The sequence below is a fragment of the Hansschlegelia sp. KR7-227 genome (assembly GCF_049446035.1).
Taxonomy (GTDB): Bacteria; Pseudomonadota; Alphaproteobacteria; order Rhizobiales; family Methylopilaceae; genus Methylopila.
Map to the genome: position 1 here is coordinate 279073 of NZ_JBMSEA010000002.1, position 168658 is coordinate 447730.

The 168658-nt window shown below is 67.9% G+C and carries 151 protein-coding genes, 1 tRNA gene and 3 pseudogenes (1 of these 155 cut by a window edge); 88 read left to right on the top strand and 67 right to left on the bottom strand.

Annotated features, from left to right (window positions below; genetic code table 11):
- From ACO2RJ_RS16735 to ACO2RJ_RS16760, 6 genes are all read right to left on the bottom strand, one after another.
- A protein-coding gene (locus ACO2RJ_RS16735; RefSeq protein WP_423269262.1) for a hypothetical protein crosses the window boundary here: on the bottom strand, positions 1-621 show its 5' portion. Its footprint begins 1812 nt before the window's first position; only the first 621 of its 2433 coding nucleotides appear in the window; it begins with the start codon at positions 619-621; the stop codon falls past the left edge of the window.
- Between the two features lie 361 nt (positions 622-982).
- Complete coding sequence (locus tag ACO2RJ_RS16740; protein ID WP_423269263.1) at positions 983-1504, bottom strand: hypothetical protein; 522 nt, start codon at positions 1502-1504, stop codon at positions 983-985.
- A gap of 101 nt (positions 1505-1605) precedes the next feature.
- A complete protein-coding gene (locus ACO2RJ_RS16745) occupies positions 1606-2118 on the bottom strand; it encodes a hypothetical protein (protein ID WP_423269264.1) in 513 nt (170 codons plus the stop codon).
- Positions 2115-2321, bottom strand: coding sequence for a hypothetical protein (locus ACO2RJ_RS16750; protein WP_423269265.1), 207 nt, complete (start codon positions 2319-2321; stop codon positions 2115-2117). The genes ACO2RJ_RS16745 and ACO2RJ_RS16750 overlap by 4 nt, the downstream gene beginning before the upstream one ends.
- Before the next feature lie 312 nt (positions 2322-2633).
- Positions 2634-2996, bottom strand: coding sequence for a hypothetical protein (locus tag ACO2RJ_RS16755; protein ID WP_423269266.1), 363 nt, complete (start codon positions 2994-2996; stop codon positions 2634-2636).
- Between the two features lie 136 nt (positions 2997-3132).
- The gene (locus ACO2RJ_RS16760; RefSeq protein ID WP_423269267.1) at positions 3133-3849 is read right to left on the bottom strand and encodes a peptidoglycan recognition protein family protein; all 717 of its coding nucleotides are present in this window, start codon (positions 3847-3849) and stop codon (positions 3133-3135) included.
- 280 nt (positions 3850-4129) lie between these two features.
- On the opposite strand from ACO2RJ_RS16760, the gene ACO2RJ_RS16765 reads away from it, so the two are divergent.
- Entirely contained in the window at positions 4130-5440 is a 1311-nt protein-coding gene (locus ACO2RJ_RS16765; protein WP_423269268.1) for a hypothetical protein, read from the top strand.
- A gap of 103 nt (positions 5441-5543) precedes the next feature.
- Here ACO2RJ_RS16765 and ACO2RJ_RS16770 read toward each other — a convergent pair whose 3' ends face one another.
- The 6 genes and pseudogenes from ACO2RJ_RS16770 to ACO2RJ_RS16795 all read right to left on the bottom strand — a co-directional run bounded on the left by ACO2RJ_RS16770 (position 5544) and on the right by ACO2RJ_RS16795 (position 7596).
- On the bottom strand, positions 5544-5750 hold the full coding sequence (locus ACO2RJ_RS16770) for a hypothetical protein (protein WP_423269416.1): 207 nt from the start codon (positions 5748-5750) through the stop codon (positions 5544-5546).
- A gap of 50 nt (positions 5751-5800) precedes the next feature.
- Entirely contained in the window at positions 5801-5986 is a 186-nt protein-coding gene (locus ACO2RJ_RS16775) for a hypothetical protein (RefSeq protein ID WP_423269417.1), read from the bottom strand.
- Positions 5987-6014: 28 nt separating this feature from the next.
- Positions 6015-6284, bottom strand: a pseudogene (locus tag ACO2RJ_RS16780) (phage tail assembly chaperone); the annotation flags it as partial.
- Positions 6209-6553, bottom strand: coding sequence for a hypothetical protein (locus ACO2RJ_RS16785; RefSeq protein WP_423269418.1), 345 nt, complete (start codon positions 6551-6553; stop codon positions 6209-6211). The gene ACO2RJ_RS16785 and the pseudogene ACO2RJ_RS16780, both read right to left, overlap by 76 nt.
- 133 nt (positions 6554-6686) lie before the next feature.
- Complete coding sequence (locus ACO2RJ_RS16790; protein ID WP_423269269.1) at positions 6687-7205, bottom strand: iron ABC transporter substrate-binding protein; 519 nt, start codon at positions 7203-7205, stop codon at positions 6687-6689.
- A gap of 91 nt (positions 7206-7296) precedes the next feature.
- Positions 7297-7596 (bottom strand): hypothetical protein, encoded by a 300-nt coding sequence (locus ACO2RJ_RS16795; protein WP_423269270.1) that lies wholly within the window; start codon positions 7594-7596, stop codon positions 7297-7299.
- A gap of 46 nt (positions 7597-7642) precedes the next feature.
- Between ACO2RJ_RS16795 and ACO2RJ_RS16800 the strand changes: the two genes are divergently transcribed.
- Positions 7643-8032: a tyrosine-type recombinase/integrase gene (locus ACO2RJ_RS16800; protein WP_423269271.1), complete on the top strand. Its 390-nt coding sequence runs from the start codon at positions 7643-7645 to the stop codon at positions 8030-8032.
- A gap of 86 nt (positions 8033-8118) precedes the next feature.
- Here ACO2RJ_RS16800 and ACO2RJ_RS16805 read toward each other — a convergent pair.
- Together ACO2RJ_RS16805 and ACO2RJ_RS16810 are read right to left on the bottom strand one after the other, a co-directional pair.
- Positions 8119-8194: transfer RNA gene (locus ACO2RJ_RS16805), tRNA-Glu, on the bottom strand.
- 88 nt (positions 8195-8282) lie between these two features.
- Complete coding sequence (locus ACO2RJ_RS16810) at positions 8283-8669, bottom strand: DUF6476 family protein (RefSeq protein ID WP_423269272.1); 387 nt, start codon at positions 8667-8669, stop codon at positions 8283-8285.
- Between ACO2RJ_RS16810 and ACO2RJ_RS16815 the strand changes: the two genes are divergently transcribed.
- The 3 genes from ACO2RJ_RS16815 (at position 8668) to ACO2RJ_RS16825 (ending at position 12234) form a co-directional block, all read left to right on the top strand.
- Positions 8668-9687, top strand: coding sequence for an RluA family pseudouridine synthase (locus tag ACO2RJ_RS16815; protein ID WP_423269273.1), 1020 nt, complete (start codon positions 8668-8670; stop codon positions 9685-9687). The two genes, ACO2RJ_RS16810 and ACO2RJ_RS16815, sit on opposite strands and share 2 nt — an antisense overlap.
- 184 nt (positions 9688-9871) lie before the next feature.
- On the top strand, positions 9872-10753 hold the full coding sequence (gene rpoH / locus ACO2RJ_RS16820) for an RNA polymerase sigma factor RpoH (RefSeq protein ID WP_423269274.1): 882 nt from the start codon (positions 9872-9874) through the stop codon (positions 10751-10753).
- Positions 10754-11175: 422 nt separating this feature from the next.
- A complete protein-coding gene (locus ACO2RJ_RS16825; RefSeq protein ID WP_423269413.1) occupies positions 11176-12234 on the top strand; it encodes a sensor histidine kinase in 1059 nt (352 codons plus the stop codon).
- 60 nt (positions 12235-12294) lie between these two features.
- Here the strand turns inward: ACO2RJ_RS16825 and ACO2RJ_RS16830 are convergent, their stop codons facing one another.
- Complete coding sequence (locus ACO2RJ_RS16830) at positions 12295-12687, bottom strand: glyoxalase superfamily protein (protein ID WP_423269275.1); 393 nt, start codon at positions 12685-12687, stop codon at positions 12295-12297.
- Positions 12688-12929: 242 nt separating this feature from the next.
- Here ACO2RJ_RS16830 and ACO2RJ_RS16835 point away from each other — a divergent pair, with 242 nt between their 5' ends.
- Together ACO2RJ_RS16835 and ACO2RJ_RS16840 are read left to right on the top strand one after the other, a co-directional pair.
- Positions 12930-14222, top strand: a complete 1293-nt coding sequence (locus ACO2RJ_RS16835; protein WP_423269276.1) for an adenylosuccinate synthase — start codon at positions 12930-12932, stop codon at positions 14220-14222.
- A gap of 66 nt (positions 14223-14288) precedes the next feature.
- Positions 14289-15680: a hypothetical protein gene (locus ACO2RJ_RS16840; RefSeq protein ID WP_423269277.1), complete on the top strand. Its 1392-nt coding sequence runs from the start codon at positions 14289-14291 to the stop codon at positions 15678-15680.
- A 117-nt stretch (positions 15681-15797) separates the two neighbouring features.
- Here the strand turns inward: ACO2RJ_RS16840 and ACO2RJ_RS16845 are convergent, their stop codons facing one another.
- From ACO2RJ_RS16845 to ACO2RJ_RS16870, 6 genes are all read right to left on the bottom strand, one after another.
- Entirely contained in the window at positions 15798-16676 is an 879-nt protein-coding gene (locus ACO2RJ_RS16845; protein ID WP_423269278.1) for an RNA polymerase factor sigma-32, read from the bottom strand.
- Between the two features lie 244 nt (positions 16677-16920).
- A complete protein-coding gene (locus ACO2RJ_RS16850; RefSeq protein WP_423269279.1) occupies positions 16921-17508 on the bottom strand; it encodes a CarD family transcriptional regulator in 588 nt (195 codons plus the stop codon).
- 346 nt (positions 17509-17854) lie between these two features.
- The gene (gene fdxA / locus ACO2RJ_RS16855) at positions 17855-18193 is read right to left on the bottom strand and encodes a ferredoxin FdxA (RefSeq protein WP_423269280.1); all 339 of its coding nucleotides are present in this window, start codon (positions 18191-18193) and stop codon (positions 17855-17857) included.
- Positions 18194-18294: 101 nt separating this feature from the next.
- The gene (locus ACO2RJ_RS16860; RefSeq protein WP_423269281.1) at positions 18295-18615 is read right to left on the bottom strand and encodes an RNA-binding S4 domain-containing protein; all 321 of its coding nucleotides are present in this window, start codon (positions 18613-18615) and stop codon (positions 18295-18297) included.
- A 10-nt stretch (positions 18616-18625) separates the two neighbouring features.
- Positions 18626-22090: a helicase-related protein gene (locus ACO2RJ_RS16865; RefSeq protein WP_423269282.1), complete on the bottom strand. Its 3465-nt coding sequence runs from the start codon at positions 22088-22090 to the stop codon at positions 18626-18628.
- A gap of 217 nt (positions 22091-22307) precedes the next feature.
- The gene (locus tag ACO2RJ_RS16870; RefSeq protein WP_423269283.1) at positions 22308-23180 is read right to left on the bottom strand and encodes a DUF3108 domain-containing protein; all 873 of its coding nucleotides are present in this window, start codon (positions 23178-23180) and stop codon (positions 22308-22310) included.
- Positions 23181-23523: 343 nt separating this feature from the next.
- Between ACO2RJ_RS16870 and rpmB the strand changes: the two genes are divergently transcribed.
- The 10 genes from rpmB (at position 23524) to ACO2RJ_RS16920 (ending at position 34891) form a co-directional block, all read left to right on the top strand.
- On the top strand, positions 23524-23826 hold the full coding sequence (rpmB, locus tag ACO2RJ_RS16875; RefSeq protein WP_423269284.1) for a 50S ribosomal protein L28: 303 nt from the start codon (positions 23524-23526) through the stop codon (positions 23824-23826).
- A 68-nt stretch (positions 23827-23894) separates the two neighbouring features.
- A complete protein-coding gene (locus ACO2RJ_RS16880; RefSeq protein ID WP_423269285.1) occupies positions 23895-24455 on the top strand; it encodes a queuosine precursor transporter in 561 nt (186 codons plus the stop codon).
- 349 nt (positions 24456-24804) lie between these two features.
- On the top strand, positions 24805-26013 hold the full coding sequence (locus tag ACO2RJ_RS16885; RefSeq protein ID WP_423269286.1) for an aminotransferase class V-fold PLP-dependent enzyme: 1209 nt from the start codon (positions 24805-24807) through the stop codon (positions 26011-26013).
- A gap of 124 nt (positions 26014-26137) precedes the next feature.
- A complete protein-coding gene (locus ACO2RJ_RS16890) occupies positions 26138-27079 on the top strand; it encodes a D-2-hydroxyacid dehydrogenase (protein WP_423269287.1) in 942 nt (313 codons plus the stop codon).
- Positions 27080-27288: 209 nt separating this feature from the next.
- Entirely contained in the window at positions 27289-28155 is an 867-nt protein-coding gene (locus ACO2RJ_RS16895) for an NADP-dependent methylenetetrahydromethanopterin/methylenetetrahydrofolate dehydrogenase (protein ID WP_423269288.1), read from the top strand.
- Positions 28155-28784, top strand: a complete 630-nt coding sequence (gene fchA / locus ACO2RJ_RS16900; protein ID WP_423269289.1) for a methenyltetrahydrofolate cyclohydrolase — start codon at positions 28155-28157, stop codon at positions 28782-28784. Before ACO2RJ_RS16895 ends, fchA begins: the two co-directional genes overlap by 1 nt.
- A gap of 140 nt (positions 28785-28924) precedes the next feature.
- Positions 28925-30106 carry a malate--CoA ligase subunit beta gene (locus ACO2RJ_RS16905; RefSeq protein ID WP_423269290.1) on the top strand — a complete coding sequence of 394 codons (1182 nt, stop codon included), beginning with the start codon at positions 28925-28927 and terminating at the stop codon, positions 30104-30106.
- 15 nt (positions 30107-30121) lie between these two features.
- Positions 30122-31021 (top strand): succinate--CoA ligase subunit alpha, encoded by a 900-nt coding sequence (gene sucD, locus ACO2RJ_RS16910; RefSeq protein WP_423269291.1) that lies wholly within the window; start codon positions 30122-30124, stop codon positions 31019-31021.
- A gap of 100 nt (positions 31022-31121) precedes the next feature.
- Positions 31122-33887 (top strand): phosphoenolpyruvate carboxylase, encoded by a 2766-nt coding sequence (locus ACO2RJ_RS16915; protein WP_423269292.1) that lies wholly within the window; start codon positions 31122-31124, stop codon positions 33885-33887.
- Positions 33888-33913: 26 nt separating this feature from the next.
- Positions 33914-34891, top strand: coding sequence for an HpcH/HpaI aldolase/citrate lyase family protein (locus tag ACO2RJ_RS16920; protein ID WP_423269293.1), 978 nt, complete (start codon positions 33914-33916; stop codon positions 34889-34891).
- 66 nt (positions 34892-34957) lie between these two features.
- On the opposite strand, the gene ACO2RJ_RS16925 is transcribed toward ACO2RJ_RS16920, so the two are convergent.
- A complete protein-coding gene (locus ACO2RJ_RS16925; RefSeq protein WP_423269294.1) occupies positions 34958-36418 on the bottom strand; it encodes an amino acid permease in 1461 nt (486 codons plus the stop codon).
- A 243-nt stretch (positions 36419-36661) separates the two neighbouring features.
- Here ACO2RJ_RS16925 and ACO2RJ_RS16930 point away from each other — a divergent pair, with 243 nt between their 5' ends.
- Complete coding sequence (locus tag ACO2RJ_RS16930; protein WP_423269295.1) at positions 36662-38248, top strand: class I SAM-dependent methyltransferase; 1587 nt, start codon at positions 36662-36664, stop codon at positions 38246-38248.
- On the opposite strand, the gene ACO2RJ_RS16935 is transcribed toward ACO2RJ_RS16930, so the two are convergent.
- Positions 38229-38732, bottom strand: a complete 504-nt coding sequence (locus tag ACO2RJ_RS16935) for a low molecular weight protein-tyrosine-phosphatase (protein ID WP_423269296.1) — start codon at positions 38730-38732, stop codon at positions 38229-38231. The two genes, ACO2RJ_RS16930 and ACO2RJ_RS16935, sit on opposite strands and share 20 nt — an antisense overlap.
- Positions 38733-38840: 108 nt before the next feature.
- Here ACO2RJ_RS16935 and ACO2RJ_RS16940 point away from each other — a divergent pair, with 108 nt between their 5' ends.
- From ACO2RJ_RS16940 to ACO2RJ_RS16970, 7 genes are all read left to right on the top strand, one after another.
- Positions 38841-40070 (top strand): putative DNA modification/repair radical SAM protein, encoded by a 1230-nt coding sequence (locus tag ACO2RJ_RS16940; RefSeq protein WP_423269297.1) that lies wholly within the window; start codon positions 38841-38843, stop codon positions 40068-40070.
- The gene (locus ACO2RJ_RS16945) at positions 40067-41500 is read left to right on the top strand and encodes a UdgX family uracil-DNA binding protein (protein WP_423269298.1); all 1434 of its coding nucleotides are present in this window, start codon (positions 40067-40069) and stop codon (positions 41498-41500) included. Before ACO2RJ_RS16940 ends, ACO2RJ_RS16945 begins: the two co-directional genes overlap by 4 nt.
- Before the next feature lie 337 nt (positions 41501-41837).
- Complete coding sequence (locus ACO2RJ_RS16950) at positions 41838-42704, top strand: hypothetical protein (protein ID WP_423269299.1); 867 nt, start codon at positions 41838-41840, stop codon at positions 42702-42704.
- 359 nt (positions 42705-43063) lie between these two features.
- The gene (locus ACO2RJ_RS16955; RefSeq protein ID WP_423269300.1) at positions 43064-44032 is read left to right on the top strand and encodes a UDP-glucuronic acid decarboxylase family protein; all 969 of its coding nucleotides are present in this window, start codon (positions 43064-43066) and stop codon (positions 44030-44032) included.
- A 23-nt stretch (positions 44033-44055) separates the two neighbouring features.
- Positions 44056-45033 (top strand): UDP-glucose 4-epimerase GalE, encoded by a 978-nt coding sequence (gene galE, locus ACO2RJ_RS16960; protein ID WP_423269301.1) that lies wholly within the window; start codon positions 44056-44058, stop codon positions 45031-45033.
- Between the two features lie 34 nt (positions 45034-45067).
- Positions 45068-46435, top strand: a complete 1368-nt coding sequence (locus ACO2RJ_RS16965) for a UDP-glucose dehydrogenase family protein (RefSeq protein ID WP_423269302.1) — start codon at positions 45068-45070, stop codon at positions 46433-46435.
- A 151-nt stretch (positions 46436-46586) separates the two neighbouring features.
- The gene (locus tag ACO2RJ_RS16970) at positions 46587-51080 is read left to right on the top strand and encodes a glycosyltransferase family 4 protein (RefSeq protein WP_423269303.1); all 4494 of its coding nucleotides are present in this window, start codon (positions 46587-46589) and stop codon (positions 51078-51080) included.
- Between the two features lie 393 nt (positions 51081-51473).
- On the opposite strand, the gene ACO2RJ_RS16975 is transcribed toward ACO2RJ_RS16970, so the two are convergent.
- Positions 51474-52694: a class I SAM-dependent methyltransferase gene (locus tag ACO2RJ_RS16975; protein ID WP_423269304.1), complete on the bottom strand. Its 1221-nt coding sequence runs from the start codon at positions 52692-52694 to the stop codon at positions 51474-51476.
- 274 nt (positions 52695-52968) lie between these two features.
- Between ACO2RJ_RS16975 and ACO2RJ_RS16980 the strand changes: the two genes are divergently transcribed.
- Positions 52969-53766 carry a hypothetical protein gene (locus tag ACO2RJ_RS16980; protein WP_423269305.1) on the top strand — a complete coding sequence of 266 codons (798 nt, stop codon included), beginning with the start codon at positions 52969-52971 and terminating at the stop codon, positions 53764-53766.
- 267 nt (positions 53767-54033) lie between these two features.
- Complete coding sequence (locus ACO2RJ_RS16985; protein ID WP_423269306.1) at positions 54034-55848, top strand: methyltransferase domain-containing protein; 1815 nt, start codon at positions 54034-54036, stop codon at positions 55846-55848.
- A 27-nt stretch (positions 55849-55875) separates the two neighbouring features.
- Here ACO2RJ_RS16985 and ACO2RJ_RS16990 read toward each other — a convergent pair whose 3' ends face one another.
- The 4 genes from ACO2RJ_RS16990 to ACO2RJ_RS17005 form a co-directional block, all read right to left on the bottom strand.
- On the bottom strand, positions 55876-57849 hold the full coding sequence (locus ACO2RJ_RS16990; RefSeq protein ID WP_423269307.1) for a right-handed parallel beta-helix repeat-containing protein: 1974 nt from the start codon (positions 57847-57849) through the stop codon (positions 55876-55878).
- Between the two features lie 285 nt (positions 57850-58134).
- Positions 58135-58965, bottom strand: a complete 831-nt coding sequence (locus ACO2RJ_RS16995; RefSeq protein ID WP_423269308.1) for a class I SAM-dependent methyltransferase — start codon at positions 58963-58965, stop codon at positions 58135-58137.
- Positions 58966-59067: 102 nt separating this feature from the next.
- On the bottom strand, positions 59068-61050 hold the full coding sequence (locus tag ACO2RJ_RS17000) for an acyl CoA:acetate/3-ketoacid CoA transferase (protein ID WP_423269309.1): 1983 nt from the start codon (positions 61048-61050) through the stop codon (positions 59068-59070).
- Positions 61051-61299: 249 nt separating this feature from the next.
- Entirely contained in the window at positions 61300-61602 is a 303-nt protein-coding gene (locus ACO2RJ_RS17005) for a hypothetical protein (protein ID WP_423269310.1), read from the bottom strand.
- Between the two features lie 247 nt (positions 61603-61849).
- Here ACO2RJ_RS17005 and ACO2RJ_RS17010 point away from each other — a divergent pair, with 247 nt between their 5' ends.
- The 3 genes from ACO2RJ_RS17010 to ACO2RJ_RS17020 all read left to right on the top strand — a co-directional run bounded on the left by ACO2RJ_RS17010 (position 61850) and on the right by ACO2RJ_RS17020 (position 64904).
- Positions 61850-62293, top strand: a complete 444-nt coding sequence (locus ACO2RJ_RS17010) for a metallopeptidase family protein (RefSeq protein ID WP_423269311.1) — start codon at positions 61850-61852, stop codon at positions 62291-62293.
- Positions 62294-62359: 66 nt separating this feature from the next.
- Positions 62360-62713 (top strand): YkvA family protein, encoded by a 354-nt coding sequence (locus tag ACO2RJ_RS17015; RefSeq protein ID WP_423269312.1) that lies wholly within the window; start codon positions 62360-62362, stop codon positions 62711-62713.
- Between the two features lie 139 nt (positions 62714-62852).
- Positions 62853-64904, top strand: a complete 2052-nt coding sequence (locus ACO2RJ_RS17020) for a methylmalonyl-CoA mutase family protein (protein WP_423269313.1) — start codon at positions 62853-62855, stop codon at positions 64902-64904.
- 10 nt (positions 64905-64914) lie between these two features.
- Here ACO2RJ_RS17020 and ACO2RJ_RS17025 read toward each other — a convergent pair whose 3' ends face one another.
- The gene (locus tag ACO2RJ_RS17025) at positions 64915-66012 is read right to left on the bottom strand and encodes a response regulator (RefSeq protein WP_423269314.1); all 1098 of its coding nucleotides are present in this window, start codon (positions 66010-66012) and stop codon (positions 64915-64917) included.
- Positions 66013-66235: 223 nt separating this feature from the next.
- Here ACO2RJ_RS17025 and ACO2RJ_RS17030 point away from each other — a divergent pair, with 223 nt between their 5' ends.
- Positions 66236-67168: an AEC family transporter gene (locus ACO2RJ_RS17030; RefSeq protein ID WP_423269315.1), complete on the top strand. Its 933-nt coding sequence runs from the start codon at positions 66236-66238 to the stop codon at positions 67166-67168.
- 25 nt (positions 67169-67193) lie between these two features.
- Here ACO2RJ_RS17030 and hrpB read toward each other — a convergent pair whose 3' ends face one another.
- Positions 67194-69686 carry an ATP-dependent helicase HrpB gene (gene hrpB / locus ACO2RJ_RS17035; RefSeq protein ID WP_423269316.1) on the bottom strand — a complete coding sequence of 831 codons (2493 nt, stop codon included), beginning with the start codon at positions 69684-69686 and terminating at the stop codon, positions 67194-67196.
- Between the two features lie 73 nt (positions 69687-69759).
- Here hrpB and ppa point away from each other — a divergent pair, with 73 nt between their 5' ends.
- Complete coding sequence (gene ppa, locus ACO2RJ_RS17040; protein ID WP_423269317.1) at positions 69760-70299, top strand: inorganic diphosphatase; 540 nt, start codon at positions 69760-69762, stop codon at positions 70297-70299.
- A gap of 25 nt (positions 70300-70324) precedes the next feature.
- Here the strand turns inward: ppa and trmB are convergent, their stop codons facing one another.
- From trmB to miaB, 8 genes are all read right to left on the bottom strand, one after another.
- Entirely contained in the window at positions 70325-71023 is a 699-nt protein-coding gene (trmB, locus tag ACO2RJ_RS17045; RefSeq protein WP_423269318.1) for a tRNA (guanine(46)-N(7))-methyltransferase TrmB, read from the bottom strand.
- Positions 71024-71150: 127 nt separating this feature from the next.
- Positions 71151-72320 (bottom strand): methionine adenosyltransferase, encoded by a 1170-nt coding sequence (gene metK, locus ACO2RJ_RS17050; protein WP_423269319.1) that lies wholly within the window; start codon positions 72318-72320, stop codon positions 71151-71153.
- Positions 72321-72472: 152 nt separating this feature from the next.
- Positions 72473-72883: a helix-turn-helix domain-containing protein gene (locus tag ACO2RJ_RS17055; RefSeq protein ID WP_423269320.1), complete on the bottom strand. Its 411-nt coding sequence runs from the start codon at positions 72881-72883 to the stop codon at positions 72473-72475.
- A gap of 137 nt (positions 72884-73020) precedes the next feature.
- On the bottom strand, positions 73021-74616 hold the full coding sequence (gene lnt / locus ACO2RJ_RS17060) for an apolipoprotein N-acyltransferase (protein ID WP_423269321.1): 1596 nt from the start codon (positions 74614-74616) through the stop codon (positions 73021-73023).
- A gap of 37 nt (positions 74617-74653) precedes the next feature.
- Positions 74654-75637: a hemolysin family protein gene (locus tag ACO2RJ_RS17065; protein ID WP_423269322.1), complete on the bottom strand. Its 984-nt coding sequence runs from the start codon at positions 75635-75637 to the stop codon at positions 74654-74656.
- Between the two features lie 3 nt (positions 75638-75640).
- Positions 75641-76156, bottom strand: a complete 516-nt coding sequence (gene ybeY / locus ACO2RJ_RS17070) for an rRNA maturation RNase YbeY (RefSeq protein WP_423269323.1) — start codon at positions 76154-76156, stop codon at positions 75641-75643.
- A complete protein-coding gene (locus ACO2RJ_RS17075; protein ID WP_423269324.1) occupies positions 76153-77220 on the bottom strand; it encodes a PhoH family protein in 1068 nt (355 codons plus the stop codon). Before ACO2RJ_RS17075 ends, ybeY begins: the two co-directional genes overlap by 4 nt.
- Positions 77217-78602 carry a tRNA (N6-isopentenyl adenosine(37)-C2)-methylthiotransferase MiaB gene (gene miaB / locus ACO2RJ_RS17080; protein ID WP_423269325.1) on the bottom strand — a complete coding sequence of 462 codons (1386 nt, stop codon included), beginning with the start codon at positions 78600-78602 and terminating at the stop codon, positions 77217-77219. The genes ACO2RJ_RS17075 and miaB overlap by 4 nt, the downstream gene beginning before the upstream one ends.
- 110 nt (positions 78603-78712) lie before the next feature.
- Between miaB and ACO2RJ_RS17085 the strand changes: the two genes are divergently transcribed.
- Positions 78713-79774 (top strand): FUSC family protein, encoded by a 1062-nt coding sequence (locus tag ACO2RJ_RS17085; protein ID WP_423269326.1) that lies wholly within the window; start codon positions 78713-78715, stop codon positions 79772-79774.
- A 6-nt stretch (positions 79775-79780) separates the two neighbouring features.
- Here ACO2RJ_RS17085 and ACO2RJ_RS17090 read toward each other — a convergent pair whose 3' ends face one another.
- A complete protein-coding gene (locus tag ACO2RJ_RS17090; protein ID WP_423269327.1) occupies positions 79781-80191 on the bottom strand; it encodes a diacylglycerol kinase in 411 nt (136 codons plus the stop codon).
- A 230-nt stretch (positions 80192-80421) separates the two neighbouring features.
- Here ACO2RJ_RS17090 and rimP point away from each other — a divergent pair, with 230 nt between their 5' ends.
- The 23 genes from rimP (at position 80422) to ACO2RJ_RS17205 (ending at position 110175) form a co-directional block, all read left to right on the top strand.
- Positions 80422-81090, top strand: coding sequence for a ribosome maturation factor RimP (gene rimP / locus ACO2RJ_RS17095; RefSeq protein WP_423269328.1), 669 nt, complete (start codon positions 80422-80424; stop codon positions 81088-81090).
- Between the two features lie 5 nt (positions 81091-81095).
- A complete protein-coding gene (nusA, locus tag ACO2RJ_RS17100; RefSeq protein WP_423269329.1) occupies positions 81096-82712 on the top strand; it encodes a transcription termination factor NusA in 1617 nt (538 codons plus the stop codon).
- Between the two features lie 13 nt (positions 82713-82725).
- Complete coding sequence (locus ACO2RJ_RS17105) at positions 82726-83367, top strand: RNA-binding protein (RefSeq protein ID WP_423269330.1); 642 nt, start codon at positions 82726-82728, stop codon at positions 83365-83367.
- Between the two features lie 52 nt (positions 83368-83419).
- Entirely contained in the window at positions 83420-86074 is a 2655-nt protein-coding gene (gene infB, locus ACO2RJ_RS17110; RefSeq protein ID WP_423269331.1) for a translation initiation factor IF-2, read from the top strand.
- Positions 86075-86350: 276 nt separating this feature from the next.
- Complete coding sequence (rbfA, locus tag ACO2RJ_RS17115) at positions 86351-86764, top strand: 30S ribosome-binding factor RbfA (RefSeq protein WP_423269332.1); 414 nt, start codon at positions 86351-86353, stop codon at positions 86762-86764.
- Positions 86761-87690, top strand: coding sequence for a tRNA pseudouridine(55) synthase TruB (gene truB, locus ACO2RJ_RS17120; protein WP_423269333.1), 930 nt, complete (start codon positions 86761-86763; stop codon positions 87688-87690). The genes rbfA and truB overlap by 4 nt, the downstream gene beginning before the upstream one ends.
- 42 nt (positions 87691-87732) lie before the next feature.
- Positions 87733-88002: a 30S ribosomal protein S15 gene (gene rpsO, locus ACO2RJ_RS17125; protein ID WP_423269334.1), complete on the top strand. Its 270-nt coding sequence runs from the start codon at positions 87733-87735 to the stop codon at positions 88000-88002.
- A gap of 286 nt (positions 88003-88288) precedes the next feature.
- Entirely contained in the window at positions 88289-90517 is a 2229-nt protein-coding gene (gene pnp / locus ACO2RJ_RS17130; RefSeq protein ID WP_423269335.1) for a polyribonucleotide nucleotidyltransferase, read from the top strand.
- 230 nt (positions 90518-90747) lie between these two features.
- The gene (locus ACO2RJ_RS17135) at positions 90748-91188 is read left to right on the top strand and encodes a YciI family protein (RefSeq protein ID WP_423269336.1); all 441 of its coding nucleotides are present in this window, start codon (positions 90748-90750) and stop codon (positions 91186-91188) included.
- Positions 91189-91274: 86 nt separating this feature from the next.
- Entirely contained in the window at positions 91275-91844 is a 570-nt protein-coding gene (locus ACO2RJ_RS17140) for a peroxiredoxin (RefSeq protein WP_423269337.1), read from the top strand.
- 24 nt (positions 91845-91868) lie between these two features.
- On the top strand, positions 91869-92777 hold the full coding sequence (locus ACO2RJ_RS17145; RefSeq protein ID WP_423269338.1) for a LysR substrate-binding domain-containing protein: 909 nt from the start codon (positions 91869-91871) through the stop codon (positions 92775-92777).
- A 171-nt stretch (positions 92778-92948) separates the two neighbouring features.
- Positions 92949-94049: an ABC transporter substrate-binding protein gene (locus ACO2RJ_RS17150; protein WP_423269414.1), complete on the top strand. Its 1101-nt coding sequence runs from the start codon at positions 92949-92951 to the stop codon at positions 94047-94049.
- 171 nt (positions 94050-94220) lie between these two features.
- On the top strand, positions 94221-95231 hold the full coding sequence (locus ACO2RJ_RS17155) for an ABC transporter ATP-binding protein (protein WP_423269339.1): 1011 nt from the start codon (positions 94221-94223) through the stop codon (positions 95229-95231).
- Positions 95228-96175, top strand: coding sequence for an ABC transporter permease (locus ACO2RJ_RS17160; RefSeq protein WP_423269340.1), 948 nt, complete (start codon positions 95228-95230; stop codon positions 96173-96175). Before ACO2RJ_RS17155 ends, ACO2RJ_RS17160 begins: the two co-directional genes overlap by 4 nt.
- Positions 96165-96968: an ABC transporter permease gene (locus tag ACO2RJ_RS17165; RefSeq protein ID WP_423269341.1), complete on the top strand. Its 804-nt coding sequence runs from the start codon at positions 96165-96167 to the stop codon at positions 96966-96968. The genes ACO2RJ_RS17160 and ACO2RJ_RS17165 overlap by 11 nt, the downstream gene beginning before the upstream one ends.
- A 14-nt stretch (positions 96969-96982) precedes the next feature.
- Entirely contained in the window at positions 96983-98407 is a 1425-nt protein-coding gene (locus ACO2RJ_RS17170; protein WP_423269342.1) for a gamma-aminobutyraldehyde dehydrogenase, read from the top strand.
- A gap of 126 nt (positions 98408-98533) precedes the next feature.
- Positions 98534-101197 carry a beta strand repeat-containing protein gene (locus tag ACO2RJ_RS17175; RefSeq protein WP_423269343.1) on the top strand — a complete coding sequence of 888 codons (2664 nt, stop codon included), beginning with the start codon at positions 98534-98536 and terminating at the stop codon, positions 101195-101197.
- A 217-nt stretch (positions 101198-101414) separates the two neighbouring features.
- Positions 101415-102914, top strand: a complete 1500-nt coding sequence (locus ACO2RJ_RS17180) for a CoA-acylating methylmalonate-semialdehyde dehydrogenase (RefSeq protein ID WP_423269344.1) — start codon at positions 101415-101417, stop codon at positions 102912-102914.
- A gap of 129 nt (positions 102915-103043) precedes the next feature.
- Positions 103044-104219 carry a transporter substrate-binding domain-containing protein gene (locus ACO2RJ_RS17185; RefSeq protein WP_423269345.1) on the top strand — a complete coding sequence of 392 codons (1176 nt, stop codon included), beginning with the start codon at positions 103044-103046 and terminating at the stop codon, positions 104217-104219.
- A gap of 44 nt (positions 104220-104263) precedes the next feature.
- A complete protein-coding gene (locus ACO2RJ_RS17190; RefSeq protein ID WP_423269346.1) occupies positions 104264-104815 on the top strand; it encodes an ANTAR domain-containing response regulator in 552 nt (183 codons plus the stop codon).
- A 174-nt stretch (positions 104816-104989) separates the two neighbouring features.
- Positions 104990-107050: a hydantoinase/oxoprolinase family protein gene (locus ACO2RJ_RS17195; RefSeq protein WP_423269347.1), complete on the top strand. Its 2061-nt coding sequence runs from the start codon at positions 104990-104992 to the stop codon at positions 107048-107050.
- A gap of 38 nt (positions 107051-107088) precedes the next feature.
- On the top strand, positions 107089-109110 hold the full coding sequence (locus ACO2RJ_RS17200) for a hydantoinase B/oxoprolinase family protein (RefSeq protein WP_423269348.1): 2022 nt from the start codon (positions 107089-107091) through the stop codon (positions 109108-109110).
- A gap of 225 nt (positions 109111-109335) precedes the next feature.
- Complete coding sequence (locus ACO2RJ_RS17205; protein WP_423269349.1) at positions 109336-110175, top strand: MOSC domain-containing protein; 840 nt, start codon at positions 109336-109338, stop codon at positions 110173-110175.
- Here the strand turns inward: ACO2RJ_RS17205 and ACO2RJ_RS17210 are convergent.
- The 7 genes from ACO2RJ_RS17210 to ACO2RJ_RS17240 all read right to left on the bottom strand — a co-directional run bounded on the left by ACO2RJ_RS17210 (position 110168) and on the right by ACO2RJ_RS17240 (position 119561).
- Positions 110168-111772 carry a copper resistance CopC/CopD family protein gene (locus ACO2RJ_RS17210; protein WP_423269350.1) on the bottom strand — a complete coding sequence of 535 codons (1605 nt, stop codon included), beginning with the start codon at positions 111770-111772 and terminating at the stop codon, positions 110168-110170. The genes ACO2RJ_RS17205 and ACO2RJ_RS17210 overlap by 8 nt on opposite strands.
- Entirely contained in the window at positions 111769-112269 is a 501-nt protein-coding gene (locus tag ACO2RJ_RS17215) for a YcnI family protein (RefSeq protein WP_423269351.1), read from the bottom strand. The genes ACO2RJ_RS17210 and ACO2RJ_RS17215 overlap by 4 nt, the downstream gene beginning before the upstream one ends.
- 32 nt (positions 112270-112301) lie before the next feature.
- Entirely contained in the window at positions 112302-114197 is a 1896-nt protein-coding gene (locus ACO2RJ_RS17220) for a cobaltochelatase CobT-related protein (RefSeq protein ID WP_423269352.1), read from the bottom strand.
- The gene (locus tag ACO2RJ_RS17225; protein ID WP_423269353.1) at positions 114194-115183 is read right to left on the bottom strand and encodes an AAA family ATPase; all 990 of its coding nucleotides are present in this window, start codon (positions 115181-115183) and stop codon (positions 114194-114196) included. Before ACO2RJ_RS17225 ends, ACO2RJ_RS17220 begins: the two co-directional genes overlap by 4 nt.
- 6 nt (positions 115184-115189) lie before the next feature.
- Complete coding sequence (locus ACO2RJ_RS17230) at positions 115190-115981, bottom strand: hypothetical protein (protein WP_423269354.1); 792 nt, start codon at positions 115979-115981, stop codon at positions 115190-115192.
- Complete coding sequence (locus tag ACO2RJ_RS17235) at positions 115978-116949, bottom strand: nuclear transport factor 2 family protein (protein ID WP_423269355.1); 972 nt, start codon at positions 116947-116949, stop codon at positions 115978-115980. Before ACO2RJ_RS17235 ends, ACO2RJ_RS17230 begins: the two co-directional genes overlap by 4 nt.
- A gap of 77 nt (positions 116950-117026) precedes the next feature.
- Positions 117027-119561: a CehA/McbA family metallohydrolase gene (locus ACO2RJ_RS17240; protein ID WP_423269356.1), complete on the bottom strand. Its 2535-nt coding sequence runs from the start codon at positions 119559-119561 to the stop codon at positions 117027-117029.
- 490 nt (positions 119562-120051) lie between these two features.
- Between ACO2RJ_RS17240 and ACO2RJ_RS17245 the strand changes: the two genes are divergently transcribed.
- Genes ACO2RJ_RS17245 through ACO2RJ_RS17255 form a run of 3 tightly spaced genes read left to right on the top strand, consistent with a single transcriptional unit; the run spans position 120052 to position 121338 of the window.
- Positions 120052-120738, top strand: a complete 687-nt coding sequence (locus ACO2RJ_RS17245; protein WP_423269357.1) for a PspA/IM30 family protein — start codon at positions 120052-120054, stop codon at positions 120736-120738.
- Positions 120739-120742: 4 nt separating this feature from the next.
- Positions 120743-120964 carry a hypothetical protein gene (locus ACO2RJ_RS17250; protein WP_423269358.1) on the top strand — a complete coding sequence of 74 codons (222 nt, stop codon included), beginning with the start codon at positions 120743-120745 and terminating at the stop codon, positions 120962-120964.
- Entirely contained in the window at positions 120961-121338 is a 378-nt protein-coding gene (locus ACO2RJ_RS17255) for a PspC domain-containing protein (RefSeq protein WP_423269359.1), read from the top strand. Before ACO2RJ_RS17250 ends, ACO2RJ_RS17255 begins: the two co-directional genes overlap by 4 nt.
- A gap of 3 nt (positions 121339-121341) precedes the next feature.
- Here the strand turns inward: ACO2RJ_RS17255 and ACO2RJ_RS17260 are convergent, their stop codons facing one another.
- Positions 121342-121746: a c-type cytochrome gene (locus ACO2RJ_RS17260; RefSeq protein ID WP_423269360.1), complete on the bottom strand. Its 405-nt coding sequence runs from the start codon at positions 121744-121746 to the stop codon at positions 121342-121344.
- A 27-nt stretch (positions 121747-121773) separates the two neighbouring features.
- On the opposite strand from ACO2RJ_RS17260, the gene ACO2RJ_RS17265 reads away from it, so the two are divergent.
- Genes ACO2RJ_RS17265 through ACO2RJ_RS17275 form a run of 3 tightly spaced genes read left to right on the top strand, consistent with a single transcriptional unit; the run spans position 121774 to position 124166 of the window.
- Complete coding sequence (locus tag ACO2RJ_RS17265) at positions 121774-122085, top strand: polyhydroxyalkanoic acid system family protein (RefSeq protein WP_423269361.1); 312 nt, start codon at positions 121774-121776, stop codon at positions 122083-122085.
- 6 nt (positions 122086-122091) lie between these two features.
- Positions 122092-123540, top strand: coding sequence for a CehA/McbA family metallohydrolase (locus tag ACO2RJ_RS17270; RefSeq protein WP_423269362.1), 1449 nt, complete (start codon positions 122092-122094; stop codon positions 123538-123540).
- On the top strand, positions 123537-124166 hold the full coding sequence (locus tag ACO2RJ_RS17275; protein ID WP_423269363.1) for a DsbA family protein: 630 nt from the start codon (positions 123537-123539) through the stop codon (positions 124164-124166). Before ACO2RJ_RS17270 ends, ACO2RJ_RS17275 begins: the two co-directional genes overlap by 4 nt.
- A gap of 49 nt (positions 124167-124215) precedes the next feature.
- On the opposite strand, the gene ACO2RJ_RS17280 is transcribed toward ACO2RJ_RS17275, so the two are convergent.
- A complete protein-coding gene (locus tag ACO2RJ_RS17280) occupies positions 124216-124590 on the bottom strand; it encodes a YybH family protein (protein ID WP_423269364.1) in 375 nt (124 codons plus the stop codon).
- Between the two features lie 68 nt (positions 124591-124658).
- Entirely contained in the window at positions 124659-125102 is a 444-nt protein-coding gene (locus ACO2RJ_RS17285; RefSeq protein WP_423269365.1) for an OsmC family protein, read from the bottom strand.
- A gap of 330 nt (positions 125103-125432) precedes the next feature.
- Between ACO2RJ_RS17285 and ACO2RJ_RS17290 the strand changes: the two genes are divergently transcribed.
- From ACO2RJ_RS17290 to ACO2RJ_RS17305, 4 genes are all read left to right on the top strand, one after another.
- Positions 125433-125873, top strand: coding sequence for a PAS domain-containing protein (locus ACO2RJ_RS17290; protein WP_423269366.1), 441 nt, complete (start codon positions 125433-125435; stop codon positions 125871-125873).
- Between the two features lie 111 nt (positions 125874-125984).
- Positions 125985-127235, top strand: coding sequence for a formyl-CoA transferase (gene frc, locus ACO2RJ_RS17295; protein ID WP_423269367.1), 1251 nt, complete (start codon positions 125985-125987; stop codon positions 127233-127235).
- Between the two features lie 160 nt (positions 127236-127395).
- Positions 127396-128562 carry an HPP family protein gene (locus tag ACO2RJ_RS17300; protein ID WP_423269368.1) on the top strand — a complete coding sequence of 389 codons (1167 nt, stop codon included), beginning with the start codon at positions 127396-127398 and terminating at the stop codon, positions 128560-128562.
- Positions 128559-129236, top strand: a complete 678-nt coding sequence (locus ACO2RJ_RS17305; protein ID WP_423269369.1) for an alpha/beta hydrolase — start codon at positions 128559-128561, stop codon at positions 129234-129236. The genes ACO2RJ_RS17300 and ACO2RJ_RS17305 overlap by 4 nt, the downstream gene beginning before the upstream one ends.
- A 137-nt stretch (positions 129237-129373) precedes the next feature.
- On the opposite strand, the gene oxc is transcribed toward ACO2RJ_RS17305, so the two are convergent.
- A complete protein-coding gene (oxc, locus tag ACO2RJ_RS17310; protein ID WP_423269370.1) occupies positions 129374-131140 on the bottom strand; it encodes an oxalyl-CoA decarboxylase in 1767 nt (588 codons plus the stop codon).
- 450 nt (positions 131141-131590) lie between these two features.
- On the opposite strand from oxc, the gene oxlT reads away from it, so the two are divergent.
- The gene (oxlT, locus tag ACO2RJ_RS17315) at positions 131591-132913 is read left to right on the top strand and encodes an oxalate/formate MFS antiporter (protein ID WP_423269371.1); all 1323 of its coding nucleotides are present in this window, start codon (positions 131591-131593) and stop codon (positions 132911-132913) included.
- Positions 132914-133016: 103 nt separating this feature from the next.
- Here oxlT and ACO2RJ_RS17320 read toward each other — a convergent pair whose 3' ends face one another.
- Positions 133017-134147 (bottom strand): mitochondrial fission ELM1 family protein, encoded by a 1131-nt coding sequence (locus tag ACO2RJ_RS17320; protein WP_423269372.1) that lies wholly within the window; start codon positions 134145-134147, stop codon positions 133017-133019.
- A gap of 131 nt (positions 134148-134278) precedes the next feature.
- Here ACO2RJ_RS17320 and ACO2RJ_RS17325 point away from each other — a divergent pair, with 131 nt between their 5' ends.
- Complete coding sequence (locus ACO2RJ_RS17325) at positions 134279-135301, top strand: glycosyltransferase family 2 protein (protein ID WP_423269373.1); 1023 nt, start codon at positions 134279-134281, stop codon at positions 135299-135301.
- Between the two features lie 4 nt (positions 135302-135305).
- Here the strand turns inward: ACO2RJ_RS17325 and ACO2RJ_RS17330 are convergent, their stop codons facing one another.
- On the bottom strand, positions 135306-136208 hold the full coding sequence (locus ACO2RJ_RS17330) for a glycosyltransferase family 2 protein (RefSeq protein WP_423269374.1): 903 nt from the start codon (positions 136206-136208) through the stop codon (positions 135306-135308).
- A 100-nt stretch (positions 136209-136308) separates the two neighbouring features.
- On the opposite strand from ACO2RJ_RS17330, the gene ACO2RJ_RS17335 reads away from it, so the two are divergent.
- From ACO2RJ_RS17335 to ACO2RJ_RS17350, 4 genes are all read left to right on the top strand, one after another.
- The gene (locus ACO2RJ_RS17335) at positions 136309-137604 is read left to right on the top strand and encodes a hypothetical protein (protein WP_423269375.1); all 1296 of its coding nucleotides are present in this window, start codon (positions 136309-136311) and stop codon (positions 137602-137604) included.
- A gap of 119 nt (positions 137605-137723) precedes the next feature.
- Complete coding sequence (locus ACO2RJ_RS17340; protein ID WP_423269376.1) at positions 137724-138761, top strand: phosphoribosylglycinamide synthetase; 1038 nt, start codon at positions 137724-137726, stop codon at positions 138759-138761.
- Positions 138758-139606: an NTP transferase domain-containing protein gene (locus ACO2RJ_RS17345; protein WP_423269377.1), complete on the top strand. Its 849-nt coding sequence runs from the start codon at positions 138758-138760 to the stop codon at positions 139604-139606. The genes ACO2RJ_RS17340 and ACO2RJ_RS17345 overlap by 4 nt, the downstream gene beginning before the upstream one ends.
- On the top strand, positions 139600-140793 hold the full coding sequence (locus ACO2RJ_RS17350) for a sugar-transfer associated ATP-grasp domain-containing protein (RefSeq protein WP_423269378.1): 1194 nt from the start codon (positions 139600-139602) through the stop codon (positions 140791-140793). Before ACO2RJ_RS17345 ends, ACO2RJ_RS17350 begins: the two co-directional genes overlap by 7 nt.
- 103 nt (positions 140794-140896) lie before the next feature.
- Here the strand turns inward: ACO2RJ_RS17350 and ACO2RJ_RS17355 are convergent, their stop codons facing one another.
- Positions 140897-141520: an NAD(P)H-dependent oxidoreductase gene (locus ACO2RJ_RS17355; RefSeq protein WP_423269379.1), complete on the bottom strand. Its 624-nt coding sequence runs from the start codon at positions 141518-141520 to the stop codon at positions 140897-140899.
- A gap of 78 nt (positions 141521-141598) precedes the next feature.
- On the opposite strand from ACO2RJ_RS17355, the gene ACO2RJ_RS17360 reads away from it, so the two are divergent.
- Both ACO2RJ_RS17360 and ACO2RJ_RS17365 read left to right on the top strand, forming a co-directional pair.
- Positions 141599-142219, top strand: a complete 621-nt coding sequence (locus ACO2RJ_RS17360) for a TetR/AcrR family transcriptional regulator (protein WP_423269380.1) — start codon at positions 141599-141601, stop codon at positions 142217-142219.
- A 467-nt stretch (positions 142220-142686) separates the two neighbouring features.
- Positions 142687-142935 carry a hypothetical protein gene (locus ACO2RJ_RS17365; RefSeq protein WP_423269381.1) on the top strand — a complete coding sequence of 83 codons (249 nt, stop codon included), beginning with the start codon at positions 142687-142689 and terminating at the stop codon, positions 142933-142935.
- 240 nt (positions 142936-143175) lie between these two features.
- Here the strand turns inward: ACO2RJ_RS17365 and ACO2RJ_RS17370 are convergent.
- Positions 143176-143312 (bottom strand): annotated as a pseudogene (locus ACO2RJ_RS17370) (acetyl-CoA C-acyltransferase); the annotation flags it as partial.
- 179 nt (positions 143313-143491) lie between these two features.
- On the opposite strand from ACO2RJ_RS17370, the gene ACO2RJ_RS17375 reads away from it, so the two are divergent.
- From ACO2RJ_RS17375 to ACO2RJ_RS17385, 3 genes are all read left to right on the top strand, one after another.
- A complete protein-coding gene (locus ACO2RJ_RS17375; protein WP_423269382.1) occupies positions 143492-144070 on the top strand; it encodes a TetR/AcrR family transcriptional regulator in 579 nt (192 codons plus the stop codon).
- Positions 144071-144283: 213 nt separating this feature from the next.
- The gene (locus tag ACO2RJ_RS17380; RefSeq protein ID WP_423269383.1) at positions 144284-145075 is read left to right on the top strand and encodes an SDR family NAD(P)-dependent oxidoreductase; all 792 of its coding nucleotides are present in this window, start codon (positions 144284-144286) and stop codon (positions 145073-145075) included.
- Between the two features lie 314 nt (positions 145076-145389).
- Positions 145390-146166 carry a spermidine synthase gene (locus ACO2RJ_RS17385; protein WP_423269384.1) on the top strand — a complete coding sequence of 259 codons (777 nt, stop codon included), beginning with the start codon at positions 145390-145392 and terminating at the stop codon, positions 146164-146166.
- A 97-nt stretch (positions 146167-146263) separates the two neighbouring features.
- On the opposite strand, the gene ACO2RJ_RS17390 is transcribed toward ACO2RJ_RS17385, so the two are convergent.
- From ACO2RJ_RS17390 to ACO2RJ_RS17400, 3 genes and pseudogenes are all read right to left on the bottom strand, one after another.
- Positions 146264-146764 carry a DoxX family protein gene (locus ACO2RJ_RS17390; protein ID WP_423269385.1) on the bottom strand — a complete coding sequence of 167 codons (501 nt, stop codon included), beginning with the start codon at positions 146762-146764 and terminating at the stop codon, positions 146264-146266.
- 69 nt (positions 146765-146833) lie between these two features.
- Positions 146834-146920: pseudogene (locus ACO2RJ_RS17395) on the bottom strand (4-oxalocrotonate tautomerase); the annotation flags it as partial.
- A 38-nt stretch (positions 146921-146958) separates the two neighbouring features.
- The gene (locus tag ACO2RJ_RS17400; protein WP_423269386.1) at positions 146959-147699 is read right to left on the bottom strand and encodes an SDR family oxidoreductase; all 741 of its coding nucleotides are present in this window, start codon (positions 147697-147699) and stop codon (positions 146959-146961) included.
- Between the two features lie 95 nt (positions 147700-147794).
- Here ACO2RJ_RS17400 and ACO2RJ_RS17405 point away from each other — a divergent pair, with 95 nt between their 5' ends.
- Entirely contained in the window at positions 147795-148682 is an 888-nt protein-coding gene (locus ACO2RJ_RS17405) for a LysR substrate-binding domain-containing protein (RefSeq protein ID WP_423269415.1), read from the top strand.
- A 91-nt stretch (positions 148683-148773) separates the two neighbouring features.
- Here ACO2RJ_RS17405 and pqqC read toward each other — a convergent pair whose 3' ends face one another.
- A complete protein-coding gene (gene pqqC, locus ACO2RJ_RS17410) occupies positions 148774-149532 on the bottom strand; it encodes a pyrroloquinoline-quinone synthase PqqC (RefSeq protein ID WP_423269387.1) in 759 nt (252 codons plus the stop codon).
- A gap of 392 nt (positions 149533-149924) precedes the next feature.
- Between pqqC and ccoG the strand changes: the two genes are divergently transcribed.
- The 9 genes from ccoG (at position 149925) to ACO2RJ_RS17455 (ending at position 158696) form a co-directional block, all read left to right on the top strand.
- Positions 149925-151409, top strand: a complete 1485-nt coding sequence (gene ccoG, locus ACO2RJ_RS17415) for a cytochrome c oxidase accessory protein CcoG (RefSeq protein ID WP_423269388.1) — start codon at positions 149925-149927, stop codon at positions 151407-151409.
- Complete coding sequence (locus ACO2RJ_RS17420) at positions 151396-151914, top strand: FixH family protein (protein ID WP_423269389.1); 519 nt, start codon at positions 151396-151398, stop codon at positions 151912-151914. Before ccoG ends, ACO2RJ_RS17420 begins: the two co-directional genes overlap by 14 nt.
- Positions 151911-154226, top strand: a complete 2316-nt coding sequence (locus ACO2RJ_RS17425; RefSeq protein WP_423269390.1) for a heavy metal translocating P-type ATPase — start codon at positions 151911-151913, stop codon at positions 154224-154226. The genes ACO2RJ_RS17420 and ACO2RJ_RS17425 overlap by 4 nt, the downstream gene beginning before the upstream one ends.
- Complete coding sequence (ccoS, locus tag ACO2RJ_RS17430; protein ID WP_423269391.1) at positions 154223-154360, top strand: cbb3-type cytochrome oxidase assembly protein CcoS; 138 nt, start codon at positions 154223-154225, stop codon at positions 154358-154360. Before ACO2RJ_RS17425 ends, ccoS begins: the two co-directional genes overlap by 4 nt.
- 177 nt (positions 154361-154537) lie before the next feature.
- Positions 154538-156184 carry a cytochrome-c oxidase, cbb3-type subunit I gene (gene ccoN / locus ACO2RJ_RS17435; protein WP_423269392.1) on the top strand — a complete coding sequence of 549 codons (1647 nt, stop codon included), beginning with the start codon at positions 154538-154540 and terminating at the stop codon, positions 156182-156184.
- 11 nt (positions 156185-156195) lie between these two features.
- Entirely contained in the window at positions 156196-156936 is a 741-nt protein-coding gene (ccoO, locus tag ACO2RJ_RS17440) for a cytochrome-c oxidase, cbb3-type subunit II (RefSeq protein WP_423269393.1), read from the top strand.
- Positions 156937-156946: 10 nt separating this feature from the next.
- On the top strand, positions 156947-157096 hold the full coding sequence (locus tag ACO2RJ_RS17445; RefSeq protein ID WP_423269394.1) for a cbb3-type cytochrome c oxidase subunit 3: 150 nt from the start codon (positions 156947-156949) through the stop codon (positions 157094-157096).
- 3 nt (positions 157097-157099) lie between these two features.
- The gene (gene ccoP, locus ACO2RJ_RS17450; protein WP_423269395.1) at positions 157100-157975 is read left to right on the top strand and encodes a cytochrome-c oxidase, cbb3-type subunit III; all 876 of its coding nucleotides are present in this window, start codon (positions 157100-157102) and stop codon (positions 157973-157975) included.
- Between the two features lie 7 nt (positions 157976-157982).
- Positions 157983-158696 carry a sulfite exporter TauE/SafE family protein gene (locus ACO2RJ_RS17455; RefSeq protein ID WP_423269396.1) on the top strand — a complete coding sequence of 238 codons (714 nt, stop codon included), beginning with the start codon at positions 157983-157985 and terminating at the stop codon, positions 158694-158696.
- A 134-nt stretch (positions 158697-158830) separates the two neighbouring features.
- Here ACO2RJ_RS17455 and ACO2RJ_RS17460 read toward each other — a convergent pair whose 3' ends face one another.
- The 5 genes from ACO2RJ_RS17460 to ACO2RJ_RS17480 form a co-directional block, all read right to left on the bottom strand.
- Positions 158831-159214 carry a nuclear transport factor 2 family protein gene (locus tag ACO2RJ_RS17460; protein ID WP_423269397.1) on the bottom strand — a complete coding sequence of 128 codons (384 nt, stop codon included), beginning with the start codon at positions 159212-159214 and terminating at the stop codon, positions 158831-158833.
- Between the two features lie 99 nt (positions 159215-159313).
- Complete coding sequence (locus ACO2RJ_RS17465; RefSeq protein ID WP_423269398.1) at positions 159314-160654, bottom strand: LLM class flavin-dependent oxidoreductase; 1341 nt, start codon at positions 160652-160654, stop codon at positions 159314-159316.
- Positions 160655-160719: 65 nt separating this feature from the next.
- Positions 160720-161799 carry an LLM class flavin-dependent oxidoreductase gene (locus ACO2RJ_RS17470; protein WP_423269399.1) on the bottom strand — a complete coding sequence of 360 codons (1080 nt, stop codon included), beginning with the start codon at positions 161797-161799 and terminating at the stop codon, positions 160720-160722.
- 37 nt (positions 161800-161836) lie between these two features.
- Entirely contained in the window at positions 161837-162148 is a 312-nt protein-coding gene (locus ACO2RJ_RS17475) for a hypothetical protein (protein ID WP_423269400.1), read from the bottom strand.
- Positions 162149-162211: 63 nt separating this feature from the next.
- Entirely contained in the window at positions 162212-163696 is a 1485-nt protein-coding gene (locus ACO2RJ_RS17480; RefSeq protein WP_423269401.1) for a sodium:solute symporter family transporter, read from the bottom strand.
- Between the two features lie 438 nt (positions 163697-164134).
- Between ACO2RJ_RS17480 and ACO2RJ_RS17485 the strand changes: the two genes are divergently transcribed.
- Entirely contained in the window at positions 164135-165028 is an 894-nt protein-coding gene (locus ACO2RJ_RS17485; protein ID WP_423269402.1) for a LysR family transcriptional regulator, read from the top strand.
- Positions 165029-165197: 169 nt separating this feature from the next.
- On the opposite strand, the gene ACO2RJ_RS17490 is transcribed toward ACO2RJ_RS17485, so the two are convergent.
- From ACO2RJ_RS17490 to ACO2RJ_RS17505, 4 genes are all read right to left on the bottom strand, one after another.
- On the bottom strand, positions 165198-166646 hold the full coding sequence (locus ACO2RJ_RS17490; RefSeq protein ID WP_423269403.1) for an LLM class flavin-dependent oxidoreductase: 1449 nt from the start codon (positions 166644-166646) through the stop codon (positions 165198-165200).
- Between the two features lie 232 nt (positions 166647-166878).
- The gene (locus ACO2RJ_RS17495; RefSeq protein WP_423269404.1) at positions 166879-167184 is read right to left on the bottom strand and encodes a putative quinol monooxygenase; all 306 of its coding nucleotides are present in this window, start codon (positions 167182-167184) and stop codon (positions 166879-166881) included.
- Positions 167185-167249: 65 nt separating this feature from the next.
- On the bottom strand, positions 167250-168062 hold the full coding sequence (locus tag ACO2RJ_RS17500; protein ID WP_423269405.1) for a TorF family putative porin: 813 nt from the start codon (positions 168060-168062) through the stop codon (positions 167250-167252).
- 229 nt (positions 168063-168291) lie between these two features.
- Positions 168292-168658 (bottom strand): c-type cytochrome (locus ACO2RJ_RS17505; protein WP_423269406.1); only part of this gene is annotated, 367 nt, incomplete at its 5' end.

Genomic DNA, 168658 nt, shown 5'->3' on the forward strand with positions numbered 1-168658 from the left:
ATCGTCGAAGTCGGACATCAGATCGCTGTACTGGGTGATCTCGAAGATCTGCGCGAAGGTCGGAGCCGCCGGCCCGTCAGGATCACGTCGAACATCGATGTAGTTCGAGCCTAGCGCCTCAACCGTTCCCTGGAAATATGGATAATTGACGTAGTCGAATGTGCCGTTGCGAAACTCTGCATGCGCGTTGCGCACGAGAAAGACTGATGACCAGTCGGTCCAATCCTCGCCATCCTGCAAAAGAGTCACGCCGGTGAAATCAAACACGACCCACTTCACGGCGGGGTCATTTACAATAAAGCAGACGCGCTGGTTAAGGCCCGTCAGACCGGAGCCCGAAACGCTGTAGCCCGCGGCGTGGTCCCACGAAAACCGATACGTCCCGGGCGCGGGCTTGAAGACGAACATGCCTCCATTTGCGCTGGCGCGTTGAATGCCGGCCGTGACGGCCGCCTTGAAGGCCTCGAAGCAGTCCTCCCCGCCTGTTCGATCAGCGTTGAAGGGCGGGGCGGCCGGATCAATTGGACTGTCCGCCAGAGAGACGGCTTCCAGCGCGGTCCGAAAGGAAGCGGTGATGATGTTCGAGCCATCGCGCAAAGCATAATCGGATGGATCGGGCATTTCGCTCCTCCAGGTTGGTTCTTATGAAATGCGCAAACCATCTCTTGGCGCGCCTTTGTCCTACCGGGGGCGCCTAGCGCATCTTCTCATGTAGTCATGCAACGGCTGTCAGTGCTGCCGCCGGCCCAGGCCACGGCGGGTCGTCACGCCAAAGGGGCCGGAGCGGCGCAGAGCGTGTCGACCACGGCCGAAAGGAGTGTCCCGGATGCGCTTACAAGCCGCAAGCGGCGATTACGGCGCTGTCGCTCACGGCCAGCGCTGCGGCCGTAACGAGCAATAATGCGACTGATCGGTCCAAGCGCGCTCGCCTCAAACGCAAAAAGCGCCCGCCCCGGCCGGAGCCGAGACGGGCGCGGCTTGATCATTCCGGAAGCTTGAAGCCCTTTAGCGAGTATGGCGCAAAGTCCACGCCGTCGGTCGCGGCCTTGACGACGGTGGAGACCTTATCTGGGGCGCTGCCCGCGAGCGTATCCGTGGGCAGACAAGGGATGCTGTACATCTCGATGTTGACGGTGTTCCCGCGCACCGCCGTGGACGAGTTTTTCTGCTCGACATGCAGTTTGGCGTCTGCCGTCGCAGTCGACGCCGTTTCGGTCTTGACCGCCGGTGCCGCGGCGTTCGCGTCGAGCAGTAGGCCGCCGCCCCTTTCAGCGTTGGCCGTCACGTTCAGGGTGACCACCACTTTGCAGGGATAAAGGCCGGTCTTAACCCGGTGGCCGTCCCGCCGGAGCGCGGCGTTCATGCCGGCGAAGCCCGCCCCCACATCTGTCATCGCCCGTTCAATCGTGAGACCAGTCGGGTCGGCCACTTGGGCGGGCGTGAACGAGGCGCAGCCGGCAAGAGAGCCGCATGCGAGCAACAGAAATCCGAACTTCTTTGACATGCGATATCCCCGATTCTGACGGGGTAAATCTATCCTTACCAGTTTTTGCACAACCAGAGATATTAACGCTTGTCATTCGATAATCTTTTACGGGTGCAGCGTTACCCGAACGGCGCGCCCCCGATCGCCGAGCGCCTGGCGCACTGATCAGGTCGCTCGCCGCAGTAGCCGTGAATCGAGTCCCGGTGGCCCATCGTCAGCGCGGCCGACAGGAGCCCGATCCACGCCACCAGGATGATCAGGAGCGCGGGGCTCCACTGCCGCACGCGCCAGAGGATCGTGATCTTCCCCCACACCACGACGAGCAGCAGCAGCGTCCTGACGAGATAGGACGCGAAGGACTGCCCCTCGGTCACGGCCTGGATCAGCCCGACGGAAAAGGCGGGGTCGGCGACGCGGGGCCAGATCCAGCTGAGCGGGATCATCGCGATGGCGGCGTGGGTCGCGACCGTCCACGGCAGGATGTACCAGAGCGGCAGGTCCGGCTCGCCGGCGGGCTTCTTGGCCTCCACGCTCCAGTAGAGGAACAGCGGCGCGGACAGGATGCAGGACAGCAGAAGCGCGTAGGTCGTCGCGGCGTAGGACCAGTAAAGCCAGGTGATCTGCATCGTCATCGCCCCCCCTGTCGAAGTGCGTTCTGGAGCCGGCGCAGCTCGACCCTGATCCACTCCGATCCCGCCCGTTCTTCCGCTTCGATGCTTTCGATGCGCCGCGTCGTCGCCTCCGCCGCCATGATCGCCTCGTCGGCGCGCCGCACGGTCTTCGTCCGGAAGATGTCTCGCAACATGTGCTTCAAGGCTCCGATGAGGGTCTTCATCGTGCGCGCCCCCGCGGCGCAGGAGATATCCGTCGATTGAGCTCTTCCAGTTGCCGCACGAGGTCGAGCTTCTCGCTCGCCATGGTCGTCAGCTTTTCGGTCGACCGGTCGCCGACCTCGATAAGCTTGTCGGAGAGCTCGTTGACGCGCTTTTTGAGCGCTCTGTTCTCGATCCCAAACCAGATCGTTATGCATGCGAGCAGCCCCCCCCCCCCGGCAGGCCGAAGGTGTCGAACAGGAAGCCGAGCGCGTCCTGACGGCGGGCCAGAGACCCGCGAAAGCTTTCCCGATCTCAGCCACATGCGTCCTGCCTCACTGCGCCGCGCTCTGCACCTTGGCGGCGGCCTCGGCGACCGACGCCTGCACCTCCGGCAGCTTGGCGATGACCTTCGTCTTCAGCATCGCGTCGGTCTGGCCGAGCGCCTTGACGGACTCCGGGTTCTGCCGCTTCACGAGGTCGACCACGTCGTTGACGATCCCGGCCGGCACGCCGGTCAGCACGGCCGAGTCGCCGCCCTGGGCGAGGCGCGTCGTCACCAGCATCGTCGCGACGTTGATGATCGTCCGATACAGGCTCGAGGCGCGCTTTTCGTCCTTGATCGCCTTCAGCGCCGAGGCGGCGCGCTGCGCGACCACGGCCGCGAGGATGGTGAAGGCGCCGCCGAGGACGGTCACCGTCGCCTCGACCGCGTAAGGGCCGCAGCCCGCTCCAGACGTCGTTCAGGAAGTCCATGGCGATTCTCCAGAGGAAATCAGTGTTTCAGCCAAGAGCCTCTTGGGCTCAGTCCCCCTATTCAGGGGTCAGAGGAAATCAACCCGCCTCAAGCAGCGCCGCCGTCCGCTTGCGGAACAGGTCGCCGACCGCCGTCGCGCCGACGACCGACGGATCGAACGCCAGCCGCGCGATGTCCCACTTGCCGCGTTGCGTGATGCCGAGCGTGCCCTGCACCTCGGCATGGCTGAGCACGGTCTTCGCCGTCACCGGCACGCGGTAGGTCCGGCAGAGGTCGGCGAGCACGGCCGGCAGTTCGTCCCACTGCTCGCGCGTCATCGGGTAGGAGCCCGCCTGGAACGGGCTCTCTTTCGCCCCCGCCATGCAGCAGAGCGAGACGCCGATGCGCCCGGTGTTGGCGTGGAGCGTGTGCGGGGCGTAGCCGGTCTTAAGCCCGCGGGCGTCGTTGAGGTCGACGCTCGGCGCGCCGCGCACCAGCCTGCCGTCGCCTTCGATCAGGAAGTGATAGTGCCGCCGATCCTCGGCCGAGGCCTTGTGCGCGCCAGCCGTCCAGTGGACGACGATCCCCCGGATCTCGGCGTCGATCAGCCAGGTCGCCGGGATCGTCGTGACCCGTCCGGGCTTCGGCGCGGGGGCCGGGCTCGGCGCGATCGCCGCCGGCTTGCCCGTGGTCAAAGCCGCGAGCGCGGCGTCGCGGGTGAAGTTGCCGAAATCGCCGTCGGCGGCGGTCGGACCGAGGTCGTAGCCGAGCGCGAGCAGACGCGTCTGCACCGCCGCGATCTGCAGCTTACCCATGGCGGTTCTCCGGGCATGAAAAAAGCCCGGCGCGAGGGCCGGGCTAGAAGGGATTCAACGCGGCGCTGCGCGCGGGAGAGACTTGCCCCATCGCGGGCCGCAAGGCTTAATCGCGCGCAATCTGCATCTGAGGGTGAGCATGACCATTTCCGACGACGTTCAAACGCAGACGCGTCCGGCGCCTCCTCCTGCTCCTGCTCCTCGGCATGCTCCGACGTTCATCCGGAACCGCCGGCTTCGGGCGCTCGGACATGAGAACGTCTGTTGGGTGATTATCGCGATGGGTCAGTCGAACAACGCCGGGATTACTTCTCCGCAGGAGCCCTACGCAATAACGAAGGTTCCGCCGCTACCCGGGGTAGTCCTCTGCCCGAACGGCGGAACGGTCCCACACCAGTATTTTCCAATTGTTCGCAGCGTCGATGTCCCTATTGATCCCACTCGGTATGAGACATTCGTTGATGCTGCTGAGGCCTTACCTAGCTCAGTCATCCGCGGGGAATCGGTGTGCACACCGGCAGCAGTTGCATTTGCTGGCCCTCATGGGCTGAAAGGTCGCGGACAGGTGATTGTTTTTTCAGTCGCGATCGGTTCTAGCACTTTTGAGCAGTTGGTCGGATCGGATGAGGACAAGCAGCCATTCGTGAATGCAGTCAATATCCTCATGAAGGCCAGAAACTTCGCGTCTAAAGAGGGAAAGACACTCAAAATTGCCGGCGTCTTGTGGTCCGAGGGCGAAACCTCTCAAAATCTCAGAATTTCCCGGGCCGAAGTGCGATCTCAGTTGCAGACGCTACGTAAGAAGGTCGACTCCCTGGGTATGGAGGTCGGCCAGATGCCATCTCAAGAACGAGTTCCCATCGTAATCGCCCAGTTGAGCAAGGCTGCACATCACAGCGGGATTGGCGCGGTCGCCTTTGAGCAGGAACGAGCGTGTCGCGAAGTGCCTGGTATGTTCCTAGTGCCGACCTATTGGGCAGATGCTCCCGACGGCGCTGGCTATCACTATTCTTCAAAAGGGCAGATGCAACTGGGTGCTGCACTTGGACTTAAGCTGGCAGACTATTGGAACGGCGCTAACTGCACTCACCTTTATCCTTACTATGTTCGGAGAGAGGGCGAGACAGTGACTTCTTATTGGACCGCGAACGTAACATCTGACGTGAGTAAGGTTTTCGATCCCGGAAGCTTTGGCATCAGTTATGAGGATAGCACTGGTCGTATTGAAATCGAACGCGTCACCATTGAGGGCTCAACTGTGACCATCTCTTTGTCTAGAATTCCGACAGGCCGCCGTGAACAGCTTCAGATCGGGCACTTCGGCTCCGTAAAATTCGAAGGTGAAGAGGGATTTGGCATCGGGCCGGTATCGGGTCTTCGCTCGAACATCAGGACCGTGAAGGGGCGTCGCTCCGTGCCAGGTGGCCCGCTTGTCTATGATTGGGCCGCCCAAAAGCACAGCATCGAGGTCGATGTCATCGGTGCTCCGGCTGAGCAGCCGACCGCTTCCGAAGCTGCTGCAGCACCCGCTGCAGACAGCAGGACCAGACGTTGGCTCTCTTCAATCCGCCAAAAGCTCGGTCGAAACTGACCAAATCTTATTGTCGCACAATGCGTCGCATAAACGATCTGCAACAGTAGAAGCATGATCTCGCGCAGCCTTTGAAGGGCATGAAAGCGGATTTGTGGCGGCGTCAGCCGCGGGGAGGCTCGCCGAACTCGGCGCGCTGTTCGTCGGTCTCTTCGTCGAGCCAGCGCGCCGAGCCGATCGGGACGATCTTCTCGGCGAGATCGCCGGTGATGATCGCGCCGCGGTTGAACGCCTGCATCTCGGCGGGCTTGTCGTCGGAGAAGCCCTCGAAGCGGGCGAGCACGCGGGCCTGGCGCGTCGGAGACAGCATGATCCTTAAGTCCTTCTGCTTGGTGGTTGAGGGTTGTGGGGAATAAGGGCTCAGGCGAGCCCGTAGCGCGGGCGGACGAGCGCCAGCACCTTTGCGCGGTAGGCCTCGAAATCGCCGCCCAGGAACTTGCCGGCGCCGATCAGCAGTCCGCCGAGATGGCCTTTCAGATTGTTCGCGCCGGCGCCGTTGCCGCCGATCGACAGCACGGCCTCGCCGGTGTGGTCCGCCGTCACCACGCCGGACCTCGTCGACCGCGAAGGCCATTATCCGCGACCGCGGGATCGGCCCCTCCGCCATGCCGATCGCGCGCTCCGTCGACAGCGCGAAGAATGCGTCATAGACGAAGGCGCAGTCCGGCCAGAGCTCGGGGACGTTGAGGTAGGCCTCGGGCAACGGCTTGCCGCTGTTCCGAAGCTTGTCGAGATACTTTCCCTGAGGCGACCAAAGCAGATGATGCCTCAGGCGCCCGAGGAGTTTCCCTCCAGCCCCTTCAGTTCGCCGTCCTTCGTCTCGCCCACCAGCGAGGCCGCATATTCGACGCCCTCGCGGAAGATCGGGTTGGCGAGCAGCCGCTCCGCCATCTCCTTCGAATAGGGGATGGGCGTCGTCTCGTCGTCCTCCGTAAGCCCCTTCCAGTCGAGCAGCACGGCGTCCCTGTAGACTCGGATGTTGATCCGGTCCGGCTGGTCGACCGAGAGGCCCGCGCGCCGCATCTGGAACGGGATCTGGTTCATCAGCTTGTTGCGGAGCCGCCGCGCGTCGACGTTCTCGAGGCCGCGGACGTGGAGGCTGACATCCTCCATGCCGGCGACCGGGATGTCGTCGATCCATGTCCCGTGTTCGCGGGGCGGCGGTGGCGGTGGCGAGGTCGGAGAGCTTCACGGGATGAGCGCCTTTCGGGGTTGGGTCGCCCGACGCCGTTCAACGGCGCCGGCGTCAGGGGAGCAGGGCCGCCAGAACCTCGGCGAGGTTGCTGTCGATCTCGATGTTGAACGTGATCCGCAGGACGTTGTCCGCCCCGCCGACGTTCCGCCGGCGGGACATGACCAGCCCGCGGAAGTAGATCGCCGTGTTCGTGTAGTTCGCCTCGTCCGGAGCGTCCCGCAGGATGACCTTGAAGGCGCGCTTCTTGCGGTAGAGCGGTTCGGCGCAGGCGATCATCGCCGCCTGACCGGCGTCGAGCGGGTCGTGATAGACGGACGGCAAGCGCGAGCTGCCGGCGTCGGCGACGCCCTTGGCCTTGCGGACCCGGGCCTGGCCCAGCGGCGAAGGCGTGACCTTGTTCGCCTCGTCGCCGAACTCGCCGACGCTCTCGACCATCCCGATCTCGAGGTAAGGCGTGAGCGCGGCGAACTCCGCCTGCGTATCGACGAGGGGCAGCGCGACCGGCCCGATGAAGATCCGGGCGCCGGTCGCGGTGGAGATGTCGCCGAGCCCGGCGGGGGTGTCGACCATAGGAAGGCTCCTTCGAAGGGACGGGCGCGTCTCGCGACGGGCCGAGCGGCTTGCCTAAGGCCGTTTCAGGCGCCTGAGCGGCTACGGCCGCTCAGGAAACGCGCGCGAGACGGATCGCCTCGATCGCGCCGCCCCTCGTGGTCGGCGTCGGGCAGTCGTCGCAGATGCGCTGAAACACGGCGTGTTCCGCCACAGTGACGGGGTGGTCGTCCTCGATGTCTCCTGGCACGTCCTTCAAGAGGGTGCCGAGGCGGCGGTACTCTTCGATAAGACCGATGATCGGATCGGCCGCCCCTCGTGAGATCGTCGCCGCGGGCGGGGCGAAGTCGGCCCTGGCCGCTGTACGGGCGCCAAGCCCACCCACGGTCGCCGGGGAGCGCGGATCGGGCACATCGGACGCCCTCGACGCCGGATGCAAGCGCCGCCAGGACAACGGCGTGAGGATCGAAACGCCGCTGAAGATAGCCATCTCCCCCGACGTCCTCGCGCCTGGACATCCCGCTGCGCCCCGAGCTCGCGGCGGCGATCGCGGCCGCCCCCACGAGCGGGCACCTCACCTTCATGACGACGGAGTACGCCGGCCGTTCTCCGTCGCCGGCTTCGAGAACTGGTTTCGCGCGCGCCGCGACGAGGCCGGCCTGACGCATTGCAGCGCGCACGGCCTCCGCAAGGCCATGGCGACGCGGCTTGCCGACGAGGGCGCGGCCGCCCACGAGATCATGGCCGTGACCGGCCACCAGAGCCTCGAGGAGGCGGAGCGCTACTCCCGCGCCGCGAGCCGCAGCAACCTGGCGACAAGCGCCATGGCGAAGCTCGGAAAGGGATGAAAACGGAACGCCCGGTGTCCCACTTTGGCGTTCCGGGTGTCCCACCGCTAGCTAAACCGCTGAAACAAAACAGCAAATTTTATAGGTGGCGCTCCCAAGGGGACTCGAACCCCTGTTTTCGCCGTGAGAGGGCGACGTCCTAGACCGCTAGACGATGGGAGCTTCGCGGAAGGCGCATCCTATAGACGCGTCGCGGCGCGGCATCAAGCGCCGGCGCGGGCGAAAACGCCGGTCCGGCCGGATGCCCGCGTCACCGGATCGGCGGGGCGGCGGGACCTCCGGGGGCGAGTTCGAGGCGGCCCGTCTCGAGCAGCGTCCCGGCGTCCAGAACATGAAGGGTGGTCCGGCCCTCGGCTTCGACGGTGACGATGATGCGGCCGGCGTCTGCCGCCGTCGCCACGACGCGCGCGCCCGCGGGCAGCGCCAGCGTGCGGGCCGCGATCGCCTTTCCGGGCGAAGGCGCCTTGACGAGGCGGTAGGCGATCACCGACATGACCGACAGAAAGCCGACGCCCATGGTGAGCGCGCCGACCAGGGTCAGCAGCCTCAGGCGCCGGTAGACGCGCTGGATGCGCGGATCGTCGTCATCCGCGATCTCGTCGAGCGACGGCGTTGAAGATCGGGTCTGCGCCGTCATGTCATCCCAGTCCACTGATCCGGAAGCGTCCGCGGAGCGCCGCGTCGTCACGGCCGGTCCGGAAGACGCAGGCGAGCGGATCGACCGGTTCCTCGCGGCGCGGCTGCCGGAATTGTCCCGCGCCCGCATCCAGGCGCTCATGCGCCAGGGCGCGGTGCGCTCTGGCGGCCGGACGCTAGAGGACCCCTCGGCGCGGGTCAACGCGGGCGAGATCGTGCTCGAAGCGCCCCCTCCGGCGCCCGCGACGCCGCTCGGGCAGGACATCCCGCTGGCGGTCGTGCACGAGGACCGCGACCTCATCGTGATCGACAAGCCCGCGGGCATCGTCGTCCATCCGGCCGCCGGCCATGCGGACGGCACGCTGGTCAACGCCCTGATCGCGCATTGCGGTAAGAGCCTGTCCGGCGTCGGCGGGGTGGCGAGGCCCGGCATCGTCCACCGGCTCGACAAGGACACCAGCGGGTTGCTGGTGGTCGCGAAGAACGACGTCGCGCATCGCGCGCTGAGCGCGCAGTTCGCCGATCACGGCCGCACCGGCCCGCTCGAGCGGGCCTATCAGGCCTTCGTGTGGGGCGTTCCCGACCGCCCGCGCGGCGTGGTCGACGCTCCGCTCGGACGGAGCGCCCGCAACCGCGAGAAGATCGCGATCCGCGCCGACGGCCGCGAGGCCATCACCCATTGGGAGACGAAGGCGCGCTATGCGGCGGCGGACGCGGCTCTGGTCGAATGTAGGCTCGAGACGGGACGCACCCATCAAATCCGCGTGCATCTCGCTTCGATCGCGCATCCTTTGATCGGGGACGACGTTTATGGCTCGGGACACCGCACGAAAGCTGCGCGGCTCGGCGGGACGGCTCGAGCGGCGGTGGCGGCTCTGGGCCGGCAGGCGCTGCACGCGGCGCGGCTTGGCTTCGTGCATCCCCGAAGCGGGAAAACCTTGAGCTTCGTCAGCGCTTTGCCGGACGATCTGATCCGGCTGGCGGACGCGTTGGCCGCCGACGCAGGCCGGGACGCGTAGCGGATCGCGCAATCCGGCGGACGCCCCGGCGCCGCGTTCCATGCAGAATCGCAAGCCAGACCCGTCGGCAGCGAAGGACATGAACCCGCCGAATTCGCGTATAGTCTGTTGAAGCGATCGGCGTGTCCGCGGTCGCGATCGGGTTCGCCGCGAAGGCGGGGGCCCTGGCCTGAAGGAGAAGCACATGGCTTCGGCCGCACTCCCTATCCTCGTCAGCGACGGCGGCCTCAGCCGCTACCTCGACGAGATCCGCAAGTTTCCGATGCTCGAGCCGCAGGAAGAGTACATGCTCGCCAAGCGCTGGCGGGAGCATGGCGATCCTGACGCGGCGCATCGGCTCGTCACCAGCCATCTTCGGCTCGTCGCCAAGATCGCGATGGGCTATCGCGGTTACGGCCTGCCGATCGGCGAGGTCGTCTCCGAGGGCAATGTCGGCCTCATGCAGGCCGTGAAGCGGTTCGAGCCGGAAAAGGGCTTCCGCCTGGCGACCTACGCCATGTGGTGGATCCGCGCGGCGATCCAAGAGTACATCCTGCGCTCGTGGTCGCTCGTGAAGATGGGCACCACGGCGAACCAGAAGAAGCTGTTCTTCAACCTGCGCAAGGCGAAGAGCTCGATCTCCGCCCTCGAGGACGGCGATCTGCGGCCGGATCAGGTCAAGCAGATCGCGACCAAGCTCGGCGTCACCGAGACCGACGTGGTCGACATGAACCGCAGGCTGGGCGGCGACGCCTCGCTCAACGCGCCGCTGCGCGAAGACGAGGGCTCGTCGGAGTGGCAGGACTGGCTGGTCGACGACAGCGAGAGCCAGGAGAGCCGTCTCGCCGAATCCCAGGAGCTCGACAATCGACGGACGGCGCTCTCCGGCGCGCTCAAGGTGCTGAACGACCGCGAACGCCGCATTTTCGAGGCGCGCCGCCTCGCCGACGATCCCCTCACCCTCGAGGAGCTGTCCGGCGAATTCGGCGTCAGCCGCGAGCGCGTCCGCCAGATCGAGGTCCGCGCCTTCGAGAAGGTGCAGAGCGCGGTGCGCAAGAACGTGGCGGCGCTCGAAGCGCGCGCCTGAGTTTCAGCGCGCGCGAATCACACGCATCACGGAGGGGGAGAGGGCTGTCGAGCCACCTCCCCCCTTCGGCCAAGTTACCTCGTCGCGGAGTAAAAGCGATCGCGGGCGCCTAGTAGGCGAATGGCGATACTGACCTTCGAGATCTTCGGGACATTTAAAAAGCAAGTCTTTTCATAAACTTGCCTTATTGTCGTATGTTTACATTCCTCCTCTCTGCGGCGTCGCGCATAGTCGCTTACGCAAGCCCAGACATTCGAAAAATAAGCTTCACATCGTCACGATTGACAGCCCTGCCGGCAGCGCAGCGTGATAAGCATGGTAAATGCGTAGGCTAACTCTGGTGGGTGGCGTCGCGCTGCACAGGTCACTGCCCGGCAAGGTCTCGCTCCGCGAACCACGGGTTTGCCAAAGGAGGGACAGCTATGGCTGCCCTTGGGCCGGCGGGACCCGAGGCGGGGCTCAGCCTCGCTCTCGCGGTGATCGTGTCATCCGACGCGCCGCTTTTGCTCTTGGACGGCGATCTTGTCGTCCAAGCCGCCAGCGCTTCGTTCTGCCGGACCTTCGAGATCGAGCCGTCCCGCGTTCCCGGCCGCTCGCTGTTCGAATTGGGCGAGGGCGAATGGGACATCCCACAGCTCCGGGCGTCGTTGGGCGCCGCGGCGGCAGGCTTCGCCGACGTTCAGGCCTATGAGATGGCGCTTGTTCGCCCCGGGCGCAGCGCTCGCCGTTTGGTTCTCAGCGCCCGGAAACTGGACTATGTCGACGCGACCGGCGTCCGGCTGCTGCTGTCGGCCTCGGACATCACCGAGGCGCTGTTGGACGCGAAGCGCAGGGACGATCTGGTCCGAGAGAAGGATATCCTTCTGCGCGAGGTCCAGCACCGCGTCGCCAACAGCCTGCAGATCATCTCGAGCGTGCTCCTGCAAAGCGCCCGCAAGGTGCGGTCGGCCGAAACGCGAGGCTATCTTGAGGACGCCCATAACCGCGTGATGTCGATCGCTGCGGTGCAGCATCACCTAGCCGCGTCCAGTTTGGCCGAGGTGGCGCTGCGGCCCTATTTCATGCAGCTGTGCGACAGTCTTGGCGCGTCGATGATTGGCGACCACGATCAGATCAAGCTCAAAGTGGATGTGGACGACAGCTCCGTTGACGCCGACGTCTCGATAAGCCTCGGCTTGATCGTCACCGAATTGGTGATCAACGCGCTGAAGCACGCTTTTCCCGGCGACCGCAAAGGCCGGATCGAGATCAGATACCGCAGCGGCGTAGAAGAGTGGACACTTTCGGTCAGCGATGACGGCGTCGGGATGCCGGGCGACGGCGCGACCGCGAAGGCCGGACTTGGGACAAGCATCGTGGAGGCTCTCGCCCGACAGCTGAGAGCGCATATCCACGTGGCGAATGCGACGCCGGGAACGGCTGTGTCCGTGGTCTACGCGACGCACGGCGTGACCGCGCTATCTGCGGCGCGCGCGGTCTAAGACCGCCGTAGCGCCGCTCCAGCCAGATTTCCTGCACGGGCGCAACGATCCGCGTCCCCCTCAGCCCGCGCCCCCGCGCTCGCAGAACCGGATGCGATTGCCGGACGGGTCCCAGACCTGCATTTCGACGCCCCAAGGCTGCGCGTGAAGGCCCGGTCGCATGGAGGCGTAGCCCTTCGCCAGAAGTTCGCGCTGGTAGGTCTCAATCCCCGCCATCGGCGCGAACACCACGACGCCAGGGCTCCCGTCGCCGTGATGCTCGCTCAGATGCAGCGTCAAGCCCGAGCGCGACACCTGACAGTAAAGCGGCATCCCTGGCTCGAAGACGTGCTCCCAGTCGAGCGTGAAGCCGAGGAAGTCGAGATAAAACGCTTTGGCGCGCGCGACGTCGAACATGCGCAACACCGGGATCGGCGCCGCGAAGGCGACGGGTGACGTCTCTCCAGCGTGCATGGGGTCGCCCTTCCTACGTGTCTGGATCAAAACCGCCGTCGCGCCCTCTTATCGACTCGCCTGGCTCCACGGCGCCGCCACTTTACAGGACGCCGGCTCGCAATAGCCGGGCGGAGGCGATTGCGCGCCTCCCAGCCTTGCCTCGCGGCGGCCGATCCGATAGCAAGCCGCGGGAGAACCCCGGCTCCCGAGCCGGGGTCTTTTTTTGGCCCGGACGCCGGGACGCGAAGGGACTGAACGCCATGGCCAACGTCGTCGTCGTAGGCGCCCAGTGGGGCGACGAAGGCAAGGGCAAGATCGTCGACTGGCTGTCCGAGAAGGCCGACGTCGTCGTGCGCTTCCAGGGCGGGCACAACGCCGGCCACACGCTCGTCATCGACGGGGTCGTCTACAAGCTCAGCCTGCTGCCGTCGGGCGTCGTGCGGAGGGGCAAGCTTTCCGTGATCGGCAACGGCGTGGTCGTCGATCCGCACGCGCTGGTCGACGAGATCGAACGGCTGCGCGGCCAGGGGGTCGAGCTCACGCCCGACACGCTGAAGGTCGCCGACAACGCCACGCTGATCCTGTCGCTGCACAGGGAGCTCGACGCGCTGCGCGAGGGCTCGAACGACGGCACCCGGATCGGCACCACCAAGCGCGGCATTGGCCCGGCCTATGAGGACAAGGTCGGCCGCCGCGCGATCCGGCTGCGCGATCTCGCGAACCTGTCCACTCTCGAACCCAAGATCGCCCGCCTGCTCTCGCACCACAACGCGCTGCGCCGCGGCTTCGGCCTGCCGGAGTTTTCGCCGGAAGCGATCTATGACGAGCTCGCCTCCGTGGCGCCGAAGGTTCTGCCCTATGTCGACGCGACCTGGGAAATCCTCGACGAGCGTCGTCGCGCCGGCCACCGCATCCTGTTCGAGGGGGCGCAGGGCGCGCTGCTCGACGTGGACCACGGCACCTACCCCTTCGTGACCTCGTCGAACACCGTCTCGGGACAGGCCGCGACCGGCTCGGGCATGGGGCCGAGCGCGGTCGGCTACGTTCTGGGCATCGCCAAGGCCTACACGACCCGGGTCGGGGAGGGCCCGTTCCCGACCGAACTCACCGACGACGTCGGACGGCGGCTCGGCGAACGAGGCCGCGAGTTCGGCACCGTCACCGGACGGCCGCGACGGTGCGGCTGGTTCGACGCCGTCGCGCTCCGGCAGGCCGCGCGCATCTCCGGCATCGACGGCATCGCGCTCACGAAGCTCGACGTTCTCGACGGACTCGACGAGATCAAGGTCTGCGTCGGCTACGAGCTCGACGGCGGGATGATCCACCGTCTGCCGGCGAGCCAGGGCGCTCAAGCGCGCGTCACGCCGGTCTATGAAACGATTGGGGGCTGGGACGGCACGACCGCCGGAGCGCGGTCCTGGGCGGACCTTCCGGCTCAGGCGATCAAGTATGTGCGCCGGGTGGAGGAGTTGATCGGCTGCCCGATCGCCCTGGTCTCGACCTCTCCGGAGCGGGCCGACACGATTCTCGTCCAAGACCCCTTCGAGGACTGAAAAGCCTATAGAAGCGTGACATTCCCGCCCTCGACGGAGAGCGGCGGCTGCCGTATGTCGTGACTCATGGCCGATTATTTCCCTGTCCTTTCGCGCGCCGTCGCGGGACTCGAGAACAACACGGGCGAAGCCCGTCGCGCCGTCTACGAGCGCGCGCGCGCGGCCATTGTGCGCCAGCTGCGCGCCATCGAGCCGCCGCTGGCCGAGGAGGACATCGCGCGCGAGCGCATGAACCTCGAGGAGGCGATCCGCAAGGTCGAGGCGGGAGCCGGCGGACCGCCGGCCGCCTCCCCCGCCCCCAGCACGCCCGCCAAGCCGGAGCCTCCGAAGCTCGCGAGCCCCGCTCGGCCTAACCCCACGGCGAGGCCGGCGCCGCCTTCCGGCGCCGGCGCCGAACGAGGCGCTCCGATCGTGGAGCCGGAGCAGGCGGCGCGTCGGCCGGCGACCCGCCCCGACGGGCGGCCCATCATCCGCACAGCCGGCGAGCGCGCGGACACGAGGCCGCGCCAGCGCTCGGGTCCGCTGATCGCCCTGGCCGCGCTCGCGCTCATCGCCGTGGCGGCCGGGCTGTTCGTCGCGCGCGGCCAGATCGCCACGCTGTTCGGCGGCGACGCCCAGGTGGCGAAAACCGAGCCGTCCGCTCCGGCGACGTCGCCTGCGGCTGAACCCGCCGCCCAGCCGGGCGAAGCCAAGCCCCCGGAGGACGCCAAGAGCGACGAAAGGCTGCCGCAGGACGGCGGCGGCCCGTCTTCCCCGCCGCCCGCGCAGGAGCCGCCGGCGCAGGACGCCCAGACGCAGCAGCCTGCGGAACAGGTCGCGCGCGCGCCGGACACGCAAACGCCGGAGCCCGCACAGCCTGCGCCCGCCGCCCAAGCGCCGCTCGTCGCCCAACGTGCGACCTTGTATGAGGAAGGCGCCAACCAGCAGTCCGGCGACGCCATGACCGGCACGGTGACCTGGCGCACCGAATCGGTCAGCGGCGGGCAGAACCAGCCGCTTGAGACGGCCCTGCGGGGCGAGATCGAGATCCCCGGACGCAACGTCAAAGCCACTCTGGTGATCCGCCGCAACGCCGACGCCACGCTGCCGGCGAGCCACACGATCGAACTTCAGTTCACGCTGCCCGAGGACTTCCCCAACGCCGGGATCGCCAACGTGCCCGGCATTCTGATGAAGGCCGACGAATCCGCCCGCGGCGCCGCCATGGCGGGCCTGTCGGTCAGGGTGACCAACGGATTCTTCCTGATCGGCCTGTCGAACCTTGAAACCGAGCGGACCGTGAACGAGCAACTGCTCCGCGATCGCGGCTGGCTCGACATCCCGATCCTGTACGACAACGGCCGCCGCGCGGTGCTGACGCTGGAGAAGGGAACGCCGGGCGCCCAGGCGTTCAATGACGCGTTCGCCGCCTGGCAAACCGCCTCGTCCGCCGCGCCCGCGGCGGCGCCTCAGCCCTGAAGACGTCGTTGTCGCCGGGGCCCGGGCGACAGGCTGCTTCCAGCCGCGCCGCGCTCCAGCAATCGCGGGCGAAGTCCTGCGGCGCGCCTATCGGAGCGGCGTCAAAGCCAGGCGCCCTCAGGCCACCATCTCTTGCCCCGCGCCCATCGGCTGCTGCTCGACCAAAGCGCGGCGGAGCTTCTCCAGGGCGCGGTTCTCGATCTGGCGCACGCGCTCTTTGGAAATGCCGAGCCGTTCGCCGAGCGATTCGAGCGTCACGGCGTTCTCAGCCAGACGGCGCGCCCGCACGATCTTGAGCTCGCGCTCGTTCAAGACGTTCAGGGCCGTGCGCAGCCACCGCACTCGGCGCTCCATGTCGATGGACTCGCCCACGGTCTCATCAGGCAGAGGCGCGGTGTCGACGAGGAAGTCCATTCGCTCCGAGGAGGAGTTGGGATCGCTGTCGATCATCGGCGCGTTCAGCGACATGTCGGGACCGGACAGGCGCGAATCCATCAGCGCCACGTCTTTGGACGAAACCCCCACCGCTTCCGCGATCTTGGCGTGCAGAGCGCCTGGCATCATCGGCTCGCCGTTCTTGCTCAACCGGGCGCGCAGGCGGCGTAAATTGAAGAAGAGCGCCTTCTGAGCCGAGCTGGTGCCGCCGCGCACGATCGACCAGTTCCGCAGGATATGGTCCTGGATCGCCGCGCGGATCCACCAGGTCGCATAGGTGGAGAAGCGCACCTCCCGTTCCGGCTCGAACCGGGCGGCGGCCTCCAGCAGACCCACATGGCCCTCCTGGATCAGGTCGGGCATGGGGAGGCCGTAGTGCCGGAAGCGGGCGGCGATGGCGATGACCAGTCGCATATGGGCGGCGGCAAGCCGGTGCAGCGCCCGTTCGTCCCCGTCATCCTTCCATTGCACGGCGAGCTGGTGTTCTTCCGCTCGCTCGAGGAACGGCGCCTCCATGGCTGCGCGGACGAAGCGCCGACGAACACCGGCCATCTGGGACATGCGTGGTCTCCCCGTGCAGGCCGTCTGGCGAGACGGCGATCACAGCTTGGCAACGCGCGGAACGCTGAAAAGGACGTCCTGAAACTGGAGATATCCGTTCACGGTTTCGTGAGCAGGCAATCCTACGCCTTGTCGATCATGGATGCGGCCCAATTGGGCGCTCGCTGCGTTCGACAAGGGACGGGCGCAAAAAAGCCCGGCGTTGCGCCGGGCTTTTCGCAGACTGAGGTATGAGGTCCGCCTCTCAGGCGGCCTCCTCCTGGGCCGGAGCCTCGGCCTCGACTTCGGCCTCGACTTCCTCGGCCCGGCCGCGGCGGGGACCCTTGGCGAGCTGCGCCTCGATGACCTTCTGCGCCTCGCTGTCGATAAGCTTCTGCACCGCAGCCACCTCACGCGTCATGCGATCAAGGGCGGATTCGTAGAGCTGCCGCTCGCTGTAGGACTGTTCGGGCTGCGTGTCGGCGCGGAACAGGTCGCGGACCACTTCGGCGATGGCGATGAGGTCGCCCGAGTTGATCTTCGCCTCATACTCCTGAGCGCGACGGCTCCACATCGTCTTCTTGACGCGCGCCCGTCCGGTCAGGGTGTCGAGCGCCTTGCCGACGACGTCGCCCTCGGAGAGCTTGCGCATGCCGGCTGAGGTCACCTTCGCCACGGGAACGCGAAGCGTCATCTTGTCCTTTTCGAACGAGATGACGAACAGCTCGAGCGTATGCCCGGCGATGTTCTGCTCCTCGATCGCAACGATCTGACCCACGCCATGGGACGGGTAGACGACGCTCTCCATCGTCTTGAACCCGTGCCGGGCCTGTGACGTCTTCTTCGTGGTCATGATGCTCCGCACTCCGCAACGGGCCGTCGCGTCGCGCCGGACCCAAAGTCATCCCGACACCGTCGGGACGATCAATCGAAGGCGCACGTACGAAGCCGGCGCAAACGCCGGCCACCGTGGCCCCCAGGGATCAGAAAAAGACGGCGCTCGCTCCAACACGTCGCAGGACGGCGGGAGAGCCTTTTCATGTCGCGTTGTCGAAAAGTCGCCGCTTTGACAGTGCCGCGGCGCGTCGTCCTTGACCGTGTGTGATTGGTACCACGATCGGACGGAAAAATCAATGATATAAGCGCCGCGCTTCATGCAGCGCGCGTCGCCGATGCTGTCGGATGCCCCTGCAGACGGGTCAGTCGCCCTCGCCCGGCTCCGCCGAAAAGTACTTCTCGAGCTTGTCGGGAACCCCGTCGAACTCCTTGGCGTCGGCGGGCGGATCGCGCTTGATGGTGATGTTCGGCCAGCTCTTGGCGTAATCGCCGTTCAGCTTAACCCAGGATTCGAGGCCCGGCTCCGTGTCGGGCTTGATCGCCTCCGCCGGGCATTCGGGTTCGCACACCCCGCAATCGATGCATTCGTCGGGGTGAATGACGAGCATGTTCTCACCTTCGTAGAAGCAGTCGACCGGACACACCTCGACGCAGTCCATGTACTTGCACTTGATGCAGTTGTCCGTGACCACGTAGGTCATCTGGGTCTCCTCGGTCGGCAGCGCCCACGTAGCGAAGCCGGATCAGCCGCGCAAGGGCCGGCGCCGGCTGGAAAGGCCCCCTGGACGTCGCAGGGGACGCGTCAGACGGCGCCCTCGTCCTCAGGCTCGCCGTCGTCCGAGGCGCCCACCGGCTCATAGAGGGTGCGAGCTTCGGTCGCAGGGCCCCGGCGTTCGCCGAGCGCGGCGACCCGCAGGACGACCACACTCCGTTCGAGCGCGACGGTGAGGATGTCGCCCTCGCGCACCCCACGGGCGACGACGCGGGTTTTTTGGCCGTTCACGCGGACATGGCCCGCGCGGATCAGTTCGGTCGCGACCCCGCGGGTCTTCGCGAGGCGCGCGCGCCAGAGCCACACGTCGAGACGGGCGCGCGGCTGGAGCTCGTCCTGCGACCGCCGCATCGGCGAGGCGTCACGCGTCCTTGTCGCCGTCGGCGCCCGGCTTCGCCTTGGACCCCGACGCGCCTTGCTCGAGCTGCGCCTTCAGCGCCGCCAGCTTGGCGAAAGGCGAATCCGGATCCGGCCCCCGCTCCGCCCGACGCGGCGGAGACGCGCTCATCGGCGCGCCCGCAGGGCCTCCGAACCGTCCCCCGCGCTCGCCATCCTTCGGGCGCGGGCCACGCTCTCCCCGGCCGCCGGCGCCGCCGCGGCCGAACTCCCGCGGCCGGTTCGAGCCGGGGTTGCGTTCGCCGCCACCGCCGCCACCGCCAGGACGCAGCCCCCGACGGTCGGGTCGGCCGTCGCCGCCGCGCCGCTGATCCGGGCGTTCGCCCCCCGATACGGGGGCCGGCGCGTCGGCCCGTGGCGCCGCCGGGGCGGCGTGAGAGCGTCGGTCGTCGCGACGCGGAGGGCGATTGCGCTGCTCGGGCCGCTCGCGACGGCCAAATCCGCCCGGCCGCCAGACTTCGATCAGTTCCGGTTCAGCCGGCGGCGACGGCTCAGCCGCGTTCTCGGTAAGCGTCGCCTCCGGCGCGTCCGCGGACGCGCCGAGGATCGCGTCGTCGTCGACTCCGTCCGCCGTCGCCGGCTCCGAAACCGCGTCTTCGGCCGACTCTTCGGCGGCCTCGGCGGCGGCCTCCGCGACCTCCTCGGCTTCGGCGCCCGTGACCTCTTCGCCGAAACCCGCGTCGTCAGGGTCGATGGACGATTCAGGCTCCGGCTCGTCGAGCGAGACGGCGTCGATCAAGGGCTCGGCGTCCGCGCCGACGTCGAACACCGGCTCGTCGCGCACGTCCGCTCCATCCGTGGAGGCGTCCTCCGCCAAATCCGGGGCGGCGACCGAGGGCGCGGCGGCGTCTTCCGTTTCCGCGACCGCGTCGCGCACGGGGGATGCATCCTCCGCGAGGGCTTCCTCCGGCGCAGATTCGGCGGCGACGACGACGGGCGCCGGAGCCGGCGGCTTCGGCCGGCGCTCCATGCGATAGCCGAGCGCGCGCAGCACGTTCGCGAAGTCCTCGCCCGCGCAACCGGCGAGCGACGTCATGGCGACGGTGACGGTGAAGCCGCCTCCCCCGAACGCTCCGGGCGGCGGCGAGCCCGGCTGGGTCGCCTTCCATGCAATCGCGGGGCGGATCAGGTCGGCGAGACGCTCGAGGATGTCGACGCGGATCGCGCGGTCGCCGCACACCCGATAGCCCAGCGCACGGTAGAGCCCCTTGTCGATCGCAGGGTCCACGGGGATCGAGGTTCGGCCGGCGGCGGCGAGATGGGCGACGTCGTCGACCCTCATGTCCGTTCCGTCATGGCCGAGCGCCCAAAGTTGCGCGGCGAAGGCGCGCGGCGCCGGCTTCAGCAGCCCGGGCAGATAGATGTGGTGGGCGCCGAAGCGCACCCCGTGCTTCCTGAGCGCGGCGCGGGACGTCTGATCAAGACCTTTCACTTCCTCTGCGACGCGCGCTCGGTCGAGCACGCCGAGTTCCTCGACGACCTGATAGGCGACGCCGCGGGCGACGCCCGTCACGTCCTCGGCCGTCTCCAGCGCCTGCAACGGCCCGAGCAGCTTCTGAACCTGTCCGCGGATCCACAAATCGAGCCGCCTGTCGACCTGGTCGCGCGCCGGTCCGGTCAACTGCTCGTCCGCGAGCACCCGGATGCGGGGGCTCAGCGTCTTGTCGCCCTTGACCAGCCGGCCGACCAGTTCCCCCTGCCAGCGCACGGCGCCGTCGGAGGCGAGCACGATCTCGCCGTCGCCGGCGTTGGCGAAGCGGTTGGCGCGCGCCTCGATCTCGCCCGCCAGCGCTTTGGAGGCCGCCGCCCTGAGCGCCTTGCCCTCGACGCTGTCGGCGGAAGAGTCCGGCGCGAATTGGAAGCCTGCGAGACGGCCGACGTGGTGGCCTTCCACCCGAACGTCGCCGTCCTTGTCGATTTCGGCTTCGAGCATGTCCTGTTCCCTGAGGCGGCGCATGAGCACGCTGGTGCGCCGGTCTACAAATCGATGAGCGAGACGTTCGTGGAGCGCGTCGGAGAGCCGATCCTCGACCGCCCGCGTGACCCCCTGCCAATGTTCGGGGTCGTCGAGCCAGTCGGCGCGGTTCGCGACGAAAGTCCAGGTCCGGATATGCGCGATGCGCGCCGATAGCGTGTCGATGTCTCCGTCGGCCCGGTCGGTCGTCGCGACGTGGCGCGCGAACCAATCGGTCGGGACCTTACCCGGCCGCACGAGAAAACCATAGAGGTCGGCGAGAAGTTCTGCGTGCTGCGCCGGCGCGATCTTGCGATAGTCCGGCACCTGGCAGACCTCCCACAGAAGCCGCACCGCCGCCTCGCCGCGCGCCGCCGCCCGGACGTCCGGATCACGGGACAGGCTCATCAGCACCCGCACGTCGTCGGCGTCGGGCGCGCGGGTGACCCCGGTTTCCGCAGGCGGTCGCGACAGGCTGTCGATCAGCCCGCCGACGTCGCGGAAATCGAGACGGGCGTTCCGCCACTGCAGAACCTTAACGCTGTCGAAGCTGTGAGACTCCAGCCGCTCCACCAGTTCCGGCTCGAAGGGCGGGCAGCGCCCTGTCGTCCCGAACGTGCCGTCGCGCAGATGACGGCCGGCGCGGCCTGCGATCTGGGCGAATTCGGAAGGGTTCAGACGCCGGTACTGATGGCCGTCGAACTTGCGGTCCCCGGCGAAGGCGACATGGTCAACGTCCAGATTCAGCCCCATGCCGATCGCGTCGGTCGCGACGAGGTAGTCGACGTCGCCGGACTGGTACATCGCGACCTGTGCGTTGCGCGTCCGTGGGCTGAGCGCGCCGAGCACGACCGCCGCGCCGCCCCGCTGCCGTCGGATCAGCTCGGCGATCGCGTAGACCTCCTCGGCGGAGAAGGCGACGATCGCCGAACGCGGCGGAAGCCGCGTGAGCTTGCGTTCGCCGGAAAAGGACAACTGGCTGAGGCGGGGCCGGCCGATCACGTTCGCGCCCGGAAGCAGCCTGTCGACCAGCGGCCGCATCGTCGCCGCGCCCAGCGCCAGCGTCTCGTAGCGGCCGCGCATGTTGAGCAGCCGATCCGTGAAGACATGGCCCCGCACGAGATCCGCGCAGAGTTGGATCTCGTCGATCGCGACGAAATCGACGTCGAGATCGCGCGGCATGGCTTCGACGGTCGAGACCCAGAACCGCGCTCCGAACGGCTTGATCTTCTCCTCGCCCGTGACGAGCGCCACCTTGTCCGCGCCGACCTTTTCGACGAGGCGGCCATAGACCTCGCGCGCCAGCAGCCGCAGCGGCAGGCCGATCAGGCCCGAGCCGTGCGCCGCCATCCGCTCGATCGCGAGATGGGTCTTTCCCGTGTTGGTGGGACCGAGCACCGCCGTGACGCCGCGGCCGCGGGCCGGAGCGAGAATATCGGAAGCGGGGGCCGGCGCGAGGGCGGCGACGTCATGCATTCAGCGAACCTTAACCCGCGGCGCCGGTCGACGCACGCCATGCGAGTCGCGGGCTGACGTGAACGCGACAAGAACGAAACAGGGGCGAATCGGCGCCCGTCCGCTGATTCGTGATTCGTTCCAATAGCTTGATTCGACTCTCGGTTCCGGCGGCGCCGCCGAGGCGGCGCCGCGCCGCACAACCAGAGCGGGAAACACGTTCCGCGACAGCCGAACCTCAGAGATTGGATTTCTCGCCCGGCGCTTTGGCGTCCCCATCGACGACGAAAGACGTCGCCGCGATGACGGCCGTTCCCATCTCGGTCCGAACCGAAATCTTCCACGGCAGCAGAGCGCGCGTGCCGGCGATCGGGGCGAGCCAGACCTCCATGTCCTTGTTGTTCTCCATGAAGGTCACCTGCCGGCGGCCGGGCTTGTGGCCGGCGATCGCCTTGTAGCTCGCCTTGCACACGATCACCTTGCCGTCATAGGAGCCCTTCACCGCGGGATCGCCTTTCGCGGTCTCGAAGCGGTCGTAGCGCAGCGTGACGTCGAAGCGCTGGCGGCCGTCGAAGATCGGCAGCGTCCGGTCGCAGGAGGACGGCGCCAGCGGATCCCCCGAGCCCGCCACCGGCATCACGAGCGCGCTCAAGGGATCGATCACGCCGCGCTTGTCGGCGTCGGTGATTGGAACGGTGTCGCGCGTCTTGGGCGGCGGCTCGACCGAAATCTGGGTGATCGCGCCTGCGGCGAGCGCGAAGCGGATGACCTGGCCCTTGTCGCTGGAGCGCGTGTTCAGCGCATAGGCCGCCGGCGTCACCGCCGCGTCATGAAGCGCGCCGCGGGAGGTCGCCGCTCCTCGTCCGCCTGTGATGAACCTCGCCAGCCCCGTCATGCGCAGGCTCAGATTGATGTCGTAGCCGGAGCCGTCGACGCCCGACTGCATCGACGCGGCGCCGATCTCGAAGCCTGCGAGGGTCAGCTGATAGCGCGCCCGAACCCGCGTTTCCGCGGCGGCTGGCGCTGCCGAGAAAACCGCGAGCGCCCCGGCGAGGGCGACCGCTGATGCGGCGCGGAGCGAAAGGCGCCGGTCGAACGATGAAAACGACATGGACGACTACTGGATCTCGATCGGGCCAAGCTCCGTCGGACGAAGCGACAACCCTGTTCACGACGACAGCCCACGACGCGCGCAGAGAGCCGCGGCAGGCGACCATCCATCCACGTTAAGCCAGATTCGGTCTATTGTGAGGCTTCGAATGCCGCGAGGCCGCGGTTTTCGCCGCGCCGCCGGACCGACGGTCCCCGCCGCGTTCTTGACGGTCGAGCGCCGCTCGTCTATAGCGCCGCCTTCTCATTTCAGGGCTCGCGGCGCGTGCGCCCCACCGGGCCGGAAGGTCCGACGGGATGTTCGTCGCGCTGGACCTGAGCAGAACGATCCAGGAGTTTCGCCCATGTCGCGGCGCTGCGAATTGACCGGCAAGGCCGTGCTCACCGGGCACAAGGTCAGCCATTCGAACCACAAGACGAAGCGGACCTTCCGTCCGAACCTCGTCAACGTCTCGCTGATCTCCGAAGCGCTCGGCCAGTCGGTGCGGCTGCGCGTGTCGGCGCACGCGCTGCGCTCGGTCGAGCATCGCGGCGGCCTGGACGCATTCCTCGCGAAGGCCTCGACGCTGGAGCTCAGCCAGAACGCGCGGGACCTCAAGCGCAAGATCGCTAAGGCCTCCGCCGAGCCTGCGCAGGTCGCCTCCTGACGGCTCGCGACCGCGGCGCCGGAACGCGCGCCGCAACGCTTCCTGACCTGATCCTGCCCGTCGCCGCGATGACGCTCGTCGTCGCGGCGTCGAACGTGCTTGTCCAGCATCCGGTCGAGGCGTTCGGGCTGGCGGACAAGCTCACCTGGGGCGCGTTCAGCTATCCTCTCGCCTTCCTCGTCACCGATCTGACCAACCGCCGCTTCGGGCCGAAGATCGCCCGCCGCGTGGTGCTCGTCGGCTTCGCGCTCGCCGTGCTCCTGTCGCTTGCGCTTGCGACGCCACGCATCGCGCTCGCGTCGGGAACGGCGTTCCTGGTCGGACAGCTGCTCGACGTGTCGGTGTTCGCCCGGCTGCGGCGCCTCGCGTGGTGGCGCGCTCCGCTGGTGGCGAGCCTTGCGGGATCCGCGATCGACACGGCGCTGTTCTTCAGCCTCGCCTTCGCGGGCGACGCGGAGATGTCGACGACGGTCGGCCTGCTCGGCGGCGTGGCCGACGCGCCGTTGTGGGTCAATCTCGCGGCGTTCGACTTCATCGTGAAGGTGTTCGGGGCGTTCGTCCTGCTCGCGCCCTACGCCGCGCTGATGCGCGTCGTGCGCCCCTTCGAGACGCCGCGCCCCTCTCGCTGAGCGTTCGCCGGCGGCTCAGATGGCCGGGCGTTTTTCGGTCTTCCAAATCGCGCGTCGGATTCTAAGCTCCGGGGGCGGGTCCGATCCTGGGACGGGCGCGAGCGTGGTTGACCTTCGCCCGCCGTTCACGCAAATCCACGGGCCGTGACGGAAGTCTAGATTGATAGCGTTTGTCTATCATGCGATGCGCATATGGACGATACTATCGGCTTACGCAGTAGTTTGGCTGAAGCGAAACACAAGAAACGCTTAAGCTAGCAGATGTAAGAAAAATGTGGCCAGCTGTCGCATAGTCAAATGGCCTCTCTCGTCTATAATGACGTTCAAAGAAGGTTCCTTGGAGGAAAAAATGGCGAGACGCCCCGGTCGCAATTTTCTGTTCGTTCCTGGTCCCACCAATGTGCCGGAGCGCGTGCTCCGCGCGATGGTCGTGTCGCAGGAGGACCACCGCTCGCCGGTTTTCCCCGACCTCACCAAGCCGCTGTTCGAGGGCCTGAAGAAGGTCTTCAAGACGAAGGACGGTCAGGTCTTCATCTTCCCGTCGTCGGGCACCGGCGGATGGGAAGCCGCTCTGTCCAACACCCTCGCCCCCGGCGACAAGGTGCTGACCGCCCGCTACGGCCAGTTCAGCCATCTCTGGACCGACATGGCGCAGCGCCTCGGCCTCGACGTGCAGGTGCAGGAAGAGGAGTGGGGCACGGGCGCCCACGAGGAGAAGATCGAGGAGGCCCTCGTCGCCGACAAGGCGCATGAGATCAAGGCCGTCATGGTCGTCCACAATGAGACGGCGACGGGCGTGACGTCGAACATCGGCGCCATTCGCAAGGCGATGGACGCCGCCAAGCATCCGGCGCTGCTGTTCGTCGACTCGGTCTCGGGCCTCGGCTCGATCGACTTCCGCTTCGACGAGTGGAAGGTCGACTGCGCGGTCTCCGGCTCCCAGAAGGGCCTGATGCTGCCGGCGGGCCTCGGTTTCGTCTGCGTCAGCCAGCAGGCGCTGAACCTGCGCAAGAACGCCAAGCTCAACAAGGTCTATTTCGACTTCCAGGACCACATCAACACCAACCCCGGCGGCTACTTCCCCTACACGCCCGCGACCCCTCTGCTGCACGGCCTGCGCGAGTCGCTGCAGTGCATTGAGGACGAAGGCTTGGAGAACATCTTCCACCGCCATCACGTTCTGGGCGCCGCCACCCGCGCGGCGGTCGACGCCTGGGGCCTCAAGCTCTGCGCGAAGTCGCCCCGCTGGCACTCCGACACGGTGTCGGCGATCCTGGCGCCGGACGGAATCGACGCGGCGAAGATCATTCGCCACGCCTATGACCGGTACAATCTCGCGCTCGGCGCCGGCCTCTCGAAGGTCGCCGGCAAGGTGTTCCGCATCGGCCATATCGGCGACCTGAACGAACTCATGCTGCTCGGCGCGATCGCGGGCGCCGAGATGTCGATGCTCGACAACGGCGTGAAGATCACGGCGGGCTCGGGCGTCGGCGCCGCGCAGACCTATCTGCGCGACAACCCGCTCGCGAAGCAGGAGGCTGCCCCCAAGGCGGCGTGATATCGGCTAACGTTCGGTCTCGGCGCGCGCCGTTTGGCGGGCGCCGAGATCGGCGATTTGCGCCCTATCATGCAAGTTCGCCACGGCTGGCCGACGCTGTCGGCCCAACAACAGGGGGTCGCCCATGACGCATAAGATCGTCTTTCTCGACCGCGAAAGCGTCGACGCCAACGTTCGCCGACCGAACTTCGAGCACGACTACGTCGAATACGACTCGACCTGGACGCCGGAGGACATCGTCGAGCGCCTCAAGGACGCCGACATCGCCCTCATCAACAAGGTGCCGATGCGCGCCGAGACGCTGAAGCAGCTGCCGAAGCTCAAGCTGATCGCCGTCGCCGCGACCGGCACCGACATCATCGACAAGGCGCAGGCCAAAACGCAGGGGATCACCATCTCCAACATCCGCGGCTATGCGTTCAACACGGTGCCGGAACACGTCATCGGCCTGCTGTTCGCGCTGCGGCGCGCCATCGTGCCCTACGCCAATTCGGTGAGGCGCGGCGACTGGAACAAGTCCTCGCAGTTCTGCTACTTCGACTATCCGATCTACGACATCGCGGGCTCGACGCTCGGGATCGTCGGCTATGGCGCGCTCGGCAAATCGATCGGCAAGCGCGCCGAAGCGCTCGGCATGAAGATCCTGCCTTACGACGTGTTTCCGCAGGACGGGCTTGTGGATTTCGAGACGGTGCTGACCCAGTCGGACGCCATCACGATCCACGTGCCGCTGACGCCGGACACCAAGAACATGTTCGGCGCGGAGCAGTTCAAGAAGATGAAGAAGCACGCGCTTCTCATCAACACGGCGCGCGGCGGCCTGGTCGACGAAGCCGCGCTGCTCGAGGCGCTCAAGTCCGGCGAGATCGGCGGAGCCGGCTTTGACGTCGTGGCCCAGGAGCCTCCGAAGAACGGCAACATCCTGTGCGACGCCGATCTTCCGAACCTCATCGTCACGCCGCATGTGGCCTGGGCCAGCAAGGAGGCGATGCAGATCCTCGCCGACCAGCTGATCGACAACGTCGAGAACTTCGTGGCCGGCAAGCCGTCGAACGTCGTGGAGTGAGCGGTGGCTCGCGCATCTGACGGCGCCGGCATCGACGCCTTGCGGGAAGCGTTCCTGAGGAACCTTCCCGCGCGGCGCTCCGCAGTCGGCGCAGGCCGCCAGCCTGGCCTGGCGAGCGGCGCCCAAGCCGCAGGATTTCGCTTTCCGCCCGCGACGTCGCGGGCGGCCGAAACAACAAAGCCCGCGACCGGGCGGGCGCAGGGAAGACCATGACCAAGAAGCTCCTGTTCCAATTCGACACCGATCCGGCCCCGAGCGTGTTCGACACGGTCGTCGGCTACGACGGCGGCGCCGACCACATCACGGGCTACGGCCACGTGACGCCTGAAAACGTCGGCGCCTATGTCGACGGCACGATCTACACCCGCGGCGGCTCGGAGAAGAAGTCGACCGCGATCTTCGTGGGCGGCGGCGACATGGCCGCCGGCGAAGCCGTGTTCGACGCCGTGCAGAAGCGCTTCTTCGGCCCGTTCCGCGTCTCGACCATGCTCGACTCGAACGGCTCGAACACGACGGCCGCCGCGGGCGTCGCGCTTGCGGTCAAGGCGCTCGGCGGGGACGTGAAAGGCAAGAAGGCCGTGATCCTGGCGGGCACCGGCCCGGTCGGCATGCGCTCCGCCGCCATGCTGGGCAAAGAAGGCGCGACCGTCGCCATCACCGGCCGCGACCTTGGGAAGACCCAGAAGGCCGCCGACGCGATCGAGAAGCGCTTCGGCGTGAAAGTCGAAGCGATCGAGGCCAAAAACGAGGCCGCGCGCAAGGCGGCGGTGGCGGGCGCCAACCTCGTCTTCTCGGCGGGCGCGATCGGCTTCGAGCTGCTCTCGGAAGAGAACTGGTCGTCGGAAGCCTCGATCGAGATCGTCGTCGACTACAACGCGCAGCCGCCGCTCGGCATCGGCGGCATCGACGCGATGGACAAGGCGAAGGAGCGTCACGGCAAGCTTGCGCTGGGCGCGCTCGGTCTGGGCGGCCTGAAGCTCAAGCTTCACCGCACGCTGATCGGCAAGCTGTTCGAGGCGGCCGACCAGTCCTTCGACGCCGACGAGATCTATGCGCTTGCGAAGGACATGGCGTGATGGCCGAGGACCAGGCGCTCGGCGCCTTTCTCGACGATCTCGCGAGCGAGCGCTCCACGCCGGGCGGCGGGGGCGCGGCCGCGATCTCCGGCGCCATGGGCGCGGCGCTGGTGTCGATGGTCTGCAACCTCACCATCGGAAAGCCGAAATACGCGGAGTCCGAGGCCGAGCTGAAGGAGGTCCTCGCGAAATCTGAGGGGCTCCGCGCGGAGCTGACCAAGGCGATCGGAGACGACGTGCAGGCCTTCGACGCCGTGATGGGGGCCTACGGGCTGCCGAAGGGCGAGACCGAAGAGGCCAAGGCGGAGCGCACGGCCAAGATCCAGGCCGCGCTGAAAGTCGCGACGGACGTGCCCCTGGAATGCGCCAGGCTCTGCGCCGAGGTGGTCAAGCTTTCGGCCGTCACGGCCGAGAAGGGCAACGTCAACGTCGTCTCGGACGCCGGCGTCGCCGTGCAGTCGGCCTATGCCGGCCTGCTGAGCGCCGCGCTCAACGTGCGGGTGAACGCGAAGTCCATCAAGGATCGCGACTTCGCCGAGGGCCGCCTGCAGGAGCTCGAATCCCTGCTCTCGGACGCCGGCGCGACGACCACGGCGACTTACGCGGCGGTCAGGGCCAAGCTGGACTGATCTTCCGCCTTCGGGCGGCCGAAGTCTGTCATCTCCGACTGTTACGAAAGTCGGGCGTGACGCGCACGCCAGTATATGTAAGAATATCTTAGGTTGTCTGAATGTTTCACTAAGAAAATCTGAATGACGAGGAGGCCGCGATGGACATTCACGAGTATCAGGCGAAGGAGTTGCTGTCGGGATTCGGCGTCGCCGTCGCCAAGGGCGCGGTGGCGTTCAGCCCCGACCAGGCCGTCTACGCCGCGACCGAACTCGGCGGCTCCTACTGGGCGGTGAAGGCGCAGATCCACGCCGGCGCCCGCGGCAAGGCGGGCGGCATCAAGCTCTGCCGCACCTATAACGAGGTGCGCGACGCCGCGAAGGGCATGCTCGGCAAGCGCCTCGTCACGCATCAGACTGGTCCCGAGGGCAAGCCGGTGCAGCGGATCTATGTCGAGGTGGCCGATCCCTTCGAGCGCGAGCTCTATCTCGGCTACGTGCTCGATCGGAAGGCCGAGCGCGTGCGGGTGATCGCGAGCCAGCAGGGCGGCATGGAGATCGAGGAGATCGCCCGGACCAATCCGGACGCACTGCTTCAGGTCGTGGTCGAGCCCGCCGTCGGACTGCAGCAGTTCGAAGCCCGCGAACTCGCCTTCAAACTCGGCCTGAACATCAAGCAGGTCTCGGCCGCGGTGAAGACGATCATGAACGCCTACCGCGCGTTCCGCGACACCGACTGCCAGATGCTCGAGATCAACCCGCTGGTCGTCACCAAGGACGACCGGGTGCTCGCGCTCGACGCCAAGATGTCGTTCGACGACAATGCGCTGTTCCGGCGGCCGAACGTCGCCGACATGCACGATCCGTCGCAGTCCGATCCGCGCGAGGCGCAGGCCGCCGAGCACAATCTCAATTACATCGGGCTCGAGGGCGAGATCGGCTGCATCGTCAACGGCGCCGGCCTCGCCATGGCGACCATGGACATGATCAAGCACGCCGGCGGCAGCCCCGCGAACTTCCTCGACGTCGGCGGCGGCGCGAGCCCGGAACGGGTGGCGACCGCCTTCAACCTCGTTCTGTCGGACAAGAACGTGAAGGCGATCCTGGTCAACATTTTCGCCGGCATCAACCGCTGCGACTGGGTCGCCCAGGGCGTCGTTCAGGCGGCGAAGGAAGTGAAAATCGAGGTGCCCCTGATCGTGCGGCTGGCCGGCACCAATGTCGAGGCGGGCAAGAAGATCCTCGAAGAGAGCGGCCTCGACCTGATCACAGCCGACTCGCTGTCGGACGCCGCGAAAAAGGCCGTCGACGCCTGCGACAGCTACAAGCAGCGCGCGGCCTGACCGGAGGAGACCATCATGAGCATTCTCATCGACGAAAAGACTCCGATCATCGTCCAGGGCATCACGGGCGACAAAGGCACCTTCCACGCCAAGGAGATGATCGAATACGGCACCAACGTCGTCGGCGGCGTCACGCCCGGAAAGGGCGGCAAGACGCATCTCGGCCTGCCGGTGTTCAACACGGTCAAGGACGCCGTGCGCGAGACCGGCGCGACGACCTCGATCACCTTCGTGGCGCCGCCCTTCGCGGCCGACGCGCTGATGGAGGCCGCGGACGCAGGGCTCGCCTTGGTCTGCTCGATCACGGACGGCATCCCGGCGCAGGACATGATGCGCGTGAAGCGCTACCTCTACCGCTACCCCAAGGACAAGCGGACCATCGTGGTCGGCCCGAACTGCGCAGGCATCATCTCGCCCGGCAAGGCCATGCTCGGCATCATGCCGGGCCACATCTACCTCCAGGGCAAGGTCGGCGTGATCTCGCGCTCCGGAACGCTCGGCTACGAGGCCGCCTCCCAGATGAAGGCGCTGAACATCGGCATCTCGACCTCCGTCGGCATCGGCGGCGATCCGATCAACGGCTCCTCCTTCCTCGACCACCTCGCCTTGTTCGAGGAGGACCCGGAGACCGAGGCCGTGCTGATCATCGGCGAGATCGGCGGCCCCCAGGAGGCGGAGGCCTCCGCCTGGATCAAGGACAACATGTCGAAGCCTGTGATCGGCTTCGTCGCCGGCCTGACGGCGCCGAAGGGTCGCCGGATGGGCCACGCCGGGGCTATCATTTCAGCGACGGGCGACAGCGCCGCCGAGAAGGCTGAGATCATGAAATCCTACGGCCTGACCGTGGCGCCCGATCCCGGCTCGTTCGGAACGACGGTCGCCAGCGTGCTGAGCCGGGCCCAGAAGGCGGCCTGACAGCCGCCGCCATCCCGCGGCGCGGCGGCGCGGGCCGCCGCGTCCGTCATCCAAGTCCCGCAGGGCGTCGATACAAAGCCCGCAGCAGTGGAGTTGAGCGATGACGCCGACCGCACAGACCCTGGCGCCCACGCCCGAGGCGCCGTTCGCCCCGCCCATCATCACCGGCGCCGACCCGCACGCCGCGACCGAGATCCTGTTCCACGCCCTGCTCGAAATCTGCAGACGCCACGAGCCCGAGCTCGAGGGCATCCTCAAGGGCGAGGCGGACATCAGCCATCTGACGCCCGCGCTGATCGGGCGCGCGCTTCAGCTCCAGAGCATCTGGTTCCGGCTGCTCTCGATCGTCGAAGAGAACACCGCGATGCGCCGACGCCGCCACGTCGAGCGCACCCGGGGCCGCGCCGAGGTCAACGGGACCTTCTCCAAGGTTCTCGCCGAGGCCTCCGCCGCGGGCGTCACGGCGTCCGACATCCACGACATGCTGAGCAGCCTCCGCATCCGGCCGACCCTCACGGCGCATCCGACGGAGAGCAAGCGCGTCACGGTGCTGGAGAAGCTGCGCAAGGTCTATCTTCTCCTGCGCGAGCTCGAGCTGCCGCGCTACACCGAGCGCGAACGCAACGCGTTGATGACCGACCTGAGCGACCAGATCGAGCTGATCTTCCTGACGGGCGAACTGCAGCTTGAGAAGGCGACGGTCGTTCGCGAAGTCTCGTGGGCGCTGCACTTTTTCGACGAATCTCTGTTCGAGACGCTGCCCGAGCTCCTCTATTCGCTGGAGGCGTCGCTCGCCGAATACTACCCTGACGCCGATTTCGAGATGCCGCCCTTCTTCCAGTTCGGCTCATGGGTGGGCGGCGACCGCGACGGCAATCCCTTCGTCACCTCCGACGTTACGCGGACGACGCTGAAGCGCAACGCCCGCGCCAGCATGCGCCGCTTCCGCACTTGGCTGAACGAGCTCGGCAAGTGGCTGTCGATCACCGAGCGCGTCCTGCCGACGCCGGTCTCCTTCCGCAAGGAGCTCAAGGCGCAGCTGGACGCCAGCGGCGACGGCGAGGCGATCGCCGCGCGCAATCCCGGCGAGCATTTCCGCCAGTATCTGACTTGCGCCCTGCGCAAGCTCGACGCCACGATCGAACGCAACAAGGAAGAGCCCGTCATCCTGCCGGGCCCCCATTACGGCGACGCCGACCAGCTGATCAATGATTTGCGGGGGCTCGAGAAGGGTCTGATCGAGGCGGGATGCCGGTCTCTCGCCGTCAATCAGGTTCGGCCGGTCCGCCGGATGGTCGAGCTGTTCCGCTTCTCCACCGTGCATCTCGACCTGCGCGAGAACTCCACCCGGACGACGAAGGCGCTGCAGGAGATCTGGGCGTCCGCGGAGAACGCCGAGCCGGAAGACGCGCCCGACGTCGACTCCGACGCCTGGCGCGCGTGGCTGACGAGCGAACTCTCCAAGCCGCGCGTCCGGCCGCGGGACCTTCCGAAGCTCTCGGCCGACTCGCGCGAGACTCTCGCGACCTTCGGCCTGGTCGGCGAGATGCGGGCGGAGCTGGATCGCGAGGCCGTCGGCGCCTTCATCCTGTCCATGACGCGCTCGGTCAACGACATCCTCGGCGTCTATCTTCTCGCCAAGGAGGCGCGCATCTATCTCGACGGAGCAGGCGTCGAGATCTGTCAGCTGCCGATCGTGCCGCTGTTCGAGACCATCGACGATCTGCGGGCGGCGCCAGCGATCATGAAGGACCTGCTGTCGATTCCGCTCGTGCGGCGCTCGGTGCGCTGGCAGGGCGGCTTCCAGGAGGTCATGGTCGGATACTCGGACTCCAACAAGGACGGCGGCTACTTCGCCTCCAACTGGGAGCTCTACAAGGCGCAGGCCAAACTCGCCGAGGTCGGCGTCCAGGCCGGCGTCCCGATCGCGTTCTTCCACGGCCGCGGCGGCTCGGTGTCGCGCGGCGGCGCGCCGACCGCGCGCGCGATCGAGGCCCTGCCGCCGGGTTCGATCCGGAGACAGTATCGGGTGACGGACCAGGGCGAGGTCGTCTCGTTCAAATACTCGAACCGCGGCACCGCGGCCTATCAGATGGAGCTTACGGCGGCCTCGGTGATGGAGCATCTCCTGACGTCGACCAAGGAGCAGTCGCCGGCGCGTCACGAATTCGACGACGCCATGGAGGCGCTGTCCGGCGCCTCCCGAGCGGTCTACACGCAGCTCATCCATCACCCCGGGCTCGTCGACTACTTCCAGAACGCGAGCCCGCTCGACGAGCTCGCTTTGCTGAACATCGGCTCGCGCCCCGCCCGGCGCTTCGGCGCGCGCACGCTGTCCGACCTCAGGGCGATTCCCTGGGTGTTCGCCTGGGCGCAGAACCGGCACGTCATCACCGGCTGGTATGGCATCGGCTCGGGTCTCAAGAATTTCATCGAGGTGCGCGGCGACACCGGCGAGGCGCTGCTGAAACGGATGTTCGAGAAGTCGAAGCCGTTCCGGCTCATCCTCGACGAGGTCGAGAAGACGCTGCGCATGGTGGATCTGTCGATCGCGCGCGAATACGCCAAGCTTGCGCCGGACGCGGCGAGCCGCGATGAAATCTTCGCCATGATCGAGGCCGAATATGCGCTGACCTGCGAGATGTGCCTGCGCGTGTCGGGCGGCGGCGAGATCGCCTTCCGCTACCCCGCCTTCCGGGAGCGGCTGGCGGAGCGGCTTCCGGTCATCAACCAGGTCAGCCGCGAGCAGGTCGAGCTGCTGCGGCGCTACCGGGCGGAGACCGACGAGTTCAAGCGCGACGAAGCGAAATCCGCGCTTCTGTTGTCCATCAACTGCATTTCCGTCGGCTTCGGCGCGACGGGCTGAGAAGCCGACCAAGGAGGAAACGTCCCATGAGCTTCACTCTGATCCAGCAGGCCACGCCGCGCCTGCACCGCTCCGAATTGGCCGTGCCCGGCTCCAATCGCGAGTTCATGCAGAAGTCCGCGGCGTCGAAGGCCGACGTCATCTTCCTCGACCTCGAGGACGCCGTCGCGCCCGACGACAAGGAGCAGGCGCGCAAGAACATCGTCGAGGCCCTGAACGACATCGACTGGGGTTCGAAGACGATGATGATCCGCATCAACGGCCTCGACACCCACTTCATGTACCGCGACGTGGTCGACATCGTGGAGCAGTGCCCGCGCCTCGACATGATCCTGATCCCGAAGGTCGGCGTGCCGGCCGACGTCTACGCGATCGACGTGCTCGTCACCCAGATCGAGCAGGCCAAGAAGCGCGAAAAGAAGATCGGCTTCGAAGTGCTGATCGAAACCGCGCTCGGCATGGCGAACGTCGAGGCTATCGCGCAGTCCTCGAAGCGGCTCGAGGCGATGTCCTTCGGCGTCGCCGACTACGCCGCTTCGATGCGCGCGCGCTCCACCGTCATCGGCGGCGTCAATCCCGACTACTCCGTGCTGACCGACAAGGACGAAGCCGGCAATCGCGAGTCGCACTGGCAGGACCCGTGGCTTTACGCTCAGGCCCGCATGGCGGTGGCGTGCCGCGCCTACGGCCTGCGCCCGGTCGACGGTCCGTTCGGCGACTTCGGCGACAAGGACGGCTATCTCTCCGCCGCCCGTCGCTGCGCGGTGCTGGGTTATGAGGGCAAGTGGGCGATCCACCCGAGCCAGATCGAGCTCGCGAACGACGTCTTCACCCCCTCTGACGCCGAAGTGGACAAGGCCCGTCGCATCCTGGTCGCCATGGAAGAGGCCGCCAAGGCCGGCAAGGGCGCCGTCTCGCTCGACGGCCGCCTGATCGACATCGCCTCGATCCGCATGGCGGAGGCCCTGATCAACAAGGCCGACGCGATGAAGGAAGCCGCCTGAGTCGGTTCGTCGGCCTTCGGGCCTGGAGACGTTGGAGCGGCCGGGCAGAAGCCCGGCCGCTTTCGTTCACGCGGCCGCCCTCGCCTGCTTCTGCACCACCGAGTGCTTGCGGCTGTAGGCGAAGTAGATGGCGAGGCCCACCGCCATCCAGGCGATCAGGCGGATCCAGGTGTCGAGCGGCAGCCCCGCCATCAAGGCGAGACAGCTCAGGATCCCGAGTATCGGGACCAGAGGCACGCCAGGCGCGCGGAACGGGCGGTGGGCGTCGGCATCGCTTCGGCGGAGATAGATTACCGCCCCGCAGACCAGCACGAACGCGAACAGCGTGCCGATGCTGACCATCTCTCCGAGCAGAGAGATCGGCAGGACGCCGCCGATCACCGCGACGCAGGATCCGATCAGGAACTGGCTGACATAGGGCGTGCCGAATTTCGGATGGATCGTCGAGAACACCTTCGGCAACAGCCCGTCCTGAGCCATCGTGTAGAAGATCCGGCTCTGCCCGTAGAGCAGCACCAGCATGACCGTCGTCAGGCCGGCGATCGCGCCGATCTTGATGGGCGCGGAGAACCAGCCAAGCCCGACGGCGTCGACGCCTTTCGCGATCGGCGCGTCGACGTTCAGCTCGCTGTAGGGAACCAATCCGGTCAGCACCGCCGACACGAGAATGTACAGGATCGTGCACAGGACGAGTGACCCGAGGATGCCGATCGGCATGTCCCTTTGGGGCTTTTTCGCCTCCTGCGCCGCGGTCGATACGGCGTCGAAGCCGATATAGGCGAAGAACACGACGCCGGCGCCGCGCAGGACGCCGCTCCAGCCATATTCGCCGAACGTTCCGGTGTTCTCCGGGATGAAGGGACGCCAGTGGGCCGTGTCGACATAGGCTGCGCCGAGCACGATGAAGCCCACCACCACCGCGAGCTTCACCGCCACCATGACGTTGTTGATGGTGGCGGATTCCTTGGTGCCGCGCGCCAGCATGAAGGTGAGGACCAGGACGATCAGCGCCGCCGGAAGGTTGAACAGCGCCGTAACCTCAGTGCCGTCCGCGAGCTTCACCGCCGTGCCCGTCGCCTTCGTCAGCTGGACGGGGATGTGGAGACCGAGATCGTTGAGGATGTTCACCGCATAGCCCGACCACCCCACGGAGACGGTGGCCGCGCCCATGGCGTATTCGAGGACGAGGTCCCAGCCGATGATCCAGGCGAAGAATTCGCCGAGCGTGGCGTAGGTGTAGGTGTAGCTTGAGCCGCTCACCGGAATCAGCGCCGCGAGCTCGGAATAGCACAGCCCTACGAACGCGCAGGCGACGCCGCCGAGCACGAAGGACAGCATGATCGCGGGTCCGGCGTATTTCGCTGCGGCCTCGCCGGTGAGCACGAAGATCCCGGCGCCGATGATGCCGCCGACGCCGATGGACGTGATCGAGACCCAGCCCAGCGACTTTGTCAGACTGTGCCCGCCGTCGTCTGCCGCGGCGATGCTTGCGAGCGATTTGCGAAGCGTCAGTTCCGAAGCCGTCATGACCCGCTCCTGCTGTCCTCCGCTCCGCCTGTGCGGTGCGGCAAGACCTAGACGATAGGGCGCGGGCGGCGGGCGCCGACTCAGGATGGCGCGGCATTCTCTTGGGCGTCGGGCGAGCGTCGCGTTTTCGTCGCGCTGCGGGACAAACCGCTCTATGACAACAACATGACATTCGACGCCGCTTTCGCGACGCGAGGTCGGCGCGGCGTCGGCGGAAAACAGCGGCGTTTCAGGAGGTGCGGGTTGAGCGACCGTGGGATTGGACTGGTTGAGAACTTCGATGCGACGAAAGCGGCGGGCTGGGTCCGTGCGGCGGAGCCGGCCAAGGTCTCGCTCTGCGTCAATGAGACGCCGCTCTGCACGACATGGGCCGCCCGTCCGCTGGAGCGGGACGGCTACGCTGACGCGCGGTTCTTCCGCTTCAACCTCAGCGACATCTGGACCTATGTGACGCCCGCCGACCATCTCTCGATCCGCGTCGACCGTACGCCGATCCCGATCGAGGGACACGGCGCCTATTTCGCGCCCGGACAGGCTGGTTCGAAGTCGTCGGGCGAGCTGATCCGACTGCTCAAGGGCGACCACGTCTTCAACAAGCTCGGCAAACTGCAGATCTCCAAGCTGCGCGACCGCCGCTGGCAGGACCGCGTCGGCGAGCTCTATGGTGAGCTTTACGCCGCGATGAAGGAGATCGCGGGCTACGACGTCTTCGCCTTCTACGGCACGATGCTCGGCGCGGTGCGCGCCGGCGACTTCATCGGCCACGACAACGACTTCGACACCGCCTACATCTCGGCGTTCCAGACGCCGGGAGAGGTTCGTCAGGAGCTGGTCGCGCTCTGCGCCGCCCTGGTCGAGCGCGGTTTCCACATCAAGCCGAAGCTCAGCTGCGTGCTCGTCAGCCACCCCGCGGCGAAGGGCGCGAAGATCGACCTGTTCCACCTCTATTTCGACGAGACCGGCAAGCTTGCCCTGCCCTTCGGAATCGCAAGCGACCTCACGATGCGCCGCGAGGACTATCTCGGCGTGAAGGAGGGATCGCTCGGCCGTCTCAGGGTGGTGCTGCCGCAGCCTGCGGAGCAATTCGCGGCCCTGATCTACGGCGAGGACTGGAAGCTGCCGAACCCAGGCTTCTCATGGAAGGAAGACAAGAAGTCGAACGACCCCGGCGCGCTGCTGCGGCAGGTTGACCGCAGCACGATCCACTGGAACAGCTTCTATGCCGACCGCGAACCCAGCGCGCCCTCGACGTTCTGCGACTACATCCGGACCTCGCCGCACACCTTCAAGCGCGTGCTCGACTTCGGCTGCGGCGACGGCCGCGACACGATAGGCTTCGGCGCAGCGGGCTTCACCTCCCTCGGACTCGACCAGGCCGAGCAGGGCGTCCGGCACGCCAGGGACTACGTCTCGCGCAAAGGTCTCGGCGACCGTGTGACCTTCGCTCAGGCCGACGTCGGCGACCACGATCAGCTCGCCGCGATCATCCAGCAATTTCTCGACGCCGACGCTTCGGGAGCGCCGACGCTGTTCTACAGCCGGTTTTTCCTCCATTCGCTGAATCGGGCGACGCGAGCGTCCTTTCTGCGGACGGTCGCGGGCGCGATGCGGCCGAACGACGTGCTGGCGCTCGAGTTCCGGACCGAGAAGGACAAGAACGTCGAGAAGGTCCACAAGGACCACTTCCGCGAATTCGTCAGCCCAGGCAAGCTGCTTCCCTTCCTCCGCCGGCTCAAGCTGAAGGCGGTGGTCGTCCAGACCGGCAATGGGTTCTCGCCCTACAAGGGCGAAGACCCGCAACTCTGCCGGATCATCGCGCGCCGGCGCTGAGCGTCCCGTTCTCAGCCAGCAGCCGCCGCGCGAGGCCTTCGGCGCCTTGGGTGACGTCCTCCCAGGTCGTGTCGAAGCCCCGGTCGTCGCCGAAATAGGGATCGGCGACCGCCTGGCCCGAGCGGCCCGGCGCATGATCTAGCAACAGGCTGAGCGCAGCCGTCGCGTCATGGGGCCTCAGCGCCCGCAAGGCGGCGAGGTTGGCGCGGTCGAGCGCGACGATATGGTCGAAGCGCAGAAAATCGGCGCGGCTCGCCTGCCGGGCGCGGTAGCCGGAAATGTCGATCCCGCGGCGGAGCGCGGTCGCGACCGCTCGCGGATCCGGCGGCTCGCCAACGTGCCAGCTTCCCGTGCCCGCCGAATCGACCTTGACGTCCAGCCCTTGGCGCGCCGCCTCCGCCCGGAACGCGGCTTCGGCAAGCGGCGATCGGCAGATGTTTCCGAGGCAGACGAACAGCACGGACCTGCGCGCGCGGGAACTCATCGCGCGGCCGCTTCCGGCGAACGCGAAGAAGCGGCCCTCGGCATCGACCCTTGATCGGAACAAACAACGAACATAGGTATTATCTTCCGCCTGTGGAGCGCTCTTCCTGTGGACCTTACCCGCAAGCTCGCCATTCTCGCCGACGCCGCGAAATACGACGCCTCCTGCGCATCGAGCGGCACGGACAAGCGCCATTCGCTCGGCGCAAAGGACGGCGCAGGACGCGGGATCGGATCGACCGAAGGCGCCGGCATCTGCCACTCCTACGCGCCGGACGGCCGCTGCATCTCGCTGCTCAAGATCCTTCTGACCAACGCCTGCGCGTTCGACTGCCTCTATTGCGTCAACCGCGCCACCAGCAACACGCCGCGCGCCCGCTTCACGGTCGACGAGATCGTCCGCCTCACGCTGGACTTCTACCGCCGCAATTACATCGAAGGGCTGTTCCTGTCGTCCGGCGTCGTGCGCAGCGCCGACTACACGATGGAGCAGGTCGTGAGGGTCGCCAAATCGCTCCGGCTGGACCACGGGTTCAAAGGCTACATTCATCTCAAGACGATCCCCGACGCCTCGCCGGAGCTGATCGCCGAGGCGGGCCTCTACGCCGACCGTCTGTCGATCAACATCGAGCTGCCGAGCGAGGCCAGTCTCAAGCGGCTCGCGCCGGAGAAGGACGTCCGCGCGGTCCGCCGCACGATGGGCGCTCTGCGCGTCCGGATCGACGAGGCCAGGGCGGAAACGCGCGCGCCGCGCTTCGCCCCCGCCGGCCAGAGCACGCAGATGATCGTCGGCGCGGACGCCTCGGACGACCGCGCGATTCTCACCACCTCGGCGAACCTTTACGGCTCCTATCGGCTCAAACGCGTTTACTACTCCGCCTTTAGCCCGATCCCCCACGCGAGCGCCCGGCTGCCGCTGCAGGCGCCGCCGCTGGCGCGCGAGCACCGGCTCTATCAAGCCGACTGGCTGATGCGCTTCTATGGCTTTTCGGTCGGCGAGATCACCGAGGACGGCGGCATGCTCGATCTCGCCATCGACCCCAAGCTCGCCTGGGCCCTGCGCCACCGCGACGCGTTCCCGCTCGACGTCGACCGGGCCTCCCGCGACGAACTGATGCGCGTGCCCGGCCTCGGCAAGACGACGGTCGAGCGCATCCTGTCGTCGCGGCGCTTCCGGGCGATCCGCGTCGAGGATCTCGCGCGGCTGCGCGTGCCGCTCGGCAAGGCGCTGCCGTTTCTCAAGCTCGCGGACCATCGGCCGTCGCTCTCGGCGCTCGATTCCGAACGGCTCAGGGAACGGTTGACGCCGGCTCCGCGGCAGCTGGCGCTCGCGCTGTGAACGCCCGTCGCGTCGCCTTGGACGGGCCCGCGGACGTCGCGGGCTGGCGGGCGTCCGCCCGAGCGCTGCTCGCGGAAGGCGTCCCGCCTTCCGCCGTGATCTGGACGACCGGGGCGGAGAGCCACGATCTGTTCGCCGCCTCCGAGGCGCTGCCTCCCGTCGCAGGCCCGCCGCCCTCCGTGCCGCGGGCCTTTCTCGGGCTTGCGGAGACTGCTCTGCTGCACTCCGATCCCGAACGCTTCGGTCTGCTCTACCGGCTGCTGACCCGCGTCGCCGCCGACCGTTGGGTCCTGCAGGACATGGCCGACCCTGACGTCGCGCGCTCCAACGCGCTCGCCAAGGCCGTGCGGCGCGACAAGCACAAGATGACGGCCTTCGTGCGCTTTCGGGAGATGACGACCGAGGACGGCGCCTGCTTCGTCGCCTGGTTCGAGCCGGAGCACCACATCGTCGAGGCGACCGCGCCGTTCTTCGTGCGGCGCTTCGCGGCGATGCGCTGGTCGATCCTCACGCCCGAGCGCTCTGCGCACTGGAACGGCGGCGACCTCGTCTTCGGCGACGGCGCCTCACGGGCGGACGCCCCGGACGGCGACGCGCTCGAGACGGTCTGGCGCGCCTATTACGCCAGCATCTTCAATCCGGCCCGGCTGAAGGTCGCCGCCATGCGGGCCGAGATGCCGAAGAAGTATTGGCGCAACCTTCCGGAGGCCTCGCTCATTCGTCCCCTGATCGCGCAGGCGGCGCGCGCGACGGCGGACATGGTGGCCGCCGCGCCGCTGCCCGAGAAGAGAGCGAGCCGCCAGATGCCAAGGACCGACGCCGGCCTGCTTCCTCCCGAGGGCGTCCTCGAAGCGCTGCGCGCCGAGGCCGCCGGCTGCCGCGCCTGTCCTCTGTGGGGGCCGGCGACCCAGACTGTGTTTGGCGAAGGTCCAGCGGACGCGCGGGTGATGGTGGTCGGCGAGCAGCCCGGCGACAAGGAGGACGTCGCAGGCCGGCCTTTCGTGGGCCCGGCCGGCGCGCTGTTCGATCGCGCGGCGAAGGAGGCCGGGCTTGAGCGGCGGAAGGTCTATGTCACCAACGCCGTGAAGCATTTCAAATTCGAGCCGCGCGGAAAGTTCCGGCTGCACAAAACGCCCGGACCGACCGAGATCGCGGCGTGCCGCTCCTGGCTGGAGCGCGAGACCATGGCGCTGAAACCGCGCCTCATCGTTGCGATGGGCGCCACGGCGGCGCGCGCGGTGATGGGACGCGTCGTCAAGATCGGCGAGTCGCGCGGCGCGGTCCTGAAGCGCGATGACGGTCCGGACGTGCTCGTCACCGTCCACCCGTCCTATCTCCTCCGCATGCCCGACGAGGATCGGCAGCGGACGGAATACGCCCGCTTCGTCGACGATCTCCGTCTCGCCGCTCTGTCCCTCCGGGACCCATGAGGCTGCGCGGTCCGACGTCGCCTCCTTCGAGGCGAACCGCTTTTTAACGAACGCGGGAACGCTGGAGCGAACTCGTCGTTAGCTGTCCGAGGGCGAGGAGCTTCGGAGACCACTCATGACCGAGGAGAAGCGCGATATTCCGGCGACGTCTCGCCCCGCCGGCGGCGAAGACGCTGCGAACCACGGCGAGCGGCCGACGGCGGACGACAGACGTGCGGGCGGCGCGGCGCGGGTCCTGGTTCACTCGCGATCTCCGCTTGGGCCGTCCCTGCTTCCCACAGCGCGCCGCCGCGGCCAGCGGGCCGGACCGATCCTGGCCGTCACGACCGCCTGTGCGTTGACCGTCGCCTTCGCGGCATGGGGCCTCGGGGGCTCAAGCGACGGACGGCCGAACGACGGCGCGTCGCGCGAGATCGGGCAGGCGAAGGCGCAGGTCGCCGAGCTGGACAAAGAACGCAGACGCCGCGAGGACGCGCTCGCCGACCTCGAGAGGCGCAAGAACGCCAAGGAGAGCGAACTTGCGCAGACGTCCGACCGCGTGGAAGGCCTCGAAAAACGCCGTGCCCAACTGCAGACCGAGATCGCCGAACTGGTCGCGCCGGTCTCGCCCTCCGGCGCGGAGCGCGTTCTTGACCAGGGAGGCGCGCCCCAGACCCTCCGAGAGCTCGACGACGAGACCCTGGCCAGCGCCGCTCCTTTGAACCCCATTCCATTGCCGCCTTCCGCCCCCGCGGCGTCGAAGATCTCGGTCGACGCCGACGCGGAGTCGCCGATGGACGCGCCGCCGGAGGCCCAGCGGGACCGTCCCTCGCCGGACGGCGTGGCGCGGATCGCCCGCGCCGAGCCTGAGACGGAGACGGACGACGCGGCCGGCGCGCGCACTGAGCAGGCCATCCCGGTGGGCGGGATGCGGGTGTTCATTCATGTCCGCGCCTCCGATCCGGCCGCGCGGGACCGAGCCCGCGCCATCGCGGCCGAACTTCGCCGTCACGGCGTCGAGGTCGCGGACATTCGCGGCGTGCCTCACGCCGTTCGACGTGACGCGGTGCGATACTTCTACGACGCCGACAGGGCGTCGGCGTCGCTTCTGCAGAAGGCGGTGCGCGCCGCCTCTCCGCTCACCGACCAGACCCCGATGGCGCAGGATTTCCGACGCTACTCCGCCCCGCCGCGACAAGGCACCGTCGAACTCTGGTTGTCCTGACGCTCGGCCGTAGAGCCTCGGGATTCGCGCTCGAAACGAACCTTCGCCGGCCCGGCGTGCCAGGCGCGGCTTCGGGTCGCACCGCGTCGCACGCCCGGTATCGGCGTCCAGCTTCAGAAGAAATTGGGCGAAACCCTGCCCCTCAACTCCTTCGCAGGTGCGGAAAGAACGGGCGCGATCGGATCAACTTCGCGCTTGCGTGAGTAAGACCGCAGCACGAAAGCCATACCAATCCACCCCGTAGCGCCCGCTACTGATAACGGTTGCCCGGTGTTTTCGCGGATGTTAGAGACACCGGACGCCGTGAACTAAGTTGCTGCGAAGCAGTAGTCGTCTTCGTTCGGCTCGGGGGTCCATGAATGCCGGCCAAGAGCCGTACGACGTCTCGCCGCGCGCTCGTCACCGGGGGCGCCGGCTTTTTAGGAAGTCATATTTGTGATCGCTTGATCGCAGAGAATGCGACCGTCACTTGCATCGACAATTTGCTGACCGGAAGCGTCGACAATATTGCCGGTCTTATTCACCTTCCAAATTTCACCTTCGTTCACGGTGATGTCCGGACCGACCTTCCCGACGCCGATTTCGATGAGATTTGGAACCTGGCGAGCCCTGCTTCGCCTCCGCAATATCAGGCGGACCCGGTAGGCACCCTGCTGATCAACGTTCTCGGGATGCAGCGCGTGCTCGAGCTCGCGCGTCGCTGCAACGCACGCGTTTTTCAGGCCTCGACCAGCGAGGTCTATGGCGATCCCGAGGTGCATCCGCAGGTCGAGAGCTATCGGGGCGCCGTCAACCCGATCGGCCCCCGGGCCTGCTACGACGAGGGCAAGCGCGCCGCAGAGACGCTCTGCTTCGACTACCACCGCACCTATGGCGTCGAGATCCGCGTCGCGCGAATCTTCAACACCTATGGGCCCCGCATGGACCCGAAGGACGGACGGGTGGTGTCGAATTTCGTCGTGAACGCGCTCGCGGGCGAACCGCTGGAGCTTTATGGCGGCGGCGCGCAGACGCGGTCCTTCTGCTACCGCGACGACCTCGTCGAAGGCTTCTTCCGCTTGATGAGGCATCCGGACGCCACCGGCCCGATCAACATCGGCAACCCCTGCGAGTTCACCATCCGCGAACTCGCCGAGATCGTCATCGAAATGACCGGGACGAGCTCCAAGGTGGTGGATCGCCCGCTGCCGATCGACGATCCGCTGCAGCGCTGCCCTGACATAACCAAGGCGCGGAACTTGCTTTCCTGGGAACCTGAGGTCGCGCTCCGCGAGGGGCTGGAGCGCACGATTTCCTACTTCGCCGGTCTTCGGATCGGCGCCAACTGACGTCGGGGGACGACGGTGTGAGCATGCGAGTCCTTGTCGCTGGCGGCGCCGGCTATGTCGGCAGTCACGCCTGTAAGGCGCTGGCTGAGGCGGGCTATGAGCCGGTGACCTACGACAACCTCGTCTTCGGCCATGCGGACGCGGTGAAATGGGGTCCGCTCGAAATCGGCGACGTCCTCGACGCCGAGCGGCTTGACGAGGTCTTCACGCGGCATCGCCCCGACGTCGTCATGCACTTCGCAGCCTTCGCCTATGTCGGCGAGTCCGTGACCGATCCGTCGAAGTACTACCGCAACAACATCACCGGCTCGATCGCGCTGCTCGACGCCATGCGCCGCAACGGCGTTGACAAGATCGTGTTCTCCTCGACCTGCGCGACCTACGGGGTGCCGGAGACGCTGCCGATCTCCGAAGATACGCCTCAGGCCCCGATCAACCCTTACGGCTACACCAAGCTCGTGGTGGAACGAGCGCTCGCCGACTACGAGCGCGCCTACGGCGTCAAATGGGCGGCGATGCGCTACTTCAACGCCGCGGGATGCGACCCGGACGGCGAGCTCGGCGAGCGCCACGACCCCGAGACTCACGCCATTCCGCTCGCGATCCACGCCGCGCTCGGCTCCGGCCCGCGCTTCAGCGTCTTCGGAACCGATTACGCCACGCCCGACGGCAGCGCGATCCGAGACTATGTCCATGTCTGCGACCTCGCGACCGCCCATGTGAAGGCGATCCCGCATCTCGCGAATGGCGGCGAGAGCCGCGCCTACAATCTTGCGACCGGTCGCGGAACGAGCGTGATCGAGCTTCTGAAATCCGTCGAGAAGGCGGTCGGACGACCCGTGCCGGCCGACTACGCGCCGCGCCGCGCCGGCGATCCGCCCGCCCTATTCGCCGTCGCCGAGGCGGCGAACAGGATTCTCGACTGGTCTCCGCGCTACACCGACATCGACGAGACGGTAGCGACCGCGGCGAACTGGTTCATGCGCCGCCATAACGCCTGACGACGCCCGACAGACTGCGAAGGACGAACATCCCATGAGCGTCAAGATCACCATCATCGGCACAGGCTATGTCGGCCTCGTCAGCGGCGCATGCTTCGCAGAGCTCGGACACGACGTGATCTGCGTCGATGCGGACCAGCGGAAGATCGACATGATCGCCGAGGGCAGGATGCCGATCTACGAGCCGGCGCTCGACCAGCTGGTCGCGCGTAACGTCGAACTCGGCCGGTTGCGGTTCTCGAACTCCACCAAGGACAGCGTAAAGGGCCGCGACGCGGTGTTCATCGCGGTCGGCACGCCGTCCGACGGCGCCGGCCGCGCCGACCTGCGATTCGTGTTCGCCGCGGCGATGGAAGTCGCCAACGCGATCGACCAGTTCACCGTGATCGTGACGAAATCGACCGTCCCGGTCGGCACCAACCACCAAGTCTACTCCCGCGTCCTCGAACGGCTTGGCCACCCGGACGCCTTCGCTGTGGCCTCCAACCCGGAATTCCTGCGTGAAGGCGCGGCGATCCAGGACTTCATGGAGCCGGATCGGGTGGTGATCGGCTGCGAGAACGATCGGGCCAAGGCCGTCATGGAGCGGATCTACGCACCGCTGACGGTGAAGGGCTCCCGGCTGGTCGCCACGAACATCGAAACCGCCGAGATGATCAAATATGCGGCGAACGCCTTCCTCGCGATCAAGGTCAGCTTCATCAACGAGGTCGCCGACCTCTGCGAGGTCATCAACGCCAACGTCAACGACGTCGCGCTCGGCATCGGGCTCGACCACCGCATCGGGGCTGCCTTCCTGAAGACCGGTCCGGGTTGGGGCGGCTCCTGCTTCCCGAAGGACACCCGCGCCCTGCTGATGACGGCCCGCGACGCCGGCATGCCCGCGACCATCGTTCAGTCGGCGATCGAGGCGAATGTCAGCCGTAAGAAGTCGATGGTCGAGCGCGTCCGACGGATGTGCGGCGGCTCGGTCGCCGGCAAGAAGATCGCCGTCCTCGGCGTGACGTTCAAGGGCCAGACCGACGATATGCGGGAAAGCCCGAGCCTCGACATCCTGCCGCCGCTGGTGCTGGAGGGCGCGGTGGTCGAAGCCTACGACCCCTCGAACCCGCACGACGCCGCGGCGCTGCTGCCGGAGGTGACGATGGCGGAGTCCGCGATCGCCGCCGCGACCGACGCAGATCTCATCGTCGTGCTCACGGAATGGATGATCTTTACCACCATCGACCTAGCCGAGCTCGCCTCTGTGATGCGCACGCCGGCGCTGCTCGATCTTCGCAACCTGTTCGACCGCGGCAAGGCCGAGGCAGCGGGCTTCACCCGCTATGTGAGCCTCGGGCAGACCGGAGAGAGCATTGGAGACCTGGCGATCGCTGAACCTTCAGCCGCCATAAATCAATGAGCTGCGCAGCGATTGATCACAAGGACCGGCGCTTCGTCCGAGCCATGTGTGAATCACCTCAAGGCGTCGACCGAAACTTGTGGCGCGGGATCGTTACAATCATAGGTTCGAACGTGGGAGTTGTAAGTCGATGGCAAGGACCAGCACGTTCATGACCTCTGGTTCCGCGGAGATCGATAGCGTCACATCCGACTCAGCAGCGCCCGCCGCCGGTTCCGAAGCGGATACGGGGACTGACGCTCGCTTGCCAGTTGAGGTCGCGACCGAGAATGAAGAACATTCTCGAACTTTCGCCTTAACTGACAGCGAACTGCTTCTCAATGCGATTGATCTGGACTGGTATATTGTACAGGTCAGCCCGTCTACTCAGCGGACCATCCGCGGGGCGGATTCCCCCCTCGAGCATGCGCGCGACCATTATCTGCATACCGGCTCGCCCGCCGGACTATCGCCAATTCGGAGCTTTTCGCCCACCTATTACCGAGGGCGCTATCAGGCTGAGCTCGGGGAGCAGGAACCGCTCGTCCACTATCTGAGGAGCGCCGCTGGCGGCGCGTTTGTCCCGCACCCTCTGCTTGCGGCGGGCGCTCCGCTGGGGCTCGGCGGCGCAATGACTGAGCACGCTTCCCCGTTGTTCGACGCTAGACACTATTATAAGCGGTACCCTGATGTGCTGGCGGCCGGCGCGGACGGGCTCCTTCATTACTTCCTGCATGGCTCTGGCGAAGGGCGCCAAGCGCATCCGTTGTTCGATGCTTCGTATTATCTCGCGCAACAGCCGGATGAGGCTGCGTTCGAAGATCCCTATCTGCACTATCTCACCGTGGGATGGAGGGATGGACGCTCGCCGCATTGGCTGTTCGACGTCGCCTTCTACGCCAGTCAGTTCCCCGAATACGCGGAGCTCGGCGTAAGCCCGCTCGAACACTACGTGACGGTCGGCGCCGCCCAGCGCGCGAGGATCCACCCGTTGTTCGACGTCGACTATTACGCCGACCGCGCGGGCCTTGACGAGGACCAAGACCCGTTCGTGCATTTCGTCACAATCGGCACGGCGATGCGCATCGATCCGCATCCAATGTTCGATACCGCTTACGCCGAAAGTAAGGGCTATTCGAGCTCCGAGGGGGCGTTCCGCGCCTTTCTGCTCTCGCCCTTCTCGGGGAGCGCCATCCATCCCCTCTTCGACGTCACGCATTACGTCGAAGTGGTGACGCGGGACAACCGAACGCTGACGAATCCGCTGACCGACTATCTCACCGTCGGGATGCGCAAAGGCCTCTCGCCGCACGTTCTCTTCGACCACGAGCACTACGCGGAGCAGCTGCCCGAAGACGAGCGGCCGCGGGCGGGCCTGCTGCACTATCTGACGGAGGGCTGGCGAAGCGGGCTCTCGCCGCATCCCCTGTTCGATCCGCAGTGTTACTGTCGCTTCGCCCCCCGCCCGAAACGGTCCGTAAGCCCGCTGGTCGAATACGTCACGGAACCGTTCGGCAAGCGTCCCCACGCTTTGTTCGACGAAAACCACTACCGCTACGCGTCTGGCCTCTCCGGCGCGACGCCGGGTCTGCAGGCCTATCTGAACGCCCCAAACGTCGCCGACCTGTCGACGCACCCCCTGTTCGATCCGGGCTTCTACGTTTGGAACGTCGGGGACAAGCTCGGGAAACTGCGCTTCTGGCGCCGCGAGTCGGACCTGAAACGCCTGCTGAGGGATCTCGACTCGCAGGCGGCCGCAAAATGCCCCCTCCTGCACTACGCCACGATCGGCTGGAAGTTCGGCATATCGACGTCGCGCTCATTCGATGCGGAGTTTTACGCGCGCGGGGCCGGGCTGGGCAAAAACGTCGATCTCCTGCGGCATTACCTCGTCGACGGCGGAATGACGAAACACTCGCCGCATCCCGCGATCGATCTCGAATACTACAAGACGCAGGCCATCGGCTTCGATCCGTCGCGCGTGCCGGTTTACGCGCACCTGATCAGCCAGCCGAAGGGCCGGCGCCCGCAGTCGTTTCGGATGCTGGACGTCAATTTCTACCAAAGCAACAACCGCGACATCGCTCAGTATAACCTCTGCGGCATCGATCATTTCATAACGTTCGGCATGCGTGAGGGACGGCCGCCAAACGCCTTCTTCTCTTCGGCGCATATCAATCAACGTTACGCCGACAATCTGATGTACGATCAGACCGCGATGTGGGAGTATTGCGCGCGCAACAACGGCGATCGTCGCCCAAAAGTGCTGTTCGTCGGGCATGACGCGACGCGTACCGGCGCGCCGCTGATTCTTCTCAGAATCATAGAAGGCCTGACCGACGCCTATGATCTGGACGCGTATTGCATCCTCGGGTCGGGCGGCGAGTTGTTCAACGAGTTCAGGGCCTCGAGCCACTGCTACGTCATGAAGCACGGCCTGGACCGGCCGTTCCTGGACGGAGGGGCCCGAACGCCGGAATGGCAGGCCGAGCTGCAGTCCGCCCTGGCCTGCTTCGGTCCTGGCGGACCGGATCTCGTCGTCTGCAACACCGCGGAAACCCGCGCCTTCATGGACTGTTTTGCAAAGCTCGGCCTGCCGGTCGTGAGCTTGGTTCACGAACAGGCGGACTTCTTTGATTCCGCGCAGTTCGGGCTGATCTACGAGAGCAGCGCCGTCACGATTTTTCCCTCGGAATACACGCGTAGCCGCGCGGCGCAGAAGACGCCGTTCGGCGATCGCCCGGTGGCGGTCCGCGGCCAGGGGTTGCTTGATCCCGGTTTCGGCTCGTTGAGCCGCGGCGTCGCGCGTGCGACCGCGCTTGAAGAGTTGCGACTTCCTCCGGACGCCCGCCTCGTTGTCGGCTGCGGCGTCCCGGACACCCGCAAGGGCATCGACCTGTTCGTCGAGACTGCGAGCCGCGTGTTCAGCGATCCGCGCAGCGGCGACATGCCGTTCTATTTTATCTGGATCGGCGGTCATCCCGGCCACTCGGAAACCAACAGCTGGGCGCGTCGCCGGATCGAGCAACTTGGGCTTGCGGCGAAAGTCCGCTTCGTCGGACCAAAGGCCGATCCCGAGCCGTATTATCGAGCGTCCGATCTGTTCCTCATGACGTCTCGCATGGACCCGTTCCCCTGCGTGATCCATGAGGCGATGGCCTGCGGCCTGCCGGTCATCGCGTTCGAGGGGTGCAGCGGGGCTCCCGAAGCTTTCGGAGCATCCGGCGTCGTCGTTCCGGCCGAAGACACGCAAGCCATGGCGGAGACGGCGATCGCTCTGCTGTCGGACGCCGGCCGCCTCAAAAGCTTGGGCGATCAAGCCAAGGCCATCGTCGCCGAGAAATGGCGCTACGTGGACTATGTCAGGGATCTGGCCGACCTGATCGCCGTCCATGTCGGCCTGCGCTTCGAGCCCCGCGTCGACCCGGCCGCCGCGGTCGTCCCGACCGCGCCGGCGATCGCGGGATCGGCGGCGAGGAAGACGGTGTATTTCTCGTCTCCGGACTGGGGCATCAGCGGCGTCAACACGTTCACGGCCAACCTGATCGAGGGCCTCAACGAACGAGGCTTCGACGCGCGCCTGCTGTTCACCAATGGCCGGTTCTCGTTCCTGCCGCCGACCGAGATGATGCCGAACCTTCCCGTGACTTTCCTGCCGGTCGAACGGCATCATTTCACGGACATCTGGTCGTCTTTGACAAAGCTCCTGCGCGCGCAGCGGCCGTGCATCTACGTCCCGAACTATGATTATATTGGATCCGCGGTGTCGCCGATCGTGCACCCGAACGTCGGCATCGTCGGCATCGCGCATAGCGACGACGTCGAGCATTACGAGCACGTCGACCGGCTCGGACGGTACTGGGACCGGATCATCTCCGTCTCGCATTTCATCGAGCGCGAGATCGGCGAGCTCAATCCTGCGTTCTCGGCGAAGACGGTGAACATTTATTACGGCGTGCCGTTCGACGAGGCGGCGGCGCGGCGGCGCGTGGACGCGCGCTCCTACGATCCCGGGCTGCCTCTGGTGATGACCTATTCCGGCCGGATGGTCACTCAGCAGAAGAACGTTCACGCCTTTATCGAACTCGCGGAACGGCTGCAGAACGAACGTGTGCCGTTCGTGCTGAACCTGCTTGGCGACGGCGATCAGTACGATCATCTGCGTTGGAAGCTCGGAGGCTTCGTCGACGCCGGCGTGGTCCGCATGCCCGGCCGCGTCACCCCGGAGGACGTCGACCGCGCGCTCGACGAGTCCGACGCCTTTGTCCTGCTGTCGGATTTCGAGGGCCTTCCCCTGTCCATGTTGGAAGCTATGGCGAAGGGCGTCATACCGGTCATCCGCGACATGAAGAGCGGCATCCCCGAGGTCATCACATCGGGGACAAACGGCTTCATCACCGCGCGGCACGATATCGGCGCTATGGTCGAGGTCCTTCGCGACCTCCAGGCGAACCCGGAGCAACGGCGCGCCCTCGGCCATGCGGTCATCGACAGCTTCATCGCTCACAGATTGAGCCAGTCGGCGATGTCCGACGCGTATGCCGAGGTGTTCGAGGGTGTGTTCGAGGAGCTGAAAGACCGGCCGAAGCCGAGGGCCAAGCCGCTGGCCCACAACGCGCCTATCTACGGCGTTGCGGCGCCGCCGTTCCTCTATCGGAAGGACTGAACGGCGTCTGTTGACGTGGCGCCGCGCCGGAGCGCGTCGCCCGAGGTTCGGACGGCAGGGCGCCTGCTTCAGCGACGATTTGTTGGCGCAGGCGACGCCCTCCGGCGCCCGCTTATGAAGACGGCGCTCCGCCCGGCAAGCGCCGATCTCCGCTCTCATCATGCCCCGATCGTTTGGCGCAGCTTGGCACGGCGCCGGCCGCAACCAGGCATGTCCTTACTGTCGGCAGGTGGAGCGGGTTTTCAGCCGACCGCCGTCCTCAGCGCGCGCTGCGGTCGGTAGATTGCCAGAGCGGGCCCGCTTGGGTCAGGCGCATCGGTCCAACAGGACTGCTCAGAATATGAGCGGCCCCCACAATTCTGCAGGCTTAGCGCCGGCGCCCGCCGCCGCGGGTCACGAGCAATAGACGGGATCGAAGTGCAGCCATGCCCCACGGATCTTCGTCGCGGAGTCTGGAACAGACACGGTCACGTCGACGCAAATCGGCTCTGCGCTGCCCGTGGGCAAAGCTGCGGCGAGCATCTTCGGCTGGTCGTCCTGAAAGACGACGCTCTTCGATTCCAGCACATCGCCATTCGCGCCGCGGACGACGATTTTCAGAAGGATGTCGTCCGAGGCTTCGGAGCACCGCTTGACGGCCGGAAACACGACGCGACGGTGGCCGTCCGGCTGCAGCCCTTCGAAGGACAACGTCGTGGCGACGTTGCCGACCGGATTCGCGTGCAGCACGAACGGCTTGAGCCAGGGCGAGCCTTCCAGCCGCGACCAGGCGTTGAATCCCGTGAGGCGGATATCCCCGCCCTGCATCGCCAGATTGTTGGCGCCGCCCACGTTCCTGCGGGCGGCGACCGCCAGGAAATCGTCCGCGAGCGCTTCGCTGGTCCGCCGGATGATGCTTTCTGCAGCCGTCACGACCTCGGCCTTGAGCATTTTCTGCCAGCGGATCGCCAAGCAGTCGAGAGCAGCCCGGATGCTTTCTTCCTTGGTCGAAAACAGCCGGATGGCGCCGATGTTGGGGCGTATCCCGCCGTCGATTATCTGGGTGACCTTGTCGCCCGGCCATCCCTCATACAGGTAGTGCGGGCCGTAGCACGGAAACTGCTTTGATAGGAACGGCAAGTTGATGTCGTGCAACGCGACCCATGAGCCGGGCGCGGTCGTCTCGATCACCGAAAGCAGGTCGATGGTGGGCCAGGGATGGTCGTGGTTGGCGTCGACGAATGCGAAGTCGAACTTCTGGCCACGCACGACCGACGGGATATCCTGCGAGGAGACGCCAAGGTTGAGCGTAAGATTGCTCGGCAGCTTGCCGAAGCGTTCCTTAACGAACGCGCCGCACTCGATGTCATGCTTGGCGTAGAAGTAAGGCAGGGCGTCATAAGAGTGCAGGTGGCTCTTGCCCCGGCCGTAGCTCTCGATCAGCGACGAGAGGAAGGCCGTCGAGGTGCCGGACGCAACGCCGATCTCAAGCAAGGATTTGGGGCGCTCGCGCGTAATCAAGTCATACAAGAAGCTCGCATCGAAAGGCGATATCGCACCCGTCGCCCAATCAGGTTTCTTGTAATTTTGAGCTATGAACTCTTTGGCTGCGGCGCTGATCGGCAGTGCGTCCATTGAGTAGGCCTTCCAGAAGACTCCGTCGCCACGCCGACGGCTACTCGACGGATCACCAGCCTCGCAGCGCGCTGTCCGCGAGGCCAAACTGATACGATCCGCAGACGGCCGTCAACCGAAGTCCCTGCGGGAAATAGGCGCGCCGCGGCGTCGTCGGCCAACACCGCGCGGTCTGGATTGGCCATGTTGACAACGTCTGGCGCCGTTCTGCACAAGGACCGGCCAATTTCGGCCTCCCGGCCGGCACGACCGTTCGACAAGGGTGACGCTTTGCATGCCCGACAGTAAAAAACTGGTCCTGATCGCTTCGCAACGGAGTGGCACCCACGCATTCGGCTCTGTTCTCGCCCGCAATGGATACCTCAACTTCGATGAGGTGTTTCATCCGAACGACGCCATACAGGAGCCTCAGAAGAGTGCTCAGTTCAAGACGTTCTTGAATAGCGACGGCACAAAAGCTATCGAGATGCTGTACGAGCCCGAGACCCTGACGCGTCGGTATTTTACTCATTTAGATCAATTCGCTGACGGGGCACCCTTCTACATAGACGTAAAATATAACAGCCTATATTATCTTAATCATGTTTTCTATGACGGCTTCAGCGCGCCGCGCCTCATCGCCGATTTTCGCGCAGCGGGCTTCAGTTTTATCCATGTCGTCCGCCGCAACGCTTTCGAGCGGCACCTGTCAGCGGTCATCGCGAGCGCCACGAAACAATGGCACTTTGACGCCAACAAAATCGACAAGTCGGACGTCAAATCGGTTCGGCTCGAGATCGATCCCGGTCAATGCGTGTTCGCGGTTCGTCAGCACATGGCCGCGGTGCAGCGCGTCGAGGGCTGGCTTTCGCAAGTGCCCGCGAAGACCACGGTGTATTATGAGGACATGTTTGCGGACGACCATCTTGTGCAGGCTGTGGTCCGGCAGCTGAGATCGACGCTCGGCGTCACTCTCGAGGCCACCGAAACCGAGTATTTCAAGCCTGACAGGTCGATCTCGGACGTCGTGACCAATTACGGCGCGGTGCGAAAGGCGATGGCTGACGCGGGGTTCGCCTGGATGACGCCCTGAGGCGAGCCGACGCTTTCGCGTCCGCTCCCGCGAGATCCACCGGCTGATCGGCGGCGCCCCGCCATGGGCGGGCCCGCGGCCCGGACCGCACTGGGACAAAAGCAATCCCCGTAAAATCGGCCGGCGTGCGTCTTCGGTCTCGCCGCGACGGCGGAGCCTCACGCTTGGGCTCGGGAGCGCGATGTGGCGACGCGGGCGGCTTGACGGACGCGGCTTATGCAGCAAACTTGCTTGGTCAATCTGATGAGTACGTTAGGCGGTATATCAATGCTCGCAGAGGTGCTGCATAGCTTCGCCCCGGAGATCCAACTATTTGAAGGTCAGATTATAGTCGGCCTCGAGGGGCATCTTTTCTTGGCCGGCGGCGCCCATGCCCCCTTTCTATACAAGCTGAGACAACTGGACGTCGAACAATCGTCGATCGATGATTTCGGCAGGAACATAGTTTCCCGGAACGACTACCTGAAAGAGCGGTCAATTCCCTATGTTCATGCGATCGCGCCGGATAAGGAGTCGGTTCTGGCGCATCTCTTGCCAGCGCCGCTGCCCCTGCAGTCGCTGATTGACGTCTATAAGCAGAGGACAACGGTCGAGTTCCTCGACTTGCGGCCGGACAAAGCGCTCGGAGATCATTTTCTCGCAACCGATACTCACTGGTCCGTGAAGGGTCAGCTCGACGCCGTCATTCGTACCTGCCGGGCGCTCGGCGTTCCGGAAGACGATCTGACCAAGGCGCGGACCGACGCCGCCGCCGCGACCTCGGCGTCTTCCGCGAAATATGCCGGCGATCTCGGCTCACGGTTCACCCCCAAACTCACGGAGACACGCGATCAGATCAATCTGACGTGGCTGACATCCGCGTCAGACAACAATGTCCGGTTGGGCTGGAACAATGGGGCAGTCTATCTCTATCGAAGCAATCGCGGCCGAGGCCGTCGGCTTTTAATCTTTGGCGACTCGTTTTTTAGATTAGCGGCGCCTTTATTTAATTTAGTGTTCGACACAGTTATGTTTTGTCGTACCGAATTCTTTCACAAAGAAATGGTCGACATGTTCAAGCCGACTCATGTCGTGACTCAGCAGGTCGAGCGCTATCTCTCCAGCGTCAAGCCGGATTCAAGCGCGCCGATATTCTTGCTTATTCCGTTCTTGAGCGACGTCGAATTCGATCCTACGCCGTTCTTCTGGAGGGATATGAATTCCGCGCTTTCCTACAACGGCATCTCCGAACCGCCGCTTTTCGAGCAGGCCTCAAAAGCGAACACCGCAGCCCCTCTTCCGGCGAAAGCAGCAAACATGACACGTCCTGTTTTTTCTTATAGCAACGTGCCTAATAAAAGCGGCTCCGCCTTTACTGTCCGAGCACGCAAGGTACAGTCCGTCATGGTGGAGGGCGAACTCTTTCCCGTGCCGCCGCCCGATATCATGCAGTATGGAGAGAGCCCGGAATCTCATTTGCAGTCTGGGAAACGGGACTACGATATTATTCGAGGCTTTATTGAACGACACGACGTGACGCGCACGCGTTTGCTTGATTTTTCATGCTCGAACAGTCGGGTGCTCCGCTGGTTCGAGCGGGACGCCAGCGTGAAAGAGGCCTGGGGCGTCGACATCGACGCGCGTCGCATCGGCTGGTGCCTGGGGAACATCACAGGCCCGAAGTTCCATTTCGCCACCTTGACCACCGCGCCGCATTTGCCGTTCAGCGACGCCAGTCTTGATTTCCTTACCGCGCTGTCCGTCTTCACGCATCTGGACGACACGTGGACGGGCTGGCTGGCGGAGATCAGGCGCGTGTTGCGGATCGGCGGACACGCCCTCCTTACCCTGAATGACGAGGAGTGCTCCAAAGGGTGCCTCAAGCGCAATGATATGGTCGGCAAGATCTTGACGAAGACGCCCGAGTTCGGTGAGTTCATGTCGCCGAATGGACTGTATTCTTTTTATGTCGTAAACGACGTTCTGTTTACGGCGATCAGTAGAAAGGTGTTCGAGCGCGTAATCACGCCGTTCTTCGAGATCAAGGAAGTGTCCGAGATCATGGGCGGGCAATCGGGCTACCTGATCAAGCGGGTTGAGTGATCATAAGAGCAGACGGCGCACGGGCCGTCATTCCGCCGCACCGGAGTTTTCGCTCGCAAGCACCCTGGCGATAGCGCCGCCGGCATGGGCCGACGTCGCGTAGAGCGTCGCCCCTTCGGCGCCGGCGACCGTCTGGCCGGAAATCGTGACGGTCCCACAGTTGATCAGGCCGATGGTCGCGCGTTCGGCGAAGCCGAGCGCCGAAAGCTCGCCGCCTGGGGCGAGCTTCGCGACGTTGTCGACCCGGTTGCCGCGTATCGCCACCTCCCGCGCGCCGGCGACGAGGATCGCCTGATTGAGACTGTCGCGAATCGTGTTGTTCTCGATCCGGACATGTCCGAGCGGCGTGTTGAGCGCGGCCTTCTGACTGTCCAACGTCGACGAGGCGAACACCCTGATCGCGGCGGGATAGAAGCCCTGCCGACACGCTCCGCGGATGTCGTTGTCGGAAATCTCGATCTCGTCCGTGACGAAGGCCGAGGCCAACTGCTGGCCCTTGGTCGGCTGCAGCAGGATGCCTTCGTCCGAGGTGTTCTCGATCGTCAGTCGACGATAGCGCCCCCCGGCGCCGGTGTAGACGGCGCGTCCGCGTATGTTGCGGATGCGAAGGTCCGAAACGTCGGCGACGGGCTGGAAGTCAGGCATGGTCGCGACGCACCCCGTCATGTCCGACGGCAATTCCCCCGACGACAGGGTGACGTCGATGTCGCGGAGAAAGCCTGGCTGGTGCGGGCCGATGCGGTCGAGCCGGCCTCTCGCCTTCTCGACGTAGGCGGCGTCGTAGAGCACGAAGCGCGAGCCCGCGGGAGGGACGCCGTAGAAGAAGCCGGTGCTGTAGGCGCGAAACGAGGCCGGACCCAGACGCGTCATGCGGGCGAGCGCGCTGCCGGTGACGGCGACGGCGTCATCCCCCGTTCCGACCATTTCGCACCCGCGCACGGTGATCTCGCCTCCGCAGTCGAACGCCTCCGCGCCCCCGCGCATGCATGACACGACGGCCCCCGAGCCCGGGCGCGGCGCGATGCGGTTGTCGATGAAGGCGATGTTCCGCGAGAGCGTGTTGAGCGCGAAGCTCTCGCCGGAGGCATAGCAGTCGAAACCCGCGATGCGCACGGGGTCGCAGCCGATCGTGTTGAACCAGGCGGGCCCGTCCTTGGAGCCTTTCGCGGCGACGAAGGTCCCGACCGCGGCCCGAATCTTCAGCTGCGACATCTCCCAGGGCGTGAAGCCCGAGATGCGATAGAGTCCGGGCTCGATCTCGGCCATCGGCGCTGGCCCCGGCGTCGCCGCGTAACTGCTGCGCAGGAAGGCGATCGAGAGCGGATAGCGCTCGTCGCGCTGCGCATCGTGGTCCGAAAACTGCGTGATTTCGAAGATTTCGTCGAAGCTCGGCAGCGTTGCGTGGCCGGGGTCGAGGCGGATGTCGATCGTCGAGTCGCCGATCGCCTCGACGGCGCCCTGGAGGAAGGGCGGGTTCACATAGTCGAGCTTGGCGCCGCTCCCCAGGAATGTCGCTTTTCCGCCCACGACCAGAAACATCGACGCCCACTGCGTCCAGTCGGCGCCGCCCTGAAGCAACTCCACGCCGGAGAGGTCGACGATCACCTCCTTCACCGCCGGATCGTTGAACACGAAGCAGAAGCGCTGGTTGATCCAGGTCGACCCGCTAGTGTGTGGATTGTAGCCCGTCACGCCGTCCCAATGGATCAGATAACGGCCGGGACTGGGCTTGAGATGCGCCGTCCCGCCATTGACCCGGGCCCGGCGAATGGCCTCGCGGACGGCCGCGGCGAAGGCGGCGAAGCTGTCGATCTGCCCCGAGGGGTCGGCGTCGAAGGGCGACGCCGCAGGGTCGACCGGTCCAAAAAGCGGCGTGTCGGCCGGCGCGCCGGGTCGCGACCTCGGCGGGAGCGGATCGGCGAACGCCCTGCCCCCGGCGACGATCGCCGCGCCGACGCATCCCAGCAGAACTTGCCGCCGATCGATGCGCAAAATACTCACGTCCCGTCCCGAACAAACCGCAGAGGCCGTCGCGACGGCCGCCCGAGCCCAGTCCTTCGGTTTCCGCACGCCCCCTGGTCTCGATCGACGCTACCGCACCTCAATCGCAGGCGGAAGCCCGCCGTCGATCAACGTTCTGGCGCCATTGGACGAGCCCGGCGGGAGATCGAAACGCCGACCATGAGCCGGCTGTTTGCCGCCTACTGACTTGCTTTCGCCGCGCTCGCCGGCCGAACAGGGACGTAGGACGGTCGGGCCGACGCGATCGGCCTGACCGTCTGGCCGTCAGCGGAACTTGTTGGTGACGAAATCGCTGATCAGGTGGGCGACGCATTCGCGCTGGGCGAACGTTCGCTGCTTCGTCAGCGCCTGCATCAGATAATGGAGCCGCAGCGCCTCCGGCAGGCGATGATATTTGAAGGACGCCATCATCGCCGGTGGAATGGGCTTGGTGTTGACGTAGAGCACGCTGTTTCGCCACGTGTCGCCCGCACGCTCGAAATACTCGGCGAAGTGCTCCATGACGATGACCGTATAGGGCAACTCTTGGAAGATGTAGTCCTGCATGACGAGAACGGTCTTACCCGGCATCATGCTGGGAAAGAAATCGTTGATCACCTTGTCGGCGAGCTCAGGGCTCTTCAGGACGTCGACGAACAATATCTCGATGTCGCCACCCCGCCAGGTCTTCTCGCATAAATCCCCGACGTTGATTTCGACATATTTTTCGTAGTTCTTGATGTTCTCGCGGTAGACCGAAAGAAAATTGTTGTCTTTTCCGATTTCAAAGGTGGTGTTCTTCCGTACCCAGTTAGCCTCGTAGTGTCCAATAAAACGATCGTAGGCGTGAATACGTTTCAATAAATTGTCGGCCGGAACCTTCTTGTTGAGTTCCAACCCCGACGCTAGCGAAATCGTAGAAGATCCCAGGAACACGCCGAGTTCAACGATCTCCCCCTTGCCGTCGTACAGTTCGCTGGTCAGCCACGCCAGCATGATGCGCTCGAACCAGGTGAGCATGCCCTTTGCGTCGTGCGCGGGCTTGGGCGCGTTGAAGGTTAGATTGCTCCATGGCGCCGAATTCAGAAAACGAGCAAGATCGCTGCCGTCGGTCATCTGTCCCCCGCAAATCTGATGCGCAAGTCTGTCTATCACGCGCGCCGTTCACGGCAAATCGCGCGCGGAAGACCCGCGGGGCGCGCGCGACGCCGCCCAACCTCAGGCGGCCGACGCGACCTCGTCGCATTCGCCGAACGCCGCCTGCACCGTCGCGGCCCGCTCCAGGAAGGCGTGGGCGTCCTCGCGGCGCTCGAACACGTGCGGGGCGAGGCCGCGCTTCTTCAGCGCCTCCTGCATCTTGACGCGCAGGAAGGCGTTGGTGGCGTAGCGCGTCGTGGTCTCGTAGTGATGCTCCACCAGATATTCGATCATCTCGGCATAGTCGTCGTATAGCGCCTCGGAGATCTTGAACCCGTCGTGATTGACCACGGAGTTCACTCTGCGGCCGGCCTTTCGGCAGGCTGCGACCAGGGCTTCGCGCAGGTTTTCGATGTCGGCCTTGCAGCGCGCCTGCCAGCCCTCGAGGTTCAGGAACAGGATGTTCCGCGCCGCGTCGTAGCTGATGCGCTCCGCCAGACCGAGGTTCAGCAGGTCGGCGATCAGGTTCATCGGCTCTTCGCCAAAGATGCGCGGATCCATCAGCGCCGGCGCGTTGATGATTGGCCGGAACTCCATATGCGCGACGATGTCGCGCTCGACGTCGACGCCCGGCGCGACCTCGATCAGCTCCAGCCCCTCTGCGGTGAGTTGGAAGACGCATCGTTCGGTGACGTAGATCACCGGCTGCCTGCGTCGTTGCGCGTAGGGGCCGCTGAAGGTGTTCTGCTCGACGCGCTTGATGAATTTCCGCGAGCGGCCTTCCGTCACGATCTTCAGCTTGCCGCCCTCGACCGCGACCTCGAGGCCGCCGACGGTGAAGGTGCCGGCGAACACCACGCTGCGGGCGTTCTGGCTGATGTTGATGAAGCCGCCGCAGCCGTTGAGCTTGCCGCCGAAGCTCGAGGTGTTGACGTTGCCCTCCTCGTCGCACTCGGCCATGCCGAGGCAGGTCATGTCGAGGCCGCCGCCGTCGTAGAAGTCGAACATCTGGTTCTGGTCGATGACGCAGTCGGCGTTGGTCGCCGCGCCGAAGCTCGACCCGCTCGCGAGCACCCCGCCGACCGCCCCGGCCTCGGTGGTCAGCGTGATGTAAGGCGTGATCTTCTCCTCGTTCGCGACCGAGGAGATGCCCTCCGGCGCGCCGACGCCAAGATTGACCACGCCGTTCGGCGGAAGCTCGAAGGCGGCCCGGCGCGCGATGATCTTGCGGGCGTCGAGCTTCATGCGCGCGATGCCGGTGACGGGCACGCGGATCTGGCCGGCGAGCGCTGCGGAATGCTGCACGCCATAGTTCATCCGGTGATGCTCGGCGTCGGCCACCACCACGCAGTCGACCAGGATGCCCGGCACCCGCACGTCCTTCGGCAACAGGAAGCCGTCGTCGACGATCCTCTCCACCTGGGCGATCACCACGCCGCCATTGTTGCGCGCCGCCATCGCCTGCGCGAGGCAGTCGAGGGTCAGCGCCTCCTTCTCCATGGTGATGTTGCCGGAAGGGTCGGCCGAGGTGCCGCGGATGAAGGCGACGTCGATCTTGGTCGCGGTGTAGAACAGCCACTCCTCGCCATCGACCTCGACGACCTTGACGATCTCCTCCTGGGTAAGCTCGTTCACCCTGGCGCCGCCGTGGCGCGGGTCGACATAGGTGTGCAGCCCCACCTTGGAGAACAGGCCGGGCTGGCCGGCGGCGCAAGCCCGATAGAGTTGGGAGATGACGCCCTGCGGCAGGTTGTAGCCGCGGATCCTGTTGTCCTTCGCGGCCTGCGCGACCTTCGGCATCCGGCCGAAATTGGCGGCGATCACGCGGCTCAGCAGGCCTTCATGGTGCAGGCGCCCGGTGCCGAGGCCCTTCGAATCGCCGGCGCCCGCCGTCATGATCAGCGTGAGCCCCTTGGGCGCGGCGGTCTCGACAAAGCGCTTCTCGAGCGCGGCGTGCAGGGCTTCGGGAATGCAGCTTTGGACGAAGCCGGTGGTCGTGACGACGTCGCCGTCATTGATCAGCGCGATGGCCTCGTCAGCCGTGATGACCTTGTTCTTCTTCACGCCGTACGCTCCCTGCCGCCGCCCGCCGTCTCCTCCGCGCGTCGGCATGCCACGCTGGCATGAGGGATCGGCGGCCAAGGTTTGGCTCGGGAACCGTAGAAAGCACCCGGAAGGCGCGCAATGCAGCGATTGTCGTAATCCGGTCGGCGCAAGACGCGACCCCGCGGCGACGCAAAAAAAGCCCGGCCGTCGGGGGACGGCCGGGCCTGAGAGCGTTTCTGAATCGGGACCGAGACGGTCCCTCGCCGATCAGCGGACGCCGATGCCGATCGAGACGCCCGGCCGGACGTAGGGGCGCGAGTAGCCGTAGCGGCGATCGCGGTGGTAGACGCGACGCTCGACGTAACGCGGACGATCGCAGGTGCGGCTGGTCGTGACGCGCTTCACGCCGCGGTTCCACACGGTCTTCTTCACGGTGCGGCACGCCACGTCGGTGGCGACGACCGGGGCGAGGATCGTTCCGTGGGTCGCGATCGGAGCGGCGCTCGCAGGCGCGAACGCGAAGGCGCCGAGAGCGGCGGCGAGGCTGGTCGAAAGAATCAGGCCCTTCATGTCATTCTCCTCGTGTGTTCCTTCGGGCGGACCTTGTCTGTCCTGCTCCGTCTGTGTCCCGATCATTCCTAACGTCCTGTGAACTCAGGGTGAGCCCGGCGTTCACGCGACGTTCATGGCGCTGGCCCGGTTCGAGCCTTTGTTCTGATCATTGGCACGGGGTAATTAGCGCGCCCCTGCGCGGCGTCGACCGGCCATCGGAGCTGTCTATGCGCCGAAATTCGACAGGGTGCGGAAGGAGCGCGACATGAGCGAGACCGGGCCGGCGTCCGCCGTGAACTGGGGCGCGCTTTCAGCGCCCGATCTTGCAGAGATCGAGCGTCTCGCCGACGACGCCTTCGCCCGTCTGCCGGCGTCCTTCCGGGCGCTCGCCGCCGGCGTGGTGCTGCGGGTCGACGACTTCCCGACCGACGACGTGCTGACCGCGCTCGAAGCTCAGAGCGAGTTCGACCTCCTCGGTCTCTTCACCGGCCTAGGGCTGGCGCAGGGCGAGGCGGAAGCGCGGACGGGACAGGCCCCCAACATGGTGCATCTCTATCGCCGCCCGATCCTCGACTACTGGGCCGAGCACGACGAGACTCTGGGCGCGATCGTCACCCATGTGCTGGTCCATGAGATCGGCCACCATCTCGGCCTGTCGGACGACGACATGGAGGCGATCGAGGCGGCGGCGGACGCCGCCGAGGCTTGATCGGGGGCGCCGACGAGGCCACTTTATCGTGAGACGTGCCGTTTCCCGCGAAGGACGATCCGATCGATGGCGACCGACAGCGACTACGCCGCAGACGAGGCCCGGGTGAAGCGGGACTTCTGGCCGAAGATCAAACGTGTCGCTCGCAGCATTCCCTTCGCCGAGGACGCGGTCGCGGCCTATTACTGCGCGCTCGACCGCGAGACCCCGATGCATGTCCGCGCGGCGCTGATCGGCGCGCTCGCCTATTTCGTGCTGCCGTTTGACGCGATGCCGGACTTCATGCCGCTGATGGGCTTCGCCGACGACGCCAGCATTCTGGCCGCCGCGCTCGCTGCGGTGCGCGTTCACATGAAGGACCGTCACCGGGACGCCGCGCGCCGCACGCTCGCGGACGAGGAGTTCGACGCCGCAGGGTGAGCGAGCGGCGCTGTCGGTCTCTGGGTCCATGCGACTCTGCTGAACGCCCGCGCCGGCGAAGGCCCCCGGTCGGACGGGCTCAACCCTCGCCCGCGCGGCCTTTCGCTCCGGCGGAGCAGCGCTTCCGACGATCGGCCCATTGCGGCGCCGCACACGTGAGCTAAAGACTGTCGGCGGGCGCCCTTGCGCCGCCAGTCTACCCCGCGAGGCGTCAGCGAACATGGCCGATAAACCCTGGTTGTTCCGGACCTATGCGGGCCACTCGACCCCCGCGGACTCCAACAGGCTGTACAAGGCGAACCTCGCCAACGGCCAGACCGGCCTGTCGGTCGCCTTCGACCTGCCCACGCAGACGGGCTACGATCCCGATCACATCCTGTCGCGCGGCGAGGTCGGCAAGGTCGGCGTGCCGGTCTCCCACCTTGGCGACATGCGGGCGCTCTTCGACGAGATCCCGCTCGCGAAGATGAACACCTCGATGACGATCAACGCGACGGCCGCCTGGCTGCTCGCGCTGTACGCCGCGCTCGCCGAAGAGCAGGGCGCCGATCGCGCGGCGCTGACCGGCACGACGCAGAACGACATCATCAAGGAATATCTGTCGCGCGGGACCTATGTGTTCCCGCCCGCGCCGTCGCTTCGGCTGATCCGCGACGTCATCACCTTCACGACGAAGGAGATGCCCAAGTGGAACCCGATGAACGTCTGCTCCTACCATCTGCAGGAGGCCGGGGCGACGCCGGTGCAGGAGCTCGCTTACGCGCTGGCCACCGCGATCGCCGTGCTCGACGAGGTCCAGGCCGCCGGCCTCGACGATGAGACCTTCGCGACGACGGTCGGACGCATCTCCTTCTTCGTGAACGCCGGCATGAAGCTGGTCACGGAGATCGCCAAGATGCGCGCCTTCGTTGATCTCTGGGACGAAATCACGCGCGACCGCTACGGCGTGCAAGACCCGAAGAACCGCCGCTTCCGCTACGGCGTCCAGGTCAACTCGCTCGGATTGACCGAGCCGCAGCCCGAGAACAACGTCTACCGCATCCTGATCCAGACCCTCGCCGTCACGCTCTCGAGGGACGCCCGCGCGCGCGCCGTGCAGTTACCGGCATGGAACGAGGCGCTCGGGCTGCCGCGGCCGTGGGACCAGCAGTGGTCGCTGCGCGCCCAGCAGATCCTCGCCTATGAGACCGACATCCTCGAATACGCCGACATCTTCAACGGCTCGGTCGTGATGGCGGAGAAGGTCGAGGAGTTGAAGCAGGAGGCGCGCGCGGAGCTCGCCCGCATCGACGACATGGGCGGAGCGATCCCGGCGGTGCAAGCCGGCTACATGAAGGGGCGGCTGGTCGAATCCAACGCCCGGCGGCTCGCCGCGATCGAATCCGGGGAACTGATCGTCGTCGGCGTCAACAGGTATCAAAAGGGCGAGCCCTCGCCGCTGTCGACCGGCGCCGGCTCCATTCAGGTCGTGCCCGAGCATGTCGGCGAGGACGCGATCGAGCGTCTCAAGGCGTGGCGCGAGCAGCGCGACCAGAAGGCCGTCGACAAGGCGCTCGCCGAACTGGCCTCCGCCGCGAAGGAGGACCGCAACGTCATGGAGCCGTCGATCGCGGCCGCCAAGGCGGGTGTCACGACCGGCGAATGGGGCGCGACGTTGCGCGAGATCTTCGGCGAATACCGCGCGCCCACCGGCGTCGGCCGCGCCGCGCGCGAGGCGACCGACGGCGGCGAGATCGCCAAGGTGCGCAAGGCGGTGGAGGCCGCCTCGAACGCGCTCGGCCGACGCCTCAAGCTGCTGGTCGGCAAGCCCGGCCTCGACGGCCACTCGAACGGCGCCGAGCAGATCGCCGTCCGGGCCCGCGACTGCGGGTTCGAGGTGGTCTATGAGGGCATCCGCCTGACGCCCGCCGAAATCGTCAACACCGCGCTCGAAGAGGGCGTCCACGTCGTTGGGCTGTCCATCCTGTCGGGCTCGCATATCCCGCTGGTGCGCGACGTGCTGGAGCGGATGCGCAAGGAAGGGCTCGACGACGTGCCCGTCATCGTCGGCGGCATCATACCGCCGGAAGACGAGCGCGAACTGAAGGCGATGGGTGCGACCGCGGTCTACACGCCGAAGAACTTCGACCTGACCGCAATCATGGCCGACATCGTGAAGATCGCCGAGGGCGCGGGCGAAAAGGCCGCCTGAGCGGGGCGCATCACGCCCAGCGGCGCTCGTGCTCGCCGATCGCGCTCCACAGCGCCGCGACCGAGATCGGCTTCGTCACGACGGCGTCGGCGCCCGCCTCGCGAAAGGCGCGGATCTCGTCGTTGAAGGCGCGGGCGGTGACGCCGACGACGCGGACCGCCCGCTTCGGGCCGTCAAGCGCCCGGATCTGCCGCGTCGCCGACAACCCGTCGAGAACCGGCATCACCGCGTCCATCAGGACGACGTCGTACTCCCCCGCCGCGACCGCCGCGACCGCCGCCTCGCCGTTCTCGACCATGTCGTACGCCATTCCGAAATGCTCGAGCAGCGTGACCATGACGCGCCGGTTGATCTCGTTGTCCTCGGCGACGAGCACGCGCGCCCCGCTGGTCGCCGGGCCCGGCCGGTCGACGGCCGGGAAGGACGCGACCACCGCGAACTCGGCGCCGCCGGACGGACGATTCGACGCCTCGAGGCGCCCGCCCATCGCCTTGGCGGCTTCGGCGACGACGGTCAGCCCCAGCCCCGCCGCGCCCGACGGGCCCATCCCCTGGACATAGGGTTCGAACAGCCGCTCGGGAGCGTCTCCGACGCCCGGCCCCGTATCGCGCAGGGCGATGCGGAGCGTGACGGCGTCGGCCGCGCCGCCGACCCGCTCGATGGCGAGCTCCACCGATCCGCGCGCGGTAGCCCGCAGCGCGTTGTCGGCGAGGTTGTCGACGATCTGGCGCAGCGCGCCTTCGTCGGCGACGACTCGGTCGGGCACGCCCGGTCCCCGGGTCGCGCGAAAGATCAGGCCCTTCGCCATGGCCCGGGCCGCGATCGGCGGCCCGACCCGGGTCAGCAGATCATCGATCGCGAGCGCGTCCGGACGGCGGACAGGCTCGCCGCCGAGCAGCGTGGTCGCGATCTCGAGCAGATGCTCCGCCGCGCTCTTCAGTGCGCTCGCATGGCCGCGAGCCGCCTCGGTCAGGTCTTCCGCCAGCAGGAGGTCGGCGAGCGCGAGCACGCCGCCGAGCGGCGTACGGATTTCATGGGCCGCGACCGCGATCCGGTGCGTCGGGTCTGACGCGGACGCGTCGTCGACAAGGCTCGCGCTCGCGCTCATGTCGGCATGGCTCCAGGGCTTTTGGCATGGGGATCGTTAAGGCGACACTGGACTCCGGGGTTTTAAGGATGGGCTAAACCAATCGCGCAATACATCCCGATCTCCCGCCCATCCCCAGCCTGCGGCCGCCCTGGGCGGGGGCGTTGACCCCCATCGATCAAGAGCTTAACGGCAGCCCGAGGCCTCCTCCGCGCCCCTTGTCCCCCGCCGGCTGATCTCCGCCATGGACCTCGTCGCCGTCATCCTGCCGACCTTCGGGCTGATCGGCCTCGGCTATCTCGCCGGGCGGCTGAAGCTGCTGGGCGACCGCGCGGGCGACGGGCTGTCGGACTATGTGTTCCTGATCGCCGTGCCCAGCCTGATCTTCCGGACGCTCTCGACTGGATCGAGCCCAGCGGAGAACCCGTGGGGCTACTGGACCGCCTATTTCGGAGGGGCGGCCGTGGTCTGGGGCGTCGCGATGCTTCTTGCGGTCAAGTCGTTCGGGCGCAGCCGGCAGGAGGCCGCGATCCATGGCTTCTCCTCGGCCCAGTCGAACACCGTGCTGGTGGGCGTGCCGCTGATCCTGAAGGTCTATGGCGACGCCGGCGCGGTTCCCCTGTTCCTGCTGCTCGCGATCCACCTGCCGATCATGATGTCGGCCGCCGCGCTTCTCATCGAAAGCGCCGACGCCGAAGGCGCGCCGCTCGCCATCGCGCGCCGGCTTGCGACGACGCTGGTCACGCATCCGATCATCCTGTCGCTCGCAGCCGGCGTGCTGGCGAAAAGCTTCGACTATGCGCCGTCCGGAGGGGTCAAATCGGTGGTCGACCAGCTCGCGGCCACCGCCGGCCCTTGCGCGCTGATCGCGATGGGCCTGGCGCTGAAGAAGTTCGGCTTCGGCAACGACCTGAAGGCCGTGGCGGGAATCGTGACGCTGAAGCTCATCGTGCATCCCTTTCTGGTCTGGGTTCTCGCCTTCCACCTTCTCGACGTGCCGCCGGTGTGGGCTGGGGTCGCGCTGCTGTTCGCGGCGATGCCCTGCGGCGTCAACGGCTACCTCATCGCCTCCCGCTACAAGGTGGGCGAGGCGACCTCCTCGACCGCCGTCGCGGTGTCGACCGCGCTGTCGGTCGTCACGGTCTCGATCTGGCTCGTGGTGCTCGGCGTGGCCTGACCACGTTCCTCGCGGGGCTTGTCGATTAGGTCCCGCGGGGCTTGGCGCGGCTCGTCGGCTGCGCGGCGGCGGGGTCCTCCGGCCAGACATGCCGCGGGTACCGCCCGCGCATCTCGGCGCGGACCTCTTTCCACGAGCCGCGCCAGAAGCCTGGAAGGTCGCGCGTCACCTGGATCGGACGGTGGGCAGGCGACAGCAGCCGCAGCGTCAGCGGCGCGCGGCCGCCGGCGATCGTCGGGTGGCGGTCGAGCCCGAACAGCTCCTGCACCCGCACGTCGAGCGCCGGCCCCTCCTCGCCCTCATAGTCGATCGGCAGATGCGAGCCGGACGGAGCAGCGAAATGGCTGGGCGCCTCCGCGTCGAGCCGCCGGCGGAGCGTGTAGGGAAGCAGAGCGTCGAGCGCCGCCGACAAGACGCCCTCGTCGATCTCGCGCAGCGACGTCGCCGAGCCGAGGAAGGGCGCGAGCCACTCCGCCGCGCTCGTCCGCAGCGCCTCGTCCGACAGGTCGGGAAAGCCCGCCTCGGGCTCCGCGCGGCGCAAAAACGCGGCGCGCGCCATCAGGCTTTTCGCCGCCCGGCTCCAGGGCAGCCGATCGAGGCCGAGCGCCGCCACGCCCTCCGCCAGCGCCCGCGCCGTCTCTACGCCGGGCGCGACCGCGAGCGGGCGCTCGGCGAGCGTGATCGCGCCAAGCCTTCGCCGCGCGCGACGCCTCACTGCGGCCGCGCCGGCGTCGAAGGCGACGTCGTCTCTCTCGTCAACCCGGTCGCCCGCGGCCTCGATCGCCTCCGCCTCGTCGAGGGCCGCCGCGAGCAGGATGCGGCCCTCCTGCGCGACGCCGGTGACGTCGAGCACCGCGAGATAGGACGCGCGCGACAGCGGCTCCGCGGGATCGAGCGCCGCCCCGCGGCCGTTCGCGAGCAGGAAGGCGCCGGGCTTTCCCCCGCGCGCCTTCGCGATGCGGTCCGGAAAGGCGCGCGCGACCACCAGGCCGGCGCGGGACGCGTCGATCGGTCCGCCTGCCGGCGCGCCCGCCGCGACGCGCCAGCTCTCCGCCAACCGGCGCGCGTCCTCGGCCCGGGGCCCGCGCTCCCGGCCGAAGCGCTCGAGCCGTGCGCCGAGGTCGACGCTATCGCCGCCGAGCCCGCGCTCGACCGCAAGCAGCGCGACCTGCGCGGCGAGCGCCCCCTCCCCTTCCGCGGCGTCGAGCAGCATCCCGGCGAGCCGGGGCGGCAGGGCGATGGAGCGCAGCGTCCGGCCCCGCGCTGTGATGCGTCCGTCCGCGTCGAGCCCGCCGATCGCTACGAGCGTCGCGCGCGCCTCCGCGAGCGCCGCCGCCGGCGGCGGATCGAGAAAGGCGAGCGTCGCGGGATCGGTCACCCCCCAGGCCGCAAGATCGAGCAGGAAGCCGCCGAGGTCGCTGGCGAGGATCTCCGGCCGCGCGAAGGGTTCGAGGCTCGCTGTCGCGGCTTCCTCCCACAGCCGGTAGCAGACGCCGGGGGCGGTGCGCCCGGCCCGACCGCGGCGCTGGTCCACCGCGGCGCGCGAGGCTCTGACCGTCTCGAGCCTCGTCAGGCCGAGCGCGGGCTCGTGGCGCGGCTCGCGGGCGAGGCCGCAATCGATGACCACCCGCACCCCTTCCAGCGTGAGCGAGGTCTCGGCGATCGAGGTCGCCAGAACGACCTTGCGGCGTCCCGGCCCGGCGGGCGCGACCGCGCGGTCCTGCGCCCGCGGGTCGAGACCGCCGTGGAGCTCCACGAGGTCGACATCCGGGCCGAGGCCGGCGAGCCGCTCGGAGGTGCGGCGGATTTCGGCGCGGCCGGGCAGGAACACGAGCACGCCGCCCTCCTCTTCGGCCAGCGCACGACGCACGACGGACGCCACGGCGTCCTCAACCCGGGTTCGGGCGTCCCGCGGCGCATGGCGCGTCTCCACGGGGAAGGAGCGGCCAGCGCTTTCGACGACCTCGCAGCCGCCGAGCAGCCCCGCCACACGCGCGCCGTCGAGCGTCGCGGACATGACGAGGAGCCGCAGGTCCTCGCGCAGACCCGTCTGGGCGTCGCGGGCGAGGGCCAGTCCGAGGTCGGCGTCGAGCGAGCGCTCGTGAAACTCGTCGAACAGCACGGCGGCGACGTCGGCGAGCTCGGGATCGTCGACGATCATCCGGGCGAAGACGCCCTCGGTCACGACCTCGATCCGGGTCCTCGGACCCACCTTTGAGCCGAGCCGGACGCGCAGGCCGACCGTTTCGCCGACGCGTTCGCCCAGCGTCTCGGCCATGCGCGCCGCGGCCGCGCGCGCCGCGAGCCGCCGGGGCTCCAGAACGAGGATCTTCCGATCCCCGCGCCACGGCGCGTCGAGCAGCGCGAGCGGCGCGCGCGTGGTCTTACCGGCGCCCGGCGGCGCGACGAGAACCGCGGCGTTCCGCGCGTCGAGCGCGGACAGGAGACGTGGGAGAGCCTCGTCGATCGGCAGGCGCGGGCCGGCGCTCAGCCGCTCAGCGAAGGGTTTCGGCGTCATGACCCCCCATCACGGTTGCCGGAGGTGGGGCCGCTCCGCTAGACAGGCTGAAATTCGAGACAAGAGAGCGTCCATGCGCATCGAAGCTATCGCGATCGGCAACAACCCTCCGAGCGACGTCAACGTGATCATCGAGGTGCCCATCGGGGGCGAACCGATCAAGTACGAGATGGACAAGGAGGCGGGCACGCTGGTCGTCGACCGCTTCCTCTACACCTCGATGCGCTATCCCGGGAATTACGGCTTCGTGCCGCACACGCTGTCCGACGACGGCGATCCGATCGACGTTCTGGTGGCGAACACCCGCGCGATCGTCCCAGGCGGCGTCATCAACTGCCGCCCCGTCGGCGTCTTCAAGATGGAGGACGAGAAGGGGCTGGACGAGAAGATCATCGCGGTCCCCTCGCCCAAGCTGACGCGGCGCTATGAGAACGTGACGAACTACACGGATCTGCCCGAGATCACGCTCAGCCAGATCGCGCATTTCTTCGAGCACTACAAGGACCTTGAAGGCGAGAAGTGGGTGAAGCCGCTCGGCTGGGGCGACGCCGAAGAGGCGCAGCGCATGATCGTCGAAGCGATCGAGCGCGCCAAGGCGGGCAAGAAGCTCTGAGCTGGCGCGCCGCTCGCGCCTGCCGTCAGCGTCGCTCAAACGTCAGATAGGTCCCGACCCGGCCTTCGCGGATCGCCTTGGCCTCGTAGCGCGTGCCGGGCCAGCCTTCCCAAGGCGCGCGCCAGGCGACCGGGCGCTCCGCGGTCCATTCGAAATCCGGCGACCGGGCGACATGGGCCAGCGTCCAGGCGACGTAGCTGTCGATATCGGAAGCGAAGCGAAACAGCGCCCCCGGCCGCAGCACGCGGGCGAGGCGCGCGAGGTTCTCTTCCGAGACGAAGCGCCGCTTCCAGTGACGCGTCTTCGGCCATGGATCCGGGTACAGCAGGTCGACGCCGGCGAGCGATCCGCTCGGCAGCCTGTCCAGCAGGCGCGTGGCGTCGTCGTCGTAGAGCCGAACGTTCTCAATCCCCAGCCGCACGACCCCGGCGACGCCCTTCGCCATGCCGTCGATGAACGGTTCGACGCCGATGAAGCCCACATTGGGCGCCTCCTGCGCCCGATGCAGCAGATGCTCGGCGCCGCCGAAGCCGATCTCCAGCCTGACCTCGCGGACCTCCGCTCCGAACAGCGTCGCGAGCTCGTCCGGCAACGCGTCAGGGTCGAGGTTCAACCCCGGCAATGCATCCGCGACCGTGGCGGCCCGGCCGGCGCGCAGCGTCTTGCCGCGCCGGCGTCCGAAAAAGGAGCCTCCGCGGCGCGGATCGTCGGGACGCTCGGTCATTGCGGTTCGTGTCGGGAAGGGAGTGGGCGAGGCGCGCCGACGCCGTCATGCGTCATGGAGTGAAGCCTCAAACGACGATGCCCGGCGACAGGCCGGGCATCGGGCAGTCCAGACTGATCTGGACCGATCAGAACGCGGACTTCAGCGCGTCGACGAGATCGGTCGCTTCCCAGGAGAAGCCGCCGTCGGCGTCGACGTCGCGGCCGAAATGGCCGTAAGCCGCGGTGCGCGCGTAAATCGGGCGGTTGAGGTTCAGCTTGGTGCGGATGCCGCGGGGCGACAAGCTCATGACCTGGCCCAGAACGCTCTCGAGCTTCGCCTCGTCGACGCGGCCCGTGCCGTGCAGGTCGACGTAGATCGACAGCGGCTCGGAGACGCCGATCGCATAGGACAGCTGGATGGTGGCGCGGTCGGCGAGATCGGCTGCGATCACGTTCTTCGCAAGGTAGCGCGCCGCATAGGCCGCGGAGCGATCCACCTTGGTCGGGTCCTTGCCGGAGAACGCGCCGCCGCCATGCGGAGCCGCGCCGCCATAGGTGTCGACGATGATCTTGCGGCCAGTCAGGCCGCAGTCGCCGTCGGGTCCGCCGATCACGAAGGAGCCGGTCGGGTTCACGTGCCAGACGGTCTCGTCCGAGATCCAGCCCTCGGGCAGCGTCTCGCGGATGTAGGGCTCGACGATCTCGCGGATGTCCTTCGAGGTCTGCGTCTCGTCGGTGTGCTGGGTGGACAGCACGATCGAGGTGACGCCGACCGGCTTGCCGCCGGCGTAGCGCACCGTCACCTGGCTCTTGGCGTCGGGGGCGAGCGTCGGTGCTTCGCCGGAATGGCGCACTTCGGCGAGCCGCTGAAGGATCTTGTGGGCGTAATAGATCGGCGCCGGCATCAGCGACGGGGTCTCGCGGCAGGCGTAGCCGAACATGATGCCCTGGTCGCCTGCGCCTTCGTCCTTGTTGCCGGACGCGTCCACGCCCTGCGCGATGTGGGCGGACTGGGCGTGCAAGTAAACGGCGACATCGGCCTTCTGCCAATGGAAGCCGTCCTGCTCGTAGCCGATGTCCTTGATCGCGGCGCGCGCCGCTTCCACGATCTGATCGGTCGTGATGCTGTCAGGGCCGCGGACCTCGCCGGCGATGACCACGCGGTTCGTGGTGCACAGCGTCTCGCAGGCCACGCGCGCCTCAGGCAGCGCGCCGAGATAGATGTCGACGACCTCGTCGGAGATCCGGTCGCTGACTTTGTCGGGGTGCCCCTCCGACACGGACTCGCTCGTGAACAGGTAATCAGCGCGGGCCAATGGCGTCTCCCCGACCGTTTGAACGGTAAAACGTTCGATCTTCCGAACGGAACGTTTGCTTCGCAGATGCCGCGCCGGCGGTCAAGACCGACCCGGCGCCCTGCTGGGGACCGTGCGGGCGAGCCGCCAGCGCCGAGCCGGAGGTCGCTGGCTCACGCCTTGGGGGCGGCGTCCGCGAGAGCCGAGACGAGCTCGACGATCTTTCGACGCACCTTGCCGTCGGCGATCCGTACGAAAGACTTGTTGAGCTGAAGGCCTTCCGCGGTGGTCAGAAAGTCGACCACGAAATCCGAACCATGAGACTCGGCGAAACCGGACAATTTGGCCTCGGTTCCCGGGGCGTCGTCAAAGAAGTACGAAACCGGGACGCCCATGACAGTGGCGATCTGCTGCATCCGGCTGGCCCCGATGCGATTGGTGCCCTTTTCGTATTTCTGGATCTGCTGAAAGGTGATGCCGAGGGCCTCTCCCAGCTTTTCCTGACTCATGCCGATCAAGACGCGCCGCATTCTCACCCGGCTGCCGACGTGCTTGTCGACCGGGTTGGGCGTCTTCTTAATCATCGAAGTTCTCCTAGCAACCAATCGTGCGGCGTCGCCCCCGCCGTACAACTCCTGTTTCAACCTGCACGAACGACTGCGAGCCCTATCGTCGATAGCGGCTCCCAGCGGCGGTAAATGGTCATCGGAGCCAACGCTTGTCAAACAGCCTCACGCCGTCGCCGCCACGCGAAAACCCCGAAGGCGAGCGGAAAAAGCGGGTAAAGCAGACCATGGGTCGCAACGTATAAGGTCGGCTCAATCGCAAGCGGCAGCTTGGCGTCCACCACGCCGCGAACGCCCAGGTCCAGCGACGCGACATTTCGTCCGTAGGCGTCGATCACGAAGGAGACGCCGCCATTCGCCGAGCGCACCATCGGGAGGCCCTGCTCGATCGATCGCACGCGCGCCTGCGCGGCGTGCTGATACGGTCCGGGCGTGCGACCGAACCATGCGTCGTTCGTCACGTTCAGAATGAAATCGGGCCGCTCATCGGCCGCGACCTCCTCGGGGAAGATCGCCTCGTAGCAGATCAACGGCCGAAAGCGGCGTCCGCCGGGCAGCGTGATCAGCGCGCGCCGGCTCCCCGCGGCGAAGCCGCCGCGCTGACGCGTCACGGCCTCAAATCCGAGCGCGTCCATCGTCGCCTGGAAGGGCAGGTACTCGCCGAAAGGGACGAGGTGGATCTTGTCGTAAGTGGCAAGAATCGAGCCGTCGTCGCCGATCATGTGGACGGCGTTCCAGAACGTCGCCGCGTCCTCCTCGCGCTTGCGCTCCGCGCGCACGGCGCCGGTCACCAGCACGGACCCGGCCGGCAGATTGTCGCCGATCCGGGAGAGCGCCTCCGGCGAGCGCGACAGCAGGAAGGGGAAGGCCGATTCCGGCCAGACGACCAGCTTGGCGTCCGCGAAGCCGCGCCGGTCGGGGCCGCGCGCCTCGTCGGTCAGGGCGATATAGGCGTCCAGGATCGCGCCGCCCTGCGCGTCCTGCGACTTCATATCCTGCGGAATTTCCGGCTGAATCGCCCGCACGGCGAGCGTCTCGTCGAAGCGCGGCTCGGCGAGCGACAGCCGGATCGCGCCGAAGACGGCGAGCCCCGCGAGCGCGGCGCCGGCGAGCGCCAGGAAGCGCCCCGCGGGACGCGGGTCGGCGAGGACGGCCGGAGCGGAAAAGATCGCCAGGGCCACGAAGGTCAGCCCTTCGACTCCGACGACCGATGCGAACTGCCCGAGCCAGGCCTGGTCGGCCAGCGCGTAGCCGAAGGAGTTCCAGGGGAAGCCGGTGAAGACATGGCCGCGCGCAAGTTCGCCGAGGCCGAGCGCCGCCGCGAACACCAGCACGCGGCGCCAGCCGGGCCTCCACAACGCGCATGCGAGCGCGAAGGCGGCCGCGGTGGTGGTCGCAAGCAGCGCCGGCAGACCCGTCACCGCGAACGGCAGCAGCCAGCCGAACACGTCCGCGTCGACCAGAAAGGCGGATCCGATCCACCACAGCCCCGCCAGGAAGTAGCCGAAGCCGAAGCACCAGCCGACGCCCGCCGCGATCAGCGCGGTACGCGTCCGCGTCGCGCCGGCGGCGCCGTCGATGAGCCACACCGCGACGGGAAGAGTGAGGGCCAGGATCGGCCACAGGGAAAACGGCGGCATGGCGAGCGCGGAGAGCGCGCCGGCGACGAAGGCGAGCGCCGCGCGCCGCCAGCCATGGGTCAGCGTCGCCCAGGAGGCGACGGCGGAGACGATCTCAAGACGTCGAGTCATGGGGCTCCGGAGCGCCGGCCTTCGGAAGGCGAGGACGTCAGGCCGCGTCGGCGGCGTTTCCGGGCCTATCCGATTCGGGGACGTCGCGCTTGGACGCGCCACCGATCCGCACCTCGATGACGCGGCGCGGGTCGGCTTCGCGCACCTCGAGCCGGTGACCGCCAGGCCCGTCGATCACGTCGCCCTGCGAGGGCACGCGTCCGGCGAGCGTGACAAGAAGGCCGCCGATCGTGTCGACCTCGTCGAGAAAAGCGTCGACGTCGAAGCTCGGCCCGACGGCCTCGGCGACCTCGTCGAGCGGCGCTCGGGCGTCCGCGATGAAACCGCCCTCTCCGTCCGGCCGGATGCTCGCGGACGCCTCCTCGTCGTGCTCGTCCTCGATGTCGCCGACGATGATCTCGACCAGATCCTCGATCGTCACGAGACCGTCGACCCCGCCATATTCGTCGACGACGAGCGCGAGATGGACATGCATCGACTGCATCCGGGCGAGCAGGTTCGCGGCGGGCATGGAGGGCGGCGCGTAGATCACCGGGCGCACGAGGTCGACGTCGGCGATGCGGGCGCCGAGGTCGACCGACGACGGCTCGAAGGCGCCGCTCTCGCCCTCGGCGCGCCGCGCGAACAGGGCCAGCGCGTCCTTGACGTGGATCATGCCCGTCGGCTCGTCGAGCGAGCCGTGATGCACGGGCAGCCGCGAATGCCCGCCGTCGGCGAAGGTGTAGAGCAACTGGCCGAGCGTCACGTCCTCCGAGACCGCGACGATGTCGGCGCGGTGGACCATGACGTCGTCGACGCGGGTTTCCCGAAGAGCCAGCACGTTGCGGAGAAGGGCGCGCTCCTGGGCGTCGACGGAGAGGTCGTCCGTGCTGCCGTCAAGCGCCTCGGCGATGTCCTCGCGCGCAGTCGGATGGGCTCCGAGGCCGACGAAGGTCCGCAGCCGTTCGATCCAGTTGTCGCGCGATCCGTCCGCGTCGCTCGAACTGGCCTGCGGGAGATGACGGTGGTCGGTCGAGGACATGGTTCAGGAGGCCAATTCTGTCGCGTCGAGGTCGGCGTAAGGGTCGGCGATCCCAAGCCGGGCGAGCGCCCTGATCTCGATCGTCTCCATGGCCTCGGCGCTTTCGTCGTCGAGGTGATCGTAGCCGAAGAGGTGCAGCACGCCATGCACCACGAGATGGGACAGGTGGTCGGAGAGGGACTTTTCCTCCGCCGCGGCCTCCCGCTCGACGGTCTCAAAGGCGAGGATGACGTCGCCGAGCATCTCGGCGTTCGCCGTCTCATCCGGCTCGACCGCGGGGAAGGTGAGCACGTTGGTGGGCTTGTCCTTCGCCCGCCATTCCGCGTTGAGCGCGGTCACCCGCGCGTCGTCGGCGAGGGTGACCGCAAGCTCGGCTCCGTCGCGGCAGACGAGCCGGGCTTCCGCGAAGGCGGCGTCGACGGCCGAGGCGACGATCGCCTCGGCGTCGGGAACGGCGTTCCACAGGTCGCTGTCGCGCACGGTCTCGAGCGCGACGGGACTAGATCGATCCGGGCTCACACTTTCGGACTTTCATGCGCGTCTTCGTAAGCGCGGACGATCCGGGCGACGAGTTCGTGCCGCACCACGTCGGCCGACGTGAAGCGCGTTACGCCGATACCTTCTACGCCTTCCAGCAGGCCGACCGCCTCGGCGAGGCCTGAAACCTGGCCCGGCGGAAGATCGATCTGCGTGGGATCGCCGGTGATGATCATCCGGCTGTTCTCGCCGAGACGGGTCAGGAACATCTTCATCTGCATCGACGACGTGTTCTGGGCCTCGTCGAGCAGCACGACGGCGTTCGCCAGAGTGCGGCCGCGCATGAAGGCGAGCGGCGCGATCTCGATCATGCCGGAGGTCATGCCGCGTTCGACCTGCTGCGGCGGCATCACGTCGTAGAGCGCGTCGTAGAGCGGGCGGAGATAGGGATCGACCTTTTCCTTCAGATCGCCCGGCAGGAAGCCGAGACGCTCGCCGGCCTCGACGGCCGGACGCGACAGGATAATGCGGTCCGCCTCGCCCCGCTCGATCAGGGCCGCGGCCCAGGCGACGGCGATGTAGGTCTTGCCGGTGCCGGCCGGGCCGGTCGCGAACACCAGTTCGTGCTTCGCAAGCGCCCGCATATAGGCGTCCTGGGCCGCGGTGCGGGCCACGATCGTCTTCTTGCGGGTCGAGATCTGCGCGAAGCCGGTCTGAGGTCCGGCGCCCTCGGCGGGAAACAGTTCGCGCTGCGAGAGCGTCATGCGGATAGCGCCGTCGACGTCGCCGAGCGCGACTGGCTCGCCGCGCTTCACGCGTTCGTAGAGGCTCTCGAGCACCTTGCGAGCCTGCTGGCAGGCCTCCGCCGGTCCGCGGATCGCGACGTGATTGCCGCGGACCGTCGCCTCGACGCCCAGCCGGCGCTCGAGAAAGGCCAGGTTCTGGTCGTGGCCCCCGAACAGGCTGGAGGCGTGGCGGTTGTCGTCGAAGGCGATCGTCACCTCCGCCGGCGCCGACGCCTCGACCGGTCGGGCGGCCCCGACCCGGCGCGGCGCCGCCGCGCCGCGCAGCGGGTCGAACCCGCGCACGTTGGATTCCGCGCTCAAGCGGTCGCCTCCACGAGCACTCTGGGACGCTCGCGCGCGTCGCCCGCAGGCGCGGCGAACAGGCTGTTCGGTCCGACGTCGGTGACCACCGCCTCGACGACGTCTCCGACCGAGCCGGAGGACGCCGGAAGCTGCACCGGCTGAAGATAGGGGGAGCGCCCGGCGACTTGTCCGGGATGGCGGCCCGGCCGGTCGAGCAGCACGTCGATGCGCCGGCCGACCAATGAGCGGGCGAATTCGGTCTGCTGCTCGGCGATGAGCGCCTGGAGGCGATGAAGCCGTTCCGATTTCACGCCATCGTCGACCTGGTCGTCGCGCTCCGCGGCCGGCGTGCCGGGCCGGGGGCTGTATTTGAAGGTGAAGGCGCTGGCGTAGGCGGCCGCGCGCGCGATCGCGAGCGTCGCCTCGAAATCCGATTCGGTCTCGCCGGGGAAGCCGACGATGAAGTCTCCGGACAGCGCGAGGTCGGGCCGCGCCTCCCGGACGCGGTCGACGAGGCGGAGATAGTCGTCGGCCGTGTGCTTGCGGTTCATCGCCTTCAGGATCCGGTCCGAGCCGGACTGAACGGGCAGGTGCAGATAGGGCATGAGCGCGGCGAGATCGCGATGGGCTGCGATCAGGTCGTCGTCCATGTCGCGCGGGTGGCTCGTGGTGTAGCGCAGCCGCGCCACGCCCTCGATCTCCGCGAGCCGATACAGCAGACGCGCGAGCGACCAAGGCCGTCCGTCGGGACCCTCGCCGTGATAGGCGTCGACGTTCTGGCCGAGCAGCGTGATCTCGCGCACGCCGGCCGCGGCGAGCCGTTCGGCCTCCGCCACCACCTGGGCGACCGGCCGGGAGGCCTCCGCGCCGCGCGTGTAGGGCACGACGCAGAAGGTGCAGAACTTGTCGCAGCCTTCCTGAACCGTCAGGAACGCGGTGACGCCGCGCCCCCGGATCGCCTTCGGCGCAGGCGCGGCGAGACGTTCGAACTTCTCCTCGACCGCGAAATCGGTGTCCACGGGTCGCGCGCCGGCCTTCGCCTGGCGCAGAAGCTCCGGCAGGCGCTGGATGCTCTGGGGGCCGACCACGAGATCGACGACCGAGGCGCGCTTGAGGATTTCCGCGCCCTCGGCCTGCGCCACGCAGCCCGCGACCGCGACCAGCGGGGCGCGGCCCGTCTCGGCCTTCATCTTCCGGATGCGGCCAAGCTCGGAATAGACCTTTTCCGCCGCCTTCTCCCTGATGTGGCAGGTGTTCAGCACGATGACGTCGGCGTCTTCGGCGCTCTCCGCCGCGACGTAACCTTCGGGGGCCAAGGCGTCAGCCATGCGCTCCGCGTCGTAGACGTTCATCTGACAGCCGTAGGACTTGACGAACAGTTTGGGATTTCGGGCTGTCATTCGAAACTGTCTAAGGACTCCGCAGGGGCGACGGCGCGCGAGCCCGTCAGATAAAGCCTTAACGCGAATCCGCCCGTGAGAGAATAGCGCCGCAGCATCATGAAACCTGAATGACCCTCCGTCTCACCGACCGTCACGCCGCCGATCTGCGCCTCGCCGCCAAGGTCGCGGTCGCGGCCGGGTCCGCCTTCGTGCTGGCGACGCTGCTCAACCTGCCGCAGGGCTACTGGAGCGTGATCTCCGCGCTGATCGTGGTCCAGGGCAGCGTCGGCGGAACGCTCGCCGCCGCCCAGGAGCGCGCGGTCGGGACGCTGGTCGGCGCGGCCGTCGGAGGGGTGGCGGCCTTTCTGCACCCGCATTCGCTGGTCACGACGTCGGTCACCCTGACGGTCGTCGTCGCGGCCCTCGCCTTCGCCGCCGCCGGGCGGCCGATGCTGAAGCTCGCGCCTGTCACGGCCGCGATCCTGCTGGTCGCGACCGCGAACCAGCCGGACCAGCTGGCGGTCGCGGTCGAGCGGGTGCTGGAGGTGACGCTCGGCTGCGTGGTCGGCGTGGTCGTCACGCTCGCCGTCTTCCCCAACCGGCTCGACCGGGACATCGCGCGTGAGGCGCGCCTCATCGTCGCCGATCTTGCGAGGCTGCTGCGCGGCGCGCCCGACCGCCGGCGCGATCCGGACTCCGCGCATCTCCTTCTGGGACAGCAGGACGCAATCCGGCGCAAGCTCGCCGTTTTTGAGAAATCGGTCGCCGACGCCCGTCGCGCGCCCGGCGGCCGAGCGACCGCGGAGGCGCGTTCGGCGCTCGCCCGCACGCTGTGGCGGGTGCGCAACGACTCGGTCGCCGTGGAGCGGGCGCTCGCGGCCGCTCCCGACGCCGCGCGCAGGATCGTCGGACCGTCCGCCGCCGATCTCCTTCTGACCGCCGCCGACCTTCTCGACGCGCTCGCAGCGGGCGACGATCCGGGGCCGGCGCGGGAGCAGCTCGCGCTGAAGCGGGCGGCGCTGGACGACGCCGTCGCCCACATCCGCGACGGCGAGAGCGCCGTCGGCATCGATGTTGGGGACGCGGTGCCGACGCTCGGCCTCGTCTTCGCGCTCAGGAACCTTTCGGGCAATCTCAGCGACCTCGCGGATCGCCTCGGCGAGGCGCGGGACGTCGCCTCGGGCGATTGACCGGCCTCAACTGAGCGCGGCGCCGCCGGCGAGCAGCCATTGCGGGTCGAACCAGCGATCCGCCTCGCCGTCATAGGGCAGCCGGTTGATGTCCCAGTGCCGGATGAAGGGCGCATAGACGCCCCAGGCGACCGGCCCCCCGCCGACATAGACGACGCGGTCCGGAAACTGCGCCAGCACCTTCTCCGGCTGCATGTCGCGACGGATCACGAACAGCGTCCGGTCGCCGCGGGCGAAATCCGGGATCGCCCCGATCGTCTTCTCGCCGGCGATCAGCACGTGGCCGCGCGTGACGTCGAAGAAGCGCGCGACGTCGGCCGTGAACTCCGGCCTCTGGTCGCCCTCCCAGGGCAGCACGCCGTTGAGCCCCATCTGGCCTCTGAGGCCGATGGCGCAGATCGAGCGAACGTCGGGCATCGCGTCTTCCTTGGGTCGATGGGCGCTCGCGAGGGCTAGCGCGTTCCGCCTGCAGGCGTCAAAGCTCGGCGGGCGAAGCGCCGGACGGGGGTGGAGGCGCGGCGGAGCCTTGCGAAGGCGCGCCGACCGGCGTATATGCGCCCCATCACTTACATCGTCGATTGGTCCATAGGGACCGTTCGAGGGTGGGTCCTGCGGGGCCCGCTCCAAACCTCTTTAGGCCTTACGGATTGACGGACCACGGTATAGCGCTCGACATCGACAGCCCTCTTGACGAGCCGCGCCTCGTGACGGAGGCCGGCGTCGACGCGCGCGTGGCCGCGATCGTCGGCCCGACGCTGATCGATCTCGGCTTCCGCGTGGTGCGCGTGAAGTCGTCCGGCCGGAACGGCTACACGCTGCAGGTCATGGCGGAGCGCGCCGACGGCACCTTCACCGTCGAGGATTGCGAAGCGGCGTCCAAGGCGATCTCGCCGGTGCTCGACGTCGAGGACCCGATCGACCGGGCGTATCATCTCGAAATGTCGTCGCCTGGCATCGATCGCCCGCTCGTCCGGGTCTCGGACTTCGCCCGCTGGGCCGGCCATCTCGCCAAGGTCGAAATGGAGATCCCGGTCGACGGCCGGAAGCGCTTCAAGGGCGTTCTCGAAGGCGTCGAAGGATCGAACGCGATCCTGCGCCGCGACGACGCCTCCAAGGACGAGGTGGCGCGCGTCAGCCTGCCGATCGCCGACATCGGCGAGGCGCGGCTCATCCTGACGGACGACCTGATCCGCGAGGCGCTCAGGCGCGCCAAGGCTGCCGGCCGCGCGCCGGACGACTCGCCCGACGTGGCGTCCGCCGACGACGGGAACGACACGACGAACGGCGCCAAGGCCGCGTCGAAGGGACGGAGGTAACGAACATGGCGGTCAGCGCCAATCGGCTCGAACTTCTGCAGATCGCGGAAGCCGTCGCCCGCGAGAAGGTGATCGACAAGTCGATCGTCCTCGAGGCGATGGAGGACGCGATCCAGAAAGCCGCGAAATCGCGCTACGGCCAGGAGACCGAGATTCGCGCCGAGATCAACCCGAAGAGCGGCGACATCCGCCTGTCGCGGCTGATGCTCGTGGTCGACCTCGTCGACAATGACAATGTCGAGATCTCGGTCGAGGACGCGCGCAAGAAGAACCCTGCGGCCCAAGCCGGCGACTATATCGCCGAAACGCTGCCGCCCTTCGACTTCGGCCGCATCGCCGCGCAGTCGGCCAAGCAGGTCATCGTCCAGAAGGTGCGCGACGCCGAACGCGACCGGCAGTATCAGGAATACAAGGACCGCATCGGCGACATCGTGAACGGTCTCGTCAAGCGCGTCGAATACGGCAACGTGGTCGCTGATCTCGGCCGCGGCGAGGCGATCGTGCGCCGCGACGAACTGCTCCCTCGGGAGCTCTTCCGCGTGGGCGACCGCGTTCGGGCCTTCGTCTACGACGTGCGGCGCGAGCCGCGCGGGCCCCAGATCTTCCTGTCGCGCACGCACCCGCAGTTCATGGCGAAGCTGTTCGCGCAGGAGGTGCCGGAGATCTATGACGGCGTCATCGAGATCAAGGCGGTCGCGCGCGACCCTGGCTCGCGCGCCAAGATCGCGGTGATCTCCCGCGACTCGTCGATCGACCCCGTCGGCGCCTGCGTCGGCATGCGCGGCTCGCGCGTGCAGGCGGTGGTGCAGGAGCTTCAGGGCGAGAAAATCGACATCATTCCCTGGTCGCCGGACGCGGCCACCTTCATCGTGAACGCGCTCCAGCCCGCCCAGGTCGTCAAGGTCGTGCTCGACGAGGACAGCGCGAAGATCGAGGTCGTCGTGCCGGACGACCAGCTTTCGCTCGCGATCGGCCGGCGCGGCCAGAACGTGCGCCTGGCCTCGCAGCTCACCGGCTGGGACATCGACATCCTGACGGAGGCCGAAGAGAGCGAGCGTCGCCACAAGGAGTTCGTGTCCCGCACGGAGACGTTCATGAACGCCCTCGACGTCGACGAGACGCTCGGCCAGCTGCTCGCGGCGGAAGGCTTCACCTCCGTCGAAGAGGTCGCCTTCGTCGAGATCGCCGAACTCGCGACCATCGAAGGCTTCGACGAAGACATGGCGACCGAGATCCAGAACCGCGCGCTCGATCACCTTGCGCGCATCGAGGCGGAGCACGACATGCGCCGTAAGGAGCTCGGCGTCGCGGACGAACTGCGCGAGGTGCCGGGCGTCACCACGGCGATGATGGTCGCCTTCGGCGAGCACGACATCAAGACGGTCGCGGATCTCGCCGACTGCGCGACCGACGACCTCGCCGGCTGGATCGACCGGTCCGGGCCGGAGCCGCGCCGCGAGGCGGGCGCGCTCGACGGGTTCGAGATCACCCGGGACGAGGCCGAGGCCATGATCATGCAGGCCCGCGTCAAGGCCGGCTATATTTCGGAAGCCGACCTCCTGCCGCCCGAACCGGCGGCGGCCGAGGGCGACGAGGCCGACGTCGAGCCGGCGCGGGCCTGAGGGAGCCGTAATCGTGGACGCGCCGCGCGAGGACGACCGCAAGGCGCCTGAGCGCACCTGCGTCGCGACGCGGACCGTGCGGCCGGCGGGCGAGCTGATCCGCTTCGTCCGCGCGCCGGACGGCGCGGTCGTCCCCGACCTGAAGCGCGAGCTTCCCGGCCGGGGCGTATGGGTGACGGCGTCGGGCGACGCCGTCCGTCTCGCCATGAAGAAGAGGGCTTTCGCCCGCGGCTTCAAGGACGAGGTGACGGTCGATCCGGCGCTCGACGCGGTGACGGACGGGCTGATCGAGCGCCAGACGCTCGCGATGCTCGGTTTCGCCAACAAGGCCGGCCTTGTGCTGGCCGGCTTCGCCAAGGTCGAAGCGGCGCTCGCCAAGGAGGCGGTCGTCGCTCTGATCGAGGCGCAGGACGCCGGCGAAGACGGCGTGCGCAAGCTTGGCCAGGCCGCCCGGCGGTCTGGCCGGTCGACCGAAATGCGAGCGGTCAGGCTGTTCCGCGGAAGTCAATTGGACTTGGCGTTGGGGCGGTCGAATGTGGTACATGCTGCGCTGCTCGCAGGTCCGGTCAGCGCGGCCTTTCTCGCGCGATGCGACGCTCTCGCGCGCTATCGGGGCGTAGACGCCGACGGAGCCGGCCAAGACTCGGCTTCTTGAGGCCGACGAGAGCAGTGGGTCGGGCGATTGGGCCCGCAGGAACGGACAAGGCATGACGGATACGAAGACGACCGGCGACAAGACGCTTACGGCCTCCCCGAAGACGCTCAGCTTGAAGCGTCCGGCCGAGGCCGGCCTGGTGAAGCAGAGCTTCAGCCACGGCCGGACGAACGCGGTCGTCGTGGAGAAGGTGAAGCGGCGGACGCTGGCGCCGGGCGAGGTCAAGCCGACCCCGGCCGCGCCGCCGCCGCCCCCGCAGGCGCAGGCTCCGGCCGCCCAGCCCGCCCGTCCGGCCGCGTCCCCCGCCCCGCGGCCGGCGCAGAGGCCGAACGCCAGCAGCATGGTTCTGAGGACCCTCACCTCCGACGAGATGGGCGCGCGCGCTCAAGCGCTCGCCGGCGCCCGGGTTCGTGAGGCCGAAGACCGCAAAAAGGCCCAGGACGACGCCCGCGCCCGCATCATCCGCGAGGCGGAGGAGGAGCGCGAGCGCCTCGCCGCCGAGAGCCGTAAGCGCGAAGAAGACGCCCGTCGCGCGCTGGAGGACGAGACCAAGCGCCGCGCCGAGGCCGAGGCCGTCAAGCGGCTCGGCGAGACTCCGGCCCCGGCCACCTCGGCGCCCGTCTCCCCGCCGCGCGAGTCCGCGCCCGCCGCGCCTCGTCGCGACGCCGGCGCCCGCCCGCCGGTGATCGGCCGCCGTCCGCAGCCCGAGATGGAGGAGCCCGCCCGCGCCGCGCCGCGCCGCACGGGTCCAGGACCCGTGCGCCCCGTCACGCCGGCGAAGCCCGAGCGCACGCCGCGGGTCGGCCAGGCCAAGGAGCGCGGCCGCCTCACGATCACGACGGCGACCGGCGCGACCGGCGAGGACCGCACCCGGTCCGTCGCCTCCTATCGCCGCCGCGTCCAGCGCATGTCCGGCAAGGGCTCCCAGGAGCCCAAGGAGAAGTTGATCCGCGAAGTGATCATTCCCGAGACGATCACGGTTCAGGAACTCGCAAACCGCATGTCGGAGCGCGCGGTCGACGTCGTGCGCCTGCTGATGAAGCAGGGCGTCATGAAGAAGATCAATGAGCTGGTCGACGCCGACACCGCGCAGCTGATCGCCGAAGAGCTCGGCCACACGGTCCGCCGCGTCGCGGAATCGGACGTCGAGGAAGGCCTGTTCGACGCAGCCGACGCCGAGGGCGAGGCGCTGCCGCGTCCGCCGGTCGTGACCATCATGGGCCATGTCGACCACGGCAAGACCTCGCTGCTCGACGCGATCCGCCACACCAGCGTGGTCAAGGGCGAAGCCGGCGGCATCACCCAGCACATCGGCGCCTATCAGGTGACGTCGCCGCTGGGCGGGCTGATCACCTTCATCGACACGCCGGGCCATGCGGCCTTCACCGCGATGCGCCAGCGCGGCGCGCGGTCGACCGACATTGTGGTGCTGGTGGTCGCGGCCGACGACGGCGTGATGCCGCAGACGGCGGAAGCGGTGAACCACGCCCGAGCGGCGGGGGTGCCGATCATCGTGGCGATCAACAAGATCGACAAAGAGGACGCCAACCCGCAGCGCGTGCGCACCGACCTGCTGCAGTACGAGATCCAGGTTGAGTCGCTCGGCGGCGAGACGCTGGAGGTCGAGGTGTCGGCCAAGACCGGCGAGAACCTCGACAAGTTGCTCGAGATCATCCAGTTGCAGGCTGAACTGCTCGACCTGAAGGCCAATCCCAACCGGTCGGCCGAGGGCGTCGTGATCGAGGCGAAGCTCGACCGCGGCCGCGGCCCGGTCGCGACGGTTCTCGTGCAGCGCGGCACCCTGCATCAGGGCGACGTCGTGGTCGCGGGCTCCGAATGGGGCCGCGTGCGCGCGCTCGCCGACGACAAGGGAACCGCAGTCTCCGAAGCCGGTCCGTCGACCCCGGTCGAGATTCTCGGCTTCAACGGCGCGCCCGAGGCGGGCGACCGCCTCGCGGTCGTCGAGAACGAGGCCCGCGCCCGCGAAGTCGCCGAATACCGCCAGCGCCAGAAGCGCGAGCAGGCGGCGGCCCGCGCGACGGTCCGCGTCAGCGGCCTCGAAGAGATGATGTCGCAGATCAAGACGGCGGGCAAAAAGGAGTTCCCGCTCGTCATCAAGGGCGACGTTCAGGGCTCGGTCGAGGCGATCGTGCAGGCGCTTGAGAAGGTCGGCAACGACGAGGTCGGGGTGCGCGTCCTGCTCTCCGGCGCCGGCGGCGTCACCGAGAGCGACGTGATCCTGGCGGCGGCCTCGAACGCGGTCGTGCTCGGCTTCAACGTGCGGGCCCTGAAGGACGCGCGCGAGGCGGCCGAGCGGTCCGGCACCGAGATCCGCTACTACAACATCATCTACGATCTCGTGGACGACATTAAGCAGGCGATGTCCGGCATGCTGTCGCCGGAGCGGCGAGAGGACTTCCTCGGCAACGCCGAGATCCGCGAGATCTTCGCGGTGTCCAAGGTCGGCAAGATCGCCGGCTGCCTCGTCACCGAGGGCGTGGTCCAGAAGGGCGCGAGCGTCCGCCTGATCCGCGAGAACGTGGTGATCCACGAAGGCAAGCTCTCGACGCTGAAGCGCTTCAAGGACGACGTGGCGGAAGTCCGCGCCGGCATGGAGTGCGGCATGTCCTTCGAGAACTACCAGGACATGCGCGCCGGCGACGTCATCGAGTGCTACCGCGTGACGGAAGTGAAGCGCACGCTCTGAGGCCCGGCGGCCGTCGCCTCCACATCGGTGGCGACGGCCGTGCGTCCTTCGAGACAACCCTTCGGGCCTCCTCAGGATGAGGAGCGCGGAGGGCGCCGGAAACCACTACGATCCTCATGCTGAGGAGCCTCGGCGACAGCCGAGGCGTCTCGAAGCACGCAGTGCGCCTCAGCCGCGTCGTGCTCTCGAGCTTTAAACGTCATCCGCTCGGGCCCGGTCCGACCCCGGTCCCGACGGCGCAGCTACGGCGCGCCGCACGGCGAAGAGGAAATGAGAATGTCCCGTAATTCAGGGCCGAAAGCCCCGTCCCAGCGCATGCTTCGCGTGGGCGAACTCGTTCGCCACGCGCTCGCCGACGTGCTCCAGCGCGGCGAGGTGATGGATCCCGTGCTCGAGACGCACGTCGTCACCGTGCCCGAGGTCCGCATGACCCCGGATCTGAAGCTCGCCACCGCCTACGTCATGCCGCTCGGCGGCAAGGACGTCGACAAGGTGCTCAAGGCGCTCGACGCCAACCGCAAGCAGCTGCGGATGCTGGTCGTGAAGCGCATGGACCTGAAATCCGCGCCGGACCTCCGGTTCCGCGTCGACGACAGCTTCGAGAAGGGCTCGCAGATCGACGCCCTGCTCCGCTCGCCAGAGGTCCGGCGCGACCTCGTCGCCGACGACGGCGCCGAGGACGAACGGTGAGCCGCCGCAAGAAGGGGCTCGACATCTCGGGCTGGCTGATCCTCGACAAACCGGTGGGGGTCACGTCGACCCATGCCGTGTCGAAGGCGCGCTGGATGTATCAGGCGAAGAAGGCGGGCCACGCCGGCACGCTCGATCCGCTCGCGTCGGGCGTCCTGCCGATCGCCTTCGGCGAGGCGACCAAGACGGTGCCCTTCGTGATGGACGGCCGGAAGGTCTACCGCTTCGAGGTGCTGTGGGGGGTCGAGACCGACACGGACGACGCGGAGGGGACGCCCGTCGCGACCTCTGACATCCGGCCGACGCGCGAGGCGATCATGGCCGCCCTGCCCGCCTTCCTGGGCGAGATTGAGCAGGTTCCCCCGAAATTCTCGGCGCTCAAGATCGACGGCGAGCGCGCCTACGATCTCGCGCGCGAAGGCGCGGAGGTGACGCTCGAGCCGCGCGTCATCACGGTCCACCGGCTGGAGCTCGTTGAGACGCCGGCGCCTGACCGCGCCGTGTTCGAGGCCGAATGCGGCAAGGGCACCTATGTCCGCGCCCTCGCCCGCGATCTCGGCCGCGCGCTCGGAACGCGCGGTCACGTCTCCGCTCTGAGGCGCACGGCGGTCGGCGGTTTCAGCGAGAAGGACGCGATTTCGCTGGACGAACTGGAACGTTTGCGACAGGGTGCCGCCGGCGAGCAAGGTCTCGCTGACGCTCTCCTTCCGGTAGAGACGGCGCTGGACGACATCCCGGCGCTCGCCGTCAACCGGGCGGAGGCGGCCCGATTGCTCAATGGGCAACCGGTGCTGCTGCGCGGACGGGATGCTCCGACCTTTCGAGGACCGGTCTCCGTGACGACCGAGGGCGCGTTGATCGCGCTCGGCGAGATTGATCGCGGCGAACTTCATCCCAGACGCGTGTTTCACCTCGACCGGCCGTGAGGCCGGGCGGGATCAAACCACGATCGACCGAGAAAGAGACCGATGTCGATTACAGCTGAACGTAAGAAGGAACTGGTCGGCCAATACGCGACCAAGGAAGGCGACACGGGCTCGCCGGAAGTGCAGGTCGCGATCCTCACCGAGCGGATCACGAACCTGACCGAGCATTTCAAGACCCACGCCAAGGACAACCATTCGCGGCGCGGCCTGCTGAAGCTCGTGAGCCAGCGCAGGTCGCTGCTCGACTATGTCAAGAGTCACGACCAGCCGCGCTACCAGACGCTGATCGAGCGTCTCGGCATCCGCCGCTGACGTAAGGAACACGCGGGCGACGGCCTCCGATCGGCCGTCCTTCGTTCAATGAGATGAGGACGTCGGCGCATGGGGCGCCGGCGCCGTACAGGACAAGGGACCCGGGACGCCATCGGGCCCGAACGTCATGGGGCAGGATCGCAGGACGCTTCAGCGAGGTCCGTCGTATCGGACTTCGTCAGGCCAAGAGGTCTGAAGAAGGAAGCGTCGCGCCGTCTTGCCCGTGGCGATCACGAAAGTGCCCGACGGCATCCTTCGGTCCGACGACCGCAAGGACACAAGACGCATGTTTGAAATTCATCGCGAATCCATCGAGTGGGCCGGCCGCACGCTGACCCTCGAATCCGGCCGTATGGCCCGTCAGGCCGACGGCGCCGTGCTCGCCACCTATGGCGACACCACCGTGCTCGCGACCGCCGTGTCGGCGAAGTCGGCGAAGGCCGGCATCGACTTCTTCCCGCTCACGGTCAACTACACCGAGAAGTACTACGCGGCCGGCCGCATCCCGGGCGGCTACTTCAAGCGCGAGCGCGGGCCGACCGAGAAGGACACGCTGACCTCGCGCCTGATCGACCGGCCGATCCGCCCGCTGTTCGCCGCGGGCTACAAGAACGAGACGCAGGTCGTCATCACGGTCCTGTCCTACGACCTCGAGAACGATCCCGACATTCTGGGCATGGTGGCCGCATCCGCTGCGCTGACCTTGTCCGGCGCGCCCTTCATGGGCCCGATCGGCGGCGCGCGCGTCGGCTACATCGACGGCGAGTACGTGCTCAACCCGGTCTCCGACCGGATGGACGGCTCGGATCTCGACCTCGTCGTCGCCGGCACGCAGGACGCGGTGCTGATGGTCGAATCGGAAGCCAAGGAGCTCTCCGAAGACGTCATGCTCGGCGCCGTGATGTTCGGTCACGCCGGCTTCCAGCCGGTGATCGACGCCATCATCCGCCTCGCGGAGAAGGCCGCCAAGGAGCCGCGCGAGCACAAGGTCGACGACATGTCGGAGCTTGAGGCCAAGCTCAAGGACCTGGTTGAGGCCGACCTCCGCGCCGCCTACAAGATCAAGGCCAAGACCGAGCGTCAGGACGCCGTCGCCGCCGCCAAGAAGAAGGCGATCGAGGCGTTCTGCGCCGAAGGCGACGAGAACGCCGTGACCCCGATCAAGCTCGGCGGCGTGTTCAAGGAGCTCGAAGCGAAGATCGTTCGCTGGGGCATTCTCGACGACAAGATCCGCATCGACGGCCGCGATCTCACGACGGTCCGTCCGATCGTCTCCGAGGTCGGCGTGCTGCCGCGCACCCATGGCTCGGCGCTGTTCACCCGCGGCGAGACCCAGGCGATGGTCGTCGCCACCCTCGGCACCGGCGAGGACGAGCAGTTCATCGACGCGCTCGGCGGCACCTACAAGGAGCGCTTCCTGCTCCATTACAACTTCCCGCCCTACTCCGTCGGCGAGACCGGCCGCATGGGCGCTCCCGGCCGCCGCGAAGTCGGCCACGGCAAGCTCGCATGGCGCGCGATCCATCCGATGCTGCCGAAGGCGGACGAGTTCCCCTACACGCTGCGCATCGTCTCCGAGATCACCGAGTCGAACGGCTCCTCCTCGATGGCGTCCGTCTGCGGCGCCTCGCTCTCGGCCATGGACGCGGGCGTGCCGCTGAAGCGGCCGGTCGCGGGCATCGCGATGGGCCTGATCCTCGAGGGCGAAAAGTTCGCGGTGCTGTCCGACATCCTCGGCGACGAGGACCACCTCGGCGACATGGACTTCAAGGTCGCCGGCACCGAGGAGGGCGTCACGGCTCTCCAGATGGACATCAAGATCGCCGGCATCACCGAGGAGATCATGAAGGTCGCCCTCGGCCAGGCGAAGGACGGCCGTCTGCACATTCTGGGCGAGATGGCGAACGCGCTCACGTCCGGCCGCGCCGAGCTCGGCGAATACGCGCCGCGCATCGAGGTCATCAAGATCCCGACCGACAAGATCCGCGAAGTGATCGGCACCGGCGGCAAGGTGATCCGCGAGATCGTCGAGAAGACCGGCGCCAAGGTGAACGTCGAGGACGACGGCACCATCAAGGTCGCGTCGTCGGACGGCAAGGCGATCAAGGCCGCGATCAACTGGATCAAGTCGATCGCGTCCGATCCGGAAGTCGGCCTGGTCTATGACGGCACGGTCGTGAAGGTCGTCGAGTTCGGCGCTTTCGTGAACTTCTTTGGCGCCAAGGACGGCCTCGTCCATGTCAGCCAGATCTCGAGGGATCGGGTGGCCAAGGTCTCCGACGTCCTCAAGGAAGGCGACAAGGTCAAGGTGAAGCTCATGGGCTTCGACGACCGCGGCAAGACCAGGCTTTCGATGAAGGTCGTCGACCAGGAGACCGGCGAGGACCTCGAGGGCAAGGGCGGCGAAGGCGGCGAAGCCGCTCCGGCCCCGGAAGCGTCCGAGGGCGACGCTGGCGGCGAAGGCCGCTCGCGCCGCGGCGGCCCGCGCCGTCGTCGCGAAGAGGCGGCCGAGTGATCGGCTGAACCCTCATCTTACGACAAGGATCAAGCGCCCTCCGGGGCGCTTTTTCTTTGCGCCCGTTTCCCTTCGACCAAGGGCGACAGGCTGGTTTCGGGAACGGCGGCGGCGGGCGGGCGCGCCTTGCGCCAAACGCGGAAAAAGCGCGACAAAAATGTCGGACGCCCCGTCCGGCGATCGTCCTATCGCCGGGGCCGACCTTCGCCGGCCCGAAAGGAGACCGAGCCATGCGCTTCATGATCATCCGCAAAGCCGACGCCAACACCGAGGGCGAGGACAAGGTCACGCCGGAACTGATGGAGGCGATGGCCGCCTACAACATGGAGATGATCAAGGCCGGCGTGTTCCTGGCCGGCGACGGCCTGCAGCCGTCGCGGAAGGGCGCGCGCGTGCGGATCTCGCGCGACGGCGCGACGCCGCTCGTCACCGACGGGCCGTTCGCCGAGACCAAGGAGTTGATCGCCGGCTTCACCATGATCCAGGCCTCCTCGCTCGAGGAGGCGCTCGACTGGGTGAAGCGCTGGCCGAAGGAGGACGGGCCGGTCGAGCTGGAGGTTCGGCAGATCTACGAAATGTCCGACTTCGAGCTGCCGGAGGGCGACAAGCCGCAGGCCTGGCTCGACATGGAGAAAGCGTTCGAAGATCGCCCCGGCGTCGCAAAGGCCTGAACGGGCCGCGCGACGTTCTGGCGAGGCGGCGGGCCATTCCCGCCTGCGCGCGTCGCTCGTATGGTCGGCGTCCGCAGGAGATCGCCATGTCCGCAAACACCGTCGCGACGCCCGACTGGTCCGCCATCCCCGCCCCGCAGGACGACGGGGCGGCGGCGCATCTCGCGGGAGCGCGCCTGCCGCATGTCGCGCTCGCGGCGACCGACGGCTCCTCGGTCGACCTCGCGGCCCTCCCCGGGCGCACGGTCGTCTACGCCTATCCCCGGACCGGCCGCCCCGGCGTGGAGAACCCTCACGGCTGGGACATGATCCCGGGCGCGCGCGGCTGCACCCCGCAGAGCTGCGCCTTCCGCGATCACTTCGCCGAGATCACGGCGCTCGGCGTCGACCGTCTGTTCGGCCTTTCGACACAGGACTCCGCCTACCAGCGCGAGGCGGCCGAGCGCCTCCATTTGCCGTTCGCGCTGCTGTCGGACGCCGAGCTCGCGCTGTGCCGCGCCGCGAACCTGCCGACGATGGAGGTCGAAGGCATGACGCTGACCAGACGCTTCACGCTCGTCGTCGACGACGGCGTCGTCACGAAGCTGTTCTATCCCGTATTCCCGCCGGACCGCAGCGCCGCGGACGTCGTCGACTGGCTGAAAGGGGCGGCCTGACGCGGACGACGCGGAGCCGGGCCGTTGAGCTTCACCCTGCGCCAGTTGCGCTACTTCCTCGCCGTCGCCGAGGGCGGCACGGTGTCGGGCGCGGCGCAGAGCCTCGCCGTATCGCAGTCGGCCGTGACGGAATCGATCAAGGCGCTCGAGCTCGATCTCGGCGTGCAGCTGTTCGAACGCCGCCGCCGCGGCCTCGCCGTCACGCAGCAGGGTCAGCAGTTCTACCGGCACGCGACCCGCATCCTCAGCGCCGTCTCCGACGCGCGCCAGAGCTTCGCCGACGACGCGGTGGCGACCACCGGGCGGCTCAATCTCGGCGTCACCGCGCTCGTCGCCGGCTACGTCCTGCCGGACGTGCTCGCGCGCTACCGGCGGGCGCACCCGGCGATCGAGCTCAGAGCGATCGAGGACAGCGCGGAATATCTCGAACATCTGCTCGTGGGCGGCGAGCTCGACGTCGCCATTCTGGAGGTCTCCAGCCTGCGCGACCACGCCGCCCTCCAGGTCGAGGTGTTCGAGCGCTCGCCCTACAAGCTCTGGCTGCCGCTCGGCCACCGGCTGACGGAGAGCGAGGTCGTCGACGTCGCCGAGATCGGGCGGGAAAAGCTGATCGTGCTGACGACCGACGACGCCGAGGCGGGCGCCGAGCGTGTCCTCGCGGAACTCGGCGCGCGGCCGGAGGTCGGGTTCCGGACCCGCTCGGTCGAGGCCGTGCGCAGCCTCGTCGCCACCGGAGCGGGCGTGGCGCTGCTGCCCGACCTCGTCTACCGGCCGTGGTCGCTCGAGGGCGACCGGATCGAGAACCGGCGCGTGACGGGCGCGGTTCCGGAGGCGCGGGTCGGCATCGCCTGGCGGCGCGGCTCCGTGGTGCAGCCGGCCGCGCGGGATCTGATCGCGATGGCCCGGCTCCGGACGTCAATGAGGCCGCGCTGAGATATCGGATAATCCGATATCACTCCCGGGGCGAATGAATTTGTGATTGCCGCTTTCTTGGCTAGGCTGAGTTTTTAGGCATTTCCGCACCCCAATTCGTCGAGAGGAGAGGTCATGAGGATGTCCGCCGCGTTCCGCATCGCCGCCGCCGGAGCCGCCGTAGCGCTCCTCATGAGCCAGACCGCCGCCGTCGCCGAGATGACCAAGGTCGGCGAGGGCGAAGGCGAAGTGTCGATCGTCGCATGGCCCGGCTACATCGAGCGCGGCGAGACCGACAAGGCCTATGACTGGGTCACCTCCTTCGAGAAGGACACCGGCTGCAAGGTCAGCGTGAAGACGGCCGCGACCTCCGACGAGATGGTCACGCTGATGAACGCCGGCGGCTTCGACCTCGTGACCGCCTCGGGCGACGCCTCGCTCCGGCTCGTCGCCGGCAAGAAGGTGCAGCCGATCAATCCCGAGCTGATCCCGAGCTGGGGCACGGTCGACAAGCGGCTCCAGAGCGCCCCCTGGCACACGGTGGACGGCAAGCACTACGGCGTGCCGTTTCAGTGGGGGCCGAACGTGCTGATGTACAACACCGAGGTCTTCAAGGAGGCGCCCAAGAGCTGGAGCGTGGTGTTCGAGCCCATGGACCTTCCGGACGGCAAGCCGAACAAGGGCCGCGTGCAGGCCTATGACGGGCCGATCTACATCGCCGACGCCGCCAACTACCTTATGGCGAAGAAGCCCGAGCTCGGGATCAAGGACCCCTACGCCCTCACCGAGGAGCAGTACGCCGCGGCGCTGGAGCTGCTGAAGGGCCAGCGGGCGCTCGTCGCGCGCTACTGGCACGACGCCGCCGTGCAGGTCGACGACTTCAAGACCGAGGGCGTCGTCGCCTCGGGCTCCTGGCCGTTCCAGGTGAACACGCTCGTCGCCGACAAGCGCAAGATCGCCTCGACCATCCCTGAGGAAGGGGCCACGGGCTGGGCCGACAGCACGATGATGGCGACCGACGCCAAGCACCCGAACTGCGCCTACAAATGGCTGGAGCACTCGCTGTCGCCGAAACTTCAGGGCGATCTCGCGGCCTGGTTCGGCTCGGTGCCCGCGGCGCCCGCGGCCTGCAAGGGCAACGCGCTGCTGACCGACGAGGGCTGCGCCACCAACGGCTTCGACAATTTCGAGAAGATCAAGTTCTGGCGCACGCCGACGGCGAAGTGCGAGGCCGGAACCTGCGTGCCCTATTCGCGCTGGGTGTCGGATTACATCGCGGTGATGGGGAAGTAGGGGCAGCGGCTCCCTGACCGCCGCCGTCATCCCGGGCTTGTCCCGGGATCCATCGCCGCATGTCTCGATCAGCGCGGCTCGGTCGGCGGCTATAGATCCCGGGACAAGCCCGGGATGACGGGTGCGGAGGGCGCCCCGTCCGTCGCGCGGCTCTCCTCCTGAGGACACCCCATGAGCGATCGTCCCGCAGTCTCGCTCAAGCGCGTGTCGCGCCATTTCGGGCGGACGCGCGCGATGGACGAGGTCGACCTCGACATCGCCGAGGGCGAATTCTTCGCGATGCTCGGGCCGTCCGGATCGGGCAAGACGACGTGCCTGCGGGTGATTGCGGGATTCGAGCAGCCGTCGAGCGGCGAGGTCGTCATCTTCGGCCAAAACGCCACGGGCGTGCCCCCCTACCGGCGCGACGTCAACACCGTGTTCCAGGACTACGCGCTGTTCCCGCACATGACCGTGCTGGAGAACGTCGCCTATTCGCTGATGCTGAAGAAGGTGGGCCGAGCCGAACGCGCGAAGCAGGCCGAGACGGCGCTGGAGCTCGTGCGCCTTCCGGGCTTCGGCCATCGCAAGCCGGCAGAGCTCTCCGGCGGCCAGCGCCAGCGCGTCGCGCTCGCCCGCGCCATCGTCAACAGGCCGAAGGTGCTGCTGCTCGACGAGCCGCTGGGCGCGCTCGACCTGAAGCTGCGCGAGAACATGCAGGAGGAGCTGAAGCAGCTCCAGCGAACGCTCGGCGTGACCTTCATCTTCGTGACGCACGACCAGAGCGAGGCGCTGTCGATGGCCGACCGCGTGGCGGTGTTCAACGCCGGCAAGGTCGTGCAGGTGGGCGCGCCGGAGGAGGTCTATCGCCGCCCCTCGACGCCGTTCGTCGCCGATTTCGTGGGGTCGTCGAACGTTCTGCCGCCCGCCTTCGTCGAGCGGATCTCAGGCGAGGCGCGCTGGGCGAGCCTCAGGCCCGAGCAGGTGCGCGTCGGTCCCGCCGAAGGCGCGGCCCCCGGGGCGCTGATCGGCGACCTCAAGGCCCGGCTCTATCTCGGCGCGACGGTGCGCTACGCCGTCGCCCTCCCCGACGTCACGCTGCACGCCGTCATGCCGGCCGGCGGACCGGCCCTGCCCGAAGACGGGCGCGTCGCAATCGCCTTCGACCGGAGCGCGCTGCACTTCATGGAGGGCGAGGCGTGAGCGCCGCCGCGCCGGCGGTCACGCCGCCGCCGTCCACGGCGCTCGGCCGCGCCGCCGACGCGCTGTGGCGCCGGCCGAAGCTCGTCGTCCTGCTGCTGCTCGGCCCGGCGCTCGTCTGGCTCGTTGTCGTCTATCTCGGCTCGCTCCTCACGCTGTTGCGCCAGAGCTTCTTCTCGCTGGAGGAGTTTTCGGGCCTCATCGACGAGACCTACACGCTCGCGACCTATGCGCAGCTACTGCAGCCGGCGAATTTCGACATCATCCTGCGCACGACTCTGATGGCCGCCTGCGTGACGGTCGCGAGCGCGATCATCGGCTTTCCCGTCGCTTATGTCGCCGCGCGCTACGTGAGGGGAGCGTGGAAGGCCGCGTTCTACCTCGCGGTGATGCTGCCGCTCTGGTCCAGCTACCTGGTCAAGGTCTACGCCTGGAAGCTGCTGCTGGCGCGCGAGGGCATCCTCACCTGGGGCTTCGGCAAGCTGCATCTGAGCTGGCTGCTCGACGCGATGCTGAGCCTTCCGACGATCGGCGGCCCGTCGCTCTCGACGAGCTACATCGGAACCTTCCTCGTCTTCCTCTACATCTGGCTCCCCTTCATGATCCTGCCGACCCAGGCGGCGCTCGAGCGGGTGCCGGGCGGGCTGATTGACGCGTCGTCCGATCTCGGCGCTACGCCGGGTGAGACCTTCCGCCACGTCATCCTGCCGCTGGCGCTGCCCGGGATCGTGGCCGGCTCGATCTTCACCTTCTCCCTGACGCTTGGCGACTACATCATCCCGCAGATCGTGGGCTCGTCGCGGCTGTTCATCGGCCAGGCCGTCTACGTCCAGCAGGGGACGGCCGGCAACATCCCGCTCGCCGCCGCCTTCACCGTCGTGCCGATTGTCATCATGGGGCTCTATCTCGCGATCGCGCGCCGCATGGGGGCGTTCAATGCGCTCTGACGGCTCGCTCAGCGTGAAGATCGCGGCGGCCTTCGGGCTCGCCTTCCTGCTCGGGCCGCTGCTGATCGTCTTGGTCTACGCCTTCACGACCGAAGAGCGCAGCTTCGTGTGGCCGCCGCCGGGGCTCACGTTGAAATGGTTCGGAGTCGCCTGGGCGCGGCCGGACGTGTGGGCGGCGATCTCGCTGTCCGCCAGGGTCGCGGCGGTCGCGACCCTGCTCGCCCTCGTCCTCGGCACGCTGACGGCGATGGCGGTGGCGCGCAGCCGGTTCTTCGGACGCGACGCGATCTCGCTGCTTGTGATCCTGCCGATCGCGCTGCCGGGCATCATCACCGGCATCGCGCTGCGCTCGGCCTTCGCGACCTTCGAAATCCCCTTCTCGTTCTGGACGATCGTGGTCGGCCACGCCACCTTCTGCATCGTCGTGGTCTACAACAACGCGGTCGCGCGCCTGCGCCGGCTGTCGGGCTCGCTGGTCGAGGCTTCGATGGACCTCGGCGCGAACAGCTTCCAGACCTTTCGCCACATCGTTCTCCCGAACGTCGGAACCGCCCTCCTCGCGGGCGGCATGCTCGCCTTCGCGCTGTCCTTCGACGAGGTCATCGTCACGACCTTCACCGCAGGCCAGCAGCAGACGCTGCCGCTCTGGATGCTCGAGGAGCTGATCCGCCCGCGTCAGCGGCCGGTCACCAACGTCGTCGCGATCGCGGTGATCGCGGTGACCTTCATTCCCATCCTGCTCGCCTTCTATCTGACCGGCGGCGACGAGCAGACCGCCGCAGCCGGCAAATAAACAGGAGACGCTCCATGGACACCGCGATGCTGATCGGCTCGGCCTTCGAGGTCGGAAGCGAGGCTGAGGAAAAGATCCTGAACCCGAAGACCGGGGCCGAGATCCTCGACCTTCCCGAAGCCTCCCTCGGACAGATCGACAAGGCGGTCGACGCCGCCGAGACGGCGTTCGAGGGCTGGTCGCAGACCACGCCGGCCGAACGGTCGAGCTATCTCCTCAAGATCGCCGACGCGATCGAGAAGGATGCGGAAGGCTTCGCGGCGCTCGAGGCGCTAAACTGCGGGAAGCCGATCAACGCCGTGCTGAACGACGAGATGCCGGCGATCGTGGATTGCTGGCGCTTCTTCGCCGCCTCGGTCCGGACGCTCACCTCGCCTGTCGCCGGCGAATACATGGCCGGCCACACCTCGATGATCCGCCGCGACCCGATCGGAGTCGTCGGCTCCATCGCTCCCTGGAACTACCCGCTGATGATGATGGCGTGGAAGCTCGCGCCCGCGCTCGCCGGCGGCAACACTGTGGTGTTCAAGCCCTCGGAGCAGACCCCGCTGACCGCCCTGAAGATGGCGAAGCTGCTGTCCGAGATCCTTCCAGAGGGCGTGATCAACGTCATTCTCGGCCGAGGCGAGACCGTCGGAAACGCGCTGATCAACCACCCGAAGATCGCGATGGTCTCGATCACCGGCGACGTCGCGACCGGAAAGAAGGTCCTCCAGGCCGCCGCAAAGACCGTCAAGCGGACCCATCTGGAGCTCGGCGGCAAGGCGCCGGTCATCGTGTTCGACGACGCCGACCTCGAGGAGGTCGTCTCCGGGCTCAGGGCCTTCAGCTTCTACAACGCCGGGCAGGATTGCACAGCCGCGTGCCGGATCTACGCCGGCCCGAAGATCCACGACCGGCTGGTCGCCGATCTCGCCGCGGCCGCGAGCAGCATCACCTTCAACGATCCCGACGACACGAAGAACGAGATCGGCCCTCTCATTTCGGGCCGGCAGCGCGACCGGGTCGCGAGCTTCGTCGAGCGCGCCGCCGAACTCGACCACATCGAGATCGCGACCGGCGGCAAGGCGTCGGGCGCGGCGGGGTTCTTCTACGAGCCGACCGTGGTCGCCGGCGCCCTCCAGCAGGACGAGATCGTCCGTCGCGAGGTGTTCGGCCCCGTCGTCTCCGTCACGCGCTTCACCGAGACGGAGGACGCGATCGCCTGGGCCAACGACAGCGATTACGGCCTCGCCTCGTCGGTCTGGACCAAGGACGTCGGCAAGGCGATGAAGACCGCGGCGCGGCTGCGCTATGGCTGCACCTGGATCAACACGCATTTCATGCTGGTCAGCGAGATGCCGCATGGCGGCCTGAAGCAGTCCGGCTACGGCAAGGACCTCTCCACTTACGCGCTGGAGGACTACACCGCGGTCCGTCACGTGATGATCAAGCACTGACGGGAGACGCGGAGCGAGCCGCAGCGGAGGCGGCGCCCTTTGCATGACGTTTGACGACGCGGCGCTTGACGGCGCCGCGTCCGCGGGAGGACGCTGAAGAGCGAGGACAGCCCCGGAGGGCGCGTCATGGCCACCGTGATCGGCACCGAGGAGGGCGAGGCGCTCACCTCCGCGGACGGCGTCACCAACGACGCCGACTACATCTACGGCCTCGGGGGCGACGACCACATCCTCGGAGACGGCGGCGGCGACACGATCATCGGCGGCGCCGGCGCGGACACCATGGACGGCGGGGTCGGCGACGACCTCGTCAGCTATGTCCTGTCCACCTCCGTCATCGTTTCGCTGCTCAGCAACGCAAACAACGCCGGCGGCGAGGCCTTCGGCGACGTGCTCATCAGCATCGAGCGTCTCGGCGGTTCGGGCTTCAGCGACATCCTGACCGGCGGCAACCTCTCGAACACGATCGACGGCGGCGGCGGGGACGACCTGATCCGCGACCGCTCCGGCGCGGGCCGCGACGAACTGTTGGGCGGCGCCGGCGACGACACGATCGAGGGCGCAAGCGGCCTGTTTCATGGCGGCGACGGCGACGACGCGATCACGCTGCACGGAGCCGACAGCTTTGAAGGCTACGCCCACGGCGACGCCGGGAACGACACGATCAAGGCCGTCGATCTGGGCGGCTACGACATCAACGGCGGAGAGGGCGACGACCAGCTGTTCGGGGGCGGCGGAGACGACACTCTCTCCGGGGGCGTCGGCGCCGCCACTCTCAGCGGCGGGGCGGGCGACGACAACCTGAACACGGCCGACGGACAGGTCGGCGACTCCATTGAGGGAGGCGACGGGGACGACTACACGCAGTCCGGCGCCGGCGACGACACGGTGCTCGGCGGCGACGGCGCCGACACCTCCTATGGCGCCGCCGGAGCCGACAGCTTCGACGGGGGCGACGGTTTCGACCTGATCGACTACAGCCCGGCCCAGGCCGCCGTCGTCGTAAGCCTCGCGGCCGGAACCGGCTCGGGCGACCAGGCCGAGGGCGATACGCTCGTCAATGTCGAGGCCGTGGCGGGCGGGAGTTTCAACGACCGGCTGACCGGAGACGGACTCGGCAACCGGCTCGCCGGCGGATCCGGCGACGACACGCTGATCGGCGGAGCGGGCGACGACACGCTGGAAGGAAATCTGGGCGCCGACGTGCTGAACGGCGGCGCCGGGGCCGGCGATCTCGTGAGCTACGCCGGCTTCAGCCAGGGCGTGGGCGTCAATCTGGCGACGGGCGCCGTCGGCGGCCCCGCGTCCGGGGACACGTTCTTCGGCGTCGAGGCCGTCGAAGGCACGAATGGTCACGACGATACGCTGATCGGGGACGCGGGCGGCAACCTGCTTCGCGGGCTTTACGGCGACGACGCGCTGCAGGGCGGGGCCGGCCAGGACACCCTTATCGGAGACGGCCAGTCCTTCGTGTTCCCCACGGCCGACACCCTGACCGGGGGCGCCGGCGCGGACATTCTCGACGGCGGCGACGGCTCCGATACGGCGCGTTACGCGGACTCGTCCGCCGGAGTCTCGATCAATCTCTCGGTCGGGTCAGGCGCGGGCGGCGACGCTGCGGGCGACTCGCTGAGGTCGATCGAGAACCTCATAGGCTCGCGCTTCGGAGACACTCTCGTCGGCTCCGACGGCGCCAACCGGTTGAACGGCGTCGCCGGCGCCGACAGGCTCGAGGGCGGCCTCGGCGACGACGTCTATTTCGTGGACGCCGCCGCGGACCGCGCGATCGAGGCGAGCGGCGGAGGGAGCGACGCAGTCTTCAGCTCCGTGAGCTTCTCGCTCGCCGGACAGAACCTCGAGACGCTTACGCTGACGGGCTCAGCGATCCGCGCGACCGGCAACAGCCTCGCCAACGTGATCCGTGGCGGCGCCGCGGCGAACGTGATCGACGGCGCCGGCGGCGCGGACACGATGGCGGGCGGCGCCGGCGACGACGTCTACGTCGTCGACTCCGCAGGCGACGTCGTGGTCGAGGCGAGCGGCGCCGGGATGGACGTCGTCAGCAGCGCGGCGAGCTTCACCTTGCAGGGGTCCTATGTCGAGAATCTGAGGCTGACGGGCTCGACCGCGGTCACCGCGACGGGCAACCTTCTCGCCAACAGGCTGACCGGCAACGCCGCCGACAACGTCCTCAACGGGCTGGCGGGCGCCGATACGATGGCGGGCGGAGGCGGCGACGACCGCTATCATGTCGATTCCGCCGGCGACCTCGTGGTGGAGGCCGGCGGGCGAGGGATCGATCTCGTCTTCAGCTCGGTCTCCTACTCCCTCCGCGACCAGTTCGCGGAGCGCCTCACGCTCACCGGCGCCGCCGCGATCAACGGGACCGGCAACCAGCTTGACAACCGCATCGTCGGCAACGGCGCTGCGAACGTCCTCGGCGGCGGGCTCGGCAAAGACGAGCTGACGGGGGGCGCCGGCGCGGACGCCTTCGTCTTCAACGCCCCGCTGACGGCGGCCAACGCCGACGTCGTGGCGGATTTCGCCTCCGGCGTGGACAAGATCCGGCTGGAGAACGCGATCTTCAAAGGGCTTGCCGCGGGAGCGCTCGGCGTGGGCGTCTTTCACGTCGGCGCGACGGCCCACGACCTCGACGACCGGGTGATGTACGACCGCGCGTCCGGCAGGCTGCTCTTCGACGACGACGGGACGGGCGCCCACGCCGCGAAGCTGGTTGCGACGCTCCAGGGCGCGCCCAGCCTCGCCTACACGGACATCGCCGTGATCTGATCGGGCCGATCGGTCCGTCGGGCCGCCGCGACACGATGGCTTGGTCGGCCTGCTCGCCCCCTCCGCGCCTCCCCGCTGCTTTCGGACATGCCCGCCCAAATTCGCTTTGCCGCATGGCGCATGCGCCCGACGGGACATTGCCGTGCGTCGTCTCAGTCGTGATGCTGCACGCCGAAAGCGCGGGATGGATAACCCGCCGCCGCAGGGAGACGACGACATGCCCAAAGAGATTCCGCACTACGTCGGCGGCGCCGAGACGTCCGGCTCAGGCGACCGCTCGGCGCCGGTGTTCAACCCTGCCACCGGCGAACAGAGCGGCTCGGTCCGGCTTGCGGACAAGGCGACCGTCGACCGCGCGGTCGCGGCGGCCCTTGCGGCGTTTCCCGCCTGGGGCGACGCGCCGCCGTTGAAGCGGGCGCGGATCCTCAACCGCTTCCTCGCCATCGCCGAGGCGCGCACGGACGAACTCGCCGCGGTCATCACCGCCGAGCATGGCAAGGTGCTGTCCGACGCAAAGGGCGAGATCCAGCGTGGCCTCGAAGTCGTCGAGTTCGCGACCGGCGCGCCTCAGATTCTGAAGGGCGAGATCACGGAAAATGTCGGTTCGCGCGTCGACAGCCACTCGCTGCGCCAGCCGCTCGGCGTGGTCGCCGGGATCACCCCGTTCAACTTCCCCGCCATGGTGCCGATGTGGATGTTCCCGATCGCGCTCGCCTGCGGTGACTGCTTCATCCTGAAGCCCTCCGAACGCGATCCCTCGGCCGCCCTGCTGATCGCGGCGTGGCTGAAGGAGGCGGGGCTTCCGGACGGCGTGTTCAACGTCGTGAACGGCGACAAGCAGGCGGTCGACGCGCTGCTTCTCCACCCCGACGTCCAGGCGGTGAGCTTCGTCGGCTCCACCCCGATCGCCCGCTACGTCTACGAGACCGCGACCCGGGCGGGCAAGCGCGCCCAGGCGCTGGGCGGCGCCAAGAACCACATGATCATCATGCCGGACGCCGACATGGACCAGGCGGTCGACGCGCTGATGGGCGCCGCCTACGGCTCGGCGGGAGAGCGCTGCATGGCGATCTCCGTCGCGGTGCCGGTCGGCGAGAAGACCGCCGACGCGCTGGTCGAAAGGCTCGCGCCGAAGGTCCGCGCGCTCAAGGTCGGACCCGGAACCGACCCGGATGCGGAGATGGGCCCGCTGGTCACCGCCCAGCACCGCGACAAGGTGAAGGCCTATGTCGACCACGGCGTCGAGGAAGGCGCGGAGCTCGTCGTCGACGGCCGCGGCCTCTCGCTGCAGGGCTATGAGAACGGCTACTTCCTCGGCGGCACGCTGTTCGACCGCGTGACGCCGGACATGAAGATCTACAAGGAGGAGATCTTCGGGCCCGTGCTCGTCGTGGCGCGCGCGCCGGACTACGCCGAGGCCGCGCGGCTCGTGAACGAGCACGAGTTCGGCAACGGCGCAACGATCTTCACCCGCGACGGCGACGCGGCGCGCGAATTCGCGCACGCCGTCAAGGCCGGCATGGTCGGGATCAACGTGCCGATCCCGGTGCCGATGGCGTTCCACTCCTTCGGCGGCTGGAAGGCGTCCCTGTTCGGCGACCACCACATGCACGGCCCCGAGGGCGTACGCTTCTACACGCGCCTGAAGACCGTCACGACCCGCTGGCCGACCGGCATCCGCGCCGGCGCCGAGTTCGTCATGCCGACGCTCGGATAGGCCGCCGGGCGGAGCCGATGCGCCGCTTGACGGCGCCGGTCGTCCTGCCTACCGTTCGCCCAGGAGCAAAGAGGCTCCCGCCCGGTTGGAGACAGCCCGGCGGGAGCCTCTTTTTTTTCGTGGTGCGCGATGTCTTCGGGTTTCGACGGTGAACGTCCCTTCGTGGTCGGCGCGCTCTATTCGCAGAGCGGGCCCACCGCCTTCGTGGAGCGCACGCAGCTCAACGCCACGCGTCTCGCGATCGAGGAGATCAACGCCGCCGGGGGCGTCGGAGGTCGCGCAGCGGTCTGCGTGACCTATGACGCGCAGTCCGATCCGGCGCGCTTCGCGGCTATCGCCGAGCGGCTGCTCGACGAGGACGGCGCCGACCTGCTGGTCGGCTGCTACATGACAAACACGCGCCAAGCGGTGGTGCCGGTCGTCGAGCGGCGCGGGTCGATCCTCGCTTACGCCGCGCCCTATGAGGGGTTCGAATACTCGCCGAACGTGATCTACGGCGGCGCCGTGCCCAACCAGCACATCCTGCTGCTCGCGCGCCACCTGATCGCCAATGGCGGCAAGCGCGTCTACCTCGTCGGCACCCGCTACACCTTCCCGATCGAATCCAACCGGGTGATGATGACCCTGGTGGCCGAGCAGAAGGGCCAGATCCTCGCCGAACGCTACGTCCCGCTCGAGGCCCAGCGGCGCGAGCTCGACCAGATCGTCCAGGACATCAGGCGCAAGAAGCCGGACGTCGTGTTCTGCACCGTGGTGGGCGAGGCCGCGACCGCGTTCTACGAACTGTGCGCGGAGGCGGGCCTCACCTCCGAGCTGACCATCGCGAGCCTCACGATCACCGAGGCGGAAGTCGCGGCCATGCCGCCGCGGCTGGCGGAAGGCCACCTCACCGCCGCGACCTATTTCCAGTCGATCGACAGCCCGGCGAACAGGCGCTTCGTCCGCAGCTACCAGGCGCGCTTCGGGGTGCATGAGCGCCTGAACGCGATGGCCGAGACCGCCTACAGCGTGACCCATATGGCGCTCGCCGCCGCCGGCCGCGCGCGCTCGGTCGAGCCGCGCGCGATCCGCGCCGAGCTCGCCGCGTCGACTTTCGCCGCGCCCCAGGGCGAGATCCGGCTCGATCCGGAAAACGGTCATTGCTACCTCTGGCCCCGCATCGGCCGCGTGGGCGCGGACGGCCAGTTCCGGATCGTCGAGGAGAGCCCGCAGGCCATCAAGCCCGACCCCTATCTGATCCACCATACGCTCGGCGACTGGGCGCCCGATCCGGCGCCTCCCCTCGCCAAAGCCTCCGGGATCTGACGGCGATGCTGAAGGCCCTCCGCGACCTTCGAAGCGTCCGCGTCGTGGTCTATCACCCGCAGGATCGCGAGCGGGACGAACTCGTCGCCCATATCCGGCGCATCGGCTGCGAGGTCGAGGCGCTGTGGCCGCCGAAGGACGCGATCCCCGCCGACGCCGACGTCGCCTTCATGCTGTTCCGGCAGGATGGCTTCACCCATGTGCTGCTGAAGGGGCTCGCCGAGCGCAGCGCGCATGTCACGCTGATCGGGATCGTCGAGTTCGAAAGCCCCGCGATGATCGAGGCGGTGGCCCGCGCGGGCGCCAGCGCGATCGTCACGAAGCCGATCCGCGCCTTCGGCCTGCTCACCAGTCTCGTCGTCGCGCAAACAATTTCTCTGAAAGAAAAAAACCTGCTTGACAGGGTACGGAAACTTGAAGGAAGGTTGGAGGGCTTCAGGCGGCTTGAAAAGGCCAAGTCGATCCTGATGTCTCGGAAAGGGTTTTCCGAGCAGGAGGCGTATGAGACCATACGCTCTCGCGCAATGTCGGCGCGGGTTACTATGGACGTTGTGTGCGCAACGATCATAGATGCAGATGAATTCATAGGACTCTGAGGCTGCGGCGCGTGTCGCGCCGCCCGTGAGGCCTGTCATATCGACCCGCGCGCGTCATTGATCGCCGCAACCGGGTTCGGCTAAGAGAGCCGCCGCCAGCATGACCGCTGGCGGCGGCTCTTTTCGTTTTCGCGGTCCAGCGCGCTTCGGCGGCGGACTCCAAGGGAGCCAGACATGACCCAGACGACCGAGGAAAACCGCAAGGTGCGCGTGGCCTGCGACGTCGGCGGCACGTTCACCGACATCTGCGTGCTGAGCGAGGCCACCGGCCTCATGCACGTCGCCAAGGTGCCGACGACCCCCGACCCGATCGACGGCGTGCTCGCAGGCATCGAGGCCGGCGGCGTCGACCTCAACGACCTGCTGCTGTTCAAGCACGGCACGACGCTTGCGACCAACGCGCTCATCACGCGCCGCTTCCCGCCCGCGGTGATGGTCACGACCAAGGGTTTCCGCGACACCATCGAGATCCGCCGCGGCAACCGCGACGACCTCTGGGACACCTATAAGGAGATGGCGAAGCCCTACATCCGCCGCAGGGATCGCCTCGTCGTCACCGAGCGCGTCGACTACTCCGGCGCGATCGTGGCGCCGCTCGACGAGGCGGAGGCCGCCGAGCTCGCCCGCGTGATCAAGAAGCGCGGCGTGAAAACGGTTGCGATCTGCTTCGCCAACGCCTTCATGAACCCCGCGAACGAGCGCCGGATGCGCGACGTTCTCGCCGAGGCGCTGCCCGACGCGACGATCTCGATCTCGATCTCGAGCGACATCATGCCCGAGATCTTCGAGCATGAGCGGTTCTCGACCACCGTCGCGAACGCCGTCCTGGCGCCTGTGGTCGGCGGCTACGCCAGCCGCCTCCAGGCGCGCATGAAGGACGGCGGCTACAAGGAGGACGTGCTGCTGCTGCATTCCGGCGGCGGCGTCATGACCGCCAAGATGGCGGAGCAGTACGCGGCGCGTCTCGCGGCCTCGGGGATCGCGGCGGGCGCGATCGCGAGCCGCTTCGTCGCCGAACAGGCCGGGTTCAAGAATTCGATCGGCCTCGACATGGGAGGCACCTCGACCGACGTCTCCCTCTGCGACGACGGCCAGATCCAGATCACCAAGGAATGGTTCGTCGAATACGGCTATCCCATCTGCTTCCCCTCGATCGAGGTGCTGACGATCGGAGCCGGCGGCGGCTCGCTCGCCTGGATGGATGCGGCGAATTCGCTGCGCAACGGGCCGCAATCCGCGGGCTCGACGCCCGGGCCCGCCTGCTACGGCCGCGGCGGCGAGAACCCGACCAATTGCGACGCCAATGTCGTGCTTGGCCGCCTCAGCGCCAGCCTCGCCGGCGGCAAGGTGTCGCTCGACGAGGGCCTCGCGACCGAGGCGATCCGGAAGGGCGTCGCCGAGCCGCTGGACATGTCGGTCGAGGACGCGGCGCTCGCCATCCTCAGGGTCGCGAACGCCAACATGGCGGATGCGGTGCGCCTGCTGTCGATCCGCCGCGGCTATGACCCGCGCGACTTCGCGCTGGTGGCGTTCGGCGGCGCCGGACCGCTCCATGGCGCCGCGCTCGCGAAGGACCTGTCGATCCCCGTCGTGCTTGTGCCGCCGAACCCCGGCGTCACGTCGGCGCTCGGCTGTCTGCTCGTCGACATCCAGCACGACGTCTCGCAGATGTATCTCTCGAAGGCCGCAGACGTGAACGTCGCCGATCTCGAGGAGACGTTCCGCCAGCTCGAGATCGAAGGCCGCGCGCGGCTCGTCACCGAAGGCGTCGCGCCGGAGAACATGGTGTTCCAGCGCAAGATCGACATGCGCTATCTCGGCCAATGGCGGGCGCTGTCGATCAACATCTCAACGCCGGTGACCTCGCTCGACGAGGCGATCGCCTATTTCCACGAGGAGCACGGCCGCGAGCACAACTACTCGCGCCCCGGCGCGCCCGTCGAGATCTACCGCGTCAGCGTGATCGCGACCGGCGTGACTCCGAAGGCCAAGTTCGCGGATTTCGAGCCGGTGGACGCCGAGCCGACGCCGGTCGCAACGCGCCGCGTTCGCTTCGACGAACTGCCCGAAGCCGTCGACGCTCCAGTCTACGACCGCGCCGAACTGAAGGCGGGCATGAAGGTCGCGGGCCCCGCCGTGATCGACCAGCTCGACTCCACCGTGCTGGTGCCGCCGGGCGTCACCGCCGCGGTCGACCGCTCGCTCACCCTCGTCATGCGCATCCCGCAGGCCTGACTTCGGCCCCCGCCCCACACATCATCAGGAGCTGAACCATGTCGGCTAACATGGACCACGGCCTCGACCCCGTGACCTTCGAGGTCCTCAAGAACGCCTACGTCAACATCGTCGATCAGATGGCGGAGCAGATCTTCCGGACCTGCTACTCCTTCGTCATCTGGTCGCGCGACTTCTCGTCCGCGCTGTGCGACGTCAACGGCGACACCATCATGCAGGGCTCGGGCGACATCGCCGCCCATGTCGGCACACTGCACTACACGGCGAAGGCGGTGATCAACGCCTTCAAGGGCGACATCCACCCCGGCGACGTGTTCGTCGTGAACGACGTCTACCAGGGCGGCACGCATTTCAACGACACCCGCATCGTGCGGCCGATGTTCTACAAAGGCGAACTGCTCGGCTTCTCGCAGGCGAACGGCCACTGGGCCGACGTCGGCGGCGCGACGCCGGGCTCTTTCAACGTCAACGCGCTCGACCACATGGCCGAAGGCCTACGCATCACGCCCGTCAGGGTGTGGAGCAAGGGCCAGTGCCTGCACGACGTCTGCAACCTGATCGCGTCCAACACCCGCGCGCCCGGCGACATCATCGGCGACATGGAGGCGCAGTCCGAGGCGACCAAGGTCGCGGAGCAGGAGATCGTGAGGCTGATCGAAAAATACGGGCTCGACGTGATCAAGACGTCGTTCGGGGCCGTGCAGGACTACGTCGAAACGCTGACGCGCCAGCGCGTCGCGGCGCTGCCGGACGGCGTCTGGGAGACGGAGGACTACATCGACCTTGATCCCGGCGTCGGCGAAGGGCTGATCCCCATCCGCGTGCGGATGACGATCAAGGACGACACGGTCCACTACGACCTGTCGAAGTCGCACCCGACCAGCATCCGCTGCTTTCTGAACGCCTGTTTCGGCGGCTCCTTCGCCGCGATCGTGGCCGGCACCAAGATGCAGTTTCCGGAGATCCCGCTGAACTCCGGCTTCTACCGCGTCGTCACCGTCGACCTCGGGCCAGAGGGGTCGGTCGTCAACGCCGCCTGGCCGACGCCGGTCGCGGGGTTCTGCTCGGGTCCGTTCGAGAAGATCATGAACTCGATCTTCGAGCTCTGGGCGGAGGTGATGCCCGAGCGGGCGATGGCCTGCACCTTCAACCTCGACTACCTGCTGATCGGCGGCCAGGACAAGCGCGACGCCTCCGGGGGCCACAAATACTTCATGTGGTACGACTGGATGGTCGGCGGCTGGGGCGCCCGCAATGGCCGTGACGGCTGGGCGGCGACCGGCCCGGTGTTCGGCGTCCAGCTCGGCACCCAGCCCTTCGAGGGCCAGGAGCGGCTCGCGCCCGTGCTCACCACCTGCCACGAGCTTCGGGTGGACTCCGGGGGACCCGGCGAATCCCGCGGCGGCATGGGCGTCGACAAGGGCGTCATCCTCACCAAGGTCGACCGCACCGTGGTGTCCTACTGCTGCGACCGCGAGCGCTCGATCACCTGGGGGCTCTGGGGCGGCCTGCCCTCGATCCCGCACGGCGTGTGGGTCAACCAGGACCTCGAAAACGAGCGCTACCTCGGCTCGATGTTCTCAAATGAGCCGCTTGCGCCGGGCGACGTCGTCAGCCGCCCCTCCGCCGGCGGCGGCGGGCTCGGCGATCCTCTGGAGCGTGACCCTGTCCTCGTCCGAGAGGACGTCGCCGACGGCTACGTCTCGATCGAGCGCGCCGCCAAGGACTACGGGGTGATCGTCCGGGAGGTCGACGCCGACCTCGCGGAGTACGAGGTCGACTATCCCGCCACGCTTGAGAAGCGCACCTACATCCGCGCGAACCGCTCGAAATGGCTGGAGGAGGACCCCGGAGCGATCGCCGCGAAATACCGCGCCGGCGAGCTGGACATGATGGACCTCATCCGCCAGCACGGCGTGATCGTGAACTGGGGATCGGGCGAACTGCTCGAAAAGACCACCGCGCAATTCCGCGCGATGCTCAAGCGCCGCACCGCTCCCTACTGGGTCGGACGGCGGTCGCCTGGGCAGGACGAGACCGTCACGCTCAAGGTGGCCTGACCCGCGCCGAAGGGCGGAGCGGCCGCGCCGCTCCGCCCTTGTCCGCAAAGCGACAAAAAGCACCTTATCTAGACGTTTCGCACATATTCTCATCGAACCCTCGGCCCCGCTTCCACGTCCCGGGGCCGGCGTCGCGGCGGCGGCCGCCATGGCGGCGCGATGGCACGACGCTTGCCGACGATCAGCGGTTCGGCCGTCGGCCGAGCGCCGCGCAGGGGGTAAAGAATGTCGACCGGACACGTCTCGGAACTCTGGCGCTACCCCGTCAAATCGATGTTGGGGGAGCGGGTCGACGCGGCGGATCTCGGCGAGGGCGGATTGCCCGGCGACCGGGGCTTCGCCCTGCTCGACGTCGAAACGGGCAAGATCGCGAGCGCGAAGCGGCCCCAACTCTGGCGGCGCATGCTCGAACTCGCGATCGAGAGCGATGGCGGAAGCGACGTCAATGTCCGCTTTCCGAATGGCGACGCGCACGCCGCCGACGACGGACTGAACGATCTCCTCTCCGATTTCCTCGGACGGCGCGTCCGCTTGCTGAAGACGCGGCAGGACCAGCGGTCGGTCGACCGCTCGCTTCCCGACCAGGTGCTGGAGGGCGGCCTCGACGTGGCGGCCGAGTTCACGGACCTTCCGCTCGCGCAGGCCGCGCCGGTCGGCGGCTTCTTCGATTTCGCGCCCTTCCACGTCCTGACCCGGACGAGCCTCGCCGCGATCCGCGACGCGAGCGGGGACGACAGCGTCGTCGCCGAGCGTTACCGGCCGAACATCGTCGTCGATTGTCCGGACCTGCCGGCCTTCGCGGAAAACGACTGGACCGGCGCCGAGATGCGGATCGGCTCCGACGCCGTGCTGAAGTTCGTGCTGCCGACGCCGCGCTGCGCGATTCCGATGCTGCCGCAAGGGGCGCTGGGACGTTCGCCCGGCGCGCTGACTTCGGTGCTCGCGCTCAACAGGATCGAACTGCCGGATTTCGCGCCTGGGCTCTACCCCTGCCTCGGCGCTTTCGCCGTGCTGACGACTCCGGGACGGGTCGCCATGGGCGACGAGGTCCGCCTCATCACCTGATGATCGTGACGGCGGTCTTCACCGACGCCTTCTCGAAATCCGAGACCAGGATGTCGACCCGGACCGTCCAGCGACCCGGAACGGGAATCGTCACGTCGTCGACGGCCCAGGCGGAACTCGTAACCTTGCGGGCCTGACGCCGCAGCGGCTCCAATTGGCCGAGCGGGTCGAAAAGCACGACCGAGACCTCCTGCGCGGCCAGCGGCGTGGCGTCGACGTTGAGAACGGTGACGGACACGCGCGTCGGGCCGACGCGCGCCGGGCTGAGCGCGAGGTTGGCCATCGCCCGGACGCCGTGGGCGTGGAACTGGAGGCCGTTCACCGTCACGGTCACGGCCTCCATCGTCCGTGGCGGCGGCGTGAAGCGCCACAGGCCGACGACGCAAAGCGCGAGCGCGCCAAGAACGATCTCCGCTGCGATCGACCTGCGCAGGAGCCGCCGCGCCCCGCCGCGGCCGGCATGAACGCGGGGCGCGAGCGCGAACCGATTGAGCGCGCCGAGCAGGAACATCGGCGCGACCAGGGCGAGTTTCGCGAGCAGGACGACGCCGTAGCCGCTGCTCCAGAGCTCGGCGACGGCGCCGAGCTGGACCGCGGCCATCCCGGCGCCGCTGAGAAGCAGCGCCACGGACGTCACGAAGATCGGCCCGGAGTAGCGCGCCAGAGCGACGCGACCTTCGGTGTCGGAGGAGGCCATCGCGTTCAGCAGCGGGAACAGCGAGCCGAGCCAGAACAGCGCTCCGCCGACGTGGAGCGCGATCGCCGGCCGCATCAGCCACGCCGGCGTCGCCACGCTCGCATGGCCGAAGACGACGAAGGCGGCTACGAGCGCGACGGCGGCGACAGCGGCGGCGGCTAGCCCGATCGAAGGTCGCGGCCGACCGACCGCGCAGGTCAGAACCAGGATCGAGGACGCGGCGATCAGCGCCGTCGACGCGCCGAACGCGCCGGACAGGCCGCTTCGCACGTCGGCGAAACCGATCTCAGCGGGCGTCAGGCCGGTGACGTCGAGCGCGTGCGTCCACGACGCCGCGGCGAGGCTCGCCAGGGTCGCGGCGCCGGCCGCCGAGGCCAGCCGCATGTCCCTCCGCGCCCGCGCTGAAAACACCCAGTAGCGGAAGACGACGGCGCCGACGCCGGCGAAGGCGCTGATCAAAAGCGCGACCTGCGCGGCCCAGCCGGGAAGGCGGTAGGTGCTCCAGGCGAGCTCCTGCGCCGGCGCCCCCGCCGCCTCGCCCCCGATCGTGAAGGTCAGCGCCCCGCCCACGGGATGGCCGTCGGCGGACGACACACGCCAGTTCAGGATCGCGGTCCCGGCTTCGGCCCCGAGCGGCAGGCCGACCACCACCGCGCCGTCCTCGATCCGGGCGTCGCCGAGCCGGACGATCTCGCCGTCCGGCCGCAGCAGGCGAAACGCGAGCGGCGCGACGGGTTCGCTGAACCGCAGCACGGCGCGCGCCGGCGGCGCGCCGAGAACCTGGCCGTCGGAGGGCTCCGCGACCGTCAGGACGGCGTGCGCTTCGGCGTCCACAGGAAGCAGAAGGCAGGCGAGGCCGAGGGCCGCCGCCAGACACAGGCGGACGACCTTCGTAATCAAGGCCTCGGCGCGACCAGCAGGCTCGGGGCCGGGCTGTCCCCGTCCTCGGACGGATCGATCCAGCGCAGCACGCCTTTTTCGCATTCCTGCACCACGGGGAAGAAGATCCGCTCGCCGGCTTTCGCGTCGTCGGAGACGCTGGCGTCGAGCGTGAACGCGCCATGGCCGTGGGGATCGAGCCGGCCGCTCCACACGGTCTCCACCACGCCTTCGGAGACCGTCCTGCGAGCGATCGTGACGGGCGCGTCGTAGACGCCGATCTTGGTCTCGACCGTCCACCCGGTCGGCGGCTCGGCTTTGGTCACCACCACGCCGGCCGGCGTCCGCACCCGCAGCCGCACGGTGGGCGAACCGCTGCATCCGTGCCCGACGACCAGGGTCGCCCGGAAGACCTCGCCCGGTGCGGCGGCTTTCTCCTTGAACTCGACATGAGCCGCGGCAGGCGTCGCAGCCGCGACGAACAGGAGCGCGACCAGGCGGCGGCGTAACGTTCGCATCAGACGGACTCCAGACATCATTGTCGCATGCGTCACGCTGCGGCGGAAATCTTCGGACGGCGCCGGCCCGTGGGCGCCAGCAAGCGCGGCAGCGCCTCGGCCAGGGCGGCGGCGAGCCCGCCGGCGTCGTCGATCCTGACGGCGTGAGGATAGAGGCGCTCGACGTCGTAGCCGATGCCGATCGCGAACAGTTCGACCGACCGGCGTCGCTCGATCTCGGCGATGACGGCGCGAAGATGCGCCTCCAGCACGTTGCCGGGATAGTGCGACAGCGACAGGGTGGTCTCCTCGCTCGGCGCGCCGTCCGAGATCATGATGAGGATGCGTCGTCGCTCGGGCCGGCGCATCAAACGGCGGCAGGCCCATTCCAGAGCCTCGCCGTCGACGTTCTCCTTGTGCAGCCCCCGCGCCGCGATGAGCTTCAGATTGCGGCGGAGCTCACGAACGGGCGCGTCGGCGCTTTTGTAGACGATGTGCAGCAATTCGCTGACGCGCCCGGGATCGACGGGATGGCCCGCCTCGATCCAGGCGTCTCGGGCGCGCCCCCCGCGCCAGCTCTGGGTCGTGAAGCCGAGCGCCTCCACCCGCACGCCGCAGCTCTCCACCGCCTGGGCGATCAGCTCGGTGGACTGGGCGACGATCTTCAGCGGCTCGCCGCGCATCGAGCTCGAATTGTCGATGAGCAGCGTCACGACCGTGTCGGTGAAGGGCTCGTCCTTGGGTTGCCGGAAGACGCGGCCCGAGCCCGGGTCGGTGACGACGCGCGCAAGACGCCGGGGATCGAGCAGACCTTCGGTGAGGTCAGGGACCCAGCCGCGCGGCTGTTGCGCCATCAGCGCCGTCCGGAGACGCGCCGCGAGCCGCGCGGCCTCCGTCCGGCGCTGGGCGACGGCTTCTCGGTCGTCGTCATCCGCGTTGAGCATGGGTTGCTCGGCGAGCAGGACGGAGGCGGCGGCCGTGCGATCGAAGGCGCGGGTGAAGACGCGGTAGGCCGGCGGCCCGCCCGCGCCCTCCTTGACGGAACGCCGGGCGGAGTGCGGGGCGTCCTCGTCGGCCGCCTGGGGCGAGGAGGCGCCCTCCTCTCCACCGCGCATGCGCGAGACCTCCGGCGTCCCGACAAGCGGCGCATCGCCCGAGGCCTCTTCGGTCGCCGATTTGAGCCCGCTCGCCTCGCCCTCGGAGCGCTGGTCGCCCTGCACCGGCCCGGGGTCGCTGTCGCCGCGCGCCTCGACCTCCCCGGCGGCCTCGCCCGGCTGGACGGAGGCCTGCTCCGCAGGAAGCCTGCGCGCGAGCTGCAGCGCGACGTCGGCGAAGTCCCGCTGGCGCGTCAGGCGCTCGCTCAGTCGTCCGAGGAAAGGAGCGAGCGCCGCCGAAAGCGGCGCGCGCCGGGCCTCGACGAAGACGAAGCTGCGGTCGGGAGCGAGCGTCGGCGCGAGCGCCTCCCGCACCAGGATGGCGAGCGCCTCGGCCTGCAGAACCGCCGCCGGCCCGTGGGTGTAGTGCGGCTTGAGGCAGCGCTCGTCGAGGGCCGCGGCGAGATTGGGCGCCACGCCCTTGAAGACGCGGGCGCCAAGCGTCTCGACCCGGACGCGCTCGAGCGCGTCGACGACGAGCCGGAGGTCGGGCGGACACGCCATCGGACAGGGCTGGTGGTGGGCGCGAAACAGCCCGACGAGGTCCGTTTCGCCCCGCAGCGCCGCATAGGCCGCCGCGCTCATGCCCGGCGGACGGCGCGTCGCGCGCCCCGCGACGGGATCGGGCTCCTGCTCGGCGGCGCCGAACGTCAGAGCCACGTCGTCGCGACCGGCGATCGCGCGGGCGCAGACGCCGAGCGCGTCCTCGAGCGCGCTGCCTTCGAGTCGCGCGCCCTTCGTATGGTCCTGCGTGATCGTTCCGCGCACCGCGGGATTGTCCGCCGGCGCGCTCATGCCGCGACGCCGTCGCCCAGCCGCCCTGCGAGCTCACGCCCGAAGCAGCGCTGAAAGAACTCGCGGACCGTCGCGTGCTCGGACCGGTCGCAGCGGTTGAACAGCGTGACGCGGAAGCCGAAGTCGAGGTCGCCGAGGATGCGCGCGTTCTCCGCCCAGGCGACGAGCGTGCGCGTGCTCATGAGCACCCCGAGGTCGCCGTTCGCGAAGGCGGCGCGGGTCAGCCCGGCGAGGCGCACCATGGCGGACGCGGTCTCCTCGCCGTCCGGCGTGCGCAGCCACGGGGCCTTGGCGAGGACGATCCCGACCTCCTTGTCATGCGGCAGGTAGTCCAGCGTGACGATGACGTTCCAGCGGTCCATCTGGCCCTGGTTCATCTGCTGGGTGCCCTGGTAGAGCCCGCTGGCGTCGCCCAGCCCCACCGTGTTGGCGGTCGCGAACAGCCGGAAGAACGGGTGCGGCTCGATCACCCGGTTCTCGTCGAGAAGAGTGAGCCGTCCCTCGGCCTCCAGCACGCGCTGGATCACGAACATCACGTCGGGACGTCCGGCGTCGTACTCGTCGAACACCAGCACGCAGGGCCGCTGTAGCGCCCAGGGCAGGACGCCTTCCCGAAACTCGGTCACCTGCTTGCCGTCCCGGAGCACGATGGCGTCGCGGCCGACGAGATCGATGCGCCCGACATGGCTGTCGAGATTGACCCGGAGACACGGCCAGTTCAGCCGGGCCGCCACCTGCTCGATGTGCGTGGACTTTCCGGTGCCGTGGAAGCCCGTGATCATCACGCGGCGGTTGTGCGTGAAGCCGGCGAGGATCGAGAGCGTCGTCTCGGGATCGAACAGATAGGCCTCGTCGATCGCCGGGACGTGCGCGCCGCGCTCGGAGAACACGGGGACCATCAGGTCGCTGTCGAGGCCGAACAGCTCCCGCGCCGACGCCTCGCCGTCGGGTCGGTCCAGGCCGGTCGCGCGCGCTGCGCCCGTCACGTCAGGTCAACGCCCCGCCACGGGCCCGGTCGTCGGCCGGAACAGCAGGCCGATCGCGCCGTAATGGCCCTGAGAAACCTGGCCGCCGCCGAGATAGAAGGTGAACTCGGCCGCGCGGTCGCCCGCTTCCAGGCTGCACATCTGGACGACGAAGTACTCGACCTCCTTGCCCGACAACCGGGCCGGCATGAGAGGCTCGCCGACCATGCGGAGCCGGAACCACTGCGCCCAACCATGGGCCGCGTCCTCGCAGGCGCCCCTGCCCGGCTCGGCCGAGACGACGCCGTCGCCGACGCCGCCGACCGCCTGAAGGCTGCGCACCTCGAAGGGGCTGGTAGCCCGCGCGTTGTTGTTAACCTTCACAAGGAAGGTCCGCCATTTCAGGCGTTCGATCGGACGGTCGGCGGGATCGCTGGTCGCCGAGGTGATGCTGAACCACGCCTCGTCGTTGATGTCGACGAGCGCCAACGCGTAGCGATCGAGAACCTTCTGCGTCTCGCCGAGCGCGAGGCCGTCCGGCATGTCCTTCGTGGCCGCCAGGGCCTCGCGGTCGGCGGCCGGCACGTCGACCCCCGCCTGCTCGAGAGTCTTCAGCACCTCCGCGACATTGGCGTCGAGGCGCTCGCGCGCCGGCTTCGCCTGCCGGGCGACGATGATCGGGAGCGCTGGGGCGCGAACGCCCTCAGGCTCGCGCGCCTGGGCTACGCCCAAGGGAGCGGCCAAAGCGAGCAGCGCCACGGCGGCGGCCGGGCCCAGCTGGCCGAGCGTGGCGATCATCCGCGTCGCAAGATCGGTCAATGCTCGTGATCCTCGAAGGCGAAGCCGAGATGGGCGTGGTAGTGCACGATCTGCCACTGGCCCGCCTCCTTGCGCAGCAGGTAGGTGGTCAGCACGTTGTGGAAGTGCTGCACGAGGTCGGGCTGCGCCTTGAAGGCGATGTGGTACTGGCTGTGTTCCGTGATCCAGGCGACGGAGCCGGACTCGCTCACCACCACCTTGAGCGGCTCGATCGTCAGCGCCTCGACGTCGGCGAAGGTCTTCTTCCAGCTCGCGACGACGTTCTCCGGCCCGAGAAACGGGATCGGGCTCATCGGCTGCATCGCCGAGCCGTCCTTTTCGGACGACAGAAGCCCGAACATTGCGCCGAGGTCCTTGGCGGAGAAGGCCGCGACGAAGCGCTCATGCGCCTGCCAGGCGGGGCTGTCCGTCGGCGCCGGCCGCGTCGGCGCGGCGACCATGGTGGCGGGATCTTCGGCCTGCGGGCGGAAGCCCGGATAGTGCCCGTGATAGTGGACCAGCCTCCAGGCGCTGTCCTTGAGCCTGTAGATCTCGGTCGTCAGCATCCGATCGAGCAGGACGAACTGGCCGGTCTGGGTCTGGATCGCCTCGAAGCGCACCGCGCTCAGAACCCAGGCGACGTCGCCCTCGCGGTTGGTCCGCAAGGTTCGGACGTCGATCTTGATGTCGCGGTTGTGGGAGAACGAGCGGCGGAAGCTCTCCTGGATGTTGGACCAGCTCACCGAGATCGTCGACGAGGCCGGAAACGCCGCCGAGATCGTGTCGTCGGCGGTGTCCCAGACCAGACTGACGCGCCACAGGTCCCGCTTCTCATAGGCCCGCCAGAACTCCGCATGCGCGGCGGTCACGGCCTCGACGTCCGGGACAGGGACGGCCGCCAGCGGAGTCTCCGCTCGGAGAGGCGCGACGACGCCGAACAGCGGCGCCGCGAGCACGCACAGCAGCGTCGCGAAGTGACGAAAAGTCATGGGACCACCTTGTCTGGCGGCTGCCCGGGCGCGGCGACATCCGCGCCCGGTCAACCCGAAGGACCCGCGCCTGATGGTCAGGGCGCCGAGGTCTCGTGCAGGATCTTCTTGAAGGATTCGTAGGCGTAGTCGTAGGCCGCGACCGCCTCGCCATAATCCTCCGGCCGCCAACCGTTGCGCTTCACCTCATAGGCCTGCTGCAGCGCGCGGATCATCCAGTCCACGCTCGCCTTGGAGGCGCGGATCGGCTTCTTGTCGATCATCACGAAGGCCGGATTGGTGTGGCTCGCCCCGAGGATGCGGAGCGCCACCCAGCTGCTCTGCTCGAGCGGCACGTTGAACTCGACCGGCTGCGTCGAGCCGTCCGCCTCGATCTCCTTGCTCGCGACCGGCTTGCCGTTGACGACGACCTCGACCAGCACCTTCCGGCTGTCGCCGATGCGGGCGCGCTCGAGGTGCCACCAGGGAATGTTGCGCCAGCTGACGCCGGTGACCGGCAGGTCGGAGATGCGCTGTTTCTTGGGCTCGGGCGTCGGGTGATAGACCGTCGCCTGCGTCTCCATCGGGTAGGCCGACCCGAGGACCTCGATGGTCTCGGGCTCGACCGGCAGCAGCGCGGTCACGTCCGCGGTGACGGTGACGGTCGACGGTCCGGGCAGCTTGATCTCGGACCCGACCTTGCGGGTCGGCACATTGCCGTCGACCTTGAACGCCATCAGGTGGCTGCGTCCGTCGGAGACATAGGAGTCGCCGCCGTCGATGGCGTCGAGCACGCCCTGGTAGGAGACAGCGGCGCCGGGGGCGCTCGCGACCTTGGCGTAGGAGCGGCCGCGGCCAACATTCTCGCCGTTGATGCACGGCCAGTCGGTCTCGCCGGCGATCTCGGTGCGGTAGCCTGCGTTGAGCGTGTGGTACCAGATGTTCAGTTCGGAGATGAAGTTGGTGTTGCCGACGCCCAGCAGATCGGTCGCGCCATGCGCCACCGTCATGATGTACTCGTTGGCGCCGATGCTATCCATCGGCGGCGTGATGTAGTTCGGCAGGTCCGCAGACTGCACGTCGAGGCCGAACCCGGAATGGGTGTAGCTCGACAGCGCGCCCTGGGACTGCATCCACTTGAGGACGGGCAGCGTGTAGCTCGGCCAGTCCTCGATCTTCTTGGTCCCGGGATAGTCAATGTCCCGAATTCCGTGGCCGCTGGTGTGGCCGCCGGCGCTGCTCGGGAACTGCGAGACCTCGAGATTGTGGGTGACGACGTTGTTCGGAGTCGAGGTCGGATCGGGCTGGCCGGTGAAGTACTTGGCCTTCTGATAGTACCAGTTCGGCCCCCAGATCAGGATGTCCGCGACGTCGAGGTCCTCGCCGGTCGAATAGCGCAGCATGTCCTTCGGCTCGATGCCGTAGGTCGGATCGTTGTAGTGCAGGCAGCCGGCGGTGTGGACGTGCTTGTCCAGGCTGACATAGCCGAGCTGGCGCGGGTCGATCCAGCGCTTGAACTGGAACTTCTCGGTCGAGGGCGTGTCCGCCTTGACCGTGATGGTGGTCGTGTACTTCTCGTACTGAGGTCCGCGCGCGGCCTCGACGGTGTATTCGCCGGCCGGAAGCTCAACCGTCTCGCCGTCATAGCGGTAGATCTGGTTCTGGAAGAACAGGTCGGGCACGTAGCGTTTGGTGCGGTACGGGTAGACCCGGCCGAGCTTGTCGCGGATCGTGAAGCGCGCCGCGGTCGGCTTGCCGTGCTCGTCGAGCACGTTCAGCGTCACCGGCACGGCCTTGCCGACGTTGAAGCTGAACTCCGCCTCGCCGCGCATGCCCGGATTGGCGGGCGTGTAGGGCACGGAGCCGGTGCCGCTCGACCGCAGCTCGCCCACGTTGAAGGAGAGCGTGAGGTTCTTCTGGCCCTCGTCGCGGCTGTACACCTGCAGCATGACATATTCGAGCGGCAGGCCCGACAGGGTCTTCGCCATCGGCGCGCCCTGGAACAGGCTCACCGCTGCCCAGCGGTCCTTCGTCGGCACGAAGGACAGGTCGCCATGCTGCGGCCAGATCCCAGCCTGCTCGGGCTGCGGCGGCTGCTTATAGGGGTAACCGCCGCCCCAGGTGCCCCAGGTCACGCCGGTCTGGAAGACATGCTCCAGCATGACGTCGGTAAACTGGTCGTCATAGACGCTGCGCTCCACCTGCATGCGCGAGAAATCGTAGGGCATCGCCGCGTGCGGGCTGTCGACGTCGAGCTTGTCGGTCGCGCCGGCGCGGTTTTGGATCTTTACGAGGTAGGTGGTCCAGCCGTTCTTCACGAGCGGCTCGGTGGAGCCGCTCATCGGGAGGACCGTCAGCTTCCTGAGCGGGTCGATGTCGACGCGGGCGATGACATAGCGGTCCAGGATCTGCTGGATCGCGGTCGACGCCTCGGCGTCCGGAAGCTCGCCGGCCTTGTAGAGCGCGTCGCGATCGGCTTCCGACACCGGACGCCCGACATAGGACATCGCCTGCATCAGGTGGTCGACCTGCAGCATCAGCGGCTGCTTCGCCACGCCCGTCACGATCGGCGGCTGGGCGGAGCCCGACGAGAAGGGCTGCGCGACGACGGCGGACGACGCCGCGATGGACATGAGCGCCGGCGCCGCAAACGCGCAGACGCCCAGGAGGCGAGACCGAAGAGAACGCGCAGTGGACCCCGGGTGGTTCATGACTTCTCCTGCCAGCGAATGCGGCCCCCGACCGGCTCAGCGGCCGGCAGGCAACAGCAGGTTTCGTGCCATATGTTTCGAACGACTCCACTCCGTTCGGCTCACAAGAAACGTCTAGATGAATTTCATTTTCGTTTAGCTATTTGCTCTGTTTTTGATCACCGGAATGCCGCTCAGCCCAAGAAAATCTCACACTATAGGGTTGCTCTAGCTCGGGTCTCTCGCTCGCGGCTTAGGGCCTCAGGCATGCTGGGGAGCTCCGGAAGAGCGGCTCGAACGCCCTCGGGCGCGCGAGCGACATGAGGTTTGAAGCGGGGCGATGTGGCCGACGCCATGGCCCGCCTTTTGCTAGTCCACGTCCGCGGCAGGCGGCGCAGCGATCGCCGGCCGCCCTCAGAAGCAGGAGCGTGACATGGGCATCATCTCCCGGGCGGTTCACGTCGGACGGTCTCACCTCAACTCAGCGGTCACCTGGGCGAGCAACCCCGAGAAGCGGCTGCGCCTGCTGATCCAGGACATGGAGGAGACGCTCGTGAAGGCGCGCTCGTCCGCGATCCGCAGCATCACGGAGAAAAAGGAGCTCGAGCGCCGCGTCGCGAAGCTTCGCGCCGAGACGCAGGACTGGCAGTCGAAGGCCGAACTCGCGCTGCGCCGGAACCGTGAGGACCTCGCCTCCGAGGCGCTTCAGGCCAAGGCGCGCAACGCCTCGATCCTGGCGACGCTCGAAGATCAACTTGAGCGACTCGTGGATTCGCTGCAGCGGCAGGGCCAGGACATGGCGGGGCTGCAGAACAAGCTGCAGGAGGCGAAGGCGCGCGAACGCGCGAACCGCACGCTCCACCGCACGGCGACCACGCGCCTCTGGCTCCGCCGCAAGACCTACGATCAACGGATCGACACGGCGATGGCCCAGCTCGGCGAGGTCGAGGACATGCTCGACGAGCTCGAAGGGAAGGTCGAATCCTACGATCTCGGCCGCACCGCCGAACTGTCGGGCACGCTGAACCGTCTCGCCATCGAGGCCTCGGCGAGCGCCGAACTCGAGGAGCTCCGGACCAAGATCGGCCAGCAGCAGGCCATCTCGCACGAAAAGGCCTGAGGCCGTGCTGACGCTCGCCGCCTTCCTGTGCTTCGTGGTCGTGCCGACCTGCGCGGTCGCGGCGGCGCTCGTCCGCGGCCTGAACGCGGCCGCGGTCCGGGCGGAGCGGGAGGAGAGGTTGGCCGATCTCAACAGCAACGCCGCCGAGATCGCGATGCGGATCGAAAGCCTGGAGAGCCTGATGCTGCCCGAACGCCAGCGCGCAGGATCGGAGGCCGCGCGGTGAGGTTCGTCGTCAGGGCGATCGCCCGCGGGCGCATGGGCGGCTGGCTCATGGGCGTCTGCCACACGCTGGCGAAGCTCTCCGGGCTGAGCGCGATCGTCTTCCGCCTCGCCTTCCTGCTCGGGCTCTATCTCAGCCCGCTCTGGGCGATCGCCGCCTACGCCGCGCTCTATGTCGCGATCAGGACGATCGACGGCGTCATCCGGTCGGCGCGCGACGACGAAAGGCTGATCGAGGCTCCGTTCGAGGCGGAGCCGCAGTCGGCGCGCCTCACCGGAGAGTTCGCGGCGCTCGAACGGAAGCTCGCTTATCTCGAGGCGGAGGCCCTGTCCTCGGACGCGATCACCCGCGCCCGCTTTCGCAGCGCCGGCCTTTGAGGCTCACGGCTGGGGAGCGGCGAGAGAGCGGATATAGGCCACGAGATCCGCTCTCTGGCCGGCGTCGGGCACGCCGGGGAAGTTCATCTTGTTGCCGGGCGCAGCGGCTCGTGGGTCCTTCAGATATGCCGACAGGCTCTCCTCGTCCCAGCGAAGCTTCAGCGCCGCGAGCGCGTCGGAATAGCGATAGCCCTCGGCGGTTCCCGCGATCCGGCCGAAGGCGCCGTAGAGGCTGGGACCGATCGAATGGGCGTTCGGCGCCGTGCGGTGGCAGATCGCGCATTTCTGCCGAAACAGCGCTCCGCCAGCGCCGGGGCTTCCCGCCGCCTGCGAAGGCGACCCTTCGACGGTTGCGGCCGCCAGCGCAAAGGCGCCGAATGCCAGCGACAGCGCACGACGCCGGTTCACGGCCTGCGCGCCCGGGAGGCTACTGACATGTCCAAACCCGTCACTCTGACCCTCACTCACCATCTCGGCCAGGCCGAGGCGATCAATCGCATCAAGTCCGGCGTCGAGGGCACGAAGAGCATGTCTCTTCCTCTGACCGTCGAATTTGCGGCCTGGCAAGAGAATGTCCTGAATTTCCGCGTCCGCGCGCTCGGCGTCAACTGCCTCGGCACGATCACCGTGCTTGAAGACATTGTCCGGCTCGACGTCGTGCTGCCCGCGATCCTCGGCTATGTCGCAGACAAGATCCTGAACGTCGTGCGTTCCAAGGCGCAGATCCTGCTCGCGCCGCGCAGGTAACCCGACATGTCCGTCTCCGGCGTCCAGAAGGCCAGATTCTACCGGCGACTCGCCTCAGGCGTGAAGGTCGCCGCGGCCGCGATCATCCTGGCGGCGGGCACATGGCAGTTCGGCTTCGCGAGCCCCTGGACCGCGCCCTCCTTCGGCGCCCTCGAAGCCTTTCTCAGCGTCACCTTCGACGGCGACCGGCAGTTTCAGCTGTCTTGGGGCCCGAAGCCGGACCGCAAGACCGCAGAACGTCCGTCGCAGCCGGCGCTTCCGGCCCAGGCGGCCGCCGCCCCTTCGACCGCTGTCGCCGACGAACCCGCGAAAACTCCGGCCGCGATCGAAAAGGTCGCCGCCGTGCCGGCGGCCCCCGCGGCGGCGGCGTCGCTTGCGGTCTGCGCCCTGTCCGCACGGTCCGACGGCGAGACCAGGGCCATCATATCTCGCGCCTCGATCGAGGCCGGCGGAGGCGCCGGCGTGATCGACGGCTTCGGGGTGCGGGACGCCTCCCTGGTCGGCCCAGGAGCGCCGGCCTCGAGCGGCTACATTCTTCCCCTGCTCGCCTCCATCAGGTCGCAAGGCGGCCTGTCCGGCCTGAAGCCCGCCCTCCCCTCGACGAGGACGCCGGGCGTCGAAAAGCTGCCCAACACCCGGGGCGAACTGACCGACGGCAGCGGCGCCTTCGCGCTCAGCGTCGCGCACAACGCGCTCGACATGCTGCAGGTCGGGGGCGGCTCCTATGTCGAGGAGCTGAACCCCTGGTACCACAGCCTGAACGCCGGCATGCGGACCCAGATCGTCGGCGGGATGACCTGCAGCGCGGCCGCGGACGTCGAGGTCGCCAGCGCCGGCGCGAAGGGGCCGAGCGCCCAACTGGAGCAGATCCGCAAGCGCTTCGACGAACAGAACCTCTATGTCTCCGACGGACGAAGCGCGGTGGCCGACTTCACGGTCGGCGGCCATCGCCCGGATCGCCGCGTCGGCGCAGAGGTCAAGCTCGCCATGCCCGGCCCCGTGAAGATTTCGGCGACGCTCAGTGCGTCGCTGCCCGCTCAGCCGTCGCCTGCGGCGTCGGGCGCCGGCGGCTGGAGCGTGGAGCGCGCGCGCTACGGCGCGACACGGTCGGTGAACGTCGAGATCGTGTCGAACGGCAAGGTCGTCGCGACCAAGCCGCTCCCGGCCGACGGCGCTCTCCACAGCCTGGAGTTCGAGATCCCCGTCGAGCGCAGCAGCTGGGTCGCGTTGCGGCTGATGGGCGGCGGCCACTCCAATCCCGTCTACGTCCTCGTCGACAACGCGCCGATCCGGGCGTCCCGCTCCAGCGTCGAATGGAGCCAGCGGGCGCTGCTTCAGGCCTTCGACAGCCAGAGCGGCGGATGGCCTGCGACCGACGCGGCGGTGGCGGCCGCCGCCTTCCAATACGCCTACGCGGTCTATGACGGCATCCTAAAGGAGTCCGAAGGGCCATGAAGCCGTGCCGCGTCCTGGCGCTTCTTCCCCTCCTCGCTTTGCTGGCGTCGCCCGCACGCGCCGAACCGCCGGCCCCCGCCGACGTCGCTCCGATCATGGCGCTCGGCCCCAATGAGCACGTCTTCGGCGCGCCGGACGCCAAGGTCACGGTGATCCAATACGCCTCGCTGACCTGCCACAACTGCCGCGCCTTCCACATGGAGACGTGGCCGGAGGTGCGGCGCCGCTATGTCGACACCGGCAAGATCCGTTTCGTGGTCCGCGAATTCCCGCTCGATCCGGTCTCGGCCGGCGCCTTCATGCTGGCGCGCTGCTCTGGCGCGCCGAAATGGGCGGCGACGGTCGACCTGCTGTATCGGACGGACGAACGCTGGGCGCATGCGCCGGACCCGGTCGCCGGGCTGCACGAGTTGATGCACGAGAACGGCATGGGCAGCGCCGCCTTCGAGGAGTGCCTCTCGGATCAGGCGCTGCTCGACGACATCAACGCGATCGCAGATCGAGGCGCCGCGGCCGGCGTGAAGGCGACGCCGACATTCGTCGTGGACGGCAAGTTCGCGGCCGGCCGCCTGACCATCGAAGAGTTCGCGGCGCTCGTCGACCCGGCCATCGCCGCGAAGCCCTGAGCCTCCTCGCCGTTTGAACCCGAAGGCCTCGGTGACGGCCAGCGTGCGCTCAGGCCTTCTCGGGGGCGATCGGCTTGATCTTCAACTGGTCGATCGCCCAACGCCACGTCCCGTCGTCCTGACGGCGAGCCACTTCGGCCGATATGTTTCCGTTGGATGACCGGGAGAAGGTCATGGCGAGCGGTCCGTTGAGAACCGGCGGCAATGCGTCGACCGGCGGAAAGTGCGAGCGTTTCGCGAGGAGCGTCTCGTAGAACGTGCGGATCTCCGCGTGTCCCGAGGCGACGACGTCCCCGGCCGCGAGAACGGCGTCCGGCTCGTACAAGGCCACCAGGCCGTCGAGGTCGCCCGCATTCGCCCGGGCTAAGAACAGACGGGCCAGATCCTCCGGCTTTCCCGCCGATACGGCGCCTCCGTCGCTCATGGCGCATCCTTCCCTTGGCTGAACCGGCGTCTCGGCGCCGTCGTCGCTCGAACTGATGGCGCCCGCGATTATTTCAACCGCAGCCCTTTTCCGTCGCTGACGCGCACGCTCACGGGCACGCCGGTCTTCACGCTCTCGGAGACGGTGCAGAAGCGCTCGAACTGCTCGAGCACGCGATCGATCCGGTCCATGTCGCCGGCGTCGGCGCCGAGCGTGATCGCGACGTCGATCCCCTGGATTCGAAGGCGGCCTTCCTCGTTGCGGCCGAGCACGCAGTCCGCCTCGGCGGCGACGTCGCCCGCATCCTGCTTAAACTTGCCCAGGGCGAAGACCATGCTTGCGCACAGGCAGTTGGCCACCGCCGCGACCAGCAGCTGCTCGGGAAACGGCCCTTCGCCGCCCCCCACGGGCGGAGCCTCGTCGACGAGCAGGCCCGGGAGCTCCGGGCCGAAATCAACGACGAACCTATAGCCGTCGAGCTGTTTGATGCGGATGACCGGAGCCGACGACATTGATCCACCTCGTTAAGGGCGCGGGCGCGCGCCGGTTGGTTCGCGACCGCTCGGGGCGCGACGCCGCGGGAGGCCCGCCCGCGCTGCGTCGCCCTTGACGACCGACATCTACTGGCATACCAAATACCAACAGATAAGAAGAGCGACGGCGCCCTTAGATCGCGGCAAGCCGGCGCCGACCGAGGAAATTTGCGACGCGCCCCCCGCCGCGACCGCCGCAGCCTATGAGCTCGGCGACCGCTGTGCGAGCCGCGGAGTTCAAGAGGAAGCCGGGAACATCCCCCCGGACGGACGCCACAAAGGGTCGACGGTCTCCTCGTCGGCGGTCGTATGCAGCCAGTCGATTTCGCCCAGCTTGTTGCCAATTCCGGCGATGCGATCGTCGTGTCGGACGCGCGCGGGATCATCACGGTCTGGAACGGCGCGGCGGAGCGGATTTTCGGCTTCGCGGAGTCTGAAGCGCTCGGCCAGTCGCTCGACCTGATCACGCCGGAGCGGCACCGGGAGCGACACTGGCGCGGCTATGAGAAGACGATGCGGACGGGGATCACCCGCTACGGCAGCGATCTGTTGAAGGTCCCCGCGCTTCATAAGGACGGACGAGCCCTGTCGATCGCCTTCACCGTCGGCCTTCTGTTCGACGCCGAGCGCAACGTCACGGGGATCACCGCCATCATTCGCGACGAGACGGCGCGCTGGACCGAAGAGCGCCAGCTGCGGCGTCGACTCGCGGAGCTTGAAGCCCGGCCCTCCGAAAAGGCCGGCGCTTGACCCCGGCCGCCCCGACCCGGGCGACCGCGACAGAGACGAGGCGTCGCCACGACGCCCGAACGTGAGCCGTTGCACGAGCTGCGATCAAACGATCCAAGGGAGTTAACCTACATGAGCCAGCCACTCGAAGGCATCAAGATCATCGACTTCACGCATGTGCAGGCCGGCCCGGCCTGCACGCAGCTCCTGGCCTGGTTCGGCGCCGACGTGATCAAGGTCGAGCGTCCCGGCTCGGGCGACGTCACGCGCTCGCAGCTTCGCCACGTCGAGGACGCCGACGCGCTGTACTTCACCATGCTGAACAGCAACAAGCGCTCGCTGACGCTCGACACCAAGACCGCGCAGGGCAAGGAGGTCCTTGAGAAGCTGATCAAGGACTCCGACGTCATGGTCGAGAATTTCGGCCCTGGCGCTCTCGACCGAATGGGCTTCTCCTGGGCGCGCATCCAGGAACTCAATCCCGGCATGATCCTCGCCTCGGTGAAGGGCTTCTCCGACGGCCATCACTACGAGGACCTCAAGGTCTATGAGAACGTCGCGCAGTGCGCCGGCGGAGCGGCCTCGACGACCGGCTTCTGGGACGGCCCGCCCACCGTGTCGGCCGCCGCTCTCGGGGACTCCAACACCGGCATGCATCTCGCGATCGGCATCCTCACGGCGCTGCACCACAAGAACAAGACCGGCCGTGGGCAGAAGGTCGCCGTGTCGATGCAGGATTCGGTGCTGAATCTCTGCCGCGTCAAGCTGCGGGACCAGCAGCGCCTCGACGCCCTCGGCTACCTCGAGGAGTACCCGCAGTACCCGCATGGCGAGTTCACCGACGTCGTGCCGCGCGGCGGCAACGCCGGCGGCGGCGGTCAGCCGGGCTGGGTGCTGAAGTGCAAGGGCTGGGAGACGGACCCCAACGCCTACATCTACTTCACCATCCAGGGCCACGCCTGGGCGCCGATCTGCAAGGCGATCGGCAAGGAGGAGTGGATCGACGATCCGGCCTACAACACCGCTCGCGCCCGCCAGGACAAGATCATGGACATCTTCGGCGTGATCGAGGAATGGCTCGCCGACAAGACCAAGTTCGAGGCCGTCGACATCCTCCGGAAGTTCGACATCCCGTGCTCGCCCGTGCTCTCCATGAAGGAGATTTCGGTCGATCCGTCCTTGCGCGCCAGCGGCACTGTGGTGGAGGTCGACCACCCGCAGCTCGGCAAGTACCTGACGGTCGGAAGCCCGATCAAGTTCTCGGACATGAAGGTCGACATCAAGGCCTCTCCGCTGCTCGGCGAGCACACCGACGAAGTGCTCGAGGGCCTCGGCTACACCCAGCAGCAGATCGAGGAGCTGCATCAGGCGCAGGCTGTCTGATCCTCGACGAGAATGGCGACGACGCGCCATCCGCGCGCCGTCGCCCCTCCCCCCGGACGTCGTGTTTCCCGACACGCCGCGCGCGGCTAACGTCCGCGCTCTCCTGCGCCGTCCCTGGCGCGGACTTGCTTTCCGCCTTCCCCGAATGAGCATGCCGACAATGCTGGCGCGCCTGCGCGATCTGGTCCCCGAACCGGCGACGGTCGGCCTCCGCGAACGCGTGCGCTCCGCCGCAGGCGCGCTCATCGGCGTCCTCGCGACGGGCCTGCTCAGCTTGGCGGCGCTCGGGGACGGCACCACGCTGCCGATCCTGATCGCGCCGATGGGCGCCTCGGCGGTGCTGTTGTTCGCGGTCCCGGCGAGCCCTCTGGCGCAACCCTGGTCGATCCTCGGCGGAAACGTCGTCGCGGCGCTGATCGGGGTGACGGCTGCGAAAGCCCTGCCGGACCCGTTCGTCGCGGCGGCCGTCGCGATCGGATGCGCGATCGCGCTCATGATGGCGCTTCGCTGCCTGCACCCGCCGAGCGGCGCCGTCGCTCTCACCGCGGTGCTGGGCGGACCCGCGATCACGGAGCTCGGCTACGGCTTCGTGCTGTGGCCGGTCGCGGCCAATTCGCTGCTTCTCCTGACGACCGCGCTGCTGTTCAACAATCTGACCGGGCGCTCTTATCCCCACGCGCGGCCGAGACCGCCGGTGGACCACCGAACCAGCGACCCGGCTCCGGCCGCCCGAATCGGCTTCACCTCAGAGGATCTCGACGCGGCGCTCCGGGACTACGGCCAGATGATCGACGTGGACCGCGGCGACCTGGAGACGCTCCTGCGCGAGGCCCAGCGCCGGGCGCTGACGCGGCGATCGGGACCCACGACCTGCGCCGACATCATGTCGCGCGACGTGATCGCGATCGCACCTGAGGCCGGGCTCGTCGAGGCGCTCAGGCTGCTGCGCCGCCACCACATCAAGGTGCTTCCCGTCACCGACGAAAGCGCCCGCGTGCTTGGAATCGTCACCCAGACCGATCTGCTGGACAAGGCGGAGTGGGGCCGGCTCGGCCCGAGACTCGGGCTTCGTCACAGGCTGGCGCTCACTCTGAGCCGGATCCGTGCGCCGCATGGGGCGGTCGAGGACATCATGACGACCCATGTGAAGACCGCGCGGCCGGATACGTCGCTCGTCGACCTCGCGGCGCAGATGTCGGACGCAGGCGTCCATCACCTGCCGGTGGTCGGAACCGACGAGAAGCTCGCCGGCATCGTCTCCCAGACCGACGTCGTCGCGGCGCTTCTGGTCGACCTCAGCGCGCGCCCGGAGACCGAGCCCGCATGATCGATCCCCATCTCGCGGGCCGGCTCGATTTTCTGCACCGGCTTCCCGTCATGGAGCCTCTGCCGCCCGGCCGACATGCGCTCGGCCTGTTCGAAGATCGCGACGCCATTCTCGTCGCGCCGGACAGCGTCGACCCCCGAAGGCCCACTCCCCTCATGGTGCTCTTTCATGGCGGCGGCGGCAGCGCGGCCAAGATCCTTCCCATGATGGAGGACCATGCGCGCGAACGCGGGTTCCTATTGCTCGCTCCGCAGTCGCTGTTTCCGACCTGGGACATCGTGATCGGCGGCAACGGGCCGGACCGCGAGCGTCTCGACGCCGCGCTCGAGGAGGTCGCCTCGCGCTATCTGCTGGATCCGGCGCGCCTCGCCTTCGCCGGCCATTCGGACGGCGGCAGCTACGCGCTGTCGCTCGGCCCGACCAACGGGCACGTTGTGACCCATATGATCGTCTCCTCCGCCGGCTTCATGTCGGTGTTCATGCAGTCCGGCGCCCCGCGCGTCTTCATTTCGCACGGGACGCAAGACGAGCAGATACCGATCGAGCGCAGCGGGCGCGTCCATGCCGCCAGGCTGAAGGAGGCCGGCTACGACGTGACGTATGTCGAGTATGACGGGCCGCACGCCTGGCGGCCCGACGTGGTGAGTCAGGCGGTCGACTTCTTCCTGTCCTGACCCTCGGGCCGCCGCCGTTCGCGCGACGCAGGAAGTCTCGCGTCGATTGCCCAAACTCCCCGCTGATTAGAAAAGGGAAAGCCGCGACGGAGCGCTCCGTCGCGGCTTTCAGATGGTCGGGAAGCGCTGCGATCAGATCATTTTTTCTTCTTCACGACGCTCTGCGGGTTCAGGCTGCCGATGTTGCCGCTCTCGGTTCCGGCCGCCGGGTCGATCACGGCGTTGATGAGGGTCGGTTTTCCCGAATCCATCGCCTCGTTGACCGCGCGGCTGAGTTCGTCCGGGGTGGTGACGTTGTAGCCGACGCCGCCGAACGCCTCGATCATCTTGTCGTAGCGCGAATCCGCGACGAACACGGTGGTCGCGACGTCTTCCCCGCCCGTCGGATTGACGTCGGTGCCGCGGTAGATGCCATTGTTGTTGAAGACGACGATGCAGACCGGAAGCTTGTACCGGCAGATCGTCTCCACCTCCATGCCGGAGAAGCCGAACGCGCTGTCGCCTTCGACGGCGAGAACCGGCTTGCCGGTCTCGACCGCCGCGGCGACCGCAAAGCCCATCCCGATGCCCATGACGCCCCAGGTTCCGACGTCCAGACGCTTGCGCGGCTGGTACATGTCGATGATGCCGCGGGCGAGGTCGAGCGTGTTCGCCCCCTCATTGACGAGGATCGCGTCCGGCCGTTCCCGGATCACGGTCCGGAGCGCGCCGAGGGCGCCGTGGAAGTCCATCGGCGAGGAGTTCTTGGCGAGCCGCGGCGCCATCTTCGCGATGTTGGCCTCCCGGCGCGCCTTCAGGGCGTCGATCCACTCCGACGGCGGCGTCGGCCAGCGGCCGCCCATCGCGTCGAGCAGCGCCTGGACGCAGGAGCCGATGTCGCCGACCACCGGCGCGACGATCTCGACGTTCGAATCCATCTCGCGCGGCTCGATGTCGATCTGGATGAACTTCTTGGAGCCGGGCTCGCCCCAGGTCTTGCCCTTGCCGTGGCTGAGAAGCCAGTTCAGACGGGCGCCGATCAGCAGGACGACGTCGGAGTCCTTCAGGGCCGTCGACCGCGCGGCGCCGGCCGACAGCGGATGCGTGTCGGGCAGCAATCCCTTGGCCATGCTCATCGGCACGTAGGGAATGCCGCTCTGCTCGACGAGCGCGCGGATCGCGTCGTCGGCCTGGGCGTAGGCCGCGCCCTTGCCGAGCACGATCAGGGGGCGCTTCGCCTTCGTGAGGAGGTCGAGGGCGCGCTTGATCGCGGACGGCGCGGGAAGCTGCGCGGGCGCGGCGTCGATGACCTTGACCAGCGACCTGGCGCCGGTCTCCGCCGCGATGACCTGCGAAAGAAGCTTCGCCGGCAAATCAAGATAGACTCCGCCCGGCCGGCCGGACACGGCGGCGCGGATCGCGCGCGCCACGGCGATGCCGATGTCGGCGGCGTGCAGCACCCGGAAGGCCGCCTTGCACAGCGGCTTGGCGATGGCGAGCTGGTCCATCTCCTCATAGTCGCCCTGCTGCAGGTCGACGATCTCGCGCTCGGAGGAGCCGGAGATCAGGATCATGGGGAAGCAGTTTGTGGTCGCGTTGGCGAGCGCCGTCAGTCCGTTGAGGAAGCCCGGCGCGGACACCGTGAGGCAGACGCCCGGCTTCTTGGTGAGGAAACCCGCGATCGCGGCCGCATTGCCCGCATTCTGCTCGTGGCGGAACGAGATCACCCGCATGCCCTCGGCCTGCGCCATGCGGCCGAGATCCGTGATCGGGATCCCGGGCACCCCGTAGATCGTGGTGACGCCGTTCAGCTTGAGGGCGTCGATGACGAGATGAAAGCCGTCCGTCAGCTCCTGCTGCGTGTCGGCTTCCGCGGTGTTCACGTCAGCGGTCTTGAGATCGATGATCTGCGCTAGGGCGGACATTTCGCTTTCTCCCGTGGCTTATTTGGCTGCGCCGGCCAGCCTTTGTTTTTCTGACGCCAGGGATCGCGACCTGCTGATCGCGGGGCCGAACGGCCCACGATCGCGCTTCAGGAAGGCGCCGACGATGCGCCGCCGCAGAGCCTGCAGATCACTTCGTCTCGTGCGTCATCCGTCGTTTGCGACCGGTCGCCGGCCCCATCGAAGCCCCTGCGCCGCGTCGCGCCGCATCTGGCATTACGTATACCAGTGGACGATGCACGCATGCTCGGCGGCTGTCAATGAAGGGTTTGCGGCCGAGCGAATGAGGGCTACGGAGCAGCCCGCGCGCGCTGCCGAGGACGTGATTTTTGCGAATACCGAATTTTTCGCTTGCCAGGTGGCATTACGTATACCAGCCTCTGATCAAGCGGTTGTGAAGAGCCGCACGAAAAATTTATTGGGAGGCAGAGAATGAGCACAGCGCTTGCCGCCGGCGAACCCGGCCCGCGCGTCAGCGACGCCTATCGCTGGATGCAGCTCGCGATTGGCGTCGCCTGCATGGTGATGATCGCCAATCTTCAATATGGCTGGACGTTCTTCGTCCCCGACATCCAGGAGAAGTTCGGCTGGGATCGCGCCGCGATCCAGTGGGCCTTCACGCTCTTCGTGCTGTTCGAGACCTGGCTCGTCCCGATCGAAGGCTGGTTCGTGGATCGGTTCGGGCCGCGCTCCGTCGTCGTGTTCGGCGGCGCCATGTGCGGCGTCGGCTGGGTGATCAACGGCTACGCCTCATCGCTTGGCCAGCTCTATTTCGGTCAGATCATCGCCGGCATCGGCGCCGGCGCGGTCTACGGCACCTGCGTCGGCAACGCGCTGAAGTGGTTTCCGGACAAGCGCGGTCTCGCGGCGGGCATCACCGCGGCCGGCTTCGGCGCGGGTTCGGCGCTGACGGTGTACCCGATCCAGCAGACCATCGCGAACGCCGGCTATCAGAACGCGTTCATCTGGTTCGGCATCGGCCAGGCGGTCGTCATCCTGATCGCCGCGCTGTTTCTTTTCGGGCCGCGCGAGGGCCAGACTCCCGCGCCCGTCATCAGCGCTCGCGTCGTTCAGTCGCGCCGCAACTACTCGCCCATGGAGGTGCTGAAGCATCCGATTTTCTGGCTGATGTATCTGATGTTCGTCGCCGTGGGCGCAGGCGGCCTGATGGTCACCGCGAACCTCAAGCCGATCGCGGCCGACCTTCACATCGACAAGATCCAGATGAGCTTCTTCGGCGTCATGATGACGACGGTGACGATCGCGGCGACCGTGGATCGCGTGCTCAACGGCATCACCCGGCCGATCTTCGGCTGGGTGTCGGACAAGATCGGACGCGAGAACACGATGTTCGTCGCCTTCGGCCTGGAAGGCGTCGGCATCTACCTTCTGTATCTCTGGGGCCACGATCCGTTCTGGTTCGTCGTTCTCTCCGGCTTGGTGTTCTTCGCCTGGGGCGAGATCTACTCCCTGTTCCCGTCGACCTGCACGGACACGTTCGGCTCGAAGTTCGCAGCGACCAACGCCGGCCTGCTTTACACCGCAAAGGGAACGGCGGCGCTGCTGGTGCCGCTCGCGAACTATCTGCAGCAGGCGCAGGGCGTCTGGGACGGCGTGTTCCTGATCGCCGCCGGCGCGAACATCCTCGCCTCGATCCTCGCGATCGCCGTGCTGAAGCCATGGCGCCGGAGCGTGGTGGCGAAGTCTCAGGCGACGGCGGCGCCCTCGGCCATGCAGGGCGTGCCCGCCGAATAGGGTCCAGGCCAGACGCCGCTGAGGCCGGAATCGGCCCCCGCATCCCGCTCAGCCCCCGGCGCCCGCGCCGGGGGCTTTCTTTCGGGCGCGTCATCTCGCTCGGTCAGCCGGCGCCCGCCCCGCGACGAACCGCGCCGGAAACCGTGGCGCTCGAACCGCCGGGACCACGCCGCGCAAGCGCCCGCACGCGGTCCGCGGCGCAGGCGAGTTCGGCGGACATGCGGTCGGCGGCCGAACCGCCGCCATCGAGCAGGCCGTCCCGTGCGAGCGACGCGGCGTAGCCCTTGAGATCCGGGCGCTGCGCGATCACCCCGAGTTCGACCAGGCGGGCCGTGAAACCACCGCTCCGAGTCAGCGCGTCCACCGGGGAAAGCGACCCGCGAACGGGCAGCGGAAACAGCGCGACCGGCCGGCCGGTCATCGCCGCTTCGGCCACCATCGACACGCTGTCCTCGGTGACGAGCAGCGCGTCCGCGGCCGAGAGGAACGCGCCATACTCGTTCGCGCCCTCCCCGAACACCGAGAGGCGGCGCGGCGCGTTCGACAAGGCCAATTCACTACGCAACGCCGCGACCGCGCGCGCCGATGTGCGCGGCGACGTCGCGACGAGCAGCGAGCCCCCGTCGCGCGCCTGGCGGTCGAGCGCGCCACGAATCAGCCGCCGCGCCGTCTTGGCGTCGAGCGCGAGGCCGGACGCGTCGCCGCCAACGATCACGAGCAGCCGCGGCCGCGGCAGGGCCGCGAGATCGGCGCGGGGCGGCGCCGTCTCATGTGTCGGCGTGAGCGGGAAGCGGTTCACGACGACGTTGGGCCCGTCCGGCTGCCGGTACTGCGGCGTGGTGATCACGAGGTCGAACCAGTCGGAGGGCGCCCAGGTCCGGCCGAGATGCACGAGGCGCGCGCCGGTCGCGGCCTTGAGCCAAAGCGCCGCCGGCGCGGACCGCTTGCCCGCGGCGATGACGACCGCCGGCGGTGGCTCCCGGAGCGCCGCTTGCGCCCCGCGGGTCAGGGAAAACAGCGACCCGCCGCGTCGCAAATTGGGCAGCGCCTCCCAACCTTTTCGGAACTCCAGCCGCTTCGGGGCCCAGCCGAGCCCGCTCGCCTCGGCGAGGACGACGACCTGGCTGTTGTCTCCGGGCCGGCGCGCCAGCAGCGCCCAGACGCGTGGCGCCTCCCCGGCGGCCGCGGCCGGGGCGCGACCCTCGGACGGCGCCCGTAATGATCCCGTCGTCATCCGCGCCCTAAACAGCCTGCTTCACATGCCGTCGCCGATAACGGCGGGTCTTGACCGGCCGATGACGGTCCGGCGGCGGCGTAGGGCGCGGTCGTCGCCCGCGCGACCGGGGCTTCGACGGGAGGTCGACCATGGGCACGACAGGAACGGCTCTGCCGCCGGTGACGATCGTCATCGAGTGGGAGAACGCGATCGACGTCGAAGATCACTGGGCCGGCGGCGCGATGGCCGCCCTGCAATCCGAACTTGAGCGCGTCCAGCCCCGCATGGCGACGAAGCCGAACGTGGCCTATCTCTACGATCAGGGCGCGGTCGCCGCCGCGACCATCGAGGCGGTGATCGCAGCCGTCGCGCCGCGGCTGCGGGAGCTCTGCGAGCTCGAGCTCGTGCCGACGCCTGGCCTCACCTACTACAAGCTCAAGAACTTCGGCGCAGCGCGAGCCAAAACCGATCTCGTCGTGATGCTCGACAGCGACGCGGCGCCCCAGCCGGGATGGCTGGAGAACATCCTGAAGCCCTTCGCCGATCCCGAGATCATGGCGGTCGGCGGCTTCACCGTGCTCGGCCACGAGGATCTGCTGTCGAAGACGATGGCGCTGAGCTGGATCTTCGACCTGCCGAGCGAACGCAACCGCACGCTGGCGCGCAACAAGATCCACGCGAACAATTGCGCGGTCCGCGCCGATTTCTTCCGCGCGCATCCCTTCCCGGATCTGCCCGCCTTCAAGAAGCAGTGCGGCTTCTGGCTTCGCGACATCACGCAGCGCGGTTTCAAATGGGTGCGCACCGCCGACGCGGTGACGATCCACGCGCCGCACCCGGGCTTCAAATTCATCGCCTGGCGGGCGTGGACCGCAGGCCTCGACCGCGATTTTCAGGCGTTCCACACCGTGACGCCGACACGGCTCGGGCGGCTGGCCTATGCGTTCTCCTTCCTCGCCTCGAAGGTCGTGCGCTCCTGGTCGCGCATCCTGCGCAAGGGCGGCGAGGTCGGGTTGCCGCTCTGGCGGCGCCCCTTCGCCATGGCGCTCGCGCTCGGCTATTTCGCGCTGCTCTTCGTCGCGCAGCTTTGGAGCGCTCTGACGCGGAGCTTTGAGCCTTTGGCGTCCCGCGGGGACAGGCCCGCCTCGGTTCCGGCGCCCCGCGGCGCGTGATCGGTCAACGCAGCGCGCGCTTCAGCCCGCGCCGTGCGATCTCCGCGAAGCCCTGCGCCATCAGCGCGGCGAAGGCGGCGCCCCCAAAGGCCCGTCGGAGCCGGCCCGCGTCGCGGATGGACTGAGCGAATCCTCCCGTGGCCGCGAGCCGCACGAAGTGCCGCGCCGTGTCCCGCGCCAGTCCCGGCCGAAAGTCGGGCTCGGCGAAATAGTGCGGATGTCGTCGGCAAAGCTCGAGCGTCGCGTCCATGAAGGTCGCCTGCTTCGCGGAGATGGCGTCCGCCGACCAGTTCTTCGTCCACAAGATCTGGTCGGTCGAGACGCAGCGCGCCGTGCGGCAGAGCCTCAGCACGAAGTCGAAATCCTGCCGGCGGCGCATGGTCTCGTCAAACAATCCGGCGCGCAGCGCGGCCTCGCGCCGGACCGAGAGCGCCGGCGTCGCCTTGAAGATGCGGCGCGTGAACATGCCCCGCTCGATCTCCGCGCTGGAGTCGATCGTGGGATTGATCGCCCGAAACGTCCGCCTGCCGCTGTCGGCGGGATAGCGGATCTCGAAACTGTCGAGCAGCGCGTCGACCTCCGGCCGCGCCTCGAAGAAGCGAATGAGCGCCCCGAGCTTGTGAGGCAGATAGACGTCGTCGCTGTCCAGGAAGGCGAGCAACGGCGCGTTCGCGGCCAGAATGCCCCGGTTGCGCGCCGCGTTCGCGCCGGCGTTCGCGGTCTGGCGCAGCAGCGTGAGACGCGGGTCCCCTATCGCCGCGACCGCGTCCGCGCTTCCGTCCGTTGACGCGTCATCGACGACGATCAGTTCGAAATCGGCGAAGTCCTGCCGCAGCACGCTGTCGATCGCCTGCGTCGCCGCGGTCGCGCGGTTGAAGACCGGCATGATGACCGCGATCCCAGCCATGTCGCTCCCGTTCTCTGTGGCGGCGCAGACCGTCGTCACGCGCGCTTCATCGGCCGCGACTACCCCTCCTCCGTCACACCTGTGAGACAGATGGACCGTCGTGGCCCACACCGCCGACAGCCGATCGCCGTTCAAGACGCGCTGGCACGATCGCCAGCCGCGTTACTGGCTCCGTAAGGATCCGCCGCGACGGCCCGGATTCAGGCTCGCGCCGGACGTCGTGCGCTTCGACGCGGAACCCGGCGTCGCCCCGAGCGATAAGCCGGCCGTGCGCATCTTTCTCGGCAGCGAGCCGATGCAGGCCCGGGCCGAGCGGGTCTTCCTATGGTCGGTGAAGCGTCATCGCGACCCCTCGCGAGCTTACGAGGTCCATCTGATGCGGGATCTTGCGGGCTTCGACCGCGCCCGCTGGACGACGGGCTTCACCAATTACCGCTTCGCGATCCCCGCCCTCGCCGGCCGTGTCGGCCGGGCCATCTACAACGACGTCGATCAGGTCTATCTCGCCGACCCCGCCGACTTGTTCGACCTCGACATGGCCGGCGCAGGCGTGCTCTGCGTCGATCCCGGCGAGACCTCGGTGGCGCTGATCGACTGCGCGGCGATGGCGGCGCATTGGCGGATCGAAGACGCCAGGACGCTTCGCCGCCGCCGTCATTTCCTGGCTCCTCTCGCCGACGGCTCCGGAGTGTGGGGGCCGTTGCCCGGCGTCTGGAACGCCCGCGACGGCGAGCATGAGGCCGGTCGCTCGCGCTGCGTCCACTACACGACGTTGCGCCTCCAGCCCTGGCGGCCGTTCCCGGATCAGTTGCGCTACCGTGAGCACCCGCACGCCGACGTCTGGCGAAGGCTCGAGGCGGAGGCGAACGCGGCGCGGTTCAACGCCTTCTCGCGGTCCGGCCCGACGCCGCGCTTCGCGGAGGCGCTCGCCGTGCTGGATGCGGGCGCGCAGCGAGACGGGCACGATTACGGCTCCGCCATCGAAGACTGGCGTCTCGCCTCCGACGCCCGCTCCGTTCTGCAGTGTTCCCCGACCCGGGTCGGCGACGACTTCGGCCCCGAACGCAACCAGTGGGCCTATCCGCATGTGGCGCCCCCGATGCGCAGACATGACGGCGTCGCGTCGGTCGGCGTTCTCGGCGGCCTGCCCGAGGACGACGTCCCCTGGGCGCTCGACGAACTGTTCGCGGCGGCCGAGGTCTCCGTCTTCGTGGCGGTCACCTGTCTCGACGGCCGCCGCCCCTGGACGGGCTCCGCCCTCCCCTGGGAATGGTGGCGACTGCAGATGGAGCTTGCGGCCGCGCGGTCGCCGGGCCCCTCCTGGCGGCTGGTCGCCCGCGTGCGCGGCGAACGCAAGCTGCGCGTGGCTGAGGGGCCGGGCTTCGAAGGCAATTAGCGGCACGGCAGTATGAGCCGGCAATATTTCATATAAACGTCATTACTCTTGTAAGCTGGCAATCTAAACCGCTCTATATTGTCTCTTTACTGTCTTGGTTTCGGCGTAATGAAGCCATCATGATGATGAGCACCGACGCCAAACGCGCCCGCATTCCCGACGCCGACAAGGCGCGGCTCCGGGTCATGTTCCTCGCCAAGCACGCGCGCAGCTGCGGGGCGCCCGACCAGGTGGACGGCAACCACGCGATCTATCATCACGAGCTGAGGACCACGCTCGAGGCGATCGGGCTGAACGTCGTCCCCGAGCAGGACTACGCCGCCATCGAAGCGCCGCCGGCGGCCGATTTCGTGATCCCGCTGCTCAACCGCGCCGGCTTCCAGAACAGCGAGATGCTCGCGCCCCTGCTGCTGACGCGCCGCGGCGTGCCGTTTCTCGGCGCGAGCCCCATCCTGCGCGGACTCGCGGACGACAAGCATCTGAGCAAGCTCGTCGCTCGCCACCACGCGGTTCCGACCGCCGCCTGGACGATCCTCCGCCGCGGCGCCCCGATCGTCGAACCGGCGTTCCGCCCCGAACGGCTGGTTGTGAAGCCCAACGCCTCGTCCGCCTCCTGGGGCGTGCGGGTCGTCGACGCATGGGCTGAAGCCCGCGACCACGTCGCCCGATTGCACGAGCTCGGCCACGACGTCATCGTCGAGGAGTATCTCCCCCTGCTCGACGTCGCCGTTCCCGTGATCGGCGGAGCCGGCGACGAGCCGTGGCTTCTGCCGCCGATGGCGCACTGCCCGGAGGCGCTGGGCGAAGTGCGCTCCTACGAAGAGAAGCGCTCGCTCGTGCCGACGCTCGCCTGCGATCCGCTCTCGCCTGTCGAGGACGCAGGCCTGGTCGCGCGGCTCGAAGAGCACACGCGCCGGCTCGTGCCGGAGCTCTGGCCTTTCGACTACGGCCGCTTCGAGTTCCGTCTCGACCCCGCGACAGGAGCGATCGCCTTCATGGAGGTCAACCTGTCCTGCAATCTCTGGTCGACGAAGAGCATATCCCGCTCGGCCGCGACGCTTGGGCTGAGTCACGCCGAGCTGGTCGAATCGATCGTCGGCCACAGCCTGAGACGGCAGGGTCTGGTCATGGCGGAGCGGCTGGAGCGCGCGGCGTGAGCCGGGCGCCGTCGCGCGGGCTCACCGTCCTCATCCTCGCCGGCCAGCGCGAGGGGCGCCCCGACGCGTTCGCAAACGCCATGGGCGTCGCCTTCAAGGCTCTGGCTCCCGTCGCCGGGCAAGCCATGGCGCTGCATCCGCTGGCTGCGGTCGCCGCCTGCCCCGCCGTCGGATCGATCGTGATCTCGATCAATGCGGGCTCCGGCCTGGAAGACCTGCCCGAGGTCGCCGCATTGCGCGCGAGCGGGCGGCTCAAGGTGGTCGCGTCGCGCCCCAATCTGGTCGACAGCGTGCTGGAAGCCGTCGCGAACGTGTCCTTTCCCGTGCTGATCACCACCGCCGACACCGTCCTGCTGTCTCCGGAGGCCATCTCCGAAATCGATGACGCCGCGCGCGCCGGCGGGGCCGACGTCGCGGTCGCGCTCGCGCGTCGGGAGGACGTGCTCGCGGCGCACCCGGAAGGTCAGAAGCGCTTCTACCGCTTCGCGGACGGCGCCTATTCCAACTGCAACAGCTACTGGATCCGCGCCCGTTCGGCGCTCGCGCCAGCCGAGCTGTTTCGCTCCGGCGGACAGTTCGTGAAGCACCCGGCGCGCGTCGTCGGGGCCCTGGGCATCGCCGGGCTCTTCGAGCTCGTCCGCTTCCGCTTCGGGCTCGGCACGCTGGAACAGGGCTGCCGGCGACTGTCGAAGCGCTTCGAGCTGAAGATCGTTCCCGCCGTGCTTTCGGACGGCGCGGTCGCGATCGACGTCGACCATGAGCGCAGCCTGAAGGTCGCCGAGGCGGTGATCGCCGCGCGTCGAGAGGCGAACGCCGCGACGCCCGCGCGTCTCGCAGCGTGCTGACCCTGCGGGTCATCCCGCCAAGGCTGCTCGCGACGCGCCGCCCTCGGGCCCCCAACGACATTACTGGCCTCTATTTCGATACGCTTCGCCGCCACTGGAGCGTCGGCGACAGCTGTGTCGCGGCGGCGCTCGCGGCGGGCGGCGCTCTCGTCAATTTCCGGACTGCGACGACCAAACCGCAGGCCTGGCTCAACGGCTGGGGCGTCGAGGAGGACGCGTTGCGGCTGGGCTCGAACGACCCTGTCGCCCATGTCAGCATGGCGACGCGGAAAGGCCTGCACCGCCTTCTGAATCCGGCAGCTTATCCCTCGGCGGACAATCCGCTGAAGAACAAGCGCCTGTTCGCGCTCCGCTGCGTCGAGGCGGGACTGCCGACGCCGGAGAGCTTCCTTGGCCCGCTTCACGCCCTGTCCGATTGGGTCCGGGGCCATGACGCCGTCGTCGCGAAGCCGAATTATTCCTCCAAGGGAAAGGGCGTCACGGGCTTTCGCCGCGCCGGCGGCGCTTGGTCGACGGAGGGACGGCTCGTGCCCCAGGACGAGGCGGAGCGCAGGCTCGCCGCGATCCTGCGCTCCGGCGGGATCGTGCAGGCGGCCTGCGCCACGCATCCCGAGCTCGCCGAGCTTTCCCCGGGTGCGCTGCCGACGCTGCGCGTCATGACGGCCCTGAACGAATCGGGAGAGCCGGAAGCCTGCGACCGCGTCATCCGTCTGTCCGGCGGCGGACCACGCGCGGTCGACAACTTCAACGCCGGCAACATCGTGGCGAGCCTCGACGCGGAGGGCCGCATTCGGCGCGGGTTCCGACGCGTCGGCGCCAAGGTCGAGGAGGTGACGCGCCATCCCGCTTCCGGGCGCGACGTCGTGGGCTGGCGAATCCCGCAGGTCGAGGACGCCGTCCAGCTGGCGCTCCGCGCCCATGGGACGTTTCGCGACGGCTTCCGGGTCGTCGGGTGGGACGTCGGGATCGCCTTGTCCGGGCCGTCGCTGATCGAGGGCAACTGGAATCCGGGCTCCGACATCCTTGCGCTGGTCTCCGGTCGCGGACTGGGCGACACGCGGCTCGGGGAGATCTACCGCCACCATCTCGAGCGCGCCGCGCCCGCGGATTGGCGCGGCGGTCGTCCGATCCAGCGCGATCGGAAGATCGGTCGATCGCGCCGGCGGGTGGCGCGAGGCCGTCTCTGAGGAGAACGCGGCGCGGATCGGCGGCTATCTCCAGGCCAATCTCGATCCGATGCTCGGCTACGCCGCGCCGGCCGATTGACGGGCGAGCTCTGTCGCGCAGGCGTCAGCGCCGCCCGATTCCGAGCGCGGTCGCATGCCTGGCGCCCGCGATCGACCCGCCGATGTCTCGGGCTTGCTCAAGCGCGGAGGATGGGTAAGGCGCGCCGGTCGGCACGAGGAACTCCGAGGTCAGGACCGGAGCGCCGCAATAGCCGAAGACCCCGTGGTCGATCTGCGTCCGCATGGCGGCGGCGTAGCCGTGACGCTCATAGACGCCGATGTCGGCCGCGCCGACGCCGACGAGGTGAACGCGCAGCCGCTGAAGCAGCTTCGCCACCGATCCGTCCGGCCGCTCGTCATAGGCCCACCCGTTCGTGAAGACCCGGTCGATCCAGCCCTTGAGCTGTCCCGGCATTGACCACCAATAGACGGGGTAGACGAGGATGAGGGCGTCCGCCCGGTCGATCCGCGCCTGCTCGCTGGACACGTCCGCGGGCGGCCCCGCCTGCCCGCGAAACTGCGCAAGGTCCGCCGCTGAATATCTCGGGTCGAAACCTTCGGCCGCGAGGTCGGCGATCTCGATCTCATGGGCGGGATCGGTCGCCTGGATCGCGGCGGCGATCCGGTCCGCGACCGCGTGCGTCAGGGAATGCGTATCCGGGTGGGAGATGACGATCAGCGAGCGCATTCGGGCGGCTCCAGATAAGGCTTGGCGTCGGACGACAACGACAATATACTTTTGGTAAGTTGCGTTTGGTATATAACGATGTCAACGCCCCCCCCCGATCTCCCAACCCAGGCGCGCCGGCGCCTGACGCGAGACGAACGCCGCCGCCAGCTCATCGAGGTCTCCTGGCGGATCGCGCAGGCGGAGGGCGCCGACGCCCTGACGCTTGGTCGACTGGCGGAGCAGGCGGACGTTGCGAAGCCCGTGGTCTATGACCATTTCGGCACGCGTCGCGGCCTGCTCGCGGCGCTCTATCAAGACTATGACCGCCGGCAGACGGCGGCGATGGGCGAGGCGCTCGCTGCAAGCCCCGAGACGCTCGCCGACAAGGTCCAGGTCATCGCCGACGCCTATGTCGGCTGCGTGCTCGCCCAGGGCCGCGAGCTGTTCGGCGTCGCAGCCGCGCTTGAGGGATCGCCGGAGCTCGAGGCGCTGAAGCGGCGGTGCGACGCGGCGTTTCTTGAAAAGTGTAAGGCCGCGCTCGATCCCTTTGCTGGACGAGGGGTCTCGAGAACGGGCCTTCTTGGCGCGTTCGGCGCGGCGGACGCTCTTGCGCAGGCGGCCGCCGCCGGGGAGATCGGAGCGGGCGAGGCGCGGCGCGAGCTCGCCGCGGTCCTCCTCGCGACGGCGCAGAGAGCGATCGCTCCCGACGCTGGATGACGCCGGGACGCCGCCGGGCGTGGCGCACCGGAGCGAGGCAATCCCCCAGGCGCCGTCCGTTTCGTCGGTCGGATCGCCGTCCGCGCCGATATGCGACCGGCCGAGCCGCACTGCGCTCGCGGGGCTTCACGCGCAGGCTTCTCGCCGCCACCCGCGCCAGGCGGCCCGCTTAGCCCGCGGCCGACGCGCGATTGTCAGACGTGGTCGACGGCCCGGCGCCGGCGGGGCGGCCCCGCGCCGCCGGAGGAGCCGGAGCCGGTTGGCGACCGGGCGGACCCGGCACGTCTCGGTCCTCAAGGCCCGCCGTTCTTTTTTGCATGCGGGCAATGCGCCGGGGGCGCATCCCCCGCGGAGTCACGCCCTTGCCGCACGGCTCGTAACAATTACATGACGACCGTCATATAAAAGCGCGATGGGCCGCTTTTACGACGAACACGCCCGGCGCTTGCCGGGCCAAGGAGCACGTCATGAACCTCAAATTCGTCGCCGGCGTCTTCGTCTCGGCGCTTCTCGCTTCGCCCGCGGTCTCCGCCGAGACCCTTCTGTTCGGCGCGCCCAGCTCACCCACTGTGTGGGGGCACGAGGTCAAGCCAAGCAACGCCTCCGTTCAGATTAAGACTGTGGATCTTCGCAGGTCCGACGAGCCCGAGGCTCGCGGCGGCTTCGTCCCGAGCGAACCCACCATCTGGGGCCATCGTCCCGAACGCTCGCGCTGACGGCGAGCGCCGCCGCGGCGGCCAGCGGCGGCCGCCGCGACGGCGCATTTCGAAACTTGCCGGGCGGGCGCGGGCGAGCGCGCGCACGCCGGCTTCGCGCTCGAGACGTTTGGTTTTACGGCCTGGGTTCGACTGTCGGGCCCGGGCTGCGGCTTGGCGCAGCGGGTGGAAATGAGGTTGGTCGCCAGCCGCCGGGTGGCGGCCTCCTCGCCGCCGGGGCGTCCCGTCAGGCGGCCCCGGCGCGAGCGCGACGTTTTGGCCGCCGCCGATGCGCAAGGTCACGATCCCGCGGCGTATTCGTCGCACTTCATCGAATGCGGCAGACGCGTCGTCAGCACGGCCCCGATCGCGTGGCCGTGGGCGATCGCGCCGCCCTCAGCGAGCCCTGACAGGCGGCGATCGGCGTCCGTACGGGGCTCAGGATCATGATCTTACGGTCGGCCATTGTCGAACTCCCTTCTCGCTGGCGTTGAGATGTTCTTCGTCATGCGGTATTATGCCTGCAATACGTCAACCGCTTTTTTTTCGGGAGACGCGCGCTGTTGAGGAGAGCGCCATGCCGCTGAGCAAGGAGCACAAGGCCCGGACCCGCGAGCGCATCCTCAAGGAGGCGGGCGCGCTGTTTCGGCGGGATGGCATCGACGCGGTGAGCGTGCCGACTCTGATGAAGCAGGCCGGACTGACCCACGGCGGCTTCTATGCTCATTTCGCATCCAAGGACGCGCTGGTTGCCGAGGTGTTGGAGCGGGCGCAGAGCGCCACGTCCGAGTACCTCAAAGGCGTCGCCCGGCACGCGAAGGACCCCGTCGCGGCCGTGATCGACACCTATGTCAGCGCCCTTCATCGCGACCGGCCGGAAGATGGCTGCGCCGTCGCGGCGCTCGGCTCAGAGGCCGCCCGCGGCGAACCTCTCACCAAGAGGCAAATCGCGCAGGAGCTTCGCAAAGCGGTTGAGCGCCTGGCCGAGACCACCGAACTTGGCCCGGACAGGCAGGACGACGCGCTGGCCCTCTTCGCGGGGATGGTGGGGGCCGTGGTGCTGGCGCGCGCGAGCGCCGGCGAGGCTGAATTCTCCGACCACGTCCTTGAGGTCTGCCGGGAGCGCCTCAAGAAGATGGTCGGCCGCCAGGCGTGACGGGGCCCTGGTCCGGCGCGAGCGCTCTTTTTCGCCCCAGCCCGATCCGACCGGATCTGAAATTTTGTGTCCAGACTTGCAGACGGGTCGCGCGTCTATATATGATGATGATAATCTAAAGGGGCGGACGAACGCCGCCCCGGTCAGGGCGGCCCGATCGGAGCGCGAGCGTCGCGCCGCCAGGACGTCGCCTCCTGCTTCATGGAGAACGTCATGAACGCACTTGGGACCGCCGTCGTCACCGGAGCCTCTTCGGGCATCGGGGCCGTTTACGCGGAACGCCTCGCCGATCGCGGCCACGACCTCATCATCGCGGCGCGCGACGAAGACAGGCTGAACTCTCTGGCGAGGCGGGTGACCGACAGGACCGGCCGCAAGGTCGACGTGCTGCGATCCGACCTCACCAAGGACGAAGACGTAGCGCGGCTCGAGGCCCGCTTCGAAAGCGACGCGTCGATCACGCTGCTGGTCAACAACGCCGGCATGTCGTTGAACGGCGGACTGCTGGACAATGGACCCGTTGCGCTCGAGCGCCTCATCGCCCTGAACGTCACCGCGCCCACCAGGCTCGCCCGGGCGGCCGGCAGGGCCTTCGTGTCCCGCGGCGCGGGCGCGATCATCAACATCGCCTCGGTGCTCGCCCTTGCGCCTGAGGCGTTCGACGGCGTCTATAGCGGCTCGAAGGCCTTCCTGCTGAACCTCTCGCTCTCGCTCTCCCATCAGCTGAAAGACAGCGGCGTGCGAATCCAAGCCGTGCTGCCCGGCGCGACCCGGACCGAGATCTGGGAGCGCTCCGGAAAGGACGTCGACGCCTTCCCGGCGGAAATGGTCATGGCCGTGGACGATCTCGTCGACGCCGCCCTCACCGGCTTCGACCGAGGCGAAACAGTCACCATCCCGCCGCTCGCCGACGAGGGCGCATGGAACGCGCTGAACGACGCTCGGCTCTTCATGGCCCCCTACCTCTCCATGAGGGACGTCGCGCCTCGGTACCGGGCCCCCTAAGACCGCGTAGGCCCCCACGCCGATCACGCACGCGCCTGCCCGTCATGGACATGCCGGCGCGTCGAACCTTCGTCGCGCGCGAAGCCGCTTAACAGGGCCCGGCCGCGGCCGACCCTGTCGCTTGCGGCTGCAGCGGGATCATGCGCCCGGAATCGTTCGGCCGCTCGGCGCAGCCGTCGCTCCGGGCTTGTCCCGGAACCCAATGACATGCCGTCGACAGGCGATCCCGGACAGCCCCGGGGACGGACGGTCGAGGATATACCGCTTCAAAGCGAGCCGATCGCGCTCTAACTTGCGCTGATCGAGAGACGCCCATGATTCCCTGGATCCATCTGGACACGGCGCAGGTGCCGGGCGGCGGCGAGCTGAAGCTGTCTCGGCGGGGAAACGAGTTCTCGATCCGTCTCGGCCACGCCGAACTGATGAACAGCCGCCTCAGCGGCTCCGAAAAGGCGCTGGCGACGCTGGCCTTGGACCGGATCAAGGATCGGTCGCGACCGCGCATGCTGATTGGCGGGCTCGGCATGGGCTTCACGCTCGGCGCGGCGCTGGAGGCGTCGCCGCCGGAAGCGTCCGTCGTGGTGGCGGAGCTCGTTCCGGCCGTCATCGCATGGGCCGACGGGCCGATGGCGGAGGTCTTCGGGAGCATCCTCAGCGACCGACGGGTCACGATCGTGCAGGACGACGTCGCCGCCCTGATCCGCGCGGGTCGTGGCGGATACGACGCCATTCTCCTTGACGTCGACAACGGGCCCGAGGCCCTCACGCGCTCATCGAACGACGGGCTTTACGGCGTCGAGGGCCTAGGGGCGGCCCGCGCGGCGCTGAAGGGCGGCGGCGTGCTGGCGGTGTGGTCGCAGGGGCCGGACAAGTCGTTCGGCGCGCGGCTGTCCAAATCCGGCTTTGTGGTCGAGGAGCGCCGCGTCAGCGCCCACCGCGCGGGGAAGGGTCGCCGCCACGTGATCTGGCTCGCGACCAAGGCCCCGATGGGCCTGCCTGGCGCGGGCAAGCCAAAGCCGCGCCCGAAGCGGGCGACCGCCGCTACGCGGTCGCCTGGGCCTTCGGCCGCGCCAGGCAGGAGGCGCGGATAAGGCAGGTCGGGCGTGAGGGACGGTCGGATGTCGGCTTTGCGGCGGGGAGCCGATGTCGTCCATCGGGCCCAGCCGGCGTCGATCGCGTGAGCGGTCCCTAGACCTCGCGGCCGATCATACGGTCGAGCGACAGCGGCCCGCCGCCGCGGAAGGCGATGAACAGCGCGGTGAAGCCGAGCATCAGCGGATATTCGAAGCCGCGGTCGATCCACGGATAAGTCCCGCTGAGCGCGTAGCAGATGAACGCCATCTGGATCGCGAACATCGGCGCGACGAGCCGTGTCAGGAGGCCCGCCGCGAGCATCAGGCCGCCAGCGGATTCCAGGATCGCGACGAACAGAGCGAGCCCCTCTGCGAAGGGCAGGCCGAGCGTCTCGGAGATCAGCCGGGTCGAGCCCGCAAGCGGGTTCGCCATGGAGCCATGCGCGGTTCCCATGACCTTCGGCAGGCCGTGGGTGACGAGGGTCAGCCCGCAGGCGATCCTGAGGCCCGCGTAGCTCAAGGGATAAGCCCGCGCGTAGAAGGCCGCGAGGCTGGGAAAAATTGGCGCGGCGTCGTGGCTTCGGTTCGGCGCCTCGGGAGCGAAGGTCGGCCGCATGGCGGGCTCCTGATGGTTGATGGGGAGGGACGGCGCCGCGAGCGCGCAGGCCCCGTCGCGCCGGCAGGCTCAGCCGGCGTCTTTCGCCCGATAGGCTTCGGGGATGGCGAAGACCTCGTCGGCGCGGGCGTAGCCGCCGTCCTTAACCTCCTCGATCGGCCCCGTGAGTATGGTCTTTGTCAGCGCCGGCCTCCTCAGATCACGCCGCCATTGGCGCGGATCACCTGACCGCTCACCCATCCGCCATCGGGGCCTGCAAGGAACGAGACCACGCGGGCGATGTCGTCGGGCTCGCCGAGGCGGCCTGCCGGGATCATCTTGGTGACGGCGGCGACCTGCTCTTCCGACTTGTCGGAGAGGAACAGCTCGGTCGCGACCGGCCCCGGAGCGACCGCGTTCACGGTGACGCCGCGCGGGCCGAGCTCCTTGGCGAGCACATGCGTCATCCCCTCGACGGCCGCCTTGGTGGCGGCGTAGACGCCGTAGCCCGGCTGGTAGAGCCCGACCACGCTCGACGAGAAATTGACGATTCGCCCCCCGTCGCGGAGCCGGTTGGCCCCCTCTCGAAGACCGCGGAAGACGCCGCCGAGATTGATCGCGACATGGGCGTCGAACAGGGCGTCGTCGCTCTGCGCGAGCGGCGCGAGCTTCATGATCCCCGCGTTGTTGACCAGGACGTCGACCTGGCCGAACTCGGCCTCCGCCGCGTCGAACAGCGCGGCCGCGGCGGCCGGCTCGGAAAGATCGGCCTGGACCGCGATCGCCCGCCCGCCGGCGGCCGCGATCTCGGCGAGGACGGCCTCCGCCGCGTCCCGACCGCGGGCGTAGTTCACGACGACGGAGAAGCCGTCGGCTGCGAGCCGCCGGCTGATCGCCGCTCCGATTCCGCGCGATCCGCCCGTGACGATCGCGACGCGGTTGAACGTGTGAGCCATGGACGTCTCCCTTCGGAGAGGAACATGAGCCTTTTTCCGGGCGGGATAATCGCTTCCCCCTTGCCAACTCTGTTCGGCGGGCGCGAACAATGATCATGGACCATCTCGACAGCCTGCGTCTGTTCGCCCGAATCGTGGAGCGCCGGAGCTTCACCGCGGCCGCGGCCGATCTCGGGCTCTCCCGCTCCACAGCGACCGAAGCCGTCCGGCGCCTCGAAGCGAGGCTCGGCGCAAAGCTGCTGGAGCGGACGACCCGCCATGTGGCGGCGACCCTGGAAGGGCGGCAGTTCTACGAACGCTGCGCGGCCATCCTCGCCGACATCGAGGATGCGGAGGCGACGCTCCGCGCCGGCGAGCCGCACGGGTTGTTGCGCGTCGACGCGCCCGCGCTGCTTACGCGCACCTTTCTGCTGCCGGAGCTGCCTTCCTTCCTCGAGCGGCACCCGAAGGTCGACATCCAGTTCGGCCAGGGCGACCGGCTCGTGGACCTCGTCCGCGAGGGCGTCGACTGCGCGGTCCGCGTGGGCGAGCCGGCGGATAGCGGCCTCGCGATGCGCAAGCTCGGCGATCTGCGGGAGGCGACGGTCGCGAGCCCCGCTTATCTCGAGCGCTACGGCGCGCCCCGTTCGGTCGACGACCTCGCTGGCCACCTGATGGTCGGATTCATCTCTTCGCGTACGGGCGAGGCGCTGCCTCTCGAATTCACCGTCGACGGCAGGACCCGCGAGGTCGTGCTTCCGAGCCGCGTGACGTCGAACAACGCCGACACCAACGCCGATCTCGCGCGGCTCGGTCTCGGGCTGACCCAGGCGCCGGTCTACCGGTTCGAGCGCGAGCTTCGGGAAGGCGCGCTGGTGGAGGTGCTTCCCCAGAACCCGCCGTCGCCGACGACGCTCTCCGCCCTGTTCCCGAAAGCCCGCCAGATGGCGCCGCGGCTCCGGGTCTTCCTGGACTGGGCGGCGGCAATCTTCAGAGCGATGTAAACGCATCTGAGACGCCGGGAGCGGGAGGCGTGCAAGATCGGCGAACGCGCTCGGCGCCGACCGCGCTCTTCGGGCTCATCTCTGGACGATGCTATGCGGCCGCGACCAGGTGCGGCGCGCGGGCGTCCCCTGCGCGGAAGGCGTCCGGGCCGGGCTTTGCGTACAGATAGGCATGTTCGAGAGCGTCGAGCATCGCCCACAGCATCGAGCACTTGAATTCGAGCGCAGCCACGACCGCCTGTTGGCGCTCCGGCGTCGTCGCGTGCTCCTTGACGTAGGCGAGCGCGAAATCGCTGTCGCGCTTGGCCTGAACCGGGCGCGCCGTGAAATAGGCCAGCGTCTCGGGCCGGACGAAATCGTAATGCGCCAGCATGCCGGCCGTCCGCGTCGCGATGATCGACGGCGAGAACAACTCGGTCAGCGAAGATGCGATCGCCTCGAGCAGGCTCGCCTCGCGCACGAATGAGAGATAGGCGGTGACCGCGAACCGCGTCGCCGGAAGCGCGAACCGGCCGGAGACGACGGCCGGCCGGCTCAGGCCGAGGTCGTCGGTCAGCTTCAGCCAGCGCGCGATGCCGCCGTCGCCCTCGAACTCCCCGTCATGATCGACGATGCGCTGACGCCACGGACGGCGCATCGCAGGGTCGTCCATCCGCGACAGGATGATGGCGTCCTTCTGGGGAATGCAGGCCTGATAGAGGTAGCGATTGAGGGCCCAGGCCTCGACCTCGGTGCGGGAGCACAGCCCGTCCTGCAGGCGCACCTGGAAAGGATGGAGGTGGTGGTAGCGCTGTGCGCCGACCTCCCTGAGGCGCGCCTCGAATTCGCTGTCCGCGAGTAACTGGTCCATCGCTCGACCTCGTGCCGGACGCTGCGGGGCTCGCGCGTCTCCGGGGCCATATGGCGGCCCCGCGGCGCCGCGGTCCTTGAGCGGTATCAAGGACCGGGCCGAGGTCGGGGAGCAAGCTCGCCGCGGGGACGCCTAACGGCGCTCGAGATCGCGCGACTGGCGACGCCGCAGGCCGGCGCCCTCCGCCGCCGGCGATGAAGCCGCAAGCTCTCCCGATCATCCAAGATGAAGGACGCGGCGGCGGGAGCGCCCCGGCCAGGCGGCCCAATCGCCGGGCGCGAACCTTCTCTTCGGCGTCGGCGACCCCGTTTGATCCAACGCAAAGCGCCGCCCGCTCGAACCCTCTAGCGCAGAAGCAATCCCCCCGGGCGTCGATCCGATAGAGACTGATCATGGAAACCGGTCTGCAGGCGCGAGCGGACGAGATCAGCCTCTACGTCTCCGCCAGGAAGATCTATCCGCAGGCCGTTTCCGGCCGGTTCCGCTCGATCAAATGGGCGTTGCTGCTCCTGACTCTCGGGATCTATTACGCGCTGCCGTTCGTCCGCTGGGACCGAGGGCCGAACGCGCCGGGACAGGCCGTCCTGATCGACCTCGCCAACCAGCGCGCCTATTTCTTCGCCATCGAGATCTGGCCCCAGGAGGTCTACTACCTGACCGGCCTCCTCGTGCTCGCGGCGATGACGCTGTTTCTGATGAACGCCGTCGCCGGGCGTTTGTGGTGCGGCTATCTCTGCCCGCAGACCGTGTGGTCCGACCTGTTTCTCGCCGTCGAGCGCCGGATCGAAGGCGACCGTCGCGCTCGGATGGCTCTCGACGGGGCGCCCTGGACCATCGACAAGGTCGCGCGGAAAGCCGCGAAGCATGCGGCCTGGCTGCTCATCGCCTGGTGGACGGGCGGCGCGTGGGTGCTCTACTTCGCCGACGCGCCCACGTTGGTCCGCGAGCTCGCCGTCGGCGCCGCGCCGCTGTCGGCCTACGCCTGGATCGGCATCCTGACCTTCACGACCTATACCCTCGCCGGCCACATGCGCGAGCAGGTCTGTCTCTACATGTGCCCGTGGCCCCGCATTCAGGCGGCGCTCACCGACAAGCACGCGCTGAACGTCGCCTACGCCTTCGATCGCGGCGAGCCGCGCATGTCGCTCAAGCGCGCAGCGACCGCCCGGGACGAGGGGCTGCCGGCCGGCGACTGCGTCGATTGCCTGCAATGCGTGAACGTCTGCCCCACCGGGGTCGACATTCGCGCAGGCTCCCAGCTGGGCTGCATCCAATGCGGCCTGTGCATCGACGCTTGCGACACGGTCATGGGCAAGATCGGACGGCGTCCGGGCCTCATCGGCTACGACACCGAAGCAAACATAGGGCGGCGCTCGAAAGGTCTCGCCCCGGTCCTGAAGATCGTTCGGCCCCGGACGATCCTCTATGCGTTCGTGATCGCCCTGGTGGGCGGCGTGATGGTTTACGCGCTCAGCACGCGCGCATTCACGGGTCTCGAGGTCATCCACGACCGCAACCCCCTCTTCGTCCGGCTGTCGGACGGCGGGGTACGCAACGGCTATGTCGTGCGAATTCTCAACAAGCGCACGATGCCGCGCAGCTTCTCCTTGCAGGTGGAAGGAATTCCCGGCGCGACCGTCGAGGCCGTGGGCGCGGCGAGCGGCGCCGACGGCCTGCCGACGATCGAGGTCGGACCGGACACCACGCGCGAACTTCGCGTCGTCGTGGCCGCGCCCGCGCCCGGCCCCGCGGCCGCGGCGACGCCGATCCTCTTCCGCGTCGTCGAACGCGGGACGGACGACAGCGCCGCGACAAGCGATTTCTTCAGGTCGCCCGCGGGCGACGCGAACCGGGGCGCGCGACATGACAACGACTGACGCGACGGGCGCCCAGGGTCGCCCGTTCACCGGCCGCGCCTTCCTCGTCTGGCTCCTCGGCGCGTTCGCGGTGGTCCTCGGCGTCAATTTCGGAATGGCCTACCTCGCAGTGCAGAGTTTCAACGGCGTCCAGGTGAAAAGTTCGTACGCCGCGGGCAAGATCATGCCCGCCGCCCTGCGCGAAGCGGCGGAGCAGCGCGCGCGCGGCTGGACGGTGGACGTCCATGTCGACCGTCGTCTTGATTCCTCCGCGCGGGCCAGAGCCTGGGCGGTTTTCCGCGATCGTGACGGGGCGCCGCAGACCGGCCTCGTCATCAAGGCTCGGCTCGAGCATCCGAGCGACGAATTTCTCGACCGGTCGACAGCGTTGGTCGAAGACGAGCCGGGGCGGTACGCCGGGGCCGTCGCCGCGCTCAGTCCTGGCGGATGGACGCTGGAGCTCGTAGCGCGGCGCGACGGCGACGTCGTGTTCACGAGCCGCAACAAGCTCGTGATCGAGCCGTGACGTCGGCCGCCGCCGCGCTCCCGCGCGCCCGCCTGGATCCCGTCGGCCGGCCGAAGCGGGACTGGCTCGCCTGGACGACCCAAGCGGCCGACGGACGACGTCGGCTGGAGCTCGCGATCGACAATGTCGACTGCGCCGCCTGCATGGGCGACGTGGAACGCGCCGCGGCGCGCATTTCCGGGGTCGCCTCGCCCCGCCTCAACCTGACGACGCGGCGTCTCACGGTCGCGCTCGAGCGCGACGACGCGGATCTCGAGGGCCTCATGGCGGCCCTCGACTCGATCGGACATCCGGCGCGGCCATTCGATCCGGCGCTCGCGCGCGGCGCGGCGTCGGTCGACATGCGCCGGCTGCTGACTTCGCTCGCAACGGCGGGCTTCGGCGCGATGAACGTGATGATGCTGTCGGTCGCGGTCTGGTCCGGAAACGCGACGGACATCACGCCCGAGACCCGCGACTTCTTCCATGCGGTGTCCGCGCTGATCGCGCTTCCCTGCATCGCGGTGGCGGGCCGCCCCTTCTTCGCCAGCGCATGGCGCGCGGTTCGCCGCGGCGGCGTCACCATGGATCTGCCGATCTCGGTCGGCGTCACGCTCGCGACGGCCTATTCCTTCGTCAACACGCTGACCCATCAGGACGAGGCCTATTTCGACAGCGCGCTGATGCTGCTGTTCTTCCTGCTCTGCGGCCGCGTCCTCGACGAGCTGATGCGTCGCCGCACCGCTCTTGAGGCCGAGACGCTCGCGGCCCTCCGCGCGGACATAGCGATCCGGGTCGAGCCGACAGGGGAACTGGTGGAGACGCCGGCCTCCAGCATCGCCCCCGGCGACCTCGTGCTGGTGAGGCCCGGCGAGCGCGCGCCGGTCGACGGCGTCGTCGTGCGCGGCGCAAGCGAATTCGACCTGTCGATCATGACCGGGGAAACGACGCCGGTCGCGGCCACGGTCGGCGCCGAGATCTGCGCCGGCGCCTGCAACGGCTCGGGCGCCGTCGAGTTGCGCGCGTCGAGACCAGCGAGCGGCAGCTTCCTCGACGAGGTCGAGCGGCTCCTGCGCGCCGCGGGCGACGCGCGATCGAAAACCCGCCGTCTCGCCGACCGTGTGGCGCGCTTCTACACGCCCGTCGTCCATCTCGGAGCGCTCTCGACGTTAATCGGGTGGCTCGCCGTCGGGGCTGATTGGCGGACCGCGCTCGTCAACGCCATAGCCGTTCTCATCATCACATGTCCCTGCGCGCTGGCCCTCGCCATCCCTGCGGTTCAGGTCGTGGCCGCCGGCCGCCTGTTCCGGGGCGGCGTGCTCCTGAACGCCGGCGACGCGATCGAGCGTTTCGCCACCGTGGACATGGTGGTGTTCGACAAGACCGGCACCCTGACCGAGCCCGAGCGGCGGAGCGCCGACCTCGCCGCGATCGATCCGGCCCTTGCCCGGCGCGCAGCGCGGCTTGCGACGCGAAGCCGGCACCCGCTGGCGCAGGCGCTCGCCGGCGCGAGCGGGTCAATCGGCGCGATCGGCGCGACGGCGGCTGAAGCGCCGACGGACGTCGCCGAGCTGCCGGGCCACGGCGTCGAGGGCGTGCTGGACGGCCATCGCGCTCGGCTGGGGAGCCCGGCGTTCTGCGGGGTGGCCGCGGCCGACCTCACGGCCGCCGAAGCGCGCCGCCCCCGCGCGTCTTTCATCGCTTACCGGGAGGACGAGGGCGAGCCGGCGCTGATCGCGGTCGAACAGCGGCTCCGACCGGACGCCCGCGACGCGGTCGCAGCTCTCAGGGACGCCGGCTTTGCGATCGAAATCCTGTCGGGCGATCGGCCGGACGCCGTGGCGAGCGTCGCCGCCGAACTCGGCGTCGAAAACTGGCGCGCGCGTCAGACGCCGGCGGACAAGATCGCGCGCCTGGAGCAGCTGAAAGCGGCGGGTCGGCGACCTCTCATGGTGGGCGACGGCGTGAACGACGCCCCGGCGGTCGCCACGGCTCACGCCTCGCTCGCGCCGGCCTCGGGCGTCGACGTCGTCCAGATCGCAGCCGACGCCGTCCTGATCGAGGGACGGCTGAGGGCCATTCCCGAGGTTCTCGCCGTGGCCCGGCGCGCGCGCCGAGCGATGATCGAGAACCTCGCCTTCGCGATCGTCTACAACGTCGCCGCCGTGCCGATCGCCGTCGCCGGCCATGCGAGCCCGCTCATCGCTGCGTTGGCGATGTCGGCGTCCTCGCTCGTGGTGACCGCGAACGCATTGCGCCTGCGATGGGCGGGCGCGCCGGCGCCTGGCCCTGCAGCCAGGGCTGGACGCGCGATCGCGCGGGCCCTGCCATGACCGTGTTGATCTATCTGGTGCCAGCCGCCGTCAGTCTCGGCATGCTGGGCCTCGCCGCGTTTCTCTGGTCGCTGAGGAGCGGGCAGTTCGACGATCTCGAAGGCGCCCGCTGGCGCATTCTCGACGACGACTGAGAGGGGACGCCCTGCGCCGCAGAGCGCGATCTCGCACAGGCCGTTCCGCCGTCGGCGCGGCCGCACGTTCGTTGATTTGAATCAAGGTTCGCCGGGCCGAATTCGCCGAAAGCAAGATTGTCAGAGGTCGACGCCGATCAGGCGCGGCCGGATCGAAGCGCCGTTTCGGGGACCCTTATGAGCGCAGATCGCGTAGCGCCAAGCTTCACGGGCGAGGAAGCCGGCTTCGGCGCCTTTTTCGCGGTCGCGGCGTTGGCGTGCTTCTTCCTGGCCGCTCAGGCCGTCGACGCCCCGTTCGGCTTTCATATGACGATCGGGGCCCTCGCCGCCGCGGGGAGTCTCGCTCTGCTGTATCGGTCGAGCGTGGCGCGCGCGACGCCGGCCCCCGAAGAGATCGACGGCAAGCCCAACTACAATTTCGGTCCCGTCAAATTCGGCGCGATCGCCGCCATGTTCTGGGGCGTCGCCGGTTTCACGGTCGGATGCTGGATCGCTCTCCAGCTTTCGTTCCCGCAGCTCAACTTCGACCTCGACTTCCTGAGCTTCGGGCGGCTGCGCCCATTGCACACCTCGGCGGTGATCTTCGCTTTCGGCGGCAACGTCCTGATCGCGACGTCCTTCTACGTCGTGCAGCGGACCTGCCGGGCGCGGATGCCGGGCGTCGTCGCGCCCTGGTTCGTGATGGTCGGCTACAACCTCTTCATCGTGGTCGCCGGCACCGGCTATCTGATGGGCGTCACCCAGAGCAAGGAGTACGCCGAGCCCGAATGGTACGCGGACCTCTGGCTGACGATCGTGTGGGTCACCTATCTCGCGCTGTTCCTCGGCACGCTCTGGAAGCGCAAGGAGCCGCACATCTACGTCGCGAACTGGTTCTACCTGGCGTTCATCGTCACCATCGCGATGCTGCACGTCATCAACAACCTGGCCGTGCCGGCGACCATCTTCGGATCGAAGTCCTACATCGTGTGGTCGGGCGTCCAGGACGCCATGGTGCAGTGGTGGTATGGACATAACGCCGTCGGCTTCTTCCTGACCGCCGGCTTCCTCGCGATCATGTACTACTTCATTCCCAAACGCGCCGAGCGGCCGGTGTATTCCTACCGGTTGTCGATCGTGCACTTCTGGTCGCTGATCTTTCTCTACATCTGGGCCGGACCGCATCACCTGCACTACACGGCGCTGCCGGAGTGGGCGTCGACGCTCGGAATGACGTTCTCGATCATGCTCTGGATGCCCTCGTGGGGCGGCATGATCAACGGGTTGATGACGCTGTCCGGCGCCTGGGACAAGCTCAGGACGGACCCGGTGCTGCGGATGATGGTGGTGTCGGTGGCCTTCTACGGCATGGCGACCTTCGAGGGGCCGCTGATGTCCATCAAGGAGGTCAACTCCCTCTCCCATTACACCGACTGGACCATCGGCCACGTGCATTCCGGGGCGTTGGGCTGGGTCGCCTACATCTCCTTCGGGGCGCTCTACTGTCTCGTTCCCTGGCTCTGGAAGCGGCCGCTCTACTCGCTGAAGCTGGTCGACTGGCACTTCTGGATCTCGACGATCGGGATCGTCTTCTACATCTCGGCGATGTGGGTGGCCGGCATCATGCAGGGCCTGATGTGGCGGGCCTACACCGCCTTCGGCTTCCTCGAATACTCCTTCGTGGAGACCGTGGAGGCGATGCACCCCTACTACGTCATCCGCGCGCTCGGCGGGATCCTCTTCCTGATCGGCGCCCTGCTGATGGCTTTCAATCTCTTTCGAACGATCCGTCCGCGCGAGGTCGAGCAGGGCTTCGCGCCGCTCGCTCTCGCGCCGGCCGAGTGAGGACCGCCGCCATGGCCGCCGCCGTCTGGGACAAGCACAAGATCTTCGAGAAGCATTCGCTGCTCCTCCTCGTCGGAATCCTCGTCGTGGTCGCGATCGGCGGCCTCGTGGAGATCGCGCCGCTCTTCTACATCAAGAGCACCATCGAGACCGTCCAGGGCGTGCGTCCCTACTCGCCGCTCGAACTCGCCGGGCGCGACATCTATGTCCGCGAGGGTTGCTATCTCTGCCACAGCCAGATGATCCGGCCGATACGCGACGAGGTCGAACGCTACGGGCATTTCTCGCTCGCGGCGGAGTCCCAATACGACCATCCGTTTCAGTGGGGGTCGAAGCGCACGGGGCCGGATCTGGCTCGCGTGGGCGGCAAATATTCCGACGAGTGGCACAAGGCCCATCTGGTCGATCCGCGATCGGTCGTGCCGACCTCGATCATGCCGGGTTATCCGTTTCTCGCGGAGCGCGCGCTCGGTCACGAGCGCATCACGGACCAGCTGAAGGCCAACCGCGCGGTCGGCACGCCTTATGACGACGACCAGATCTTCGGCGCGCGTCGGGATCTCTACGCGCAGGCTGATCCGGACTCCGCCGACGGCGCCGCGTTTCGCAAGCGCTATCCGACGGCCCTCGTCCGCGATTTCGACGGCGATCCGAAGCGCCTCACCGAAATGGACGCGCTGATCGCCTACCTGCAGATGCTCGGCGCTCTCGTCGACTTCAAGCAATACGACGACAAAGCAAACCTCCGCTGAGATCGAGCCGATGACTTACGAAACGATGTCTCACATCGCCCAGACCGGCGGGTTGCTGCTGTTCGTCGCTCTGTTCGTCGCGGTGCTGGGTTATGCGCTGCGGCCGCGCAACCGGGCGCGCTTCGACGCCGCGGCGCGCACGCCCCTCAGGGAGGACTGAACGATGAGCGCGCCAGACACGCGCGACCCGGCCTCGGGCGTGGACACGACGGGCCATGAATGGGACGGCATAAGGGAGCTCAACAATCCGCTGCCGAAATGGTGGCTCTACGTGTTCTACGCGTCGATCCTGTGGGCTGCGATCTACTGGCTCGTGATGCCGGCTTGGCCGCTGGCCTCGACTTACACAAAGGGCTGGCTGGGCTATTCGCAGCGGGAGGCGGCCCTCGCCGACCGGGACGCCGCGCTTGTCGCACGCGCCGCGCACGGCGCGCCGTTGCTCAGCGTGCGTCCGGACCAGATTTCCGGAAACGCGGCGCTGCTCGAATTCGCGCTGGCGAACGGCAAGGCCGCGTTTGGCGACAATTGCGCGGCCTGCCACGGCGCGGGCGGCGGCGGCGCCAAGGGCTTTCCGAACCTGCAGGATGACGACTGGCTGCACGGCGTCTCGATCGACCAGATTCTCCAAACCATCCGCGTCGGGGTTCGATCCTCGTCGCCGGACACGCTGGGCGCCGTGGCGATGCCGGCTTTCGGGAGGGACGGCCTGCTGAAGCGCGACGAGATCGTGAACGTCGCGGCCTTCTCGCGAACCCTGTCCAGGCTCGCGCCGGATCCGTCGGCGGATCTCGAGGCGGGCGGCCGGCTCTTCGCGACCCAGTGCGCCTCGTGTCACGGCGCCGGGGGCGAGGGGAAGCGCGAGATCGGCGCGCCGCGCCTCAACGACGCGATCTGGCTCTACGGCGGCGATCAGAAGACGATCGTCGAGACGCTGACCAACGGGCGCGCCGGCGTGATGCCCGCCTGGGACGGCAAGCTCGACGAAGCGACGTTGCGGTCGCTTGCGGTCTATGTGCGGTCGCTCGGAGGAGCGCAGTAGGGTCGACATGATTGCGGACGCCGCCGCATTGACCCTCGCCGGCGGGGTCATGATGGGACTGGCCAGCAGCCTGCATTGCGCTTCGATGTGCGGCGGCGTCGCCTCGGCGATGATGTTCGCTTTCGCGACGTCGGACTCGAGCGCGGCGCGGCGGCGCGCCATCGTGCTGACGCAGAGCGGCAGGGCGGCGGGCTATATGCTCGCGGGCGGCGCCGCCGCGATGGTTGGGGCGTCGGTCGTCGCGGCGCTCGATCATGTCGGCGGCCTCATCGTCCTGCGCTGGGCCTCGGCGGCGACATTGGCCTGGATCGGCATCGCCACTCTCGGGCTCGTTCCGCCGCTGCGCGTCCTGGACGGCGTCGCGACGCGCGTGACGGCGCCGCTGCGGCGCCTCGCCTCGCGCTCGCCGCAAACGGCGCTTTGGACGCCGTTCGTAGGCGGGCTCGCCTGGAGCTGCACGCCCTGCGCCATGGCGCTCGCGGCGGTCGTCTACGCCAGCCTCACAGGGTCGGCGCTCGGCGGCGTTCAGGTCATGGCCGGCTTCGCGCTCGGGACGATGCCGGCAGTCGTCGCGTCCGCGATCGGCGTCGCCCGCCTGCGGGGCTTCGCCCGGCGGCCGGCCGCGCGCGTCTCGGTCGGACTGGCCCTTGTCGGGCTCGCCGTCGCGAGCGCCGCCGCACCCGGGCTCGGGGCCTCCGTCCTGTGCCTTACGTCCTTCTAGACCAGCGACGAGGTCGAGCGCGCCGCCCGCGCCTCCCGCGAATGGCGGGCTGCAACCGTGGCGCCGTTCAACGCGCGCAACCCGCCTATTCAAGTCTAGCCGTGTCGACACGATGAATGGCGACCGCCCGCTGCTTAGAACATCCCGTTCGGATTGGCGGAAGCATCGGGCAGAACCTGCAGCACGTCCCAGTGCTCGACGATCTTGCCGTCGCCGTCGAGCCGGAAAATATCCATGGCCGCATAGTCATGGTCGCCCGGCCAGCGCTGAAGACAATGCAGCGCCACCAGATCGCCTTCGGCGACCGCCCGCTTCACCTCGACCCGCTTTCCTGGCCACTCACGGGCCATGCGTTCGAAATAGGCGATGAAGCCGTCCTTGCCCGTCGCGACATGCGGGTTGTGCTGGATGTACTCGGCGCCGGCGTAGCGCTCGATCGCCTCGCGCGGACGGCAGTCGTTGAACATGAGTTCGTAGAAGGCGATCACGTTCGCCTTGTTCTGCTCGGGGTCGCTCATGCCGTCATCCTGATATGAGAAGGAGCGCCCAAGGCGCCCCTTCAAAGTCTCAGAACGTGACGCCTGATTCGTCCAGTCAGCCGGACGCTGCGGACTCCCTCAGCTTGAGAGCAGGTTGTCGCGCAAGGTCGTCCCCTCGTAGCGCGTCCTCAGCCGTCCGCGACGCTGAAGCTCGGGCACCACGAGATCCACGAACTCCTCGAAGCAGCCCGGCGTGTAGGTGGCGGCGAGCATGAAGCCGTCGGCGCCGCCTTCGTCCATGTAGGTCTCCATCTGATCGGCGATGTCGGCGGCGGTGCCGACCGCGACCGGCATGCCCATGCCCTGCGCGTAGATCAGCGCGGCCTCCTTGACGGAGACGGGCACCTTACCCTCCGGGTCCTTGGCGTAGATGATCGACTCGAACAGGCCCTGGATGCCGGGCACCTCGAGGTTCTTGACGTTCTCGTCGAGCTTCATCTTCGAGAAGTCGAGACCGAAATGGCCCGACATCCAGGCGATGGCGCCCTCGAGCGGGATGCAGGCCTTGATGCGCTCGTATTTTTCTTCGGCCTCCGAACGCGTCTCGGCGACCACCGTCTGAAGACCGTAGATGTATTTCACGCTTCCGGCGCGGCGGTCGAACTTGCTCTCCAGACGCTCGTCGAGATCGCTCGCATATTGCTTCATGCGGTCCACGCCCGGATGGACGGCGAAGATCGCCTCCGCGTGCTTGGCCGCGAAATCCCGCCCGCGTTCGGAGGACCCGGCCTGCCAGATCACCGGCCGGCCCTGGGGCGACGGCGCGCAGAAGTGCCGGCCCCGGCATTTGAAGTACTTGCCGTCGTGGTCGATCACCCTGACCTTGTCGGGGTCCGCATAGATCCCCGTCGCCTTGTCGGCGACGATCGCGTCCGGCTCCCACGAATCCCAGAGCTGGTAGCAGACGTCGAGATACTCCTCCATCTTCTCGTAGCGCTCGCCGCGGGGCGTCATGTCGACATGGCCGTAGGCCTCCCATTCGCTCTTCGAATAGGAGCTGACGACGTTCCAGGCGACGCGGCCTTCCGAGAGATGGTCAAGGCTCGAGAGTATGCGGCTCATCGCATAAGGGTGGACGAACATCGTCGAGAGGGTCACTCCGACGCCGAGATGCTCGGTCGCGCCGGTGATGATCGGCACGATGGTTGAGGGCTCGTGGGTCGGGCACTGGACGGCGTAGCGGACGGTCGCGTCGGAGCTGTTTTCGAAGGTGTTGTACGGCGCGAGCTCGTCCGCGATGAACATCGCGTCGAAGAAGCCGCGCTCCATGGTCTGCGCCATATGCCGCCAGTATCTCGGCCGGGCGAAGTCGTAATTGATCTTGTCCTTCGCGTTCCGCCACATGCCGGTGGCGTGGCTGTTGACGCCGTGCTGGATGAAACCGAGCAGGTGGGCTTTCTTCTTCGAAGACAGCGACATGAGGTGCTCCTTGCGCGCAAGTGGCGCGCGACGCGGAAAGGGATCGACAGGGTCGCGGCGGCGGCTCAGGCCGCCCCCACCGCGCCGACACTCTGTTGCAACGGGCGAATGACGCGCTTGGCGAACGGGCCGGCGTCGCGCATCGGGTCGTCGAACTGGCAGACGATGCGGTCCACCCCGATCGCCTCCAGCACGGGAATGCGGGCGCGCACGCTTTCGAAGCTGCCGATCAGCCCGAGTTCGAAGCCGGCGTTGGAATCCACCATCTGCTCCTCGTCGAGCGCGGCCCAGGCGGCCGCGCCGGATTGGCTCATGACCTCGCGGAAGAACCCGATGGTCTCGGTGTTTCGACGCGCCATCACCGCGCGCCAGCGCTCCTTCGCCTGCGAGCTCGTCTCGGTCGCCACGACATAGGCGTTGACGGCGATCTCGATCGTCCGGCCCCAGCGGTTGGCCTCCTGGCGCGCCGCTTCGACATGTCTGCGGAGCTCCTCGTCGGCCATGCCGTTGAGGAAGAGGCAATGTCCCCACTCGGCGGCCATGCGCATCGCGCGGTCCGAATGCCCGGCGATCCAGACTTCGGGAATCGAGGCCTCGTCGAGCCCGTAGCTCGGCGCCGCCCCCGACGTCGCGGCCGTCGGGAAAGCGGGCGCCGCGTCCTTGTCTCCGACCTCCGACGCAAGACGCTGGGCCGGCTGGAACAGCCCATGGAGATCGCGCAGAAACGCGCCGGCCCGGTCGTAGCGGCCTTGATGATCGAGCCAGTCCACGCCGGAGAGCTCGAACTCCTCCTTCCACCATCCGCACACAATGTTCAGCGCCAACGGCCGCTCGGCGACCTTCGACAGCGTGTCGAGCATCCGGGCGACCAGGAACGGCGACCGGAAGCCGGGCTTCACCGCGCCGCACAGCCCGATCCGGTTGGTCGTCGCGGCGATCGCCCCGAGCAGGCTCCAGGCGTCCGCGACGCCCTCCGACGGGCCGTGAATGCAGTTGAGCAGGTTCTCCGACGCATAGAGGAAGTCGAAGCCGAGCGCCTCGGCCTGCTGGGCGATCGCGAGGCAGGAGGCGACGTCCGGCGCGGTCGGCTGGTCGACCGTGCGCAGCCAGCCGCCATAGACCGGAAGCCAGATTCCGAACTTCATGATGCGGCGACCCTCCGGGCGCCGGGACCGGCGGAGGTCACGTCGCGCTCCGGGGATCGTCGTCGAGGAAGAAGGCGGCCCCGTTCGCGGCCGCCGTAACGATCGCGAGCAAGGGTCCGGCATAGATGAAAAGCGGGTGGACGCCGGCGAGAGCGACGATCGCGGTGGCGGCGACGACGGCGAGGGCGATCGGCCACCAGTAGGTCTTGATGTCGCCGGAGTCGTCGACTTCGACGGTCGCGTCGTCATAGCTCGCAAGGGCTATCCGCGCGCCGCGGACATAGCCTGCGACGAAGAGGGCGGTCGCGAGAGCGCCCAGCAGGACGAAGACAAGGACGAGAGGGCTCATGATGGGCTCCGGCGGGTTTCGGGAAAGGCCGGCGCGCGAGGCGCGCGCCGGCTAGGCCAGGCTTCAGCTTTCGAGGTTGATCGCCTGCTTCACGCCGAGGTCGCCCATATCGAAGGCGCGTTTCGACAGCAGGCCGGCGATGACCACGACCGCGGCGCTGATCGCCACGATCGAGAGCGTGCCGACGAGTTCTCCGTAGATCCCGCGCAGCGTCATTCCGATCAGGATCGAGAGCACGATCCCGCCCACGAAGCCGAGCGTCGTAGTGCGCGGCCACAGGATCGCGAGAACGAGCGGCATCAGAACCGACGTCTTGAGCGCGTAGGTCGTGAGCACCAGCGAGGTGAAGTCGGCGCCCGAGAGCACGATCACCGCCGCGACCACGCCGCCCACCAGCATCGAGAGCTTGGTGATGTAGAACAGCCGGCTCTCCGACGTCGTCGGGGCGTAGCGCTTGACGATGTCGACGGCGACGATCGACGACAGGGCGGAGCTTGCGCCATCGATGGTCGAGTAGCAGGCCGCCAGGATCGCCAGCACATAGGCGATGACCAGGACAAGCGGCAGGCCCATGTGGGAGACGAGATACGGCCCGACCGCCACGATGTCGCCGCCGACGTCCTCGGCGGTCAGCCCGTAGCCGAGGCCGACGAGGCCCAGAACGCCGAGGCAGATCGGGATCGGATAGAACAGCGCGCCGGACCACAGAAAGGTGCGCCCGACCTGGCTGGGCCGGATCGCCCAGACCTTCTGCCAGAACGTCTGGTCCGCGACCGTCGCGGCGAGCAGGCCGAACGCGAGCGTGATGCCGAAGCCGGCGGCGGCGTCCGCGTTCAGGATCGAGAGCTTCGAGGGATCCGCCGCCCCGACCGTGTTCAGCACGGTCGTGGCGCCGCCGTCGATCATGCTGAACACCGCGACGACGACGATGGCGGACGGCACGGTGATCATCCAGGTGTTGATCGTGCCGGTCATGACGCTGGTCCACAGCCCGCCGAAATAGGAATAGGCGAGCACCACCGCGACCGTCAGCAGCGTCGCGAGCCGCCAGTCGATCGGGAACACCGTCGACATGACGACGGCCGTGCCCTTCAGGTTGATCAGGATCTCGAGCAGGATGCCGAAGATCATCGTGACGGTGACGACGCCGGACGCAAGCCGGGACTTCTCGAACCGGCTGAAGATGAACTGGCTGATCGTGTAGCCTGCCGGCATGCGCTTCCGCAGCACCTTGGCGAGCGGGATGACCGCCATGACCGCGAACCCGTTCGGCACGACGAACCAGAACAGGCCGGACAGGCCCCATTGGAACGTCATGGCGGAGCTCATCATCACCGCCATGGCCCACGTCCAGACGGAGATCACCGACCCGACGCCGAAGCCGAGGCCGATGCGTCGGTTCGAGATGATGAAGTCGTGCGTGTTCCGCACCAGGCGGGTCTTGATCATGTAGGCGATCGCGAGGAACACGAGCCCGGTGCCGATCATGAGGGTGAGGCCCAGCCCCGCCGTCAGGCCGGGAGAGAGTGCCAGCTGCGCTTTGTCCATCGCGTTTCTCCTGAGCCGCAGGGGCCGCGGCGTCCCGGAGCGGCCGCCCCGCACGAGCGGCCGCCAGTCGAGCCCTGTTGCGCAAGGCATGTGCCAGCGGCTCAGCGACGAGGCGAAGGGCTCGTTTTTGCCGCGATTGCCTAGCGCATAGGCAAAAATCGGCGGCCCGGGCGACGAAGGATAAGCGGAAGTTCTGGCCTTCGAACCGCGCTTATGGGCGCGGCGGACGCGCGCGCCCGGGGACGCGCGGCCATTAGCGGGCTTCATCGGAGCGCGGCGACCTGCTCAGAATGAGCGCATCGGGGCGCCCTCCGCGACCCGCACCGAGGCTTTCGCCGACAGCCCAACCCGTGGCACGGATGTTGATCGGCCCCATCCGCGGACATTCCGGACGCCCGCGAGGATCTTCGGCTCCATGACGTCATGACCTTCGAGCAGATGAAGATCTTCGTTGAGGCCGCCCGCTACGGCAGCTTCACGATGGCGGCCGAGAAGCTCGGCCTCACGCAATCCGCGATCAGCATCTCGATCAAGAAGCTCGAGGAGAAGCATGGCGTCGTCCTGTTCGACCGATCGGGCCGCCGGCTGCTGGTGACCGACGCCGGCCAGGTGCTACTGGGCGAAGCCGAACGCATCCTGCGCGACGTCGAGCTCACGATCCGCCGCGTCGAGAGCCGCCGCTCGCCGCAGGACCGCTACCCCATCGTCGCCTGCACGCCGAACGCCTATGATTTTTGGATGCCCGGGCTGGTCGCGCGCATGGGCGGCGGCGCCGAGATGCCGCAGGTCGAGCTGTTGCGCGGCGGCGCCGACGACGTGACCGCCTGGGTGATGCGGGGCACCGCCGACGTCGGCGTGACGGAGATCGTGCCAAGCCATCCGCAGTTCCGGCATCTCGGCGTCTTTCCGGACAGGCTCATCCTCGCGGCCACGCCGGCGAAGGCCCGGTCGCTTCCGCCGGACCTGTCCTGGGACACGCTGCAGGATCACGGCCCGCTCCTTTGGGAGCAGACCGACCTCACGCCCATCATCTCCGAAGCGCTGAGCGCCCGCCGCATCAATCCGGCGCGCCTCGGCCACCCGCACCTTCGGCTCACCTCCGCGGCGGCCGTGCTGTCGGCTTTGGAGGCGGGGCGGTTCGCCGGCTTCGTCAGCGAACGCGCCGCGCGAGCGGCGCTGTCGTCGGGAGCGCTCGCGCGGGTGGGGCGGCTGGAGATTTCGCTCCGCTACTGGATGTTCTCGCTGAGAGAACGCGACATCGAGGCCTTCGCCTCGCTTGTCGCCAAGGCCGCGCACGAAGCCGCCGCAGAACGGGCGGAGCATTCCCTCTGACGAAGCAACCCGCTCGGGCGGCAAGCGCTGCGTCGTCATGGACGGCGCAATCGCCTGGGACCGGCGCCCGGGCGAATTCTGTCGCCGGTCCATTAAGGGAGAGGACGGCCCATGAGGCCGCCCTCTCCCTCGACCGTCGCTCCGGCAGGGTGCGCGACGGTCAGACGGCTCACTCCGCGGCGGTCGCCCGCGCGAATTCGTGTTGCTCGAAGTTGGACGACGTGGTTCCGTCCTGCACGCTTTCCTTGCCCGCGTACATGCCGTGGAACTGGTCCGCGGGATGGGTCGTCTCGACGCGCGCGGTGGGGGTTCCCAAGAACTTCTCGCGCATCGTGCCGGGCGCGTACTCGGACTGCGCGCGGCCGCGGCGGCGAAGCTCCGGCACCACGTAGTTGATGAAGTCGGTGGTGGTCCCCGGCGTCACCGCATAGGCCAGGTTGAAGCCGTCGACGCCGCCGATGTCGACCCAGCGTTCGAGCTCGTCGGCGACCTTCTCCGGTCCGCCGACCAGCACGGGTCCGAGCCCGCCGATCGTGCGGTCCTTGATCACGTCCTGCACCGTCCACTTGCGGCTCTGGCCGTGGGTGAGCGATTCGAGCGTGGTGCGGAGGCTGTCGTTGTCCATCGCCTCGAGAGGCTGCTCGGGATCGTATTGCGAGAAATCGATGCCGGTCCAGCCGCCATAGAGCGCGAGCATGCCTTCGGAGCTCGAATAGGACAGATACTCCTGGTACTTGCGCTCCGCCGCCTCGTCGTTCGCGCCGGTGATCACCGTCACCAGCGTGAAGATCTTGATCGAGTCGCGCGACCGGCCCTGCTTCTCCGCGAGGTTGCGGATGTCCTCGGTGACCGGTTTCGCCGCCTCGGGGCTCGTCGTCAGGATGAACATGCCTTCCGCATGCTGCGACGCGAACTGCCGCCCACGGCCGGACGCGCCCGCCTGGAAGATGAAGGGCGTGCGCTGCGGCGACGGCTCGCAGAGATGAAATCCGGGAACCTTATAGTATTTCCCGGCGTGCCGAATCGGATGCACCTTGCTCGGATCCGTGAAGACGCCGGTCTCGCGATTGCGATCAACCGCTTCGTCCTCCCAGGAGCCCTCCCACAGCTTGTACATCACGGACATGTACTCGTCGGCGAGGTCGTAGCGCTCGTCATGCGCGATCTGCCGGTCCATGCCGACGTTGAGCGCGGCGCTGTTCAGGTAGGACGAGACCACGTTCCAGGCGATCCGCCCGCGCGTCAGGTGATCCATGGTGGAGAGCCGGCGGGCCAACAGATAGGGAGGCTCGAAGGTGATGGCGGCGGTGATGCCGAAGCAGACGTTGCTGGTGACGGCGGCCATGGCGGAGATGGCGCCGAACGGATCGTTGACCGGGACCTGGGCCGCGTCCTTCACGGCCGCCGCGCCGGTGCCGCGATAGACGTCATAGACGCCCACCACGTCGGCGATGAAAAGGCAATCGAAGCGGCCGCGCTCGAGTTCGCGCGCCATATTGGTCCAGTATTCGATGGTGTTGTAGTCCGATGCCTGGCTCTCGGGATGCCGCCACATCCCGGTCGACTGATGGCCGACGCATGTCATGTCGAAGGCGCTGAGAAGAATACGTTTGGCCATCTGGAGTTCCTCCTTGGTTTCGATTTCGGCGCCGACGTTGATCGAGGCGCCAGCTCTTCTTCTGATTGCGACGCGGCGTGCGAATTCGGCGCGCCGGGCGGCCATGCGGTTGCGCCAGGACGGCGGGCGGGCGTTTCGCAGTCGACGCCCGGCCCTTCGCCGTCACCATAACCTTTTGTATCGAACGGTCCATACATCGCTTGTCGATGAGACGATCGGACCGGCGGCGCCCTCAGATTTCCTTGAACGCGACGACGTCGGCGGGGTGAATGATCGGTTCGGCTTCGAGGAGCGGCGGCACGGTCGCGAAGATCTGCGCGGCGGCCTTGCCTTCGAGATGGGCCTGTCGCGCCGCCGGGTCGTCAAAGAGATCGACGAGATAGACGGCGTCGGGGTCGACGTTCGACCGCAAGACCAGCCAGAGGGGCGTGCCGGGCTCGTTCTCGACATGTGGCAGCGCGGCGGCGATGAGCCCGGCGACGTCTCCGCCCTTTCCGGCCTTCGCCTTGAACTCGATCACTCCGGCGACTGTGGTCATTGGGCATTCCTCCTAAACTGACGGGAGCCGGGATACGGACGCGCGGACCGGCTCTCCCCGCGTCGCTATTTCAGCTTGCTGAGCGCCGTATCGAACGAGAGGCTGACGAGATAGCGGTCGCCGCACCAACCGCGGTCGTTGAGCAACAGGCCGCATTCACGGCGCGACAGCGTCGTGTCCCAGTAGCGGAGATCGAGCGTCATCGCCTTGTAAGCGGCGCCCACACCGGCGTTCCAGACGTAGTAGTCGGGGAAGTTGAAGCCGGCGTCGGTCTTCCCGATCCAGCGATGGCCGAAATCGCCCGAGAGATAGAAGCCGAGATCGCTGTTCGTCGTGAGGTTCGGCAGCTTGATCTTGGCGCTTCCAAGCAGATAGGCTTCCTTTCCGCCGAGATTGACGAAATTGTTCGTCGCCCTGAGCAGCGCGCCGATCGTGAGCCAGTCGTTCAGCTGATAGCTCGGCTTGAAATACGGCTCCCAGTAGTCGGTGTTGCGACCGGTCTCGCCCGCGTACCAGAAGTAAATGACGCCGCCATCGAGCGTCAGGCGATCCCAGCTGCGCCGCATGCCGATATAGGCGTCGACTTCGAGCGCGGGATCGGTGAGGCCCTTCGACTCCGGCAGCTTGAGGCTCGCGGCCCAAGCGCCGGCATAGAGGAGGTCGAAGAACCGCGCTTCGCCGTAGGCCTGAATGCCGGGATCGCCGTCGGACTGCGCAAGTCCGCGCGCGACGTACTGACTTGCGAGCGTCAGCCCGAAGGCGACGTCTATATTGGACAGCGACGGCACGCTCCCCGCCGGCGGCTCGACGAAATCGGCGGCCTCTGCGGCGGAGCCCGCCGCTGCAGCCACGGCGAGCGCGGCCAGACCTGTTCGCATCAATCGATTCATGGCGTCGTTCCCCCGAACTTACCCTTGCGTCTCGTTCGCGCCGCCAGCGGCGCGCGACGGTCCTGTCCCCTTCGCGGCGCGAAGCGGCGGAAGTGTTTTCTGTGCTCCAGACGTCCGTCCCGGCCCGGTGAACCGCGCCCAGACCTAACGGTTCACGACGGAAGGCGACCGGGACTCGCTCGCCTCGCTCCGACGCGCCGCCGTCGCTCGGGCGGCCTCATTCCCGCCTCTCGGCGTGTCGGTAGCTTTCCAGCTCCGGGCCTCGTCCGTCGTAGAAGTTTCGCGCGTTCGGCATTTCGACCTTGGGGAGGCTCTTGGCGTCCAGGGTCGCGGTCTCGGGGACGACGCCGCCTTTGGCGAGGATGAAGGCGGTGACGGCGTAGACCTCGTCGGGGGTCAGCGAGCCGGGGTCGCTGAAGGGCATCGCCCGCCAGACATAGTCGTAAAGCGTGGTGGCGTAGGGCCAGTAGCTCTCGACCGTCTTCACGGGCTTTGGCGTCGCGAGCGTGCCGCGGCCGCCGACCAGCGCCGCCGCGCCCGCCGCAGCGATCCCCTGCAGCTTCTCGCCATGGCAGGCGGCGCAC

Coding starts and splice junctions, on each gene's coding strand:
- ACO2RJ_RS17465 (WP_423269398.1), bottom strand. CDS start 160,654: ATGTCGCTGTCTTCGAAGAAGAAAGCCCACCTGCTCGGTTTCATCCAG.
- ccoG (WP_423269388.1), top strand. CDS start 149,925: ATGGAAACCGGTCTGCAGGCGCGAGCGGACGAGATCAGCCTCTACGTC.
- ACO2RJ_RS16835 (WP_423269276.1), top strand. CDS start 12,930: ATGGCCAACGTCGTCGTCGTAGGCGCCCAGTGGGGCGACGAAGGCAAG.
- rpsO (WP_423269334.1), top strand. CDS start 87,733: ATGTCGATTACAGCTGAACGTAAGAAGGAACTGGTCGGCCAATACGCG.
- ccoN (WP_423269392.1), top strand. CDS start 154,538: ATGAGCGCAGATCGCGTAGCGCCAAGCTTCACGGGCGAGGAAGCCGGC.
- galE (WP_423269301.1), top strand. CDS start 44,056: ATGCGAGTCCTTGTCGCTGGCGGCGCCGGCTATGTCGGCAGTCACGCC.
- ACO2RJ_RS16880 (WP_423269285.1), top strand. CDS start 23,895: ATGACGCTCGTCGTCGCGGCGTCGAACGTGCTTGTCCAGCATCCGGTC.
- ACO2RJ_RS16815 (WP_423269273.1), top strand. CDS start 8,668: ATGTCATCCCAGTCCACTGATCCGGAAGCGTCCGCGGAGCGCCGCGTC.
- sucD (WP_423269291.1), top strand. CDS start 30,122: ATGAGCATTCTCATCGACGAAAAGACTCCGATCATCGTCCAGGGCATC.
- ACO2RJ_RS16850 (WP_423269279.1), bottom strand. CDS start 17,508: ATGACCACGAAGAAGACGTCACAGGCCCGGCACGGGTTCAAGACGATG.
- ACO2RJ_RS17330 (WP_423269374.1), bottom strand. CDS start 136,208: ATGGCTGGGATCGCGGTCATCATGCCGGTCTTCAACCGCGCGACCGCG.
- ACO2RJ_RS16915 (WP_423269292.1), top strand. CDS start 31,122: ATGACGCCGACCGCACAGACCCTGGCGCCCACGCCCGAGGCGCCGTTC.
- ACO2RJ_RS16975 (WP_423269304.1), bottom strand. CDS start 52,694: ATGGACGCACTGCCGATCAGCGCCGCAGCCAAAGAGTTCATAGCTCAA.
- ACO2RJ_RS17400 (WP_423269386.1), bottom strand. CDS start 147,699: ATGGCTCACACGTTCAACCGCGTCGCGATCGTCACGGGCGGATCGCGC.
- ACO2RJ_RS16935 (WP_423269296.1), bottom strand. CDS start 38,732: ATGAGTTCCCGCGCGCGCAGGTCCGTGCTGTTCGTCTGCCTCGGAAAC.
- ACO2RJ_RS17455 (WP_423269396.1), top strand. CDS start 157,983: ATGATTGCGGACGCCGCCGCATTGACCCTCGCCGGCGGGGTCATGATG.
- ACO2RJ_RS17265 (WP_423269361.1), top strand. CDS start 121,774: ATGTCCAAACCCGTCACTCTGACCCTCACTCACCATCTCGGCCAGGCC.
- ACO2RJ_RS17360 (WP_423269380.1), top strand. CDS start 141,599: ATGTCAACGCCCCCCCCCGATCTCCCAACCCAGGCGCGCCGGCGCCTG.
- ACO2RJ_RS16970 (WP_423269303.1), top strand. CDS start 46,587: ATGACCTCTGGTTCCGCGGAGATCGATAGCGTCACATCCGACTCAGCA.
- ACO2RJ_RS16985 (WP_423269306.1), top strand. CDS start 54,034: ATGCTCGCAGAGGTGCTGCATAGCTTCGCCCCGGAGATCCAACTATTT.
- ACO2RJ_RS16840 (WP_423269277.1), top strand. CDS start 14,289: ATGGCCGATTATTTCCCTGTCCTTTCGCGCGCCGTCGCGGGACTCGAG.
- ACO2RJ_RS16745 (WP_423269264.1), bottom strand. CDS start 2,118: ATGACGATGCAGATCACCTGGCTTTACTGGTCCTACGCCGCGACGACC.
- ACO2RJ_RS17405 (WP_423269415.1), top strand. CDS start 147,795: ATGGACCATCTCGACAGCCTGCGTCTGTTCGCCCGAATCGTGGAGCGC.
- hrpB (WP_423269316.1), bottom strand. CDS start 69,686: ATGACGCCGAAACCCTTCGCTGAGCGGCTGAGCGCCGGCCCGCGCCTG.
- ACO2RJ_RS17460 (WP_423269397.1), bottom strand. CDS start 159,214: ATGAGCGACCCCGAGCAGAACAAGGCGAACGTGATCGCCTTCTACGAA.
- ACO2RJ_RS17445 (WP_423269394.1), top strand. CDS start 156,947: ATGACTTACGAAACGATGTCTCACATCGCCCAGACCGGCGGGTTGCTG.
- ACO2RJ_RS17285 (WP_423269365.1), bottom strand. CDS start 125,102: ATGTCGTCGGCTCCGGTCATCCGCATCAAACAGCTCGACGGCTATAGG.
- ccoO (WP_423269393.1), top strand. CDS start 156,196: ATGGCCGCCGCCGTCTGGGACAAGCACAAGATCTTCGAGAAGCATTCG.
- ACO2RJ_RS16765 (WP_423269268.1), top strand. CDS start 4,130: ATGGGTCAGTCGAACAACGCCGGGATTACTTCTCCGCAGGAGCCCTAC.
- ACO2RJ_RS16750 (WP_423269265.1), bottom strand. CDS start 2,321: ATGAAGACCCTCATCGGAGCCTTGAAGCACATGTTGCGAGACATCTTC.
- ACO2RJ_RS17175 (WP_423269343.1), top strand. CDS start 98,534: ATGGCCACCGTGATCGGCACCGAGGAGGGCGAGGCGCTCACCTCCGCG.
- ACO2RJ_RS16845 (WP_423269278.1), bottom strand. CDS start 16,676: ATGTCCCAGATGGCCGGTGTTCGTCGGCGCTTCGTCCGCGCAGCCATG.
- ACO2RJ_RS17380 (WP_423269383.1), top strand. CDS start 144,284: ATGAACGCACTTGGGACCGCCGTCGTCACCGGAGCCTCTTCGGGCATC.
- rpmB (WP_423269284.1), top strand. CDS start 23,524: ATGTCGCGGCGCTGCGAATTGACCGGCAAGGCCGTGCTCACCGGGCAC.
- ACO2RJ_RS17165 (WP_423269341.1), top strand. CDS start 96,165: ATGCGCTCTGACGGCTCGCTCAGCGTGAAGATCGCGGCGGCCTTCGGG.
- ACO2RJ_RS17365 (WP_423269381.1), top strand. CDS start 142,687: ATGAACCTCAAATTCGTCGCCGGCGTCTTCGTCTCGGCGCTTCTCGCT.
- ACO2RJ_RS16895 (WP_423269288.1), top strand. CDS start 27,289: ATGACCAAGAAGCTCCTGTTCCAATTCGACACCGATCCGGCCCCGAGC.
- ACO2RJ_RS17475 (WP_423269400.1), bottom strand. CDS start 162,148: ATGAGCCCTCTCGTCCTTGTCTTCGTCCTGCTGGGCGCTCTCGCGACC.
- ACO2RJ_RS17170 (WP_423269342.1), top strand. CDS start 96,983: ATGGACACCGCGATGCTGATCGGCTCGGCCTTCGAGGTCGGAAGCGAG.
- ACO2RJ_RS17025 (WP_423269314.1), bottom strand. CDS start 66,012: ATGAGCGCGAGCGCGAGCCTTGTCGACGACGCGTCCGCGTCAGACCCG.
- fchA (WP_423269289.1), top strand. CDS start 28,155: ATGGCCGAGGACCAGGCGCTCGGCGCCTTTCTCGACGATCTCGCGAGC.
- infB (WP_423269331.1), top strand. CDS start 83,420: ATGACGGATACGAAGACGACCGGCGACAAGACGCTTACGGCCTCCCCG.
- fdxA (WP_423269280.1), bottom strand. CDS start 18,193: ATGACCTACGTGGTCACGGACAACTGCATCAAGTGCAAGTACATGGAC.
- ACO2RJ_RS16810 (WP_423269272.1), bottom strand. CDS start 8,669: ATGACGGCGCAGACCCGATCTTCAACGCCGTCGCTCGACGAGATCGCG.
- ACO2RJ_RS16870 (WP_423269283.1), bottom strand. CDS start 23,180: ATGTCGTTTTCATCGTTCGACCGGCGCCTTTCGCTCCGCGCCGCATCA.
- ACO2RJ_RS17205 (WP_423269349.1), top strand. CDS start 109,336: ATGTCGACCGGACACGTCTCGGAACTCTGGCGCTACCCCGTCAAATCG.
- ACO2RJ_RS17055 (WP_423269320.1), bottom strand. CDS start 72,883: ATGATTAAGAAGACGCCCAACCCGGTCGACAAGCACGTCGGCAGCCGG.
- ACO2RJ_RS17500 (WP_423269405.1), bottom strand. CDS start 168,062: ATGCGAACAGGTCTGGCCGCGCTCGCCGTGGCTGCAGCGGCGGGCTCC.
- ACO2RJ_RS17375 (WP_423269382.1), top strand. CDS start 143,492: ATGCCGCTGAGCAAGGAGCACAAGGCCCGGACCCGCGAGCGCATCCTC.
- miaB (WP_423269325.1), bottom strand. CDS start 78,602: ATGACAGCCCGAAATCCCAAACTGTTCGTCAAGTCCTACGGCTGTCAG.
- ACO2RJ_RS17320 (WP_423269372.1), bottom strand. CDS start 134,147: ATGACGACGGGATCATTACGGGCGCCGTCCGAGGGTCGCGCCCCGGCC.
- ACO2RJ_RS17085 (WP_423269326.1), top strand. CDS start 78,713: ATGACCCTCCGTCTCACCGACCGTCACGCCGCCGATCTGCGCCTCGCC.
- ACO2RJ_RS16890 (WP_423269287.1), top strand. CDS start 26,138: ATGACGCATAAGATCGTCTTTCTCGACCGCGAAAGCGTCGACGCCAAC.
- ACO2RJ_RS17470 (WP_423269399.1), bottom strand. CDS start 161,799: ATGAAGTTCGGAATCTGGCTTCCGGTCTATGGCGGCTGGCTGCGCACG.
- ACO2RJ_RS17390 (WP_423269385.1), bottom strand. CDS start 146,764: ATGCGGCCGACCTTCGCTCCCGAGGCGCCGAACCGAAGCCACGACGCC.
- ccoS (WP_423269391.1), top strand. CDS start 154,223: ATGACCGTGTTGATCTATCTGGTGCCAGCCGCCGTCAGTCTCGGCATG.
- ACO2RJ_RS17005 (WP_423269310.1), bottom strand. CDS start 61,602: ATGAAGGGCCTGATTCTTTCGACCAGCCTCGCCGCCGCTCTCGGCGCC.
- ACO2RJ_RS17240 (WP_423269356.1), bottom strand. CDS start 119,561: ATGTCCATCGCGGCGTCGTCCGCCGTCGTCGCGCAGCCCTTCTCGTCG.
- ACO2RJ_RS17010 (WP_423269311.1), top strand. CDS start 61,850: ATGAGCGAGACCGGGCCGGCGTCCGCCGTGAACTGGGGCGCGCTTTCA.
- nusA (WP_423269329.1), top strand. CDS start 81,096: ATGGCGGTCAGCGCCAATCGGCTCGAACTTCTGCAGATCGCGGAAGCC.
- ACO2RJ_RS17355 (WP_423269379.1), bottom strand. CDS start 141,520: ATGCGCTCGCTGATCGTCATCTCCCACCCGGATACGCATTCCCTGACG.
- rpoH (WP_423269274.1), top strand. CDS start 9,872: ATGGCTTCGGCCGCACTCCCTATCCTCGTCAGCGACGGCGGCCTCAGC.
- ACO2RJ_RS17290 (WP_423269366.1), top strand. CDS start 125,433: ATGCAGCCAGTCGATTTCGCCCAGCTTGTTGCCAATTCCGGCGATGCG.
- ACO2RJ_RS17305 (WP_423269369.1), top strand. CDS start 128,559: ATGATCGATCCCCATCTCGCGGGCCGGCTCGATTTTCTGCACCGGCTT.
- ACO2RJ_RS17220 (WP_423269352.1), bottom strand. CDS start 114,197: ATGAGCGCGCCGGCGGACAATCCCGCGGTGCGCGGAACGATCACGCAG.
- ACO2RJ_RS16925 (WP_423269294.1), bottom strand. CDS start 36,418: ATGACGGCTTCGGAACTGACGCTTCGCAAATCGCTCGCAAGCATCGCC.
- ACO2RJ_RS17090 (WP_423269327.1), bottom strand. CDS start 80,191: ATGCCCGACGTTCGCTCGATCTGCGCCATCGGCCTCAGAGGCCAGATG.
- ACO2RJ_RS17280 (WP_423269364.1), bottom strand. CDS start 124,590: ATGAGCGACGGAGGCGCCGTATCGGCGGGAAAGCCGGAGGATCTGGCC.
- ACO2RJ_RS16885 (WP_423269286.1), top strand. CDS start 24,805: ATGGCGAGACGCCCCGGTCGCAATTTTCTGTTCGTTCCTGGTCCCACC.
- trmB (WP_423269318.1), bottom strand. CDS start 71,023: ATGACCGAGCGTCCCGACGATCCGCGCCGCGGAGGCTCCTTTTTCGGA.
- ACO2RJ_RS16920 (WP_423269293.1), top strand. CDS start 33,914: ATGAGCTTCACTCTGATCCAGCAGGCCACGCCGCGCCTGCACCGCTCC.
- ACO2RJ_RS16770 (WP_423269416.1), bottom strand. CDS start 5,750: ATGCTGTCTCCGACGCGCCAGGCCCGCGTGCTCGCCCGCTTCGAGGGC.
- ACO2RJ_RS17140 (WP_423269337.1), top strand. CDS start 91,275: ATGTCCGCAAACACCGTCGCGACGCCCGACTGGTCCGCCATCCCCGCC.
- ACO2RJ_RS17155 (WP_423269339.1), top strand. CDS start 94,221: ATGAGCGATCGTCCCGCAGTCTCGCTCAAGCGCGTGTCGCGCCATTTC.
- ACO2RJ_RS17235 (WP_423269355.1), bottom strand. CDS start 116,949: ATGACTTTTCGTCACTTCGCGACGCTGCTGTGCGTGCTCGCGGCGCCG.
- ACO2RJ_RS16980 (WP_423269305.1), top strand. CDS start 52,969: ATGCCCGACAGTAAAAAACTGGTCCTGATCGCTTCGCAACGGAGTGGC.
- ACO2RJ_RS17245 (WP_423269357.1), top strand. CDS start 120,052: ATGGGCATCATCTCCCGGGCGGTTCACGTCGGACGGTCTCACCTCAAC.
- ACO2RJ_RS17420 (WP_423269389.1), top strand. CDS start 151,396: ATGACAACGACTGACGCGACGGGCGCCCAGGGTCGCCCGTTCACCGGC.
- ACO2RJ_RS16825 (WP_423269413.1), top strand. CDS start 11,176: ATGGCTGCCCTTGGGCCGGCGGGACCCGAGGCGGGGCTCAGCCTCGCT.
- ACO2RJ_RS17065 (WP_423269322.1), bottom strand. CDS start 75,637: ATGTCCTCGACCGACCACCGTCATCTCCCGCAGGCCAGTTCGAGCGAC.
- ACO2RJ_RS16830 (WP_423269275.1), bottom strand. CDS start 12,687: ATGCACGCTGGAGAGACGTCACCCGTCGCCTTCGCGGCGCCGATCCCG.
- ACO2RJ_RS16785 (WP_423269418.1), bottom strand. CDS start 6,553: ATGGAGGATGTCAGCCTCCACGTCCGCGGCCTCGAGAACGTCGACGCG.
- oxlT (WP_423269371.1), top strand. CDS start 131,591: ATGAGCACAGCGCTTGCCGCCGGCGAACCCGGCCCGCGCGTCAGCGAC.
- ppa (WP_423269317.1), top strand. CDS start 69,760: ATGCGCATCGAAGCTATCGCGATCGGCAACAACCCTCCGAGCGACGTC.
- oxc (WP_423269370.1), bottom strand. CDS start 131,140: ATGTCCGCCCTAGCGCAGATCATCGATCTCAAGACCGCTGACGTGAAC.
- ACO2RJ_RS17300 (WP_423269368.1), top strand. CDS start 127,396: ATGCTGGCGCGCCTGCGCGATCTGGTCCCCGAACCGGCGACGGTCGGC.
- ACO2RJ_RS16865 (WP_423269282.1), bottom strand. CDS start 22,090: ATGCATGACGTCGCCGCCCTCGCGCCGGCCCCCGCTTCCGATATTCTC.
- lnt (WP_423269321.1), bottom strand. CDS start 74,616: ATGACTCGACGTCTTGAGATCGTCTCCGCCGTCGCCTCCTGGGCGACG.
- pnp (WP_423269335.1), top strand. CDS start 88,289: ATGTTTGAAATTCATCGCGAATCCATCGAGTGGGCCGGCCGCACGCTG.
- ACO2RJ_RS17185 (WP_423269345.1), top strand. CDS start 103,044: ATGTCTTCGGGTTTCGACGGTGAACGTCCCTTCGTGGTCGGCGCGCTC.
- ACO2RJ_RS17485 (WP_423269402.1), top strand. CDS start 164,135: ATGAAGATCTTCGTTGAGGCCGCCCGCTACGGCAGCTTCACGATGGCG.
- ccoP (WP_423269395.1), top strand. CDS start 157,100: ATGAGCGCGCCAGACACGCGCGACCCGGCCTCGGGCGTGGACACGACG.
- ACO2RJ_RS17385 (WP_423269384.1), top strand. CDS start 145,390: ATGATTCCCTGGATCCATCTGGACACGGCGCAGGTGCCGGGCGGCGGC.
- ACO2RJ_RS17030 (WP_423269315.1), top strand. CDS start 66,236: ATGGACCTCGTCGCCGTCATCCTGCCGACCTTCGGGCTGATCGGCCTC.
- ACO2RJ_RS16905 (WP_423269290.1), top strand. CDS start 28,925: ATGGACATTCACGAGTATCAGGCGAAGGAGTTGCTGTCGGGATTCGGC.
- ACO2RJ_RS17180 (WP_423269344.1), top strand. CDS start 101,415: ATGCCCAAAGAGATTCCGCACTACGTCGGCGGCGCCGAGACGTCCGGC.
- rbfA (WP_423269332.1), top strand. CDS start 86,351: ATGTCCCGTAATTCAGGGCCGAAAGCCCCGTCCCAGCGCATGCTTCGC.
- ACO2RJ_RS17200 (WP_423269348.1), top strand. CDS start 107,089: ATGTCGGCTAACATGGACCACGGCCTCGACCCCGTGACCTTCGAGGTC.
- frc (WP_423269367.1), top strand. CDS start 125,985: ATGAGCCAGCCACTCGAAGGCATCAAGATCATCGACTTCACGCATGTG.
- ACO2RJ_RS16955 (WP_423269300.1), top strand. CDS start 43,064: ATGCCGGCCAAGAGCCGTACGACGTCTCGCCGCGCGCTCGTCACCGGG.
- ACO2RJ_RS17275 (WP_423269363.1), top strand. CDS start 123,537: ATGAAGCCGTGCCGCGTCCTGGCGCTTCTTCCCCTCCTCGCTTTGCTG.
- pqqC (WP_423269387.1), bottom strand. CDS start 149,532: ATGGACCAGTTACTCGCGGACAGCGAATTCGAGGCGCGCCTCAGGGAG.
- ACO2RJ_RS17340 (WP_423269376.1), top strand. CDS start 137,724: ATGATGATGAGCACCGACGCCAAACGCGCCCGCATTCCCGACGCCGAC.
- ACO2RJ_RS17135 (WP_423269336.1), top strand. CDS start 90,748: ATGCGCTTCATGATCATCCGCAAAGCCGACGCCAACACCGAGGGCGAG.
- ACO2RJ_RS17495 (WP_423269404.1), bottom strand. CDS start 167,184: ATGACCACAGTCGCCGGAGTGATCGAGTTCAAGGCGAAGGCCGGAAAG.
- ACO2RJ_RS17215 (WP_423269351.1), bottom strand. CDS start 112,269: ATGCGAACGTTACGCCGCCGCCTGGTCGCGCTCCTGTTCGTCGCGGCT.
- ACO2RJ_RS16965 (WP_423269302.1), top strand. CDS start 45,068: ATGAGCGTCAAGATCACCATCATCGGCACAGGCTATGTCGGCCTCGTC.
- ACO2RJ_RS16740 (WP_423269263.1), bottom strand. CDS start 1,504: ATGTCAAAGAAGTTCGGATTTCTGTTGCTCGCATGCGGCTCTCTTGCC.
- ACO2RJ_RS16760 (WP_423269267.1), bottom strand. CDS start 3,849: ATGGGTAAGCTGCAGATCGCGGCGGTGCAGACGCGTCTGCTCGCGCTC.
- ACO2RJ_RS16790 (WP_423269269.1), bottom strand. CDS start 7,205: ATGGTCGACACCCCCGCCGGGCTCGGCGACATCTCCACCGCGACCGGC.
- ACO2RJ_RS17015 (WP_423269312.1), top strand. CDS start 62,360: ATGGCGACCGACAGCGACTACGCCGCAGACGAGGCCCGGGTGAAGCGG.
- ACO2RJ_RS17490 (WP_423269403.1), bottom strand. CDS start 166,646: ATGGCCAAACGTATTCTTCTCAGCGCCTTCGACATGACATGCGTCGGC.
- ACO2RJ_RS17270 (WP_423269362.1), top strand. CDS start 122,092: ATGTCCGTCTCCGGCGTCCAGAAGGCCAGATTCTACCGGCGACTCGCC.
- ACO2RJ_RS17480 (WP_423269401.1), bottom strand. CDS start 163,696: ATGGACAAAGCGCAGCTGGCACTCTCTCCCGGCCTGACGGCGGGGCTG.
- ACO2RJ_RS17150 (WP_423269414.1), top strand. CDS start 92,949: ATGAGCCAGACCGCCGCCGTCGCCGAGATGACCAAGGTCGGCGAGGGC.
- ACO2RJ_RS17195 (WP_423269347.1), top strand. CDS start 104,990: ATGACCCAGACGACCGAGGAAAACCGCAAGGTGCGCGTGGCCTGCGAC.
- ACO2RJ_RS16995 (WP_423269308.1), bottom strand. CDS start 58,965: ATGACCGACGGCAGCGATCTTGCTCGTTTTCTGAATTCGGCGCCATGG.
- ACO2RJ_RS16860 (WP_423269281.1), bottom strand. CDS start 18,615: ATGCGGCGGTCGCAGGACGAGCTCCAGCCGCGCGCCCGTCTCGACGTG.
- ACO2RJ_RS17325 (WP_423269373.1), top strand. CDS start 134,279: ATGGGCACGACAGGAACGGCTCTGCCGCCGGTGACGATCGTCATCGAG.